Genomic DNA, 212,686 nt, shown 5'->3' with positions numbered 1-212,686 from the left:
ACCTGCGCACGTACAAGCCGCTTCACCACCAGCACATCCCGGAGATCGCCGGAGACGCTCAGGGGCGCGGGCGCCGCGGACTTGGCGCTCCACTTCGTGCCTGTGAGCGCGCCGCTGTCGCGGGGCATCTTCGTGACGTCGTTCGCGAAGGTGGACGCGTCGGTGCCGAAGGAGGCGATCGCGGAGGCGTTCGCGGCGGCGTACGCGGGGGAGCCTTTCGTGCGCGTGCCGCAGAAGCGGCTGCCCGAGGTCGTCGCGGTGAGCGGCTCCAACTACGCCGAGGTCGCGTTCGAGCACGGCGCGGACACGGCCGGGCTGCGGATCGATGGTGGCTTGCTTCTCCGCGACGGACAACCCTCATCAAGGGCGGCGCCGGGCAGGCCGTTCAGTCGATGAACATCGTGCTCGGGCTCGACGAGAAGACGTCGATCGCGGACCCGGCGGTTTCCCGTGACCGAAGACGATCTCCTCGAGCCGCCGGACGCGCCGTCGTCGCGAACCTCGCGGCGAGGCGTGGCCCCGGGGCTGTACCTGGGAGCTCGGCGAGGTGGCGCCGGGCCGACTGCCCGTGATGCGCGCTCGGCGCCTGGGCGCCCGGTGCCCGTCGTGGTGCACGGCGGCGGTCCCCAGGCGACCGAGCTCCAGAAGGCGCTCGGCCAGAACCCTGAGCATGATCGCCGGGCGGCGCGTCACCGACGAGCCCACCCTCGACGTGATGAAGATGGTCGTGGCGGGCAAGCTCAACGTGGATCTGTGCGCCGCGCTGGTCGCCGCAGGGGCGCTGCCGATCGGGCTCCACGGCGCGAGCGCGTGCGTCGTGCGCGGTCAGAAGCGCCCCGCGGTCGTCGCGGGCGGCGGGCCCGAGCCCATCGATTTCGGGCTCGTGGGCGACGCGTGGTCCGGATGCGGCGAGGAGCTCGTCGCTCCGCTCCTGTCCGGCCGGCTACCGCCCGGTCATCGCGTCTCTCGGCGCGACCGGCGGGGGCAGGTCTTCAACATCAACGCCGACATCGTGGCGAACCGCGTGGCGGTGTTCCTCGACGCGGCCGCGCTCGTGCTCGTGAGCGACGTGCCGGGAGTCCTGGGCGACGTCGAACGATCCGACGCGGATCCGCGGATCACGATGGCGGAGAAGGCCGCGCTCATCAGCGGCGGCACGGTCACGAAGGGGATGATCGTGAAGCTCGAGGAGTCGTTCTCCGCGCTCGTGGCCGGCGTGCGGCGCATCCACGTCGTAGGGCGGCTCGCGCCCACCGATCTGTTCCGCGAGATCGAGACACCAGGCTCGGTGGGCACCGTGCTCTCCGAGGCGTGAGTGACGCTCAGCGGGAGCGCTCGGCGAGCGCCGCGCGGAGCCTCGCGAGCTCGGCCTCTGCGGCGTCCGCGCGCGCACGCTCGTCGTCGGCGCGCGCCGTTGCTTCGTCGGCGCGCCCCTTCGCTTCCTCGGCGCGAGGCCTTCGCTTCGTCGGCGCGTGCCCGCTCGCGCGCGTCGGGGGTCGCTTTGAGCACTCTCGCCCCGCCGCGTCGTCGGCGCAGGGCGCAGCGCCGCTCTCGGGCGCTGGAGCGCGGGGCGCCCCTCGGCCAGGTACGGCGCGACCACGAACCAGGGCTGCCCAGCACCGCCGGCACGCTGTGTGCGCTCGTTCAGGACCACGCGCCTTCGACCAGATCGCCTTCACCGACTCCCACGCCCGGATGCGCTCGCCCTCCTTCGCGTCCACGTCGAACGTCACGACCTCCAGCACGCCCATCGCCGCGAACCGCTCGAGCTTCTGCGGAGCGTGAGCTTCTCCTCCGTGTCACTCGGGCTCAAAATCTCCACGCACAGCTCCGGCGCGCCCTTCTGCCAGGTCTTCCACGACGTGATCGACTCGCCGGGCACGCCCAGCTTCACGAACCCGTCCGGCGCGCACTTCCGACGAGGGCTCGTCAGTGCTCCCCATCATGCCCACCGCTCAGCGCCAGGCTCAAGCGAGGCCTTTGCAGCGCTCGTGCCGTAAGCGTGAAGCGGCGCGATTCGCGGGGGCGACGAAGCCGGGTGGGTGCCGTCACGGACGTCGCGAGGCGTGTCCGCGGCCGAACGATTCCGGTCGAGGCGCGCGAACGAGGTGTCCTCGCGCGATGGGCCCTTCCGGAGGTGCTTCACGCCCCCACCAAGGCTGACGAGACCGGTGCGAACTGCACGATATCTCGCGCCGCGACTCTGGAGGGCCGAGCTTCCGCCTCACTTCTTCGCGCCCGCGCTGCCGCCGCGCTCGCCGAGGCGCTCGCCTTGACGTCGACCGAGACGCCCACGTTCCGCCTCCGATGCTCGCGCGCGTCGACGCCCTGAAGGGAGCCGCGAAGCAGTTCGTGAGGCGACCCGTGACCATCGCGCCCTGGGCCGCGCCCGCGCTGGCCGCGATGTCCTTGATGCTCGCCTGAACGCCCTCGACGGCGGCCTTGCCGCTCAGCGCGACCTTGGGCGCGGGAGTGTGGCGGGCCGACGGCGAAAAGGAGACGATGGGGAGGTTCTTCTCGATGGTGGCCTTGAAGTCCGCCGCCGCCTTCGCGTCCGCCGCGCCAGTGACCGCCAGACCTGCGCGGGCTGCATCTCGGCCTTGGCGGACACCTTGGCGCGTCGGACTGGCCTTGCACTCCGCGCTCATCTCCAAGTGGCTTGACCTCGCGGTGCACTTCGGCGCCTTCATCTCGGCCCGAGCATCGAGCCGCCGCAGTGCACCTTCGCACTTCGGGCGGCCGCCTTGAGCTTGCAGCTGCCGCCGCACGTTCCCTCACCCGCCCCCCACGCTCGCGTCGCACTTGCCGTCGCGGGTGCCCGCGCACGCCGCGCCCTTCTCGAGTCCTGCCGTGCCGTACCGCTGCAGTTGCCGGAGCAGCTTCGCCTTCGTGGCCGCCTCATGCCGCCGCGCACTCGCCGTCGCTGGCGCCCGCCTCGGCCGAGATCTTGAACTCCTTGGCGAAGTCGAGGCTCGTGAGGGCCTCGACCGTGAGGTCGGGGCAGCTCCCCGCGGCGGCGATATCGCCGAGAGGCCCGGGGACCTTCGGGATGGCGCCGCAGTCCATGAGCAGCGGGCTCAAGATCATCCCGAACACGATGGGCAAAGAAAGTGTGCGCCCGAGCTTCATTGAATCCTCTTTCATCGCGCGGCCGACCCTGGCCACAGCATTTGAACGGGCGGTCTAGCATGGCGCGCGCTCGCGTTGAAAGGGCCGACTCGCGCCCCCCATGAAGAGACGCCCACGCTCCCCCTCCTGGGGCCCCGGGGACTATTGACTTTCGTTCAATAGAACCTACCCTGACGCCCATGAGCGAGCCGACGCCACTCCCCACCCATGAGCACGAGGCGCTTCACCGCCCCGCCTCCGCCGACGAACCGCCCGCCCCGCCGAAGACCGATGGCGCGGGCGCGCGCGTCGCGCGGTCGGGCCCGCGACAGCTCGCGGTGCTCATCCTCGGCTCGGGGTTCTCGGGGCTCGGCCTCGCCATGCAGCTGAAGGCGGCCGGCATCCACGACTTTCTGGTGCTCGAGCGCGCGGCGCGGCTCGGTGGGACGTGGCGCGACAACCACTACCCGGGGTGCGCGTGCGACGTGCCCTCGCACCTCTACTCGTTCGCCTCGGAGCCGAACCCGCGGTGGAGCCGCGCGTACTCTCCGCACGACGAGATCCTCCGCTACCTCGAGGGCTGCGCCGAGCGCCACGGGCTCGGGCCCCACCTCCGGTTTGGCCAGGAGGCGCGCACGGCCACATGGGACGAGGAGGGGCAGCGCTGGGAGGTGGTCACCGCCGCGGGCGACACCTTCCACGCCCGCGTGCTCGTCTCGGGGATCGGCGCGCTCAGCAACCCCACGTACGCGAAGGTGCCGGGCCTCGAGTCCTTCGAGGGCAAGCAGTTTCACTCGGCGACGTGGGACCACGACTACCCGCTGGAGGGCAAGCGCGTGGGCGTCATCGGCACGGGCGCGAGCGCCATCCAGTTCATCCCGCAGATCCAGCCCCGCGTGAGCCACCTCACCGTGTTTCAGCGCACGCCGCCGTGGATCTTGCCGAAACCCGACCGGGCCTTCTCGGAGCTCGAGAAGGTCGCGCTCGAGCGCATCCCTCCCCTGCGCCGGCTCTACCGCGAGGCCATCTACTGGCGCGCCGAGGGCCGCGCGGTGCTCTTCACGCGGGCGCCCTCGCTGATGAAGCTCGCCGCCGCGCTCGGCCGGCGCCACATCCGCAAGAGCTTGCGGAGCCCGCGCCTGCGCGAGATCGTCACGCCGCGGTACGTCCCCGGGTGCAAGCGCATCCTCGTGTCGAATGATTATTACCCCGCGCTCGAGCAAGCCAACGTGGAGGTGGTGACCGACGCGCTCGCCGAGGTCACGCGCACCGGGGTGCGGCTCGCGTCAGGCCGCCCGATCGCCCTCGACGCGCTCATCCACGGCACGGGGTTCACCGTGCAGTCGGCGCTTGGCAGCTTGACCGTGCACGGGCGTGACGGGCGCGAGCTCGGCGCCCAGTGGCGGGCGGACACCTCCGCGTACCGCGGCACCACGGTCGCGGGATATCCGAATCTGTTCACGCTCCTCGGCCCGAACACCGCGCTCGGTCACAGCTCGGTCGTGCTGATGATCGAGGCGCAACTTCGGTATGTGATGTCGTGCCTCGACCACATGGCCCGAGCGGGCGTGACGAGCGTCGACGTGCGACCGGAGGTGCAGCGCGACTACAACGACGCGCTGCAAGATGCGCTCGGCCGCACCGTGTGGGCCTCGGGCTGCGAGAGCTGGTATCTCGACGCGCGCGGCAAGAACACCACGATTTACCCGGGGTTCACGTTCACGTTTCGGCGCGAGACGGCCACGTTTCGCCCCGAAGAGTACGCGGTGAGACGCGGAGTGGCCGCGATCGCGTGAGCGTGCTGGAGGCGTGTCCCGACTCGTCGTGCACGACGGGCCGGGCGGTCCCGCTCAGACCCCGACCGGGTGCCAGACGGTCTTGGTCTCGAGGGTGCGCTCGATGTAGCCGAGCCCCTGCCCGCGGCGGGTGTCGTACCAGAACGCCTCGTCGGGCAGCTCGCGGGTCTTCACGCGCTTGACGCTGCTCGCCGCGTCGCGCTCCAGCGAGGCGCGGAGCGCGGCGTCGGAGCTCCACACGTCGAGCGCGACCACCTCGCGGTGCTTCGCGAGGATGGGGCCGAGCTCGTCGGCGTACCCGGTGAGCACGTTGACCACGCCCCCGGGCAAATCGCTGGTGGCGAGGCACTCGGTGAGCACCACCGCGGTGCGGGGGTCGACGTCGCTCGCGACGACGACGCAGCTGTTGCCGCCCGTGATGACCGGAAGGATCACCGACACGAGCCCGAGCAGCGCGGGCGTGCGGGGCGCGAGCACGCCGACGACGCCCATCGCCTCCGGGAGGCTGAAGCCGAAATGAGGACCGCTCACCGGGTTGTGCGAGGCCACCAGCGCGGAGACCTTGTCGGCGAAGCCGGCGTAGAACACCGCGCGGTCGACCGTGGCGGCGACCTCGCGGGCCGCCTCGCGGGCCGTGGCGCCGGCGCGCATCAGCGAGCCCTCGAGCTCCGGCGCGCGCGACTCGAGCACCTCGGCGAGGCGGTAGAGGATCTGCCCGCGGTTGAACGGGGTGCGGGCCTCCCATTTCTCGTAGGCGCCCTTCGCGACGAGGACCGCGTCGCGCACGTCTTTGCGGGAGCCCCGCGGGATGTTGACCCCCGCCGGATCCGCGTCGCCGACGACGCCCTCGGCCGAGGCCACGCGGAAGTACCGCCCGGACTCGGAGCGCACGAAGGCGCCCCCGACGTACATCTTGTAGGCCTTGGTGATGCGGAGGCGCTCGCCCTCGCCGGCCGTCGCGTCGGCGTCGCCGTCGGGGGCCACCTTCACGAGCGGACCTGCGCCCTTCGCTGGCTTCGCGGCGGACTTCGTCTCTTCGGTTTCGGTTCGAATTTTCATGCCTTGCTCCCTTCGGTCGGGCGGCACAGACACGCCGCTCGCCTGCGGCTCGCTCGCGGGTTCATGGCGACACCGCCTTCGGCCCGGGCCCGCCATATTCCTTCGTTCGCCCCTTCGCGGGGCTCACTTTCCAGGTTCATGCCTTGCTCCCTTCGGTCGGGCGGCACAGACACGCCGCTCGCCTGTGGCTCGCTTGCAGGTTCTTCATCCGTCGAGCTCCACGTAGGCCGAGAGACCTTGCCGGCCGCCCTCGCGGCCGAAGCCGCTCTCTTTGTAGCCGCCGAAGGGCGACGTGGGGTCGAACTTGTTGAAGGTGTTCGCCCAGACGACGCCGGCCTTGAGGCGCGTCGCCATGGCGAAGATCTTGGCGCCCTTGTCGGTCCAGATGCCCGCGGAGAGGCCGTACATGGTGTTGTTCGCCTTCTCGATCGCCTCGTCGGGCGTGCGGAAGGTCATCACGGTGAGCACCGGCCCGAAGATCTCCTCGCGGGCGATGCGGCTCGACTGGCTGGCGCCCGTGAAGAACGTGGGCGGGAAGAAGAAGCCCTTCGACGGGATCGCGCAGGTGCTCTGCACCATGTGCGCCCCCTCCTCCGAGCCGCTCGCCACGAGCGCCCGGATCTTGTCGAGCTGCATCTTCGAGTTGATGGCGCCGACGTCGGTGTTCTTGTCGAGCGGATCGCCGAGCCGCAGGGTCTTGATGCGGTCGCCGAGCTTGCGAACGACGACGTCGTGGACGCTCTCTTCGACGAGCAGGCGGGAGCCGGCGCAGCACACGTGGCCCTGGTTGAAGTAAATGCCGTTGACGATCCCCTCGATAGCCTGGTCGATCGGCGCGTCGGCGAAGACGATGTTCGCGGCCTTGCCCCCGAGCTCGAGCGTGAGGCGCTTCTTCGTGCCGGCGATGGCCGCCTGGATGCGCTTGCCGACGGCCGTGCTGCCTGTGAACGCGACCTTGTCGACGCCCGCGTGCTCGACGAGCGCGGCGCCCGTAGCGCCCGCCCCCGTCACGATGTTCACCACGCCCTCGGGGAGCTCGCACTCCTCGAGGATGCGCGCGAGCAGGAGCGCGGTGAGCGGCGTGGTCTCGGCCGGCTTCAGGACGACGGTGTTGCCGCACGCGAGCGCGGGCGCGAGCTTCCACGCGGCCATGAGCAGCGGGAAGTTCCAGGGGATGACCTGGCCCGCGACGCCGAGCGGCCGCGCCTTGCGGCCGTGGAAGGCGTAGTCGAGCTTGTCGGCCCAGCCCGCGTGATAGAAGAAGTGGGCCGCCGCGAGCGGGATGTCGACGTCGCGCGACTCCTTGATCGGCTTGCCGCCGTCCATCGTCTCGACGATCGCGAGCTCGCGCGCCTTCTCCTGAATCGCGCGCGCGATACGGAAGATGTATTTCGCGCGCTCCTCGGGGCGCATCTTCGACCACACGGTGTCGTAGGCGCGCCGCGCCGCGGCGACCGCGAGGTCGACGTCCTCGGCGTTGGCCTCCGCCACCTCCGCGAGCGTCTCTTCGGTGCTCGGGCTGATGGTGGGGAAATAGCGGCCGCTCTTGGGCGCCACCCATTTGCCGCCGATGAAGAGCTCGTAGCGGCTCTGCAGGCGCACGTGATCGGTCGACTCGAGCGAGGGCGCGTACTCCCACGCCTTGCCGAAATCGAGGGCCAGATCCCGCGCGCTCGCGCGCTCGAGCCCGCGCTCAGGCTCGGATTGGCTACGCTCCGCCTTGTCGCCGGTCACGCTCTTCATGCTCACTGGGTACGCTCCATCGCGCTACGCGTTCGAGGCCTCGCGGCCGTGGGGGCTCCCGACGTCCCGGGGCAGCCGAATCGTCTCTTGAGTCCGCGGTCTCGGGCTCAGTCTTTCGAGAAGTCCTCGGCGGCCTGGTAGTTGCCAGTCCGCTCCTTCTCCAGCTGCATGAGCACGTCGTTCAGGAGCGCGCTCGCGCCGAAGCGGAACAGGGTGGGGTCGAGCCACGCGTCGCCGAGGGTCTCTTTCACCACCACCAGATACTGGAGCGACTGCTTCGCGGTGCGGACGCCACCCGCCGGCTTCATGCCGATCTTCTGGCCGGTCGCGTAGTAGTGATCGCGAATGGTCTCGAGCATCACCAGCGTGACCCCGAGGGTGGCGGCCGGCTGGACCTTGCCGGTGGAGGTCTTGATGAAGTCGCCGCCCGCGGCGATGCCGATCTCGCTCGCCTTGCGCACCATGTCGTAGGTGCCAAGCTCGCCGGTCTCGAGGATGACCTTGAGGTGCGCGGGACCGCAGGCGTCCTTCGTGCGCGCGATCTCGTCGAACACCTTGCCGTAGTCGCCCGCGAGCATGGCGCCACGGTCGATGACCATGTCGATCTCGTCGGCGCCGAACTCGACCGCGCGGCGCACGTCGTCGAGCTTCACCTCGATGGGGGAGAGGCCGCTCGGGAAGGCGGTCGCCACGCTGGCGACGAGCACCCCCGAGTCCCCGAGGGCCGCCTTCGCGACGCGCACCATGTTCGGGTAGACGCAGATGGCGGCGCACGGACCGAGGCTCGGGTCGGAGTCGAGCGGGCGCATCGCTTTGTTGCAGAGCGCACGCACCTTGCCGGGCGTGTCTTTGCCCTCGAGGGTGGTGAGGTCCATCATTCGAATGGCCAGCTTCAGCCCGGCGACCTTCGCCCCCTTCTTGAGAGAGCGCTTCGCCAGCGACGCGACGCGCTCCTCGACCGCGACCTGATCCACCGGGGGCGGCGCGAAGAGCGGGTTGTGGCGCGCGGCGCGCGGGGCGTCCGCGGCGTAGGCAGCGAGCGCGGATCTCTCGGGAGCTTGACCGTTCGATTTCACGCCGGGAACGTACCATGGCCACGCCGCGCGCATCTACAAACGGGATCGAGCTGCGACGGGGCGGTTTCGCCTCGCCTACTCGGCGGAGCTTCCCGCCGAGCCGGCCGGGTCGACCGCCGTCCCGCAGGCATCGCTCGAAGAGGCGGGCGTCGGCGGTCGGAGCAGCGCGCCCCACCCCGCGATCGCCTCGGCGACGGCGCGGAAGCCCTTGCCCGCCGGCGTGAGCTGGTACTCCACGCGGTGCGGTGGACCGGGGAGCACCCGCCGCTCGACCAGACCCGCCGCCTCGAGCTCCTTCAACCGCAGCGAGAGCATGCGATCGCCGATCGCGCGGAGGCGCTCGCCGATCTCGCCGAAGCGCAGAGGGCCCCCCTCGAGCGTGGCGATGACGAGCCCGTTCCAGGGGCGCGCGAGGATGTCCATCGCGGCTTGAAACATGGGACAGAGGTGGTCGCAGCTCCGCTTCATCGCGCCACAAACACTATGCGACGCGCGGCCGAAAAGGGAAGGTCACGGGCCGAGGCGCGCGCCGACGACGCGCTCCCCGCGCCCGTCAGCGCTTCGTCGCTTCGTCGGTTCGTCGTCGCCGATTTTGGCCGCGGTCGGGCCGCCCGACCGAGTCTGACCGTGCGTGAGCTTGCTGCGCGTCACGCAATCCCCCCGTCTCCCCGGAGAATACGGTCGACGCGTCGAGCGATGAAGCGCGGGCCAGAAACACGACGAGGCCCGACCTCCGGGAGGAGATCGAGCCACTGTGCGTGAGCGGAGTGGAGCGCGGGGCTCAGGCCTTCGGCGGGGCGGCGTCCATCTTCGCCCGCTTGCGGCGACGACGGGCGGCCTCGGCCTGCTTCTTGCGGCGCTTCACGCTCGGCTTCATGTAGTGGCGGCGCATCTTGAGCTCACGGAGCACACCCTCGGAGGCGAGCTTGCGCTTGAGCATCTTGATGGCGCGCTCGATTCCGCGGTCGCTCACGACCACCTCGAGCGGCTTGCACTGAATCGCGTCACTCGGCATCTTGCGGGGATCCTTCAAAAGGAAAGAGAGAGGGGGAGCCACGCTCCCTGACGGAGGGCGGGAGTTATCACGGGAAGGAACCCGATGCCAACGGTGTTTCTACAAAGATTCGTTTCGACCGCGGTCGATCCGTGAGAATCATCCCCGCCGCCCGCGCATCCCCTTACGTCGCTCAGCCTGCTTTGCCTCATGAATCCCGCGCAGACGCCCCCGTACCCGCCCCCGCCGTGCCCGCCTCACGTCCAAGGTGACCCCGCGCGGGAGAGCGCCGCCGGGCGCCATGGCGCCTGATCTCGCGCCGGGTACGGCCGTCGGGCCCTACCTCGTGGAGGCGCTCCTCGGGCGCGGTGGCATGGGCGTCGTGTACAGCGCCACCGACGCGCGCCTCGAGCGGCGGATCGCGCTCAAGGTGGTCGCGAAGAGCGACGGCGACGACCGCGAAGGCTACGAGGGCCGCTTCGTCCGCGAGGCGCGCGCGGTCGCGGCGTTGAATCACCCGAACGTCGTCGCGATCTTCGACGTGGGCGAGACGCCAGAGCTCCTGTATTTCGCGATGGAATACGTCGACGGGCAGAACCTGCGGGCCAAGATCGGCGCGCGCGACGTCTCGCTCGAGGAGCGGCTCCGTTGGCTCACCGACGTGGCCCGGGCGCTCCACGCCGCGCACCAGGCCGGCGTGGTCCATCGGGACGTGAAGCCCGAGAACGTCATGATCCGGGCGGACGGGCTCGTGAAGGTGCTGGACTTCGGGATCGCGCGCCGCACCGTGGCGATCGCGCCGGGGGTCGAGCACGTCACCGGGGACGACCACGTCACGGGCACGCCGCTCTACATGGCCCCGGAGCAGCTCCGCGGGGAGGCGCTCGACGCGCGCAGCGACCAGTTCGCCTGGGGCATCGTCGCGTACGAGCTGCTCTCGGGCGTGCGCCCATTCTCTGATGCGACGGAGGGCTACGCGCTCGTCGCCTCGATCCTCACCGACATCGCCACGCCGCTGCGTGAGCGAGCGCCCGACGTGCCGGAGCAGGTCGCGATCGTCGTGCACACCGCGCTCGCCAAGGCCCCCGAGCGTCGCCTCCCGTCGATGGGCGAGGTGGCCAGCGAGCTCGCGGCGCACGGCGGGCAGCGCTCGACCCGGCCCACGTCATGGTCCGGCGCGCAGGCCGTGATCGACGGGCAACGGCACGAGCCCGCGGCGTTCGCCGAGACGACCCGCGTGCCCACCACCCAAGACGCCTCGGCGCGCGCGCCGGAGGTGCCCCCTAAGCCACGCCGCAAGATGGCGATAGGACTAGGCATTTCGCTCGTCCTCGCGTTCGTCGCCGCGCTCGTCGTCTCGCGACGGCCGCGCCCCGCGCGCCCCCTCCCCGAGCGCGCCCTCTGCGCCGTCCCGGAGGCTCACGCGGAGCTCAAGGCGGCCCGCGTGCACCTGCGCGACGGCGCCGAGTCCGAGGCCGTCCGCGAGCTTCGTCGTGCCGTGGAGCTCGACGACGAGTGCGGCGCGGCCCACCTCGAGCTCGCCCTGCGGCTCGCGCCGCACGATCCCCAAGAGGGCCTCCGGCACTACCGCAGCGCGTTCCACACGCGTGAGCGGCTCACGGGCCGGGACCTCGCCGTACTCGACGCGAGCGAGCCGTTCGTCCGCGCGCGCCCCGACCTGGCCGAGTGGGAGACGCGCCTCACCGGGGCGGTGTACCAACACCCCAAAGACGCCGAGCTCCGCGTCTGGCTCGGGACGGCCCGCGCTCGCCAGCTCGACCTCGAGGGGGCCAAGGCCGCGTTCGAAGCGGCGACCCGGCTCGACGTGGGCTACGCGCCCGCGTGGGCCGGCCTCGCGTCGGTCGAGCACCGCCTGGGCGATCGCACCGCCGCGCTGGGCGCGGTCGCCGCGTGCCTCGAGCGATCCCCGGTCGCGAGCGTGTGCCTCGGCACGCGCTACGAGCTCCGCGCGACCGCGGGCGAGTGCAGCCAAGCCCGCGACGACGCGATGGCGTGGACGGGGCTCGACCCGTCGTCCCCCGATCCCCAGCGCGCGCTGGCGGCGGCGCTCTTCGCGGTGGACGCGCCACGCCCCGCCGTCGAGGCCGCGCTGCTCCGGCGCTGGACCCTCCTGCCGCCACCCGAACGGCACCTCGAGACGCTCGACCGACTCGACCTCGCCATCGTCGACGGGAGGTTCGGGGAGGGCCTCGCGCTCGCCGACACCCTGGAGCGCGCCCTGCCCCCGGACGCGGATCTCACCGAGCACGCGGCGGTCGCCATGACGCGCGTGACCCTGCTGACCGAGACGGGCGACCCCAAAGGCGCGGGCGGCGTGGCGAAGTCGTTCCGCGATCGCATGCTCGCCTACGCCCCCAACCGCCTCGCGCCCGACCCGAGCATAGGCTTCATCGAGCCCATGTTCCGCGCCGGAATCCTGAGCAGCGCCGACCTCGAGCGGCTCCGCGCCACCTGGCAGGCGGACGAGATCGTGCGGACTCGCGCGACCGACCCGGGCGTGCTCAGCCAGCAGCGCGCGCGCCTCGCCTGGCTCCGCTGGGCGCTCGTGTACGGCTCGTTCGCCGAGACCCGCGAGGAGGCCGTCGCCGCGAAGGCGCTCATGCCCACGATCTCGGAGCCCCCCCTCGCCCAGCGCTCGCTGCGGTTCGACTTCGCCGCAGGAAAGGTGCTGGCGCTCTCCGGCGACACGAGCCACGCCGTCGATCACCTAAGGAGGGTGACCGACGCCTGCTTCGGGCTCTCCGAGCCGCAGCTCCGCGTGCGAGCGCACTACTACCTTGGGCTCGCGATGGAAGGGAGTGGCGACAAAGCCGGCGCCGCCAAAGCCTACCGCTTCGTCGTGACCCAGTGGGGTGACGCGCGCCCCCGCTCCGTGACCGCCGAGAAAGCGAAGGCCCGACTCTCCGCGATGGGAGGCCGGGCCAAAGAGTGAGCACTTGCCTCGAGTGGTCGAACCACGAGCAGGGCGGGGGCGAGCAGGGCGTGGCGCGGCTGGCTCCGCCCCAATCTCGCCGCGTCGCCTTACTTCTTCTTGCCGCCGCCCTTGGCGAAATACACCGTCGCGCGCTTCTCGCCCTCTTTGCTCAGGCGCTTGGACTTGAGGCCCTCGGCGAGGGGGCGCGGCATCTCGTTCGACGCGAGGCCGAGCTCGGCGCGGATGTCCTCCGAGCGGAGGCCGTCGGGCTTGCGCTGGAGGAGCGCCACGATCGAGTCGACGACGCCCTGAATGTCCTCGGGCGAGCGGCGCGTGAGGCGGCGACGCGGGGCCTTGCGGTTGCCCTTGGGGGCAGCGGCGGGCGCGGCGGCAGGGGCGGCGACGGGAGCGGCGGCTGCCGGGGCCTTGGCGGCCTTGGCGGCCTTGGCGGCCTTCGCGCGCCCGGCGGGGGCCTTGGCGGCCTTGGCGGCCTTGGCGGGCTTCGCGGCGGGCGCGGTCTGCCCCACGAGCTCGTCGAGAGACGCGCTCCGAATCGCTCGCAGTACCGCCGAGGCGAACTCGGTCGAGAGGCTTTCCAACGTGCTCTTGAGTGTGCTCATTCTCGTTCTTTTCCTTTTGGCTCTGCGCGGGCGCGCGCAGGTCGTGGCCGTGCCGAAGGAGGGACTCGAACCCTCACGAGGGGTTGCCTCGGCGGATTTTGAATCCGCTGCGTCTGCCATTCCGCCACTTCGGCCGTGCGCGCGATACGCGGGTACGCGGGTACGCGACTACGCGATTACGCGACTCGTCGTCGCGATAGACCTATTGACACATGGCCTATGCCGAACGCAATACCCAAATAAGGAAAATTAGTAGCGCGACCGTCACCACCAGCCCGGCGACCGCGGCGATCACGCGTCGCGGCGCCCGAGCGCTCGCCGCCTGCTCGAGGTGGGTCTCGAGGTGGGTATTGGGCGGTCGAGGTGGGTAGGACGAAGACGCGCCCGAGCGCTCCGACGCGGGCAGGGCCGGGCCGGAGAAGCCCGGGGGCGGCGCCGCGAGCCAGAGGTCGACCTTCGGCGGGGGGGGCAGACTGGGCATGTTCTGCATCAGGAGCGAGGTGTCCTCGGTCTGAAGGGGCGGCGGCGCGGAGGCCCGACTCGCCCGGTTCGTGCGGTCGAACCAGTCCACCGCGTGCTGCTGCTCGGCGGCGAACAGGACCTGCATGACCTCGGCGACGGAGTCGCGCCCGACGCCCTGGCCGCAGTCGCGCACGAACACGTCGAGGTCGGTCGCGAGCGCCTGCGCGCTGCCGTATCGATGCTCTCGTTCTCGGGCGAGGCACTTCGACACGATGGCCCACAACCTCGGCGGATACCCGTCCACGAGGGTGGTGGCGTCGGGGACCTCGCAGCGATTCACCCTCATGAGGGTGTCGATATCGTCGCGCCCTTTGAAGAGGCGGCGGTCGACGGTGACCTCCCAGAGAGCCACGCCGAGCGCGAAAATGTCGGCCCGACGGTCGAGCTTGGCCCCGGTCACCTGCTCCGGCGCGAGATACGAGAGCTTGCCCTTCAAGACGCCAGCGGCCGTCTGCGACACGCGATTGGCGGCCTTGGCGAGACCAAAGTCGATAACCTTCACGTCACCCTCGTAGGTGACGAACAGGTTCGACTGGTTCACGTCCCTGTGCACGAGGTCGAGCGACGAGCCGTCGTCCCCCCGGAGCTCGTGGGCATGGTGGAGCCCGTCGGCCGCCCGCGCCGCGATCCAGGCCGCAAGATCGTAGCGCAGGCGAAGCCCGCGCTCGCGGCAGGACTGCCACACCTTCCACAACGACTGCCCCGACAGGACCTCCATGGCGAGGAAGAGGCGCCCGTCCACCGCGCCCGACTCCTCGACCCGTACGACGTTGGGGTGGAGCATTTTGGTCGCGACCCGCGCCTCGTCGGCGAACATGTGGGCGAACTCGGGGTTGAGCGCGAACTCCTCGCGTATGACCTTGAGCGCGACGGGCAGCAGCCGGCCGTCGGGCCCCTCTCGGTGGGCGAGATACACGTTGGCCATTCCCCCTTCGCCAATCTGGGCGACGACCGCATAGGGTCCGATGTTCTTGGGAAGGTCGGGGGAGGAGGAGGACATCGCAAAGGGCCGGCGCGGACAAGCCGAGCCGCATGCTATCAAAGAATGGGTCGCGGTGGAGAGCCGGTGTAACCTCTCCCGCATGCCGTGCTCCGCGCTCCCCGCCGCGTCCCCCGCTGCCCTCGCCGCGCGTGCTCCCCACGCCGCGCGCTCCCCCGTGGCGTCGATCGTCGCGCCCGTCATCGCAGCTGCCCTCTGCTTGAGCTCATCGGGCTGCAAAGACCACGCGAAGGAGAGCGAGGCGCGGGCCCGCGAGCACGCCCAGGAGCTCGCGACCTTGGTCGAGAAGGATGTGGCGGAGGTGGAGCGGGGCCTCCCCGAGGGGGCGAAGCGGCTCGCCACGATCTTCGCCAAGGAGGAGCCGAACAAGAACCTCCCCGCCGTGCGCGCGGGGCTGCAGAAGGTGCGTCGCGACGTGCCCGACCTGCTCCTCGCCAAGTCGACCTTCTTCGCGCTCGCCGACGAAGCGGGGATCGCGATTCGGAACGATCTCGAGCAGGACGCCATGGCGGGCCAGAACCTCTTCGGGATTTTCCCCGGCCTCGCCGGGGGGAAGAGCGGCTACGTGTCGACGACTGGCGCGTTCCCGGGCCCCCCGGGGAAGGCGGGGCCCGACAAGGACTGGCTGGCGGCGACCCCCGTAAAGCGGACCGACGGCTCGACGCTGGGCGTGTTCGTGACCGGGTGGACGTTCCGGCGTTTCGCGCTGCATCTCTCGGAGACGCTCAAGCACGATCTCCAAGAGCGGCTGATGGCGAGCGACCAGAAGGGCAAGATGCCGGTGCTCTACGTGGGTGTCTTCGACAAGTCGGGCGTCTACGGCGCGCCACAGACCCCGAGCACGAACGAGAAGGCGCTGGCCGACATCGACCTCGTCGGCAAGACGGCGGCGGGGCCCTCGTCAGGGAGCTTGGTCCTCACCGATCGCCCGTTCGGCTGGGCGGCCGTCCGAACCCCCAAGCTCGGCGCGGACGTCGGCGTCTTCGTCCTTCGAAGCGAGATCTAGCGGCGCGGGTGCGGCGCGCCCGAGGCGCCCGAAGGTGTGGAGGCCGACGAGCGCGACGAGCCACCCCGCCAACGTCAGCCCACCGCCCACGACGCGATGCACAGTGCCCGCGATCAGCACCCCGGCGAAGCTACCGCAGGCGCCGGCGACGAGCCACGCGCGGGCGCGGACCTCGGCTCGGGCAGAATTCATCCACGCGACGGTAGCCGAAGACGCGACCGCTTTGCTAAGCGCGTTCGGCGATGGCACGTTTCGCAGCGGTCGATCTAGGCTCGAACGCCCTGCGCCTTCGGGTGGTGGAGGCGCAGTCGGCGTCCGCCCCGACGAAGGGCGCGACGCTTCCCCGCGCGGGGGGGGGAGGAGGGGAGCTTGCGCCCGCCTTCCGCGAGCTGACGAGCCTGCGGGTGCCCGTCCGCCTCGGCGCGGAGGTGTTCGTGACGGGCCGGCTGACCGCCCAGTCGATAAGTCAGACGTGTGCTGCCCTCCGCGATTTCCGCCAGGCGATGAGCCAGGCCGGGGTCGACGCCTACCGCGCGACCGCGACCAGCGCGGTGCGTGAGGCCGAGAACGGCGCGACCCTCGTGGAGCGGGCGCGCCGCGAGGCGGGGGTCGAGCTCGAGATCATCGAGGGCATCGAGGAGGCGCGCCTCATTCAGCTCGCGGTGGTGCGACGGCTGGCGCTCGAGGCGCGACGCGCGCTGCTCGTCGACGTGGGCGGGGGTTCGACCGAGCTCACCGTGCTCGACGATGGTCAGTCGACCTTCTCCATGTCGCTCCCGCTCGGCACCGTGCGGATGCTCGAGACCTACTTGAAGGGCGCGGTCATCGTCGACGACGTGCGCAGCCGCCTCCTCGAAGAGGGCATCGACCGCGCGCTGGCGGAGGCCCTCCCCCAGCTCAAGAAGACCTCGTTCGATCTCGTGATCGGCACTGGCGGAAACGTCGAGACGCTCGCCGAGCTCTGCCCCGTGAAGGGCGGGCACCTGGGCTTCCCCAAGGCGATCGACGTGACGCTCGCGCGGCAGCTCCGGGGCAAGCTCTTCGGCATGCCGGCGGCCGAGCGCCAGCGGCTCTACGCGCTGCGGCCGGACCGCGCCGACACCATCGTGCCCGCCGTCAGCATCTTCCTGCGTGTCGCCGAGCTGTTCTACCAAGGCGCGATCGTGGCGCCCGGCGTCGGGCTGAAGGAAGGGATCCTCATCGAGCTCGTCGACCGCCATTTCGACGCGTGGGACGAGGAGGCGGAGGCCTCGCGCCTGCTCGCCGGCTGCACGCGGCTCGGGCAGCGCTACCACTTCGACGAGGGCCACGCGCACGCCGTCGACCGCCTCGCCTCGCAGCTGTTCGACGACCTGTGGGACCTCCACGGCCTCCGCGCGCGAGACCGGGTGCTCCTGCGAGCCGCGGCGATCCTCCACGACATCGGCGACTACGTCCGCTACGACGGGCACCACAAGCACAGCTACTACCTGATCCAACAATCCGACATCATGGGACTTTCCCCCATCGAGCGCGCGATCGTGGCGAACGTGGCGCGCTACCATCGCAAGAGCCTGCCCGATCCGGCTCATCCGAATTTCCGCGACCTCGACAAGGACGCCCGCGCCAAGGTCCGAGGCCTCGCGGCCATCCTGCGGGTCGCGGACGCGCTCGACCGCGAGCACCTCGGCCGGGTCGAGGGCGTGCGCGGCGAGGTCGACGAGCCGCGGCGGCGCCTGGTGCTCCACCTGCGCGGCGAGGCGGACCGTTCGCTGGAGGAGTGGACCGTGCGCCAGAAGGGCGATCTGCTCCGAGAGGAGTTTGGCCTCGACGTGGTGCTGTCTCCCGCGCGCTCCGAGCTCCCCGAGCGCGGCGAGCCGCCGCGCGCCAAGTGACCCACGGAGGGGCAAGAGACAAAAGGGCTCCTCGCTCCACGGGTTTTGCTAGCCTCGGCCTGCCCATGATGCGCTCGCGGCCGTGCCCGTTGACCTCGCTCGCCTCGCTCGCCTCGCTCGCCACGCTTGCAGTCGCGTGCTCGATCGTCGCGGGGTGCGCCGACGCCGTGCCCGACCCGAAGGGCGCGGTGGACGAGTACCGTCGCGCGGCCGAGCGTGGCGACGGCGACGCGCTCTACGCCATGCTCACGGAGGGCGGTCAACGCGAGCGGAGCCGCGAGGACATCAAGCGCACCGTCGCCGAGCAGCGGGGCGAGCTCGCTGAGCGGGGGAAGCTGCTCGCGGCCACCGACACGCGGGTGGAGGCCGTGGCGCGGCTCCGGTTCGACGACGGGGAGGAGGCCACGCTCGACCTGCGTCAAGGCCGCTTCCAGGTCACGGCGTCGAGCGCGCTCCCCGGCGGCGCACGCACGCCAGAGCAGGCGCTGGTCGGGCTCCGCCACGTGCTCGCGCGCCGCAGCTACGCCGGGCTGATGCGGGTGCTCTCGCCGAGCACGCGCGCGGCGGTGGAGAACGACCTGCGCTCGCTGGTCGTCGGGCTCGAGCGCCCGGAGGCCCTCGACGTGCGCGCAAAGGGCGACGTCGCGACGGTGCTCGTCCCGGGCGGCCACCACGTGCGCCTCCGGCGAGAGGCGGGTATTTGGCGCGTCGATGACTTCGACTGACGGCCGCGCGCGACGCACCACGAGGCTCGTCGCGCTGTGCGTCGCGAGCGCGGGCGCGCTCGTGTGCGCGCTCCCTCGACCGGCGCAGGGCTTCGGCGATCGTGGGGCGTTCGACCCTCGCACCCTCGTCGCCGGAGGCGTCACCCGGGCCCCTCGCCCGACCGCCGCGGCGCGGTGGTCGTGGGAGCTCATCCGGCGCACGAGCGCGCCTGCGCGCTTGCAGCCAACGAGCGTCCGCGCGGACGGCAGTGAGCTGCCCAACGCGCCGTTCGCCGTGTGGAGCGGCGACGTCGCGGCCGACCCCCTGACGGCGGCCGAGCTGTCGGGCCTCCGACGCTACTTCGCGCTGGGCGGCGTGCTCCTCGTGGACGACGCGGGCGTCAACGACGCCGGAGAGCCCGGTCCCTTCGGGCGCACGGCCCGCCGCGAGCTCTCGCGCGTCCTCCCGGACTCCGCGCGGATTTCACTCGGCCCGGAGCACGTGCTCTTCCGCTCGTACTACCTGCTCCGGCGCGCCGAAGGCCGCGTCCTCGGCCCGAAGAACGTCGAGGCGATCGTGCGCGGCGGGCAAGCTCAAGTGATCTTCCTGTCGCACGACCTCGGCGGCGCGCTCGCGCGCGGCGTGACGGGAGCGTGGGAGCACCCCGTGGTGCCCAACGGCGACGGTCAGCGCGAGCACGCCGTGCGCCTCGCGGTGAACATCGCGATGTACGTCCTGTGCTCGAACTACAAGGACGATCAGGTGCATGCGCCGTTCCTGATGCGGCGGCGCGCGCTCGTCGGCGGGCCGCCTTGACCCAGACGGTCACGCGCCTCGCCGTCGCGCAGGATCTCCCGACCTGGGCGCCCTACGTGGCCATCGCGCTGGGCGTGGCGTCGGTGGCGCTGCTCGCTCTAGAGGTGGCGCGCGGAGAGCGCGGACGCCGGCTGCTGGTCGCGGCGACGGGCTCGCTAGCCGCGGCGGCGCTGGTGCTCGCGGTGGTGCGCCCCGTGCGGGTGGCCGCGAACGAGAGCGCCGTCGGGCCTCGGGTCGTGGTGCTCGCCGACACATCGCGCTCGCTCGCGCTCACCGACGACGGGGCCTCCCGCGCGGTCGCGAGGGACCGCGCCATCGACGCCGTGCGGCGAGCCGCGCCCGGCGCCCGACTCACCGTGCAGGGGTTCGGCGAGGGCCCGCCGGCGACGCTCGCGCCGGGAGTTGCTTCCGCGAACCGCTCCGACCTGCGCGCGGCGCTGTCCGCGCTCGCCGAGTCCGCGGACGAACGCCCCGCCGCGGTCGTGGTCGTCTCGGACGGGCGCCTCGACGACCCCCCGGAAGACGCCTCCATCGAGGCGCTGCGCGCGCTGCTCCCCGACGCCCGGATCCACACGGTAGCGACGACCGCCCGCGTCCCGCGCGACGCGAGCGTCCGGCGCGTGTCCGCCGCTGGCGCGGTGGCGCACGTACCGCTCCCTCTTACGGTCGAGGTCGGGTGCGCCGGCGGGCTCGCGTGCTCGGAGCTCACGGTGGTCGCGCGCGAGCTCCGGGACGACGGTCCCCCCGCGCTGCTCGCGTCGGGAGTCGCGAAGGTGCGCGACGGGAAGGCCCGGCTCGACCTCACCGTCACCTTCGATCGCGCGGGCCCCCGCGTGCTCGAGCTCTCGATCGCGGCGCCCGACGGCGACGAAATCCCCGAGAACGACAGGCGGTTTCTCACCTTCAACGTCGCGCGAGAGCGCATCCGCGTCCTCCACGTCGCGGGGCGGCCCACGAACGACGTGCGCGCGCTCCGCCAGTGGCTGAAGAGCGACGCCTCGGTCGATCTCGTCGCCTTCTTCATCCTCAGAACCCCCACCGACGACACCAACGCGCGGAACGACGAGCTCGCCCTCATCCCCTTCCCCGTCGACGAGCTCTTCAGTGAGCACCTCCCCTCGTTCGACGCCGTCGTCCTGCAAGACTTCGACGCGGAGCCGTCCGGGTCGTACAACATGGCGCGCCACCTGCCGGCGCTGGCCAAGTACGTGCGCGCGGGCGGGGGCGTGGTCATGGTCGGCGGCCCCAACTCGTTCGTCGCGGGCGGCTACGCCGACACACCGCTCGCCGAGGTCCTGCCCGTCTTGCTCGACGGCGCCTCCGGGGCGACCTCGGCCGACACGACGCGCCTCGTTCCCCGATACACGGAGACGGGCCGCGACGCGCCTCTGCTCGCTCCGCTGCGGAAGCTCCTGGGCGACGAGCTGCCCGAGATGCCCGGGGCCAACGTGCTGGGCGACGTGCGGCCCGGCTCGGTGACGCTCCTCGAGCACCCCACCCGCACCACGCGGTCGGGCGCGAAGATGCCGCTCTTGGCCGTGGGCGAGCAGGGCGACGGGCGCACCGTGGCGCTAGGGCTCGACGGGGCGTGGCTGCTCCAGTTCTCCGAGCTAGGCGCTCGCACCGCGGGGCGGGGCTACGGCGCGCTTTGGGACGGCCTGCTCGGCTGGCTCATGCGGGATCCGCGCTTCGAGCCGGCGCACTTCCAGCTCGCCGCGGCGTGCGTCGCGGGGGTGCCCGCGGTCCTCCGCGTGCACGCCCCGCCGGGGGCGAAGGGGGCGCTGGTGGTCGACGTCACGAAGCTGGGCGCGAACGAGCCTCCGGTCCGCGTGGCGCTCCCCAACGGGGCGTCCGCGCGCGAGCTCACGCTGCCACGCCTGGGGAGCGGCGGGTACACGGCGCGCGCTCGTGTGGGCAATTCTCCTACCACTCGCCTCGATTTCGCTTGCGAGGCGGGCGGAGAAGAGTGGGCGGACTCTCGCCCCGATCCGGAGCGCCTCCGGCGTCTCGCTGAGGCGACCGGCGGCACGTTCTTCGGCGCGGGGGAAGTGAAGTCCTTGCCGCTGCCACCACCCACCGTCGTCGCCACCGAGCGGCATGTGACGCCGGTCGCGCCGCCGTGGGCGTGGACGCTCCTCGCGGCCGCGACCCTGGGGATCAGCTGGATCACGCGCCGGCGCAGCGGTCTGCGCTGAGGATCGACTTGCGTGTCGAATTGCGCGGGTCGCGCGGAACGCCTGCTACCATCCCTGCGGTGAAGTCTCGCCTCGCGCTGCGCCGCCTCGCGCTCGTGTTCGCGCTCGCCGTCGCCGCGACGTCTGCGCCGCTCACCGCCCGCGCGCTCGTGTGGCCCGACGTCCCCGAGCGGGTCGAGCGGGACCTCGCCTCCACCGACATCGATACGCGGCGCCTCGCGGCGCGCGAGCTGCTCTCGCTAGGCAAGGGGCGCGCCGAGCCGCTGATTCTTAGGGCGCTCGAGGACACCGATCTCGAGGTGCGTCTGCTCGCGGCCCGCGCCGCGATCGCGAGGCGCCTCCCAGAAGCGACGGAGCTCCTCCTCGCTTGGCTGGGCGAGCGGGATCCAAGAGCGCGGCTGGCGGCCTGCGAGATCGCGAAGGTGGCGCCGAGCCCGCGAGCGGTGCCGCAGCTCGCGCGCGCCCTCGGCGACGCGGACGCGCAGGTGCGCGGCGCGGCAGCCGACGCGCTCGGCGCGCAGGGGAGCCCCGACGCCGTCGCCCCGCTGCTCGGGAAGCTCGACGATCCGAGCCCGCCTGCACGTGTGCAGATTGCACACGCGTTGGCCCGGCTCGGTGACCGGCGCGCGGTGGTGCCCCTCGTCGGGAAGGTCCAAGACTCGGTGCCCGAGGTGCGGCAGGCGGTCGCGCGCGGGCTCGGCTTGCTCGGTGATCCGCGGGCCGTGCAAGCGCTCGTCATCGCCCTTCGCGACGTGAACGACGGCGTCCGCATCGAGGCGCTCGGGGCGCTCGGAGCGCTCCGCGCAGACGCCGCGGTCAACGCGATAGCGTCGCTCCTCCCGAGCCGCACCACGGCCCTGCGAACCGCCGCCTTCGAGGCGCTCGGACGCATCGGGAGCCCCACGGCGATCGCCGCGCTCGTCGCGCAGCTTGGAGTGGGCGACGACGCCGCGATCACGCTCGAGCGCACGGCGGTCCGCGACGCGCTCGTCGTGGCGGCGGCCGGCGGTGCGTCGACGACCGAGGCTGTCCTGCTCCCGCTGCTGGAGCGGGCGTCCGGCCCGGCCGTCGCCACGAGCGCCGCGGTCGTGCTCGGGGAGCTCCGCGCCAAGACCTCGGAGCGTGCGCTGCACGCGGCCCTCCGCCGCGGGACCGTACCGCTCGCGTCGGCGCTGCGCGCCCTCGCGGGCTGCGGGACCAGCGCCTCGATCCCCGTGGTGCTCGAGTTCATCGACGACGAGAACCCGCTCGCGCGAGGGGAGGCGATCGCGACGGCGGCGCTCCTGCTCGACCCCGACCGACCGGACGGGCGCGCGGTGGAGCCGCTCGCCGCGGCGCTGCGTGGAGGCCGACTGCAGCCCGCGGAGCGCGTCGCGGTCGTCCAGTTGCTCGGACGAACCGGCGCGCCGAGGGCGGCCCCCGTGCTCCTGCCCATGGTCGACGGCAAGGACACGCCCTTACGCGTGGCCGCGCTCGACGCCCTCGCGTCGGTCGGTCCCGCGGCGGCGACGGCCAGGCTGCCCGGCGGAAAGACGGCCGAGGTCGCGCTGGTCGAGGCGCTCGACGACCGCTCGCCGGAGGTCCGCGCGCACGCCGGGCTCGCGATGGCGCGCGTGGGCGGCGACCCAGGCCGCGAGCTGCTGCTGGCGCGCCTCGAAGGTAGCGCCGAGACCGATCGTTTCGCGGTCTTCCATGCGCTCGCGGGCATCCTCGAGCGTGCCCCTTCGGAGCCCGCGGTCGCGAGGCTTGAGCGCGCGCTCGAGCTCGCGGCGGGCCCGGAGCGCGACGCCCTGCTCGACGTGCTCGCGCGCGCGCCGGTAGCCTCGGCGACCGCCGTGGTGATCGCCCAAACGCGGCCGGGCCGACCACCCGACGATCGCCGCGCCGCGGTCGCCGCGCTGGCGCTGCGGGCGCGCACGTCCCCCTCGGCGCGCGCCGCCGTCATCGCCGGGCTCGCGGATCCGTCGCAGGACGTCCGCGCCGAGGCGGCGTGGGCGGTCGGCTCGCTCGGTGACGGGGCGCACCTCGCGGCGCTGGGCGCGCTCGCAGCGTCACCCCACTCCGACGCGGCCACGAACGCGACCGCGGCGCTCGGTCGCATCGCCGCCAGCGACAAGGGCAGCGCGGCGAGGGCGGCCCCTCTCTTGTGCGCGCGCCTCGACGACGCGCGGGCGTACGTACGCGCCAACGCGCTCACGGGGCTCGCGCTCGCCGGCCTCACCTGCCGAGACGCAGCCCGTGCCCGCAAGCTCCTCGCCACCGACCCCGACGAGGACGCGCGCGAGGCCGCCGCGCGGACGCTCGCGGGCGCACGCGGCGCCGACGAGCGCGCGGCGCTCGAGCGTTGCGCCTCCGAGGAGCGCAGCGGCGCGGTCGCGGCGCGGTGCAGAGAGTCGCTCGGCGCGAGCCCCCCGGCGGACGCTGCCCGCCCCACCGCGAGCGGCGGGAAGCCCGCCGCGGTCACCGTCTACGTGGGTCAGACCGGCAGCACGACGCCGCGCCCGCTCGCCGCGTTCGTGCTGAAGTACTCCGCGGGCTGGCTCCGGGCGGGCCTCGCAGACCGACGTGGCGCGCTGCTCGACCCCGCGACCACGCCGGGCTGGCTGGAGCTGCGAAGGCCCTCCACCTCGTCCACGTGGGCGCGGTAGCGCATGCGCCGCCGCCGCCGGAGGCACCTGGCGCGCCCGAGCCCATGGAGGGCATCCTCGAGCGCGCAGGGGAAGACCGCTTCTCGCGGGTGCGCCCACCATTCCCTTCGTCCAAGTGGGTGCAGGCGGTCGGGCCGCGGATCGCCGACCGCACGAGGCCCCTCCGGCTCGAGGGCGGCGAGCTGCTGGTGCTGGTCGCCACGAGCGTTTGGTCAAGTGAATTGACCATGCTGGCCGCCGATGTCGTGGCGCGCCTGAGCGCGCTGGGCGTGGGCGTCGCGCGGCTCCGCTTCCGCGTGGGCGCGGTCGAGCTCGAGCGCCCACCCGAGCGGCGAGCGCGGCGCAAGGTGCCCGCGGCCGTCGCGCTTCCCGCGGCGCTCGAGCGCGTCGTCCGATCGCTCGAAGACGACGAGCTCATGGGCGCGATCCGCCGGGCCGCCGAGGCCAACCTGGCGTGGCAGACAGGGCGAGAGACGGGGCCTAGCCGCGAATCGAGCGCGCCCGTCGCTCCAAGCCTTCCAGCCTTTGAAGGAGGAAACGATCGGCCGGCCCGAGCGACGACGAGCGATCCTGAATCTGGGCCACGTAGTCGCGCAGGCGGCCGAGGTCGACCGCCGTGACCTTTCCCATCGCGTTGTAGAGCTCGTCGATGACCGCGGCGGGGGGCGGCCGGTTCTGCGCGGCGTAGAGCTCCACCACGTAGTCGGCCCATCCGCCCTTGCCGGTCGACGTCGCCAACCGCGCCGAGAACTTCGCGGCCTGATCCACGAGCGAGACGGGCAGCGGACGGCCCGCGCGGCACGACTCGATGACGTCGGCCAGCACCGAGGCCAGCAGGCGCTCGGCCTCCCCCGCCCTCCCGAGGGCGAGCGCCTTCTCGGCGACGCTGCCGAGCAGCTTGAACTGGTCGACCCGGCGCACCATGCTCGGCTCGGCGTCGTCGTAACGCGGCGGCATCTGAATGCCGGAGCTCGGCGTCATGCGCGACACTGTGTTCTTCGCCGCCGGCGAGCGCGCCGAGGGCCCCCCATCCCGGGTCGCGAGCAGCGTGAGCTCCTGCGAGCCGATGAGGACCCGATCGCCGACCTGCAGCTCCACCGTGCCCTCGACGCGAGCACCGTTCACGATCACGCCATTGCGGCTGCCGAGGTCTTCGACCTTCACCACCGCGTCCGCCACGTGAAAGACCGCATGCCGACGGGACACCAGCGGATCGTCGAGCGACAGCTGGCAGGTGCCGCTTCGCCCGACCGCGAACTGCCCCTCGGTCAGCTCGACGTCATGCTGGAGGTACCGCAGTCGGAACTTCACCCGGCCCTCCGTCGACTCGACGCGCGGCGTGCCCGTCCCAAGCGGGGCCCGGCACCTCGCATAGAGAGGCTCGGGTCGCGCTGCGCACGGGGGGGCCAGCGCGGATCATCAGCGGGGCGGCGCTCGAGCATTCGGGTTCCGACGCCCACGTTTACCCCCGATGCGCCAGACGCGGCAAGAGACCGTCCATCCGCGCCGCGAACGCGCCGCGGGACGCGAGGCGCGATCCCGGTGGGAGCGCGACGGGGCTCAGGGGAGCTTCGAGACGGCCGTCTGGGCGAAGGGATCCTCCTCCCGGCCCTGGGTGAGGAGCTCGAGCCGCGTGAGCACCGAGGTCTCGTCGAGCGAGAGCTCCTCGGCGCGGGCCCTATGGTGCTCGACCAGCGCCGCGATCGGCGCCTCGAGCTCGGGGAAGCGCCCGTGAAGCTGCTGGAACCAGCCGAGCACCTCGGAGGTCGGCACGAACGAGAGGCTCTCGCACACTGACGCCGCCCACACCGCCCACGCGCCGTCGCGCGACAGGAAGCTCGTCCGAAGCGCCGCCACGAGCAGCAGCGAGATCTGCCCGCGGCTCACCCGCTCTCCGCGGTTCAGGGCCTCTTCGAGCTGCTCGCGCGCCCGGCCTAGGATACGGGCGGCGTCGTCCAGGCGCCCCATCGAGAGCGCCCGCTCGAGCACCTGGAGCTGAAGCTCGAACGTCCACGCCGACTCGCTCTGGGCGACGTCGGTCTGTGTGTCGAGCTCTTCCGGCACGGCCCCACAGGTGGGGCATGCCCCGGCCTCGCGGGAATACGGCATGTGGCACGAGTGGCAATGCTGCAGGAAGCCCGTGGTCTTCGAGGGCTCGGGCGCCCGCCCGGGGTCGGCGGTGAAGAGCAGGTCCTGCGTGCCGATGCGTACGCGATCGCCGTGGTGGAGCTCATGGGAGCCCTTGATCGGCGTGCCGTTCACCTTGACGCCGTTGCGGCTCCCAAGGTCGAAGATGAACACCGAATCGTCGACCTCGATGCGCGCGTGCTGCCGAGAGACGAGCGCGTCCTCGATCGTCACGTGGCAGTCGTAGCTGCGCCCAATGAGCGTCGTCCCGCGTGGGAGGTCGAACTCCTGAAGCTGCAGTCGCAGTCGGTAGCGCACCAAACCTCCAGACACGTGAGTCAGGCGTCGATGGGCCGCGCGCCCGCCGGGGCCGAGAAGCCCGTGGTCACCTTCACGGACGCCTTCGGGGCGACCTTCGCCACGACGGGCTCGATGAGCCGCTCGCGGGTCATCTGCGCGCCAGGGCACCCGGCGCACGTCCCCGTGAGGTGGACGTGGACGAGCTCCGCGGACGCGCTGACGAGGTACACGCGGCCCCCGTCCGCGTGGACCAAGGGCACGACCAGATCGCGACAGGAGGCCACGAGTTTCTCTTCCACGTCATCCACGGTACCAGATTGGCGACACCGTTCCGGAATTTACGACTCCGCCGCGCCTACTTCTTCTTGGGCGCGGTCTTCGGCGGAGCCTTCTTCGGATCCTTCGGATCCTTGGAGGGATCTTTCTCGGGTGCGGCGTTTGGGTCCACGCGGTTGCCGCCGGTCACGGCCGCGATCGTGGGGTCGATCGCCATGGGGTTGGCCTCCTTCACGCCGCGGAGGCTGCCCAGGTTGCCGAGGGTGGTCAGCTCTTCGAGGGCGACGCCCGTGAGCCCCTCGCCCGCGCGATCGACGAGGCGCATGTGCGACACGTTGTCGCGCCAGTCGACGTGGGTCTGTGTGCGCCCCTTGTCGGGCTCCGGCGCGAGGATGCGACCGCGCACGCCGAGCTTGCCGTTCATCATGTTGACCGCGTCTGCGAAGGTCTTGCCCATCGTGCCGGTCGCGAACGGCACGGCGTCGTAGATCTTCCACAAGCGGTTATTGATGAAGAAGAAATACCGTGTCTTTCCGTCGCGCTGGAGCTGCAGCAGCGCCTCCTGGTTGCGGTACGTGTACTCGGGCCGGAGCCCGGACGCGTCGTAGCCCGTGGGCGTGATGCCGAACTCGACCCAGGTGCGCTCGAACGCGCGCATCGAGCTGTCGCGCTCCTGCTCCAGCGCCTTCATTTGCGGGCCGACCGAGGCCGTCGCGAGCCGCTTGTCGAAGTCCTTCCACAGGATGCCGCCGACCGAAGTGTGGGCCTTGACGACCTCCTCCTTCGACATGCCCCAGTGCAGCCCGCCGTCGAGCAGCGCCGCGACGCCAGGGGCCGCCGGGGCCTCGCCTGCCGCCCCCGCGATGGGACCGCTGGTGCCGCCGCCGCCGCCCGAGCGGCCGGCCATCGCCGGGCCAGGCACGTCGATGGAGCCCGGAGCCGACGGGGTGGCCGCGGCGCTACCGGAGGCGGCCGGGTCCGGCGTCGCGGCCGGATCGCCGTCGGCCGAAGCCGCGGGCTTAGGCGGCGTGCACGCCGGGAGCGCGACGGCGATCGCCAGCGCCCAGATGGAGGCGCGGGACCGGCTCATGGCGCCCTGGACCGCGCCCTCGATTCGCCGTGACGTGCCCTGATGCTTGGAAACATTCATCGCGACCACTCTCCTCGGACGGAATCGTACCATTCGCGTCCGATGGCTGGAAGCGCCTCCGTGACCGCCCGTCACCCCAATGAGCTAAAATATTTCGGCAGCGCCGGCGTCGCGTCCTGTACGCTGCTCCGCGTGATGGCCCCGAGGATCTTCTCCCGCGCCGCGGCGGCGCGCACCTTGGCGGCGCTCGCGCTCGTCAGCCTCGGCGTCGCGGGCTGCGCCGGCACGCCGCCACCGCGACCGCTGGCGAGCTACACCGCCCATTTCGCGACGCTCTTCGACGACGGGATCGACGGCGCCGCCGTGGGTTTCGCTGGCGAGAGCAAGTCGTATCGGCCGAGGGCCGATACGCTGTTTCGGGCCCGGGTCGACGCCGCCGACGGCGTCGTGCGGCTCAAGGTCGTGACGGTCGGCGCGAAGGAAGACGCGGGAGGCACCAGCTACATCCTCACTTGCCGCGTCGAGCAGAAGCTCGGCGGCGCGCACGCGCCTTCGGGCGCCATCGACCTCCGGGTGCCGGGCAGCGCCCCCTCCTCCGGGATCCTGCGGAGCCTCAGCGAGAGCCTGGTCGGCATGCACTTCGTGGCGTTCCTGCGCGAGTTCATCCGGCCCGACGGCGTGAAGGAGACGCACTTCCACTTTGCGCCCGACACCCCCGCCGTGGTGGACGCCGCGACCAACCCGACCGGGCTCGTCGACTGGGCGACACCCATCAAGAAGTAGCCTACGGCTGAGCTTCGTCCACGCGCGCAGCCCTCGCGTTCCGAAGCGCCCGTGGTAGAAGGCCGCGTGGCTATCGAACTAAAAAACGCTCGCGAGATCGAGCAGCTCCGCGTGGCGTGCCAGATGGCCGCCGAGACCCTCATGCTCGTCGGTGAGCAACTGCGCGTCGGCATGACCACGGCCGACATCGACGCCATCGTTCACGAGGACACCCTCAAGCGGGGCGCCTACCCGGCACCGCTCAAGTACCGTGGCTTCCCGAAGAGCGTGTGTACCTCGGTGAACGACGTGGTGTGTCACGGCATCCCAGGGACCGAAGTGCTGCGCGACGGCGACATCGTGAACGTCGACGTCACCACGCTCTACAAGGGCTTCTACGGCGACACGTCGGCGACGTTCTATCTCGGCACGCCCAGCGCAGAAGCTCGGCTCGTCACCGAGGTCGCCCGCAAGAGCCTCGAGCTCGCGATCGCCGAAGTGCATGAGGGCGCGCGCCTGGGCGACATCGGGGCCGCGATCCAGGAGTACGCGGAGGCGCAGGGCTGCAGCGTCGTGCGCGACTTCGTCGGCCACGGCATTGGGCGGAAGTTTCACGAGGATCCGCAGGTGAAGCACTACGGCAAGCGCGGCACCGGCGAGCGCCTCAAGGTGGGCATGACGTTCACGATCGAGCCGATGGTGAACCTCGGCCGGTGGGAGGTGAAGGTCGACCCGCGCGACAAGTGGACCGCCCGCACGGTCGACGGGAAGCTCTCCGCGCAGTTCGAGCACACGCTGGCCGTCACGAAGGACGGCGTCGACGTGCTCACGAAGCGGCCGAAGCCTCTCCGCATGTCGGAGAACGTCTCCCTCGTGTTCGCCTGACCCGCGCGGACGCGCTCGCGCGCCGGCGCTCAGCCGTCCTTCGCGGCCAGCAGCTCGCGGGCCGCCTTGCGCGCGGCGTCCCCCACCTTGACCCCGCCGATCATCCTCGCGAGCTCCGCGACGCGCTCGCTCTCGGAGAGCCGGCGTACGCGGCTGACCGTACGCTCGCCCTCCTCGCTCTTGTCGACGACGAAGTGAGTGTCGGCGAGCGCGGCGATCTGCGGGAGGTGAGTGATGCACAGCACCTGGCGGTGCCGTGAGACCTCCGCGATGCTTCGCCCGATCACCTCGGCCACCGCGCCGCTCACGCCGGCGTCGACCTCGTCGAACACGTAGAGCCCCGCGGGCCCTTTCTCCGCGAGCACCCGCTTCAGCGCGAGCAGCGCGCGAGACAGCTCGCCGCCGCTCGCGATGCGCCGCAGCGGCTTCGGGTCCTCGCCCTTGTTCGGGGCGATGAGGAACTCGACGCGATCGACCCCGTTCTCCGTGAGGCGCGCGCCGTCGACCACGAGCGCGTCGCTCTGGCCCGGGTGGATGGGCGCGACGTCGACCGACACGCGCGCGCGGCCCATCCCGAGCTGCCCGAGCTCGCGGCCCACCGCGTCGGCGAGCTTCTCGGCCGCCGCCCGGCGCTTCTTGGAGAGAGCGCGCGCGGCGGCGCCGATCGCGGCCAGCCGAGCGTCGCGATCCGCCTCGAGCGCGACGACGCGCTCCTGCCCCGAGGCCATCGCCTCGAGCTCGCGGCCGAGCTCCTGTCGGTAGGCGAGCAGCTCCTGCGTGCTGGGGCCGTGCTTGCGCAGCAGCTTCTGCAGGCGAAAATAGCGCTCGTCGAGCTCCGCGAGGCGCTCGGGGTTCTCCTCGACCGACTCGGCGTAGCGAGAGACCTGGCGGGCCGCGTCGGAGAGCTCCGCGAGCGCCGCGTCCACTGCCCGCGCCACCGGCGCCAGGCTCGGGTCGAGCGACGCCGCTTGCTCGAGATCGGACACGATGCGCCCGAGCCGATCACAAATCGCTTCGTCGCCGTCGTAGAGCCGCTCCGCGGCGCCGCGGGTCGCGACGACGAGCCGCTCGGCGTGGCGCAGCCGGGCCCGCTCGGACTCGAGCGCGTGCTCCTCGCCGACGCTCGGATCGAGCTCGTCGATCTCTCGAGCTTGGAACGCGAGGAAATCTTCGCGTTCGCCCCGGCTCCGCTCGGTCGCGCGGGTCGACTCGAGCGTCCGCACGACGTCGGCGAGCTTCGCATAGTCGACGCGGAGCTCGGAGCGTGCGTCGTCGAGCCGCCCGAACGCGTCGAGGTACTCGAGGTGGCTCGCCGGGTCGGTGAGGCTGACGCTCTCGTGCTGGGAGGCGATGTCGCAGAGATCCTTCGCGAGCTCCGCGAGCTGCGCAGCGGTGGAGAGGCGACCGTTCAGGAACGCCCGGCTCCTCCCTTCGGCCTGCACCACGCGCCGCACGACGAGCTCGCCGTCACAGGGAATGCCCGCCTGGGCGAGCCGCTCGAGCGCGCGGGAACCGGGCTGCAGCTCGAAGCGCGCCTCGACCTCCGTCTCTTTCTCTCCCGTGCGCACCACGTCCGCGCTCGCGCGACCCCCAAGCACGAGGCCGAGCGCGTCGACGAGCATCGACTTGCCGGCGCCGGTCTCGCCCGTGAGCACGTTGAAGCCCTCCGCGAACTCGACGGAGAGCCGATCGATGAGCACGAGGTTCTGGATCGACAGCTCGAGAAGCATGGGGGTCGGTACCGCGCCTCGGAGGGGTTGTCGACGGGATTGCGCGCACACTCACACACACACCCACACGCAGACGCGGGCGCCCTGAGCCCATGGTCCGGCCAGGGCTGACCACGGGTGCTCGCAAACCATGGATAAGACTTGGATTTCAGGCGTCATTCTTGACGTTTTAGGTCACAGTTCGTTAGGGTTCGCGCGCCCAGACCCACGAGAGTTGGGCGCACGCGCGGAGCACCGGGCGGGGCGTGACGATCGGAGCACCATGGCCGCCAAGACCGCCAAGACCCCGCCCAAGAAGCGTGGACACATCGCGCCTCCCGAGGCGCCGAAGCCCCTTACCATCGAGGAGCGGGCCCAGAGGCTCGACCAGCGCTTGCAGGCCGCCGATCCCGAGTTTCAGCGCCAGTACCTGGAGGCGCTCGACATGTCGTGGATTTACCACGACAGCGCGCTCGAGGGGACCGTCTACACCCAAGAAGAGCTGCGAATGGCGCTCGACCCTTCGGCGGTGCTCGTGGCGGAGTCGAGCCTTCAGCCCATCTGCGAAGAGATCCGGCGCCACCGGGAGGCGCTCGAGTATGTGCGGGACTTCGCGCTGCGCAAGCGGCTCCCGGTCACGCTCGACGTCGTGAAGAAGATCTACCTGATCTTCCACCCCGAAGAGGGCGACATCAAGACGGTCCGATACCGCAAGGACGTCCCGCAGCACCGCCTCTACTTCCACGAGTACGCGCCGCCGGAGAAGATCCCCGCGAAGGTGCGGCAGGTCGTCGACTGGCTGAACGACCCCGAGACGCGCAAAGCTCGGGGGCCGCTGCGCATCGCCGCGCGCGCGCACTACGACCTGCTGCGGGTGTTCCCCTTCGCCACCGACAGCGGGAAGGTCGCGCGGTTGCTGCTGAATCTGCTGCTGCTGCGCGCGGGGTACCCGCCGTCGATCGTTCACTCGACCGAGCGGCAGCGGTACTACGAGGCGCTGAAGGGCTCGAGCACCGCGATGAGTCAGATCGTCCTCGAAGCGGTGGAGAACAACCTCGCGTCAGTGGAGAAGCTCCTCGACAGCTACGAGGCGCGGCGACGGTAGCAAGAGCGCCGAACCGACTCATCCGCTCGGCTTTTCGCGAATTCGCGTCGCCGTGCTTCGTCGCTCTTCCTCGGCTGGGAGCGGTAGGGCTCGGGGGGTCTCGCCTCGGTGATCGTGTTCGTTGGCGGGCGCTGAGCCCTCGCGGACCGAGCCCAGCGCTCCGCCGCTGCGCGCTTGCGCCAAGAAGTGGAAGCCGGGGCCTCTCTCTTGCTAGGGTGCGCGCGACCCGGCCGGCGCTCGGCGGGCACCAGCAAGAGGCGTAAGGAACCGATGGCTAGCGCGCTCGACGCGTCCGTGACGCTCGAAGACGTCCTCACCGTGGTGGCGGCCAAGCGCGTGCCTCTGGCGCCGGAGCTCGCCGGCTACCTGGTGCTGGAAATCGCGGACGGCGCCGACCCCACGGGAGGCGCTGTCGAGCCGCGTTCGGTGTTCATCGGTGACGAGGGCAGCGTCGCCGTCGTGCGCGCGCGACGGACCGAGCCTTCGGCGCAGGACGCCGAGGTCTCCGCGAGGAGCCTCCTCGCACGCCTGCTCGAGGCCGGTGGCTCCACGACCCCCGCGCTCACGGCGACCGCGCGACGACGCTCCACGGGCGGGCTTCGCGCCCTCGCCACGGAGATCGAGTCTGCGCTCATCCCCGTCAACCGCTCCGCCGGACGGCGCGCGCTGGCGCGGCTCGCCCGCGAGGTCAAGCGCGTGACCCAGGGCGTGGGGCGCAACGCGACGGCGTCGCCGGTCGCGCGACGCGAGGAGCCTCGCGCCGACGCGCCCCAGCCCGCGGCCCGCGAGCCCGCGGCGACCCACGACCGCTGGGACGAGCCCGCGACCGCGCTTCCCCTCGGGCCGGCCGACACTCCTGCGCCAGCCCCAACGAGCCCCGCGGCGACCGCCCGGGACCCCTCTGCGGCGCAGCCCGAGGGCACCGCCGATGGCCCGGCTCGCACGCGAGCGCCAGCGGAGGCTGCGGCCGACCCGCTAGCCGACGAGCCGTTCTACGAGCTCCCACTGCCAGCCGTCGAGGTGTTCCGCTCCTCGGCGCCGCCGCCGTCGCCGAGCTACCTCGTCCCGGCCCTCGCGGCCCCGCCGGTCCCCGTGGTCGTGGCTCCGCCGGTCGCCTCTGTCGCCGCCGCACCCCCTGCGCCGGTCGAGCCCGCGCCCGATCCGCCCCCTGCCCCCGGTCTCCCCGTCGTCGCGCCATCCGCCACGGGGTCTGCGCCGGTTGTAACGCCCCCACCGCCCGCGGTCGTCGCGCCTCCCCCTCCGCTCGTCGCGCCTCCCCCTCCGGTCGTCGCGCAGCCCCCTCCGGTCGTCGCGCAGCCCCCTCCGGTCGTCGCGCAGCCCCCTCCGCTCGTCGCGCAGCCCCCTCCGCTCGTCGCGCCTCCCGTCCCGGTCGTGGCGCAGCCCCCTCCGGTCGTCGCGCCTCCCCCTCCGGTCGTCGCGCCTCCCCCTCCGGTCGTCGCGCCTCCCCCTCCGGGCGTCGCGCAGCCCCCTCCGGTCGTCGCGCCTCCCCCTCCGGTCGTCGCGCCGCCCCCTCCGGGCGTCGCGCCTCCCCCTCCGGTCGTCGTCGCGCAGCTCCCTCCGGCCGCGGCGGCCCCTGCGCCGCCCGAGACCCCGCCTCCGGCGCTTACGCCTCCCGCCGCCGTCGTCGCGCCGCCCGCCCCAGCCATCGTCGCGCCGCCCGTGACGCCGCCTGCGCCACCCGTGGCCCCGCCCGCGCCCGTCGTCGCGCCACCGGCTCGCCCCGTCCCCCCCGCGGCCCAGCCGCGCCCCCCCACGGCGACGGCCCCCGCGGTGCCGGCCCGACCCGTCGAGGCGGCGCCCGCGGTCGCGGCGCTGCCCGCCGTCACAGCCCCCGCTCGTGTCGAGCCCGCTCCTGCCCTCCCCCTCGAGCCGGAGCCGTCGCCCGAACGGCCCCCCGCGGCGCACCTCGCCACGCCGCGGAACCTCACGCCCCCTCCCGCGCGGCCGGTGGCGCTCCCGAAGCCCGCGTTCGAGGGCGACGACGTCGACGCGCTCCTGGCCGTGTTCGAGATCTCGAGCCGCAAAGATGACCGCGGCGTGTCGGCCGACCTGCGCGGCCTCGTGGACGTCGCGCTCACCCCGCCACCCCCGACCGCGGAGGAGCTCGCCGCGTTTCAGCGCCCCCGCGGCGCGGTCGCCCTCGACCCGCCGCTCGGGGCGGAGGTGGAGCCCACGCTGCGCCCCGGAGACGTCGCGCCCGTCGCTCGCGCGGCCGCCCCGGCTCCGGAGCACACGCCGCCCCCGGGCGAGCTCGAGACCCCGCCTCCCCCTCGAGGAACGCCCCACGACGAGTCGCGCACCCCCGCTCCCGTCGACGTCGGTTTGCGCACCCCTGCCCCGGTCGACATTCATTCACTTACCCCCGCCCCCCCCAGCGGTGACGGGCCGTTCCGCCGGACCCGAACGAGGCGACCCATGTCGTCGGGGCGACACGAGCCGCGGCGCCTGGCCTCCGTCGCGCTGCCCGAGCCGAGCGCCCCGCCTCCGTCGGCGCGGGAGGGCGATCGCGACCTCGACCGCGATCGCGACCTCGAGCCACGCGACGCGCGACCTCGCGCGACCTCACGCGATCGCGACTACCGCCCGCGCGACGACCGCGACGACGGCCGCGACCTCGACCGCGACGGCCGCGACCTCGACCGCGACGGCCGCGACCTCGACCGCTACCGCGCTCGGGACCGCGACGTGCGCGAGGAACGCGGGTACGACGACGACGTGCCGCGCTCGCGCCGAGACCGGCCCCGCGAGCCCCGCGCAAGGGAGGATCGCGACGACCGGGACGAGGCGCCTCGGAGTGAGCGCCTCCGGGCCCCGCGCCTCCCCGCGGAACCGAGCTACAGCCCGCCCCGCGCGCCGAGGACGAGCTTCGCGTTGGTCGCAGGCGCGCTCCTCGCGGTGCTCGGCGTCTCGGCGGCCATCTACGCGCGACACCCCGAGTTCTTCGGCGGATCGCGCGGCGGGCCGACCGCGGCGCCCTCATCCGCGCCGACGCCGCAGCCGGGCGTGCCTTCCGGAGCGCGCTGCAAGGCGTCCGTCGTCGTCACCGACGTGCCGGCGGGCGCCGAGGTCCTCTGGCGTGTTGGGCGAGCACCGACGGACGCCGAGCGCCTCCCTGTCGGGCGCCTCGAGTTCGTCGCGACCGCAGAGGGCTTCGCGCCCAAGCGCGCGGTCGTTCCCGCGGGGGTCGCGTGGGACACCGGCCCCGACGGCAAGCCGCGCTTCGAGCTGGCGGTCCAGCTCGATCCGACGAAGAAGCCTGGTGCGGACGAACCGTGGCCGCCGGGCGAGACCGGCGCCCCCGTAGGCGGCACCGGGGCTCCGGGCACGGTGCACCTCGTGACGACCCCTCGCGGCGCCGAGGTGTGGCTGCTCATGGGGCTTGGCCCAGAGGCGCGCATCGATCAGCTCGCCTGCAGCGCCGACGTGGACGTCCTGGTGGCGGGCCCTGGCACGTCGCGCAGGCGCCTCCGGGCGCCAGCCGACGCGCTGTCCGCTGCACCCGTCGACGGCGCGCAGACCCACGCCCTTCGGCTCTCCGCAAAGTAGCGACCCTGCCCCGCAGGGCCGAGGCGACCGCGGGCCGAGTGGACGGGCGTGACGGGCGCGGTGCAGCCGCGGGGGGACCCGACGACGCGGCCCCGCCACGTCCCCAGCACGTTCCGATTGACGCGAGGCGAGCTCATCGTCGATCGTTGGCCGCGAGGAACATTTCTATGCACGAACAGCAAATCGCCATCGTCAAGGGGCTCGTCCCCGTCGCCTGGGCCGACGGAGACTTCGGTGAGAAGGAGCGCGAAGCGATCGGAGGGCTCCTGGCCGCGTACGGCGCAAGCGAGGAAGAGAAGAAGGCGCTCTTCGACTACGCCGGCGAGAAGCGAACCCTCGACGACATCAACCTCCAAGACCTCTCCGCGAGCGATCGCCGCGTGCTGCTCCAGACCGCTGTGGTCATCAGCTTCGTCGACGGCGAGCAGAGCATCGAGGAGTCGACGATGCTCGTCGAGCTCGCGTCGCGCCTCCGCATCCCGGACGAGGAGGCCAAGACTGTCATCTCGGAGGCCGCCGCGCGCGCCAAGCAGCACCTCGGCCTCCTGTAGAAAAGCCACCGCCCGTACCGCGCGGTCCGCGAGCGTCACGGCGAAGCCGAAGACGCGCCGGGCGCGCGGTGCGAACGGCGAGCCCCCGCGGCGGCGGCTCGCGCACGCGAAGCTCAGGGCTTCGGCGGGCGGCTCTCGCGCGGACGCGCCGACTCAATCTCTTTGAGGAGCGCGCTTGGGCTGACGGGGAGCGTGTAGAAGCCCGTGCACCCGGCGTCCCGCGCGAGCGTGCGCAGATCGTCGTCGGCGCTCGAGGCGAGCAGGAGGATCGGGGTCGCCCGTGTGTCGTTGCGCGCGCGGAGGCGTCGGCAGAGCTCCACGCCGTCCAACGGGCCGGCGAGCTCCAGCGCGACGACGAAGACGTCCGGGGGCGCCTCTGCCGCGCGCTCGAGCGCCTTCGCGCCGCTCCGCTCGCGCACCACGGCGAACCCCCGCGCCACGAGGAGAGCCTCAAGGACACCCACGACCGAGTCCGAATCGACGGCGAGAAGCACGCGCATGCTCCGCTGACCGTAGCTCAGGCGCGCGGCGGCTACCGCGAAAAGCGCGCGCTCACGCGCAGGCCGCTGGGGGCGTCGCCAAATTCCATCGCAATTCCGATAATTTGCGCAACTTCAGCGCAGACGTGGAGCGGGAGGGCCGAGGCCCGCCCACAGGTGCCCGGTTCGACCTCCAGGCGCACGAAGGGCCCACGCATCGCAGCGGGGAGAGAGGCGCCCGCGTCGGAGACCGTGAGGCGCACGCCGCCAGGCACGGCGTCGACCGAGACCGTCACGGAAGCCCCGGCAGGGTGGCGTCGATCGCCTGGGCGATGAGCTCGCGCACGAGCAGCTGAGACGCCTTGGGGAGCGCTCGCACCGACTCCGAAGGGCTGCCCGACAGCTCGACCTTCACGCCGCAGCGCTCGGCCCGCCCCTCCAGCACGGCCAACGCATGGTTCACTTGCTCCACGAGGTCGAAGGTCGACGAGAGCTCGGAGGTAGACGCCTCCGACGCGACGGCGAGGGTCGCGGCGAGATCGTGACAGGCCGAGAGCCGGCGCCGGAGGGGCTCGGTGCGCTCCTCGCCCGCGACCTCGCGGAGCGCGGTCAGGTCGCGGGTGAGCGGACCGAGCAGCGCCCGCAGCTCCGCGGCCACGCCGCCCGCGAGCCGAGCCCATGCGCCACCGCCCTCCGCGGAGGGCGCCATGGCCGGAAGGATCGAGTCGGGCGACTCGTTGTGCTCGAGCACCTGAGCGAGCTCGCGCGCCACCACGGCGCCCTGCTTGCGCGCCTCCTCGAGCTCACGGGTAAGGCGCTCGCGCTCGGCGCGCTCGGACGCGTCGTCCGCCCGAAGCGTGAGCACCTCGTGACCGCCCTCGAGCTCGACCCTGCCGCCGTAGCGGACCGCCATTCGGCTCAGCCACTGGCGCTCGGTCTCGGCCGTGGACGACGTGTCCGGCCCGAGCGTCATGGCGATGCGCACCTCGTCACCGTCGCCGCGGACCGAGACCGAGGCGCCGGCGCCGCCGCCGTGGTCGACGAGCACGTGGAGCATGCGGCGGAGCTCCGACTCGTCACCGTACACCTCGGTGCCCGTGCCGGGCTCGATCTGCACGCGAGCGTCGGGCGACAGCTCCCACAGCAGCGCTGCGACGTCGATGCGACCTCGGCGAGACGGCGTGGGCGCCACCTTCTGGTGCATGTTCGAGAGGACCCGCACGGCCCCCTCGAGAGCCTCGAGCGAGTCGTCCACGGTCGGGTCGGCCGCGGGCGCTTCGACCTGCGTGCGCAGGACCTGGACACCCTTGCGCAGGCGCTCCGCGGCGCCCTGTGCCTCCTGAGTGAGGAGCCATCCGAGTTCCTGGCGCGTGAGCCTGCCCTTGGTCATTCCGACCATTCTATTCGGGCGCCGCGCGGTGCGGGTCTCTTTTTACGCCGGAGGCGCGACGGCGGCTCGACGGCGTCGGCCCGAGTGCCTACGATCACCAAATGTTGCATGAGATCCGAGCGGCCCGGGCGAGCTACGACCCGGGGCTGAACGTGACCGTGGTCGACGCGGCCGAGGGCGGGGGCGGCGCCCTGCGCGACGTCTCGAGCACCTTGCTGCTCGACGCCGACGGGCTCCTCGCCGGCGTCGACCTCCGGGACGGCGCGGGGCGCGGGTGGGTCGTCATGCTCCGCCCCCACGAAGACGTCGCGAGCTCGAGGCCCGCCAGAGTTCGCGCCGCGCTCGCGCTCGACGGCCGCCCGGCGACGCTCCACGTCCCCGACGTCCGCGCCCGGGGCTCGGAGATGGCGATCCTCTAGTCCCCTGGAGTCGTGGTTCGTATCAGAAGTCCGGTCTTCGGTGTCATGCCGAGGAGCGATGGGGTGCCCCGTTTTCGGCGGCGGCGGGCCCGTCCTCAACTCGGACGTCGTTCCGCGCGGTGGAGGCGGCGCTTTGCGCTCAGGGGGCAGTGGTTTCGGGGGTGACCGCGCGAGAACGCCGACCCTCGAACATGAGTATCCTCCCACCGCCGCCGAAGACGGGACACCCCTCGCTCCCTTGTGGCGAAAGGCCGAGCCGCGCGACTTCTGGAAGGGATCACGCTTCCAGGAGACTAGCCGCCTGGACGACTCAGCACGTTCATGCGATGAGGCGCCGAGACCGCAAGATCTCGCACTCCTACCGCGTTAGTTGACGCCGGGCCGGGGGCCCTCGTACCGTGAGGACCATGTTCCAAGAGGCGCTGAAGGAGCTCGTCGACAAAACGGACGGCGGCATCGCGGGGCTCGTGATGGACTCGAGCGGCATCGCGCTCGACAGCTACGCGAAGGACGGCGCCGCGTTCGACATCAACACGATCGGCATCGAGTTCAGCGTCGTCGTCGGCGGCATCCGTCGCGCGACCGAGATGCTCGAGGCCGGCGTCGCCGAAGAGATCGCGGTGGGGAGCGAGAAGCTCGTCACCGTCATCCGAACGCTGGGCGACCAGTACTTCCTCGCGCTCGCGATGCTGCCCGAGGGGAACATGGGGCGCGGCCGGTACAACCTGCGGATCGCCGCGCCCAAGATCCTCGCCGAGCTGGCGTAGGGTCCCCGTGGGCGCCGCCGGCCCGGCGCGCGAGTCCAACGAGGCCAGCCGGCGCCTCCGCATCGCGTGCTTCTCGGGCCCGAACCTGCAGCTCCTCGGCCAGCGCGAGCCCGACGTGTACGGGACCGAGACCCTGGCGGCCATCCACGCGCGCCTCCACGCGACCGCCGCGTGTCTCGACATAGACCTCGACGCACGCCAGACCAACCACGAGGGCACGCTGTGCGACTGGATCGCCGAGCTGCCGGGCACGGCCGACGGCCTGCTCCTGAACGCTGGCGCCTACACCCACACGTCTATCGCGCTGCTCGACGCGCTCCGGGGCACAGGGGTCGTGTGTGTGGAGGTGCACCTGTCGAACCCCGAGGCGCGCGAGCCCTTCCGGCGCGTGTCCCGCGTCGCGGCGGCGTGCATCGGGAAAGTATGCGGCTTCGGGGGCGACAGCTACCTGCTCGCCCTCGACGGCCTGGTCCGCGTGCTCCGCGCCAGCGCGCCCGCCCCACGCCCGTAGCGGCCACGCCGTCGCCTCGACTTCGCACCGCGAATCTCGCTTCGCGCGCGACAAATACGCGCGACGCGATCGTTGCCGAACGGCGGGCGTCGACATAGTGTCCGCTTCGCCGCGGAGCACAGATGGCGCAAGCAGCGAGGCGCGATGGCGCAAGCATGCGAGCACGAGGCGGCGGAGGAACATGTCGGTCGACATCGAAGAGCTACGCGCACTGTTGAAGGTCCTCGCAGAAGAGGACGTGGCCGAGTTCGAGCACGAGGCCGGCGGCGTCCGCATCCTCGTCAAGCGGGGCGCAGTCGTCGTCGCGCACGCGCCGCTGCCCGCGCCGAAGCCCGCCCAGGGCGCGGCCCCGGCGCCGTCTGGGCCGGCGCCTGTCGACGAGAACTCGGTCGACGTCACGAGCCCGTTCGTCGGCACGTTCTACCGCGCGGCGAGCCCCGAGGCGCCGGCGTTCGTCGAGGTGGGCTCGGTCGTGCGACCTGGACAAGCGCTCTGCATCGTAGAAGCGATGAAGCTCATGAACGAGATCGAGGCGGAGCTCGCGGGCACCATCGTCGAGGTCTACGCGCAGAACGGGAAGCCGGTGGAGTTCGGCCAGAAGCTCTTCCGCATGAAGAAGGCCTGATGTTCAAGAAGATCTTGATCGCGAACCGCGGGGAGATCGCCCTGCGTGTGCTCCGCGCCTGCAAGGAGCTCGGCGTCCGCACGGTGGCGGTGCATTCCGAGGCCGACGCCCGTGCCCTTCACGTGCGCTTCGCCGACGAGGCCGTGTGCATCGGGCCGGCGGCGGCGGCACGCAGCTATCTCCACATTCCGTCGATCGTCAGCGCGGCGGAGGTCACCGGCGCCGACGCCGTGCACCCCGGCTACGGGTTCCTCTCCGAGAACGCAGAGTTCGCGCGGTTGCTCGGCAAGTGCGGCGTCGCGTTCATCGGCCCCACGCCCGACGCGATGCGCGCGTGGGGCGACAAGGTCACGGCGCGCGCAAACGCGCAGAAACACGGGCTCCCGCTGCTCCCAGGCAGCCCCGTGCTCCGCGACGAGGCGCACGCGATCGAGGAGGCCCGGCGCATCGGCCTCCCGGTCATCCTGAAGGCGTCGGGTGGCGGCGGCGGCCGCGGCATGCGCATCGTGCGCGCCGAGGCCGAGATCGGGAACGCGTTCTCGCAGGCGGTGCGAGAGGCCGAGGCCGGCTTCAAGAACCCCGATGTCTACATGGAGAAGTTCATCGAGAACCCGAAGCACATCGAGTTCCAGGTGATCGCCGATCAGCACGGCGGCGTGTGGACGCTGGGCGAGCGCGAGTGCTCTCTCCAGCGGCGCCACCAGAAGGTCATCGAGGAGGCCCCGAGCCCCGCCATGACGCCGGAGCTGCGCCAGGAGATCGGCGAGATCATCCGGCGCGCCGTGCGCGCGACCGACTACACCTCGCTCGGCACGCTGGAGTTCATCATGGACACCGACGCGGACCGGAAGCTGTATTTCCTGGAGATGAACACCCGCGTACAGGTCGAGCATCCGGTGACCGAGATGGTGACCGGGCTCGACCTCGTGCAGCTCCAGATCCGCGTCGCCGCGGGGGAGCGGATCGACCTGCCCGACACCCGCCCGTGGAGCTTCCGCGGCCACGCGATCGAGTGCCGCGTCAACGCCGAAGACCCCGTCACCTTCGCGCCCTGGCCGGGCCTCATCTCCGAATATTTCCCGCCCGGCGGCACCGGCGTGCGGGTCGACTCGGGCGTCTACGGGGGCTTCCGGGTCCCTTCCGACTACGACTCGCTCATCGCGAAGGTCATCGTGCACGCCAGCACCCGCGGCGAGGCCGTCACCCGCATGCGGCGTGCGCTCGACGAGTTCATCGTAGGCGGCATCCGCACGAACATCCCGCTGCACCAGCGCCTCCTCCGAGACGCCGAGGTGCTCGACGGCACCATGACGACCCGCACGGTGGAGCGGATCGTGGCCACTCCGCAGGACTGATCGCGCAGGGACCGCGCGCGCGCGGCCGAGCTCGCGCGACGGCGCAGCGCGCGAGGCCCTTGAACTCTCCCCGCACTTCCCATACTGGTTCCGACGCTTGGGTTCATCGCGCTCACCGCTCAGCCCCCACCTCCCGCGCGGCGCCATGGCGCTCGCGCTGTTCGCGTGCGCGGCGTGCGAGACCGGCACCACCGCGGACGAGCTGTCGATTACGGGCGTGGTCGTGCGCGCCGAGCCCCTCACGCGCGGCACCGGCTGCGGCACGAAGGCCGGTCAGGTCTACAAGTACGCCGCGGTCGCCACGCGGGCCGGTACCGACCGGGTGGTCGACGCGGGCCTCTACGACTGCTTCGCGGACGCCGCGTTCGTCAACTTGCCCCCCGACGAGGGCGGCTCGTACCGCTTCGACATCCACGTGTTCGCGTTCGACCGAGGCCAACACGACGCCCAGGCCGGCGCCATGGGCACCGCGCTCTCGCGCGACGACAGCGGCGCGCCCGCCGGCGCGCTCACGGGGTTCCGCGCGCTCATGACGCTCGCGAAGACGCGCTGCACAGTCACGCAGACCCTGACGGTCCAGTCGATCGCCAGCTGCGAGCCCCTCGCCCGCTGACTCCGCTGTGGGCGCGTGCGGGTCCGCGCCCGGGCGAGCGCTGCGAGCGGCCCTACGTTCCCCCGCTCGCCCCGCTCGTCGCGCCGTCGCGCGTTTGCTACGCTCCGAGAACGCATGGCAGCGGAACCCTCCCAGCTCGGCATCGCGCTCCCCAGACCCGGCAAGGCGCTGCGGGCCATGTTGGTCGTGCTCGCGGCGATGTCGGTCGTCTCCGCGCTCGTCGTTCACTGGATCCCCGGTCCGCCGCGCGGGGTCGAGCTCTTCGGTCTGCTCACCTTCGACGCCGGACAACGTGCATTCTACATGGAGCCGTGGCGCATCGTCACGAGCGGCCTGCTGACGAGCCCCATCGGCATCAGCCACACCCTCTTCACGCTGCTCGGGCTCTACTTCCTTGGCGCCGACCTCGAGCGTCGCTGGGGCGGCGCGCGCCTCCTCCGACTGCTCCTCATCGCGGTGGTGACCGGCAACCTGCTCGCGTGGGGGCTCGCGCAGGTCTTCCCGTCGAGCGCCGTCCTGCGTGGCGACGCGCTCTTCGGGCCCGAGGCCGCGCTGGTGGCCACCGCCGTCGCGTGGGGCCGCGAGAACCCCACGGCGCAGATCCGGCTCTTCTTCTTCCTGCCGGTCACGGGCACGAGGCTCATCTGGGTGACCCTCGGATTCTGCGCGCTCGGCCTCGTGTACACGCAGAGCCAGCCCGAAGGCGTCGTGGCTCCGTTCGGCGGCGCCCTCGTGGGAATGTTGCTCGGCGGCACGCCGTCGCCGGTGCGGCGCCTCTTCCTTCGCGCCAGGCTCGGCGTCATGCGGAAGAGGGGCCCGGTGCTCACGGTCGAGTCGCTGCTCGACGACGACGCGACCGCCCGGCCGGTGGAAAAGGGGGGCAAGGGCAAGGGTGGCAAAGCCCCGGCGCTGCGCGTCGTGTATGGCGGGCTCGAGGACGATCCCGAAGGCAAGAAGGCCCCGAAGGACAAGCGGTGGCTCAACTAGCTCGCTCAGCAGCTCAGCCCGCAGCTCAACCCGCTCAGCGAGCGCACGCGCTCGGTCCCGCGCGCGCGAGCCGGCCGGCGTGAGCGACCGCGATCAGCGCCGCGCCGCCCCGCTTGGCGTGTTCGACTCGGGGCTCGGCGGGCTCACGGTCGTCCGCGCGCTGCGGGCCGCCCTGCCCTACGAGGACATCGTGTACCTCGGCGACACGGCGCGCGTGCCTTACGGCACGAAGGGCCCCGACACCGTGGTGCGTTACGCGCTCGGGTGCGCGCGCCACCTCGTGGGCCGTGGCGTGAAGGCCATCGTCATCGCCTGCAACACGGTGAGCGCGGTCGCGCCCGAGCGGCTCCGTATCGAGCTCGATCTGCCGGTGCTCGGGGTGATCGAGCCCGGCGCTCGCGCCGCGGTGCGGGCTACGCGGAGCCACCGCATCGGAGTGCTCGCGACGCTCGGGACGGTCGCGTCTGGGGCCTACCCGCGGGCCGTGTCGGCGCTCTCCACGCGCGCAGAGACCACGGCGCAGGCCGCGCCTCTGCTCGTGCCCCTCGCCGAGGAGGGCTGGACCACGGGAGAGGTCCCGCGCCTCGCCGTGGAGCGGTACCTCGCGCCGCTCGCGCGCGCCGGCGTCGACGTGGTCGTCCTCGGGTGCACGCACTACCCGCTCCTCCGGGGAGTCATCGAGGAGGGCACCCGCGAGGCGATCGGCCCCCACGTCGCCGTCGTCGACAGCGCGGAGGCCACCGCGGAGGACACCGCCGCGTTCCTCTCGGCCCGCGGCTTGACGCGGCCTGAGGACCGCCTCGGCACGGTGCGGCTCCTCGTCACCGACCTGCCGCGCTCCTTCGGCGCCCAGGCCGAGCGGTTCCTGGGCGAGGCCGCGGTCGACGTCGAGGCCATCGACCTGTAGCAGGCTCGGCGCGTCGTACGAGCGAATCGAGAGAAAGAGTACTTGACACTCTTTTGGGTGTTCCTATCTTCTCTCCCCATGACGACCCCCGCTGGGCCCTCCATCCTCACCTCCGACGGCTACAAGTTCAGCATGGCCGAGGCGGGGTATCCGCTCCGCACCGAGACCTTCTACCTGTCTCACCGCCGCGGCGGACCGCAGGTCGTGCCGTTCGACGCCCACGCCCTCGTCGCGCGCCTCCTCCCCTCGGTGGAGCAGGGCGACTACGCTTACCTCGCAGAGCACGGCTACGACATGGGCGCGGGCTTCAAGGCGGCCATCGTCGCGCGCGAGGCGCTCACCGTGCGCGCGCTGCCGCAGGGCGCGTGGTTTCTCCCACGCGAGCCCTGGCTCACCATCACGGGGCCGTCGGCGCTCGTGTCCTGGCTCGAGCCGCTGCTCTTGCAGGCGAGCTTCCGAGTGCAAGTCGCGACCCTCGCGCTTACCTCGCTCGCCTCGCTCGCCTCGCCCGACGCGCTGGCACGCGAGCTCGGCGTGCTCACCTGCGAGGCGGAGCGCGACCTGGTGGGCGAGACGCTCGACGCCGTCGGCGTGGCCGCGCCGAAGCTCGCCGTCGACGAGGCGGCCTACGCCGAGCGCGTGGCGGGCCGGGTCCGCGACCTCGTGCGCATCACGGACGGTCGCTTCTTCGAGGTAGGGCTGCGGGCGGCGACCTGCGTGGCGCAGCACCGCGTCGCCCTCCGGGCCGCCAAGGAGGCAGGGCTCCGACGCACGAGCCACGCCCTGCTCGCGCGAGAGCTCGGGCTCGAGCCGGTGGGCACCATGGGCCACGAGCACGTGCAGCGCTTCGGCACCGACGAGGACGCCTTCCGCGCCATGCGCGATCGACGGCCGGGCCGCTCGAGCTTCCTGCTCGACACGTTCGACACGCTCCGGTCGGGGCTGCCCGCCGCGCTGCGCGTCATGGCCGAGGCGCCCGACGCCGGCGACAGCGTGCGCTACGACTCGGGCGACAAGGAGGCCCAGTACCGCGAGGTCGTCCGCCTCGGGCGCGAGCTCGGGCTGCGGCCTGTGCACATCCTCGAGGACAGCTTCGATCTCCCGCTCACGCAGCGCTTCGAGGACCTGCGGCGCGAGCTCGGCGTCCCGGCGGACACGCAGTTCTACGGCTACGGCGGCTTCCTCGTCGCGCAGACCACGAACCGCGCGCTCACCCGGGATCGGGTCGCTGCAGTCTACAAGCTCTCGCAATCGGGCCCGACCCCGAACATGAAGTTCGGCGACGAGGCGGGCGCCGGGAAAGAGAGCGTGCCGGGACGACCGCTCGTCGCGCGGCGCGTTCGGGGCGAGGGACCGGTGGGGCTCATCGTGCAGGAGGGCGAGCCGCTCCCCGACGGTTACGTCGCCGGGGCCGCGCTCGGCCCCGCGGAGCTCACCCTCGCGCGCGACATCGAGGGGGCTTCCCTCGCGCAGAGCGAGGCGACGAAGGCCCTCGTCGCCTCGTGTCGCCGGGCCCGCGAGCGGGTGATCACGGGCGCCGGGCGGCTCGCTCCTTCCTGAGCCTGCGCGGTGTCGTCGACGCGCTACGGCGCGACCGGGAGCACGCGCGCCGGCTCGACCGCGAAGCCCTCGCCGTCGAGCTCTCGCACGGCGGAGGCGAGGCGCGCATGCGTTGCTGGGTGCGTGAGCATCACGACGTCGACCGGGGGCTCGGCCCCGTCGACGGGGCGCTGCGCCTGCTGGAACAGCTCACGAATGGAGACTCCCGCGCGCCCGAGCGACGTCGTGATGCAGCCGAGGACGCCGGGCTCGTCGCGCACGACGAAGCGGAGGTAGAACGGGGCGTGCGCGAGCCCCGGATCGCGCACCCGAGCGGGCGCGGTGCGAACCGCCGCGGTGAGGCGCCCGGCCGCGCCGATCTTGCGCGCTGCGGCCACGTCGAGCAGATCCGCCACGACGCTCACGGCGGTCGGCCCGGCACCTGCGCCCGGGCCCGACAGCAGGCAAGGCCCGAGGGCCTCGCCCTCCACCAGCACCGCGTTGAGCACGCCGCCCACTCCCGCGAGGAGGCCCTCGCGCGGGACGAGCGTGGGGCCCACGCGCATGGCGATCGCCGCGTCGTCGCAGGCCTCCGCGACCGCGAGGGGCTTGATGACGTAGCCGAAGCGCTCCGCCGCGGCGTGATCGATGGGCCCGAGCGCACGCAGGCCCGAGGTAGGCACATCACCCGGCGGCAGGTCCGCGCCGAAGGCGAGCGCCGCGAGGACCACGAGCTTGTGCGCGGCGTCGTGCCCGTCGACGTCGAGCGAGGGCTCGGCCTCGGCATACCCGAGGCGCTGCGCGGCGCCCAGCACCTCGTCGAACGAGAGCCCCTCGCGTTGCATGCGGGTGAGCACGTAGTTCGAGGTGCCGTTCAGGATGCCCGAGAGCCGCCGCACGCGGTCAGACGCGAGGGCGTCGCGGAGCGTGCGGACGACCGGGATGCCGCCCCCCACCGCGCCCTCGAACGCGAGGTCCACGCCGACCTCGCGCGCGCGCGCGAAGAGCTCCGGGCCGTGGTGCGCGAGGAGCAGCTTGTTCGCGGTGATGACGGCCTTGCCCGCGGCGAGAGCCTCGAGCACGAGCGCGCGCGCGGGCTCGGCGCCGCCCATGAGCTCGACCACGATCTGGACCTCCGGATCCCGGACGACCTCTGCCGGCGAGGCCGTGAGGCGCGCGCCGGCGAGCCCGGGCCCCCGCGCCTTGGTTAGATCGCGCACCGCCACCGCGGCGAGCCGCAGCGGCCCGCCTGCCCGCGCCGCGAGCTCCGTCGCGCGCTCCTCGAGCAAGCGCGCCACACCACCGCCCACCGTCCCGCACCCGAGCATGCCCACGCCTGTCGTCATGAGACCGTACGCTACCAGACGCGGGCGCGCCCACTGGCGGATCTCCGCCCCACGTGTACTTTACACATATTACTCGAGCGTCACGTCGACAAACGCGCGCCGGCGCCCCCCGCGTGAACGAGGAGCGCCGGGGGCGTGGGAAGGGCGGCGGTCAGTTCGTGGAGGGCGCGGCAGCCGCCGGCTCGACGCGCGGCGTGGGCTTCTCCTCGAGCGCCGCGTCGAGCACCTGCTCCATTTTCGACGCGGGGATGAACTCGAGGTCGCCCTTCACCTCGGCGGGCACGTCCTCGAGATCGGCCACGTTGCGCTCCGGCAGCACGATGCGCTTGATCCCCGCGCGGTGGGCCGCGAGCACCTTCTCCTTCAGGCCGCCGATGGGGAGCACGCGGCCGCGGAGGGAAATCTCGCCGGTCATGGCGACATCGTGGCGGACCCGGATGCCGGTGAGCAGCGACACGAGCGCCGTGAACATCGTCACGCCGGCGCTCGGGCCGTCCTTCGGCATGGCGCCCGCCGGGATGTGGATGTGGATGTCGCTCTTCTCGAGGAAGTCCTTGGCGATGCCGAACTTGTCGCTGTTGGCGCGCACGTACGAGAGCGCCGCGTGCGCGGACTCCTTCATGACGTCGCCGAGCTGGCCCGTGAGCTGGAGCTTGCCGGAGCCGTACATGCGCGTCGCCTCGATGAAGAGGATCTCGCCGCCCACGCTGGTCCACGCGAGGCCCGTGCACACGCCGGTCTCGGAGGTGCGCTCCGCGACGTCGCTGGTGTAGCGGGTGGGCCCAAGGAACTCACGCACGTGGTCCTCGGTCTCGATGCGTCGCGGCGCGAAGTCGCCCTCCGCGACCTTCACCGCGACGCCACGGATGACGCTGGCGATCTGACGCTCGAGGGTGCGCACGCCGGCCTCGCGGGTGTACCCGTCGATGACGACCTCCACGGCCGGATCGCGGATCTCGAGGAGCGCCGTTCCGTCGGTAGCGGGCTGGTTGGCGATTCCGTGCTCTTCGATCTGCTTCGGGATGAGGTGCTGGCGCGCGATGGCGAGCTTCTCGCGGCGGGTGTACCCCGGGATCTCCAGGATTTCCATGCGGTCGCGGAGCGGCGCCGGGATGGGATCGGCGATGTTCGCCGTGGCGATGAACATCACGTTGGAGAGATCGTAGGGGATCTCGAGGTAGTGGTCGGCGAACGTGTTGTTCTGCTCGGGGTCGAGCACCTCGAGCAGCGCGGACGCGGGATCGCCGCGGAAGTCGTGCCCGAGCTTGTCGACCTCATCCATCATGATGACGGGGTTGATCGTGCCCACCTTCTTCATGCCCTGGATGATCTGCCCGGGCAGCGCGCCGACGTACGTGCGGCGGTGACCGCGAATGGCGGCCTCGTCGTGCACGCCGCCGAGCGACATGCGGTGGAACTTGCGCCCCAGCGCGCGCGCGATGCTGCGCCCGAGCGAGGTCTTGCCGACGCCGGGCGGCCCGAGCAAGCAGAGGATCGGCCCCTTCTTGTCCTTCTTCAGCTTGCGCACGGCGAGGTACTCGAGGATGCGCTTCTTCACCTTCTCGAGGCCGTAGTGATCCTCGTCGAGCACGCGCCGCACGGCCGCGATGTCGAGGTTGTCCGCCGTGGTGACGTGCCAGGGGATGTCGAGGATCCAGTCGAGGTACGTGCGAACGACGGTGTACTCCGCGGAGCCCACCTGCATGTTTCGCAGCCGCTTGATCTGCTTCTTCGCGACCTGCTCGGCCTCGCCAGGCAGGTTCGCCTTGGCGATCCGGTCTTCGAGGCCGTCGAGATCTCCCTGATCGCCGTCGTCCTCGCCGAGCTCCTCCTTGATGGCCTTGAGCTGCTGGCGGAGGACGTACTCGCGCTGGTTCTTGCCCATCTCCTCCTTGATTTGGGAGTTGATGCGCTCGCGCATTTTCAGGATCTCGAGCTGGCGGGTGAGGAGCTTCAGCACCTTGCGGATGCGCTCCTTCGCCTCGACGGTCTCGAGGAGCTGCGCCTTCTCCTCGACGGGGGCGTCGAGGTTCGCGGCGACGAGGTCCGCGAGCGCGCCCGGCGCCTGGATCGAGTCGATGAGCGATCCGGCCTCCCGCGGGAGCTCGGGCATGAGCTGGATCACCTGCTTCGCGATGTCGCGCAGGCTCATGCTGAGCGCCTCGGCCTCGTCGTCGGAGACGGCCTCGTCGTCGAGCCGCACGACCTTGGCCTTCAGGTACGGGCCGGCCTGGGTGACCTCTTCGAGCCGAATGCGGACGAGCCCCTGGAGGATGAGCGAGTAGTTGCCGGAGCTGTGCTTGAGCGCCTTCAACACGCGGGCAGCGCAGCCCACCGTGTGGAGGTCGTCGGCCCCGGGGTCGTCGGTGGACGGGTCTTTTTGCGCGAAGATCGCGATGACGGGAGACGCGAAGTTGTCGACGTCCTCCACGAGGGCGACTGACTTCTCGCGACCCACGTCGAACGGCGCCACCGCGCCAGGGAAGAGGACCGCGTTGCGGATGGGGAGGACGGGGAGCTCATCGCCGAAGGTGATGGGCTCGTCGTCCTTTTCGCGGGGGGCCGTGGGAGCCTTCTTTTCCGACATGATGTGGGTGACCTTCCGGGCAGCACCGGCCGCCGTGATGAATAAAAAAGCGGGCTCGATGTTCCCTTGATCCCAACGGGAGATCAAGGGAATCCAAGGGTTGCCTGAGCGCTCGGCGCGGACCCGAGGAACGTAAGGACCCGCTCGAAAAATGCTCGCGCCGATCGCCGAAGACCGGGTGTGGCGGGAGTCGCGGTGACGCGCTCGCCGCGCTCCGAAGGCTCAGCCTCAGGGCATGGCCGCGACCGTGCGCCCGGGCTCGAGGGTGTGGATCGTGAGGCCGGTGAGGACCTTCGGGTAGAAGAAGGTGCTCTTCTGCGGCATGACCTCCCCGGCCTCGGCGATCTCGCGCACGACCCGGGTGGGCGTCGCGTTCATGAGGAAGAGGACGTCGCCGCGGCCGCCGCGCACCTCGGCGAGGGCCTGCCCGGCGTCTTGCACGTAGTAGAGGTTGGTCTTCGCCGCCTGCGCCTCCTTCGTGATCCCGCACAGGTCCTCCAGGATCGCGCCGTGGAGGAGCGCCACATCCGAGCGGCGCAAGGGCTCGACCTGCGCGCCGAGGGTCGGGTGGTCGGCGAGGTCTGCGGTGGGTCGGAGGGAGAGCAGCGCGGCGCGGCCGTCGGGCGCGCACGCCACGAAGCTCGGCGCGCGCTCGCCGGCGTGCGTCAGGCGCGCGAGCAGCGAGTCGGCGGTAGCCCCGACCCCCAACACGGTCACGTCGAACAGCCCGCGCGTCCCGGCCCCCGCGAGCAGCGCGTCGAAGGAGAAGCCCGACAGATCGTGCGCGTGGCGGTGCGTGGGGAATACGACGAGGTTCGGGTCGTCGCCGTTCGCGAGGAAGGCCATGAAGTAGCGGAACTCGGCGCGGTCCGGCGCACCTGGGTTCTGGCTCGCGATCTCGGCCGCGTAGGCGACGGCCGTCTCGTAGCGATGGTGGCCGTCTGCGATGAGGAGCGAGCTCTGCGCGACCTGCCTCGTGATCGCGCGGAGCGCCGACGGGCCTGTGATCTTGGAGAGCCGGTGCACCACGCCATCATCGGTGGTGAGCTCCGCGAGCGGGCGGGCCTGGGCGAGGTGCTCGTCGAGCGCGCGCTCGGGATCGCGGTAGAGCATGAACCCGGGGCTCAGGTTCGTGCGCGTGGCGCGGAAGAGCTTGAGCCGATCGACCTTCGGCCCGGACAGTGTGCGCTCGTGGGGCAGCACGACGCGGTCGGAGAACGGCGAGAGCCGCACCGCGGCGAGGAAGCCGGTGCGCGTCAGCGTCGGCGCGCCCGCCGGCGCCCCCGGGGGACGAAAGGTCTGATCATAGCGGAAGTACCCAGGCTCCTCGTCCCGCACCAGCGCGCCGGTCGCGCGCATTTCCGCGAGGTGCGTGGCGGCGTGGCCGTAGCGAGTGTCCCCCTCGCCCTCCGGCAGGATCAGGTGCACGACGTTGTTCGGATCCTGCGCGGCGAGCGCCTCACGCCCCTCCGGAGAGATGACGTCGTAGGGCGGCGCGACCAGGCGCTCGAGCGGCGCGCGGCGGTCGTAGCAGAGGGGTGTGAGCGGGGCGATCTCGGCCATGGGGTGACACTACCACGCGCCCGCGGCGGTCCGCCGGGCTCGCGCGAGCACGAGCCGGTCCCGCGCGCGCATGTCTCCGGGCACGTCTGGGACGCCTAGGGTGCCCAACTCTCGGCCGAGCCACCGCAGGCTCAGCGCTTCGTGGCGGGGACCTGGATGCCGAGCTGCGCGAGGCGCTCGGCAGCGCCTGCCCCGCGCAGCCGCGCGCGGAGCCTGTCGAGGGCGGCCGTGCGCTCGTCCGCGGGCCGGGTCGAGCGGACGCCAGGCGCGCGCGGGGGCGAGGTGTCCGCGGCGCGTGAGGCGGCCTCGGGGGGCGGCTCCAAGGGCGACACCGCGGGCGCGTCCGACGCGGCCTCCACGGGCGAGGCGTCGGCGGGCGAGGGCTGCGCCTCGACGCGCGAGGGCTCGTCGCCCGGAAACACGGCGGGCGCGGGCGGCGCCGCGCTCCGCGAAGGCGCGCTCTCGGGGGGCGGCGCGACGCTCTCCGCGGTCGCCGCCATGCTCCGGGACGGCGACACGCTCGGCGGGGCCACGCTCCGGGGCGGCGGCGCCCTCTCCAAGAGCTCGCTGGTCGGACGGTCGGACGGAGGCACACACTCCCGTGGGGAGGACTCGATGGTCAGACGGTCGGACCCAGGCGCGCCCTCCGCAAACGAGGGTTCGGTGGTCGGACGGTCGGACGGGAGCACGCTCTCCCGAGGGTCCGACTCGGCCGGCGTGCTCTCCAAAGGCCGGACCTCGGCGGTCGGCGCCACCGAAGCGGGCGCCTCGGCCGGGTCGCGCGTCGGAAACGGAGGCACGCTGGCAGGCCGTGAAGAGGGCGCCGCAGGTGGCGGCGGGATCGACAGGGGGCTGATGATCACGGCCTGGTCGTTCGCGGACCGCGGCGCAGCGCGGTCGACGAGCGCTTTGGAGCGAGGATCGAGGCGCGTGAAGCGGAGCAGTAGCCCTTCCCCGAGCGGTGTGGGGACGTACCCGGCGACCCGCCCCTCGCCCCGGAGCATGATCGCCCCGGACTCGAGCACGACTTCGAACCGAAGGATCACGCCGTCGGTGCGGGGTCCCGCGCCAACGAGCACGATGGACGCCGCGGTGAGGGCGAAGGCCTCCTCACGAAGGAACTCGTCCTCCGTCTGGTACGGGCGTACGACGCGGACCGCGAAGAGCGAGCGGTGAGACGCTTCCACTCGTCGAGAGTAGACGATGTCGTGCCCGTGAGAAGCCCGATCCGCGCCTCGAGCGGGGCGTCGTCCGTTGGCCCGATGGGGCGTCGAGGCGTATTTCGCCCGCGGCCGGGCGCAGTTGCGCAATAATCGCCCATCCTGGTGCGTCCCTCCCCGCGCGTCGTCAAGCCAGGCCTACGGCTCGGCAACTACGAGCTTTTATGCCCGCTCGCGCAGGGCGGCATGGCGATCGTGTGGCTCGCGCGTAGGGCGGGGTCGCACGCCGAACCGCTCGTCGTGGTGAAGCTGTTGCTCCCGCAGTACGCGCTCGACACCGAGTTTCAGGAGATGTTCGTCGACGAGGCGCGCATCGCCCTGGGGATCCAGCACGCCAACGTCGCGAGCATCCTCGAGACCGGGACGTCCACCGAAGACCCGTACATCGTCATGGAGTACATCGACGGCGAGTCGCTCGCGCGGCTCTCCGACGTCACCCGCAAGGCGAACCTGGCGATCCCGATCAGCGTCGCCCTGCGACTCGTGGCGGACGCGGCGTCCGGGCTCCACGCGGCGCACGAGCTCGCGAGCGGGGGCGAGCCGCTCCACGTCGTGCACCGTGACGTCTCTCCGCAGAACATCCTCATCCGCAGCAATGGGTCCGCCGCGGTCATCGACTTCGGGATCGCGAAGGCCCGCGATCGCCTCGCCGAAGAGACCCGCGCCGGAGACCTGAAGGGCAAGGTCCGCTACATGGCCCCGGAACAGGCCCTCGGCCGCCCCGTCGATCGGCGCGTCGACGTCTGGGCGCTCGGCGCCGTCCTCTACGAGCTCTTCGCCGGACGCGGGCCTTTCGACGGAGGCAGCGACGTGGCAGCCCTCCAGCGCCTCGTTCGCGGGGAGCGCCCGGCCGAGCTCCCGGCGCACGTGCCGGAGCCGGTCCGCGCGGTGGTCGGGCAAGCCCTCAGCCACGACCGCGACCGACGTTTTTCGACGACCGCCGCCCTCGCGCGCGCGCTGGAGCAGGCGATGGGGCTCTCGGGCCTGTCGGCCTCCGCGCGCGACGTCGCGGCGTTCATCGCCCCCTTCATCGCCGAGCGCCTGGGGTCGCGATTCGCGAGCGCGGTCGCCGCCATGGCCGCGCTCGACGGCGTGAGCCCGGACGTCGTCGCGGCGGCCTACCGCGACACCGTTCCGCCGGAGGACCTGGACGAGCGGACCCAGATGCTCGCGTTCGACGCAGGCCTCGGCGCGACCGCCGCGGCGCGCTCGAGCGGCCTCGGCGGCACGATCCGCCTGCCCCCGACCTACTCGAGCATCCCCGCGCCCTCGCAGATAGCCGCGAGCATCTCGGAGGCCCTGGGCGCGATCCCCGCGCACAACTCGACCGCGGCGCCGCTGATCCCGAGCCTGCCCCCCTCGCCTGCCCCCAGCACGCCCGCCGCGCCGCACGGACCCGAGCTGGGCGGGCTCGCCGCCCTCGAGCCCGACAACACGGCGCTCGCACCGGCAGGCTCCGCGGCAGCCAACCGCACGCTGGGCCTCGTGGTGGGGGCCGTCGTGGTCGCCTTCATCGCGACAGGCACCCTCATCGCCGCGCTGGTCCTCGACAAGCTCTGAGCGGCGCTTGACCCCGCAGCGGCTAGCGAGGAAACGCCCGGCGAAACGCCGCGGCGAAGGTGGCCGCGGCGCCGGCGTCGATGGGTCCGCCCGCGTGGCCGTCGGCCCGCAGGGCGCTGCCCACGATCACGCCGTCGGCGTGCTCCGCGAGGGTCGGGAGCGACGCGACGGTGGCGCCGCTGGCGACGAGCACCGGCACCCGAACGCCTGGCCGCGCAGAGGCCCGCGTGGCGAGGGACACCTCGCGGAGCTTGGCCGTGTCGGCCGCGAGTCCGGTGCCAGGCCCCGTCACGAGGACGGCGTCGGCGAGCGCACGGACCACGAGATCGCTGGTCTCCTGCGCGAGCGTCTGCGGTGCCAGCGCGGACGAGTGCTTCACGTCGACGTCGGCCCAGATGGCGACGCCGCCGGCCCCCAGCGAGGCCCGCGCGCGGAGCAGCTCGGCCGCGGCCCCCTCGATGACGCCTTGATCCGTGACGCGCGCCCCGGTCAGCACGTTGACCCGAACGCACGCGGCGCCGACGACATGGGCGATCGAGAGCGCCGTGAGCGCGTCGTTACGCAGCACGTTCACGCCGAGGGGCAGCCCGGGGGCCGCGTCGCGCACGGCGGCGGCGCAGAGGGTCATCGCCGCCGTCGTCACCGGAGGGACGGCGCCGCGAAAGAACGGCACGTCGCCGTAGTTCTCGACCATGCAGAGGTCGAAGCCCTCTGCCGCGAGGACGCGTGCAGACTGCACACACTCGGCGACGATGTCGCGGAGCGGGCGCGAGGCGCCCGGGCTGCCGGGCAGCGCGGCCAAATGGATGACACCGACCAGCAGGCCACCCTTCTTCGTGGTGACGACGCTCATGGAGAGCCTCCGCGTGACGTGCCGAGGCCGCCGAGGCCGGCGGCCGGCAAGAACTGGGGCTTGCCGAGCTGCCCCTTCACCTGGAACGCATAGAAACCGTCCGGGGTCTTGGCCCGCTTGACGGTCGGATCGAGCTCGAAGAGCGGGGGGATGTTCGACCCCGGGGCGCCGAAGATGCTCTTCGTCTTGTCGTTCTTCCCACGGAAGCCGTCGTTCACCTTGAAGCGCACCGCGAGATCGAGGCCCGAGTCGTTCGCGAGCTCGCGCATTTGGATGCGACCGTCGCCCGAGAGCTCGAGATCCTTTCCAGCGGCGCCGAACTTGCTGACCTTGAGGACTCCCTCTTTCGCCTCGGCCTCGAACCGCAGAGCGCCCACCGTGAGCTTCGGCAGCTCGAGGAGCCCCTTGATCTTGGCCTTGCCGTCGCCGACTGAGAGGTCGCGGATCTCGAGGTTGACGACGCCGGAGCCCTTCGAGGCCTTGCCCTCGGGGAGGCGCAGGTCGACCTTCCCGAAGAGCTTTCCCTCCATGGGGACGCCCAATTGCTGGCTCAGCATGTCGATCTTGCCGACGTCGACCGAGTCGAACTCGACCCGGATGATGCGCTCCTTGCCCTTGTCGATGAACTCACCCTCGATCTGGCCCTCGAACGCCTTGAGGGTGAAGGTGACGTCCTTGTTGCCGAAGAGGAGCGAGAGCAGCGAAACGCGCGCACGCGCCTCGTCGAGCTTGAGCTCGACCGGCGGCTTGCCCGGCTCGACCGGCGGCATCAGCAGGTGGACGCCAGTGGCCCGCACGCCCGTGACGAAGTGCGAGTCGAGAGAGTCGATCTGCAGCTCTTGCTGCGAGCTCGACGCGCGCTGCTGCGCATTGAACGTGAAGACGAGGCGCTCCTTCAGCTTGTCGTACGGGAACGTCCACGACAGGAACACGAGAAACGCGACCAGAAAGAAGGTCGGGTAGAGGATCCAGCGCCCGACGGCGCGGAGGCGCTCCTTCATCTGCTGGGTCATGGCGACACCTCGCCTTCGGCTCGGGGTCGCGATCGACCTGCGTTCGCCCCTCCGGTGCTCACGTGGCGGTTCATGCGGTCCCCCGCGGTCGGCACGCCGCGCTCACTTGGGCTCCTTCTTGGCGGCCACCTCGGCGCGATCGTAGGCCGACACGCCGACCTCCACGTCGAACGAGTCGGGCTCGCCGCTGCGCTTGCGCACGTTCAGGCGCGACACGGACACGGGGTGCCCGCTCTGCTCGAGCCCTTCGAGGAACTTGGAGACGGGACGCATGCCGGCTTTCTTGAAATGTATCAATGTATTGCGTTCGACGTAACGTTTTCCGTGCGGCACCTCGGCCCGGTCCACCGAGTCGCTGACGTCGAGCTTCTGCGTCCGCGCCGACTGCTCGAGGTAGCCGGCCAGCGCCGGCGCGCGCTTGCCGTAACGCGCGCCGATCGCATCCTCCCGGCTCCTGCGGTCGCGCACCTTCGCGCGCGCGGCCTGCACCTGGGCGAGCGCGGAGCGCAGCTCGGTGACCTCCGAGTCCTTGCCCGCCGCGAGGCCCGAGAGCACGAGCGGGAGGCCGAACAGGACGAGCACGCCGAGCACCAGCAGCCCCACGGTGAGCGCGCGCTGATCGCGGGGGCTGAGGTTTGCCTTGATCGCCATCACTTACCTCCGCTGGCGCTCGGCGCCGGCTGCGCGACCCCGGAGCCCTTCTTGGTCGTGCCGCGGACGTCCTCCGGGCACTTGAGATCGAGCTCCATCACGTACTTCTGCCGCTCTCCGCCAACGACCTGGTTCGTGCGGGTGATCTTGACGTCGTTGAAGCACCGCTCGCTCTTCAGCGAGGTCATGATCGCCTGCGCGTCGGGGATGGTGCCCACGATGCCGTGCAGGATCACGTGGCCCTTCTGCACGTCGAGCTCTTCGATGTCGTGCACCATGCTCTGCGGGATGTTCTCGGAGATCTTCACCATGACGTCGAAGGCGTCCGCGTGCGGCATGGGGTCTTCGTCCGCGACCTGGGTCTGCTTCGAGAGGAGCTCGAGTGCGCGCGAAGCGCTCTGGGTGCTCTCGCCGAGCACCTCCTTGGTGACCGTGCCCAGCGCGCCTTCGAGGGCCGTGCGCTCGCGGGTCGCGGCGTAGAGCTGCGCGCCCGCCGAGAGGAGCGAGATGAAAAATATCGCCGTCGCCAGGCCCGCGAGCAGCGGGATCTTCTCGCGCACCCACGCGAACCCGCGCTCGAACGACAGCGCGCCTTTTCGCAGGTTCATGCCCAGCGGGCGCGGTCCGACGCCGAGCGCCAGCCCGAGCGCCTTCGCGAAGCGCGGCACCTCGGCGAGGTCGACCGTGCCAGGCCGCTCGAGCTCCAGCGCGGGCGCGGGGATGCGCACGACCTCGAGCCCGAGCTCCCCCGCGAGGAAGCCCTCCGCCCCCGAGACGAAGGCGCCGCCGCCCGCGAGAAACACGCGCGTCGGGGGCTTTCCACCTGCAGCGCGGTGCCCCAGCACGGTGGTGCGGACCTCGCGAGCGAGCTTCGGCGCAGTCGGAGGCAGGCCCCGCGTGCCGAGCGACAAGGTCCGCGCGAACACGGGCTCGCCGGCCTCGAGCACCACGAGATCGCTCGAGTCGTTGCCCAGGTCGAGCAGCAGGATCGGCTCGGCCGACGCGAGCGCCGGCGCCCAGCCGACGAGGTTCGCCAGCGTGAAGCCCCCCACCCCCACGCGCTCCGGCTCGACCCCCGTGGCGCTCTTCACGAGGTCGATCCGCGCGCGCACCTCGCTGGTCGGCGCCACCGCGCACAGCACCGTGAGCGTCGGTGCCTTCTCGGCCGATGGCGCCTGCGGGAGCACTCGGTAGTCGAACACCGACTCGGCCATGTCGAACGGGATGACCGGCTCGAGCTCGAACGGCAGGACGTTGCCGAGCGCCTTCCCGCTGGAGGCCGGGAGGGACAGGTTCACGAAGGCGGCCTTGGACCCCGGGAGGGCCACGGCGGACGCGTCTCCCATGCCGCCCTTCTCACCCAAGAGCGACTTGACGGCCTCCCGTAGGATCGCCGGGAGGTCGGAGTCTGGTCCCACATCCCGGCTCACCATCCCGATGAGGGTGGTCTTCCGGTACGAGAAGCGAATGGCCGCGATCTTCACGGCCGACGCTCCCACGTCGATTCCCAAGCAGACGCTCATGAGAGACTCCCCATCTTCGGCTCACTCGACTCGGTAATAGACGACTTGCCCAGCGGTCTTGGGCATTTGCGGGAACGCGGCCGTGAGGGCCGCCGAGTTGGCGCTGGCGAGAGCCTTGCCCGCCGCGGCGGTGGCAGAGGCGGTGGCGGAGGCGCCTCCTCCCGACAGGCCGGCGAGCAGACCCCCGACCGCCGCGTCGAGGCCCGGGGTGTGTTGGAAGTCGACCACCGCGTGGATCGACACGCGCGTCTCGCGCTTGTGCCCGCCCTTCTTCACGCCCACCGCGTACACGGAGAAGACCTTGCTCTCGGTCGAGATGCTCTTGCTGAACTCGGCCTCGCTCTTGAACGCGACGGGCTTCATGCCGAAGGCGGCGAGCACCGGCCCGAGCTGCCCCTTCCCGGTCATGGTCTGCACGAAATCGTTGGGACCGCCGAAGAGCGGCGCGCCCATGGTGAGCCCCCGGGCCATGGTCACGCCCGTGAGGAACGTCTGCGCCTGCGCGACTTCGGTGCAAATCGGCGCGGTCGGCGCGCCCGCGCACACGATGCCCAGGAGGGTCTGAGGGTTGGCCGTGTTGACGTTCACGCGCCCGGTGCCCCACACGGTCATGGGCCGCTTCTTTGGGTTCTCGGGCGCCGGGTCGACGAAGGTCGCCCAGAAGTCCTCGCTCACTCCGCGCACCGCGTGGAGCTCCTCGAGCGAGTCGAACGGCGCGTTTTTCCGGCGGTAGGGCTTCGGCAGCAGCTGATAGAACGCGTCCTCTGCGCCCGCGGTGGAGGCCCCCGAGAGCTTGCTGAGATCGCAGTTGAAGAGGCGCTCGTCCTGGTCGGACCAGTCGATGATGGCGGAGCACACCGTGAGTCGATCGGCGAACTGGCCCGCGCCGTCGCGCTGCTCGAAGAGGGTGTTGTACTGGGGCGGCGCCATGAGGCCCATGAGCTCCTGGGCGAGGCGGATGTGCGCGATGTCGTTGGCCGCGCCCAGGTTCACGTTGATCTTCGCGTCTTCGTCGACGATGACGAGCTCGAAGCGCCCGTCCTTCAGGCCGAGGTTCTTGCCGGTCTTGGCGTCGACGCCCACCGTCGCGCTGAAGTCTGCGCTGCCCTCGCCGTCGTTGAACGCGCCGAGCAGCCGGTCGGAGAACTCCCACACGGGGAGCTGCGGCGGCGTCTTGCGCATCATCATGAAGAGGGGCGCGATCGCGCCGCGGATGGTCGGCTCGGTGGCGATCAGCAGGCGCGCGAGGTTGACCGCGCTGCGCGCCGTGTACTCCGCCTGGATGGCGTCGCGCTCCGAGGTGGCGCTCGCGGCCTCTGCGCTCGTCTCGTCCTGAAACTCGGCGAGCATGACCGTGAGGACCGCGATCGCGCCGAGCACCATGACGAGCGCGATCCCACGCTCGCGAGCGCGGCGTTTCGCCCGAGCGCGGCGTGTCACACGACCGACCGGGGCCAGCGGAGCGCTCGGGGCAAGCGGGGCCAACCGGGCGAGCTCTCTCACTGGGAGATCCCGAAGCTGAGGGGCTCGCGCATCGGGATCATCACCTTCGTCGTGTAGGTGTACGCGGGCTCGTTGCGGATCTCCTTCATCGTGAGCGTGATGCGCACTTCCAGCGGCAGGCGGCCGGGCTGCCCGGACAGCTGCGTCGTGTCCCACGTGTCGCTCCACAGGCCCGTCATCGGGTCGAGGTACTTGAAGTGGAGCGACTCGACGTTCTCGGCGAGCACGTTCACGACGCCGCCGCGCAGCGGCTCGAGATCGATCGGTGTCTGCTCCCGCCGCACGAGGTCCATCTTGTCGGCCACGTCGGGATCCTTCACGACGAAGTAGCCGGCTCGCACTGATCCGACTCGGGCGAGTCGCTGTTGGTGCGCCGGTGCGCGAACGCTGCGAAGTCGAGCCTGTCGAAATCGCGGCTCGACTTGCCGGAGAACGCGGTGAGCCGCACGACGAGCGCCTGGTTCTGCGGCTGGTGCATCGTGAGGAAGGCGCTCTGCACCTCCCGCGCGATGCGGTCGACCGCGAGCCGCCCCTGACGAGCGCGGTCCACGCGGAGAGTCTCGCCCTTCTTGCCGCGCGCCATCGAGTCGAAGGCGCCGTAGATGAGGATCGAGATCATCGCCAGGATGCCGAGCGACACGAGGATCTCGAGGAGGGTCATCGCGCGCGCGCGCCGGCGGCTCGGGCGCGCGCTCATGGCAACCCCGGCAGCGGCGACTTGAGTGGAGAGGTCGCGGGGCTCGTCGTCGAGGCGCCGGCTGCGCCGCTGGCCGCGGGCGGGGCGCCAGCGTCGATGCCGAACCCGAGGCCTCCGCGCTGCGGGTTGGTGATGAACTGGACGAGCTCGAGCTCCTTCGCCTTGGGGCCCTCCTTCCACCGGACGATGACCGTCACGCGGCGGATCGACGCCTCCATCAGCAGCTTGATGCTGGGGTACACCATGCCCATCACGGTGGTGAGCATCCCCTGCGCGGCCCCAGGGCCAGCACCGAGCTGACCCTGAAGATTCTGGATACCTCCGTCCAGGTTCAGCTCGCCGGTGCCCGCCGGGTTCGACAGCAGGCTGAGGGCGCCACCGTCGCCGCCTCCGGCGCTCCCCAGCAGGTCGCCGCCGTCGCCGAGGGAGTTCTGCGGCGGCTGCGGCAGCTCGACCTTCTCGAGGCGCGTATCGCACTGGAAGCCCTCGCGGTCCCCGTCGAGGCAGCACGACACCTCGGTGTCGAGCGCGTCGATCTCGGGGTAGCCGTCGCGGAGCATCTTCTCCTCGATCTCGGTCATCTTGCAGCGCGCGAGATCCGCCGCCATGCCCATGTTGGCGGCGCTGCGGTTGCTCGCCGCGAGGCCGCCCTGCGCCGAGAGGATGACGCTGAGGAGCAGCCCCAAGATCGCGACCGCGACCATGACCTCGAGGAGCGAGAAGGCCCGCTCGCCGCTGTGTCGAAGGAGATGCGCGCTCATAGGCCGCCCCCGGTGTCGACGCGATCGGAGGCCTCCTCGTCGGTCGTCGGCTGCTTCGCGAGGTCGCGCGCGCCGTCGTGCGCGGTCACTTTCCCCGTGAGGGGCGCCACGTCCAGCGTCATGGTCGTGGCGTCGTCCACGCCGCAGCGAGAGCGCTCCTCGGCCGACTTGCCGCAAACGAAGAGCTGCACGGAGGCGCGCTCCGTCTGGCCGCCGGGCCAGAAGTAGATGTACGCGCGCCCCTTCGTGCGGGGCTCGGCGTCGTGAGCCGCCTGCACGGCTCTGAACGCGATCCCGCGGGCGAGCGGCTTCGGCCCCTTCTGCTTGGCACTCACGGCCACGCCCGCGGGCTCGATGGCCTGGAAGCGGGCCTTGGGCGCCACCGGCCCCTTCACGATGCGGGCGGTCTCGGCCTCCGCCTCTTGTTCGGCGTTGGTCGCGCCCTCGGCGCCGCCGGCCGCCGAGGCCCCCTTCGACTGCACGAGCATCGGGCGATCCGCCTGCTCGAGCCAGAAGGTCTGATCGTCCATGTCGAGCACGAGCCTCACGCTGCGAGAGGTCGCGGTCGCTTGCGTGTACCCCACACGTATTGCCCCGGCGAGGGTCGTCGACGACTGCCGGAGCCTCGACGAGGCCAGCTGGCCCGTCCCGGCCAGCACCCCCCCCATCACCACGCCAATGATGGCGAGCACGATGAGGATCTCGATGAGCGTCATGCCTCGCGCGCCCCGCGCGGCCCGCCCCGCGCCCTGCCCCGCCTCCAGCCGCCGCCGCGCGAGGCGCTGCGCGCGCACGAGCCGCACGCGCGTACTGCGCGGGGGCTCGAAGCGGGGTGTGGGGCGCGGGTGGTGCATGTGGGTTGCGCGCTACTCGGGCTTGATGTCGGGCACGCGGATGTCGTCGGCGGTGTTCTCTTTGCCGTCGGGGCCGAAGCTCGTGACGATGACGTCGCCGTCATCCGTGCACACGATCTTGAACGGCTTGCCCCACGCGTCGTTGATGTTCGAGGTCACCGAGATCTCCTTCTCCTTGCGGAGGAGCTCGGGGGTCGGACACTCCTGCGTGTGGGTGGCGTGCCAGGCCTCGGAGATGGTGTGGAGCTGCTGCGCGCTCTGCTTGGTCGTGGCGAGCTGCGCGTCCTTGAACTTCGGGATCGCGAACACCGCGATGCCGCCCGCGATGAGGCCGACGATGGCGAGCACGATCAGGATCTCGATGAGGGTCACGCCCCGCCGCGCCGCCCGGCGCAGGCGCTGGGCGCGACCACCGTCCAGCCCGCGGTGCAGAGCGCGGCGCACCGCGCATAGAAGGGCATCGAATTCCTTACCGACGTTCATCTCTCGCTCCTTTTCTTCATGTGGCGCCCCGCGCGGGCGCCGTGCGTTCCCAAGGTTCACTCCACGCGGTCCAGCCCCCCGGGCACGCCATCGGGGCCGTCGCTGGAGATGTCGAAGCCGCGTGGATCGCGGCGACCTGGGCACGTGAGCCGCAGCGGCCGGCCCCACGCGTCCACCGGTACGTCGCGCGCGTACCCCTGAGCGACGAGCTCGGGCAGCGCCGCCGGGCATTTGCCGCCGTGGTCGGCGCGGTAGCTCGCGATCTGGCGGGTCGCGTTCGTGATGGCGGCGCGCGTCGCGCGGACGCTCGCCGCGTGCTCCTCGCGCCCGCGGAGCCCGAGCGCGAGCGCGAGCAGCGCGGCGACGCCCACCCCGAGCTTGAGCCGCGCGCGGCCCAGCGCCCCGAGCACGCCCCGACGCCTCTCCCAGGGGAAGAAGACACGCGCTGGATCTTGCCTTCGCCGTCGCACTCGCACCTCACTGGACGAAATCGTTCATTTGGATGAGCGGCATGAGGATGGAGAACGCGATGAACCCGACACCGCCGCCCATGAACACGATGATGAGCGGCTCGAGCAGGGACGTCATTCCCTGGATGCGCGTCTCGACGTCGGAGTCGTAGGCACGCGCCACGTTCTCGAGCATCTGCTCGAGCTGCCCGCTCTTCTCGCCCACCGCGATCATGTGGGTCACGATCGGCGGGAACTGGCCGCTCTTGCGGAGCGGCCCGGCGATCGACTCACCCTCGCGGATGCTGCCGATCGCGTCCTCGACGACCTTCGAGAGCTTCGCGTTGTCGAGGACGTTCTTCACGATGTCCATGGCCTTCAGCAGCGGCACGCCGCTCTTCAGGAGCGTGGCGAGCGTGCGCGCGAACCGCGACACCGCGAGCATGCGCAGGAGCTGCCCGAAGATCGGCGCGCGCAGGGACACGCCGTCCTTCCAGAGCTGCCCGCGCGGAGTCGCGACGTAGTTCAGGAACTGCCCGAGCGCCACGCCGAGCACGAGCCCGAGGAAGGCGCCGCCGCCAAGCAGCGCGAGCGACTCGACGTAGAAACTCGACACGACGAGGACGAGCCCAGCGAGGCTCGCGCCGACGATGAAGCCGTTCCGACCGCCGCCGGGCTCGAGCGCGCGCCGCACGAAGGTGGTCGCCGCGAGGCTCAGCACGGTGCCGAGGGTGATGTTCGACGAGATCGCCGCCGAAATGTAGATGAGGACCTGCGTGTACCAGGGCAGCGCCCGATCGAGGCTGGCGAAGATGCTGGTCACCTTGGGGACGACCACGACCATCATCACGGTGATGAGGCACGTTCCGATGATGAGCATGAGGATGGGGTACGCGAGCGCCGCGCTGACCTTGCCCTTCAGCCGCGCCTGCGACTCCATGAAGTCGGAGAGGCGATCGAGCACGACCTCGAGCGTGCCCGACGCCTCGCCGGCCGCCACCATGTTCACGTAGAGCGGCGGGAACACTTTCGGGTGCGCCTCGAGCGCCTTGGCGAGCGAGCTGCCCTCGTTCAGGCGGTCTCGCACGAGCGCGAGCACCCGCTTCATTTCGTCTTTCTCTACCTGCTCCGTCAGCGCGGAGACCGCCTCGACGAGCGGGATGCCCGCGCCCACCAGCGTCGACAGCTGGCGCGTCATCATGGCGACGTCGGTCACGGTAACTCTTCGGAAGAACGCGAACATTCCGCCGGAGCTCGCGCTCGCGCTCTTCGCGCGATTCACCTCGGTCGCCTCGGTGAGGAGGATCCCTTCGCGCTTCAGCTGGGCACGGAGCGCCTTCGGGTTGTCGGCGTCGCGCACGTCGTGGACGGTCTTCCCCGTCGCCGCGAGCAGGCCTCTGTACTCGAAGACCGCCATGGATCAGACCCTCACGTTCCGCATGGAGGTCGGGGCGGCCTCGGCGGCGATCGTGTCCTCCTGGGTCGCCAGCAGGACCTCCTCCACCGACGTCATGCCGGCGAGCACTTTGCGTGCGCCGTCGTCGCGGAGGCTGTCCATGCCCACGTCGATCGCCGCGCGCTTGATGGTCTGGGCGTCCGCGTTGCGGAGCACGAGCGGCCCGACCACGTCGTCCATGAGCAACAGCTCGTAGATGCCGCGGCGGCCGGAGAAGCCGGTCTGGGCGCACTTGTCGCAGCCGCGAGGCTTGTAGAACGTCACGTCGTCGGCCGGCGGGACGTCGAGAATGTCGACGGTGGCGACCTGCCGCGGGAAGTACCGGCTCTGCGCGTTTTCGGCGCGGCGGAGCCGCTGAGCGACGCGCTCGTGCGTGAGGCCGAGCTCATCGAGCTCCGTCTCCGAGCCGCGGTACGGCTCCTTGCAATGCGGGCAGAGCACGCGCACGAGGCGCTGCGCCAGAATGCCGATGATGCTCGACCGGAGGAGGAACGGCTCCACCCCCATGTCGACCATGCGGGTGATGGCGCCCGCCGCGTCGTTGGTGTGGATGGTGGAGAGGACGAGGTGGCCGGTGAGGGACGCGTTGACGGCGATCTCGACCGTCTCCTTGTCGCGGATCTCGCCGACCATGACCACGTCGGGATCCTGGCGGAGGAAGGCGCGGAGCGCGCTCGCGAACGTGAGGCCGATCTTGGGCTGGACGTGGAGCTGGTGGATACCCGAGAGCTCGTACTCGACCGGATCCTCGGCGGTGAGGATGTTGATGTTGGGTTGGTTGATGCGGTTCAGGCACGCGTAGAGCGTGGTCGTCTTGCCCGAGCCCGTGGGCCCGGTGACGAGGATGATCCCGTCGGGGCGGTGGATGAGCCCGTCCATGAGCGCGTAGTCGCGGGGTGAGAAGCCGAGGTCGGGCAGGTCGAGCAGGACGCTCGACTTGTTCAACAGGCGCATGACGATGCGCTCGTAGCCGCGGCTCGTGGGGATGGTGCTGACGCGGATATCGAACGACTTGCCCGCGATTTTCTTGGAGATCCTCCCGTCCTGGGGGAGGCGCTTCTCGGCGATGTTGAGCGCGGCCTCGATCTTCACGCGCGAGACGATGCTGTTCATGAACGCGCGAGGAGCCCTGCGCGCGATGTAGAGCTCACCGTCGATGCGGTAGCGGACGAGGACCTCCTTCTCCTCGGGTTCGATGTGGATGTCGCTCGCTCGCTCCTTCATCGCCTGGAGGAAGAGCGAGTTGACCCATCGGATGACCGGCGCCTCGTCGTCCGAGTCGAGGATATCGCCGCCGACCCCGTCGACCTCCACTTCGTCCTGCTCACCCTCGAGCTCGCCGCCGCCCGCGTCGCGCTCGTACACGCGGTTGATGGCGTCGATGATGCGCTCGCCCGCGGTGACCGACACCTCGACGGGCTTGCCGAACACCACGCGCACGGCGTCGATCGCGCTCGTGTCGAACGGGTCGGCGCAGATGACGTAGACCGCGTGGTCGTCCTCGTTGGTGACGAGCAGCTTGTGCATCTTCGCGAAGCCGATCGGCAGGCGCAGCGCGAGCGAGGTCGACACACGCTCGGGCTCGATGGTGGGCACGTACGGCAACTCGGCCTCGGCGGCGAGGGCGCTCGCGATCGAGCCTTCGTCGATGACGTTGCCGTTCACGAGGAGATCGACGAGGTCCGTGCCCTTCTCCCGCTGGATGGCGTAGAGCACCTCGAGGCGCTCCGGCGGCACCTGTGCCCGCCGGGCGAGGATCTCTCCGAGGAAGCGTTGCTCCGTCATGTCAGCGCTCGACCTTGTCGAAGCTTCGTATGCGGGGGAGCGTCAAGCCCGGCTGCGGCGCGGGCGCCGCGGGGGCGTCCGCGGCCGGGGCGCCACCGCCCGCCGGCTCGCCCGACGACCTCACGCCGCTCGGCATCTCGAGCGGGCGCTGCGGCTCGTGGCTCTTCAGCTCCTTCGGCCGCGTGATCTCGTCGAGCCGCTTGCGCTCTTCGACGCCGAAGTAGGCCTGGCGAATGTCCTCGACGAGGCCGTTCAGCCGGGAGTAGTCGCGCGGGGGCGCGTACTCGTTGTCGCTGAACACGAAGTACCGATCGAGGAACTCCTGGCGCTCCTGCATCTTCCGCTCGAACACCGTGCGGAGATCGTCCTGGCTCCGGATGATGTAGGGCGTGAGGATGAGCACGAGGTTGCGTTTCTCGAGCGTGTTCTGGCGCTTGCGGAACAGCGCGCCGAGCACCGGGATGTCGCCGAGCACGGGGATCTTCTCCTCCGCGCGCGAGACGACGCTGCGGAGCAAGCCGCCGATGACGACGGTCTGCTGATCGCGGACGACGAGCTTCGTGTTCGCCGTGCGCTTCGAGATGGGGATGGCGCCCAGGGTGCCGCCGAGCGGCGCGCCCTGCTCGCTGATGTCCTCGACCACGTCGAGGCGGACGTCGTTCGACTCGTTCAAGTGGGGCGTGATCGTGATCTTGGTGCCAACGTCCTGACGCGGAGAGCCGACCGTGCCGAGGCCGCCGAGACCCCCGAGCGCGCCGAGCGCGCCGGCCGCGCCGCCGGCCGCGCCGCCGAGACCCGGGAACGCGGAGACCGCGTTGGTCTGGAGTGGGATGTTGTCGCCGACGGAGATCTCGGCCTTCTCGTTGTCGAGGGCGAGGATGTGCGGGGTCGAGAGCAGATCCGAGTCGCCCGTGCGGGCGAGCGCCTGGATGAACGATCCGAACGCCGGCACCGAGATGCCGGTGCCGAGCAGGCTCGAAGTGCCCGAGATGCCCGGCCCGCGCACGCCGAGCGCGAAGCCCTGGAGCGCGTCCGGATCGGTGGGTATCGGCGTGATCGTGTTCAGGATTTTGTTGCCACCGTAGACCAACCCGTCGCCGCCGCCGGTCGCGAAATCGCTGCCACCGTGGAAGCTCACGCCAAAGGCGTCGGAGCGCTTCAGCTGGAGGTCCATGATGACCGCTTCGATGAAGACCTGCCGCCGCGGCTGGTCGAGCCTGTCGATCACCGCTCGGAGCGACGCGTAGTCGCGGAGCGACGACGTGATGACGAGCGAGTTGGTGGCCTTGTCGGCGCTCACCTTGATGCCGCCCTCGAACACCCCCGGCGTGGGGTTGGCGCCCCCTCCGGCCGCGCCGCGCCGCGCCTCGCCGCCCTTCGCGCCGGTGATGATGTCGCCAAGCGTCTTCGAGAGCTCCACCGAGTCGGCGTGCTGAAGCGGCAGGACGTGGATCTGCCCCTCGCCGGTCTGCGGCACGTCGAGCCGCTTCACCAGCTCGAGGATGCGCAGGTACGCCTTCTCGGTCGCCACGATGATGACGGCGTTCGTGCGCTCGTCGGCCACGATCTTCGCGATGCGATCGGCGCCATGCGCGGCGCCCTTGGGCGCCGCCCCCTTCGGCGCAGGAGTGTTGGCCGAGCTGCCGCCCGAGCCCTTCACGTCGAACAGCTCGTTCACGCGCTGGGCGATGTCGGAAGCCGACGCGTAGTTGATGGGCTCGATGAAGACCTGCTCGCCGGCGCCCCCCACGTCGATCTCCTCGAGCAGGTGCATCATCCGGCGGATGTTCGCGCCCGTGTCGGTGATGATGAGCAGGTTGCCCGGCGCGTGCACCGTGATGTCAGCGTCCTTCGACTTGAACTTGCCGAGCACGTTGGCCGCGTCGTCGGCGCTCACGTGGGCCAGGCGGTGGATGCGGGTGATGTAGCGGTCCTCCGCGGTGGCCGCCTGCGTGGAGCCGTAGACCGGCGTGCCTTGCGCGACCGATCCAGCCGTCTCGATGATCTTGAAGAAGCGGCCGTGGGGCACCACCGTGAGGCCGTTCGTTTCCAGGATGGAAAGGAACGCCTGGTAGGCCTCGGCGACGGTGACCTTCTGCGGCGAGTAGACCGTCGCCTTGATGGTCTTGAGCTTGCCGCCGAAGATGAAGCGCTTGCCCGTGAGCTGGGCTATCACCCGCACGAGCTCGGAGAGATCGGCGTCGTCGAGCGAGAACGACACGAGGTAGTTCGGGCTCCGCGGCTCGTACTGCACGCCCTGCTCGAACTGCGTGAGGCCGGAGGTGTCCCCCGCGACCTTGCCGTTCGGGAGGAGGGTGCCGGCGGCGCCTCCCGCGGGCGGCGTCGCCGGGGTGCCAGCGCCCGGCGAGGCCGGGGCCGGGACCGGCGCCGCACCCGGCGCCGCCGCCGCCGCGGGGGGCTTCGCGGTGTCCGAGAGAGTGCGCGCGCCGAGGACCGTCGTCATCTTCTGCGGGATGAGGCGCGGGGCCTTGTCGACAAGCTGGGCGCGCGCCGGGGCCGCGAACGTCAGCGTGGACAGGGAGAGTGTGAGCAGGAGGGATCGCTTCATGGGGAGGGACGGGACGGTCATGGGACGTTCAGATCGACGAGCGGGACTTCTTGGCGCTCTCGGCGCGGTGTGCAGGCGGCGAGGGCTGCGCGGGCGGGGCGTCCCCGAGCGGCGCCGTGGTCGCGGGGACGCCGGGGCTCGGCCGCGGGTCGAGGGTCGCGGAGGCGACGACCATCGCCCCGCAGAGGAGCCCCACGAACCCGAGCGACGCGCCCACGATGATCGCCGTCGTGCGGAGGGTGGCGACGATCAGGCTGGGGACAGAGTGCGCGGAAGTACCTTGATTCATTGTAGTTTCTGCGCTCACTTGATGTTGTAGTCGATGTTCATGTTCTGGCCGCGACGGTTCAACGTGATGTTGAGCTTGTCGGCCGTGCGCAGGCGGGCGTACGCCTCGAGGGCCTTCTCCGGGCTCGCGATGTCGAACCCGTTGATGGTCTGCAGGCGATCGCCGTTCTCCATGCCGAGAGTGCCGAGGAGCGTGTCGGCGCGGACGCCGAAGAGGCGGATGCCGACCACCTTGCCGTTCTCCTGCTCGGGCACGATGCGCGCCTGGCGCATGAGATCGGCCTGGTTCTCCAGGATCTTGTCGACCACGCCGCGGTCGACGTTGAACTCGTTCGCGCTCACCTTGACGATGCCCTTGGAGATCGAGGGGTCGATGCCCGGGGCGCCGCCACCTCGCTTGGCGGGCTGCGGGCTCACGGGCGCGGGGGCGGCCTCCGCCTGCGCAGGCTGCCAGAGGCCCACCTGGCAGAGCGCCGAGCCGTTCTCGAGCCACACGCGGTCCCACCCCACGAAGTGAACCTTCTTGCCGGCGATTTCCCCGCCCCGCCGGCGGAGCTGCGATTTCGTCTCAGCCCCGGTCGTCATGGCCGCGAAGGACCAGTCGGGGTCGGACGAGGCGGTGATCACCAGCACCTTCACTCCATCGCAGCGCGGCGCGGTCATCGGGTCGCTGGTGTCGACCGCCGCGGTCGCCTCCGGCGTGTCCGACGGCGGCGGGGCGTTCAGGGCGCCGGCGACGTGGTCGAACGGGTTCCGCGAGAGGATGACGTCCGCGGACGTCACTCGGGCCACGGATGAGGCCGTCGGGGCTGCGCGCGCGACGAGCGGCGGTGTGGTCAGGTGCTTCTCGTCGGGGGTGAGGAAGAGCGCCCCCGCGAGCGAGGTCACCGTCTTCGCGGACACGTACGCCAGGAGCCCAACAGGCACGAGGAGCACGGCCCAGAAGTTTCGTCGAATCAGCTGATCGACCGCCATGGTGGCTGCCTGTAGCAGGGCCCGTGCCAACAAAGAAACGGCGAATTCTGGGGGGCGCCCCGGCCGCACCTCGCCACGTTGGCAAAGCGGGCTCCCAGGGGGCGAACCTTTGCCAAGTTGTCAAAGCGTCTCGGCGGCGCGGCGGCGCGGACTCGGGGGCCGCGAGCGCTCGCTCACGCGTCGTCGGTGACGCCGTCGAGCTTGCGGTAGATGGTCCGGGTCGAGATCCCGAGGAGCTGGGCCGCGACCGACTTGTCGCCTTTGGCGTGGCGCAGGGTCTCGCGAATGACCCGGTGCTCGATCTCCGACAGCGGCGTGCCGATGGGGAACTCGAGGGTCCGCGCGAGAGGCGCTTTCGTCTCGGCGAGGTTGTCGGGCAGGTCGGCCTCAGAGATCGTGTCGGAGCGCGACAGCACGACGGCCCGCTCGATGACGTTCTCGAGCTCGCGGACGTTTCCGGGCCAGGGGTAGTCGAGCAGCGCTTCCATGGCGCCGCGCGCGACGCTGGGCTTCGCCTTGCCGTTCTTCGCGCAGTACATGAGCAGGAAGTGGTCGACGAGCAGCGGGATGTCCTCGCGGCGCGCGCGGAGGGGCGGCGCGGTGACGGCGATGACGTTGAGGCGGTAGAACAGATCCTCGCGGAAGCGACCGGCCTGAACCTCGGCGGTGAGATCGCGGTTCGTGGCGGCGACCACGCGGACGTCGGCCTTCGTGGGCTCGCCGCCGACGGGCTCGTACTCGCCCTCCTGGAGGACCCGGAGGAGCTTCACCTGGACCTGCGGCGTAAGCTCGCCGATCTCGTCGAGGAAGAGGGTGCCGCCAGCCGCTCGGGCGAACCGGCCCTCTTTCCTCGCGACCGCGCCGGTGAACGACCCTCGCTCGTGACCGAACAGCTCGCTCTCGAGGATGGTCTCGGGAATGGCCGCGCAGTTCACGGCGACGAAGGGGCCGCGCGCGCGCCCGGAGCGGTCGTGGACGCTGCGCGCGAGCAGCTCCTTGCCGGTGCCGCTCTCGCCGAGCACGAGCACGGTCGCCTGGCTCGGCGCGGCCTGCGAGCACACCTCGACCACGCGCCGCAGCGCGGGCGAGTTGCCCACTATCTCACGCCGAGAGAGCAGCTTGATTTCCTGCTTCAGAGAGCGGTTCTCGGCCACGAGGCGCTGCCGCTCGGCCGCCTTCTTCACGCTCTTCACGATCGCGAGCCGGCGGAGCGGCTTCTCGACGAAGTCGTAGGCCCCGTCGCGCATCGCCGAGACCGCCGCCTCGACCGATCCGAAGGCGGTCATGAGCACGACCTCCACCTCCGGGCTCACCTGCTTCACGGCCCGCAAGAGCTCGAGCCCCGTGATGCCGGGCATCATGAGGTCGGTCAGGACGACGTGCACGCGGTGCTGCCGGAGGATGTCGAGGGCGCTGCGCGCGTCGTAGGCCGCGAGCACGCGCATTCCCTCGCGCGAGAAGATCTTCTCGAGGGATTCGACGTTGGAGCGCTCGTCGTCGACGACGAGGATGGTCACGTCCAGGCTGGGTGCGCCCGGCGCGGCGCTCGCGCTCCGCGGCGGGTCGCCCTCACGCGGATCACGCGCGTCGCTCATCGAATTGCCTCCCTTGGCCCGACGCGGGCCCTCACGCGGCGCCCACCCGCAGGCGCAGCGACCGCATCACCGCGCGCAGCTCACCGCGCGCATCGAACCGCAGCACCCCGCGCCCCACCTCGTCGTCCTCGCCTGCGTAGAGGCTGAACGGCACCTCCGTCGCGGTCGCGAGCGGCGCCGCCGGGAGCACCTCTACGTACCCACGGAGGGTGCGGGGCGAGCCGTCGTCGCCCTCGAACCCGAGAGCGAGGAGCAAACGCATGTGGGCCTCGCGGCGGAACGCGAGCGAGCCCGAGAGCACGCGATCGGTGGCGATCCCCTCCGCCGAGACACGACCCGTCACGCGGCCGACGCGCCCGATCAAAGCGCCGCCCGATCCGTGGAAGTCGACGCCGAGCGCGCAGTCGATCGCGCGGTCTCCCAGTGGGGCCTCGAGGAGGTGAAAATGCCCGCGGAGCGAGAGCTCCGCGGTCGCGCCCAGCCGCGGGAGCATCAGCCGGCGCCGCCCGCTTCCGACGGCGGCCGCACCACCAGGCGCTCGAGCACTCCGCCCGAAGCCACGGCGTCGAGGAGCGCGTCCACGTCTTCGGGCTGGACGCGGCCGTACGAAACGTGCTCCGGCTCCTGCTGGACGGTGGCGCCAATCTCGCAGAGATCCAGGCAGGTCGACCCACACGCGCGCACGTCGCCTGCGACGCCGCGGGCGAGCAGCCCGGCCTTCAGACGCCGGAGAAGCTCTTCGCCGCCCGAGGCGGCGCACGAGCCCTTCGGGTGGCCCTCGTCGCGGCGGTTGGTACACACGAAGAGGTAGCGTCGGCGGTGCGGCACGACGCCACACTCTGCGCACGGGGCTCGCCGCGTCAAGAGCTGACACGCTTTCCGCGGAGGGAAAGTTGGTGTAACCGCAAGCGGATGAAACGCGCCGCGCTCCTCGCCTCGCTCGCCTCGCTCACCGCCGCCGTCGCGATCGCGTGCGGTGGCGGGAACGACAACCTCCCGCCGCCCCCGCCGCCCCCGCCGCCCCCACCGGAGGTCGTCACGGCCGCGCCGCCGCCTTCGGCCGTTGTCGACGCCGCGCCGCCCGAGCCCGCGCTGCCCCCCGTGACCCTGGCCCCCGGGCAAGCGAGCCCGGACCCGGCGGCGCCGCTCCCCACGGTGAAGCTGACCGCCCCGCGCCGCGACGAGGTCATCCCCACGGCGAAGGCGGGCGACTTCGCGGTGAAGCTGGACGTGCGAAACTGGCAGACCGCCGTGGGCAGCCAGCACGTGCACCTCATCCTCGACAACAAGCCCTACAAGGCCATTTACGACACGAAGGCGGGCGTCAAGCTGGCCGACCTCGCGGGCGGCCCGCTCGAGGAAGGCCAGCACGTGCTCGTCGCCTTCCCGAGCCGCGCGAACCACGAGTCCGTGAAGACCAAGGACGCCCTGGTGGTGGTCCCCTTCTTCGTCGGCAAGAAGGGCGAGGCCAAGACCGACCCCAAGGGCCCGATGCTCGTCTTCAGCCGCCCGAAGGGCGACTACAAGGGCGACGCCGCCAACCACGTGCTCGTCGACTTCCAGCTCGTGAACGTGACGCTCGCCGCCGGCAAGGAGCACGTCCACGTGTCGGTGACCGGGCCGGGCATCGAGAAGGAGCTCACCGGCGACGTCGAGAAGTTCGGCGCGCCGCTCTACCTGGACGGGCTCCGGAACGGCGCCTACGAGCTGACGGTCGGGCTCCTCGGCGCCGACAAGAAGCCGCTCGCCGGGCCTTGGAACCGCACCACCCGTACGATCCACATCGACCACGACGCGCCCGCCGAGCCGGCCCACGCGCACGAGCCGGCTGCGGCCGACGCAGGCGCGCCCACCGCGACGCCCGCGAAGGCCCCCGCGAAGGCCCCCGCGAAGGCCCCCGCGAAGCCCGCGACGAAGAAGTGAAGCGCGCGCGACGCGCAGCGCGGCCGCGCTCACCAGGGCGCGCCGCCCCGGCGACGCGTACGAGGAGCTGACCTGTGCAGTGGGTCGTGCTCCTCGTCACGCTCGCGATGTGCGCGGTGGCCGCGACCCTGGTGGTGCGCCACCGGCGCCTCGTCGTGAGGGTCGAGTCGCAGCAGCTCGAGCTCGTGGCGCGCAGCCGCGAGCTGGCCACGGCGAGCGACGCGCTCTTGCAGACCCAGGAGGCCCTCGCGAGGAACGTGCAGCTGGCGGCCGTGGGTGAGCTCGCCGCGATGGTCGCGCACGAGGTCAGGAACCCGCTCGCGATCATCTCGAACGCCGTGGCGGGCCTGCGCAAGACCGAGATCTCTCGTGAAGACGAGGAGATCTTGCTCGACATCCTCCAGGAAGAGACCGTGCGGCTCGAGAACCTCGTGTCTGACCTGCTGCACTATGCGCGCCCCATCCGCGTGGTGCCGGTGCCCATCCACATGCGCGAGGTCATGGATCGCGTGATCGCGCGGTTGGGCGCGTCGATCGGCTGCGACGTGGCGCTCGAGCCGGCGCCCGACGGCGACGTCGTGCACGGCGACGGCGATCTCCTCCGCATGGTGTTCGACAACCTCGTCGACAACGCTGTGCAGGCGATGCACGGCCAAGGGACGGTGAGCGTGCGCATGGCGCGCGGCGCGCGCGACGGGGTGCGCGGCACCACCATCGACGTCGTGGACACCGGCGACGGCATGGACACGGCCGTGCGGCACCGCGCGAAGGATCCCTTCTTCACGACCCGCCCGACGGGCACCGGGCTCGGCCTCGTCATCGTCGAGCGCATCGTCAAGGCGCACGGCGGCCACTTCGGCTTCACGAGCTCGGCTGGCGAGGGCACCACGGCCACCGTCTTTCTCCCCGACGAGACCCCCGAGGCCACGTCCGGCGTGCTTAAACCGCTCGTCGCGCCGCTCCCGTCCTCGGAGGAGCTCGGCGGTTGAGCGCGCGCGCCGAGATCGTGGCGCTCGACCGGGCGCACGTGTGGCACCCCTACACGGCCGCCGACCTCTGGGAGCGCGAGGACCCCCTCGTTGTCGCGAGCGCCAGCGGCGCGTGGCTCGTCGACGTCGACGGCGGGCGCTACCTCGACGGGAACGCGTCTTGGTGGACCAAGACCCTCGGGCACGGCCACCCACGCCTGCGCGAGGCCCTCGCGCGGCAGTGTGCCCTCGCCGACCACGTCGCTTTCGCCGGCATCACCCATGAGCCCGCCGCGCGGCTCGCCGAGGAGCTCGTCCAGGTCGCGCCGCCGGGTCTCGAACGTGTATTCTACACGGACAACGGCTCGGGCGCGATCGAGGTGGCCGTCAAGATCGCGCTGCAGTCGTTTCGCCAGCGCGGTCGCCCGGAGAAGACCCGGTTCGTCGCCCTCGACGGCGCGTACCACGGGGACACCGTCGGCGCGGCGAGCCTCGGCGGCGTCGAGCTCTTTCGGCGCCCGTTCGCGGGGGTCCTCTTCGAATGCCTGCACGCAAAGACCTCGGATCCGCTCGGCCTCCCTCGGGTGTTCGCGGCCTTGGAGGCGCTCCTTCGCGAGCACGCAGCGACCGTCGCGGCGGTGTTCGTCGAGCCGGTGCTTCAGGGGGCCGAGGGCATGCGCACCTATTCGCCGGAGCTCCTGACTCGGCTCCGCGCGGTCTGCACCGAGCTCGACATCCTGCTCGTGTGCGACGAGGTGTTCACCGGCTACGGGCGGACGGGCCCCATGTGGGCCTCGGCCCACGCGGGCGTCTCGCCCGACATGATGTGCCTCGGCAAGGCCTTCTCCCAGCTGCTCCCGATGGGCGCCACGCTCGCGACGCGGGAGCTCTACGACCAGTTCCGCGGCGACAAAGAGCGCGCGCTCCTCTACGGGCACACGTTCGCCGGCAACCCGCTCGGCGCGGCGGTGGCGCGCGAGGTGCTGGCGATTTACCGCGACGAGGACGTGCTCGGCCAGGTCGGCGCGAAGGCCCCGCGGCTGCGGGCGCTCGTGGACGACCTCGCCAAGCTGCCCGGGGTCTCCCGGCCACGCGCGCTGGGGATGGTGGCCGCGGTCGATCTCGACGGCGAAGCCTCACCGTTCGAGGGCGAGGCCTCCGACTACCTCGGGGCCGCGGGATGGCGTGTGTACCGAGAGGCGCGCGCGCGCGGGGCGTACCTGCGACCGCTCGGCAACACCGTGTACCTGTGCCCGCCGCTCACCATCGACGATCACGAGCTCGACACCCTGCTCTCCATCTTCGCGGAGAGCGTGCGCGCCGCGCTCGCGTGAAGCGGCGAAATCCCACGTTTCGGCCGGCACCAGGGGCGGGGCCGTCTCAGCTCACTGGATGACGATCTTGCTCTTGTACATGCCCATGCCGCACTGAAACGTGAGCGTACGCGCGTCGCCCGTGGGCACGGTGATGGCGACCGGCGTGTTCAGCGGCAGCTCCTTCGTCACGCCGAGCTCCGGAAAGACGACCTTGGTCGCGCAGGTCTCCTCGGTCGTGCGGGTGAACGTGAGCTCGAGCGGCGCCCCCTTCTCGACCTTGACCGAGCTCGGGGAGAACCCGTTCGCGTCGGCGGTGACGGCGACCTTCCCGCCCCCGGGCGCGAGCGGCGCGGTCTTGCAGCCGAGCGCGGTGGCCGAGAGGCCCACGGCGAGGAGCGGGGCGAGGTGGGCGAGGCGAGCGCGAACGAGCGGCCGCGTGTGGCTCGAGCGGGACGACGTCATGGGCCGCGACTCTAGCCGAAGCGCGGCGGATTGACACTTGGTCACGCCGGTGCGCCGCGTCGTCCCAAAAAAGCGCAACGGCCCTCGCGAGGATCGCGAAGGCCGCTGCGTCCCCCTAGGAGAGGGACCGGGAATTGGTCGGGGCGAGAGGATTTGAACCTCCGACTCCTCGGTCCCGAACCGAGTGCGCTACCAGGCTGCGCTACGCCCCGAAACTTGCGGGCAGCTTATTGCTTTTTGCGAGCCCCTCGTCAACGGGTTTCGCGCGCGCCTCGTCGATCGGGTGTAGAAAGGTACGCGTCCCGCAACGAGGAGACCCCATGCAGCCCGAGACGCCCGCGGTGAAGATCCTGATCGTCGACGATGACCGGGCCATCTGCGAGTACATGCAGATTCTCCTCGAGAAGGACGGTTTTCAGGTCACCGCCACCACCGATCCGACCACCGTCGAGGACCAGATTCGGGGCGGCGGCTACCACCTCGCGATCCTCGACTTGATGATGCCCAAGATGGCCGGCATCGAGACCGTGAAAGCGCGTCCGGAAGATCGACACCGATATCGCCGTCGTCATGTTCACGGGCTACCCGAACCTGGAGACCGCCGTGGCGTCGATGAAGCTCGACGCCGTCGACTACCTCAAGAAGCCGGTCGTGCCAGACGAGCTGCGCGAGGTGATCGGCCGCGTCATGCGCAAGAAGGGGCTCGCGCGCACGCCGGAGGAGCAGCTCCACCGGGTCATCGGAGACACGATCCGCCAGCTCCGCAAAGACAAAGATCTCACCCTCAAACAGATGGCCCGGCGCACGAACCTGAGCGTGTCGCTCCTCTCACAAATCGAGCGCGCCGAGTCGTCGGCCTCGATCTCGTCGCTCTACAAAATCGCGCTCGCGCTCGAGTCGCGCATTCAAGATCTGTTCGGCGAGTACTAGGCTAGGGCATCCGCGTGCCCGCGATGCCCTCGCGGGGGGAGACGAACACCAAGGAGAGCGTCCGCGCCACGACGACGCGGGCCCCGAGCGGCAGCGGCACCTCGCAGCCCTTGCCGACCGTGACGCCGTTCACCTCCGTGCGCGCGTCGGAGAGCGCGCGGAGCGCGAAGCCGGTCGTGCCCCGCCGAAGCTCGAAGTGCCACCGGCTGATCATCGAAGTGGCCTCGGGACTGGCGGCCTCGAGCACGACGTCGTTCGCCTTGACCCCCTCATGCTCGGCGATGCGCCCGAAGCCGAGGAGATCGCGGCGCGGGAGGGTCCAGACGCGTCCCGTCTCCTCGCACCGAACGCTCGTGGGAAACGTGGCCTCATCCTCCCACTCGAGGGCCACGAGCGTGACGGGCGGCTCGACCCCCTTGAGGTGGGCCGCAGGGAGCGCCCGGCATCGCATGCGCAGCGCAGGCGGAAGCTCGAGGTAGGCCGCCCGCGTCAGCCGTAGCTCCGCCTCGGCCAGCCCCTCTTCCTTGCCGCTGCCGGCGACGCGCGCGCACAGGTTCACCGAGTCACCCGCGACGCTGACGCCGTCGGTGAGCACGAAGCCCCAGTGGAGCCCGCCGCGAAGCGTGAGGTGGTGCTCGCGGGGGCGAGCGAGGTTCTGCGCCGAGGCGGCGCGCTGGATGGCGCTGAGGGCCTCGGCCGCCGAGGGGGCGTCGGGAAAGACGAAAAATGCGCCGTCCCCCGCGGTGTCGACCAAGCGGCCGCCGTGCGCCCCGATGGCCTCCTGGACGAGGTCGAAATGGCGCTGCTGGAGCGCCCGCCCCGCGACGTCGCCGAAGCGTCGGAAGTACTCCACCGAGCCCACGACGTCGGTGACGCACACAGCGAGCGTTTGCCCAAATCGTCGCTGGAGCGCCGCCGAGAGCTCGTCCTGGAGGCGAAGGAGCTCCTGCAGCGTGGGGGACTCGGTGTCGAACGCCATGGGTCTGGGCAAAGTGTATCGACTGCGCGCGCGCCTGTCGCGAAAGTGGCGCAGGCAACGCGTCACGGCGCTTCGCGCGACGCGAAAGCGTCGTTCGTGGGCGATTTTCCCCGCGAGGCGGCGAAGCTTTCGTACGATGACGCCGCGATGGCCACCGTCACGTCGCTCCGAACCGACTGGGAGAGAGCGGTCGAGAGCAATCGACCGCAAGACGCCCTCACCGCGTTGAGAGGACTGCAACGCCTGGAGCCGAAGGAGCCCCGCTGGCCCCACCGCCTAGGCGAGACCCTGCGACGCCTTGGCAAGCACCAGGAAGCGGCCGAGGCCTTCCTTCGCGCGATTGAACTCTACCACACCCAAGGCTTCGCGGCCCGCGCCGAGGCGCTCGCGAAGTCGGTGCTCCAGCTCTCCCCGTCCAAAGCGGACGTGGTGGCGCAGATCCGAGCGCTCCCCACACCTTCGGGGCCCTCGAGTCCTTTCCTGGCGGGCTCGGCGAAGATGCGGGCGGCGGCTCCTACCCGCCCGTCCGTCGACCCTGAGGTCGCCGCGAGCCCGAAGCGCGCAGAGCCGCCGCCGCTTCCACCGTCCGAGCTGCTGACGGCGCCCGGCGCCGAACCAGGGCGCACGGCGCCGGCGTCGTCGACTCCCCCGGGCGCCTCGGCGAGCGCCTCCCCCACGGCGAGGCCGGCCGACGAGGCACCGGCCACGGGCACGCCACCCGCCGAGGGGCTGGCCTCAGGAAAGCCGCCCGGCGAAGCACCGGTGCGGCGGGGGCCGCCCCCGATCCCCACGGCCGCGACTCCCCGCTTCGACACCGATACGAAGCCGAGCGCCGGTAGGCTCCTGATCCCCCGTGAAGATGGCGACGAACGGAGCTCGTCGCGGGTGGAGGTCGTGCCTCGGCGCGCGCCCGACCCGCCCCCGGTGCCACGCCGCGCCTCGACGACCATGCCGGTCCCCGCGCCGGCCCCAACCCGGCCGGTCCTCCCACGCGAGGAAGAGGACGACGCGCCCTCGTCCCGACGCGATCACAGCGTCGAGGTCGTGGGGCCCGTGGGGCCGCGCGCGTTCCCTACGCGACAGAGCCTGGAGCGCTCTGACCTCCGAAGCCCGAGCGAGGCCGCTCGCCCCTACACTTCCTCGACCTTCCCGACGCGCCCGGCCCTCGATCTCGGCCTCGACCTCCGCCGCCAGGCCGCCGACGCACCGCCTGCCTCCCGGCGCGACCAAGAGGGCGAGCAGCTCGGGCCCCTCCGAGCACGTCCGCCGACCGCGCCGCCGCCCTCGAGTCGCCCCGTCCCCGCCGTCGAGACCCCCCGCGTCCCCGCCGTCCGAATGCCGCCGGCGGCGCTCGGCGTCGCGCGAGAGGACGACGACGTGCCGGCGTCTTCCCGTCCGCACGCGATCGAAGTCCTCGCGCCAGCGCGGGAGCGCCGCTCGGAGCGCGCTGAGCCGCCGTCGTCGCGGCCGGCGGCGCTCCAAGAGCGGACCGCTCCGCCCCCGCTCGGCGGGCGCGCGGGGCCGCCCCCGATACCGCGCGCGGCGGTGGAGCCCCCCTCGTCGTCGCGCGTGCCTGGGTCTGTTCGCCCCCCTCGCTTCGACCCGAGGAGCGACGACGCCCCCCTACCGCTCGCAGCGACTCCACCACCCACATCCACCCACACCTCTCCGCCCGCCTCCACGCCCCCCGAGGAGCGCGAACGCGTGCTCGGCGCGGCCGCACCGCCCGTTCCCCCGGTGGCCCCCGCTCCCGACGCCACGCCAGCGCCGCCGGCGGTCGCGACATCGCCGGCACCGCCCGCTCCCGCCGCGGCGCTAGCGCCGCCGGTAATCGCCCCACCGCCGGCGCCACCGGTGGTCGCTCCATCGCCGACACCCGCGGCGCATCGCGCGGAGGCTCCGCCCGAGGCGCGCCCCCGCCCGCACGTGCTGGTCCCGGAGCCGGATCCGTTCCCCAGCGCCCCGGCCAACGCTTCCCCACCGGCGGCGCTCGACAGGCTTGTCGCCGTGGCGGCCCCCGTGCGCGAGCCCGCGGCCTCCTATCCGACGCCGCCCTTCGGCTCGGTCCGGAGCGCGCCCCCAGGCCCCCTCGGGGTCGGCGAGGTCGAGGGGAACGGCCTCGACAGCGCCCTCGCGGCGGAGCAACTCCGATCGCCGCGCCTGCCCTCGCGTGACCTCGACGCCGCGCCGGCGCTCGCCCACGCAGCGCGGCCCGAGGCCGAGGAGCCCCGCGGACGCCATGGGGCACCGACCCAGCCCCCGCCTCCGCTCGAGCTCGCACCGAGCCCCGTGTTCGAGGCGGTGCCACGCCGCGAGCCTCCACCGGTTCCCCTCGCGCAGCCCGCGCCCGAGCAGCCCGAGGCGCCCGAGCCTCCGCCGACGCTCGACCCCGCGCGCGAGCCTCCACCGGTTCCCCTCGCGCAGCCCGCGCCCGAGCAGCCCGAGGCGCCCGAGCCTCCGCCGACGCTCGACCCCGCGCGCGAGCCTCCACCGGTTCCCCTCGCGCAGCCCGCGCCCCTTCCAGTCGCTCCGCCTCCCCTCCCGGTCGCCGGTCTCGCCCTTCCGGTCGCTCCGCCTCCGCTCCCCGTCGCGGCGCCCGCGGTGGGCACCCCCGGGCTCGAGCCTCCGTCGCTCTCGGAGGACATCGTCATCGACGTCCGCGACTCCGAGCCACCTCCGTCGCGGCCTCTCCCCACGCTCCCGGGCGCGGGCGAGCCGCTGTTCCCGCTCGGCTCGCGATACACCATCCCATTTCCGTTCGAGCCCCAAGAGGACGCCCCCCCCCCCTCGAGCGTCCGACCGCCGCTCGGGGCGCCGCGGGTGGCGGAGCCGCTCGCCTCGGGCCCGCGCGCGGCGGCGCCATCCCAGCCCGCGATCCCCGAAGCCTCGGCGGCCGCGGACCTGGCCGAAGCGCCCGAAGCGCCCGTCGACTCGCTCGACGTGATCGAGGTTGAGGACGACCTCGAGATCCTCGAGGTCATCCCGGCGCCGAAGCGTGCGCCACCGCTCCCTCCGCGCCCGGCGCCGCGGCCGCTTCCCGCCAGCCCGGTCGAGCCTCCAGCCGCCGCGGCGGCGTCCAACGCGCCAGCTACGCCACCCACCTCGCCGGCGCTCCAGCCGCCGGCGCCTCCGGCGCTTCCGCCAGCAGCAGCCGTAGCGGCAGCCCCGCCTGCGAGCGCGGACCCCGCGGAGCTCGGCGCACCGCCCGGAGGCGACGAGCTGCGCCACACGCTGCCCTTTCCCTCCTCCGACGTGCAGCTCGAGTCGAGCCCCGGCTCGGTCCGGCGCCCGCCTCCCGCCGAAACCCTCGCGGCCAGCGCACGCCAGACGCTGATCGGAAACCCGCTGCTGGCGGTGGCAGAGGCGCGGGCGCGGGTGCCGACCGTCGCCCCCGTCGTGGCGGACGCCCCGCACACGGAGGACACGCCCGCGGGTCTCGCCGCCGCGCCCGACGTCGAGACAGCTGCGCCCGCTCCCACGCCCGCCGCGCCGGACATCGAGACGGCTGCGCCCGCTCCCACGCCCGCCGCGCCCGACATCGAGACGGCTGCGCCCGCTCCCACGCCCGCCGCGCCCGACATCGAGCCGGCTGCGCCCGCTCCCACGCCCGCCGCGCCCGACATCGAGACGGCTGCGCCCGCTCCCACCACGCCCGCCGCGCCCGCGCCTGTCGTCACACCCGATCTCTTGGGCGCGCTCGTCAGCGATCTTGGCTCCGAGGCGGCCAGCGCCGTCGCGGCCAGCGCCGCGATCGTCGAGTTCCCGGCGACGTCGCCGGTCTTCACGCGCGACGAGCCCGCGGATGGCCTCTACGTGGTGCTCTCCGGCCGACTCCGGGTGGACGGGGTGACGCTGGAGGCCGGGGCGCTGGTAGGCGCGGAGGCGATCCTGGCCGGAGCGCTCCGCGCGCATGACGCCCAGCCGATCGGCGACCTGGCGACGCTCGTGCGGATCCCGCGGACGGCGCTCGAGGGGCTCTCGAAGACGTACCCCGAGGTGGAGCTCGCCGTGCGGAGGCACCTCGAGCGGAATCTCATCGATCGCCTCCTCGCGTCCTCTCCCCTCTTCTCCGTGTTCGATCCCGACACCCAGAGGCAGTTCCTGGAGCTCTTCGAGCTACGCTCGGTGACCGCCGACGAGACACTCGAACAGCGGGGCCAGCGCGCAGATGCGCTCTGGATCTTGCTCGTGGGTCAGCTGACTCTCGAGGACGAGGGGGGGAGCCTGACCTCGGTTCCCGTGCGCGGCATCGTCGGGGCCGGAGCCGTGCTCGGCGCGCCCGCTCCAGCAACCCTCCGGTCGACGCGCCCCGGACTCGTGCTTCGGCTAGGCGCCCGACGTTTCGGGCGCCTGATGCTCGAGTACCCGCCGGCGCTGGCGCACCTGTCCGAGCTGACCTAGCGAGACGCCACCCACCTGGGCCGCGCGACGGCTCCACAAACCATCGAATCTCCATGAGATTCGGTCGTCTCAGCGGTCGACGAGCGCGCCCCCGCGGCGCGCTCAAGATGACGTCAGAAAGTCGGCGATGGGCTCGAAGATGCGGGCCTCGGCGTGGTTCGCAACGAACAGGTCGGCGTGCGCGATCGGCCACTCCTCGGTGCCGACGAGCAGCAGCTCGCGGCGCCCAGCGCCGACCTCGTCGTACACCGCGCGCGCCGTCTCTTCGGGGACGATGCCGTCTTGCCGCCCGACCACGACCATCACGGGGTTGCGAACCGACCGCAGCCCACGCGAGACGTTGACGCCGCGGACGACGAGCTCCCGCCGCCCGACCCACTCCGCGATCTCGCGGTTCAGCGAGGCCACCGGGTCCTCGACCGTGCGGACGAGCTCGCTCGCACGCGAGAGATCGGTCGAACGCGCGTTGATGTAGAGCGACAAGAGTCCAGGCGCGACCTTCGCGAGCGCCGGCAGGGCCAACCTGGCCGCCTGCCGGGTGCCCGCGAGCCGCACGTTCCCGACAACCCACGGCGACACGAACGCGGCGCGCAGCAGGGGGTGCACGCGGCGCCAGGTGACGAGACCCCCGAGGCTCACGACGCTGCCCACGCGCTCGACCGCTCCCTCCACGAGGACGAGGTGCGCGAAGGCGAGCGTGGCGCCGAGGCTGCAGCCGATGAGGTCCACCGTCGTCGCGCCGGTGCGTGTCTCTCGGGCGACGAAGGCCAGCGCGGCGCCGAGGTCGTCGACCGCGAGATCACCGAGGCTGAAGTCGACCACGTGGCCGCGCGTGCTCTTGCCTTGACCTCGGAGGTCGACGCTCCACACCTCGAGGCCGCGCGCCGCGAGGGACGCCTCCAGGGAGCGGCCGGTCGGATGGAAACCGAACACGAACGAGTTCATGCCGTACCCGGGGACGATGAGCACGGGCCGCCTCGCGAGTCCTGGGCCTCGAGCCGAGGCGTCGCCACCGCCCACCGTGCGCCGCAGCGAGAGGATCGGTCCGTGGCTCGTGGGGAGGGAGAAGTGGTCGACGTGACTCATGGTGGTGCCTCGTAGATGCTTCGCGGTCAGCCGAGGAACACCTGGCCGTGGCCGCGGTAGGTGCGCGCGCGGCCCTCGAGGTGCTCGCCGCGCACGAGCAAGTACTCGGCGAAGTGCTCGGCGAGCTCCCCCGCCTTGGCGTGGCGAAAGAAGACGGTGTCGCCGATGGCGACGTGCTGGGTGGACGGCACGAGGAGGGGCGTCTGCACCTCGCCCACGCCCTCGAGAGGCGCGAGGGTGAGCCCCTCCGGGAACCACGGCGAGGGCAGACGATCCGCCGCCGCAGGCCCCGAGGCCACGTAGCCGCCGCCCGCGCAGGTGTAGATGCCAGGCGCCGCCCGCCGAACCACCCGCAACGCGAAGAACGCGGCGGGCTCGGGCCGGACCCCCCGATACCGATCGAACAGGTGGCTGCAGAGGAAGCCGGAGCCCACCGTGAGCTCGGTGAGGGTCGACTCCTCGGCGCACCAGGCGAGGTTGCCAGTGCCGCCGCCGTTCACGATGCGCGGAGGGCGCCCGGCGGCCTCGAGCGCGCGCACCACGCGGGCCCGAGTCGCCTCGACGTCGGCGCGTGATCGGGCCTTCAGCGCGCGGCGCGCGAGCCCGTCGAGTCGCCCGCCCGGCGGGTCGTCGGAGAGGCCGGCGATCTGCGCCTCGTAGCCCATGAGGCCGCCGAAGCGGAGGCCCGAATACGTGCCAATGCGCTCGGCGAACGAGAGCGCGTCGTGCTCGCCGCGGAGCGGGCTGCGCCGCACCCCGAGGTGGAGCGCCGAGCCCAAGGGTCGATAGGCTACGTCGAGCTCGAGGACCACGGAGAGGGTCGTCGTCCGCTCGGTCGCGGCGGCGTCGAGCACCTCGAGCTGCGCGTGGTCGTCGACGACGACGGCGAGCTCCGCGCCGGACGCGGCGAGGTCGGCCAGTGAGCGCGCGTCACCGCGCTCGATCACCGGGTACGCGAGCAGGAACCCGCGGAGGCCCTGCCCGTGGAGGAAGGCGGTCTCGGCCGCCGTGTAGGTCATGAAGGTCACGCGCCCGGCCGGCGCGGCGCTCGCGATGCGCCGCAGCAGCTCGGGCGAGCGCACCGATTTGGTCGCCACACGAAGCGGCCTGTTGGCGCCCTGGGCCACATCGAGGAAGAGGCGGACGTTTCGGTCGAAGGCGTCCAGGTCCACGAGCGCGCAGGGGCGCGGCTCGTCGGCGAGGGCGCGGCGGAAGCGGCGCGCGAGCTCGACGCGTCGTGCCGGGGAGGAGCGCGAGGGCGTCACGCGCCCGGCCCGCGCTCGAGCTCGTAGAAGCGCAGCTCGCCCGCCTTCGAGTAGTAGAGCCCGCACCCGACGAACCGAAAGGCGCCCCTGAGGCGAGCTCGATAGAAGCTCCCCGGCCGCGCGAACACCTGCGCGTCGGTGCGCTCGAGGTCGCACACCGTGCGGAGGTCGCGGGCGGTGATGGCCTCGAGGTACAGAAACCCCCGCGAAAGCACGCCCAGCCGCTCGAGGGCGGCCTCTGCGGCGGCGTCATCGAGGTACTGGAGCACCCCCTGGCAGATCACGAGGTCGAAGGTCTCCCGCGCTCGGAACGTGGCGATGTTGGCGAGCTCGTGGCCGTACTTCGAGGCCGCGTACGGGCTCACCTCGAGGCTCCGGTAGTGGACGCTGGGATAGTGCGCGCGGAAGTGGTCGCGCATGAGCCCGGTGCCCGCCCCCACGTCGAGGACCGACTCCACCTCGCCGCCCAGCCACGCGACGTAGCTCATGATCATCGTGGCGAGGTGACCTATCTCGGTCGGCCCGTGGACCCGCGTCGCCGCCCGCTCGTAGTGGCGCTCGTAGTACTCAGGCCCGAAGTGCGAGAGATTTGAGCCCTGCGTTTTCGAGCGTTTCTGCGTCACGTCGCTCACCGTCGGTCACTCTACAGAACTTTTCGCGACGACGCGCGTACGAGCGCGGACCCGTCGCGTTCGCTGGCATGTCGCCGCGGACCCGGGCCCTCGAGAGGAGACGACGGCGATGGTGAACGGCACACGGGCGAGCGCGCAGGCAGTCATCGAACGCACAAAGTCTCGGCCGCCGCGCGCGCGGACCTCCATCGCCGCCGTCATCGCGGTCACATCGTGGATGTCGGTCGTCGCCGGGTGCGCCCCCGAGACACGGATCGTCGTGGCCGCGCCCGCCACCCCGACCAGCGCGACCGCGCCCGGGGCCGCGCTTCCCCTCGCGCAAGGCGCAGCCTCCAGCGAGCCGGCCGACAAGGCCCGCGCCGCCGTGAGCTCGGACGCTATCCAGGTCTTCGCCGCCGCGGAGAGCTCGGTGCTGCGCACCGGCACGTCGCAGGCCTTCATCGGCGTGGGGGTCGACGTGCCGCGGGGCCACGTGGCGTTCCGGCCCAAGGTCGCCGTCGGCCTCCTGGTCGACACCTCCGGCTCCATGGCGGGCGCCAAGATCGAGAGCGCGCGCCGCGCGGCCACGACCTTCGTGCAGAACCTGGTCGACGGTGACGTGGTCGGGGTCGACGTGTTCGACGACACGGCTCGGACGCTCGTCGTTCCCACGGTGCTCGACGCGGAGACCCGCCCGCGAATCCTGGCGGCCATCGCCGCGCTCGGCACCGGCGGCTCGACCAACATGTTCGACGGGCTCACCCTGAGCGAGTCGCACCTCGCCGGCAGCCCGGCCACCCACGCCGTACGTCGCGTCGTCATCCTGTCGGACGGCCGCGCCAACGTCGGTCGCTCGAGCGCGGCGGAGCTCGGCAACATCGCGGAGCGCGGGCTCGCTTCGCGCGTGCAGGTCACCTCGCTCGGGGTCGGGCTCGACTACGACGAGAGCACGTTGAACGCGCTCTCTGTGCGCTCGAGTGGGCGCCTCTACCACATTGGGGACCCTCGCGAGATGACCGCCACTCTCCAGCGCGAAGTGGCCCTGATCGGCGACACCGTGGCCAGCGACGCGAGCCTCGAGGTGGTGCCCGCGCCCGGCGTCCGCGTGATTGGCGCCGAGGGTGTCCATTCGACGTGGAACGGGCGCGCGTTCCGCATCCCGCTCGGCGCGCTCTTCGCAGGACAGCACCGCGAGGCGCTGGTGCGGGTCGCGCTCGACGGCGCCGAGGCCCAGACCGAACGCCCACTCGCGAGCGTTCGCCTGGTCTACCGCGATCCGCGCGACGGCGATCTCGAGCGGGTCAAGGAGACGGTCGCCCGGGTCTCGTTCTCGTCCGACGACGCGGCCGTCGCGCGGGGCGCGGACGAGCGCGTCAAGGCGATGGTGTCGCTCGTGGACGCCGGTCGCGTCCAAATCGCGGCCGCGCAGCGCATCAACGAGGGCGACTTCGCCGCCGCGGACCGCGAGCTCAGCGTCGCGCAGCGGAGCCTCGAGGAGCGCGCGCACGCCACCCGCGACGTCGCCGAGAAGAAGCGCCTCGACTCCCAGGCGCAGGCGCTCGGCGCGACCCGCAGCTCGGTCGCGAAGGCCGCGGCGGCGCCGAAGCCGGTCCAGCGGAGCGAGGCGCTCAAGCTGAACAAGGAGGGCATGAGCACGATGGGTTTCTGACCGTCGACCTCAAGGACCCCCGATTGCACAGCGCGGGGGCGCGAGTTTTCGTAGACTCACGGCGTGAGCGACCGAACGCCACCTCGCGCCGCTGGGCCGGGTGACACGCAGCCTCTGGGTGACCGCACCGTACGCATGGGCGAATTGCCCGCGTGTCCCGCGGCGGCCGCGTCTCCGGCGGCGGCCGGAGTCGAGCCTGCGACGGCCGGAGCGCGTCAGGTCCACCCGACGCTGACGAGCCAGGCCGCGGTCCCGGGCCTCACGCCCGCCCTTCCGGTCCCGATCTCGCCGGTGCCCGCTCACCTCGCGGGCGCCTTGGCGGGGGCTCCGCTCGGCCCCGCGGTGGTCCTCCAGGCTCCGCCCCGCGTGAACACGGGGAGCTTCGCCGCAGCGCCAGCACCCCCGGTGTCGGTCCACGGCAATGAGCGGCCGATCACCGGCAGCTTCGGGGCGGTCCCCTCCACGCGCGGCACGATCAAGCTCCCTGAACCGGGCACCACGCTGCGCTCGACGCGCGGCGAGTACGTCGTCACGTCGGTGCTCGGCGCCGGGGAGTTCGGCGCTGTCTTCGATTGCATCGGGCCGTTCGATCAACACTACGCGGTGAAGGTCATTCGGCCCGCGAACCGGCCGTACGCGGAGGTGCACGCGGAGTGGGCGCGCGAGGCCTCCCGGCTCATGTCCCTCCGCCACCCCAACGTCGTGTACATCCATGACGCCTTCGAGCAGGAGGCGCTCTTCTACCTCGCGCTCGAGAAGTGCGAGCACTCGCTGAAGGACATGCTGGGCGCGCCGATGCAGGAGGGGCTCGTGCTCGAGCTCACGCGGCAGCTCCTCGCGGCCGTGCAGTTTCTCCACGACAACGACGTGGTGCACGACGATCTCCACGCCGGCAACGTGCTGATGAGGCACCTCACAGACCGGCCCGTCGTGAAGATCAGCGACTTCGGGATAAGCCACGAGCTGCGCGGAATGACCGCCATCCGACCCAACGTGGTGCACCACGCGATCATGGCCCCGGAGATCCTCTCCACGGGCTACACGAGCAAACAGAGCGATCTCTACCAGGTGGGTTTGCTGCTGTTCTGGATGGTGACGGGCGCGTCGGCGATCCCTCCCGCGCTCGAGTACAACGAGCTCGTGCGGCTTGTCTCGGAGGGCGAACCGCGCCGCAGGGCGGAGGCCATCGGCACGCCGCTCGGTGCGCTCATCGCCAAGATGCTGCGGCGGCGCGAGGCGTTCCGCTACAGCTCCGCGCGCGAGGTCTGGGCCGATCTGAGAGAGCTCGCGACGTGGAAGGAGCGGCAGCTCTTCCCGAGGCGGTGACTATCGGCGCCGGCGGCGCGCCACGAGGGCGAGCGCGAGCGCAAGCGCGACGCCCGCCACGCCGACCGGGCTGACCCAGCCCGCGGCGCGTGGGTTGGCGGCGCAGCTGTTCGACTCGGCGTCCTCCGGCCTCAGGCCCGAGATCCGCACGCCCGCGTCCTCCTCGGGGAGGGGGATCACCGTGGGCGCCGTGCTCGGCGTAGGGCTGGGCGGCCCGGCGTCCGGCACGGGCAGGGGCGGGGGCGCGGCGTCGCGCGGCGCGGGCTGCGTGATGGTGAAGTCACCGCACGAGTAGAACGTCGCGTTCGCCCCCGTCCCGGGCTCGGAGGGAGTCGGGTTCGGGCAGCCCGCGGCGACGTTCACGAGCTGCCGCACCGCGACCGTGCACGTGGCGCCGCCCCGGCACGCCTGCGGGACCGCGAGCGGCGCCGAGATGGTACGCGCAGCGGTCGCTTGGTCGTCCGCCACCTGGAACACCCCCCCAAGCTGCGCGCCGGCGGCGTTCAGTATGACCGCTTGGAAGCAGCCGAGGCTCGTGTCGCCCGCGCCGTCAGCGAAGGACACGTTGAGGGTCGTGGTCCCCTCTGGGTACGCCTTTGCGCCCGCGGAAGCGACCCCACCGCAGGGCGGGTTCGCGTTCAGGCTGTCGCTCGCCGAGCGCGACGGCGGCTCGGTCACCCGCACCTTCGCGAGCGCGGCGCCCGGGAGCGAGGCGAACGAGGCGAGGACGACGGCCGCGAGGACGATCATGGCTCGGGTGCGCATGCGCCGACAGCTTAGCACGGCGAGGCCGGCAAACCGCCCCGCCCGCGGATGCCCGGTGGTGGTATGAACCCGGGGTCGTGCCAGGCCCCGAAGACGTCAAGCCGGTTCTCCTTGGGCGCTACGCCCTCGTCGCCAAGCTCGCGGACGGCGGAATGGCCACGCTCTACCTCGGGCGCGCGTCCGACGGTGGCCCCGACGACCTCGCGGCGCTGAAGGTCATCAAAGATGGGCTCACCGGCGACGAGGTGTACGAGGCCATGTTCCTCGACGAAGCACGGATCCTCTCCTTGCTCTCGCACCCGAACGTGATCCGCACCCACGGCTTCGGGATCACCCCCGGCGGACACGGCTACATCGCGATGGAGCTGCTGCTGGGGCGCACGCTCGCGGACGCGTGGGACGACCACGCGCGCGCCGATCAGACCATGCCCCTCGCGCTGGGCACGTGGATCTGCGCACGCGTGGCCGAGGGGCTCCACTCGGCGCACGCGCTGCGCGACGAGAACGGGGAGCTCCTCCGGATCATCCACCGCGACGTGAACCCTAGCAACGTGTTCCTCACCCACGACGGGCAGGTGAAGCTCATCGACTTCGGCCTCGCCCACGCCCGCAAGCGCGCGGCGAAGACGGGCGAGGGCATCGTGAAGGGCAAGATCCCTTACCTTGCGCCAGAGCAGGCGAAGCGCTCGGACATCGACCGTCGCGTCGACATCTTCGCCCTCGGCGCCACGCTCTGGGAGGTCTGCACGGGGCGGCGCCTCTTCAAGCGCGACACCGACGCTGGCACGCTCCAGGCGGTCCGGGACGCGGACATCCCCGACGTGAGGCGGCTCCGCCCGGAGGTCCCCGACGCGCTCGCGACCATCGTCCACCGCGCCCTCGCAGAGGATCCGGCGGATCGCTACGGCACCGCCGGTGAGCTTCAGCGCGCCCTCGACGCCTTCCTCGAAGCGCAGTACGGACGCGTCGAGCGGACGGCGCGCGAGGCCGAGCTCAGCGCCTACCTCGACGCCCATTTCCCCGGAGAGCGCGCGCGACAGCTCGCGTGGGTCGCGGCCGCGAGGGCGAGCCGGGCGCCGGCTCCCGCCGTTCCCCCCACCGTGCCACCGCCCGGTCCGCTCGCCGCTCCGCCCGTCCTGCCCCACGCCGCCGGGGGGCCCGCGGGCGATGTCTCCGACGACGCGCTTGGTCGGCCCCGCGTCCCGGTCGCCGTGATCGTGACCCTCGGCCTCGTCGTCGCGGTCGTGCTCTTCGCCCTGGCGGCGCTGCGGAGCTGAGCGCGGCAAGCGCGCAAGCGCTTCGCTAGACTTTTCGGATGGACTCGAGGATGCGGCGGTCGCCCTGCTCGACAAAGGCGACCTCGACACGGTCGCCTACCTCAAGCCCGAGCAGCTGCTCCGGCCTCGCCGGGTGAAACGCCATCGTCATCGCGGCCATGTAGCCCGGGATGTCGTCGTGGGCGATGTTTACGTAACGCCTTGATTTTCCGAATGATTTAATAATACCACGGGTCACGTAGCGGTCCGTGGCGCGGGCGGTCCGTGGCGCGGCGGCGACGAGCACGCCAAGGAGGCCGAGCGAGAACGCGCGACGTGTAGCCACGCGGGAGCCACCTGGGCGAGCGTAATTCGCGGACATGGAGCGCGTCCCTTCTGGGCCACGAGGCGGTGGGATCGGCGTCGCGCCCCCGCGGCGTGCGTCGAAGCATCGTACCGCTGAACCTGGAATTGCGCCCCGAAGGGGCGAACCAAGGTCGACGGTGCCCCCGAGCCGAAGGCGGGGTGGCGCCGAGAACCTAGCTCCGGAGGTGGCGAGGTCAAGTGACGGTCGTCAAGTGGGCGCCCTCAGGTGAACGCCAGCACCTCGGCGATGCGGAGGCCCTCGAGCAGCTCGAGCGCGTCTTCGAGCGAGAGCCCCGTGATGTCGATGATGGTCTCGACGTTCACGCGACCATCGACGAGCGACACGACGAAGCCCTCGCGGTGGTCGAGCATGGCGTCGCGCAGACGATCGTCCGGGAGTATCCGGCGGGGTACGCGGCGCATCACGAACGGATCGCCGAGGAGGCTCGCCGACCCCAGGCGCGGCCGCAGCTCGGCCGGGCCGGCGCCACGACTCTCGGGCGCGGCCATGCGGTACGAGGTGGGGCCATCGACGCCATCGCGCGGCGCGCCGCTCGCGGGCGGCGCCGTGTCGCGCTCGTGCGGGTCGTCGGCCCGCCCCCCTCCTGGAGGCCCCTTGATCACCATTCGCTCCCCCGCTGTCCCGGAACCCAGGATATAGCAGCGGACGGGCACTCCTGGGGAAGCGCCGGCGCTTTCTCGCGCTCGTCAGAGTTGCTACCCTGCGGCCAGCCATGAAGACTCCAGCACGTGCGCGCGCGCGACGCCTCGCCTCGCTCGCGGCCGCGTGCAGGGTCGCGCTGCCGCTCGGGCTGCTCCTCGGCGTCACGCCGCGAGGCCTCGGAGGCCGCGAGGCGCACGCGCAAGGGAACTACCGCTCGGCGCCTCTCGGGGGGCGCTCGGCGCTCATGGGCGGCACGGGCATCGCGACGGCCCGCGACGGCGCGGCGCCGTTCCTGAACCCGGCGACGATCGCCCACGTCGACGACTCTGGCTTCGCTTTCTCCGCGAATTTTCTCCAGTTTCGGTCCACCTCGGCGCCGAGCTTCCATCGCCCTGGCGCGGTCGACGCGACGGCGTTCGGGGACCTCCAGCTCGACGAGACGCGCCTCACGACGACCGAGGTCGACCTCGTCCCGTCCACGCTCTGCTTCTTCGCGAACCTGAGCGGCAAGACCGAAGACAACGCGCCACGGCATCGCGCGTCGCTTTGCTTTGGCACGCTCGAGCGCGACGTCCGGTCGCGCCTCGCGGTCGGCTACCGCGGCGGCTCGAACGCGACGCGGGTCGAGCAGGGACAGTCGTTCCTCCACAAGTGGGGCCGGTTCTCGGTGGGCCCCGCGTACAGCGTGAACGTCACGGAAGAGCTCGCCGTCGGGGCGTCGCTCGCCGTCCTCGCCGCGAACTTCGACGACCTCTCGTCAGGCAACACGAGCATTTATTCGACCGACGGGCGCTTCCTCGCGACGGCGCTCGCCAACGTCGCGAGCGGCACGAGCATCGACGTGAACGCCACGCTCGGCGTCACCTACCGCATCGACAACCACTACCAGGTAGGCTTCGCCGCGACCGTGCCTTCGCTCCATGTGTTCGGCGAGTTCTCGTCGCTCTACCAGACCCAGTACTCTGGCAGCGACGACTACGCCTCGTCGCGCCGCGGTGAGGGCTCGTTCCGCGCCTCGACCCCCGCGAAGCTCGGGACGGGCATCTCGGCCAACCTCCCCGGGACGCGCCTCGAGCTCGACGCCTCGGTCCATTTCCCGCGCGCGCGCTCCACCGAGGCCAGGCTCTCGGTGAGCTCGTTCGACACGCGCACCGGCGCGAGCCCGACCGCCGACCAGACCTTCTCGACCGACACCCAGGCCGTCGTGAACACGGGCTTCGGCGTGGAGCGCTTCGTGCGCCCGTGGCTCGGCATCCTCGCCGGCGTGTCCACCGACTTCACGTCGACCCCGCCGCGCTCGGCGGCGCTCGCGCCCGGCGAGCTCAACGCGTTCGCGTTTCCCCGGATGAACCGCGCCTCGGGCTCGATCGGCTTCGCCACCTATACCGAGGGCACCGACTTCGTCGTGGGCGTCGAGGGCTCGCACGGCTGGGGCAAGACCTACGCGCTGAACCCGTTCGAGCTGCCCAACCGCTACGTGCCGATCGATCAGTCTTCGTGGGGATTCATGCTCATCGTCGCGGGCTCGACCAACCTGAAGGCGCTGCGCGCGACGGTCGAGAACGTGGTGAAGGCGCGCAAGCCGTGAGGGGGGTTGCCCGAGCCACGTTCTGCGCGGCCCTCGCGTGCGCGCTGGCTTCGTGCGGCGCGCCCGTCCCGCCACCTGCTCCCCCGCCCGCACCCGGGACGGCTCCCGTCGTTCCCCCGGCGGCCCGCGCGCGCGCGCGCGCGCGCGACTGCGAGCTCGTCGAGTCGTGGCCGGTGGAGACGCGGCTCGATCACGCCGACATCCCCGACGCCGCGAGCGTGTGGATCGCCATGATCGACGGGGCCCGCGAGACCCTCGAGATCGCAGAGTTTTACTTGAGCGACGCGCCGCCGAGCGCGCGTCCGTCCGCGCTCACCAAGGTGGTCGCGGCCATTCAGCGGGCCGCCGCGCGCGGCGTGCGTGTGCGCGTGCTCGTCGAGGACGCGTTCTACGCGAAGTACCCGGAGCTGCCGGACGCGCTCGCCGCCACGCCGGGGGTCGCGCTCCGCCGCGCGGAGGGCAAGCGCCTCTACGGCGGCGGCATCCTCCACGCGAAGTACTTCGTCGTCGACGGCCGCGACGCGTACGTCGGGAGCCAGAACTTCGACTACCGGTCGCTCGAGCACATCCACGAGCTCGGCCTGCGCACGCGGGACGCGAGCGTCGTGACCCGCCTGGTGGCGACGTTTCGGCGCGATTTCCGCGCCGCGGGCGGCGACGCCCCTCTGCCACCGCCGCTCGCGCCCGAGCCCGCGAACGCCGCGGTCCACTTCGCCGCAAGCCCACGGGACGCCCTCCCCGAAGGCGTGGCGTGGGACCTCCCGCTGCTCGAGGCCCGCCTCGACGGGGCACGGCGCGAGGTCCTCGTGCAGGCGCTCGGCTACAAGGCCGCGATGCGCGACGGGGCGCCGTTCGTCGCGCTCGACGCGGCCCTGCGCCGCGCGCTGGCCCGCGGGGTGCGCGTGACGCTCCAGGTGGGGCACTGGCACGGCAAGGAGCCGTCGCTCCTCGCCCTGCGCGAGGCCGGCGCCACTGTGCGGGTCCTCGAGGTGCCACGGTGGTCCGGGGGCGACGTGCCCTTCGCCCGGGTGATTCATGCAAAGTACATGGTCGTCGACGGCGAGCGCGCGTGGCTCGGCACGAGCAACTGGGAGGGGGACTACTTCCTCAAGAGCCGCAACGTGAGCGTGTTCATCGACGACGCCTCCTTCGCCAAGAGGCTCGCCCGCGTCTTCGCCGACGTCGCCGAGGCGCTGCCCGAGGCGCGCTGACGCTCCGAGCGACGCCATGACGCGCGTCGACGGTGTACGCTGCGACGGCATGCCTCGACGCCCTCCCTGGAGCCCCCTCGTGGGCCTCGCGATCGCGCTGGCGGCTCCAGCGGCGCGGGCGGAGGACGGAGAGCGTCTCATCCGCGAGATGGCGACCTGCGACGCGGTCGCGAAGATCCCGCCGCTCCTGATGCTCGGGGTGTTCGGCGTGCGCGGGGTCGTGGGCGCGGCCTCTGGCGGAGGGCGCCCGTTCATCCGCGCAGGGAGCGAGGAGCGCTTGTTCCTCGCGGCCCTCGGGACGGCCGCCGCGGGCCACTCGCTGTGCGGGCCCGCCGTGTTCGCGGGTCACGGGGCCTACGCGCGCGCCTCGGCGAGCCTCGGTCTTCGCCTCGGGCTGCCGGCCGCCGCGCTAGGGCTCACGCTAGGGCTCTACCGGGCGCGCCAGCCGCGAGGCGACTTCGGCGACGGCGCGAGCGATGGGGTCGGCGTCGCGGTCGCGGGCGTCGCGGTCCTCGCCGGCTTCGCGTTCGACTACGCGTGGGCCGCTCGCGGCGCGCGGGTCGCGCCGGTCGTCACGCCTTCGTCATCCGGCGCCGTCTTCGGGCTCGGCGGAGTGTTCTAGCCGGGACAATTCACGAGCGCTGGGAAGCCTGCGCGTACGCTCACGGGAGCTTCGCGATGAGCTGCTCACCGAGCGCCGGCTGGTCCGTGCCGCCGAACCACTGCGCCCACACGGCGCGCATGAACTCGACCCCCACGACGGCGACGGCGGAGCCCCCCTCGATGGCGAGGACCGTGAGCTTCCGATCGGTGTCGTAGGTGATGGTCACCCGCTGGCCGGCGTGCAGATTGTGGAACGCGTTCACGAACAGCGCGATCTTGCTGGAGTCCGCGTACCCGTTGCGCGCAAAACCGCCGCGCAGCGCGCTCTGCATGGTCTCGGCCTTCACGTCGCGGCGCATCGTCCAAACCACCTTCTTCGACACGTCGGCCACCATCACGCGGTGCTTGCTCTTCTCCGCCAGAGGGCCCCGGACGAAGTGCTGAATGTCGTAGATCGCGAACTCGAAGGACTCGACCGTGCGCGTCCGCACGCCCGCCCCCGTGAGCTGCCAGTCGTCCGCCGAGGCCGGTGGCGCGAAGAGCAGCGCGACGACGAGCGAGGCCAGGACGGCGAGGGCGCGGGGAGTGCTACGCGTTTGCATGAAGGGTCCGGTGTTCGCGCCCGCCGGAGAGTTCACCCCCTTACGAACACGTACGGCCCGGGGGTTCCCCTTACGCACTCGTACGATCCGGGGCGCGCAGGCTCACCGGCTCGTGGGCGACGGGAGCGCCAGCGCCAGCGGCGGGACCCACGCGGGGCACAACGCCGGGGCTCTTTGTGGGCGCAGCAGGATTCGAACCTGCGACTTCCACCGTGTGAAGGTGGCACTCTACCGCTGAGTTATGCGCCCTAACGAGGTGGAGAAGCCTACCCGAGGCCGCGCGGGGGCGCAAGCGTTCTCGGCGTCTCCTCGAGGCGGCGCGCCAGGCCTCGCGGACGCGCGCTCCGCGGAGAGCCAACGGTTCGCCGCGACCGCATATCCATCTATCTAACCTCTATCCAAATTTCTACTTCCTCGCCAGACCAGCGATGTCGCAACCTACTGTCATAATTGAGTTTTCTGTTTCACAACGGCCTGGCACGTCCCCTGCTCTAGGGTCTCTCGGAGGCCACATCATGATTCCCCCGAAGCACCACACGCTCACCACCAAGGGTGTCCCCGTCCACGCCTGGGTCGACGGCGTCGCGTTCGACCCCGGCGCGGAGCAGCAGCTCCGCAAGCTCGCCGAGATCCCGGTCGTCGGGCCGTTCGTCGCCGTCATGCCCGACGTGCACGTCGGCAAGGGCGCGACCGTCGGGAGCGTCGTGCCCACCCGCGCGGCGATCCTGCCCGCGGCCGTCGGCGTCGACATCGGCTGCGGGATGATCGCGCAGAAGACCACGCTCCGCGCAGCGCACCTCCCCGACGATCTCGCGGGGCTCCGCTCGGTCATCGAGTCGCGCATCCCCCACGGCCGCTCGCCCGGCGCGCGTGACAAGGGCTCGTGGCACGATCTGCCTCGCGCCGTGGAGAAGGCGTGGTGCGCGTCGCTGAAGGAGGAGTTCTCCGCGATGTGCGAGAAGCACCCCACGTTCGCGAAGGCGAACAGCTTCGTGCACCTCGGGACGCTCGGTACGGGGAACCACTTCGTGGAGGTGTGCCTCGACGAGTCCGACCAGGTCTGGGTGATGCTGCACTCCGGCTCGCGTGGGGTCGGGAACCTCATCGGGCAGTATTTCATCGAGAAGGCCCGCGAAGAAGCGCTCCGGCTCGACCGGCGCCTGCCCGACCGCGACCTCGCGTGGCTCGATCGAGGCACGGAGGTCTTCGACGACTACGTCCGCGCCGTGGGCTGGGCGCAGCGCTTCGCGAAGGAGAGCCGCGCGCTGATGCTCACGGCGGCGCTCGACTCGCTTCGCTCGTGGGCCGAGGAGCGGGGCCTCCCTCCGTTCGAGGCGCTCGACGTGGCGGTGAACTGCCACCACAACTACGTCGCCGAGGAAGAGCACTTCGGCGAGAAGCTCCTCGTCACGCGCAAGGGCGCGGTGCGGGCAGGCCTCGGCGACCTCGGCATCATCCCGGGGTCGATGGGGACGCGCTCGTACATCGTGCGCGGCAAGGGGAACCCGCTGTCGCTCTCGTCCTGCAGCCACGGGGCGGGGCGCGTGCACAGCCGCACGAAGGCGCGCCAGCTCTTCTCGCTCGAAGACCACGAGCGGGCGACGGCGGGCATCGAGTGCCGGAAGGACGAGGCGGTGATCGACGAGACGCCCATGGCGTACAAGCCGATCGACGCCGTCATGAAGGCGCAGGAAGATCTCGTGGACATCGTCCACGAGCTGCGCCAGGTCGTGTGTGTGAAGGGCTGAGCGAAGGAGACGGAGCCATGATCACGATCGACGGAACGACGGGAGAGGGCGGCGGGCAGGTGCTCCGCTCGTCGCTCGCGCTCTCGATGGCGACGGGCCAGCCCTTTCGCGTCACGAACATCCGCAAGAAACGCTCGAAGCCCGGCCTCTTGCGGCAGCACCTCACCTCCGTCCTCGCGGCGCGCGACGTCGCGGGGGCGGAGGTGGTGGGCGCCGCGATGGGCTCCACGGACCTCACCTTCCGACCGAAGCGCGTCCGCGCGGGCAGCTATTCGTTCGCCGTCGGCACCGCCGGCTCCTGCCTGCTCGTGCTCGCGACGGTCCTGGTGCCTCTCGCCATGGCCGAGGGGGCGAGCACGATCGCGCTCGAGGGAGGCACGCACAACCCCGCGGCGCCGCCGTACCCGTTCGTGGCAGAGTCGCTCCTCCCCGCCCTCGCGCGGCTCGGGCTCGACGCGCACGGCACGCTGGAGCGCGCGGGCTTCTACCCCGCGGGCGGCGGCCGACTGCGCGTGGAGCTGGCGGGCGGCGCGCGGCTCCGGCACCTCTCGCTGCTCCACGCGGGGGCGCTCGTCGCGCGGCGGGCGCGCGGCGTCGTCGCGAACCTCCCGCCGGGCGTCGGCGCGCGTGAGGTGGAGACGTTCGTCGCGGCGGCGGGCTGGCCGAAGGACGCGGACGCGCGCCCCGAGGTGCTGCGCGATCCCCTCGGCCCCGGGAACGCGCTCGTGGCCACCCTCGCCTACGAGCACGTGACGTGCGTGCTCACCGAGTTCGGCGAGAAGGGCGTGCCGGCCGAGCGCGTCGGGGGCAAGCTCGCCGCGGAGGTGACGCGCTTCACCGCCGCGGACGTCCCGGTGTGCGAGCACTTGGCCGACCAGCTGCTGCTCCCGCTCGCGCTCGGGGCCGGCGGGGAGTTTCGCACGCTCCGCCCCACGCCCCATTTCGATGCACAATGCACGCTATTGCGCGCGTTCCTGGGCGCGGAGGTCCGCGTGACCGACGAGGGCGGCGGGGCGTTCCGGGTGGAGGTGCCTGGCCGCACGTGACCTCGGTCATCGGTCAAGAGCCACCGATCGGGGGAGCGCGAGCGCGCCGTTCGTGGGATGCTGGGGCCATGCGCGCGCACCGTCTGCTGGCCCTGCTCCTCCTCGGCGCGCTCGTCCCGCTCGCGGCCTGCGGCACGGACGACGGCGCGGCGCCGTTCGACCCCGCCGATCCGAACCCGAGCGCGACCGCCCCGCCCACGACGACGCCGACGGTCCCGACGCTGCCCGACGCCGCGCCCGCGGACGCCTCATCTGCGCCAGACGCCTCACCTCCTTCGCCGGACGCCTCGCGAGACGCGGCGATCGACGCCACCCAGCCCGACGGCTCGAAGCCAGACGCCGCGCCCCCCACGCCGGACGCCGGCCCGAGCCCGCTCTGCCTCGCGGCGACCCCCGGCGCCTACTGCGGCAACGACATGATGCGCGACGCCGATCCGAAGGTGCTCTACCAGTGCCCCGGCGCGAACCGCGCGCCCACCTCGTCGACCCCGTGCGCGAACGGCTGCGTGGTCGCCCCCGCGGGCACCGCCGACACCTGCGCCGCGCCGGCGACGACGGGCACCTACCGGCTGCCATGGCGCGCGGGCACGAGCATGCGCCTCACACAAGACTGCAACGACTCCTGCTGCGCCGACCACGTGGGCGACGCGAGGTACGCGTGGGACTTCGCCAACGGCGGCGGCTTCCCGATCGTCGCGGTGCGTGGCGGCACCGTCACCCACCTGAAGATGAACAGCACCCGCGGCTGCGGCACGAGCTCCTGCGTCAACGACACGAACCTCGTCGTGGTCGACCACGGCGACGGAACACATGCAACCTACCTGCATCTCCAGGGCGGCACGCTCGGGCCCGGGGTCACCTGCGGAGGCACCGTCACGCGCGGGCAGGTGCTCGGCACCGCGGGCACGACGGGCTGGTCCACGGGCGTCCACCTGCACCTGCAGGTGAGCCGCGTGCACACGGGCGCGCCGCGGTGCGAGTGCGGCCCGACCGGCCAGGGGTGCGCCGCGAACACCGTCCCGTGGGCGAATTTCTGGTCGAGCGCGGCCTACCCCACCGTAGCCGTGTCCTTCGACGAGTGGGCCGCGGCGTCGACCTGCGGGAACCGCCGGATGGCGATGCCGCCGTCGCAGAACTAGGGCGCGGGCGAGGTCTCCGCCATCAACGCTACTGCTTCGTGAGGGGCGCGACCGCGAGCGCGCACGAACGGAAAACCATGTACATTGCAACCACCCCGGGCAGCCGGGCGGTCGAGGTGGCCGCCCATGGCGCGCCCGCCTCTCCCCAGACCTATCACCTCAGCCGTTTCGGCCGGGAGAAACCTCGAGCGAGCGCGCTACGGCGCCGCTCGCTCCGCTCGCTTGGCCTCTTCCCAGTAGGCGTCGAGCACCTCGAGCGGCAGCGTCGCGTTGCCCGCCTGGCCAAACCCGCCGTGCTCCTCTCTCACGCGGCCCTCCACGTGACCAAACCGGCGCGTGAACTTGTCGATCGTGCGGCGGAGCGCGCCCTCGGCGTCGACCTTCGCGTGCCTCGAGAGGTTCACGAGGGCGAAGAGCGCGTCACCGAGCTCCTCCTCGACGGCCTGGGTGTCCCCGCCCTCGAGCGCCGCCGTGAGCTCGCCTAGCTCCTCGTGCACCTTCGCGAGCGAGCCGCGCTCGTCGGCCCAGTCGAAGCCCACGCGCGCGACCTTCTCGCCGATGCGCTGCGCGCGCGTCAGCGCCGGGAGGCTCTTCGGCACGCCCGCGAGGATGCCGCGCCCGGCCTTCTCCTTGGCCTTCAGGAGCTCCCAGTTGCGGAGCACCTCGTCGGCGTCTTTCACGTCGAGATCGCCGAACACGTGGGGGTGGCGGGTCACGAGCTTCTCGACGATGCCGGCGATCACGTCGTCGATCGCGAAGCGGCCCTCGCGCCGGAGCAGCTCCGCCTGAAAGACGACCTGGAGCAGCAGATCGCCGAGCTCCTCCTTCAGCGCCGCGCGGTCGCCGCCCTCGATGGCGTCGATCACCTCGCAGGCCTCCTCGAGGACGTATTTACGAAGGGTTTCCAGGCTTTGCTCGCGATCCCACGGGCAGCCATCTTCGGCGAGCAGGCGCTGCATCACGCGGACGAGGCGCTCGAGCGTTCGACCGTCCTGCGCGGCGAGCGGAGGCACCGGCCGCGCGAGGTGCTCGTCGAAGCGCTCAAGGCCGACAGCCCCACCTTCGCGCGAGCCGGGCTCGAGGCCGCTCACTGGCCGAGCTCCCGCGCGAGGTCCTTAGCGAGCGCGACCGCGCGGGCGGTGCTCTGCGGGTCGGGCGGGAGCGCGATGGCCCCGACCACCGGGTGGCCGCCGCCCCCGTGCCGCTCGCAGATCTTCGCGATGTCGTGCGTGCGGGTCTGCCCACACCAGGGGTTGAAGCCGATCGAGATTTTGCACTTCTTGCGCGACCGCGTGAGCACGACCGAATACGCGCTCTCCGGGAAGAGCGCGTAGGTGACGAACTTCGGCCCCGCGTCGAGCTCGTGCGCGCTGAGGTCCACGAGCACCGCGGCGCCGTCCTTCACCGCGTTCCCTTCGACGAGCCGCACGAACCCGGCCTGCTGCTCCTCGTACGGCACGTACGCCTCGCGCACCTCCGGCAGGTTCGCCACGCCCTCGATGCCGTGCTCGAGGAGCAGCGGCACGAAACGCGACAAGAAGGCGGCGTCCGCCCCGTGCTCGACCACGGTCATGAGCTTCAGCACGGGCTCCTTCTTCTCGACCGCCATGCGCGCGCTCGGGAAGGCCGCGCGATCGATCATGTCGGCCCAGCGCACGAGCTCGGCGACCGGCGCGGAGTCGAGCCCAAACTGCGCCGCGCCGATGTCGGCGATGAGCTTCGTGCACGACCCGTAGGCGCCGTCGTGGAAGTGGCGCTCGGCTCGCGCGGCCCGCCCCCCCGCGGCGCGCTCCTCGAACACGCGCCGCTCGCCGGGCGTGGCGAACGCGCTCACGTGGTGGTCGAAGTACCAGGTGAGGTTCTCGGCCGCCGAGAAGCGGAAGTCGAGGATGGCGTTCACGTCGCCGTCGAGGAGGCGCGGAGGCACGCCGCTGTCGCCGGGCCCGTAGCCCATCGAGAGATAGCGGAACACGAGGTCGCCCGACCGCCCGTGGTCGCCGTGCTCGACGTGGCGGAGCAGGCGTGTGAAGAGCGCGGCGGAGCAGAGGCCATCGAGGCAGTGCCCGTGCGTGGCGACGACGACTGTGCGGTGCGGCATGCGACGGGGAGTACCACGGACGCACCGCCCGTGGACCAGGCTGTGGACCACGTGACGCGCGATCGACCGCGTGCGATGGTCGCGCCATGCGCGTGCACCACCTCGCCTTTCGAACGCGAGACCTCGAGCGGCTCGAGGCCTTCTACGCGACCCTGCTGGGGCTGCCCGTCGCTCGCCGCTCCGAGCGGAGCGTGTGGCTCGACGCCGAGGGCACCCTCGTGATGCTGGAGCTCGCAGGCGACGACGAGCCCGACGTGCCCCGAGGCTCGATGGAGATCGCCGTCTTCGAGGTGGCCCCCGAGGAGCGCGCGGAGCGCGTGGAGCGGCTGCGCGACGCGGGCTTCCCCGTGGAGGCTGAGACCGAGTTCACGACCGCCCTCCGCGATCCCGACGGGCGCCGCGTGGGGCTCTCCCATTACCCTCACCCGCGGCCTCACCCGCGCCCCTCGGGGGGTCCGCGCGCCTAGATCACGCGCGATCCACTGCACCGCGGGCCGGGCGCCGGGAGACCCCATTTTCGCGCGAAATGCCCACAAGGGGCGCATGTGCGATAAGGTGCGCCCCTGCGCACGCCCCTCGTCGTGACCGTGCGCCCGCCGGTGTACTGACCCCGCGCCTACTTCTCGGCGAGGTGCGGGATGTGCACGCCTCGCTCGCGCGCGGCGCGCTCGGCCTCCTCGTAGCCCGCGTCGGCGTGGCGGATGACGCCCATGCCGGGGTCGCTCGTGAGGACGCGCTCGAGGCGCGCCGCCGCCTCGGGCGTGCCGTCGGCGACGATGACCATGCCCGCGTGGAGGCTCATGCCGATGCCGACGCCGCCGCCGTGGTGGAAGCTCACCCACGACGCGCCGCCCGCCGTGTTCACGAGGGCGTTCAGGATCGCCCAGTCGGCGATCGCGTCGGAGCCGTCCTTCATGGCCTCGGTCTCGCGGTTGGGCGACGCGACGAGCCGCAGTCGAGGTGATCGCGCCCGATCACGATCGGCGCCTTCACCTTGCCGGTGCGCACCAGCTCGTTGAACGCGAGGCCGACCTTCGCGCGGTCGCCGTAGCCGAGCCAGCAGATGCGCGCGGGCAGGCCCTGGAACGCGACGCGCTCCTCGGCGAGCGTGAGCCACCGCTGCAAGTCTTCGTCATCTTTCATGATTTCGCGAACACACGCGTCGGTCACGCGGATGTCTTCGGGGTCGCCCGAGAGCGCGACCCAGCGGAACGGGCCCTTGCCCTCGCAGAACAGCGGCCGGATGTAGGCGGGCACGAAGCCCTTCACGTCGAACGCGCGCGCGCACCCGCCCTCGACCGCGCACGCGCGGATGTTGTTGCCGTAGTCGAACACCTCGGCGCCGCGCGCCTGGAACCAGAGCATCGCGTCGAGCTCCTCGGCCATGCTGCCCTTCGCGCGCTCGACGTAGCCCTCCGGGTCCTCCGCCCGCAGCTCGGCCGCCTCGGCGAGCGAGAAGCCCGCGGGCACGTAGCCGTTCAGCGGATCGTGGGCGCTGGTCTGCTCGGTCACGAGATCGGGGATCACCCCGCGGCGCACGAGCTCGGGGTAGATCTCCGCCGCGTTCCCGAGGACCGCCACGCTGATGGGCTGGTCGCTCTCGACGGCCCGCTCGATGCGCCCGAGCGCCTCGTCGAGATCGTCGATGCGGACGTCGACGTAGCGGGTGTCGATGCGTTTCTGGATACGCGAGGCGTCGACCTCGACCGCGAGGCACGAGAGCCCCGCCATGGTGGCGGCGAGCGGCTGCGCGCCGCCCATGCCGCCGAGGCCCGCCGTGAGCACCCAGGCGCCCGCCCTTCGCGCCGCCGCGCGTGCGCTTCGCCGCCGCCGACGAAGGTCTCGTACGTGCCCTGCAGGATGCCCTGCGTGCCGATGTAGATCCACGAGCCCGCGGTCATCTGCCCGTACATCGTGAGGCCGAGCGCCTCGAGGCGGCGGAACTCGTCCCACGTGGCCCACTTGCCGACGAGGTTCGAGTTCGCGATGAGCACGCGCGGCGCGTCTTTCGTGGTGCGGAAGCGGCCCACGGCCTTGCCCGACTGCACGAGCAGGGTCTCGTCGTCGGCGAGGTCGCGCAGCTCGCGCACGATCACGTCGAAGGCCTCCCAGCTCCGCGCGGCCTTGCCGGTGCCGCCGTACACGACGAGGTCGTCGGGGCGCTCGGCCACCTCGGGGTCGAGGTTGTTGTGGAGCATGCGGAGCGCGGCCTCCTGCACCCACCCCTTGCACGACAGCTCCGACCCACGAGGCGAACGAATGACGCGAGCAGACACGGGGACCTCCTTCGGGGAGCGCGCGCCCCGCGTCAGCGCGAGAGACACACGCGCCGCGAGATTTAGCCCCGTTCGGCCCCGCTGGAGCGAACTTTCGTGACCTGGTCTGGTGACGGGTCAGCGCAGGCGCATGCAGCGCGCCCCGCCCTTACCGTACTTGTCGAGCACGTGGATGCCTCCGCCCCACGAGCGCGGATACACGTGGCCCTCGAACGAGGCGCCCGTCCAGCCGTGGTAGGTGCCGGCGCCCGCGGTGTTGGCCGACCACTCGATCATGTTGCCGCCCAGGTCCATCCACGACTCGTTGCTCCCTGCGAAGGGCTTGATGACGCTGAGATCGGTGGTGAAGCGCCCGGGGGAGGCGATGATGGGGGAGAGATCGTTGGCGAAGGTGTTGTACCCCACGACGGGCCAGAGGTACCGCGGGGCCTTCTCTGCGTTGAACCCGCTGGTCCCGGCGTTGTAGTTCGTCCAACCCGCGGGGTCTTGGGGGATCGGGTCGTCGCCCCAGGGCCAGGTGAACGGACCGTACGCCTCGGCCAGGGCCTGCTGCGTGATCATGTAGCCGCCGTCCCACGCGCAGAACGCGGCGAAGAGCGGCGGCGGGGCGCAGTTCATCGACTTCTGATCGAGGAGATCTTTCATGGCCGGCCGCGGCACCTCGCCGAAGGCCACGCTGAGCGCGTCGTCGAACCAGTAGGTGCGATGCCCGTACCCGCCGGCTCCCATGTAACACCCGCTCGTGCCCCCCGTGGAGAACCCGCGGTAGTACGACAGGGGTCCGAGCTGGCTGTCGAGCCCGATGTCTTGCGTGCAGTTCGGGTAGTTCGGGTGGTTCGCGCAGCTCGGGAAATCGTAGGGCTGGCCGTTGTGGCGCGACGGGAGATACTCGCGCGAGGCCGCGTTCAGCTGCGCGGCGACGAGCGGATCGGTCAGGATGCGGGCCTCGACCCACGCCTTCACGTTGGGCTGACCGGCGAACTGCGCCTTCAGATCGGTCACCCACGCGCGGATTCGGCCCGCGGTGATCTCGTATTTGTCGACGTACACCTGCTTGGTCACGCCCTGGTGCACCATCGTGAGGCCGGGCACCGGGAGGCTCTTGCAGCAGCTCTCGTGCACCACGCCAGGCTGCCCCACCTCGCCCGCGCCGCACGTCACGCCGCCGTGCAGCGGGCGGCAGCTCGGCCCCTCGACGCAGACCCCGCGCGCGCACACCGAGCTGGTGCAGTCGCCGTCGAGCGCGCAGGCCTGCGCCGCCTCGCACCGCGGCGCGGGCGGGACGACCACGCCGCCATAGGTCTGACCTGTTCCGCCGCAGTCGATGTCGGACTCGCCGCCGTTCTTGACCCCGTCGGTCGAGCTGGCGACGCCGCACACGCCCGCGGTGCACACGTCGAAGCCGCAGTCGCCCTTCACGGCGCACACCTTGCCCACGCCGCACTTGGGGGCGTTGGGGCCGCCGCAGTCGACGTCGGTCTCGCCGTTGTTCTTCTTGCCGTCGGTGGCGTCGGCGGGAGTGCAGTAGCCCGCCTGGCACTTGGAGATGCAGTCGTCGTTGTTCACGCACCGCTCGCCGGCGCGGCACGGCTTGTCGGGGAGCGCCGTGCCGCCGCAGTCGACGCCGGTCTCGCCGCCGTCGCGGCGTCCGTCTTGGTGCACTGTGGTGGGCGGATCGCCGCACGCGAGGGCCCGGCAATAGTCGGTCACGCAGTCGCGATCGGCGACGCAGGGCTCGCCGTTCTTGCACTTGGCGGGCAGGCCGACGCCGCAGGTCTTGGTGCCCGGCGGCGCGCAGGGTCTTGTCGGGCCCGCAGGTGGTGCTGAGGCAGTCGGAGTTGGCGACACACGGCTCGCCGTCGCACTTCTTGCACGCGCCGCCGCAGTCAGTGCCGGTCTCGGCGCCGTCCTGAACGCCGTTCGTGCACGAGGCCGGCTGGCAGGTGCCGCCGGCGCAGTTGCCGCTCGAGCAGTCGGCCGGGGCAGCGCAGGCCGCTCCATCGGCGCACTTGGGGCCGGTCGCGCCGCACTTCGGGGCCGCGTCGACGCTCGCGTCGGGCGGGGGCGGAGGCGGGGGCGTCGTGCCCGTGGTCGTGCCGGTCGGGGTCGGGGGCGTCTCGCCCGGGTCGGGCACGCTGCTGCACGCCGGGAAGACCCACGCGAGCGCCACAAGACACAGAGGGACCGCGCGCCGCCCGATGGAGATCTCCCGCATCGGTCCACGATAGCAGAAGTCCCGCCACGAGCGACAAAGGCAAGGCCGCGCGCCGGGGCGGCCCTGCGAAAATCCCGGCGCGCCCAGAGCTACCTGCGGCGCCGCGCCCCGAGGAGCTCTTCGAGCGTGGTGAGCTCGCCCGGGTCGGGGGCGGCGCGCTCGTCGTCGAGGTCCGGGACCGAAGGCGCGTCCTCGGGCACGAGCGCGGGGCCCTTCGCGGCCTCCTCCCACCTGGCCGCGAGCAGCTCCGCCACGCGGGAGAGCAGCCCGCGGGTCGACTCGCGCTCGAGGGCGGAGAGACACACGGCGTCGGGGTGCTCGCGCTCGAGCAGGCGCCGCGCGCGAGGCTCGAGGAGGTCGACCTTGTTCCAGACGATTACCCTAGGAATTTCCGACAATTCCAGCTCTTCGAGCAGCGCCTCGGTGGCGCGCAAGCGCTCGTCCCGCGCCTCGTCGGCGGCGTCCACCACGTGGAGCAGCAGGTCCGCGTCGGCGGCTTCTTCGAACGTCGCGCGGAACGCCGCGAAGAGGTCCCGCGGCAGGTTGCGGATGAAGCCCACGGTGTCCGTGAGGACCACCTCGCGCTCGCCCCAGCCCGCCCAGCCGACGCGGAGCACGCGCGACCGCGTGTCGAGCGTGGCGAAGAGCTTGTCTTCGACGAGCACCGAAGCGCCCGTCAGCGTGTTGAGGAGCGTGCTCTTGCCGGCGTTGGTGTAGCCGACCACCGCCACTGTGGGGATCGGCACGCGCGTCCGGCGGCGACGGCGAACGCCGCGGCGGCGCTCGAGCTTGCGGAGCTCGTCTTCCAGGTGGGTCACGCGGTCGCGCGCGCGGCGCTTGCCGATCTCGAGGGTGGTCTCGCCGGGCCCTCGACCGCCGATGCCGCCTGTGAGCCGGGAGAGGGCGTCGTCTTTCTGGGCGAGCCGAGGGAGGCTGTATTTCAGCTGCGCGAGCTCGACCTGGAGCTTGCCGTCGCTGCTCTCGGCGCGCTGCGCGAAGATGTCCAGAATGAGCTGGGTGCGGTCGATGACCTTGAGGTCGCTCACCCCCGCGATGGCGGCGGCCTGCGCGGGGCTCAGGTTCTGGTCGAACACGAGCACCTCCGCGTCGCGATCGATCGCGCGGAGCACGACGTCCTCGAGCTTGCCCTTGCCCATCACGAACTTGGGATCGAACGCCTCGCGGATCTGCACCACCGAGTCGGTGACCTCGACCCCCGCCGTGCGCGCCAGCTCCTCCAGCTCGCGCATGCTGGCTTGGGCCTCGCGGAGTAGGTCTGACTTTTTGTACTCGCCGCCGCGCGTGCTCGCGACGTGCACGAGCAGGGCGCGGCCGTCCTTGGCGCGCACCTCGCGCCCCCGCGAGCGGCGCGCGAACTCGGCCTCGAGGTCGGCCATGAGCTCGCCCACGTTCAGGGAGAGCTCGGCCAGCGGCACCATGGCGACCTCGCGGTAGGGGCTCTCCCCGTCGCTCTGGGTCGGCACGTTGTGCGCGTACGACAGGGCGCGCGGCGCGCCCCCCGGAGCCATGTGGAGGACCGCGACGAGGTCGAGGCGCAGCCGCACGAGGTCGACGAGGTCGTCCTTCGACAGCGCCTCGCCGCGCACGTGCGTGTGCACGAGCCGGAGCCCCCGGAACCTGCCCTCGGCCGCGCGGAGGCGGCCGATGTCGGGGAGCATGAGCCGGCCCGCGTCGCCCACGATGACCGTGTCGATCGAGCCCGAGCGGTGCACGAGCACACCCACCTGCCGGCCGGTGTCGCTCGACACGTCGACGAGCGCGCGCGCGAGCTCGGGCGTGGCGATGGTGTCCAGGGGCACGCGCCTGCGGTAGATGCGCAGGAGCGCGCGCACCGCCGCGGGCGAGAGACCTACCTTGTTGCCGAAGAGCTCGATCGGACGCTCGTCTCGCTTGTCTCCGCTCGTGTCAGTGAGCGCTCACTGCTGCTTGTTGACGCGCTCGAGGTACTGGCCCGTCGAGGTCTCGATCTTGATCCACTCGCCCTCTTTGATGAAGAGCGGGACGTTGACCGTGGCGCCGGTGGACAGCGTGGCGGGCTTCGTGGCGCCGCTCGCGGTGTCGCCCTTGATGCCGGGCTCGCTGTTGACGACCTGCATGACGACGTTGGGCGGGAGCTCCACGCCGATGGGGTTGCCGTTGTAGAGGGTGACCTCGCACTCGAGGCCCTCGCCGAGGAAGCGCTGCTCGTCGCCGAGCTTGTCCTTCTCGAGGTAGATCTGGTCGCCGGTGTTCGTGTCCATGAAGACGAAGCTGTCGCCCTCGGACCACGAGTAGGTCATGGTGCGGTCCTCGACGTCGGCGAGCTCCACCGCCTCGCCGCTCTTCCACGTGCGCTCGACCACGTTGCCGTTGGTGAGGTTTCGCACGCGGCAGCGCGTGAACGACTGCCCCTTGCCGGGCTTGACGAACTGGTGCTCCACGATGTGGAACGGCACGCCGTCGATCTGAATCTTCAAGCCCTTGCGGATGTCGGTGGTGGTGGCCATGCGGGGCCGGGAGGTAGCACGCCGCCCACCGAGCGGCAAACGCCATCGGCGAAATCGGCGCAGCGGTGGCTGCGCGCGCAACGGCGAAGGCTGTGGACACCGCGAAGCGGTGTATTAGGACCACCGCGATGCTGCACGAGACCGACGAGGAGCTGCGCGAGATCAAGCGCGAGATCATCGAGTCGCGCGGCCTCGTCATCAAGACCAACAACCTGACGAACGCCCTCAGCGCCGACGTCAAGTCGATCGCCAAGCGGCAGCAGAGCTACGAGCGCAAGCTCTCCTGGAACAGCGCCACGGCCTACGTGGTCTTCGTGTTCGTGGTGTTCGCGGCCCTGAAGGTGGCGTGGGACGCGCGCGTCGACCAGATCCGCGCCGAGACCGACACCCGGCAGCAAGAGAACGACCGGCTGCGCAAGGAGGTGCGCGAGGCCCAGAAGCGCGAGGAGGACCGCCTGCGCGCCGAGGCGAAGGCCGCGCAGTATTACGAGCTCGTGAAGAACAACAAACGGCAGGAGCTCGTCGAGGGCTACGAGGCCATCAAGAAGGAGCCGATCAGCCGCGCCGAGCAGGCCATCTTCGCCGACGCCGCGGACCGCGCGAAGAACGAGCTCGCCGCGCAGGTGTACACGCACGGGCTCGAGAAGCTGAAGGCCAAGCGCTGGCAGGAGGCGGCGAGCGCCTTCGAGGAGTCGCTGCGCCTGAAAGACGACTCCTCCATCGGCCCGAGCGTGCGCCTCGGCCTCGCGCAGGCGTACCGCGGCCTCGGGCGCCACAAGGACGCGATCCCGATCCTCACGGCCCTCGCCGACAACACCGTCAACCGCGAGGTGTGCGACGACGCCCTGTATTTCCTGGCGGGCTCGCAGACCGACATCGAGGCGTGGAACGACGCGAAGAACACCTGGCGCACGATGCTGCGCCGCTTCCCCGACTCGCGCTACGCCGCGGAGGGTCATATCTACCTGAAATCGCTAGAGCTTTTGCACTAGGATGGGCCGCCGCGGGGCCGCCGAACTTGGCCCGGCGCGCTGCCTACCGCTAACTGCTGCGGCATGCAGCTCCCTGGGCGACTGGCGGCGACGACCCTCGGGGATCTCCTGGGCGCCCTCCACCGCGCGGCGGCGCGGGGCTCCCTCGAGATCGTGGAGCGAGGTGGGCGAACGCACCGCGTGTTCCTCGCCGATGGCCTCGTGACGGCGGTGGAGCTCGACCGCTCCTCCCCCACCCTCGCGGAGGTCTTGCGGCGCGAGGCCGAGCTCGACGACGAGGTGCTCCGCCGCTCGCTCCTGCGCGCGCTCGCCCAGCGGCGCCTGCACGGCCAGGTGCTGGTCGACGACTTCCGCATCGCGCCCTCTGTCGTGGGGCGAGCGCTCCGCGCGCAGCTCGGGCAGCGGCTCGAGGCGCTGGAGCGCCTGTCGGACTGCGCCGTCCGGTTTCGCGTCGCGGTCCGCGCGCCACGCGAGGCGCTCGCGGAGCCGCTCGAGCCGGAGCACTTTCTGCACGGGCGAAGGCGACGACGGGACGGCGCGCCCGCCGCTGCGGACCGTGGCGCGTCGCCCTCGACGCTGGCCGAGCAGGCCGCGCGGCGCACGCTCGGGGTCACGGCGTTCGCGGACGCCGCCGAGATCAAGCGGGCGTACAGGGACCTCGTGCGACGGACCCATCCCGATCTGCACCCGTCCAGCTCGAGCGACGAGCGGCGCGAGCTCGCGCGGCGTTTCGCGGCCGCCGCCGAGGCCTACAGGCTCCTCACGACGGACACGACGCAGGTCGCATAGCGCGGCGAGCGACCTCGCGCGTGCCCGGGCCGCGCACGCAGCGCTTCACTCGAGCAGCGCGAGGAGATCTGCGCGCGTGAGCGCCATCCCGGCGCCGCCGTCGCCGATGGCGGCCTCGGCGAGCGCGCGCTTCTTCTCCTGGAGGACGAGGATGCGCTCCTCCACGGTGTCCTTGGCGACGAGGCGATGGACGAACACGGGCTTGTCTTGGCCGATGCGGTGGGCGCGATCGGCCGCCTGATCTTCCACCGCCGGGTTCCACCAGGGGTCGAGCAGGAACACGTGATCGGCCGCCGTGAGGTTCAGGCCGGTGCCGCCGGCCTTCAGCGAGAGGAGCAGCACGTTCGGGCCGTCGTCGCGCTGGAAGCCTCGCACGACGCCCTCGCGATCGCGCGTGGACCCGTCGAGGCGGAGGGCGGTGAGCCCCGCGCGCGCGAGCACGGGCTCGACGCGATCGAGGAGCGAGGTCCACTGGGAGAACACGAGGGCCCGGTGGCCCTCGGCGGCGAGCGTCGTGAGCTCCTCCACGAGCCGCTCGAGCTTCGAAGACGTGGGGGCCGAGTGCCCGGGGAGGAGGCCCGAGTGGCACGAGGCCTGGCGTAGCCGCAAGAGCGCCTCCAGGGCCTCCATGACCGAGAGCCCCTCGCCGAGGCGCGCGACCAGGTCGCGTTTCGTCGCGGCGCGCACGGCGTCGTAGAGGGTGCGCTCGCGCTCGTCGAGCTCGACGTAGAGCAGGTGATCGGTGCGCGGGGGGAGGTCGCGGGCGACCTCGGACTTCTTCCGCCGCAGCAGAAAAGGTCGGATCTTTGCGCGGAGCTTCGCGACCACCGACTCGTCGCCCTCGTTGATGGGCTGGACGTAGCGGACGCGGAAGTCGGAGAGCCCGCCGAGGAGGCCCGGGTTCGTGAAGTGCGCGAGGCTGTAGAGCTCCTCGAGGCGGTTCTCGACCGGGGTGCCGGAGAGGGCCACACGGAAGCGCGCGGGCAACGTGTAGACCGCGCGGGCGGTCTGGCTGTCGGGGTTCTTGATGGCCTGGGCCTCGTCGAGGACGAGCGCGTCCCAAGGGCTCGCCGAGAGTGGGCCGGTGTCCGTGCGGGCCGTGCCGTAGGTGGTGAGCGTGATGTCGGCGGCGGGATCGAGGACGCGGCGCGGCCCGTGGTAGGTGCTCACCCGTAGGCCCGGGCGGAAGCGGGCGATCTCCGCCGCCCAGTTGAAGAGCACGCTGGTGGGGCACACCACGAGGGTGCGCCCCTTCACCGCGGCGAGGGTCTGGAGGGTCTTGCCGAGGCCCATGTCGTCGGCGAGGATCGCCCCGAGCTCGGCGGTCTGCAGGAAGGCGAGCCACGCGACGCCCTCGAGCTGGTAGGGCCGCAGCGTGCCGGTGAGGTCGGCGGGGAGCTCCGGGGCCGAGAGGCCCGTGAAGCCCTCGACCAGCGGCGCTAGCGCCGAGAACCCGGGCGGCGCGGGGTGGTCGAGGCTCTCGCACAGCCGCGCGAGCGTGGGGATGGCCACCTTGGAGAGCGTGCCGTCGTCGCGGCGCGCTTCCATCAGCTCCGCGAGCAGCGCGCCGTGCTTCGAGAGCCAGGTCGCCGGCAACGGAGCGAACCCGCCTCCGTCGAGCGGCACGACGTCGAAGCCGTCCTCCCACGCGCGGAGCACGGCGAGCACGCTCGCCCGCCGCACCGTGGGGCCACCTCCCTCGGACTCGAACCGCACGTCGAGGTCGTCGCCCGTGATCTCGACCTGCGGGACGAGCGCCGCGTGACCGAGGAGCGCCTCGGGATCGTCGACCTCGTCGCCGAACCCACGCAGGCGCTCGGCGAAGCGGAGGGCTTCTTTGCCCTCGTAGTCGACCCGACGCCCCACGGAGAGAGAGAGGCGCTCGCGGAGCTCGACCGCGAGGGTACGCTCGCGCGGGATGTCTCGCGCCGGCACCGGTCCGCCGAGGTGCACGAGCCGGTCGCCGTCGACCCGCGCAGCGGGCGGATCGCCGTAGACGATGAGCGGCAGCACGGAGATCGCGTGGAAGCCCTGCGAGAGCTCGAAGAGCAGGCGCGGGCGCACGCGCGCCGACGTGCGCCCTGGCACGCGCGTCGTGCGGACCCGCACGTCGAGCCTCGCCTCGAGGGCTGGCAGCACCTCTCCCGCGAGCGTCGCGAGATCGGCGGCCGCGAAGTGCTTGCGCTGCGGGAGCAGCTCCAGGCGCTCGCCGGTGAGGGCCATCTCGCGCAGCGGGCGCAGCGTGTCGCCTAGGCGCACGAGGCCGCACGCCACGACCTCGGAGACGCCGCGCGCCGCCTCGACGAGCACGTCGACGCCGCCGTCTTTTCCGTCAACTAGCTTGACTACTGGAGAGACGGGGCGCGGCTCGTGCGCACCGGGTGGCCGTCGAGGCGCACGTCCTTGGCCGACTCGAGCAGCTCGAGCAGCTGCGGCACCTTGACCACGGGCACCACGCCGCGGAAGAAGCCCTGGGCCACGCGATCGAGCGCGAGGTCGTCGTGGGAGGGCAGGAGATCGCCGCGACGCGTGACGCGGGTGGCCACGGAGCCTTCGAGCTCGGTCTCCTGGCCGTCGGGTGCGACGACGAGGCGCTCGAACAGCAGCGTGCCCCCGCGGCGACCGAGCTGGTACGCGAGGCGCGACGGGCCCGCGGGCGCGGGGGCTGTGGCGGAGCTCGCCCCCGGGTCGGCCGGCGAGGTCAGGCCCTGCGCGTCCGCGATCGCGCACGCGGCGACGTGCTGGCAGGGGTCGACCTTTCCGCCGCAGTCGCAGGTCCACTCGCCCTCGAGCACGTACAGGGTCACCGTCGGCGCCACCGGGGCGTCGGTGACACGGACGCGGTAGGTCGTGTCGGCGCCGTCGCGAGCGTCGATCGACACCGCGCCGGCGCGCGCGAGCTTGACGCCCTGCGACCAGACGCCGGGCAGGCTCGCCTTGCGGACCGCCTCGAGGAACGTGCTCATGTGCGCGTGACCTTCGACGACGGCCTCACTTGTGCCGCGGGGCCGTCGTGCAGAGCACGTCGGTCGTATCGCGTGTACTCTGCAAACATTGAGTTCGGCTGTCGTTGCAGCGAATCACGAGCACCCCGTGCGACAAGAGCGCGGCGTACGAGACCCCCGCCCGCTGCACCGCCGCCCGCGTGGGGGTCTCGGCAGCGCAGCCGGCCGACATGAGCAGGTCGATTTGGCGCCCCGCCGCGACGAGCTCGACACGGTTCAGCTTCGCCCTCTCGTGGCCCGTGTCCATCGAGAGCACGATGGGGCCGAGCTTCCGCTGGAGGTCCTTCGCGAAGGCCTCGTCGATGGGCGCGTCGTCCGGGTGAGGCGCGCGCATGGCGGCCATGTACGAGATGGCCTTGAGCTGCACTTCGTCGGGCATGCCCGCGCCGACCGTCGGGCTCGTCTTAGGGACCGGACGCTCGGGCATGGGGTAAGACGGAGCGGCCGACGCCGAGGCGGACGCGGGCGCGCTCGCCGTGGTGGACGGGGCAGGCGCCGCGTCGGGGGTGGCCTTGGGCGTGTCGCACGCGGCGAGCGTCGCCCCTGCGCAGCCGAGGGCGACAGCCGAAAGGACAGAGAGTAGCTTCAGACCCGGCACCATGGGCTCCCGCTTAGCACATCGGGTCGCGCTTACGCTGGCGGCGTCGGCGGCGATCCCGCTTTGCGCTCCGAGCGCGGGCGGCGCGGCCGCCCCGGAGGCGCTGGAGGCTGCCGCGTCCTGCGAGCGGAGCGCCGAGCCCGGGCGCATCCGGTGCACGCTGACGGTCACGCCGCTCACGGCACGACGCGAGACCCTCGAGTGGGCGGACGCGGTCGTGAGCGCCGCCCCCGCGTTCGCGACGCCCCTCCGCGGCCGGCTCACGCCGGTCGAGCTCGGGCCCACCGGCGCCCGCTTCGCCTTCGCCCTCGCCGCACGAACGCGCGGGCGTGGGCCGCTGGCGCTGCGCGTTCGGGCGGTGGTGTGCGAGGGGCGGGCGTGCCGCACGGTGACCGTGGAGCGGGTCGTCGACTTGGTCGTGGGAACGCCCGAGAGCTGAGCGCGGAGCGGCGTCAAGGCGCAGGGTCGAGCTCTGCCACGACCACCCTCGCGCCGTCGAGGCACGCGACCCTCGTGCCGCCGTCGTTGACCGCGCAGGCGACGAGACGCGAGAGGCTCGGCTCGCTCGCGCTCTGCAGCCGACGGGCACCGCCGGGGCCGGCGACCACGACGCCGAGGGCCGTCCCCAGGACCACCCAGCGACCGTCGGGCGATCGGGCCGAGCCGCGCGGGGCGGGCTGATCGAGCGGCGCGTCCAGGACGAGCGCGCGCGCGAGGCCCGCCTCGAAGAGCACCGGCTGACCCGCCACGAAGGCCTCGAGGCCTCGAGGCCCCCACGCCACCGGAGCGACCGGGACGGGCTCGCCGCGCGTCGCTCCGCACGGCGGCGCCAGCGCGACGGGCAAGGGCACCACGACCTCGCGCGGGTCGCTGTCGCCCTCCGGGGGAGCGAACGTGGCGATCGGGGGACCGCCCCTGCACGCGTCATACACCTCGACGAGGACGCCGTTGCCCGGAGAGCGCACGGCGGGTGGCCACGCGGGCGCCGGGCTCTCCGCCTCTGTGCCCGCCGCAAGATCGGCGCGAACGACCCCGTCTTCGGTGACGACGTCGAGCTGGGTGGGCGACGCGAACGAGAGAGGCCCGAACGACGGCACGTGGCGCTTCGGCACGCGGGGTGCCGCGCGGAGGACTCGCACCGACCGCGGCGCGACCGGCGGAGCGGCGAGGTCGACCGCGCGCTCGGCCTCACGGAGCTTCTCCTTCGATCGCCCAACCAGCGGACCCCGCCATCGCGTCATCGCCGCCACCGTCGCGAACGGTCCGCCCGCCACCACGCGCGCGCGCACCTCGGCCAGCGCGAGGTCCTCTAAGAAGGGCGCTCCGGCGCACCGCGGCGCAGCGACCCCCATGAACCCCGACAGCCGGGCGCCCGCGAGCTCGGGGCAGACCGCCCTCGCGACCGCGCTCGCCCGGGTGACGCGCCGCTCTGCCTCAGGCGCGTCCCTCGCGCGCGCCCCCCGCGCGGCCTTCAGCGCGGCCGCCGCGTGCGCCGCGAGCGAGGAGCGAGGCTCGTCGGGATCGGCGGCGAGCCCCGCGGGCCGGTCGAAGAACGCCAGCGTCGCGTCGAGCGGTCCCCCTTCGTCGGCCACCGAGACTTTGAGCGTCAGATCGGCCACGCGATCGCCGTCGCGATCGGCGCTGTCGGGCGTGATGGTGAGCCGCGGTGCGCGCGGCGGATCGGTCACGACGAACGAGAGGCGGGCACGCGCCATGGACGGGCGGCCCGGCGCGGGGTCCACTTCCACGAGCACGAAGGCGCGCGTCTCAGCGAACGCCGCGGCAGGAGCGGTGCCGACCTCGACCAGCGCCGAGCGCGCGCCGACCCGTGTGACCACGTGCGCCCCGGGGCTGTCGGGGAGGGTCGCGAGCTCGGTCGCGTGCACGCGGGTGGAGTCGGCCTCGCCGCCGCGGTACCAGCGCACCTCGAACGCGCGCGGCGAGGCGTCGACGCGCAGGACGCACAGAGCGTCGAGGCGTCCATCGCCGTCGAGGTCCGCGAAGAGCCCGCGCTCGAACGACTGGCCCGGCGGCGCCTCGAGGCGGAGCCCCGCGTGCTGCCACACGGAGGTGTGGGGCGGGGCGACCGGCGTGGCGTCGCCAGTGTCGCCAGTCGGCGGCGGGGGCGGGACGACAGGCGTCGCGTCGACGCTCGGGAGCGCCCCCGACGGCGCGGAGTCGATCGCGTAAGGCACGTAGGGGTGGTCGTTGCGGCAGCCCTTGCAGCCAGCCCCCGCGAGCGCGAGCGCGAGGGTGGCGAGCTCGCGCGCCGTCACGCGCCGGGCAGATCGACGCGCGCGCGTGTGGCGCTCCGGGCGCGAGCGTGCGGGGTCATCCGTCATTTCGCGCGGTTATACCCCAGCCTCGTCCGGGGCCTCACTTGTCGTCGTCGGCTTCCTTCGGGTCTTTCGCGACCCCCTTGCCGTAGGTCTTGAGCAGGTAGGCACGGATCACCTTGATGTCGGCGTCGGGAGCCTCGAGGCCGTTGTCGACCATGCGACCGATGAGCGAGTCGACCTGCTTCGCGTTCGTCGGGGGCTTCTCATCGAGCTCGGTGACCTCGTGGCACTGCGTGCAGTGCTTCTCGAGCAGCGGCTTCACCTCCGTCGCCGCCTTCGCCTCGACGTCGCCCGCCGCAGCGAGCGCTGCCACGGCGGCCGCCTTCGCCTTCTTCTTCTCCTGCTCCTGCTGGCGCTTCTTCTGGGCCGACGCCTGCAGATCGGGCGAAATGGCGATGAGGTACGCGGTCACCGCCCACTGGTCCTGCTCGGTGATAGGCGCCGACAGCGCGGGCTTCTCGCCCATGCGCTCGACCGTGTGGGTCCAGTCCTGCGGCGAGCGAGGCTTCGCGAGGATGGTCTTCATGTCGTGGCACTCCACGCACTGAGTCACCATCACCTCGCGACCGCGCTTGAGCTCGGTCGCCGTGGCGAGCTTGTCGAGCGGCGCCTCCTTCGGGAGCTCGGCCAGCGGGAGCACCTTCTTCACGTGGTCGAGGCTCGCCGCGCTGAACACGTCGCCACCACGCGCCTTCTTCGCCAGCACACGGTCTTTGAAGCTGAAGGGTAGCGACAGACCGAGCAGAACGACGGTGCACGCGAGCAGCCCGGTGCCGAGGAACGGCATCCACTCCTCGAGGTGCCGGAAGAAGCGAATGATGGAAATCTTGAGCAGGAGGATGAGGCCAATGATGAGCCCCATGATGATGTGCACCACCGTGCGAGCGGGGAACTCCACCTGGTAGGTGAAGAGCCGCGGCACCATGCGAGTCATCATCACCACGTAGACGATGACGTAGGCGAAGCCGATCCCCCGGTGCAGGTACATGGCCCACTTCGGTGCAGCGCTCGTGCGGGTCGCCTTGTCGAAGGGATAGCCCCACAGGTGAAACATGAGGAAGACCGAGGCGAACCCCAGCACCAAGAAGGCAATCCCGAGAATGGCATTGAACGAAGTACCGCTCATTCGTCTCTCCCCTCGAAGCGCTCCCGCGCCGTCGACCAAACGTGTCGTCGATGTTCGCGCGCGACCCGCCACTCGGCGGCCGCGCGCTGCTTGGGTGCGAGCCTTCGGTCAGTGCACCGCGCGCGCGCGGTAGGTAGCCCGGTACGGCGCCTTGTAGGCGTCGTGGCACGCCTTGCACTGGGCCTTCGCGCCGTCCAAATCCCCCGACTTCGCGAGCTGGGCGCCCTTCAGCGCGATGGCACGCCAGTTCCAGCCACCGTTCGGCGAGAGGTTCGCGGTGTGGGTGAAGGCCGCGGCCATCGCCGGGCCCGTCTTCGCGGCCCCCACCTCGGCGCGCATCATCTTCTGCAGAGGGCAGAGGTTCTCCTTCGTGCCGCAGCTCGAGGGCGAGGGCGAGGGCGCGGCAGCGGCCGGCGCGGCGACGTGGGCTGGGGGCTTCACCCCGGGCTTCGCCGCGCCCGCGTCACCCTCCGCCGCAGCCGCGACCGGCGCGTCCGGCGACGCGTCGGCCGCCGCGGTCGTCGGATCGGCGCCCGCGTCCTTCGGGCGCAGCGGATCGTCGATCGTCGTCGGCGCGGCCGAGGCGAGCGGGGCGAGGTCGCAGTTGCACGGGGCGGGCGGCGGGGGCGGAGGACACACGGGCGCCGCCTGCGCGCACGCGCCCGCCACGAGGACCACACCCAGCAACGCAGCGATCGATCTCACGGGTCCTCCTTCTCTCCTGGTCATACGCGCCGGAGCGCGCTCACTTCACCGGCCGAAGCCGGTACTTCTGCCGCCAGAGCGGCTTCATCGTGGTGTGGCAGCCTCGGCACGCCTTCCGGGCCTCGTCCATGTCGCCTCGGCGCGCCGCGGCAGCCGAGGCCTTGGCCATGCTCGCCCACTCCCACGACGAGTCGGGCGAGAACGTAGCGAGCTTGTCCATGGCGCGCGCGAGCGCCTCGGTGTCGCCGGCGGTCACGGCTGGCGCGATGTTCCGACGCATCCAGATTTGGAGTGGACAGAGGTTGTCCTTCTCGCCGCACACGCGCACCGGCTGCGGCGGGCGCTTGGGCTTCGGGAAGGTGCGCGCCGCGTTCACGGCGACCGGCTGACCCGCTGGAGGCGCGGCGACGGGGGTCGCCAGCGCCATCGCTTCGGCGCGCGCCTTCTCGAGGGCCTGCTGCTTTTCCGACGCGAGCACCAAGTTCGGCGCCGGCGACTCCTTCCACTGGGCGACGAAGGCGAACTCGGGAGGATCGCCGTGGCACGTCGAGCAGTCGTGCTCCTGGCCGTCGATCCGGCGGAGCTTGCCGACGAAGGAGTCGTCCATGAACGCGGAGACCTTCGCCTTGTCGCGCCGATCGAGCACCGCCTCCTTCCCCTGGTGGCAGCCGTCGCAGTAGACCGCTTCGCCGTCCTCGAGGACGAGGAGGCGGGCCATCTCGTTGTACATGCGCTTGGCGACGCGCTTGCGGCGCGTGTCGGCGCGGAAGTTGTCCTCGCTGTGGCACCCCGTGCAGGGAATCCCGAGCGAGTCGCTGAAAGTGCCCATCACCTTGCGGCGCTGTTCGGGCGTGAGGCGCTCGAGGGGCGGGAGGTGCCGGATGTCGAGGCCTACCTCCGCGAGGCGGTCGCCCATCCGTGAGGCGCGGACCGGCGCCATCGCGCCCACCGCTCGCGACGGCCCCGCCACGGCCGCGTGGGGATGCGCCGGGCCCACCGCCGCAGGCGGTCGCGCGTCGCTCGCGAGCCGGCCCGTGGGGACGGCGGGCGCGGGCGACGGCGCGCGCGGACCACACGCGAAGAGCCCCGCCGCGAGGAGGACCGCGGTGAGCGAAGTGGCGCGCAGCAGTCCGGACAGGCCTCCCATGAGTCCGCGAGGCTAACAGGCCTCGCGCGGGTCGCGCAAAGATTGCGCGCCTGCCGTCTGCGGTCTACCGCCCCCGCCTTACCAGGAGACGCCGAGGAGCACGGGCTCGGGCGCGAGGGTGACCCCGAAGGTCGAGGAGACCCCATCGCGCACCTCGCGTGCCAGCGCGAGCAGCTGCGTCGTCGTCGCGCCGCCGCGGTTGACGAGCGCGAGCGTGTGCTTGGCGCTGAGCCCGACCCGCCCTGCGCCGAAGCCCCGAGGAAAGCCGGCCCGTTCGATGAGCCAGGCCGCCGAGACCTTCGTGAGCCCTCCGGTGCCAGGGAACTCGGGCAGCCTCGCGCCGTCGCCGCACCTCGCCCGCACACGCGCGCGCGCAGCTTCCAGATCGGCGGCGGTGAGCTCGGGGTTCGTGAAGAACGAGCCGGCGCTGACCGAGTCGGGATCGTCGGCGGACACCACCATGCCCTTCGCGCGACGGAGCCGGAGCACGGTGTCGCGGAGCGTCCGAAGTCCGGCGCGGGGCGCGCTCCCGCCGTCGGGGGCGCCGAGCCCGAGCGCTGCGCGGAGCTCGGCGTACGGCGGGACCGGGGCATCCTCCGCAACGGCGAGCGCGAACGAGACCTCCAACACGGCGTAGCGCGCGGCGCCGCGGAACACGCTCGTGCGGTACCCGAAGCCACACTCCACGGGCGGCATGTGCATGATGCACTTATTTACTCGATCGAACACCCGCACCTGCGCGATGGTCGCGGACACGTCTTGACCATAGGCGCCCACGTTCTGGATGGGCACGGCCCCCACGAGGCCCGGGATCCCCGACAGGCACTCGAGCCCCGCCAGCCCGCGCTCCACGGTGAGCGCGACGAGGTCGTCCCACACCTCGCCGGCCGCCGCGGTGAGGCGCGCCGAGGCGCCGTCGAGGTCGACCCGTACGCCCCGGGTCTTCACGTGCACGACGGTGCCGGCCACGCCCGCGTCGGCGACGACGAGGTTGCTGCCGCCGCCGAGGAGCGTCACGGGTCCCGGCAGGGCGAGGCAGTCCACGAGAGAGACCTCGTCCGCCGCCTCCACGAACGCGTCGGGGGGGCCGCCGAGGCGGAGGGTGGTGTAGTGGGAGAGCGGAGGGGCTGGGACGACTCGCATCGCGGCGGATGCCGCGTGGTATAGCAGGCGAAGCCCCGTGCGCGCGCTCCCCATCGACCCCGAGCTGCCCGCGATCGTGCGCCTGCTCGAGCGCGACCGGCGCCTCGTGCTCGGCGCGCCGCCGGGCGCCGGCAAGACCACGCGCGTGCCGAGGGCGCTGCTCGACGCGGGCGTGACCGGCGAGATCGTGATCCTCGAGCCACGCCGGATCGCCGCGCGCCTCGCGGCCTCGCGGGTCGCGGTGGAGCTCGGCGAGCGCGTGGGCGACACGGTGGGCTACGCCGTGCGCTTCGAGGACGTTTCGAGCCCGCGCACGCGGATTCGCTTCGTCACGGAGGGCATCCTCACGCGGCGGTTGCTCGACGATCCGCAGCTGCACGGCGTGGGCGCTGTCCTCCTCGACGAGTTCCACGAGCGCCACCTGCAGGGAGACCTCGCGCTCGCCCTGCTCCGGCGCCTCTCCCTCGGCGCGCGACCCGACCTCCAGCTCTGCGTGATGTCCGCCACGCTCGACGGCGATCCGGTCGCCCGCTACCTGGACTGCCAGGTGATCGAGACCCAGGGTCGGACATACCCTGTCACGACCGAATACGAGCGGGCTGGCGACGAGCGCCCGCTGGAGCTCCGCGTGGCGTCTGCCGTGCGGCGCGCGCTCACCGACCTCCCGGAGGGCGACGTCCTCGTCTTCCTCCCGGGGGCCCGCGAGATTCGTCTCTGCCGCGAGGTGTGCGCGCGCCTCGCGGAGGCGCACGGAGCCGACGTCGTCGCCCTCCACGGCGACCTCTCGCTCGAGGAGCAGGGGCGCGCCGTCGCGCGTGGAGCGCGCCGCAAGGTGATCCTCTCCACGAACGTGGCGGAGTCGAGCGTCACGATCGAGGGCGTCGCCGCCGTGGTCGACTCCGGCCTCGCGCGCGCGGCGTCGCACTCGCCGTGGACGGGGCTCCCTACGCTGCGCCTCGTGAAGATCAGCCGCGCTTCGGCGAAACAACGCGAGGGGCGCGCCGGGCGCCTGCGCGAGGGGCTCTGCTTGCGCCTCTACACGCGCGCCGACCACGACGCGCGCCCCGCGAGCGACGTGCCGGAGATCGAGCGCGCCGATCTGGCCGACACGCTCCTAGGGCTCCACGCCGCGGGCCACCACGACCTCGCCTGGCTCGATCCTCCGCCAGCCGCCGCGGAGGAGAGCGCGACGCGACTGCTCACCCGCCTCGGCGCGCTCCACGAGGGCAACGTCACCGCGCTCGGGCGGCGCATGGCGGCGCTGCCGCTCCACCCGCGCCTCGCGCGCCTCGTGGTCGCGGGGGAGGACCTCGGGATCGTGGACGACGCGTGCGGCGCCGCGGCGCTGCTCTCGGAGCGAGACATTCGCGCCGATCGGGCCAACTTCGGCCCCGGTCAACGAGGGGCCGACGAGCCCACACAGAGCTCCGACGTGGGCATGCTCCTCGACAAGCTCCACGAGGTCGACGACGCGCGGTCCGAGCGTGGGCAGCGAGCGTGTCGCGCGGCCGGGCTCGACCCTCGCGCCGTCTCCGCCGTCGTCGCTGCGCGCCGGCAGCTCGCCCGGCGCGCGAGGGCGCGGGTCTCGAAGGAGGGCGCCTCCGCATCGATCGAAGCGCGTGAGGCGGCCCTCGGGCAGGCCCTCCTGGCCGCGTTCCCCGACCGCTTCGCGAAGCGCCACGGCGCGGGCTCTCGGCGCCTCGCGCTCGCAGGCGGCGTGAACGCGACCCTCGACGAGCGGAGCGTCGTGCGCGACGCCCCCTTCCTCGTCGCCCTCGACGCCGACGAGAGCCGCGGGGTGGTCGTCCGGCTCGCGTCCGCGGTCGATCCGATCTGGCTCCTCGACGGCGCCGCAGGCGCGGTGACCGAGTCGCGGGTCGTCACGTTCAACGCCGAGCTGGAGCGAGTCGAGGCCTGCGGGCGCCTCGCGTTCGACGGCGTGCCCTTCGACGAGACCTTGGATCGGCGCCCCACCGGGCACGACGTCTCCGCTTGCCTCGCGGAGGCCGCGTGGTCGGCGGGGCTCGCACGCTTTTCGCGAGACGGCGAGCTCGCGCGCTTCCTCGCCCGCGCGCGGTACGCCCACGCGCGCGGGAGACCCGTGCGCGCCCTCGACGACGCGGCGCTGCGCGATCTGCTCACACGCGCCTGCGAGGGCCTCCGCAGCTTCGCCGAGCTCGACGCGCTGAACCTCACGGCGTGGATCACCTCGGAGACCGACGGCGCCCAGACCCTCGAGTCGCACGCGCCCTCCCACCTCGCCCTGCCGAACGGGCGGCGCGTACCCGTGAACTACGAGGAGGGGAAGCCGCCGTGGATCGAGTCGTACCTTCAGGACTTCTTCGGGCTCGCGAGCTCACCCACGGCGTGCGGTGAGGAGCTCGTGCTCCACCTCCTCGCGCCGAACCGGCGCGCCGTCCAAATCACTCGTGATCTCAAAGGTTTTTGGACCAGACACTACCCCGACCTGCGGCGCGAGCTCGGCCGACGCTACCCCAAGCACGCGTGGCCAGAGGACACGGCCACGCCGGTGCCCATGCGACGACGGTGAGCGCCGGGCGCGAGGCGTGGGATGACCCGCGCCTCGACGTCGAGAGGGCGTCCATCGCTGCGGCGCCTGCCGGCGCTCTCGAGCCCGGAGAATTCATGAGGGTTCCGCGCGAGCCATCCGATCCTCGTGCTGCAGAGCGGCGCCGAGGCGGCCAAGGAGCCGGTTCGGGATGGGCTCGTACGGATCCGGACCAGTCCCCTGGAGTCGTGGTTCGTATCAGAAGTCCGGTCTTCGGTGTCATCCCGAGGAGCGATGGGGTGCCCCGTTTTCGGCGGCGGCGGGCCCGTCCTCAACTCAGCCGTTCCGCGCGGTGGAGGCGGCGCTTTGCGCTCAGGGGACAGTGGTTTCGGGTGTGACCGCGTGAGGACGCCGACCCTCGAACATGAGTATCCTCCCACCGCCGCCGAAAACGGGACACCCCCTCGCTCCCTTGTGGCGAAAGGCCGAGCCGCGCGACTTCTGGAAGGGATCACGCTTCCGGGAGACTAGCAGCCGCCCGGGTAATACGCGCGCCCCTTCGAAGCGGCCGCGCAGACGGAGGTGCAGGTGGGCGCGGTGTTGCACGCACGCACCGAGGCTGGCGCGTTCGGGCACGTCGAAGGCCATCGCCAGCAGGTGCCCTCCGCGCTGCCACAGCTCAGGATGTCCTTCACGGGGGCGTTGCACGCGGCGCCGCCGCCGCACTCCACGCGCGCGCTGCACGCGGTGGCCTCGCCCTTCTCGCACTCGCGAACGTGGCGCACCGCGCCCTTGACGCTGACCCCCGCCGCGTAGGTCACGCCGTCGCAGGCGCAGCGAGGTTGGTCGCCGTAGCTGGACTCGTCCACGCAGGTGCCCTCGCCCCGACAGCTCGCGACCTCGCAGACGAAGCCGGGTTGGCAGTCCTTCGAGGCGGTACAGGGCGAGCCGGGCTCCGGAGGGGTGGGGTCGTCCGGGGGCGTGTCCGGCGGCGGCGGCGTCAGCGTGTCCGTCGGCGAGGCGTTCGGGGAGAAGCCTCCGTCGCCCGTCGACGACGAGGGCTTGTCGAAGAACTCGACCTTCTTGGCGCCGCCGCAGGCCCCGAGCGCAAGCGCGAGCGCGACCGGTGCGCCCCAGGAGACCAGGGCTCGGGACCCGTGGGGGGAAGCGGGATTCATGGGCGATTCTTCTTCACGGGGCACCACGCTTGCAGTGTACGGCATGCGCTCGCCGACCACCACCCGCCAGCCAATAGCGTGGCGCGCGCAGCTCGCGATCAGTGCTTAGGCTTCTTCTTCGTCCCCGCGTCCGGGACGGTGGGAGTGCCCACCACGGCGACCGGAGGCGGCGCCACGGTCACGGCGGGAGCCACGGGCATGGGGAGCGCGGCGGCGGTCGGTGCCAGGGGCTCGGCCACCGCGGGGACCTCGGGCGCCGCCGCCGGGCGCGCCCGAGAGATCAGCAGGACGAAGATGATCCCGAGGAGCGCTACGACCGTGAGGACCACGACGAAGGCGATCGCCTTCTCTTTGGAAGACGGCCCGCGCCGCGGCGCGCGAATCACCACGGTCTCCGAGCGGATCTTGCGCCGCGGCGGCGGCAGCGGCGCGACGAAGCTCGCGGCCGCGTAGGCCGGGGGCGCGACGTGCGGCGGTCGAACCGAAGGCGGTGGCGGGGTCGCGCCCGGCGGGCGGAGGGGCGGAGCCCCGGGTGGTCGAATGTAGAGGCCCCCGCTCGAGGGCGGTCGAGGGATGGGCTCGACGACCGCCTCGGCGCCGTCGACGATGACCGCGGGCGCCGGATCGCTCCCGCGGCCGTTGCGGCTGGCCGGGATGGGCTTCGGGCCGGCGGCGTACGCGGCCTGCGATTGCCCGGCCGACTGGCCCTGGGCGAGTTGGATGGGCTCGGAGCGCTCGGGGGCCGCCGGCGGCGCGGCCGCGGGCGCGGCGGGCCGGCTCGGAGGCGGAGGGGCGGCGGCAAGCGATGCAGCAAGGGCGGGACTCTCCTCCGTCGCCGCGAGCTCCTCCGAGTCCGCGTTCTCCAGGCCGATGTCGTCGCTCTCGCTCATGCGCGATCCCGAGCCTACCCGATTTCGTGCCGCGAGGAAGCGTCGCCTCGCCGTCACCGCGACCCGCCGCGGCGTCAGCGCTCGCTGGGCAGCGACCGCAGCCAGACCTGCAGCGTGAGGAGCTGCCAGAGCATGTGGCCATGATCGGAGCCGCCGGCAAGGTGGGCCGCAAGCAGGCCCTCGACGAAGTCGCGCCGAACGTACTTGTAGAGCGCAGCCGAGCCCGTCAGCTGGTCTTCGAGGTACGCGCGCAGAGGACCACGGAACCACGCGCCGAGCGGGAGGCCGAAGCCCATCTTCTTTCGGGTGAACACCTCGTCGGGGACGAGGTCGGCGAAGGCGCGCCGGAGGATCCACTTCCGCTCGACGCCGCGCCGCTTGTAAGTGTCCGGGAGCTTCGCGACGTACTCCACGAGCTCGGTGTCGAGGAAGGGCGAGCGCAGCTCGAGAGAGTGCATCATTGACGAGCGATCCGCCTTCAAGAGCAGATCGTCGCACAGGTAGGTGTGCCAGTTCAGGTCGAGGACGCGAGAGAGCGGCGTCGCCCCCTCGGAGCGCCGCCCGACAGCCCGCATCTCCTGGATGGCGGTGCCTACGTCAACCTGCGCGAGCAGCTCCGGCGTGAGCACCTGGGTGAGGTCCATGGGGAAGAACGAGGTCCACGCCAGCAGGCGCTCGGGGAGGTCGAGCTCTGCGCGCGCGAGCGAGCGCCCGACGCGAGCACCGAGCGAAGTGCCCTCGCGGTTCAACCGACGCGCGAGGAGCCCCGCGACGCGACGGGCGGGGCGGGGCACGCGCTCGAGGGCCTCCACGGCGAGAAACCGGTTGTAGCCACAGAAGAGCTCGTCGCCTCCGTCACCCGTGAGCGCGACGGTGGCGTGCTCGCGCGTGAGCCCGCTGACGATGCTCGTGGGGATGGCCGACGAGTCGCCGAAAGGCCCGTCATGGGCACGAACCAACGCCTCCACGAGGTCGAAGGCGGCGGGCTTCACCTTGAACTCGGTGTGCGTCGTGCCGACGTGCTCGGCGACCTTGCGCGCGTACGCGGTCTCGTCGAACCCGTGATCCCCCTCGAAGCCGATGGAGAACGTTCGCACTTTGGCCGGATCGCCGAGGTGGCGGGCCATGACGGCTACGACGATGCTCGAGTCCACGCCGCCCGAGAGGAACGCGCCGACGGGCACGTCGGCTTCGAGGCGGCGGGCCACGGCGCGCTCGACGAGCTCGCGCACGCGGCCGCGCGCCTCCGCCTCCCCGACGCGCGCCTTCTTCTCGAAGGGCGGCGTCCAGTAGCGGCGGAGCTTCGGCCGGCCCCCCTCCTTCAGAAAGAGCGTCGTCGCCGGAGGCAGCTCCCGCACGTGGCGGTTCATCGAGTGGGGCGCGCGCGCCTGGCCGAACGCGAAGAACGGGACGAGGGCGTCGAGATCGATGTCGAACGGGACGCCGGCCGCGGTGAGCGCCTTCGGCTCCGAGCCGAAGGCGAAGCCGTTCGGCCCCTCCGAGTAGAACAGTGGCTTCTTCCCGGCTCGGTCGCGCGCCAGCAGCAGCGTGCGCTCCTGGTCGTCCCACACGGCGATCGCGAACATGCCGTCGAGGCGATCGACGACCCGAGGCCCCCACGCCGAGTAGCCGTGGACGATGGCCTCGGTGTCGCTCCGCGAGCGGAACGAATAACCGAGGCCGCTGAGCTCGCGGCGCAGCTCGTGGTGGTTGTAGATCTCGCCGTTGAAGACGAGGGTGTAGCGGCCATCCGGCGAGCTCATCGGCTGACGACCGGCCTCGGTGAGGTCGAGGATCTTGAGCCGCGTGAAGCCGAGCACGGTGCTCCACCGGCGGACGACGGAGGTGTCGTCCGGGCCGCGGTGCCGAATGGCGGCGAGGCCGGCGTCTACGTCGAACGACGCCCCCGGCGGCAGGAAGGCCGCGCCTACGAAGCCGCACATAGGGCGCGCCTGGGCGTGTGGAGTTGAGGCGAGCGGGGCACGGGGAGCCGGGGAATCCGGCTAGTGTAGCGAGAGGGCATCACCGGTCGCGAGGTCTCGCACACCTCGCATTCGAAGGGAAGCCCGCTCCACGCCCCGCCCGCCCGGTCTGATCGCCCCTTGGATCTCTTCACCCACGTCCTCGCCGCAGGCCTCGTCGCCGAGGGCGTCGCGCGCGTCCCCCGCGAGCGACATCTCCCGGTCCCCGCGACGGTGGCGCTCGGTCCCCTCACCTTCTTCCTCGCGAGCCTCTCGCACCTCGCGCTCGACCGCATCCCGCACTTCGGCTTCGTGCCCCACCTCCTCAGCGTGTGGGGGGCGCTGCCCCACGCGTGGCTCGTGCGGCCCGTCGTGGGCGGACTGCTCGCCCTCGCCTTCCTGCTCGCGCTGGGCGGGGGCAACCGCGGGATCGTGCTCGTGGCGGCGGCGGGGGCGACCTACCCGGACGTCGAGAAGATGGCCCACGCGATGTGGGGGCTCCCCTACCGGCTCTTCGAGGGGCACGCCGGGGCGACCTCGAGCTACTCCGGCGGCTACGACCACCGGCTGCTCGCCGCCGCCGAGATCGCCTTCAGCCTCGCGCTGGCGCTCGCCTACCGCGCGCTCGCCGCACGCCGCGGCGCGCACCACACCACGCCACCTCCAGCCTGACGCAATTTCCGCGTGCGCCCAAGCTGACCTTGGTCGTAGTCTCCGCCGTGTGGAGCACGTCCGGAAGCTGCCCGCGCCTCCCGCGATCGAGCTCGTCGACGTGGGCCCTCGGCCGCCCGGTGGGCGCGAGTTTCTAGGGCTGGAGCGCGTACACGCCCGATGCGCCTACCCGGACGGGTCAACGAGCGAGCGCTTCCTCTACGACATCGTCACGCGCGCGGCGGTCGACGCCGTCGTCGTGATCCCCACCTTCGAGCGAGACGGCGAGCGCTTCGTCGTGCTGCGCTCGGCCCACCGCGTGCCGCTCACGCGGCGCGATCCGGGGCTCGCGAACCTCTGGGAGCTCCCCGCGGGCCTCATCGAAGTGGGCGAGACCGCGGAAGAGGCGGGCGCGCGCGAGCTCCTCGAAGAGATCGGCGCGTCGCTGGCCCCAGGCGATCTCTCGCCGCTGGGCCCCCCCGTCGTCCCCGCGCCCGGCGCGCTCGCCGAGGTGCAGCACTTCTTGCGCGCGGACATCGATCCGCTCGCGCAACACACGCCGGAGGAGGACGGCTCACCCCTCGAGCGACACGCAGGCGTCGTCGCCGTGCCGCTCCGCGAAGCGCTCGGCGAGCTCGCGCGGCTCGGGCTCGTCGACAGCAAGACCGAGCTTGGGCTCCGACGGCTCGCGGAGGCCACGTGAGCTTCACGCGCGCGCTGGTGCTCACGAAGAAGACCACCTACCGGCGCTTCGTCGTGGAGTCGAGCGACCCACGGATCGCCGAGCTGCTCGCGCAGGGCGATCCTTCGGTCAGCAAGCTCCGCCGCTCGCACGACGATCACGAGGCGACGATCGACGAGGTGGTCGCCGCCCTCTCGGGGCTCCGAGTGCCCATTCGGCGCGTGGATGTGCGGGGCCTGCGCGAGGCGAAGCGCTCCGACCTCGTCATCACCGTGGGCGGCGACGGGACGCTCCTCCGCGCGTCGCACGAGCTCGGTGAGGGAATCGAGGTGCTCGGCATCAACAGCGCCCCCAAGACCTCGGTCGGGTTCTTCTGCGTCGGGAAGAAGGGCGCCGCGGCGCGGGCCATCCGGCGCGCGCTCGAAGGGAAGCTGCCGCGCGCGCGACTGACCCGGATGCACGTAGCGCTGAACGGCCAGACCATCTCCGCGCGCGTGCTGAACGAGGCGCTCTTCTGCCACGCGTCACCGGCGGCCACATCGCGCTATATCCTGCAAGTGTCCACCCGGTCGGAGGACCTCGAGGAGGAGCAGCGGTCCAGCGGGCTATGGATCGGCCCGGCCGCCGGCTCGACCGCCGCCCAGCGGAGCGCCGGCGGGCGCGTGCTGCCGCTCCAGTCGCGCAAACTCCAGGTCGTCGTGCGTGAGCCCTACACGCCCGTCGGCAAGACCCTGCGCTACCGGCGCGGCCTGGTGGGGCCCGACGGGGGCGTCCGACTCGTCAGCAAGATGCGACAGGCGAGGCTCTTCCTCGACGGCCACGAGCGGTCGTTCGACGTCACCATTGGCGACGTCATCGAGCTGCGGCGCGCCGAGGAGCGCCTTACGGTGCTCGGGCTCTCGCGGTAGCCCGCGACGATTCAGGTTCCACTTCCGCGGACGATTCACTACACGCGGAGCATGGGGTACGAGATCATCGGGACGGGGCACTTCGTCCCGGGCGCTCCGGTCACGAACGACGACCTGTCGCGCGTCATGGACACGTCCGACGCCTGGATCGCCCAGCGCTCCGGGATCCGCCAGCGCCACTTCGCCGGCGAAGGTGTGGGCGCCAGCGATCTCGCGTACGAGGCGTCAAAGCGCGCGATCGAGGCGGCCGGCATCGAGGCGAAGGAGATCGACTACATCCTCTTCGCGACCATGACCCCGGAGTACATCTTCCCCGGGTCCGGCGGCCTGTTGGGCGCGAAGCTCGGCATCGAGGGCGTCCCGGCGCTCGACATCCGCCAGCAGTGCGCGGCGATGATCTACGGCATCCAGCTCATCGACGGGCTCATGAAGAGCGGCGCCGCGCGCACGATCCTCTTCGTCGGCGCCGAGGCCCACGCGGGGTTCATGCCCTGGGAGGACTGGGACATCCTCACGGGCGAGCGCGAGGGCGAGGTGAGCCCCGAGGCGCGGGAGCGCGCAAACGCCCACCGTGCGCTCGCGGTGCTGTTCGGCGACGGCGCGGGCGCGCTGATCTTCCGGCGCACGGAGCGCGACGCGGGCCTCGTCGCGATGAAGGTCCACACCGACGGCCGCTTCGCCGAGACTATTTTCGTGCCCGGCGGAGGGTTTCGTACCCGCCCGTACTGGAAGGCGACGATGTTCGCCGAGCAGGCCTACATCCCCCGGATGGACGGGCGCGAGCTGTTCAAGTTCGCGGTCACCAAGCTGCCGCGCACCGCCCGGCAGCTCTGCGAGGAGACCGGCACCGCCATCGGCGACATCGACTGGTTCCTCGCGCACCAGGCGAATTTGCGCATCAACGAATATATCCGCGAACACCTCGGCGTGCCCGCGGAGAAGATGCCGATGAACATCGCCCGGTACGGGAACACGAGCGCCGGGACCCTCCCCATCCTCATCGACGAGAACACGCGCTCCGGGAACCTGAAGAAGGGCGAGCTCAACATGCTGCTCGCGCTCGGCGCCGGGATCCACTGGGGTTGCGCCCTCGTGCGCTGGTAGGTTCCCTGCTATCGTGCTGGGCATGAGGTCTCTTCGGGCACCCCTCCTCGCGCTAAGACTCTCGCTCGCGCTGGCCCTCGGTGTCGCCGCCCTGAGCGCGCCACGCCCCGCGCGGGCGTCGATTTCGTTCGCGGTCGCTTACGACGACATGGTCACCGACTCCGACGCGGTGGCTGTCGTCACCGCGCTCGAGCACCAGAGCGTGTGGGAAGAGAACCGCATCGTCACCTACACGCACCTCCGGGTGGAGGAGGGCATCGCGGGCAACCTCGCCACGGGCGCCGAGACCTGGGTCCGCACCCTCGGCGGGTCGGTCGGCAACATCGGGCAGCAGGTCGGCGGCGAGCCGGTGTTCGTGCAGGGGAAGGTCTCGCTCATCTTCGCGCGCGCCACGAAGCCGGGCACGGTCTCGGTGGTCGCGCGCGCGCAGGGCCAGTTCCCCGTGCTGGTCGATCCGGCGACGAAGCGCCGCTCGGTCATGAAGAACGCCAACTGCGGCCTGCTCGTCCCACGCGTCGAGGCCGTGGCTTCCACCGCGCCGGCCCCAGCGGGGGTCGCGCCGCGCGCCGTCCCAACCCCCGTCCCCACCCCGACCGCCGCGCGCGTCGTGGCCGTCGACGCGCTCCACGGCCGCTCCCTCGAGGACGTCGCCCGCGACATTTCGGCCCAGTGGAAGCGCCTGCACAAGTGAGCCGCCGCGTGGCGCCGCGGGTGCGTGGGTGGGGCCGGGCGGGGGTCGCCGCCGTCGTCGGGCTGACGCTGCTTGGCGCGCCGTCGAGCGCGATCGCGTTCTGCCGGTCGCGCACCGTGTCGATCGATCCCTCGTTCAACCCGAGCGAGACCGGGCGGTGCTTCGAGGAGGGCGTGCCCCTCTTTTGGCGAAACGCGTGCGTGGGGTACAGCATCGACAACCGCGTCTCGCGCAAGCTCGCGTTCGAGGTCGTCGCCAACGTCGTGGCGCGCTCGTTCACCCGCTGGACCGGGGCGAGCTGCGCGGGCGAGTCCACCGCGTCGTCCCGCGTGAGCATCGACGTGCGCGACGTGGGGCCGGCGCTCTGTCAGAAGGTCGAGACCGCGCTCGATCGCCCCAACGTGAACGTCATCCTGTTCCGCGACAACGAGTGGAAGACGGCAGACGGCGCGGCGCGATCGCCCGACACGATCGGCCTCACCACGGTGAAGTTCAACACCGAGACAGGCGAGATCTTCGGCGCCGACATGGAGCTCAACACCTACCACCACACCATGTCGGGAGGAGAGCCCACCGCGAACGAGTACGACCTCACGAGCGTCGTGACGCATGAAGCCGGGCACTTCCTCGGCATCGCCCACTCCGAGCAGCAGCAGGCGGTCATGTACGCGACCTACGACAAGGGTCGCTCGAGCGCGCGGGAGCTCTTCGGCGACGACGTGCGGGGGATCTGTTCGGTCTACCGACCCGACGGCACCCGACCGGTCCTCGGCAGCAAGGTCACGAGCGGCGGCGCGTGCGATCCGACCCCCTACGGAGGGCTCCAGCGCGACTGCGAGACCGAGCCGGAGAGCGCGGGGTGCGCGACCGCGCCCGACCCGCGCGCCGGAGCGGCGGCGTCCCTCCTCATGGCGGTCGCGGGCCTCGCGCTGGCGCGGCGCAGGCGCGCCTAAGGTCCGCGGTGCCGAGCTCCGAGCCGCCAAACGCTCCCGTCACGCCCCGCGTGCACCTCGCCGAAGACACGGCGTCGCTCCGCGCGTGGTGCGCCCGGCTGCGCGACGAGCCGATCCTTGCGCTCGACGTCGAGTCCAACGGTCTCTTCGCGTTCGAGCCCGAGCTCTGCGTCGTGCAGCTCTCGACGCGAGGGGACGTCGTGGTGGTCGACACCCTCGTCGCCGATCCCTCCTGCCTCGCGGACCTCATCGGCCCCGGCGGGCCCCTGGTGGTGCTGCACGATCTCGGCTTCGATGCCCGCATGTTGAGCCGCGCCGGCGCGCCGCTCCACCGCGTAGCGGACACGGCGTTGGCGGCCGCGTTCCTCGGGCGCTCGAGCACCGGCCTCGGCGCGGTGCTGGCGTCGGAGCTCGGGGTGGATCACGACAAGACCCTGCAGCACCACGACTGGCGCGCGCGCCCCCTCGACGCTCGCGCGCTCCGCTACCTGTCGGGTGACGTCGCGCACCTACTTCCACTGTGGGACAAGCTCTCCGCCGAGGTGGCCGCGAAGGGCATCGCGTCCGAGCTGGCGGAGGAGACCCGCCACAGACTCGCGGAGGCGCAGGCGCCGGCGGAAGACGCGCGCCCCCCGCTGCTCCGGGTGAAGGGCGTCGATCGCCTGCCCGTGGCCGATCTTCCCCTGCTCCGCGCGCTGCTCGAGGCGCGCGACGATCTCGCTCGGCAGCTCGACGTGCCGCCTTTCAAGGTGCTCGCCAACGACGCGCTGGTCGCGGCGGCCCAGCGGCGCCCTCGCTCCGTCGGCGAGCTGGCTCGCATCGACGGCGCCCACCGCGGGAGGGCTCGCGCGCTCTCGCGCCGCATGCTGGAGCTCGTCGGAGAGGAGCACCCACCGCTGACCCCCGAGGAGCGCGCTGGCCTCAGCCCCCCGCGCCCGTCGCCCGCGCACGTCAAGGCGCGCAAGCGCCGCGAGGGGGCGCTCCTCGCGTGGCGCAAGGCCGAGGCGGCGCGGCGTGACGTGAACGCGCAGGTCGTGCTGCCGGGCCACGTGCTCCGAGCCCTCGCCGACGGCGGGGCGGTGTCGACGCGCGACCTCGCCGCGGTCTCCGGCCTCGGCGACTTCCGCGTCGAGCGCTACGGCGACGCCCTGCTGGCGCTGCTCGCGGAGCCGGAGCCGGGCCCCTCGTGAGCCGCGCTCCGCTGCTCGTGGTCGCCGGGGAGGCGTCAGGCGACCGCGCCGCGGCCGCCGTCCTCCGCCACACCCAAGGGGCTACGTTCGGCTTCGGTGGCCAGGCGCTCCGTGCGGCGGGCGCGGAGCTCGTCGGCGATCTTCGCCACACCACTGGAATGGGGCTTACGCTGCCGCTCGCCCGCGCGGCGCGCCTCGTGCGAGTGTTCCAGCGCCTCGTGGCGCTCGCGCGCGAGCGGCGCCCGGCCGTCGCTTTGCTTGTAAATTACACCGAATTCAACCTGCGCCTCGCGCGGTCGCTGCGGCCCCTCGGCGTGCGCGTCGTTTGGTACGGCGCGCCGCAGATCTGGGCGTGGCGTGCGAACCGCGCGCGCGTGCTCCGCGGCCTGGTCGACCGGCTCTGCACGATGCTCCCCTTCGAGGAGGCGCTGTGGCAAGCGCGCGGGGTCGACGCGAGCTACGTCGGCCACCCGGCGTGCGAGGTCGCGGCGCTCTCCCGCCGAGAGGCCCGGGCCGTGCTCGCGCTCACCGAGCGCGCGAGCGCGATCGCCGTGCTCCCCGGCAGCCGCCCGCAAGAGGTGCGTGCGCTGCTGCCCGCGATGCTGGACGCCTACGAGCGCCTGCGCACTGACCGGGCGAGCGTCGACGGCCGTGTGTTCCTCGCGCCGAGCCTCGACGACGCGACCCTCGCGTGGGCGCGCGGGCTCGCGGGAGCGGCCTCCCTCGAGGTCGTAGACGTGGACGCCACGGCCGGCATCGGCCGCGTGCTGCCAGCGTTCAACGCCGCGATGGTGGCCTCGGGGACGGCCTCCCTCGAGTGCGCGATCGCCGACGTGGTGCCCGTGGTGGCCTACCGGGTGGGCCTCGTCACCGAGCTCGGGGCTCGCCTGCTCGTGGAGGCCCCGTACGTCGCCCTGCCCAACGTGCTGCTCGGTCGCGCGGCCTTCGCCGAGCTGCTCCAGCGAGACGTGACCCCGCAGGCCCTCGCCCTCGCCGTGGGCCGCGCCCTCGACGACGAGGCGGGCCGCGCCGCCTGCGCAGACGTGCGGCGCGCGCTCGGCCCCGAGCGGACCCCGTCCCGAACCGTGGCGCGGATCCTCGACTCATGGCTCTGAAGAAGGGCCGCCCCGCGCCCGCCGCCTCCCATGGGCGAAGCGGCCAGCCAGCTCGCGGCCCCGCTCTGGCGCGCGCCACACCGCCGACCGGGCAGCCGGCCTTGCCGCGCGAGTGGCTCCTCCTCGCCGCCCTGTCGGCCGGTCTCTTCGTCACTCGGACCCACGCCGCCAAGCTCGTCGGCTTCGGCGACAGCGAGGCCCTCTACGCGTGCTACGCGCTGCACCCGGCGCCGGCCTACCTCGACCACCCCGGGCTCGTCGGCCACGTCGCGCGCGCGCTGGGCGCTGGGCAGGCCCCGACCCCCTCCGCCACGCACGCGTTCACGGCCGTCCTCGCGACGCTCGTCCCCGGCGTCGCTGCAGCCTGCGCCCGCGCGTGCGGCGCGTCGCTCCGTGCGGCGGCAGGGGTCGGCCTCGTCGCGCTCGCCACGCCGATGCTCTCCATCGGGCTCTTCGCCCTCACGCCCGACCTGCTGCTCGCGCCGCTGTGGCTCCTCGCGCTCGGCCTGGGCGTCTTCGCCGCGCGGGAGGGCGACAGCTGGCGCGGCGATCTGGGGTGGCTCGCGCTCGGGCTCGTCGCGGGGGTGGCGACCTGGGCGAAGGCGTCCGGCGCGCTGTTGTTCGGCGTCATCGGGGCGTTTCAGCTCCTCGGCCCGCGCGCGGCGCGCCGCCCGTTTGCCGCGTGGGGCGTGCTCGTGGGGCTCCTGGTCGCGAGCCCCCTCGCCCTCCACCAGGCGACGAACGGCTTCCCGATGCTCCGCCATCGGCTCCTCGACACCCAGACCGGCCTCCCGCTGGTTCGCGGCCTGGGCGCGCTCACGATCGGGCAGCTCGCGTACCTCTCTCCGGTGATCGCGTGGCTGGGCGTCGCGGCGATGCGTGCATCCTACAAGTCCCGCCACGCGACCGAGCCGGGCGAGCGGTTCCTCGCCCTCGCGTGCCTCGTGCCCGGCGCGGCGCTCGCGTCGTTCATGCTCGCGAGCCGCCAGGCGGAGCCCCACTGGCTCGGCCCGGCGTGGCTCGGTGCCCCGGTGCTGCTCGCCGTCCAATCGGCGGCGGGCGCCGACAGGGTGCGATCACGGAGTGTGTCGACCGCGATCGCCGTGGCGGCGCTCTTCACGGTCGCGGGCCACGCGTGGGTGCTCTCGCCGCGCTTTCTCGCGTCGATGCCGGCGTCGTACGAGCCGCGCTTCGACATCGCCAACGAGCTCTACGGGTGGCCTCGCGCCCTAGAGGCCGTCGCCGAAGCCGCCGAGCCGGGCGACGTCATCGTGGGCCCGCACTGGACCATCTGCGCGCAGCTGCACGCCGGGCAGCGCAACCCGGTGGGGTGCGCCACGCCGATCCGTGACGACTTCGACGCCTGGCTTCCGCGCGCGGAGTGGGCGAGGGCGCCCCGCGTGCTTTTCGTCACCGACAACCGCTTCTCGGTGAACGCGAGCGACGTGCTCCCGGGCTACATGCGCGTGCAAGAGCGACACATCTCCATCTTCCGAGGGGGCCGCCGCGTGCGCGTCTTCGCGATCACCACCCTCGAGCGCTCGGCCCACGCCGTTCGATAGGGAGATCCGCCTCACTCGCCGCTACCCGCGCGGACCGACCACGAGGATCGCGCCGGCGACCGTGCTCGCGAGCACGAGCGCCCAGCCCACCTTCTTCAGCTGGCGGGCGTGCGGTGGCGACACGAACAGCGCGACCGAGGCCGCCGCGAAGGGCGCGAGCGCCACGGGCACGACGGCCGGGAGCCCCGAGGAGACCGCGAGCGCCGCGGCCACGATGATGACTATCACCGCAGAAGCGCAAGAGATTCTCCCCGCCGTAGGCCCCCCACCGGCCTTGGTCGAGGTCGCGGCGAGGACGCCACGCACGGCGAGGACCGCGAGAGAGAAGCCGAGCGCCCACACGAGCGTCGCCATGGCGGCCACGCCGACGGGAGCGCCGCCCGCGAGGGCGACGGGGAACGACACGCCCGTCAGCGCGACGGCCGCGACGAGCTCGCCCGCGAGGCTCTTCTCGCGCTTCGCGAGGATGAACCCGAAGAGCACCGCGGCGAGGACCGCGAGCACCGCGAGCGAGGCACGGCCCGCGGCCCCCAGGGCGAGCATCCCGACGCCCCCACCGGCGATCGCGAGCGCGCCGAGGGCGAGCCCCCAGAAGCGGGCTCGCCGAGCCTCCGTATCCTTCGCGCGGCGCCCTCGCTGCCCGAGGAGCAGGAGGACGCTCTCGTGCGCGAAGAAGGCAGCGAGCACCCCCACCGTGAGCGCGACGGAGCCCACCCGGAGGCCGCCGAGGAGAAACGCTGTGACGAGCGGCATGAGCAGCTGCCCGTAGGCCCCGTGCTCGCGGGGCATCGGCGGCGACAGGCTCGCGCTTCCGACGCGGCCAGGGCGGGGCGAGGAGGGGGCCATCGCGCGCAGCCATGCACGTCCCGTGCGAAGTGTGCACGCCCGGAGATACGCGCGGACGCCGCGGAAGGTGCGCGGGATGTGCGCGGCGCGCAAGGTTTGCGCGCGATCCCCCTCCCTCGCACCGAGGCCTCCAGCTAGTCTGCCGCGCCATGTCTCAGCCCGTCCTTCATCCGGTCCCAGGGTCTGTCTTGCCGAAGCGCGCGCGTGTGGTCGTCATTGGCGGTGGCGTGATCGGCTGCTCGGTCGCGTACCACCTCGCGCACATGGGCTGGCGCGACGTCCTGCTCCTCGAGCGCGACCGCGTCACGAGCGGCACCACGTGGCACGCCGCGGGCCTGATGGTCACGTTCGGCTCCACCTCCGAGACCTCGACGGAGATGCGCAAGTACACACGCGATCTCTACGCCCGCCTCGAGGCCGAGACCGGCCAGTCGACCGGCTTCGCGCCCGTGGGGTTCATCGAGGTCGCGGCGGACGCCGATCGCCTCGAGGAGTACCGCCGCGTGTCCGCGTTCAACCGCTTCTGCGGGGTCGACGTGCATGAGATCTCCCCACGCGAGGTGCACGACATGTTTCCGCTCGCGAAGACCGACGACCTGCTCGCCGGCTTCTACGTGAAGGAGGACGGCCGCGTGAACCCCGTGGACGTCACCATGGCGCTCGCGAAGGGCGCGCGCCTCCAGGGCGCCACGGTCGTCGAGGGGGTCGCGGTCACGGGCCTCCTCACGAAGCGCGGCGCGGTGACCGGCGTGCGCACGGCCCATGGCGACGTCGAGGCCGAGTTCGTCGTCAACTGCGCGGGCATGTGGGCGCGCCAGCTCGGTGCAGGCCTCCGGCGTGAACATCCCGCTGCAGTCGGCGGAGCACTACTACCTCATCACCGAGAAGATCCCGGGTCTCTCCGCGAGCTTCCCCGTGCTCGAAGACCCGGGCTCGCACGGCTACTTCCGCGAAGAGGTGGGCGGCCTGATGGTCGGCCTGTTCGAGCCCGTGTGCGCGCCGTGGAAGGTCGGCGGCGTGCCCGAGGACTTCTCGTTCGGCGAGATCCCGCCCGACTGGGACCGCATGGCGCCGTACCTCGAGAAGGCGATGTCGCGCGTGCCCATCTCGCTCGAGACCGGCGTGAAGAAGTTCTTCTGCGGCCCCGAGAGCTTCACGCCCGACCTCCAGCCGGTGGTCGGCGAGGCCCCCGAGCTCCGCAACTACTTCGTCGCCGCGGGCCTCAACTCGATCGGCATTCTTACGGGCGGCGGGCTCGGCCGCGTGATGGCGCACTGGATCACGACCGGTCGCCCCGACGTCGACATCACGGGCTTCAACATCGACCGCCTGCACACCTACCAGGCGAACCCCGAGTACCGCCGCACGCGCACCGTCGAGTCGCTCGGCATGGTCTACCAGTGCCACTACCCCACCCGGTCGATGCTGACGGCCCGCGGGGCGAAGAAGTCGGCGCTGCACGATCGCCTGGCCGCGGCCCGCGCGCACTTCCGCGACGTGAGCGGGTGGGAGGGGGCCGACTGGTACGCGCCCGCCGGCGTCGAGGTCCCCCCCGAGCAGCTCTCTTGGGGACGCCAGCACTGGTTCCCCTACTGGGAGGCCGAGCACCGCGCGGCGCGCGAGGGCGTCATCCTCATGGACATGTCGTTCATGGCGAAGTTCCACGTGCAGGGGCGCGACGCTGGCGCCTTCCTCGAGCACCTCTCGGGCAACCGCGTGAACGGCCCCGCCGGGACCATCACCTACACCCAGTGGCTGAACGAGGGCGGCACGATCGAGGCGGATCTCACCGTGACGAAGCTCGGAGACGAGCGCTTCTTCGTGGTCGCCTCCGACACGGCGCACCGCCACGTCGAGACCTGGATGCGCCGCCACCTCGAGGCCCTCGCCGATCGGTTCCCGCACGCCTTCGTGACCGACGTCACCTCGGCCTACACACAGCTCAACGTGCAGGGTCCGCGGTCGCGGGCGCTGCTCGCGGAGCTCACGTCCTGCGATCTCTCGAACGAGGCCTTCCCCTTCCGCACCGCGCGCGAGATCGATCTCGGGTTCGCTCGCGCCCTGTGCGTCCGCATCACGTACCTCGGCGAGCTCGGCTACGAGCTCTACATCCCCACCGAGCAAGCGACCCACGTCTACGACCGGCTCGTCGTAGCCGGGGCGGCGCACGGCCTCCGGCACGCTGGCCTGAAGGCCCTCGCGAGCCTCCGCATGGAGAAGGCCTACCGAGACTACGGCCACGACATCGACAACACCGACTCGGTGCTGCAGGCCGGACTCGGGTTCGCCGTCGACCTCACCAAGCCCGACTTCCTCGGCCGCGAGGCGGTGCTCGCGGAGAAAGCCATGGGGGAGGGGCGGGGCCCAAGCCGTCGTATCGTCCAAATATTGCTACAGAATCCCGAGCCTCTCCTCTTCCACGCGGAGGTCGTCCGTCGGAACGGCGTGGCCGTGGGCTACATCCGCGCCGCGTCGTACGGGCACACGCTCGGCGGCGCCGTCGGGCTCATGATGGTCGACGCCGGCGTGCCGATCGACCAGGCCTACCTCGACGCGGGGGAATGGGAGGTCGAGGTGGGCGCGCTCCGCGTTCCGGCGCGCGCGTCGCTCCGCCCTCTCTACGATCCGAACATGAGCCGCGTGCGCGCTTAGGCTTCGGCCGACGCGCCGACGCCACGAAGCACGAAGCCCCGTGACCCGCGAGCGCTCGCGGGGCCGGGGCCGATGTGCTCGTGGGCGGCGCTCAGGTCTGGGGCGTAACGGCGGGCGCGAGCGTGCCGAGGCCCACGTCGCGCAGCAGCGCGAGATCGTCCGACTCGGTCGAGTTCGGGGTCGTCAGGAGCTTCTCGCCAAAGAAGATCGAGTTCGCGCCCGCGAGCAGGCAGAGCAGCTGCGCTTCCCGGGTGAGGCCCTCGCGCCCGGCGGAGAGGCGCACCCGGGCCTTGGGCATCAGGATGCGCGCGATGGCGATCATGCGCACGAGCTCGAACGGATCGATCGGCGGGCGGCCCGCGAGGGGCGTCCCCTCGACGGGCACGAGGGCGTTGATCGGGACGCTCTCGGGCGGAGGCGTGAGGTTCGCGAGCGTGCGGAGCATCTCGCAGCGATCCTCGTCCGACTCACCCATGCCGATGATGCCGCCCGAGCAGACGGTGATGCCCGCCTCGCGCACGTTCGCGAGGGTGCGCAGGCGGTCGTCGAAGGTGCGCGTCCGCACGATCGAGCGGTAATTCTCGGCGCTCGTGTCGATGTTGTGGTTGTACGCGTCGAGCCCCGCCTCGCGGAGGCGCGCGGCCTGGTTGGCGTCGACCATGCCCAGCGTGACGCAGGCCTCGAGACCGAGCCCCTTCACGCCACGCACCATGTCGAGCACGCGTTCGAACGCGGGGCCGTCCTTCACCTCACGCCAGGCAGCGCCCATACAGAAGCGGGTGGAGCCGAGCTCCTTGGCGCGACGCGCGCTCGCCAACACCTTCTCGACGTCGAGCATCTTCTCGGGCTCGACGTTCGTGTCGTACTTGGACGACTGGGGGCAGTACGAGCAGTCCTCGGAGCAGCCACCGGTCTTCACGCTGAGCAGCGTGCACAGCTGCACCTCGTTGTCCGGGTGGTTCGCGACGTGGACTCGGCGCGCCTCGTCGAGGAGCGGGAGCAGCGGACGGGCGTAGAGCGCGCGGACCTGCTCACGGGTGAACGGCGCGCCACCCGCCACGGAGGGCTCGGACGACGCGAGTGCGTGAGGGGCCTGGGCGGCGGGAGCCAGAGGGGCGGCGTGGGGAGCGGGAGCGGACGCGAGCATGGCCCGCAACCTAGGACAGCCCGCGGCCTTCGACCAGCGCCTCCGCGGGTCCCGCCCCGAAGACTTGACGAGACGCAGGCACGGCGCCGCGGGCGAGCCCGACAGATGGACGACTACCCGAACAATTTCAACAAGTTCTACACCTAGGGTGCCAGGGACGGGAGCGGCACGACGGCGAACGGCCACGCCTCGAGCAGGGGCACCTTCGCGCGCGGCCCCGCCTCGGCGCGAACGCGGGCGCACTCGTCGTCGGTCAGGCGGCGGGGCCCATAAACCGAGGCGTCGGAGGCGTCGGAGTCCATGAGCAGGCTCGGCGTGTCGCGACCGAAGTCGTCGGGGTGACCGGGCACGTCCAGCAGCACGTGCCCGAGCTCGTGGGCCACGACGTGGCTGCTCCGCCGTGTCCGCACGCCGGATCTGTCGACGAGGATCACGTTCTTGACGCTCGAGCCGTCCCCGTAGATGAACGACTCGCCCACGCGTCCGCCGCCGAGAAAGTACGGCACATAGACGAGCTGCACGACGCGTGGATCGGCGTCGTCGAGCGCCTTGGCCAGGCTCCGCTCCTCGAGCGACCCCGCGGGCGAGTCCATGTCGCCAAAGTGCGTCAGACCGTCCGAGAGGTCGACGGCGCCGATGGCCACCGAGAGCGTGCTGTCGGTGCAGAGCATGCCGTCGGCCTCGACCCGCGCGAGCGCCGCGGCCCCGCGTCCCTCGGCCCGCGAAATCAGCACGTCGGCGCTCCCGGCCGCGCCCGGCGTGATGCGCGCGTTGCGGCTCACCACCGCGCGAAAGCCGGCGCGCTGCACCTCGAGCGCGAAGAGCCGCGCGACCTCGTCGGGGGTCTTCCCTGGTGGCACGACCAGCACGGCCGGGCGCCCCTCCACGCGCACGCGCAGCACCCCTCCGGTGCTCGGGAGGCCGAGGTCCGTGCCGAAGGAGACGAGGTAGGGCGGCGGCGGGGCCGCGATCCTCACGTCGGGCGGAGCCTCTCCATGGAGGCTGATCCCACACTGGGCCCAGAGCGTCGCCGCGTCTTCGAGATCGGCGCGAGCCTCACTGATCGCCTCGGCCTCGTTGCGAAAAATGCCCGGCTTGCCGGTTTTTTCTGCGCGAAACACCGTCGCGCGGACGTGGAGCCGGTACCGGCCGGCCACCGCCGGCGCTCCGGGACGTCCGCTCGCGCGTGGTCCGCCCACGTGAATCGAGCTCCGCTTCTGCCCGCCGCGCGCCACGACGACGAGGCCACCGACCTCGCCGAGGAGGCTGCGCCCCGCCGAGCTCGGGTGCTGCCTGTCGACCCGATCGATCACGACGCGCAGCGGGCGCGAGCGCGCGCAGCCGGCGACGCCCCCCGCGCACGGCGCGTCGACAGGGACGCCCCGCACGGCGTCGAGGACCGCACCTCTGGCGCTCAACGAGAGGACGTCGACCGTCCCACCTCCAGGTCCCTCGCCGCGCGTCACGACGCGAAAGCCGTCCGGATCGTCAGCGGGCGAGGCCTCGGGGAGCGCTCGCGAGAACGAGAGGTGCGTGACGCTCGGATCGAGCTCGCGCCCTTCCGCGTCCTCGAACCCGTGCGCGACCACTCGCAGCCGGATCTCGCGCGTCGCCGGGCCAGCGCCGAGGGTGAGCGTCACACCCCCCGGACGCACGCCCTGCAGCTCCGCGCCCGTCGGCACCACCGCAGGCAGCGCGAGCGGCGCGCCGCGCCACACGATGCGCGCGCCGTCGCTCGACAAGGCAGCCCGCTTGCCAAAGACGAGCCCGCCGAGCCCGCCGAGCGGGAGCGCGACGAGATCGCGTCGGGCGGCGCCCCGAACGGCGGTGTCCAGGCCGTCGCGGACACCGTTGGCGTCGTCGTCGTCGAGGTCGGCGGTGAGCTGGAGCTCGAGCGGGCCCTCCCCCGCGACGCTGGGCCTCGGGAGCGCTAGCGCGAGGGAGACGGCCAGCCCGAGCGCCGACGCGAAGGCAGCCCGGCCCCGCCGGCCCACGGCGCTCGATGGGCGCAGGTCGACCGAGGCGCGACGTCGCCGTGCGCTCAATCGCAGGATCCCCGCTGGAGCCGCCTCACGGTGAGCTCGTCGACGACGCGCCCCGCGAGCCCCCCCGCCGCCGCGACCTTCACGCGCGCCGCCCAGGCCATCGTGCCGAGGTGCTTCGACGCGACGAGCTCGCTGGCCAGCTCGAGCGCGGGAGCTTCGTCCCCCGCGTCCCAGAGGGCGCCCAGGGCGAGCCCGCGGAGGCCGTCCGCCCCGGCGACAGCGCAGGCGCGGAGCTCGGGCAGCAAGTCGGCCCGCCCGTGGTCGCGCGCGAGGAACGCCGCGGCGCGGACCTGCGCCTCGTCGACGAGAGGGCCGCGGCCGAGGGCGTCGAGCATGAAGCGCGCGCCGGGCGCTCGTCGCGCGGCGAGCCGGAACAGAAAGGTGAGATCTCTCTCTGCGCTCGGGCGGTCGGACAGTCTCGCGGCGACCTCGGCGGTGAGGCGCGCGTCGGGCGGTGGGGGCCGCTCGTGCCCGCCGGCGAGCGCCGCGGCGTCGGCGAGCGCCCACGCGAGGAGGCCCCACGCGCAGCGGGCGGACTCTGGACCGGACTCGGCCCTCGCGCGGGCGTCGCGCAGCGGCCCCGGATCGCCGGCCCAGACGACGGCCTCAGCGAACGACAGCCAGCGCCCGAGGTGGCGCTCGGCGCTCCTCAGGATCTCGAAGCCGGGGGCCAGCGCCTCGCCGCCCGACGGGCCCGCGCCCCGCGCGGCGAGCGCGTGGACGAGGGGGAGCACGACGCCCGTGGCGAGCGCGACGCGGTGCGCCTCTTTGATGATAGGTGCAAGATGCAGCAAATGCGCCCCGCTCGATTCGCCACGGAGCGAGCGCCCGACCTCGGCGGCGAAGGCCACCAGCGATCGTCCTCCCGAGGCCAGCTTCGCGAGCGGCGCGCCGAGGCCCGGGGCCGTCGAGAGCGCCGCGGCGGTCAGGGTCGCCACGCCGCCGCCCTCTTCGCGCCCGAGGGCCCGCTCGAGGATCGGCGCGGCGGCCGCGGGCTCGTGCTCGCCGAGCGACCGCACCGCGCAGCACCACAGCTCGCGCTGCAGGGCGTCGCGCTCGAGGAGGACCGTGGCGACGCGGTGCAGCTCCGAGCGGAGCGCGGGGCTCGCAGGTGCGAGCGCTCGGAGCGCACCGGCGACGCGGGCTTCGGTGGGCGAGCGGCGGAGCAGCTGCGCCTCGACCTCTTCGTGGAGCCGCACGCGCACGGCCGCGTCGACGTGGTCGCCGGGGACGAGCGACGCGGGCCCGGCCACTCGCTTGGCGCGCGACGGTCTCGCCGGACGCGCGGGCGCGGCGCGGGCGAGGCGCGCGCCCTGCGTCGGCGCCCCCGCGAACAGGGAGAGCCGCGGTTCTTTTCTCGGTAGCTTGGTCATCGCCCCCCCTCGCCCCTCCAGCGCCAAGTGGAAGGGACGAGCCTACCAGACGCGTGCAAGCGCCGTCCGAAAACCCCCGCGCGCGAGCCGCCCACGCGCAAGGCGCCGCCGCCCCCGTCGCGACGCGACGCGCGCGCGCCAGCCGACCCGGGGCCAACTACTTCACGATCGGGTTCTTCGCGTCGAACGGCGCGCGAATCCGCAGCTCGCGGAGCCCGAGCTCGGCCGGGATGGGCGGGAATGGCGCGGCGCGCCGGATCGCGTCGGCGCAGTTTCTGTCGAACTCGTCGATGCCGCTCGGGCGCACCGGCGGCCAGGAGACGCGCGCGCTCCCGTTGGCCCGCACCGTAAACTCCAGGATCACGGTCCCTTGCTTGAGCTCGTACATCGCGCTCTTCGGGAACGCGTGTGTCCAGAGGGGATCGATCTTCGCGTGGACAGCGCGGAAATAGGGCAGGAGGCGCGGATCGCGGCTGCCGAAATCGACGACCGCGCCGTCGCCCATCCCGAGGGGCCCCGCGTGTGAGCCGCGCCCGGAGAGCGCGCCGGCGCCCGCCGCTCCGCCGCCCATCGTTCCTCCCGCACCGGGCCGCCCGTTTCCACCGGCGACGCTCGCGTGCACCAGCGAGTGCACCAGCGTGGACACTTGCTGCTCGCTGTCGATCGTGTCTTGCGTGCGACCGCGCTCGACGGCCGGGACGCTGGGGTTCTGCTCGGCGACTTGGGGGCGTGCCCGCGCCACCGCCGCAGAGTCGCGGTGGTCAGTGCCCGGGAGGCCGTCGAGGACCCCCTGCCCCGGCGACGCCCGGGTCGCGCCCACGCTCGCCGCGCCAAGCTGCCCTGGGAGCTCGGTGCCCTCCTGCTCGCCGCCGAGCCTGCCGCCCTCCACGCTGGCGGTCGCGCCGGGCGCCCGCGCGCCGCGGCTTGGATCGGCGGCGGTCGCGGCGCGTCGCTCCATGCGCGCGAGATCCCCCTGCGCGAGGAACGTGAGCTCCATCGGCTCACGCGACGAGCGGCGATCCTCCTGGGTGCGGCGCTTCTTCCCGCTCGCCACGCGCGGCGATTGATCGACGTCGAGGTGACTCGGCAGGTCCGTCGTGCGCCTCAGATGGTCGTCCTGGTTCGCCAAGTGCTCGGCGCGCTCGCCGGCGCGCTCCCCGCCTGCACCGACATGCCCATCGTCGATGTGCGCCACCGCGGCGCCGCCCCGCGGCGTCGGGGTCACCCCGCGCGGATCGACCCGCTCGTCGGACAGCGTCGTGCCCTCCGGCGCGGGCGTCAGCTCGAGCACGCCGACGTCGATCTGCCGACCGCGCGCCTCGCGCCGATCGACCTCACGCCGCGAGAGGCTGAAGATGGCCACCCACGAGAGCACGGCGACCGCCCCGGCGTGGGCCGCCAACGACAAGAGGACGCTCACGCTCTGAACCCCGGGTGCGCGGCGCGTCGTGGTCACTCTCTCAACGCTAACCCACTTTCGGAGGAGCGCCACCTGCGGTCGGAAACGCGCGCCGCAGCCGCCGCTCCGCGTTCTCCGTCGTGAGCCGCGCGAGCGCCTCCAGGCTCACCCCGCGGAGCTCCGCGACGCGCCTCGCGGTATGCACCAAGTGCTCAGGTTCACACGGTTTTCCACGAAACGGCACCGGCGCAAGGTAGGGGCTGTCGGTCTCGATGAGCACGCGGTCCGCCGGGGCCCACGCCGCCACGTCGTGCACGCTCGCCGCGGTCTTGAACGTGACGATCCCCGAGAACGAGAGGTCGAAGCCCAGGTCGAGCGCCCGCGCGGCGAACGCGCGATCCTCACTGAAGCAGTGGATGATGCCTCCGACGTCGCGCGCGCCCTCCGCCTCGAGCACGTCGAGCGTGTCGGCCGGGGCCGAGCGCGTGTGTACGACGATGGGCTTGCCCAGGACGCGCGCGAGCCCGATGAGCCGCGCGAACGCCGTGCGCTGAACGTCCCGAGGTGATCGGTCGTAGTGGTAGTCGAGGCCCACCTCGCCGACCGCGACGACCGACGGCCGCCTCGCGAGACGCTCGAGCTCGACGTAGAGATCGTCGTCGAGCGTGCTCGCGTCGTGGGGGTGCACGCCGACCGTGGCCGCGACGTCGGGCCGCGATTCGGCGAGCGCGACGGCCTCCCTCGCGGCCGACGCGTCACTCCCGACGCCGATCGTCACGAAGCCGGTCACTCCCGCCGCCTGGGCACGCGCGATGACGTCGTCGGCGCCCCCCGGCAGGTACTGCAGGTCGAGGTGGCAATGTGTGTCGACGAGACCGCGTGTGACGAGACCCGGGGTGTCGACGAGACCAAGCTCCATGCGGCCTCTCTAGGACAGGGCGGCGCGCACCGCCCGACTTTCGGCCGCGGACCGGACCGCGTAGGCTCCCCGCGTGGCGCTCCCCGACCCGTCGCTCCTCGACCCCACGGGGTGCCTCATCGCCGGCGCGGCGCTCCCGACACCGGCTGCCGGCTATCTCGTCTTCGGCCAAGAGACGCCCGCGCCGTTCTCGCTCGCGGTGCTGCGCCCCTACGCGGCGCGCTTCCTCGACGCGAAGGTGGGGCTCTCTGCGGAGAAGCGCCGCCAGCCACCCGAGCACGACCTCGCGTTCATCCTCGTCCACCACGCCGACGTCAAGGGTACGGTCGCCGTCGAGGCGCGCCGCCTCACGGACAGCGATCATGCGCTCGTCGCCCGCGCAGAGGCCGCGCACCCTTCAGGGGGCCTCGCCGAGCTCGCGCAGCGCTGCACCCGGGTGTTCGTGGTGCACGCCGGCGCGCCCGACGACGCGACCGCGCTGCTCGTCGCGTGCCTCCTCTCAGGCACCTCGCTGGGCCCCTCGACCGACCTCACCGCGCCGCGGCTCTTCGGGGTCAAGTCGGGGCGCGAGCGGCTCGCGCGCGCGGTCGCTCGGCGCGCGCAACCAGGCTAGAGCGCCGAGCCCTCGCGACCGCAGCGCCCGCCTCGCCTACGCGAAGCGCCCCGCCGCGAGCCCCGCGCAGGCCGACGTGGCGCAGGCGTCGCAATAGCCAAAGTGCTTCGCGAGGCGATCGAGCACCGCGCGTGCCTCGGCCTTGCGCGCGTCGTCGAGGCCGCTGCCTTCCTCGCGCACGAGGGCGACGACGTCGCGCACGAGGCGCACGATCAGCGATTTTTTGCCAGCAAAGACGGCCTCACGCATCTTCGCGATGCTGCCGGGGAACACGGTCTCCGGCTCGATGGGCAGCCCCGGGTGGTCGATCGCCCAGGCCGCGATCGCGCCGATCACGTCGCGGCGCGCGGTGCCGGGCTCGCCCTTCAGCGCGAGAAGCCGCTCGACCTCGCGCATCATCTTTTCGTCGGGCTCTTCGTACTCGCCGGTGAGCCGGTTGCGCAGGCGCTCCTTCTTCACCCACACGCTCACGTGCTGCACGTAGCGCTCGAACAGCTCCTCGTAGCGGCCCTCTTCGACGACGCCGGCCGCGAGATACATCTCTCGCTCCCACGAGGAGAGCAGGCGCTCGCGCAGCTCCGCGACGAACAGCTTCACGTCGTGGTAGCCGCCCTCGACTGGCTCGAGCTCGAGCCAGTCGAACTCACCCTTGCGCGCGCACAGCGCCTCGATCTCGGTGAGCACCGCGAGCGGCGACAGGCACGGGTGCACGGGCGACTGCGCCGCGTCGAGCAACACCACACGCATCTCGCGCGGGCTCGCGCCGGTGCGCCCCTCGTAGTCGACCGCGTCGGCGGACTCCTTGTAGATGGCACGGATCGACGAGCGCACGAGCTTCGCGGTGTCCACGTCGAGCCGCGGCGGCGCCGCCCCGGTCGCGTAGAGGTCCATCTTCTCGATCGCCGACAGGCCAGCGGCCGCGGCGCCTAGCGCCCCCGCATGACGCGTGGGGTCCGCCTTGCGCATGCGCGTGAGCACCGCGAAGAGCGCCGCCACCTCGGTCGCGTGCGGGGCCACGTGCCGCCGCACCTGGGGCGCGACGTGCGCGTCGTAGATCTGCTGCTCGAGAACGTAGCTCCGGAGGTACGGGGTGCGCACGAGCTCGAGGCGGCCTCGGAAGCTCGCGAACTCCGGGTGCTCGCGGAACGCGTCGAGGTGCAGCTCGTTCGCGCTGCCGATCATCACGCAGTTGAGCGTGACGTTCTGCTGCGTGAGCGCGACCTCCGACGTCTCGACGCTGAGCTGCAGGTACTTGAACGTGTCGAGCGGCCGCTTCAGCAGATCGCTGAACTCCAGCACGCCGCCGGCGGCGTCGATGAGCTCCCCCTTCACCTCGTACAGCGACAGCGCCTGGAGCGACGCCGGGAGCGACGCGAGCGATCGGTCGGCGGTCACCTGCCGCTCGACCGCGTCGACGCTCATCTGCGGGCCGATCGTGACGGCCCCCACGCGGTACCTGTGGGAGATGAAGTAGCGCTCCACGCGCACGTGCTTCAGCACGTCGCGGTAGGAGCCCCTGTAGCTCGCGAGGAGGGCGTCGAAGATCTGCTGGCTCTTGTGCGAGAGCCGCCCGCGCGAGAACCACTCCGAGTACGGCTCGGGCAGGCCGTCAGGGTAGGCGCGCGCGCCGAGCTCCCCCACCAGGCCGCGGCGTTCTTCGATCGGCACGAGGAAGAGCGGATGATCGCGGACCTCCACGAGCAGCTTGGCGTCGAGCTCCTCGTCCGCGAGGTGGGCGTAGCTGAGGACCGACGCGGAGACGTCCTTGCCGCCCCCGAAGCCGAGCGCGCCACGGGTGGAGCGCGACGACGGGAACACCCAGCTGTAGGTGTAGATCGCGCCTTCGGGGAGCGTCGAGTAGTCCTCGAGCGCGCGGAGCACGCAGCCGGCGACGGTGCTCTTCGCCGACCCGTTCGGGCCGTGGAGCAGCACGAGCCGGTTGGCCCTCCCCTCCCTCGCGAAGTTGCAGAGCGATCGGTACAACTCCTCTTGCACGTGCTCTTGGCCGATGAGCCCGGCGCGGCGAGCCCCTACGCTCGCGTCCTCGAAGGGGAGGTCGAAGAGGTTCCACCGCGTCTGCTCGCCCCAAGGGCGCTGCACCTGCGTGGTGCCGTAATGGTCGAAGGCGTCCCGCACGTAGCGGCTCGCGTCCCGGGCGTACCGCACCGGGTTCGTCGCAAACAGGTCCACGTACTCGTCGAAGGAGAGCACCCAGCGGCCCTCGACGTAGCGCTCGTGGACGCTCGCCGCCACCTTCGCCAGCTCGGCCGCGGCCACGCCGTTCGTCATGCCGAGAAGGTACGGCACCGCCCCACGCCCACAAAGGAAAAGCGCGACCCGGTTGGGGTCGCGCCCTTCAAGACCGCGCGCGAGTGATGCGCGATCGGGCCTAGAAGTTGACCGCAGCCTTGAACGGCTCGCAGCTGTCCTTCGAGCACATCGCGCCCTTGAGCTCGCAGGCGCCGCTCCCGCCCGACGCCTTCGCCGCCGCGTCGCTCAGCTCGAAGCTCGTGATGACATGGCTGCCGCAGGTGAGCTTCCAGGGGAAGGCCTTGTTGACGTGCCACTCACCGACCGGCGTGACCGTCAGCGAGCCGCCCGCGGTCGCCACTTTGTAGTGCTCACCACCCGCGCTCGCCCCCGCGGCGACGAGGAGGCCGGCCACTGCACACGCGGTCCCAAGGATCTTCGACAGGCGCATCTCTCTTGTCTCCTTCGCCTCCAGGGGAGGCCTTTCGTTTTGTGAGCGTCCCCTTGTGGGGCCGCGCGGTCAAGTTGAAGCTGGGGGCCTCGACAGGCGGCGGGGCAGCAGCGCTCGAGGATAGAGCAAAGACGGGGCCACGCGTGTGGCGGCGACCTGCGGGCACCCGAGATCGAGGTCCCAGGCGGTGTGACGCGACCGGTGGGCCCGCTATTCACGTGGCCACGCGCCTGAGCAAGGAATCCCGCCAAGAAGGTAAGACACCCTCGCACCTTGGGTGAGCTCGCGGGCTCCAGCGGCGCCAAGCGCATGGATCAAGCCTGCCCCGGATGGGCCGCGAGCAGCCCAGCTCAGCGGGCGTAAAGCTCGAGCGCTGGCGCCGGCGACTCCACCGAGGGGGCGAGCGCGACATACAGGGGAGACTCGGGGTCCTCGGTGACCGCGATCGCGATCCCCTGCGCCCGCCCGCGGACCGCCCACGCGGCGACGAGGGCGCGGACGTCGACGCGGATCACCTCGCCCGCCCCAGGCAGCACCCGGGTCTCGGGCGTGGGCACGTCGGCGAGGCGCGGCGCCCGCGCGAACGAGAGGGTCGTGGGATCCCAGTCGTCGTGGACGGCGCGCGCGCGGAGCCGCACCGGCCCCACGGGCGGGTCGACCCGCGGCGCGCGGCGGAGCACCACGTACGCCTCCACGAGGTCGGTGGGGACGACGACGTCGGTAAAGCGCAAGAGCAGCACGCCTCGCGACGCGCCCCCGAGGCCCACCGTCACGGGCGTACCCCCACCCTCGCGGGTCTCGGGGGTGAGCCACGCGAGGTCGGTGGGGGCGATGACCCGGCGCTTCACGAGGGGCGAGCCGGCGTCGTCCACCTCGAGCAGCCGCACGGTCTCCTTGGCCGACACGCAGCGCCCCGTGACGCACGCCTTGCCCGACCCGCACGGGTCGTCGCTGGCGCACAGACGATCGGGCGGCACGCACGCCGGGGCCGCGGCTAGCCCCGCGAGCCCTGCCAGCGTGATCACGACGGCGGTGAGGACCCTCGGGCGCACTTGGCCACGATAGTCGCTTCGGACCGGCCGTGGCGAGCGCATCCCGCGCGACTTCGGTTTCCTAACGGCACCGCTTGGCGGTTTCGAGCGTTCATGACGCCCTCCCTTCGGTCGGTTGCCATAGACACGCCGCTCGCCTGCGGCTCGCTTGCATGTTCGCGCTTTCCGCGGGCGGCGCGCTCCCGCATGATACCCCCGCGGCCATGCTAGACGTTCGCGGGCTCACGACCACATTCGACACGGACGACGGTCCGCTGCGCGCGATTGACGACGTCTCCTTCCGGGTCGAGCCCGGCAAGACCCTCGGGATCGTCGGCGAGAGCGGCTGCGGCAAGAGCGTCACGGCGCTCTCTATCCTGCGGCTCCTGCCCGACGTGGGCCGCATCGCCAGCGGCGAGGTGCGGTTCCTGGGGCGCGACCTCGTCACCCGGTCGGAGCGCGAGATGCGCGACGTCCGCGGCAACGACATCTCCATGATCTTCCAAGAGCCCATGACCAGCCTGAACCCCATCTATACGGCGGGCGCCCAGGTGGTGGAGGCCGTGGTGCTGCACCAGCGCGTCACGCGAGCGCAGGCGAAGGCGCGCGCGATCGACATGCTGCGCCTCGTAGGCATCCACTCGCCCGAAGAGAACTTCCACGCGTACCCGCACCAGCTCTCGGGGGGCATGCGCCAGCGCGTGATGATCGCCATGGCGCTCGCGTGCGAGCCGAAGCTCCTCATCGCCGACGAGCCGACGACGGCGCTCGACGTCACGATCCAGGCCCAGATCCTGGAGCTCCTGAGCGAGCTGCAGGAGCGGCTCGGCATGGGGATCATCCTCATCACGCACGACCTCGGCGTCGTCGCCGAATACACGCACCACGTGGCGGTCATGTACGCCGGTCGCGTCGTGGAGAGCGCGCCGGTCGTCGACCTCTTCCGCGCGCCTCGACACCCTTACACGCGCGGCCTGCTCGACAGCTTGCCGAGGCGAGGCAGCACCCCGCGTCGCTCGCGCCTCCGGGCCATCGAGGGGCTCGTACCCGACCTGCGGAGCCTCCCGCCGGGCTGCCGCTTCGCCGACCGTTGCGCCTTCGTCACCCCGGCGTGTCGCGAGGCCGAGCCCGCGCTCGAGGCGCCCGAGGGCGAGCCCCACAGGTTGGCGCGCTGCTTCCGGGCGGCCGACGTGACGCCGGCCGCGGAGGCGTCGCGATGACCACGGCGGCCGAAGAGGGCGCCGAGAGGGTCGCCGACAGGCCGGGCGCGCAAGCCTCCCGGACGCTCGTGGCGACCGAGTCGCTGTCCAAATATTTCCCGGTCGGCGGCGGCCTGTTCTCGCGGGGCGATCGGGTCCTTCGTGCCGTCGACGGCGTGTCTCTGCGCGTCCGACGCGGTGAGACCCTGGGGCTCGTCGGCGAGAGCGGCTGCGGCAAGAGCACGCTCGGGCGCCTGTTGCTCCGGCTCCTCGAGCCCACGTACGGCCGCATCCTCTACGACGGAAAGGACATCGCGCACCTCAACGCAGCTTCGCTCCGGCCGCTGCGGCGAAAGATGCAGATCATCTTCCAGGACCCGTACTCGAGCCTGAACCCTCGCATGACCGTGCGCGAGATCGTCGCCGAGGCGATCCGCATCCACAACCTCGCGGCCACCCGCGCCGACGAGGAGGCGCTCGTCGCCGAGCTGCTCCGCAAGGTGGGGCTCCGACCCGAGGCCATGGACCGCTACCCGCACGAGTTCTCGGGAGGGCAGCGGCAGCGCGTAGGGATCGCGCGCGCCCTCGCGGTGCAGCCCGAGTTCATCGTGTGCGACGAGCCCATCAGCGCCCTCGACGTCTCCATTCAGGCGCAGATCGTGAATCTCTTGCTCGACCTCCAGGACGAGCTCGGCGTCGCGTTCCTCTTCATCTCGCACGACCTGAAGATCGTCGAGCACATCAGCCACCGCGTGTGCGTGATGTACCTTGGCCACATCGTCGAGCAGGCGCCCGTCGAGCGCCTCTACGGCGGCGCGCTGCACCCGTACACGCGCGCGCTCCTCGGGGCGTCGCCGGTGGCCGACCCGGAGCGCAAGCGCCTCCACGTGCTGCTCGAGGGGGACGTGCCCTCCCCCATCGATCCGCCGAGCGGGTGCAGCTTCCACCCGCGATGCCCGCGCGCGGTCTCGCAATGCAAGACCGAGGCGCCTCCGTTCGCCGAGCTGGTGTTCGGCAGCGGGCACAAGGTCGCGTGCTGGAACCCCCACGACGGGTGACCCGGTGACCCCTCCCGATCCCACGCCCTCCCCCTCCCCGGGAGTCGGCGCACGCGTCGGTCGCTACGAGCTCGTCGAGCGGCTCGGCGAGGGAGGGATGGGCCGCGTCTTCGTGGGCCTCGACACGGTCCTTGGCCGTCGCGTGGCGGTGAAGGTGCTGCGCGACGACCTCGGGCTGCCCCCCGACCTGCGTGCGCACCTCGCGGAGCGGATGAAGGTCGAGGCGCGGGCGGTGGCGGCGCTGAGCCACCCGAACGTCGTCGTCCTCCACGACATGGGGGAGGATCCGACCGCGGGTGTCTTCCTGGTGTTCGAGCTGATCGCCGGCGAGACCCTGCGCGCGCGGCTCGCGCGTGGACCGCTCGCGCCCGACGACGTGGCGCGTCTGGCCCAGGAGCTCGGCGACGCCCTCGACGCCGCCCACGCCGCGGGCGTGCTCCACCGGGACGTGAAGCCGGAGAACGTGCTGCTCAGTCAAACCGGCAGCAAGATTGGCGATTTCGGCCTGGCTCGGGTGCCCGAGGGCGGCCTCACGCGCGAAGGCGCCGTGCTCGGGACGCCCGCGTACTCGGCGCCCGAGACGCTGGCCGGCGGCCCGCCGCACGCCCAGGGCGACGTGTTCGCGATGGCCGCGACTCTCTACGAGGCGCTGACCGGCACGCGCGCGTTCCCCGGCAAAGACCTGCTGACCGTCGCCGCGGCGATCGCGGTCGGGGGGCACACGCCGCGCGCGATCGTGCGCGACGATCTCGAGCCGGACACGGCGCGCGAGCTCACACGCGTCCTCGTCGAGCGCGGCCTCGCCAAGGACCCGGCCGACCGCTTCGCCTCCCCGGCAGAGCTCGGTCGCGCCGTGGCCCGGGCCCTGCGCGCGCGCCTGCGCTCCGACGGGGCCACCGCGCCCGAGGAGGAGCGCCCCGCGCGCAGGCTCGGGGGGGCGAGCGGTCGACCGCCGCGCTGGCTCAACTACCTCGTCGGCCTCGGGCTGCTCGCCGGGCTCGCGGGGATCGTGATCGAACGGCGCAGCCACCTCCAGCGGAGCGAAGACGCAGGCGCGCCCCACCCGCGCCGCACGCTGCCGGGCGCACACGCGCCCGCAACGCACGCTCCGTCCGCGCCACACGCCTCCGCGAAGAGCCGCGACGCCGGTCCGGCGGGCGCGCACGACGCGACCCCGGCGACGCGCGAAGGCGAGTGACTCAGCGCGCCGCCTGCCACCGGGTCAGCGTGTCCACGATTTGCCGCTGCGCGCCTTGGGTCGTGTCGACGACGGAGAGCGCCTCGTGGACGCGCCCGTTCTCGCCAGGAATGGCGAAATACGGAATATTTTTGTACATATAGCCTAGCGCCTCGAGGCGCGCCCGGTCGTTGTCGGCGTCGAGCTCGACGAGCGTCGTCGCGCCGAGATCGGCGTCGAGCTCCCCCCCGTGGGCCGCCGCGTGGAAGCGCTTGCAGGGAGGGCACCAGGAGGCGCCCGCGTAGACGACGAGGAGGCGCCCGCCGGCCTTCGCGCGGAGGCGCTCGGTGCGAAGGAACGCGCCGAGGTCGGCGTCGGCTGGAGGCGCAAGAAACGCCAGCCTCGCGGCCCCCCGCGCGGGCGCGGCGGCGCTCGCCGGGGCGACCGCCGAGGCGGCGGGCGCGCTCACGGGCGACACGGCGGGCGACGCGGCCGTGCTCCCCGTGGGCTCACGCACCACCGGCTCACGCGGGACCTCGCGGGAGCAGGCCCCCAGCGCGACCGCGACGAGCGCGACGAGCGCGGCCCGCACGACGAGCGAGCGCTGCGGACGGCCGCTCAACGCGGGCGCCCCTGGGCGATCCAGCTGTCGACGAGCTGGATTTCGTCGAGCGCGAGCGGCGGGTAGGCGAGCGGCATGCCGCGGACGGGGCCGGTCTCGGCGCCCGCCTCCTCTGCGTGGCGCGCGAGCAGCGAGGCGACGAGCCGCGGGACGCCGTCAGGGCCAGGCGCGAACACGCTGGCGCGCTCGCCCTTGTCATCCAGGAACCCCGCGGCGATGCCGTTGAAGTCGGAGAGGTTCAGCCCACGCGGCTTGAAGCCGAAGCCGCCCGAATTGCCCGGACCTCCATCGCCGATCGCGTAGTCGGGCTCCGAGTGACAGTGCCAGCAGGTGCGGTGGAACACGCGCTTGTCGACCTCGGCGAACGTGACCTTCCGCGTGAGCAGCGGCGGTCGCGCGACGCGCGGCTTCGGTGCCACCGACTCGAGCGGACGCGTGTGCAAGAACGCCGTGAGACTCTGCACCTCGGCCTCGGTGAGCGGGATCCGCGGCATCGCGCTGTCCGCCTTCGCGGCGATCGGATCGCGGAGCCACGCGGCCGTCTGACTTGGCAGCTGCCGCTCGCGGACGAAGCGCAGATCGGGCGCGAGGCGCCGGCCGAGCACGAGCTGCTCCGGCTTCAGACCCGCGGGCACGGGCGAGATGGCCAGGCCGGGCACCCCCGACATGGCGTGGCACGTGGTGCACTTCGACTCGAGCAGCCGACGCCCCGCGTCGAGATCCCCCCGGGGCGCCGCCTCCGGCTTCGTCTCGGCGAGCACCAAGTACGCGGCTAGATCAGCGATTTGGCTGGGCTCGAGGGCGAGGCGCGGCATGCTCGGCGAGAGGCCGGGGCGTAGATCGTGCGGCTTCGCCAGGTAGCTCGCCACCCACTCGCGACGAAGCCGCTTGTCGGTGCCGGTGAGCGACGGCGCGTCGGTGAGGTCCTCCACCACGGGCCGCCACTTGGCGAGCAGCGCGGGGGCCGCCTTGAATTTCCCCGCGACGATGTCGGCGTGACACTGGACGCACTGCTTGTTGGCGGGTGGAGGCGGCGCGCCCGTGCCCTCGTGGCACCGGTTGCACTGGAGGTCGCCGATGAGCTGCTTGCCGTGCATCGGATCGCCGACGACGCGCGCCCCCTGAGCGGGCTGCGCCGAGGGTGCCCCAGCGGACGGCGCGGGCGTCGGCTCGCGGCGCGGTGGCTCCTTGCACGCGCCGAACACCAGCGCAGCGAGCACCCCGACCGCGGGCCACGCCGCGGGAGACCTAGGGTAGAGCCCCATCAGTCGCGCGACGCCAGCATCCCCTGCGTCCTGGTCGGCGTGGAGGCCGCGGCCGCGACCTTCGCCGCGGGCGCAGCGCACACGCTCGGGGTGGCCGCCATGCCCTGGCAGCGGCTCATCGCCACGGCGGCGCCCGTCACGTCGCCGCGCTCGGCCCGGAGGCGAGAGAGCGCCGCGTAGGCCTGCGGGCTCCCCATGAGGTCCTTCTGAGCGAGCTTGTCGAGCGTCGCGAGCGCCTGGCCGTGGAGGTGCGCGATGTGCGACATCGCCTCTCCTAGGTCGGCCTGGAGCGACGGCTCGTTCGGGCGCGACGCGTCGATCTCCTTCAACGACTGGACCGCCCACTCGAGGTTCGCGGCCCGGGTCCACCCCTGCCCCGCGGCGCCGGGGACGTTGCCGTCGGCGCGCACGACGGCGAGCGCGAACACGCGGAGCGCGCGGGTCTCGAGCGGGCGGCGGCCGCCCTCGAGCGCCCGGACGCTAGGGAACATGCTGAACACCTTGTTGGCGGCTGCTAGCGGCTGGTTCTGCTCCAGCGCGTGCTCCGCGGCGGCCACCTCGAGGACGGGGTTCGGGGCCGGCTTGACCTCCTTGTGGGGGCGCGGCATGGCGAGGTTCACGGACATCCCGCAGGCCGTGGCCGAGGTCGGCGCGGCGAAGGAGGCGACGGTGAGCGCGGCGGCGGCGAGGGCGAGGGCGCGAGGCGACTTCATGGTGGGCTCCGGGGCGAGGTGCTGTCTGGTACGTGCGAGCGAGCGAGAAGTTGGGTGGGTGGCGCGATTTTTTCAGAACGCCGGGGCCCGGCGGAGAAGTTCGCGGCGCCATCCCGGCGACTACGACTCCGACCACCGTCCGTCGCTGAGGTTCCCGCCTTCGTGACCCGCCCGGACGATTATTTCGGATGGCGCACAGCGTCATACCTTCGCCCTGAAGTCGCGCCGGGAGTGTGAGCACTTGACCCCCGCCTCACCCTCCGGCGAGCGTAGGACCGACCATGAGCGATTCCTCACCGCCAAGCCCGCCGGTGCCGGCCCCCACGCCGGCGCACCTGACAGCCCTCTATCGCCAGATGCGCCTCATCCGACGCCTGGAGGAGGAGGCCGCCCGCGCCTACGCGCAGGGAAAGATCGGGGGGTTCTTGCACCTCTACATCGGCCAGGAGGCCGTCGCGGTCGGCGCCTGCGCGGCCCTCCAGCCGGGCGACTACGTCGTCACGACGTACCGCGACCACGGCATCGCCATCGCCAAGGGAATGAGCGCGCGGGCCATGATGGCGGAGCTCTTCGGGAAGAGCACCGGCTGCTCGCAGGGGCTCGGCGGCTCGATGCACATGTTCGACGCCAAGAACGGCATGCTGGGCGGCCACGGCATCGTGGGAGCCCACATCCCGCTGGGGGCCGGCGCGGCGTTCGCGTCGAAGTACCGCGGCGACGGTCGCGTGACCCTCTGCCTCTACGGCGAGGGCGCCGTGTCGATCGGGGGCTTCCACGAGGGCGTCTCGCTGGCCGCGCTGTGGAAGCTCCCCATCGTGTTCATTTGCGAGAACAACGAGTACTCGATGGGCACGCCGCTCTCGCGCAGCATGTCCGTCGAGGACACCTCGCAGAAGGCCCTCGGCTACGGGGTCGTGCGCGACCGCTTCTTCGCCGACGACGTGAACCTCGTCGAGCATCGGATCCGCGCCGCGGTCGACCGCGCGCGCGAGCTGTCACAGCCGACGATCGTCGAGGTCCGGACCTACCGGTTCCGGGGCCACAGCATGAGCGATCCGGCGCGCTACCGCACGGCCACGGAGGTGGAGGGGCACAAGGAGCGTGATCCGCTCTTCCGCGCGCGACACGAGCTCACGGTCGCGTTGGGCGCCCAGGGCGAGGCCCAGGTCGACGCGCTCGACGCCGAGGTCGAGGCCGAGGTGCTCGACGCGGTGAAGTTCGCCGAGGACAGCCCAGAGCCAGACCCGAGCGTGCTCGCGCCCACCACGTACACGGGCCCCTTCGCCGCCTGAGAGGACCAAGCCATGCGAACCTTGCGTTACCGAGAGGCGCTCCGCGAAGCCATGATCGAGGAGATGGAGCGCGACGAGCGCGTGTTTCTGATGGGCGAAGAGGTCGGCCACTACCAGGGCGCCTACAAGGTGTCCGAGGGCATGCTCGAGCGCTTCGGAGCCAAGCGCGTCATCGACACCCCGATCGCCGAGTGCGGCTTCGCGGGCATCGGCGTCGGCGCAGCGATGGTGGGCCTCCGCCCGATCATCGAGTTCATGACGTGGAACTTCTCGGCGGTCGCCTTCGACCAAATCCTGAACGGTGCCGCGAAGATTCGACAGATGTCGGGAGGGCAGTTCAGCTGCCCCATCGTCTTCCGCGGCCCCAACGGGAGCGCCCGCCAGGTGGGGAGCCAGCACTCGCACTCGATGGAGCACTTCTACGCGACCGTGCCCGGGTTGAAGGTCGTGGCCCCCGCCACACCGGCCGACGCGAAGGGCCTCATGAAGGCGGCGATCCGAGACGACGATCCCGTGCTCTTCATGGAGTCCGAGACCCTCTACTCGGTGAAGGGCGAGGTGCCCGACGACCTCGACGCCCTCGAGCTCGGCAAGGCGCTCGTCGTCCGTCCCGGGACGCACTGCACCGTGGTCAGCTACTCGCGCATGACCCACGTCGCGCTCGAGGCCGCTGCGGCGCTGGCTGCCGACGGGATCGACGTCGAGGTCGTCGACCTTCGCTCCCTCCGCCCGCTCGACGAAGAGACCGTCGTGCGCTCGGTCAAGAAGACCCACCGGTGCGTCGTCGTGCACGAGGGCTGGCCGTACGGCGGCGTCGGCGCGGAGGTCGCCGACCGCGTGCAGCGCCTCGCGTTCGACTCCCTCGACGCGCCGATCCTGAGGGTCGCGCAGCTCGACGTGCCGATGCCGTACAACGCGAAGCTCGAGCAAGAGGTGCTGCCGCAGCCCGAGCGGGTCGTGGCCACCGTGAAGCGCGTCGTCACGCGCGGGAGAGGCTGAGATGGCGAAGATCCTGGAGATGCCGAAGCTTTCGCCCACGATGGAAGAGGGCGTGCTCTCGGCCTGGCACAAGAAGACGGGCGACGCGGTCGCGATCGACGACCTCCTCGCCGAGGTCGAGACCGACAAGGCGACGATGGAGTTCCGCGCCTTCGACGCCGGGACGCTGCTCGCCCTGCTGGTCGACGCGGGCGCCCAGGTGCGGCTCGGTCAGCCCGTGGCGATCGTCGGCATCGCTGGCGAGGACATCGCGGGCCTCCTCGCGACCCTCGGCGCGGCGCCCCGCGGAGCTGCGCCGGCCGCCGCGCCGCTGCCCGCGCCCGCGGCTCCCGCGCCCGCGCCTGCGCCGGCCCCCGTGCCGGTCGCGTCGGCGCCAGCCGCTCCGGCGACGAGCGGAGGCTTCAGGCCGGGCGGCTCGGCGCTCGATCGCACGTCCCAGGAGCCCGAACACGGGGACGACGGCGAGACCGGCCGCGTGCTGGCTTCGCCGTATGTGAGGAAGCTCGCGCGTGACCGCGGCCTGGCACTCGACCAGGTGCGCGCGAGCGGCAAGCACGGCCGCGTGCTCCCGGAGGACCTGGAGGCCGCCGCGACGACGGCGCTCGCGGCAGCGCCCCTCGCGCTCGCTGGGCCCGCCTCGCCTGCAAGCTCGGCCCTCGCCCCACCCGAGGTGCGACCGCTCTCACCGATGCGACGGACGATCGCGCGCAGGCTCGTCGAATCGAAGAGCACCGTCCCGCACTTCTACCTCACCATCGACGTGGACGCGGCGCCCCTGTCGGCGCTCCGCGAGTCGGTCAACGCCCGCCTGGCCGAGGCCGCGGCCGGCAAGGAGGGCGCGGCCACGAAACTCAGCGTCAACGACCTCCTGATCAAGGCGGTCGCGCTCGCGCTCGCGCGTGTGCCGGAGTGCAACGCCCAGTTCTCCGACGAGGGCCTGCTCGTGCACTCGCGCGTCGACATTTCGGTGGCGGTCGCCGTGCCCGACGGCCTCGTCACGCCGGTGGTGCGCGACGCGGACAAGAAGAGCGTCGCGGCCATCGCGGCCGAGGTGCGCGAGCTCGCGCGACGCGCGCGCGCGAGGAAGCTCCGCCCCGAGGAGATGTCGAACGGCACCTTCTCGATCTCGAACCTTGGGATGTTCGGGATCGACACGTTCTCCGCCGTCATCAACCCACCGGAAGGCGCGATCCTCGCGGTGGGTCGCGTGCGCGACGAGCCCGTCGTCGTCGACGGGGCGGTGGTCCCGGGCAAGCGCCTCGGCATGACGCTCTCCTGCGATCATCGCGTGATCGACGGCGCGGTGGGGGCGGCGTTCCTCGCGGAGCTGCGCGCGCTCCTCGAGGCGCCGATGCTCGTGCTCGCGGGATGAGCCTCACGCCCGGGCCTGCTACGCTGCGGAGGATGAGGTCTCGCGGAGCAGTCTCGGTCGTGGCGCTCGCGTGCGCCGCGGTGCTCGGCGGACCCGAGCCGTGGGCGCACGCCGGGCTCGCCTCGTGGACCACGGCGCTGCCCGAGGCGCCGGCCGCTCGCGCGGAGCGACGCGGTGTCGTGATCCTCGCGGTCCCCGTTTCGCCCCGGGTGCGCATCCCGGGCGGGCGCTTCTTGATGGGCTCGTCGCCGGTCGAAATGAAGCTCGCGCAGATCTCCTGCCAGACCGAGATCCTCCGCGACCGCTGCAGCGAGATCGCCTTCCTGTTCCGTGCCGAGGGTCAGCTGCACGAGGTGCACCTCACGCCGTACGACCTCGACCGGAGCGAGGTCACCGTCGCCGACTTCGGCCGGTGTGTCGCGGCGGGCCGGTGCGCGCGCCCGGGCTTCGAGGCCTCGGATGCGCGCTTCGCGAGACCGCGGCTCCCGGTGACCCACGTGTCCTGGGAGGCGGCGAGCACGTACTGCGCCTTCGCCGGCGGCAGGCTCCCCACCGAGGCCGAGTGGGAGTTTGCCGCGCGCGGCCCCGAGGGTCGCCGCTACCCGTGGGGGCGTGTGTGGAATCCGCACCTCGCCAACCACGGGGCGTTCGCGCCCGATCCCACCGACGCCACGGACGGCTTCGTGGGCCTCGCCGAGGTGGGCTCGTTCCCGGACGGGGCGACGCCGCAAGGGGTGCTCGACCTCGCGGGGAACGCGGGCGAGTGGGTCTCCGATTTTTACGACATCGACGGCAACGGCCACGGCTACAGCGGCGCCGAAGAGACGAACCCCAAGGGCCCCGCTACGGGCGGTCGCCACGTGGTCCGCGGCGGTTCCTTCCGAGAGGGGCCTGCGTTCCTGCGCGGCGCCGCGCGGGGGACGACGCTCCTGCACCAGAGCCCCGAGGTTGGCTTCCGCTGCGCGTACGACGTCGGCGCGCCTCCCGCGCCCGCCCCGCGTCTCACTCGCGCGAAGTGACCACGGCGGCCGCGCGTGCAGTAGTGTGCACCGGGTGAAAGTCGCTCACCTCTCCGACCTCCACGTGCTCGATCTCGCGGGCGTCTCCCCGCTCGCGTACGCGAACAAGCGCCTGCTCGGCTACGCGAACCTCCGCTTCAAGCGCAACCACCAGCACCGGTCGCAGACGGCCGCCGCGCTCATGCGCGAGGTGCGCCGCGCCGCAGTCGATCACGTCGTCATCACGGGCGATCTCACGAACCTGGCGCTGGAGCCGGAGTTTCGGGCGGTGCTCCGCATGCTGCGCGACGAGCTCGGGCTGCCTCCGTCGCAGGTGAGCCTCGTGCCGGGCAACCACGACACCTACGTGCGCGACGTGCGCATGCTCCCGTTCGAGCGCATGTATGCAGAATACACGAGCAGCGATCTCCCGGAGCACTCGCTGGCGCTCGCCGGAGGGCGCTTCCCGTTCGTCCGCGTGCGCGGACCGCTCGCGATCGTCGGGCTCTCGAGCGCGGTGCCTCGGCCGCCGTTCATCGCGGCGGGGCGGCTGGGAGGCGCGCAGCGCCGCGCGCTCGACGCGATCCTCGCGCATCCGAGCGTACGCGACAAGACGCCGGTCGTGCTGGTGCATCACCCGACGTATCCGCCGCGCTCGTCGCTGAAGGCCGTGCTGGAGAGTCTGCACGACGGCGCGGAGCTCGAGCACGCGCTGAAGAGCGCGCGGCCCTCCGTCGTCCTGCACGGCCACCTGCATCGGCGGCTCGTGCGCCGAGCGAGCGCGCGCACCCGCCCCACGGTGATTGGGGCCACGAGCGCGTCGCTTCACCACGAAGACGCCGATCGCATGGCGGGCTTCAACGTGTACACGTTCGCGGAAGACGGCGCGCTGACCGAGCTCAGCGCCCAGGTCTTCGACCCGCAGGACGGCTCTTTCACGAGGCGCGAGATCCCCGAGTACGTCTGGTGAGACGGCTCGCTCGGGGGCTCGCGACGCGCGCCCCGGCGAACACCGCGGCGTTCGACCGGGCTACTTCTTCGGCGCCGGCTTCGCGGCGGGCTTGGCTGGCGCAGGCTTGGCCGCGGGGATCGGCGCGGCTCTCGGCGCAGCCTTCGGAGGCGACAGCTGCGCGTTCATCTCCATGTCGTTGCCGTAGGTGATGGCGCGCACGATCTTGTCCGAGCTGTCGAGCTGGACGAGGTTCAGCTCGTGGATGACCACGGGGCGACGGGTGGGCCGGGCGCCCATGTAGAGGCCCTTGTTCGTGCCCGCGTAGGTCCCCTCTTCGATGACCCAGTCGCCCATGCCCCACGACGCCTCGGTGGTGGTCTTCGCGTCGGGGAAGGCCACCGAGAGCATCTTGAAGTACTTTTGCACCGCGACCTTGCCCTTGGCGGGCTCGAGCATCGTGAGGTCGTCCCAGCTCGCCTCGTCGGTGAGCATCGTGAGCCACTTCTTCTCGTCCTTCGCCTCCCAGGTCTGGTTGATGAGGGCGAGCGTCGCGATATTGTGCTCCTCCTCCTTCGTCCCCTGCGCGGTGATCACCTGCGGCGCGCCCGTCGGGAGGGCCGGCACCGCGCGGTTCTTCTCTTTCGTCGCGCCGACCTGAGAGGCCACGACCGCGGCGTTCCAGTAGGTGTGCTCTTCCTGGATGGTGCCATCCTCGTTGAAGCGCACCACGCTCGCGCCGGCCCAACCCACCGGCTTGCCGCTGGCCTTGATGCCCATGAACTCGCCAGAGTGCGTGGCGTTCAGCACCCACTCGGTGATGACGACCTCGCCCTTCGAGAAGACCCGCAGCTCCCCCATCTTGATGTGGGAGAACGAGGCGAAGTGCTGAGCGAGCGCCTTCTCGATACCGGCTCGCCCAGTGGCGTCGGGCATGCCCGGCACCTTGATGACCGCCGCCTCGGCGTAGAAGCTCGCGGCCTTCTTCGCGTCGCCCGCCGCGAAAGCCTCCGCGAGGCCTTTCCCGGCGGCCTGCTGGAGCTCGGCCAGAGACTTCTTCGGCGGCGGCAGCGGGGGATCGGCGGGCGGCGGCGGCGGGGCTACGGTCACCGGGGGCGGCGGCGGCGGCGGCGGCGGCAGCGGGGGCAGGGGCTCCGCCCCGCAGCCGATGGAGAGCGCAACGCCCTGCAAGAAGAGCCCGACCAGAACCTTGTTTCGCATGAGCATCCCCTCCTCGTGTCTCGTGTCGTCTCGTGTCTCTGTATTCGTGTCTCGTGTCTCGTGTCTCTGTATTCGTGTCTCGCGGCGACCCCGCCTCTGGCGTGGCCCGCGACCGCGCAGGGTGGCGCCGCGGTGGACCCGCGTCAAGACGTCAGTCGAGCACCGCGACCGGGAATTCGCTGCTCCGGCTCGTGCCCCGCGCGCGGAGGGGCGGCTGCCCGGTGGTCTCGGTCACGGCGAGCCAGAGGTCGCCGTCGGGATCGATGCACTTGCGCTGGCTCGTGACCACCGAGAGCGGCACGTGGGTGAAGATGCGGTGCGTGCGCCCGACGATGATGCCCGTCTTGCCGGCCATGCCCGCGTGCACGGCGTGCCGGGCGAGCGCATCACAGAAGATCGAGTCCTGAGCGTTCGCGGGCACGCTGCGGATCATGTAGCTCGGATCGATGTATTTTACAGTGACATCGCGCCCGACGCGAGAGAAGTGCTGCGTGATCGCGTCTCGCAAGCGCGGACCGACGTCGATGTCCCCCGCGCTGCCGTAGCGCACGTTGCCGGAGGCATCGCGGGCGGCGTGCTCGGGGGGGAGGAGGCCCATGTTGGGGCCACACCCCTCGGCCACGACGATGAGGGCGTGGGCGCGCGATTGGAGGCGCTGCTCGAGCTCGGCGAACAGCCCTTCGGGGCCCTCCAGGTCGTAGTGGACCTCCGGCAGCAGGCAATAGTTCACGTCGCGGCTGGCCAGCGCGGCGGCGGCGGCGATGAACCCCGAGTCGCGCCCCATGAGCTTCACGATGCCCACGCCGTTGCGGGCGCCGATGGCCTCCGTGTGCGCGGCGTCGACGGCCAACCGAGCGAGCTCGACCGCGGTGTCGAAGCCGAAGGTCTTGTCGACGAACGCCACGTCGTTGTCGACCGTCTTCGGGACGCCGATGACCGCGATCGACAGTCCGCGCCGTTCGACCTCGAGCTCGATCGCCCGCGCGCCGCGCTGCGTGCCGTCGCCGCCTATCGCGAAGAGGATGTCGACCCCGTCGCGGACCAGAGTGTCGACCATCACGCCCACGTCGCGCCTGCCGCGTGAGAGCCCGAGGAAGCTGCCGCCCTGGCGGTGGATGTGCGCGACCTGGTCGGGCCCGAGCTCCATCGGGCGGAGCCCCGACGCGGGGTCGAGCCCTTGGTAGCCGTAGCGGTAGCCGATGACGCGGCGCACGCGGTACTTGTGGTGGAGCTGGAGCACCATCGAGCGGATGACGTTGTTGATGCCCGGGCAGAGCCCGCCGCAGGTCACGATCGCTGCGGTCGTGTACGAGGGCTCGAAGAAGATTTCCTCACGGGGCCCCGCCTTCTCGAGGAGGAGAGACTGGGGGGGCTCGCCGCCCTCGACCATCTCCACGTTGAGCAGCACGCGGGCGCCATCCTTCACGTAGTCGGCGACCTCGTCGCCAGGGATCGTCGACAACCCGAGGCCAGAGGGGACGGTGCGGGCGCCGAGGGTCCTCACGACGAGGTCTTGCTGGGTGATCATGGGCACGGAGCGTGTGTTGACCGCGAACCGATGGGCCTGTCAACCTCTCGCTGACACACGAAGAGCCCGAGCCCTCCGGGGTCGCCTCGGCCCAGCCCTCGCCCCATCGGGCGGCCGCGACCCGCTTCAAACCATGAATCTTGTTTGCTATTCTTCGAAGCGCGCGCGAGGCCCCGCCGCGCGCCGGGGCTCCGCGGGCGGCTCGAGCCGCGCCACCGTCTCGACGAAATCGGCGGGCGGTGTGCTCTTGAAGAGGCACGGCTCGGCGGTCTTGGGGTGCTCGAACCCGAGCTCGGCCGCGTGGAGCATGAGGCGCGCGCCCGGCACCTGGGGGCCGGTGTAGCCACGGATGTAGACCCGCTCGCCGACCAGGGGGTGGCCGTCCTCGGAGAGGTGCACTCGGATCTGGTGGGTGCGCCCGGTCTCGAGGCGGCACGACACCCAGGTGGCGTCCGCGAGGTGCCGGAGCACCTCCACATGGGTCACGCTCCGCTGACCGCCCGTGGCCCGCGCCATGCCCCGCTGTCGCTCGGCGCTGCCTCGCAGACCGTCGCCGCGGTCTTGCAGGATGTGGCTCACCACGGTCTTGGAGGAGGCGCGCCCCTGCACGAGCGCGTCGTAGCGCCGGTGCACCGTGTGGGCGCGAAACTGGGCCGTGAGGCTCTCTTTGGCGAGCCACGTGCGCGTGAACACCACGAGACCGCTCGTCTCCTTGTCGATGCGATGCACGACGCCGAGGTTCGGGCGCCCCGGCCGCTGCGACGTGCGCGACAGGTAGGCGCGGACGCGCTCGTCGAGCGTTCCGGTCTCGCTGTCGTCGTACGGCACGGTGCTGATGCCCGCCGGCTTCTCGACGACCACGACGTGCGCGTCGACGTACACGATGGCGTCGCCGGGCAGATCGGTCGTGCGCGGGCGCCGAGCGGCCTCGTCGAACGCGACGACGCTGCCGCGGCGCACCCGACGGAGGCCGTCGGTCACCAGGGCTCCGTCCAGGGTGATCTTGCCCCCCTCGACGCTCTTCCGGGCCTTGCCCCAGGTCAGGTTGAACAGCGCGCGCACGACGCCGTCGAGGGCGTGGCCCTCGAGCTCGGCAGGGACCTCATGGTGGACGGGGGGCACGCCCCATCATGCGCCGTCCCGGCGGCGCGCGCCCAGGAAACCGGAGGTGAGCCCCGGGTCCGAACCAAGGTCGATGGGCCCCGAACCGAAGGCGAGGTGTCGCCACGCGCCGCCGCGCCGCCCGCGCCTGGCCCGCCCGCGCCAGCTGAAAATGACACCCTTCGGGCAGCAAGCTTGACACCATCCCGAGAACGTCGAGACAATCGCCCGTCCGATTGGCGTGCGAAGGGTCCACCGAGGCCCCGCGCCACCTTCTCTCGTATCCCGAGGAGCCCCCCGTGCCCAAGACTCTGCTTGCCGTCGACGACAGCGCCACCATGCGCAAGGTGCTCGAAATCACCTTCAGCGGTGAGGATTTCAAGGTCGTCGCGGCCGACGGGGCCGCCTCGGCCTCGCGGCTCGCGGAGAGCCCCGCGGCCATCGTGCTCGACACCGTGCTCGGCGCCGACGACGGGTACGCGCTGGCCCGCGAGCTCCGCCAGGCCCACCCTAACGCGGCCATCGTGCTGCTCGCGAGCCGGTATCACCCCTACGACCAGGGCCGCGGCCGCGACGCGGGCGCCGACGACTTCGCCGACAAGCCCTTCGACACGCAGCAGCTCATCGACAAGGTCAAGAAGGCCATCGCCACCCGCGAGGCCTCGCCCGCGGCCGCCGCGCCGGCCGCCGCGATCTCGCGACCGGCCGCCGCCGGGCTCGGCAAGTCCACGCAGCCCTCGCTCGGCGGGGAGGTGCGCAAGAACGCGACGCTCATCTTCGGCGATCAAGTGCCCCTCTCGCCGGGCGCTGCGCCCGCTCCCGCGCCGCCCGCCGCCGCGGCACCGCCCGCGCCGCCCACGCCCGCTCCCGCGCCGCGCGCAGCGGCCCCGGTCGCCGCGGCTCCTGCGCCTGCGCCTGCGCCTGCTCCTGCTCCTGCGCCTGCTCCACAGCGCTCCCCCGCTCCGGCGCGCGCCGAGCCCATGGGCACGGCCACCTTCGTGACGGGGGCGCCCGAGTTCACGGCCGCCCCCGCGGCGGCCACGAGCCCCCTCGCTGCCCAGGTGAACGGGCAGCTCGCACCGAAGCTCGAAGGCCTCGGCCTCAGCGCGGCCCAAGCCGACGCGGTGCTCGCGCTCTCGCGCGAGATCGTCGAGCGCGTCGTCTGGGAGGTCGTCCCTCAGCTCGCTGAGACCCTCATCAAGGAAGAGATCGCGCGCCTCACGCGCTGAGCTCGCTGGCTCACGGGCTCCACGCCGTCCGCTCGCGCGAAACACGCGCAGCTGGGCGGCGCGCCTCATTTTGGGCGTTGGTAGGGAAATCGGCCCGGAGTAGTAAGGGGGGCATGATCGACGACACGCAGCCCCTCCCCTCCGCCGACCCCAGCGCGCCAGGCGACGCGCGTGGAGGCGCCGTCCCCGACCTCACCCGCGGATACGAGCCCCGCGAGGTCGAGGCGCGGTGGTTCGCCTTTTGGGAGGCCGAGGGGGTCTTCCACGCCGAGGAGGGCGCGGGCGACACGCGCCCCGTCTACTGCGTGCCCATGCCGCCACCGAACGTGACCGGCTCGCTCCACATGGGCCACGCGCTCATGACCACGCTGGAAGACGTGCTCGTCCGCAAGAAGCGCATGGACGGCTTCAACGTGCTCTACCAGCCAGGGATCGACCACGCGGGCATCGCCACCCAGACCGTGGTGGAGCGGCAGCTCGCGCGCGATGGCAAGACGCGCTTCGACCTCGGGCGCGAGGAGTTCGAGAAGCGCATCTGGGCGTGGAAGGCCACGAGCGGCGGGCGCATCGCCGAGCAGCAGCGCGTGCTCGGTGCCTCGGCCGACTGGAAGCGCTCCAAGTTCACGATGGACGCCGACCAGAACGTGGCCGTGCGCGAGGCCTTCGTGCGCCTCTTCGAGGAGGGCCTCATTTACCGGGCGACCCGGCTCATCAACTGGGATCCCGTGCTGCGCACCTCGCTCTCCGACCTCGAGGTGGACCACGAAGAGAACAACGGCGAGCTGTTCGAGTTCGCCTACAAGGTGATCGGCAGCGACGACGAGCTCGTGGTGGCGACCACCCGCCCCGAGACCATGCTCGGCGACACCGCGGTAGCCGTGCACCCCGACGATCCTCGGTACACGCACCTGCACGGCAAGCGCCTCGCCCACCCGTTCGCGGAGCGCACGATCCCCGTCATTTGCGACGCCATCCTCGTCGACCCGAAGTTCGGGACCGGCGCGGTGAAGGTGACGCCTGCGCACGACTTCAACGACTTCGCGACCGGCAAGCGGCACGGGCTCGAGGAGATAAACCTCCTCCACCTCGACGGCACCATGAACGAGAACGCCGGCGCCTTCAGCGGCCTGCCGCGCGAGCGGGCGCGCACCGCCGTGAAGAAGGCGCTCGACGAGAAGGGCCTCGTGCGCGGCACGAAGCAGCACCGCCTCACCGTGCCGAAGAGCCAGCGCTCCGGCACGGTCGTCGAGCCCATGCTCTCCACGCAGTGGTTCGTGAAGATGGACGGCATGGCCGAGCGGGCGCTCGCCGCGGTGGCCTCCAGCGAGACCACCATCGTGCCCGATGAGTGGCGCAAGACCTACGACCACTTCCTTGAAAACATTCAAGATTGGTGTATCTCGCGGCAGCTCTGGTGGGGCCACCAGATCCCCGCGTGGCACGGCCCCGACGGCGCGATCCGCGTCGCGCGGGAGCGCCCCGCGGAGTGTGGCGAGGGGTGGACCCAGGACCCTGACGTGCTCGACACCTGGTTCTCGAGCGCGCTCTGGCCGTTCGCCACGCTCGGCTGGCCGGAGAAGACCCCGCTGCTCGACAAGTTCTACCCCGCGAGCGATCTAGAGACGGGCTACGACATTCTCTTCTTCTGGGTCGCGCGCATGATGATGTTCGGGATCCATTTCATGGGCCGCGCGCCCTTCTCACGCGTGCTGCTCCATGGACTCATCGTCGACGAGACCGGCGACAAGATGAGCAAGGTGAAGGGCAACGTCATCGACCCGCTCGACCTCGTGTACGGCGCCACCTTCGCCGAGGTGATGGAGAAGACGCTGCCCGGCGCGCCGAAGGACGAGGCCTTCGCCAAGTTCAAGAAGGCCTATCCGTCCGCGGCGACGATGGAGTCGGGATTCCCTGCGTACGGCGCCGACGCGCTCCGCTTCACGCTCACCACCTTCCCGCCCAGCAACAAGCGCATCGCCCTCGCGCCGAAGCGCATCGAGGGATATCGCCACTTCGTGAACAAGGTGTGGAACGCGACGCGGCTCTCGCTCGAGCTGCTCGGCGACTACGTGCCCGACGCGCCCGACGCGCCGGCGACGGCGCTCGGCCCCTACGACGCGTGGATCCTCTCGCGGCTGGCCCACGCGTCGGAGATCGCGCACGCCGGCATCGAGGCGTTCCGCGTCGACGAGGCGTCGAACGAGCTCTACCGATTCTTCTGGTACGACTTCTGCGACTGGTACCTCGAGATCGTGAAGCCCACGCTGCGCGCCGCCACCGGCGAGGCGTCGGCGAGCGAGGCGGTCCGTGGCGCCCGCGCGACGCTCTACCGCGTGCTCGAGGCCTCGCTCCGGCTCCTTCACCCGATGATGCCCTACGTCACCGAAGAGCTGTGGCAGCGCCTCCCCGGCGCGAAGCCCACCCGCTCGATCGCGCTGGCGCCGACGCCGCGCGCGGGCGTGGTGGCGAACGTCGACGCGAAGGCCGACACCGACATGGCGGTCCTGCAGGCCGTGGTGGTCGCCGCCCGCACCATCCGCAGCGAGCACGAGGTGCACCCGGCCGCCGAGGTGAAGCTCTCGCTCCGCTGCGCGTCGGTGGAGGTCCGCGCGCTGCTCGCGGCGCGCTGGCCGGCCATCCGCGTGCTCGTGAAGACCGACAAGGAGGCCGCGCCGTCGGTGGAGGCCCCCGGCGGCCCGCGCCCGAAGGGCACGATGGCGAGCGTGGTGCCGCACGAGGGTGGCGCCATCGAGGTGCTCGTCGATCTCTCCGGGCACGTCACGCGGGCGAAGGAGCTCGAGCGCATCGCCCGCGAGCAGAAGCGCATCGACAAGGACCTCTCGGCCATCGAAAAGAAGCTCGGCTCCAAAGCGTTCGCCGAGAAGGCGCCCAAGGAGGTGGTCGACGAGGCGCACGGGCAGAAGAAAGCCCTGCTCGACGCGAAGGCCCGGCTGGAGGAGGCGCGGGCGCTCGCGGAAGAGCTGGACTGACCCACTGCGAGCCCGCGCGAAGGCAGGGGGCCTGCTTCGCCGCGCGGGCCCGCCGCCCGCTTCGTGGCGACGCGCGAGTCAGACCGAACGCTGGAGCCGAGTGAGGGCCTCTCGGACCAGCACCGGCACCATCTCGCGTCGCCAGAGCGCGTCGCCCTCGATGTTGGGGAGCGGCGTGCACTCGGCGCGTGCAGCCTGCGCGATCGCCTCCGTCGGGAGCTCCGCGAGGCGCGCCCCGAGGGCCAGCGGGCGCGCCTTGCCGACCGACCTGGGCCGCGCCGCGAGCGCGGACACCACAATCTCGAGCTGCGAGACGAGGTCGCCGTCGAGATCCACTCGCGCCGCGAGCGAGAGGAGCGGGAAGTCGATGGCCCCTCTCGTGCGCAGCTTCTGGTACCCGCTGATCCTTCCGGCCACCACGGGCACCACGAGCGCGGTGACGACCTCGCCTGCGGAGAGCGCCGTGTTGGCGAGGCCGTTCGCGGTGTAGAAGTCGCTCGCGCGGACAGCGCGAGACCCGCCGGGGCCCACGATCGAGACCGTCGCGTCGAGGGCGATCGCCGCCGCAGCCGTGTCGTTCGAGGCCGCCGCCACACATCGCTTGCCGCCCGCCACGACGTGACAGATCGCGCCGTCCTTCTTCAGGCAGTACCCGAGCGCCTCGCGCCAGAAGTGGCTCTGGTTGTAGTACCGACAGCGCGTGTCCAGGCAGAGGTTCCCTCCCAGGGTCCCCATCCGGCGGTGGTGTGGCCCCCCCACCGAGCGCGCCGCCTCCCCGAGCGCGCGCGCGTGCGCTTGGATCGCGGGGTGTTCCCCAATGGCCTCCAGCGTGGTCATGGCACCGACTCGGACGGAGCTCTCCGTGTAAGAGATGCCGCGGAGCGAGGCGACCCCGGCCAGCGACACGAGCCAGCGCGGCGTGAGCAGTCCATGCTTCATGTTCGGGAGCAGATCGGTTCCACCCGCCACCAGCGTGGCGCTCTCGCCGTGCTCCCGGAGCAACGCGAGGACCTCCTCGATCGAGCCCGGCGTGGCGAGAGAAAACGGAGGGAGTGGCAGCATTCCTAGGGCTCCGCGCTCAAGGCTGGTGGTGACGACACGAGATCGCGGGGTGGGGCCTCCGCGAGCGTTCGTCGCTCGCGGGCCGATCCGCGGGGCCGCGCCCGACCCTAGACACGCGCGGCTCGCTGCGCGCGGAGCGCGTTCAGAACTCGTGCTGGAGAGAACGGGAGGCTGTCGAGTCGGACACCGACGGCGTCATAGATCGCGTTGGCGACCGCCGGGATGCTGGAGTGGAGAGGCCCTTCGCCCGCCTCCTTCGCGCCGAGCGGCCCCTCCGGGTCGTACGGCTCGACCAGAATCGACTCGATCTCCGGGACGTCGAGGCTCGTGGGTATTCTGTAGTCCAGCAGGTTTGGACCGTGATGGAGCCCGTTATCGTCAATCAGGTGTCCCTCGAAGAGCGCCTCGGCGACCCCCATATAGACGCTCCCCTCGATCTGATTGTGCACGAGCGTGGGACAGATCGCCCTGCCGCAGTCGTGCGCGCACCAGACCTTGACCACCGTGACGACGCCCGTGTCTTCATCGACCGACACCTCGGCGACGTGGGCCGTGAACGAGTAGGCGGGCGACGCCCCGATCTTCCCGCCGCGATAGGCCCCTCCAAGGTCCGGTGGGGTCTTGTAGAAGCCCGTCGCGCCGAGAGTCCCAAACCGGGCCTCGGCGCGCCGGATGACCTCGTCGACGGCGAGCGCATGCCCCGCGGCGTCCAGCGAGCACACGTAGCCCCCCGAGAAGACCAGGCGCGACGGCTCGCACCCGAACGCCTCCGAGGCGACCACGGCGAGCTTGTCTCGAATCGCGCGGGCCGCCATCAAGCACGCGTTGCCGTTCATGAACGTGCCCCGTGACGAGTACGCGCCGAGATCCACGGGGCAGAGATCGGTGTCCGCCGAGACCACGCGGATCGACCCGAGTCCAATGCCGAGGACGTCGGCCACGAGGGTCGCCATCAACGTGTCGGTGCCTTGACCTATCTCGCTCGCGCCGTTGAACACCGTGACGACCCCCGAGCGGTCGACCTTCAACTGAACCGCGCTCTGCGGCATGTCGTTCGGATAGATTGGGTAGTTCGTCCCGGAGATGTAGGCCGATGAGGCCACGCCGAGGCCGCGCCCTCGCCCGAGCGCGCCGCGGCGCCGTCGCCAACCGGACGCCTCCTCGACCTTGGCGAGGCACTCGAGGTAGCCGTTCGAGGTGATCCGCATCCCGTTGAGCGTGGTTGACTGAGGAGCCGCGGCGTTCCTCCTGCGGAGCTCGATGGGGTCCATCTCGAGCTTCGAGGCGAGCTTGTCGAGCGCCACCTCGAGGGCGAAGCGTGGCTGCACGCTCCCGTGACCTCGCTTCGGTCCACAGGGAGGCTTGTTGGTGAAGTATCGAGCCGAGCAGAAGCGATACGTCGCCGTGGTCGTCGGTGCGGTGAGGAGCTGTCCTGAGTAATAGGTCGTGACCAGACCGAATGACGAATACGCTCCGCCGTCGATCGCGGTGTGAGCGTCGATCGCCGTGATCTCCCCCGCGTCCGTCGCCGCCACGGCGAGGTCGATCCGCATGGGGTGTCGACCGCGATGCACGTAGAACTCTTCCTCACGGGTCAGCAGAATTTTCACCGGACGCCCCGTCAGCATGGCGAGCTTCGCCACTACGATTTCGTGCCCGAACGGCTCGCTCTTCCCCCCGAACGCTCCGCCCACCGGCGGCTGGATGACGCGGACACGTGTGGGGGATACGCCGAGCACTCGAGAGAGCTCGCGGTGCAGGTAGTGCGGGACCTGCGTGGAGGACCACACGGTCAGCAGACCTGCGCCGTCGAATTGCGCGATCGCCACGTGGGTCTCGATGGGCGCGTGGGCGCTCCCCTCGAAGAAGTACGTATCCCGGACGACCACGTCTGCTCGCTCGCACGCCCCGTCGACGTCGCCGAAGGCGAGCTCGACGGTCTTGCTGACGTTGTCGCGTCGCGAGTCGCCGAGACCGAGCTCGGGCATGGTGATCGCCGCGTCCAGCGTCGTCGCCGCGGGGAGTCGCTCGTACTCCACGCGGACCAGCCGGCTCGCGATGTTGGCCGTGCGCTCGTCGATGGCCGCGACCGCCGCCACGCCGTCGCCAACGTACCGCGCCGTCCCGACCGCGAGCGCGTGCTCGTCGGGCGTCCACGGGATGATGCCGAAGCGGCCTGGCAGGTCCTCGCCGGTGATGCACGCGACGACCCCGGGCACCGCCAGGGCCTGTGACGCGTCGATTCCGACGATGCGGGCGTGAGGGTGCGGGCAGCGAACGATCTTCGCGAAGAGCATGCGCGGGAGCTTGATGTCGTCGGTGAAGCGCGTCTCGCCGCGGACGCGACGCACGAGGTCGTGGCGCCTCCCCGCGCGCCCGACCGGCCCCTCGGCGCTCACGAGGAGCGCTCCCGGTACGGAGGCAGCGGTGGGGGAGCGTGCTCTTCCCCGCTGGGCATGGGCGATGCGCGCTCGCCTCGCGCACGAGCCGCCTCGTCCATGACCGCATCGACGATCGCCCCATATCCCGTGCACCGGCACAGATTGCCGGAGATCGCGGCCCGCACGGCCGCTCGCGTGGGCCGCTTGTCGCGGGCGAGGAGCGCTTTCGCGCTCATCAGCATCCCGGGTGTACAGAACCCACACTGGCCAGCACCGCGACGGTCGAACGCGTCGAGCAGCCCGTCCAGCGAAGGGGCACCGCTCAGCGACTCGACCGTCGTCACCTGTCGTCCGTGACACATCAACGCGAGGGTGAGACAGGCGAGCACGGGCTCACCGTCGACGAGGACGGTGCACGCGCCGCAGTCTCCCTTGTCGCACCCTTGCTTCGTGCCCGTGAGGTCCAGATCGTAACGAAGCAGCTCGAGCAAGGTCCGACTCGGCGCGACCGAAGTGCGGACGTTGTCGCCGTTGATCACGAGCTGCAGCGGCTCCTGAGGCTCCGCGACCATCGAGAGATCGCCGGAGAGCGCCGATTCCGCGAGCGCTCTGTACGCGCCCAACGCGGCGGCGGGCGGCGCCCGACGAACCCCGGCAGCCGCGAGCTGCTCGACGAGGTGCTCCATCGCCGTGTTCCCACATCGCTCGCCGACGCCGCCGGCGGTCGCGTGGACCGCCGACGCGCCGGCGCGGGCGGCCGCGAGCGCGTTGCCCAGGGCGAGGCCTCGATCGTTGTGCCCATGCCAGTCGAGCTCGACCTCGGGCGCCCCGAGCTCACGAAGCAGCCCCGTCGCGAAGTCCACCAACGCCGCCGCGCCGCTCGGGTCGACGTGGCCGACCGTGTCGCAGAGGCAAATGCGCGCAGCCCCGGCCTCGACGGCGGCCGCGAACATCTGCCGAAGCACGGCGGGCGGCGTCCGAGTGGTGTCTTCGAGGACGAGACAGAAGGGCAGCCCCGCCGCGCGCGCGACCCGCGACGCCTCCGCCACGCGCTCGAGCAGGAACGAGAGCGCCCATCCCTCGACGTATTGCCGAATCGGCGAGCTGCCGATGAACGAATAGACGTCGATGGCCTGCCCCGCGCGGGCGGACACGTCCGCGATGGCCCGAACGTCTGCGGCCGTGGTCCGCGCGGCGGCGGTCATGCGGACCGGCAGTCTCGCGTCGGAGACCTCTCGCGCCAGCGCGACGGCGTCTCGCACCGCGCGGGGGCCTGCCGCGGGCAGCCCGATGGAGACCGCGTCGACGCCAATGTCGATCATGGCGTGAAGGAGGGCGATCTTCCGGTGAATGGGCGGATCGCACGCGGACGCGCTCTGCAGCCCATCGCGGAGTGTCTCGTCGACCACCTGTGGCCCGCGTCGCCAGGGGACGACCCGGGTCTCGCCTTCTTCTCCGCAGCAGCGATTCCAGTCGTGAGCGCCGTTCGAATCGACTAGTCCACACATATGGCACCTGGCCTCGACGCGATCGTTCTGGCCGCGGGCACCGGCCGTCGCATGGGAGGGGCGAAAGGGCGAATCCTGATCGGCGGCGTCTCGCTCGCGAGAAGGCACCTTCGGGAGGCGCGCGTCGTCGGTTGTCGGCGCGTCGTGATCGTGGCGAGTCCGGAGGAGTGCGCGTGGCTCACCCGCGAGTGCGCGCTGGACGCGACCGAGGGAGCGGCGCCGGTGATCGTGGTCTCCTCGTCCGCGCCAGACCAAGCCGGCTCTCTCGCGCTCGCCGTGCAGGCGCTCGGCGGCCCGCCTTCCACGGCGCTTGGCGAATTCGTGTTGATCACCCCGATCGACACCCTCCCGGTGTCCACGGCCACCCTGGCCTCGCTGCTCGACGCGCTCGCCGCCGGTGCGCTTGCAGCCACCCCCACATGCGAAGGTCGCGGCGGGCACCCTGCGATCTTGCGGCGCGCCGCGCTCGCGAGGTATCGGCGCGGGTCGGCGCCGCCCGCGCCGCCCCTCCGCGAGCTGCTCACGTCCCTAGGGCCGCTCCGGGTGCGCGTCCCGGTCGACGATCCCGACGTCCTGACCGATCTCGACACCCCCGAGGACGTCACTCGTCTCACGGGCGCCCCTCCTCGGTTCTGCTCGGAGGTCTGAGCGCCCACCGGTGGAGCATGGCTCCCCTTCCGCGGCGGCGACTTGAGCGATGTCAGCGGGCGACGGCGCGGGCGACGGCGCGCGGCGCGGACGGGAGTCCGTCGCGGAGGTGCGCGGGCGCGAAGCGCGCGGCGCTACTTCAGCTCCAGCGCGGGCAGCGCTTGGCCGGCCGCTCCGTCGTTCGTGCCCGGCGCGCCGCCTGCGCCGGCCGCGCCCGCGTTGGTCGCGTCGGCCGTGAGCTTGGTGGCCGGGTCGGTCGTGGGCTTCTTGCCTGCGAACGCGAGCGCCACGCTCACGCCTCCCGCGCCGCCACCACCTGCTCCGCCGCCTCCGCCGTCGCCCCCAACGCCGCCCGAGCAGCCGTCGGGCACTGGCACCCCCGCCGCGCCGCCGCGTTGCCCCGGTTGGCCCGCGGCGCCTTTGCCTCCGGCGCCGGCCTTCCCCGACACCAGCTCCGTCGACACCAGGTTCACGGTCGCGCCCAGCGAGAGCAGCGCGAAGCTCGCGCCACCTCCCGCTCCGCCTCCTCCACCGGCGCCGCCGCAGCCTCCGGCTCCGCCTCCGCCGCCACCTCCCGCGCCGCGTCCTGCGCCGCCTCCTCCTCCCCGTCCGGGCTCGCCCGGCAGGCCGCTCGCCCCCTTGCCGGGCGCCCAGGCGTTGCTCGTGAGGGCCCCCACGCTCTTGGCGCCCTCGCCCGGTCCGCGATCTCCGGCAGAGGCACCAGGCCGCCCGCCCTGCCCGCCAGCGCACTCGGCGATCGTGCCACCCGCGCCGCCCGTCCCGCTTGGGCCTCCGGCGATTCCGGGCTCTTCGGAGCCCGCCGTGCCGAGACCACCTCGACCGCCCGTGCCGCCGCTCGTCCCACTTGGGCACGAGTGCATCGCGAGCCCGCCGCCGTTCGCTCCCATCGCCGCGTTTCCCGGGGTCGCTCGCGGCTCCAGGGTGAACGCCGCCAGCGTCCCGTCCGGTCCGGCGCCCGCCGCCCCGCCGCGCACCACGCTCCGCACCGCCTCCACCACCGTGGTGGCACCGCTCACTCGCAGGCCGATCGAGCTCGCGCCCGGCCCGCTCGTCGGGCCCGTGAGGTCCACGTCGGTCAGCCGCACCCGGCCTGCCTCCACGCTCACCGCCGCCTCGTTCCCCGCCAGCCCCACCAGCCGCGCCCTGGGGCCTGCCTTGTCGAACGTGCACGCCACCCCGCCGTACACCTCCACGTCCCGCGTCAGCGTGGCCCCCACGTCGTACTGGCCATCGCACACCACAATCCGCTGCCGGCCCGTCTCCAGCGCCTTGGCCAACGTCCTGAAAGGTTTGGCCTTTGTGCCAGGATCGGCGTCGCTCCCCGTGGGCGACACGTACACGCCGAATCCGTCCACCAGGCACTTCTCGGGGTTCTTCGTCGGGTCGGTCACGGTGTCGCACCCGGGCGGCGGCGGCGCGTCCACACCGCCATCCACACCGCCCTCGCCAGGGAGCGTCGCGCCGTCGGCGAGGCCGCCGTCGCCACACCCGCCGTAGTCGCACGCCGAGGGAAACTGCGGACAGCCGGCCAACACGAGCCCGACGAGCAGGACCGGAACCACGACGGCGACACGTCTCATTGCTCGACCTCCAAGGGACCTGCGGGCCCCCTCCGCGCTGCGCGCGCGAAGTCTGCATCAGGGCCACCGCGAGCGCACGATTTTCAGCGCGGCGACGCCTCGTCGCGGCGGGCGCGACCGGCGCACGACGCCCGCGCGGCCCGCCCGCGCCCCGAGGGAACGCCCCGCTCCACCGCCTCGACGCGCGGCGCGGGCAAATGGCGGCCCCGAGGCAAACCGATAGCCCGGCGCTCCCAAAGTTGCTAATCCCGTGCGGATCTTGCGCTTGAGCCGGCCATGAGCGAACCCCCGAACAAAGACGACGCGCCCTCCCCCGCCGATCCGGCGAACGATCCGCCCGCGCCCGAGGCCCAGCCCCCGGTGACCGCCGAGCCGTCCGAGGCGGGGCCGAGGTCCACGCCGCCGACCGTCGACGCGCAGGCGTACGCCGCCCCGGTCGAGGCGCCGAAGGCCGACGCGCAGGCCGCGCCAGAAGCGGCAGGGGCCGACGCCGCTTCGGTCGAGGCGCCCAAGGCCGACGCGCCCGACGCTGACGCTCCCCAGCCCGAGAAGCGCCGCGGAAATCCTCTGCGCGTTCAGGCCCTTGGCCTCGTGCTGGCCGGCGGCTTCGGGCTCTTCTTTCTCATGGCGAAGAACGCCCAGTGGCGCCTCGGCGTGCCGCTCGGGGTGGTCTTCGCGTGCGTCGCCGCGTTCGGCGTCATGGACCTGCTGGGCTCGTTCGACGACCCCGAAGAGCGCGTGGTCCACCGCAGCGCGTTCGGCGCCCTCGCGGTCCCGCTCGCCGCGACCGTCGGGTCGTTCTGCGCGTTCGCGGGCTCGCTCAGCCTCGCCCAGGCCAACACCTTCGGCCCGCAGTGGGGCTGGGGCATCGTGGTCACCGCCACGTTCATCGCGTTCGTCGCCAGCGTCTTCAAGGCCGGCGTAGTGCTCGGCCCGTACGCGAAGGACGAGCTCGACCAAGACCGCCCGCTGCTGAAGCGCCACGGCTTCTGGGTCGTGCTCGCCGGGGCCCTGCTCTATTTCCCCGCGATGGGCGTCTTCTCGCTTTGGGATCCCTGGGAGACCCACTACGGCGAGGTGGCCCGCGAGATCCTCGCGCGCGACGACTGGATTTCGCTCTGGTGGGCGCAAGACGGCTGGTTCTGGTCGAAGCCCATCCTTAACTTCTGGATCCAGTCGCTGGCGATGTCCGCGCTCGGCACGCACTACCAGGCCGACCAGATGATGCAGGGCGGCTTCGCCCACCCCGAGTGGGTCGTGCGCGCGCCGAACGTGCTCATGACCATCCTCGCGCAGTACGTGGTCTACAAGGGCGTCGCGAAGGTGTTCGGCCGGCGCGCGGGGCTGCTCGGGGGCGTGGTGCTGGTGACCATGCCGGACTGGTTCTTCCTCGCGCACCAGACCATGACCGACATGCCCTTCGTGTCGGCCATGACCGCCGCGATGGGCCTCTTGCTGCTCGGCCTGAACACTTCGGAGGGAGAGCGCGCGCGCCTCTACGAGGTCGACGCGTTCGGCCGCAAGCTGCGCCTCTCGGGGTTTCACCTGCTCTTTGGGGTGATCCTGATCTGCGCGCTGCCTCAGATCGTGTACCTGCTCACGCGCAACGTGGAGCTCGTGCTCTACGGGAGCGGCGCCAAGGGCTTCCGGCTCCACCTCGACGAGTTCCGGGCGGGCTCGGCGCTGAACTGCGGGCTCCCGGGGAACGAGGCCTGCCACGCGGCCGTGCCGGCCAGCATCCCGCGCGGCCTGCCGTCGAACCCCACGGGCTTCGGCCCCTCCATGCTCCGGTTCTTCGGCAGCGTGGAGCCGTCGGTGCAGGGCACGGTGTGGCTCGCGCTGCTCTCGGGCCTCCTCTACCTGAACTGGGGGGAGCGCCGCACGCGCCGGCTCTTCTACATTGGCGCTTGGTTCTTCGCCGCGATCGCCACGATGGGCAAGGGACCCGCGGGCTTCATCCTGCCCGGCGTGTGCGCGTTCGCGTACGTCGCCACGAAGAAGCGCTGGTCGGAGATCACGAAGCTCGAGCTGTGGAGCGGCCTGCTCGTGCTCGCCACCGTCGCGGCGCCGTGGTTCGTCGCCATGTACATCCGGCACGGCTCGCCGTTCACCGATCGCCTGTTCTTCCACGACATGTTCAACCGCGCCTTCTCGCACGTGCACGACACGAACGAGGGCGACGACACGTCGATCCGCTTCTACCTTTGGCAGCTCGGCTACGCGCTCTTCCCGTGGACGGGCCTCGCGCCTCTAGGTCTGATGTATTGGCTGCGGCGCAGTGACTCGGCCGACGAGGGGCGCGGCGACGCCTCGATCTTCCTCGTCATGTGGTTCGTGTTCGCCTTCGCGCTGTTCACGTTCATGGGCACGAAGTTCCACCACTACATCTTCCCGGCGGTGCCGCCGGCGGCGATGCTCATCGGCGTGGCCCTCGACGACGCGATGCGCCGCACCGCGTGGGCGCGCCGAGACCGTGTGCTCCCGTACGGCGCTGGCATGCTCGTGGGCGCGGCGGCGCTGGTCTACGGCGTGTCGCGCTTCTTCCCGGGCTCGGTGCTCGGCACGAAGCTCGGGGCCACACAGAGCGAGCTCGCCGAGCCCTCGATGTTCGTGGGCGCCGCGATGGTGGTCTTCGGGCTCGTGGTCGTGGGGGCGACCATCGCCGTCTGGAGCCGCCCCGCGAGCGACGAGGACGAGGCGCCGCGCGCGGTGGTCCGCGACGACAAGACCCCGTACCGCGGCGGGCTCTCCGTGGAGCCCGAAGACGCGGCCTCTATCCGGGCGCCCCACGAGGCGCTCATGATCGCGACCGCGGCGGTGGCTGGCGCGCTGCTCCTCGTGCTCGTCGGGCGCGACCTCGGCACGAAGCCGTTCGGCGCCGACCAGCCGGGCGCGATCCGCCTGCTCCAGCTCTTCACGTACAACTATCGCCGCACCTGGCCCGATCACCTCGACTTCTCGGCGGCGCTCCGCGCGTTCGCGGCGATCGCGATCCTCGCGTCGATGCTCTTCGCGGTGAAGCGCATGCGGGCGCACGCGGTGAGCCTGTTCGTGGCGCTCGGGCTGGTCTTCGGCGCCTGGGGCGTGGACGTCTACATGGTGAAGACCGCGCCCCACTGGGGCCAGCGCGAGGTCATCGAGGCGTACTACAAGGCCCGCTCCTCGCCGAACGAGCCGCTCGTGGCCTACCAGATGAACTGGAAGGGCGAGAACTTCTACACGTCGAACCGCGTCCCCGCGTTCGTCTCCTCCGGCGCGCCGTTCACCAAGTGGGTGAAGGAGCAGCGCGACAAGGGCGTGAACGTCATGTTCTTCGTCACCGAGCCGGGTCGCCTCGGCGGCCTGCGAACCGAGGCAGGCGCGAAGACGTACAAGGAGCTCACGGACAAGACCGTGAACAACAAGTTCGTGACCGTCCGCGCCGAGTTCTGAGCGCAGACCGCGAGCTGCGTGCGTGCTCGACCCGCGCGGGCCAGGGCTCCCTGGGCTTGCCGCGCGCGCGCGCGGGCTACGAAGACGAAACCCCTCTCTCCGCGGGCGCGGGAGAGGGGCTCTTAGCCCAAGGAAGCAGCGCCTCGGCGCGCCGGGAGTAGCGCACCTCAGCGAAAGCGAAGCGCCGGAACCGGCAACAAGACAAGCCAAAGCGGGCCGAGGCCCTGAGGCCTCTCAAGCAGCGCGCGTGCCAAGCGTGAAAACGCAGCGCGCGGGCCGAGTCACCGCGTCCGCGTAGGGGGCGGGTCGGGCGTTCGTGTCGCGGCCCGCGCCGCCCTGCCGCTCCGAGGCCTCACCGGCGCCGGTCCCTCGCGTTTCGGACACTGAATGCTCATTCATTCTTGACGCACCCGCCCATTGCCTCCAGGATCCCCCACGCCGCGGCGCGCAAAGCGCACGACTCTCCGGCGCTCGCGCCGCAGCTCTGGCGTAACCCCCTCAGCAAAGCGCCCCCGTCCCCCGCACCGCCACCCATCGAAGGAGCCGACCGTGTCGAACGTCCAAGCCATCAACCGCTACAAGGCCGACCTCCGCGAGATCTACTTTCTGCTGTTCGAGCAGTTCAAGCTGGGCGAGCTGCTCGGCAAGGGCCCGTTCGAGGCCTGGGGCGAGGAAGAGGTGCGCACCTCCATCAGCGAGGGCTACCGCTGGGTGCGCGAGGTCACGGGCCCGCTGAACGTCGTCGGCGACATCGAGGGCTGCAAGCTCGTGGACGGCCGCGTCGTGACCCCGACGGGGTTCAAGGACGCGTGGACCAAGCTCTACGAGGCCGGCTGGAAGTCGATGAGCGTCTCGCCCGAGTTCGGCGGCGCCGGCTCGCCCTTCAGCGTGCAGATCGTCCTCGAGGAGTTCATGTCGGGCGCGAACACCGCCTTCAACATGTACCCGGGGCTCGCGTTCGGCGCAGGCGAGGTCATCGCGCACTTCGGCACGCCCGAGCAGAAGAAGCTCTTCGCGCCGCGCATGTTCAACGGCACGTGGGGCGGCACCATGTGCCTCACGGAGCCTCAGGCGGGCAGCGACGTGGGCTCCGCCACGACGAGCGCCACGAAGAACGCCGACGGCAGCTACAGCATCAAGGGCACCAAAATCTACATCTCCGGCGGCGACCACGATCTCGCCGCGAACGTCGTGCACCTCGTGCTCGCCCGCGTCGAGGGGGCGCCGGCGGGCACGAAGGGGCTCACGCTGTTCATCGTGCCGCGCGTCCGCACCGACGAGGACGGCGTCCTCGGCCAGGAGAACGACGTCCGCGTCACGGCCCTCGAGCACAAGATGGGCATCAACGGCTCGGCCACCTGCGTGCTCACGTTCGGCGACTCCGACGGCTGCATCGGCCGGCCCGTGGGTGGCGACGCGAAGCTCAACCAGGGCATGCCGCAGATGTTCGTGATGATGAACGCCGCGCGCATCTCGGTGGGCGTGCAGGGCCTCTCGCTCGCGTCGTCGGCGTACCTGAACGCCCTCGAGTACGCGAAGGAGCGCAAGCAAGGCGCGAGCATGGCCCACTGGAAGGATCCGACGGCGCCGCGCGTGCCGATCATCGAGCACGCCGACGTGCGGCGCATGCTGCTCGACATGAAGGCGCGGGTCGAGGGCATCCGCGCGCTCGGCATCAAGCTCACCCACCACCAAGACCAGGTCACCTTCCACAAGGGCACGGACGACGCGAAGGCGAGCTACCACCAAGGTCAGGTCGACCTGCTCGTGCCGCTGATGAAGGCCTACGGGTCCGACCAGGGCTTCCGAGTGTGCGAGACCGCCATCCAGACGTACGGCGGCGCCGGCTACACGCGCGACTACCCGGTCGAGCAGTACTGCCGCGACGCCAAGATCCTCAGCATCTACGAGGGCACGAACCACATCCAGGCGATGGACCTCGTGGGCCGAAAGCTCGGCCAGGCGGGCGGCGCGAACTTCCAGGCCTTCATGGCCGACGTGCAGAAGTTCGTCGCGGCCAACGCGGGCCACGCCACCGTCGGCGCCGAAGTGAAGCGCCTCGGCTCCGCCGCTGAGGCGGTCGCGGGCTCGGCGATGCGGCTGCTCATGTGGTTCCAGTCGGGCAACGTCTCGATGGTCCCGCTGGCCGCGAACCGCTTCCTCGAGATGATGAGCGAGCTCGTCCTCGGGTGGCTGCTCCTCGACGGCGCGGTCATCGCGGAGGCCGCGGCGAAGTCGGTCGAGGCGGGCCACCCCGACGTGGCCTTCTACCAAGGCAAGGTGCAGGCCGCGCTCTTTTTCGCGCGCAATATCCTGCCCGGCGTGGCATTCAAGGCCGAGCTGCTCGGCCTCGAGGACAAGTCCGCGGTCGACATCTCCGACGCGTCCTTCGCGGTGGTCTGACCACGCGACCACGCCGCCGCGTGGCGGCCGGCGACGCGCAGCCCCGAAGCTCGGGCGCTGCGCGTCGCTCATTTCGGGCATTTCGAGGTACGTCGGGCTACGGTTTGGCGCGTGGGCTCCTGGCACTTCCTCGTCGCGTGTGGCCTGCTCGCGCTGAGCCTAGGCGCCTGCGACGGCAAAATGGGCCGCATCACGGCCGTGCGCGACGGCGCCCTCGAGGGCGAGGCCGGCGTGGCCCGGGCGTCCAAGGACCTGCCCACGTGCGCGCCCGTGGGCGCCGCGAAGACCCTCGACCCCGCGTGCCTCGATCGGCTCGCGACCGCGCTCGGCTCGAAGAATGGGTACCACGCCGTCCCCGTCGACCAAGCGAGCGCGGCCACCGTGGCGGTCCTCGTGGGACGCGACGGGCTCGGCTACGCCATCGGCCGCGCCGACGCTTGGCTCGACCTGCTGAAGAACGGCCGCGGGACGGGCGTCGACGCGCTCCGCCTCGTCGTGGCGAGCGGCATGGCGCGCGAGGCGGCGGTCGTCGGGCAGCGGACCGAAGACGAGGCGGTGGCCCGCCGCATGATGCTCGCGGTCGCGACGCGCATTCCCGGCGCGTGCTCGACGTATTTTCTCGTGGGCGCTGGGCTCGACCTGAAGGAGCCGGCCCTCCCGCCCGAGCTCCGTGCCGACCACTCGCCCTGCGTCCAGCGCCAACTCTCCTTCCGCGAGGGGCCCGGGGGGCGCTACGGCAGCGGCGTCTTCCGCGCCGCCGAGGGCGCCATGGCGCTATGGCGCGAGACCGAGCGCGCGCTCCGCCTGGGGCTCGACCACGTGGGCGAGCCGGCGCGCGCGCGGCTGCTCGCGGCTCTCGCGCAGATCGAGCCCGCCACGCAGCGCATCGGGCTCCGCCGGGAGCGCGCGACGATCGCCATCGACGTGGGCGCCCGGCTCGCGGAGGCCCACGCCGAGGCCGGCGTGCCGCTCACGCGCGACGCTGGCGTGCGCGAGGCCGGCGCCGACGCTGGCGCCGCGCGCTGAGCGATCTCTCTTTGCGCGCCACGACGGCGGCGCTATGCCTGGACTGTGAAGCTCCCCGCCCTGCTGTCCGCCGATCGCCCCGCCGTGCCGCTCGACGCGGGCTCACCGCCGTCGGGCCGCCGAGGCCGCGCGCGGCCGGCCTTCCGCGCGGCGAGCGCGCTCGTCGCTGGCCTGGGCGCGCTCGCGATGAGCCTCGCCCTCTCGGGGTGCAGCGCCGCGGCCCCCGAGGCCGAGGAGCCCGCCGAGGTCGCGGAGGAGGAGCTCATCTCGTTTCACGGAGTGGCCGCGCGCGACGTCGATCGATCGCTGCCGGACGTCGACACCATCGGCTACGACGTGACGCTCGCCTACCGCGGCGAAGAGACCCGCAGCGTCGGTGGCCGCTCGCTCCGCACGCCCGTGTTCAGCGCGACCGTCACGGCGGCCTACGTCGCGACCGCGCCGATCACCTCGCTCGTGGTCGACTTCACGCAGCCGCACCTCGGGAGGGTGAGCTCGGGCTCCCGCACGCTCGCGTTCCAGGCCGTGGACAGCGACCACGTGAAGGTGTCGCTGGGCAAGACGGTGCGCGCCGGCACGGGCTTCCGGCTCACGTTCGCGTACGAGGTCCTGAGCCGCGAGATCGACGACCGCGAGCGCGAAGACGGCGGCATCGTCGTCACGCCCACATCCATGTATTCTGCAAGCTGGCCGCGCAAGGGCCGCTGGTGGCTGCCGCTCCGCGACTCGCCTCGCGACGGCGCGATGTTCACGGCCAAGCTCACCTTTCCCGAGCAATTCACGGTGGTGTCGAACGGCACCGAGCGGGGCGTCTCCACCGAGGCTGGCATGAAGACGTGGCGGTTCGAGCTGCTGGCGCCCACGCCGAGCTACGGGTTCTTCGTGGGGGCGTCGACCGAGTGGGTGCGCGCCGACGCGACGTCGGCCGGCGGCATCCCCATGCCGTCGTGGGTCACGCGAGCGCACGCGAGCCGGCGCGACGACGTGCTCGGCGGCACGCCGAAGGCCCTCGACTTCCTCGTCTCCACGTACGGCCCCTTCCCCTTCGGCCAGGCCGGCTTCGTGGAGGTCCCGACGACCTGGGGCGGCGGCGGCATGGAGCACCCTACCGTCGTGGCGATCGATCCTTCCGACTTCGTGGGGAGCCCGACCGACGCGCGGCACACGGCCTTCCACGAGCTCTGCCACCACTACAGCGGCGACGGCGTGCGCATCGCGAATTGGGCGGATTTTTGGCTCAGCGAGGGCTTCACCGAGTACCTCACGCACCGGAGCCTCGAGGCCGTCTACGGCAAGACCGTGTCCGACGCGCGCTGGCGCAAGACCCTCTCCGAGGCGCGCGCGACCGCCGCCGAGCACGCGCTCCGGCCGCGCAACGACGCCCTGGACGTGCGCGAGATCTTCGACGGCATCGTCTACGTGAAGGGCGCGTGGGTCCTCCGCACCCTCGAGGAGGCCGTGGGGCGCGAGAAGTTCGACGCGTTCCTGAAGGGCTGGTTCACGCGCCACAAGCACAAGGCCGTGACGACCGAGATGCTCCAGAAGGAGCTCGAGTCGGAGCTCGGCCAGAGCTTCGAGACCCTCTTCACGAGCGCGGTCTACGGCACGGGCCTCCCGGAGTAGGGCGCCAAGGCGAGCGCGGCTCCGTCGTCGCGGGGTGGCGCGGGCGCGCCAGCCTCTGCGCCGCCCGGCCGCCACGCGAGGTCGACGCTGGCGCGCTCGGGCAGACAAAGATCACGCCGTCCGTGATCTATTTTGCCCGCGCGTGCCACGTCCAACCCATGCCGCCCCACCCAACCCGCGTGCCCCTCTTCCCCGGGGTTCCGCTCGCCGCGCCGGCCGTGTTCGGCGCGCTCGCCGGCTGCACGCACGTGCGACCCCACGAGCGCGGCGCGCTCGCGCGGCCGACGATGACCGCGGCCGTGCTCACGGGCGCGGGCGAGGAGCACCTGCACAGCGCGCATGAGGGCGCCACCGGCGGTGGCGGCGGCGGCGGCGGGTGCAACTGAGCCGCGGCAGGCGCGCGCGCTTGCGCTCCGGGTGCCTGACCGCGCTCGTCGCGACGCTCGCCCCGAGCGCGGGCGCCGAGGGCAACACCACCACGAAGGTGCGCACCGAGGTCTCCGGGTACGTCGACTCGGTGGCGGTCTCGGTGCTCGCCCCCGCCGCCTCGGGGGCGCCCTCGTCGACGTCGTGTCGGCGGCGTCGCCCGACATCGTCTCGACGGCCTCGCCGCGGTGGTCGGAGGTGCGGCAGGCGGGGGCGCCAGGGTGTCGCTCGACCTCGCAGAGAAGAACGTCACGCTGAGCGGCGGACACTTCTACGCGCGCGACGTCATCGGCCGCTCGGGCACGTCGTTCTCGGTGTTCTCCCGCACCCTCGACAGGTGAACCCGAGCGCAGGCCCACAAGGGCGACGCGCGCATCACGCCCGGCGACGACGCCGACAAGTGCCTCGTCGCGTGGCTCGCGCGCGCGTGACGACGCGGCGTGCGACCGCGCGGCGAAGGCGCCCTGATCCTCGGCTCGCGGTCACGCCACAAGACGCCGCCACGCCACCGAAAGAAGGGGATCTATTCCGCGCTTCGCCGCGCACGGAGCTCGACCGTGACGCTGTCCACGCTGCTGCGGGTGGGCGGGCGCGACTTGGTGACGGCGACCGTCACGCGCGTGGCCGGGGTGTCCCTCAACACCCGCGCGATGACGCGCTGGGCGAGCGTCTCGAGGAGCAGGCACCGGTGCTCGGTGCCTTCCTGCACCACCAGGGTCGCGAGCCGGTCGTAGTTGTACACGTCGGCGATGTGATCGCCCGTGGGGAGCACGTCGAGCGGCAGGACCACCTCGAGGGAGACGAGGAAATCCTGCGGCAGCGCGCGCTCCGAGTCCGAGACGCCGTGGTGCCCGCGGAAGCGCACGCCGTCGAGCCGCAGCACGTACTCGGCGACGGCGTGGCCCACGCCGGGCGACGAGGCGTCGGCCGGGCGCACGACCGCGCGGGGGCCCGGGGCGGGCCGGGGGTTCTTCGGGGCGGGCTTCACGGGGGTTCGCGCGCGCATAGGCCCCGCGACTCTACGTGACTCCCGGCGAGACCGCATGGCTCTCGACGCCGCCCGCGCCGGGTCTCGGCCGGGGCGCGGGCCGGCGAGGCCGCGCTCGACAACCGCCCGGCGTGTGCGTACGAGGGAGGGATGTGCCTCATCTGCATCGACATGGCGCGAGGAGCGCTTCGCCCCGCGGAGGCGCGGCGGGCCCTCGGAGAGATGCGCGTGGGGTTGGGCTCTGCCCACGCCCGCGAGGTCGAGGAGGCCGTCGCCCGCGCCGAGGCCGAGGACCGGCCCTCGACCGAGCCCCCACCCGCGCCGTGAGCGAGCGCCCATGAGCGAGGACGCCGAGGTCGCGCCGCTCGCCGCACCCCTCGTGAACGTCGACGCGGGGGAGCTCGACGACGAACCGACCGAGCTCTGGTCGCTCGCGCACGTGCTCCACGTCGCGTGCGGCGGGCACGCCGGCGACGACGCGTCGATGCGGAGGGCGCTCGGCCGCGCCGCGGAGGCGGGGTGCCGCGTGGGCGCCCACCCGTCGTACCCCGACCGCGAGGGCTTCGGGCGCCGCGCGATCGCGCTCCCTTCAGGCGCGCTGGTCGAGTCGCTGCGCGCGCAGTGCGCGAGCCTCCGCGCGGTCGCCGAACAGGCCGGCGTCGCGCTCAGTTCGCTGAAGCCGCACGGCGCGCTCTACCACGACGCCGCGGTCTCCCCCGCCCTCGCGCGAGACCTCGCCGAGCTCACGCGCGAGCTGCTCGGGCCGGGCGCGGCGCTCGTTGGGCCGCCCCAGTGCGCGCTCCGCGATGCGGCGCGCGACGCGGGGGTCCCCTACCTGCGCGAGGGCTTCGCGGATCGCGGGTACGCGGCGGACGGCGCCCTCCTGCCCCGCTCGGCCGAGGGCGCGCTCCTCTCGGCTCCCGCGACCGCCGTCGCCCAGGCGCGCGCGCTCTGGGCCACCGGCGCGATCGACACGCTCTGCGTGCACGGCGACAACCCGGCCGCGGTGCCGCTGCTGCGCGCGCTCCGAGCGGCCTTCCCGTGACCGTCCCCGTGGCCACGCTGCGCTTCTCTCCCTACGGCGATCGCGCGCTGCTCGCGCCGATCGACCACGTCGCGCCCGCGGCGCGCGCCGCCCTGCTCCACCACCTGCGCGCCCTGCCGCACGCGCTCGACGCGTACCTCACCGCGAAGCACGCGCTCGTGCTCGCCCGCGATCCGGCGGGCGCCCGCGAGCTCCCGCGCGAGTGCGCGGTTCCGGGCGAAGACGCGGCGAACGAGGTGGCCACGCGCCGCGCGCACCCGACGCACCACACCCTCGCGCTCGTATGGGACGGGCCCGATCTCGACGAGGCCGCGGCGCGCACGGGCCTCGCGCGCGAGGCGCTCGCGCGCGCGCTGATGGCGCCGGCGTACACCGCTTGCTTTCTCGGATTTCGACCTGGTTTCGCGTATTTGGAGGGGGTTCCGCCGGCGCTCAGGTTGCCTCGGCGGGACCAGGTTCGGCCGCGCGTGCCGGCCAACACGTTCGCGCTCGGCGGCCCGTACGCGGGCGTGTACCCCTGCGCCTCGCCGGGGGGCTTCTGGCTCCTCGCCACCGCCGTCGGGGCCACGCTGTTCGAGCGCGAGGGGCCGCGCGCGGGACCCCTCCTCCGGGTGGGGGACGAGGTGCGCTTCGTGGAGGCGCCGAGGTGAGCGCGCTCGTGCTCGTGCGCGTGGCCGGCCCCGCGTCGCTCCAGGACCTCGGCCGGCCCGGGCAGCTCCACCTCGGCCTGCCCGGCGGCGGCACCCTCGCGCCCACCGCGCTCGCCGCGCTGAACGACGCGCTTGGGAACCCTCGAGAGGCGCTCGGGCTCGAGGTCTTCGGGCTCCTCGTCGCGCGGGCAGAGGGCGAGGTCGTCGCGCGGCTGGACGGGGGCGAGACCGTGGCGCTGGGCGATGGCGACACGCTCACAGTGCGGCCGTCGGGGCAGCGGCTGCGGCTGTTGGCCGTGGCCGGCGGGTTCGAGGCGCCGCTCGTGCTCGGCGGGCGAGGGCTCCTGCCGAGCGCCGGCGTGGGCGGGCTCGCCGGCCGCTTCCTGAAGACGGGTGACCGCCTCACCATCGGGCCCGCAGGCCCGCTGCGCGAAGGCTCGGCGACGCCCCGCGCGCGGCTCGGAGCGCAGGCTCGACGCGAAGACGATCGCGTGCGTCTGCTCCCGGGGCCGCACACGTCGCTCCTTCGCGAGCCCGAGGTCCTCGCGCGGGCGTCGTGGACGCTGGGCGCACGCAGCGACCGCACGGGGCTCGTCCTCGAGGGCCCGCCGCTCGCGACGTGGCCGCGCGACGCCGAGGCGGACTCGCTCCCCATGGTCCCTGGCGCCGTCCAGCTCCCGCCCGATGGCCGCCCCATCGTGCTCGGCGTCGACCACCCTGTGAGCGGCGGCTACCCCGTCGTGGCGGTCGTCGCGCACGCCGATCTGGAGGCGCTGTTCACGCGCCCGCTCGGCGCCTCCGTGCGCTTCTCGCTCGACGCGCCCTGCAGCGAGCGGCCGCCTACGCCCTGAGCGACTCCAGATCGCGCAAGAGCTCGCTCCACGCGATCGGCGCGAGCTCGCCGAGCTTGACCTTTCCGGCGCCGCCCCAGCCGGCGGCGCTCGACGCGCGCACCCTCGCCAGGCGCTCGTCGCGCACCTCGAGGCGCTCGTTCAGCCAGTGGCTGCCCTCGCCCTTCGCCTCGGCCTCACCGGGCTTCCACGCGAGGCTCTGCTTGCGGGCAGCGGCTCCAGCGCCACGACCGCGGCGGCGCGGCGGCGCGGCCAGGCGCCGCGACCCCTGCTACCTTCGGCCAGGTGAAGAAGCTCGCGCTGCTCCAGGCGTCCTCCCTGCCGCCCCTCTACGCGCGCTGGATCGCGGAGGCGTCGATCGACCTCCCCGCGGAGCCGCTCGCCACCTGTGACTCGTGCGTGATGCTCGCAGAGCCCGAGGCCCTGCCGGGCGCTGTGTTCTTCGACGAGGGGACCAAGTGCTGCACCTATCAGCCCGCGCTGCCAAGCTTCCTCGTTGGCGAGGTGCTCTCCGACCCCGCGGAGGCTCGGTCACGCGACCTGCTGGTCGAGCGCATCGCCGCGCGCGAGGGCGTGACGCCGCTCGGCGTCGACGCGCCCGAGCAACTCCGCGACGCGTACCTCGCCGTGACCCGAGATGGCCGCTTCGGCCGCGCCCCCGAGCTCGCGTGTCCCCACCTCCTGCCCGGCGCCGCCTGCGGCATCTGGCGACACCGCAACGCGACGTGCGCGACCTGGTTCTGCAAGCACGAGCGGGGCGCGACCGGCGCGCGGTTCTGGCGGCGGCTGCGCGACCTCCTCGCCCTCGCCGAGGCGCGCCTCGCGCGGTGGTGTGCCCTCGAGGTCGGCATCGGCGACGCCGCGCTCGCGAGCCTCATGGAGATCACCGACGCGGCGGGCGATCGCGTGAAGGAGCCGCGCGCGGATCCCGATCGCGCGTACCGCGCCCGCTGGGGACCATGGGCCGGGCGAGAGGCGAGCTTCTACGTGGAGTGCGCGGCCCGGGTGGACGCGCTCTCGTGGCCCGACGTCATGCGTATCACGGGCTCCGACGCCGACCTCGGCCTGCGCCTCGTGCGCCATACGCGCGACGCGCTCGGCAAGGCAGGCCTGAGCCAGGCGGACCAGCCCGGGGACCCCGCCGCGGCCCTGTGGATGGGTGACACGGAACTCGACCCCAGCCGGCGCGTGGTGCGTGGCTACTCGGAGTACGATCCCCTGGTGTTGCCCGAGGCGCTCGTGGAGGCGCTCCCGCGCTTCGACGGGCGGCCAACGGTCGAGGTGCTCGCGGAGCTGTCTGCGCGCGGCCTGGAGCTCGACGAGGCCCTGCTGAGCGCGCTCGTCGACTTCGAGGTGCTCGTGCCGCGGTGACCTCAGCTCTTGAGGTAGTCCATCAGCTGCTTGTGCTGCTTGTCGGCCGTCTTCGCCGTGCCGGAGCGCACCCCGGACTGGACCGCCACGCCGCCGCGCGCGCGGGAGAGGTCGGCGAGGGTGAGGCGCTGGGGGGCCGAGGCGTCGGGGGTCTTCATAGGCGCGAAGTGTAGCGCGACGCCGCGCCCGCGCAAGCGACCGCCGCCACGACGAGCGCGCCCCTCCCCTGCTGCGCGCCCACGCACGCCGGCGCGCACCACCACGGCGGGTCCGTGAGAGCATGGCTGCCATGCCCGCGCGCCTCGCCTTGCTCGCGTGCCTCGCGGTGGCCGCCGCGGCTTGCTCCCCGCGGGAGCGCGCGCGCGCCTCCCGCGGCGAAGACGCGGCCGCGGGCCCACTCGCGCGCGCCCAAGCGGGCCCGAGCCCCTCCGGGAGTCGGACGTGCGTCGCGCGTCGCGCGCGGCTCGAGGAGGCCCTCGCGTCGCACGCGGCGCGAGGGAGAGGCGCGCTCTTGGGTGTGGACGCGCCCGGCTGTCCTCCCGCGCTCCTCGCCGTAGACGCGCAGGTGTCGCAGCCCTTTCGCATGGCGAGCGTCGCGAAGACCTTCGTCGCCACGCTGGCGCTCCGTGCGGTGTCCCGCGGCGCACTCGCGCTCGACGCGCCGCTCGACCCACGCGTGCACGTCGCGCTCCGAGGCGCGACGCTGCGCGCGCTCCTCCAGCACACGAGCGGCCTCTTCCCCTACGAGCGCGACCCTACGTTCCTCGCCTGGGCGTCCAAGCCGGCGCCGCGAGGTCCCGACGAGCTGCTCGCGCGGGCGCTCTTCCACGCGCCCCGCGCTCGCGTGGGGGCGCCGTTTCGCTACGCGAACACGAACTATCTCGTGCTCGCGCGAGTACTCGAGCGCGCGCTGGGCGCACCGCTCGGCGAGCTAGTTTCGCGCGAGCTGACGGGCCCGCTCGGGCTCGCGAGCACCGCGCCGGAGGCGGGACGCGAGCCACTCCTCCCGTCCTACGACGAGCGGGGCCGCGAGCTCACGCGGACCCACCACCCCTCCTGGCTGTACGGGGCCGGCGACCTCGTCACGACGCTCTCCGACCTCGTACGATGGACGCGGCTCTACGGGACGGGCGAGGTGATCCCGGCGCAGCTCCGCGGCGAGTGGCTGAGGACGGTGCCCACCGACGATCCCGACGTGCGCTACGGCCTCGGCGTCTTCGTGACCGACGGCGAGGCCGCGGGGGGGCTTGGGCGCGTGCGCAGCCACGCAGGCGACGTGGCCGGGCTCCACCTCGAGGCCGTGTACTTCGTCGACCTCGACGCCGCGGTCGTGGCGGTGGTCACCCACGACGGCGGGGCCCCCGAGGGGCTCGCGGTCGCCGCCGGCCAAGCGCTGAAGGCGCGGTAGCTCGCGCGCGATTGCGGCTTCCGGCTCAGCGCGAGGTCCGCGGTCCTGCGCGCGTGCGAGGCTCCACTCGAATCGGCAGCGCCGTGCGCCGAGTTGCGCGAGGTCAACTCTCGGCACCCTGATTCTTAGCGAATCGGCGCCGATCCAGCCCATCGACGACGTCGGCGGTCGACGGGCGCACGACTCCGGCTCATCCTCGTCGTATGCCTCGCCTCGCCGCGCCCTCGACGTCTCGCGCGCTCTCGCTGGTCGCGGCGGCGCTGCTCGTAGGGTGCGCCGCCGCCGCGTGCTCGTCGAACGCGGAGCGCGCGTGCGTGGGGGACACGTCCCAGGCCATCCGCGTCTGCGCGGGGGCCACCACGGTTCGCGGGCTCGACGTCTCCGCGTACCAGAGCACCGTGGACTTCGCGAAGGTGAAGGGCGCGGGGCGCGAGTTCGTCGTCATGCGCGTGTCGGCGGGGACGAACGTCGACGGTCGCTTCGCGGCGAACTGGCCGAACGCGAAGCGGGCCGGGCTCGTCCGGGGCGCCTACCAATACTTCTATCCTTCCCAGGACGTCGATCGGCAGGCCGACCTCGTCATCTCCCAGCTTCGCGCGGCGGGCTACACCTCCGACGATCTGCCCCCGGTGCTCGACCTCGAGACTCGAGACGGCCTCTCCGCGGCCACGGTCGTCGCGCGCGCGAAGCGCTGGCTCGCGCGGGTCGAGGCGGCGCTCGACGTGCGCCCGATGGTGTACACGGCGGCCTTCATGTCGGGCGTGACCGGCACGAACTTCTCAAGTTACCCCCTCTGGGTCGCGAACTACGGGGTGACCTGTCCGGAGCTCCCGTCGGGGTGGTCCAAGTGGCTCTTCTGGCAGGACTCCAGCACGGGTCGGATCGCCGGAGTGACCGGGGACGTCGACACGGACTTCTTCAACGGCAGCCTGACCGAGCTCAGGGCGTTCGCTCGAGCGAGCCACCTCGCCCCCCGAGACGCGGGGGCGGGCGATGGAGGAGGGCGAGACGCGGGCGACGGCGGAGCTCCGCCTGCGAGCGACGCGGCGGCGGGCGGGGCAGCGAGCCCGATCGACGCGGGATCGCGCGCTCCTGCGCCCGGCGCGGAGGCGGGGTTCCCGCCGCCGGATCCGTGCGATCCCCCTTGATCCGGTATGCCCGCTTCACGGTCGAGCGCTCTCAGCGTGTCTACGGTCCCTGAGCCGCATCGTCCACGCGCGCTCGGTGCACTCGCACGACGCCTGCGACGACGGAGGGCGCGGTAGCCTTCGCCCTGCGCCTTGCGGCTCGGCGCGAGGTCCGCGAGTGGCTCCGCCTACGGCGCGGGAGCCCCACCCGCCCCCCCCCCCCCCCCCCCCCCCCGCCCCCCCCCGCCCCCCCCCCCGGACCGCCCCCCCCCCCCCGCCCGGGGCGGCGCCCCCCCCCCCCCCCCAAGCGCCCCGCCCCTCGGCGCCCGCCTCGGGCGACGCGCGCGCGCCGCAGCCATTCGCGGCGCTGTCCCCGGGCATCCTCCCGGCCGACCTCGTCCGCATGCGGGGCGAGTGGAAGGCGGCCATCGAGGCAAGGATCGCGGAGCTCGAGGCGCCCACCTAGAACGCCGAACCGCTTGATGACCGAGGATTTTCGCCAAGCTGCGAGCCGTGCGAGGCGCGACGACGAGCTGCTAGGCGAGGAGGAGCAACGAAGTACGGCGACGTAAATCGACGAAGAGCCGACCGAATCAAGCGGTTCGGCGCTCTAGCCCTGGTGGAGCGTGCGCCGCGCGCCCGTCGTCATCGCCGCAGCGACACGTCGGCCACGTCCACTCCGAGCGCGCCGAGGCGCTGCACCTTCACGCGGTCGGTCGCCATCGAGTACACGAGGTCGTCGAGGAACACGCTGCGCTTCACCTCCGACGTGGCGTGGCTCCACCGCCGCCCCCCTTCGGGGGCCACGCCCCGAGCCGCCGAAGCCTGGGACCGCTGACGCGGAGATCGCAGACCGGGAACGCGACCCCCTGCCGCCCCCCCCCCCGCGCGTGACAACGAGCACCGGCAGCCCGCGGGCCGGCCCGCCGGGGGTGCGCAAGTTCCGCGCGCCGTGGAGATGCCGCTGGCGGGGAAAAATTGTGCTGCCGTGGGATCGCGCGACGCGTCCGATCGCCGCCGCTGGATACGCTAGCCTCGCCGCCATGGTGCCCACGCTCCGCCTCGCCACGCCGGCCGACATCCCGGCGATTCAACGCGTCGGCTTAGACGCCGACACGAGGTACCTGACCGTCGGGAGGCCCGAGCTGGCCGACGACTCGACGATCCCAACCGACGCGGCGGCGAGCGCCATCGCCCGCGGAGCGCTCGTCGTCGCGGACCTCGACGGCGAGGGAGTCGTGGGGTGGATCGTGGTGGGGCGCGTGGGCGACGAGCTGTGCGTCGGGCAGCTCAGCGTCGCCACGGCGTTCGGCAGGCGCGGCATCGGGTCGGCGCTGCTCGCGAGGGTCGTGGCCGACGCGCGCGCGAACGCCGAGCCGTCGCTCCTGCTGAACACCGAGGCTAACGTCTCTTGGTGCCGGCCGTGGTACGCGCGGCGGGGCTTCGAGGTCGTCCCCCGCGACGAGTGGGGCCCCGCGCTGGCCGCACTCGCCGCGGCGCAGGCAGAGGCCGGCCTCGACTGGTCGACGCGCGTCCACATGCGCATCAAGCTCCGCGCGGACTGACGAGAGCCAGTTGGACGATTCAGCAGAAAGGCGCCAGTCAGCGCGTGTCGGACTCACGCTCGGTGATCTAGAACGCCCACTCCACCCCAACGAGCCCGTGCCCCGCCAGCTCCACGACGGAGCGGCGCGCCTCGTCTTCCCCAACGCCGAGCGCTCCGGCGAGGTCCGCGAGCGTCGGGCGCTCGAGCGTCGCCAAGACCTCGAGCACCCCCACTGCGCCCCGAGAGAGGCGAAAGGTGCGTGCTCCCGCGTCGAGGACGCGCTCGTCGCCGTGGTCGCCATCGGCGTGGATCGCGAGTCGCCGTCGGACCGCGGAGACCACGAAGCTCGTCGCGGGAGCGCGCGCCGCGACCTCGGCGCCGCCGAGGCCCGCCAGGCATCGGAGAGGGCGCGCGCGGTCGTCCTCGGTGAGGAAGGCCTCCACGTCGAGCTCGTCGACGAGGGCGTGGAGTCGGGCCTTCAGTTGGAGCGTGCGCTCGCGCAGCGCCTCGTCTCCCGCGAGGCGCGTGAGATCCTCGCGAAACAAGCACTCCTGGACGGCGCGCTCGCGCAGCGGGGCGAGCAGCTCGACTCCGCGTCGCGCGTCCACACCGAACGTGAGATGGACCGAGAGCGAGCCGACGTTCGCCGTGTGGTGGACCTCCCCGCGAGGCAGGTAGAGCACGTCGCCGGGAGCCATCGAGAGGTCCCACGTGGTCGGCCCGCAGTCGCGCCCCGCGGGGCTGCGCACCACAGGCGAGAGCTCCGGCGTCCCGTGGCCGAACCACCGCTTCGCGCCACGGACCTGAACGACCAGCACGTCGTGGTCGTCGTAGTGAGGGGCGAGCGCGCCGCCCGGCCCGTGCGTGATGTAGGCGTTGGCCCACACGGTGTGACCGAGGCGCCGCTCGATCGCGTCGGACACGCGCGCGATGGCCGGGACCTCGTCGTCGATACGGTGCAGAAGAAGGCTCACGCCCTCAGCGATGAGGGCGTCGAGCGCGTCCTTGCGGAGCCGGCCGTCGCTCGCCCGAAACTGTCCCGGGGGCACGACCTCGCCCGCGCGGAGCACCTCGAGGGCGCCCTCGCCGAGCGCGTCGGACGCGACGAGACGGTCCGCGAGCCACGCCGGCAGGAGCGCCTCCGCGCGACGCGCATCCGGGCTCACCACGTGGAGGCGCCGCTTCGCGACGAAGGCTTCGACGAGCGCGGTCTCCGAGGCCGGGGCGAGGAGGGAGGAGAGGAAGGCCACGCGCACGCTCCTGGGAAGGAGGCGCGACCCTAGCAGAGCAACGGGGGCGGCGGGGCGCGAGGGAACGCGCGCTCGCTCCCCTCCGCGCGAGCTAGCGGCCCGTTGCTTGACTCCCGTGCGGTCGGGATGCGGCGGCGGCGGGCCGACGGGAGCAAATCAACGGGCTACGGCGCGCCGATCAGGAAGGTACCCGACGCGGTCAGGTTCGTCGGGCCGAGCACCTGCCGGCCGTCGCTGATCTCGTCCTTCTCGCGGGTGAGCTGCGCGCTGAACGATCCCTCGACCGCACGCACGAAGCCCTTCGCGTCCGGCGCAGACATGCGGGTGACGGTGATGACGCACGTGGTGGCGAGCCACCGCATCTCGAAGTACGTGGTGTTGGTGTGCTCGAGCGGGCTGCTCGTCGTGAGGACGACCGCCTGCGGCAACTCGGCGCACGTCACGGTCTTGGCCTGGGTCGGCAATCGGATCGTGGCCTCGGTCGCCGTCTCGGCGATCCGGGCCGTGACGATCGGGCCGACGGCGTCCCGCCCGAGGCTCGGGGCACCGAAACCACGGCGGGTTCCGTCGACCGTGACGACGAGATCCCCGGGCTGTGGGGGGACCCTTCCTGGGGTCATGAACTCCACCGGATCGGAGCATCCCGCTGCAACGAGCGCCAGGGTCGCGAGGCGCGAGGCAGACTTCATGGATCCAGCATTCTGCCACGCGAAGGTGGTCATAGGCAAAACCCGCGTTCAAACGGAGCTTGCGGACCTCCTGCACGCCTTCGCGGCGACAGGATCGACTCGGCTCCCGGATCGAGCAAGCGGACGGCGCGTGGAACGCGATCCCGCCCTACGGCTCCTGCGGCCGCGTCACCGCACCGGACGCCTGCGCCGCCTTCAAGCGGGCGAGCCGCGAGGACGTGGACGAGGACATCGTCGGCGGCGACTTGGAATTTCACGTGCCGCTCCCGCCCTGGTTCGCGCCCGACGAGTAGCGCGTAGCGCGCGCCGCGCGGCGACTGCGCGCGCGGTCGTCAGCAGAGCGTGAGCTGAGTCCCCGGCGACGCGCCCGGGACGAGGCACTCTGGGCCGTCCTCGCCCGCGCGCCCGACCTTCGCGTTCGCCTCCCGAAGCTCGACGGACGGGCCCGGCTCACCGAGCAGCTCGAGCGCCGCGGACGCGTCGCGGAGCTCAGGCGCGATCCACCCGATGGCCTGCTCGCGGGTGGCGAACATCACAGGCTCCCGGTCGTGCAGCGCGCGGAGCGCGGGGCCCGCGGCCCGCGTGAGGATCGCCGCCGACTCGAGCGCCTCGCCCGACGGGCCCTGCCAGCGCTCCCACACCCCCGCGAGCATCATCACGCCCGACGTGACCACACGGTATGGCACCCTGCGACGCCCCTCGCGCTTCCACTCGTAGAACGCGTCCGCGAGGGCGACGCAGCGCCGCAGCCGGAGCGCCTCCCGGAACGCCGGCTTCTCCGCCGCCGTCTCGGAGCGCGCGTTGAACAGGGGCCGCCCGCCGAGCGGCTCCTTCGCCCAGGCGGGGACGAGGCCCCACCGGACCGCGGCGATTTCGCGTCCGCGCGGGCCCGCGCGGAGCACGAGGACCCTCTGCGACGGGGACACGTTGTAGCTCGCGAGGGCGGCCAGGTCTGCGGGGCTGGGGACCAGGCGGGTCTGTGACCACCCCTCGACCAACGCTGCTGGATCACTCGCGACGAGCCGACCGCACATTCCCCGAGTGTATCAGCGGAACCCGCCCGAAACGCCGCCGCCGCGGCGGGGTTCTTGCGTCGTGAAGCGCCGTGGCGCGCACCTCGCGCTCGTCTCCGGACGAGAAGTCTCCTTCTCGCCCCGGCCAATGTGCCTTACATTCGAGGCCATCATCTTGAGCGTGTTCGTGCTGCTCAGCCAGAACCGCCAGGTCGAGCGCGAGAAGGTCCGCGCGGACATCGAGTACGACGTGAACCTGAAGGCCGAGCTTCAAATTCAGCAGCTGCACGAGAAGCTCGACGCGATGAACTCGCAGCTCCAGCGGCGGCTCCAGAACCTGGAGCGCGCGGGCCAGAGGTCGGAAGCTCCGAAGGGCTGAGCGCTCGGGCGCCGTGGCCGCGGGCGTCGACGAACGTTCACACCCTCGCGACTCGCGTGTCGGCAGCGGCGCGCTCGCTCGCCGACGACCGCCGACGAAATGGCCACGAGGGTTCGATGGCACGTCGAATGCTGAGGAGCGGAGACCCCCTTCACTACCCCTACGGAGGTCCCCATGAGATTCACCGCGCTCGCGTCGCTCCTCGGACTCACTGCCCTCACCGCTTGCACGCTCCCAGGGAGCGAGCCTCAGGGAGGCGCGAACGTCAACGAGCGCACGAACGGCGGCGCGCAGGGTGAGGCCCTCCTCACGGGCGCGATGATCGTGTCGCCCGACGGTCGATTCGTGCTCGCTCAACGCAACCAGAGCACGGTGCTCCTCGACGTGGAGGCCGGCAAGGCGCGCGAGCTCCCCGAGAAGATCGAGCGCTTCGTCTTCTCTCGAACAGGCAATTTCGGCCTGGCCGTCCTGCCCGCGCGCGCCGGAGTGGTGCGCTACGATCTGGCCACCCTCGCCCCGACGTGGCGGGTCGTCCCTGCGCTCAAGTCCGGGAGCGGCGCGCGCCTGGCGCGTCTGTCGACCGACGAGAGGAGCCTCGTCCTCGGCGACGACGACCGCGTGCTCGTCCTCGACGCCGAGCGCGGCGACGTGCGCGGGGCCGTACCCCTCGGCACGCCGGCCACCGAGCTCACGTTCGTGCCCAACACGAACCGCGCCCTGGTCGTCGGCACGACCACCTGGCGCGACCACGTCCCCAGCACGGCCGTGGTGGACTTCGACCTCACGACCCTCGCCGACAAGGCCATCACGGTGCCGAACTGCGCGGCTCCGGTGTTGGTGCTCCCCGACGGCAGCCGCGGGTTCCTCTCTCCCACGTTCTGCGAGGAGGGTCGCGCGAGCAACACGGCCCAGACCTGGACCAACCCCGATCCCGTGAGCGTCATCGATCTCGCGCCCTCGGGCCCCACCTTCCTCAAGAACCTCCCGGGGTTCGGGCCCGTCGTCTCCGACGAGGCCGGCTCGAGGATCGTAGCCTATCTCGACATGAAGCGAATCGATGAGTCGATGTTCGACGACAAGGCCCAAATACCCGCGAAGAGCGGCGCTCAATTTCATATCATGACCATTGAGCCTCGGTCGTTGGCGTTCACGCTCACCCCCGTGGGCAACGTGCTCCCGCGGTTCGCGATGGCGAAGAGCGGCGACCAGCTCCTCGTCGACGCCACAGTGCAGAACCTCCGCGGCGAGGCGAGCGTGAAGGCGACGATCGACTCGAGCGGCAAGGTGACGGTGGCCTTTAGCTTGTTTGGCCAACAAGACTCCCTCTTTGGTGCGTTCGATCTCCGAGAGAAGAAATACGCGGCGTTCTCCGGCGACGCGGCGCGCCTCGACCGCTTCGTGCAAATGGGAGACCAGAAGCGGGTGTTCTCGCTCGAGACGAGCTGGGACGGCATGGGCGGCGATCTTCACCGCGTCGACCTGGACGCCCACCGCTCGGTCGATCTCCGCAAGAGCCTGCGCGACCTCGGCGTGCTGGCCGACGGCAAGACGCTCGTGCTCCGCGAACGCCTCCCCGCCCTCCGCGTCGAGGCGTCCGGGAGCATCGAATGGTACCGCCGCGAGCAGTTCTGCTTCTCGCTCGACGGTGTCAGCTGTCTGCGCACGGTCCTGCATCAGGACTCCGTGCCCTTCCAGCGCGGCCCCACCTGCGTCGATAACCACGACTGCTGACGGCGAGGCGCGGCGGATTTCACCTCGAAAGCGCGGAGGCCGAGCGAGGCGGCGGCGCGCGGGCTACGCTCACTCGATGGCAGGCGCGACGCCGGACCGGCCGGCCTACGAGGTGACCCAAGAGGTGCGACTCACGCGAGGCTGGGTCCCCGTGGGGCTCATCGGGGGCGGCGCGCTGCTCCTCCTCGCGCGGCTCGTCCCGATCGTCGCCCCGCCGGGCTCCCGCTCCCTCGTCGCGGTCGCGCTCGTGGTGATGGGCCTCGGCGGGCTCGTGGCGACGCTGCGCCTCGGCACGCTCAGGCGCACGGGCGGCGGGCGGATCGACGAGGAGGGGCTCTGGCTCGACGGGGCGCGCGTGCTCGATGGCCTGCGCGAGGGCGACCACGTGGCCCGAGGGACCGGCGCCTACGTGAAGCTCGCAGGGCGCCAAGGGACGGCGCTCGTGCGTGTCGCCGATCGTCCTGATGGTGATCGGGCCATCGCCGCGGCCGGGCTCGCGGGCAGGTCCCACGCGTACACTGTGCGGAAAGCAAGCATGGCCGGCGGGGGCGCGGTCGGCGTGTTCGTCTTGGCGCTCGGCCCGGCGTTCGTGCTGCTCTTCACGCTCGGGATGCGGGGAGCCCCGATCGCCGCCCCGCTCGTCGGGTTGGCGATCGCGTTCGCGGTCTGGCAAACACGCCGAGACGCGGTCACCCTGCGCGTGGGCGCCGACGGCCTGGTGCTGGTCGAGGGGCAGCGCGCTCCGCGATTCTTCCGCTACGACGAGGTCGTCAGCGTCGAGCTCACGTTGCAAGGGCGCCACGCGGACGGGCTCGTCCTTCGCCTGGCGGACGGGAAAATGTTCGCGCTCGACGTGCCCTATGTCGAGGTCGAGCGGCGCACGGGCGAGCTCGAGGAGCCCGCGCGCCCGCTCCGCGAGCGCATCCTGGAGGCGAAGCGCGCGGCCGACGCGGCCGACGAGGGGCGCGCGGGCGCGAAGGGGCACGCGTCCGTCGCGACGACCCTCGACCGGCGCGGGCGCTCGACCGCCGAGTGGGTGCGCGATCTCCGCAACGCGCTCACGGCGCCCGCTTCGTACCGCACGTCGCCCGTGAGCCGCGAAGCGCTCGCCGCGGCGCTCCGCGACGCCGCGGCCGGTCCGAAGACCCGCGTCGCGGCCGCGATCGCGCTCGCGACCGTCGAGGGCGACGCGGTCCTCCGGGTCTCCGCGAGCTGCGCGGACGAGGCCCTGGCCAGGCGGCTCCGCGTCGCGGTGGAGGAGACCTCTACGGCCGAGCTCGAAGCCGCGCTCGAGGAGGCGGAGTCCGACGAGTCCAGCGCGCCCAACGAGCACATCGCGCGCGCCGAGCCCGAGTCGCCCGCGTGACGCCGGAGGACGCCGACATCGCGCTCGGGCTCGAGGGACTCCCTGGCGTGACTGTTGACCGAGGCCGCGGCCGCTGCTGACCGGACCGCTCATGCACGGGGCGCCTAGAGCGCGCCCTCGAGGCGCGACGCTCGGCCGGACGAACCCGACCACGTGACCTTCGGGAAGGTCCGCGCCTCGATTCACGTAGGACGCGCCATGCGATCTCTCTTGGGCGCCTCCCTCGTCCTCGCGCTCGCCGCCTGCTCGCTCACCGAGACGGTCGTCGAGCCGCTTGGAGGACCCGGCAGCGACGGCGGGTCCAACGCCGACGCCGGACAGAAGCCCACCGTCCCCGGCACCCACTTCCACGCGGCCGAGGGCGCGTGGGCGGTGCCGCTCGGCGGCTTCGCCGGCGCCGGCTTCAACAGCGTCACCTCGGGCAACTGGGCCACGATGGACATCGACGGCGACCACAAGCCGGACCTCGTCCTCCCTAGCGATCCGTTGGACTCCGGCTCCAAGGTCTGGGGCTTCGGGCAGACGCCGTATTGGAAGATATATCGAAGCGGCAGCAGCGGCTTCGCGGTGGAGACCGCGTGGACCGTTCCCTCCGGGGGCTTCGTGAGCACGGGGTTCAACAGCGTCGCGTCCGGCAAGTGGACCACGATGGACATCGACGGGGACGGCAAGCCCGACCTCGTCCTCCCCTCCGATCCCCTCGACCCCGCCGCCAAGGTCTGGGGTCAAGGCACGAGCCCCTCTTGGAAGGTCTACAAGAACACGGGCTCGGGGTTCGCCGCCGAGTCGCGGTGGAGCGTCCCGCTCGGCGGCTTCGCGACCACGGGCTTCAACAACGTGAGCTCGAGCAGGTGGTCCACCGTCGACCTCGACGGCGACGGCAGGCCCGACCTCGTCGTCCCCTCCGAGCCCACGGACTCCACGGCGAAGGTGTGGAGCCACGGCGAGCGCCCGTACTGGAAGTTCTACAAGAACACGGGAGAGGGCTTCGCCGAGGAGGCGCGGTGGAACATCCCGATGGGGGGCTTCGCGTCCACCGGCTACAACAGCGTCGCCTCGAGCAGGTGGGCCACGCTCGACCTCGACGGTGACGGCAAACCCGAGCTCGTCGTCCCCACCGAGCCCGGCGACGCGGGCGCGGAGGTGTGGGGGCTAGGCGGCGCTCCGTTCTGGAAGGTCTACAAGAACACGGGTGAGGGCTTCGGTGACGAGGTCAAGTGGCCCGTGCCCGCGGGTGGCGTTCCGGGCAGCGGGTTCAACCACGTGGTGTCGGGCAAGTGGACCACGCTCGACCTGGACAGCGACGGCAGGCCAGATCTCGTCGTCCCGTCCGACCCCGCCGATACCTCGTCGAGGGTCTGGGGCTTTGGCGACGCGCCCTTCTGGAAGATATACCGGAACACGGGCGCCGGGTTCGGGCCCGAGTCACGGTGGAGCGTGCCCGACGGGGGCTTCGTCGGGACGGGCTTCCACGACGTCGCCTCCGGGAGGTGGTCGACCCTCGACCTCGACGGCGACGGCCGCCTCGACCTCGTCGTCCCGACCGATCCGGGCGACTCCGGCGGGAAAGTGTGGGGACATGGGCGCGCGCCGTTCTGGAAGCTCTACCGCGGGGCGCCTTGAACGCCGCTTTCGGACGCCCCCCGAGAGCTGCTACTGCGATTCGATGAACCGCTCCCTCTCGCGGCCCTGCGCCTCCTGGCCCGCCTCTCCTGGCTCGTTCGTCCTCGTGGTCGTCGCCGCGCTCGCAGGCTGCGGGGGCGAGGCGCCCGCGCCCACCACGCCCGTGGCGACGACGCCCACGACGGCTGCCGCGACCGCGGCGCCGGCCCCCGCGCCGTCGCCTCGCGCAGCCCCCTCGGCCTCGACGGTCGCGCCGCCAGCGCCGCCGGTCGCCGCGCCGTCCGCCGCGGCCGCGTGCACCGCGGGCGCCGTGCGCTGCGAGGGGATCTACGTCGGCAAGGTCAAGCCCAGCAACAACAAGCCCGCGGGGGCCCGCGTGACCGAGTGCAGGGCGGGCGCCTGGGTGCCCATCGAGGCCTGCGACGCCTCGAAGAACATGGGCTGCTACGTGCTCGACGATCCGGCGCTCGGTCACGACGTCGCGCGTTGCCTGTCCACCTTCTCGCGCGGTGAGTGATCCGCCGCGCGGCGCGACGCTCGCGCCAGCCCGCGTCTGACCTAGCACGGCTGCGAGAGCTTGCTCTCGCGGTGGTGCTAGAGCGCCGCGGGAGCGGGCAAGACCGAGGGGTGAATCGGCCAGCTTCGTGGCCGAGAGGGGGCGCCGCGCCCCCTACGAGTCAGGGGACTAGCCAGCACTACTGCCGCTCGCATCTCGCAGGAGTGCTAGTCTCGTGTCACAGAGATTCGATGAATATGGGGGCGCCCCGCGAAACCAAGTAAAGGGATCACGCTTCCAGGAGACTAGTTCGTCACCTCGCCGCCGAGGACCGCGGTCACCGCGCCCGCCGCGATGGGAGCGCGGCCTGTCAGGAAGAGGGGGGGGCGGGGCCGCGCGCGTTTCATTGCGGGGGGGTGAGGGACCCGTGTGCCAGTTGGCCCCCGCGGGGGGGGCTGATCGGCGCCGTTCGGCCCCACCTTGCACCCAGGCTTCGTCTGCGTGATCGTCACGAACTCCGGAGCGAGCAGCGTGGCCGTCGTCACCAAGGAAATCCAGCTATCGCCCGTCCCGGCGCCGGCGGGCCCGGGCCCCCCCCCCGGTCCCTAACACCCCCGCCCGCCCCCCCCCCCCCCGGGGCGGCGGGCCGGCGCGGGCCGGGGGCGGTACTTGAGGACCGGGGCGGGCGGGGGGGGCGCCGGGCGGGGGGGGGGGGGGGGGGGGGGCGGGGGCCCCGCCCGCGGCGGGGCGGGGCGGGGGGGCGGGGCGGGGGGCGGGCGGGCGGGGGGGGGGGCGGGCCTCCGGGTGACCCGGTACGGTGTAGGTCACGCCGTCTTTCGTACTGCATGCGCCCGTGCCGGGGCTCGCGTTCACCACCACCCGCAGGAGCGCGTGGGTCGCCGCCGTCCACCCGGATCGATCGACGCCGCGTGCGTCAGCGGGAGCAGCCACGCCCCGAACGGGAGCTTCGGGAAGGCCGCGGATCTCACGTTGTTCTCCTGGGAGAGGGCGGGCAGATTCCCGGCCTGCGTGGCGACGAAGTGGAACGGGATGTTCCTGGGGATCCTCAGCGTGCGCGTCTCGTTGTGAGGGAACGTGAGCACGGCGGTGTCGCACACGTTCGCGAAGACGCTCACGTCGGACGTGGAGTTGTTCAGCGGCACGAACGCCCGGATGGGGTCGAAGAGTTGATCGCCCGCCGCGCCACACGCCACCGCCGCGTCGGGGGCCGCGTCAGGCGCCGCGTCGGGAACCGCCGCGTCTGCGGCGTCGGGAACCGCCGTGTCCGGCACGCTCACGTCGGGAATCGCCGCGTCAGGGGCGGCGGCGTCGACGACCGCCGCGTCGGCCACGGCCGCGTCGGCCGGGGGATCGACCGGTGTCGATGAGCAGGCGACCAACGCGGACGCGACAACGGACACCAGAGCGGCCGCAGCCCCGAACACGAAACTCTTGCAGCGCATGGGAACCCTTCGAACGAGTGAGCGCACACCGTAGCACCCTGATCTCGACGTGGTGAAAATTGCCGGGCAAGAAGCCGGGCCGCGCGAGCGGGGCAGATGCCCTTGGTCGCCATAGCCGGGCCAATTCATGAGGTTCGTGCGACGAGGCGCCGAGGCCGCGGCGAGGAGCAGGATCGTCCTCGAACGACCGAGCGTATCATTCCAGTCGTGCGCTACTTCACCTGACCGCCGGACGCGACCTGTGCGTTGTACTCCTTGAGCCGCTCGGGGTACTCGGGCTCGGTCACGTCCGTCGCGAGGGATCCTTGGCGCGGCGCGGCTGCTACGGTGGGCGAGATGACACGAGACATCCTGTCCACCCGCGCTTGGCTCGCGGCCTCCGCGCTCGTCGCGCTCGCGGGCTGCGCGTCGTCCGCCTCGCCGCCCGCCGTGGGCACCGACGCGGCCGCCGACGCGGCCGACGCGGCCCTCGCCCCAGCGCGTCGGGCCGTCGCCGGAGACTCGCCCTACGAGCGGCTCGGGCCGCACCCCGTGGGCCACACCACGTTCGTCGTGACCGACGCGGCGCGCTCGCGCACGCTTCGGCTGCAGCTCTGGTACCCCGCCGACGCGGCGGCCAGCGCGGCCGCGACCGCGGGCACGCCGCTCGCCGAGCTCGAGCCTCCCGGGGAGGCGCGCGACGCGGTCGCGCGGCTCGTGGCCGCGGCCGGCCCGTGCAGTCGCACCCGCGTCGCGTCGGCGGCGGACGCCAAGCCGCTCGCTGGCGCGCCGTGGCCGGTGGTCGCCTTCTCCCACTGCTACGGCTGCATGCGCTACTCGGCAGCCCAGTCGATGGAGCGCCTCGCCAGCCACGGCGTCGCGGTCGTCGCCCCCGATCACGCGGGGGGCACGCTCTTTGACGTCTTGAAGGGTGTCCGCTCGAACATCGACGCGGCCTCGCTCGCGCTGCGGGTGGGCGACGTCCGCTTCGCGCTCGACGCCGTCCTCGACGCGAACAACCCCGCCGTCCCCGAGGCGCTCCGCGGGCGCCTCGACCCCGCCCGCGTGGGCGTAATGGGGCACAGCTTCGGCGCGGTCACGACCGGCGCCGTGCTCGCCCAAGACCCGCGTCCCCTCGCCGCCTTCGCCATCGCCGCCCCCATCGACGCGCTCGGCGGGCTCAAGGTGGCCGAGCTGAAGAAGCCTGTCTTCTATCTCCTCGCGCAGGAGGACAACTCGATAGGCGAGATAGGCAACAACCTCCTCCGCAACAACTTCGGCGCGATGACGGCCCCGAGCTGGCTCGTCGAGGTGGCCGACGCGGGGCACTGGTCGTTCTCCGATGTGTGCGGACTGCACCCTTCCTTCCGCGCCGGCTGCGGTCGAGCAGGGCGGCAGACCGACACGGACCTCGAGCTCAACTACCTGGAGAACGACGGCGCGCGCGCGCTGGCCGCCTCCTACGCCGCGGCCTTCTTCCGCGCACACCTCGCGGCAGACGCGGCGGGCCTCGCCTTCCTGAACGGCGCCCACCCCAAAGACCTCGTGACGGTGCGCGCGCGCTGAAGGACTCGTCGGGGCCGAGCGCGCGACCACCACGCCGCTTGAAGGCTCGTCCGGTGTCACTTAGTGTTCCTTTGGAGGTCGACGCGATGCGGTGGCTGTCGGAGCCCGGAGCGGCTCGCCGCGAGGGGGTTCGCCGTGGGCGCTGAGCGGCGCACCGTGGACGCGCTCGTCGCCGCGGCCGACGAGGAGGTGGCCGCCGAGTCGGCCATGGAGCTCCTCACCGCGTCGTTCGCAGCGGTCGGTGCGGGCATCACCTTCTGGCGGGGTGGGCAGTTCGCCGGCCAGCGCTGGGCGGCGCTCCCGGCCAAGTTCGAGGCCGACTACGTAGCGACCTTTCACGCCGGCGATCCGTGGAAGGAGGAGAGCCAGCGCGTTCCCACGGGGAAGCTCGTTGCGAGCGATCACCTCCTGCCTCGGGCAGAGCTCGAGCGCACCTCGTTCTACAACGAGCTGTGCCGGCCGCACGCGATCGGAGACCTCTGCGGCGGCGTACTCCTCCGGCGCGGCGACGACCTCGTGACCTTTGGCATGCTCCGCGCCGCGGACGCGAAGGGGAGCGGCGCGCGCGAGGTCAAGGACCTCTTGGCCTTGCGCCCCGCCCTCACTCGCCTCGCTACGCGCGAGCTCGGGCGCCGCGACGTGCGCGTCGCCGGCCTCGCGGTCGACTCGCTGTCGTTCGGGGTGCTCGTGCTCGATGCGACGACGGGCGCGCTGCTCACGGCGAACGGCCCCGGGCTCCGCCTGCTCGAGCGCGGCGTGATTTGCCGCACCGGCGGGCGCACGCACGTGGGCGGCCGAGACTTGACGGCGCTGCTCGTCGAAGGGCGGCCGCGCGCCCTCGCGATCGCGCCCGGCCTCCGCGTCGTGGTCCACGCGGCGGCCCCCTACGGCCACGGTCGCGCGTGCGTCGTCCACGCCCACCACCTGCGCTCGATGGCGCGCGAACGCGCCGCGCGCGCCACCGCGCTCTTCGCGCTGAGCCCGCGCGAGGCCGACGTCGCCGAGGCACTCATGCTCGGCTGGTCGACCAAAGAGATCGCCGCGCGCGATCGCGTCGCGATCTCCACGCTGCGCACTCACCTGCGGTCCCTCCTGCGGAAGACCGGCTCGGACCGCCTCGCGACGCTCCACGCGCTCCTCTCCGGTCTCTGACGTGCGCGGACGGGACGTACCTTCACGCTCAGGCACAACGCGGGTGCGCCGAGCTCAGGGCGCGCAGCTCGGGTATTTCTTGAGCGCGATCCCGCAGAGCTCTACGTCGGTGCCGAAGTTGGAGACGTGGAATTCGCAGAGGCTCTTGTCCTCGTCGCTCAAGGTCGGACAGCACGCCTGGAGCTTCGTGCACGCTGCGGGGTCCAGGCTGCAATAGTTGTCCTTCACGTTGCCGCAGTAGAGGTCGTCGCCGCACGCGACGAGGTCTGCGCACTTGCCCTTCGCAGGGTCCGGTAGCTTTGCGCAGCACACGCTGAGCGCGTCGCAGGACGGCTTTCCACCGCCGCCACCGCCACCGCCTGTGTGGAGATCCGCGAGCGGCCTAGCGGCGGCGCTGCGAGAGCGCCTTCGCGGTCGTGCGATGCTCGCGCGGGCCCGCACGCGCCCTCGCCCACCCGAGCGAGGCGCGGCATGCATGAAAACATGCATGCTACACACTTTTCGCTCGCCCAAGCGCGGCCGTAGGGCCAATTCGCCCGGACGACCCGAGCGGTGTGGCCGCGGCCCCGCCTTCCCGCTACGCTCCGCGAATGCGTCATGCGCGCGCGCTCCGCGTAGCTCTCCTCATCTCGCTCGCGTCGGCCGGCGCGCTCGGCGCGTGTTTGCCCGGCGGCAGCGGCGGCTTCCTCGAGCCCGACCGAGTCGACGCCGGCGGCCTCTCACTCGGCGACGGCAGCGCGACGGGCCCCCGCAAGGACGTCGACCTCGGAGATCCCTTCGCCCTCGACGGCCTGCTGCCCGCGCACGGCCCGTTCAGCGGGCGCACCCGCGCGCAAGCGAGCGGGCGCGGCTTCTCACCGGACATGCAGGTCTTCGTGGGCGGCGTCGAGGTCACGAGGGAGGCGCTGTTCGCCACGAGCCCGACCCGGCTCGCGCTCGAAGTCCCGCCCGGCAAGCCGGGCCCCGCGGAGGTGCGGGTGCGCAACCGCGCGACGGCCCAGGAGCGCTCGCTCACCGAGGGGTACTTCTACGACGCCTTCGTCGTGCGCCCCGACACGGGCGCCACGAGCGGCGGCACTCGCGTCGTGATTGAAGGCAGCGGCACCGCCTTCGCGGCCGGGACCACGGTCACGGTCGGCGGCAAGACCTGCGCCGAGGTCACCGTCACCGACGCGACCCACGTCGGGTGCCTCACACCGGAGCACACCGCCGGCGCCAAAGACGTGGTCGTCACCACGGGCGGCACCAGCATCCAGGTCCGCGAGGCCTTCACGTACAACGACGCGGTCGACGGCTACCGCGGCGGGCTCTCGGGCGGCGCGCTCTCGGGGCGCCTGCGGGTGCTCGCCTTCGACGCGTACACCGGCGCGGCGCTGGCCGGCGGCACCGTAGTGGCGGGCGGCGATCTCGCCACCGCGAAGCTCGGGCGCGTGACGGCCACCGGCGTCGTCGAGCTGAACGATCCGTCTCTCACGGGGAAGGTCACGGTCACCGTCGCGGCCAAGTGCCACCAGCCGCTCACGTTCGTGGACGTGCCTGTGGACACGGTCACCGTGTACCTCGACCCCGTGCTCGACATTTCCTGCGCCGAGGGCGATCCGCCGTCGCTCGGCGGCGGCGGAGGTCGCTTCGGCGGCGTCATCGAGGGCGAGCTCGTGTTCCCGGGCGGCGTCGAGTTCCGTCGCGCGGGGTGGTCGGGCGTGCCCGCGCCGAAGCGCCCCACCGAGCGCATGGCCGCGTATGTCTTCTTCACGACGGCCTCGCCTACCGCTCGCTTCGAGCTGCCGGACCCGGTCTTCGCCATCACGCCGGACTCGCCCGGCGACGCGGGGTATCTGTTCTCGGTCGTGGGCGCCCCGGGCAACCACTCGCTCTATGCCGTCGCGGGCCTCGAGGACCGCTCGGAGACCCCTCCGCGCTTCGTCCCGTACGTGTACGGCGTGGTGAGGGGCGTCGGCCTCGGCGCGAAGCAGCGCGTCGTGGGCGCGGACATCTTCATGAACGTGGTGGCCGATCACGCGCTCTCGATCGCCGCATCCCCACCCGCGCCCACCACCCGCGGGCCCGATCGGCTCGTCACGCAGGTGGCGATGAGCCTCGGTACGGGCTTCGCGACGCTGCCGCTCGGCGAGCGCATCACGCCCCTGCCCACCTCCGCTCCGGTCTCGCTGGTCGGCCTCCCGTCGCTGGACGGCGCGGTCGCGACGGAGAGCTACGTCGTCTCGGCGCGCGCCGTGTCCGGCCCGCGCGAGCAGCTCCCCGCGAGCATCGTGTCGCGCGTGCGCACGAACGGCGCCGTCTCCCCGCTCGGTATCGGCGGCTTTCTCCCCGTGCCCGTGATGGTGAACCCCGGCGCCGGCGTGTGGGACGGCAAACGCCTCCGGTTCTCCACCTCCGCCGTGGCGACCACCGCCGATCTCGTGAGGGCCACGATCGCCTCCGGGAACGGGCTCGTCACGTGGACCGTGATCGCCCCCGGCGCCACCCGCGACGCCCCCCTCCCCGATCTATCCGCGCTGCCCGGCCCCGATCCGCTCGGCCTCGTGCGTGGGGCCATCACCTCGACCGTGTATGTTGCTCGCATCGACGGCTTCGACTACGCGCGGCTCCGCAACGGCCAGCTCGCGACGGGCGCGTGGTCTGCGTTCGGGGTCGACAGCCTCCCGGGGGCGTACTGACGCCGGTGGTCCGCGTTCGCAGCGCTCGCAGCGCGCTTGGTCTCGGGCTCTCGACGCTGCTCGCGGCCACCGCGCTGGTCGCGACGGCGCGTGGTCTCGCGGCCTGCTCGTTCGACCCTGCCTACCGCGACACACCCGACGCTCGCGCGGGCTGCGTCGAGGGCGCGGTGGCGTGCGAAGGCGGCCGCTTGCTCGTCTGTGCGGGCGGCACGTTCGCCACGCGGGACGACTGTGGCGCCCGTGGCCTCGTGTGCTCCGGGCGCCTCGGGGCGTGCGCCGCGTGCGATCCGGGCACCGCGCGCTGCCAGGGCGCCGACGTGCTCACCTGCGACGCCAACGGCGCGACCGAGACCCGCGCCGAGACCTGCGACGCTTCGAAGAAGCTCGCGTGCCGCCGCGGAGGGTGTGTCGACCTCTGCCGCGAGGCCGAACAGATCCGCTCCAACGTGGGGTGCGAGTACTGGGCGGTCGATCTCGACAACGCCGTCGTCAGCTCGGGGAGCGCCGCCGCGCAGCAGTTCGCCGTGGTCGTGTCGAACCCGCAGCCCGATCTGCCCGCGAAGATCGTGATCGAGGAAGACACCGCGAAGCCGGGCGAGCCACCCCGCGTGCGCGTGATCGCCACGGGCACCGTAACCCCTCGGAATCTCGAAACATTCAAGCTAGGCCCGAAGGAGGTCGACGGCTCGCCCGAGGGCACGTTCGATACCGGCCCGGGCACCGCGCTCACCCGGGGTGGGTTCAAGATCACGAGCGACGTGCCCATCGTCGCCTACCAGTTCAACCCCCTCGAGAACGTGAACGTGTTCTCGAACGACGCCTCGCAGCTCCTGCCCGTAGCGGCGCTGACCGGGAGCGCGCAGGGCGGATACGTCATCGCGGGGTGGCCCCAGACCATCGCGAAGAGCGAGAACCCGGCCACGAATTTCGGCACCGACCTGCGCGCCTTCCTGGCCGTCGTGGCGACGCGCCCGGACACCCGCGTCACCGTGAAGACCACGGCGCGCATCGTCTCGGGAGGGCCGTCGCTGTTGCCCGCGGGGGTGCCTGCGGGCGGCTCGGTGGAGCTCACGCTCCAGCCCTTCGAGGTGCTGAACCTGGAGACCGGCGACTTCAACGCCGACTTCACGGGCACGGTGGTCACGTCGGACAAGCCGGTCGTCGCCTTCCCGGGGAGTGAGGCCTCGGACTCACCTTCCTTCACGTCGCTGGCCGAGCGTCAGTGCTGCGCCGACCACCTCGAGGAGCAGGCTGTGCCGACCCGCGCAGTGGGCAAGCGCTACGTCCTCGGGCGCGTGCCGAACCGCTCGCGCGCTGTGGCCGCGGCCGGCGGCGCCGTGGGCCCGTTCAACGAGCCCGAGTACTACCGCGTGGTCGCCGTGAACCCGGGCAAGACCAAGGTCAAGACCACCCTCGGGGCGCCCTACGCCGAGCTCGAGCTCGACGGCGTCGGCGCGAACGTCACGCTCATTGCCACGCGCGACGGCGTGCTCGAGGCCGATGGGCCGGTGATCGTCGCCGACGTGCAGGTGAGCCAAGACGGCGCCGGCGTGCCACGCGGACTGCCGGGCGGCGATCCGAGCCTCACGTTCCTCCCGCCGATCGAGCAGTGGCGCTCCGACTACGTGCTCCTCACGCCCGACAAGTACGCCTTCGACTTCCTCGTCATCACCGCACCCCGCGCCGCGCAGGTGTTCCTCGACGGCGCGCCGGTGA

Annotated in this window: 178 protein-coding genes, 3 tRNA genes and 6 pseudogenes; 90 read left to right on the top strand and 97 right to left on the bottom strand. The window is 72.2% G+C overall.

The annotated features are described in order from the left end of the window. The first annotated feature begins 102 nt into the window (after positions 1 to 102). Positions 103 to 396: a hypothetical protein gene (locus IPQ09_21520; GenBank protein ID MBL0196753.1), complete on the top strand. Its 294-nt coding sequence runs from the start codon at positions 103 to 105 to the stop codon at positions 394 to 396. 274 nt (positions 397 to 670) lie between these two features. Beyond that, a complete protein-coding gene (locus IPQ09_21515; protein ID MBL0196752.1) occupies positions 671 to 1,315 on the top strand; it encodes an acetylglutamate kinase in 645 nt (214 codons plus the stop codon). Positions 1,316 to 1,729: 414 nt separating this feature from the next. On the opposite strand, the gene IPQ09_21510 is transcribed toward IPQ09_21515, so the two are convergent. Then, the gene (locus tag IPQ09_21510; GenBank protein ID MBL0196751.1) at positions 1,730 to 1,894 is read right to left on the bottom strand and encodes a hypothetical protein; all 165 of its coding nucleotides are present in this window, start codon (positions 1,892 to 1,894) and stop codon (positions 1,730 to 1,732) included. A gap of 1,004 nt (positions 1,895 to 2,898) precedes the next feature. Next, positions 2,899 to 3,129 carry a hypothetical protein gene (locus IPQ09_21505; GenBank protein MBL0196750.1) on the bottom strand — a complete coding sequence of 77 codons (231 nt, stop codon included), beginning with the start codon at positions 3,127 to 3,129 and terminating at the stop codon, positions 2,899 to 2,901. Between the two features lie 179 nt (positions 3,130 to 3,308). On the opposite strand from IPQ09_21505, the gene IPQ09_21500 reads away from it, so the two are divergent. Then, entirely contained in the window at positions 3,309 to 4,904 is a 1,596-nt protein-coding gene (locus IPQ09_21500) for an NAD(P)/FAD-dependent oxidoreductase (protein MBL0196749.1), read from the top strand. 54 nt (positions 4,905 to 4,958) lie between these two features. On the opposite strand, the gene IPQ09_21495 is transcribed toward IPQ09_21500, so the two are convergent. The 5 genes from IPQ09_21495 to IPQ09_21475 all read right to left on the bottom strand — a co-directional run bounded on the left by IPQ09_21495 (position 4,959) and on the right by IPQ09_21475 (position 9,797). Then, a complete protein-coding gene (locus tag IPQ09_21495) occupies positions 4,959 to 5,816 on the bottom strand; it encodes an aldehyde dehydrogenase family protein (protein ID MBL0196748.1) in 858 nt (285 codons plus the stop codon). Between the two features lie 351 nt (positions 5,817 to 6,167). After that, on the bottom strand, positions 6,168 to 7,706 hold the full coding sequence (locus tag IPQ09_21490) for an aldehyde dehydrogenase family protein (protein MBL0196747.1): 1,539 nt from the start codon (positions 7,704 to 7,706) through the stop codon (positions 6,168 to 6,170). A 107-nt stretch (positions 7,707 to 7,813) separates the two neighbouring features. Then, positions 7,814 to 8,815, bottom strand: a complete 1,002-nt coding sequence (gene deoC, locus IPQ09_21485; GenBank protein ID MBL0196746.1) for a deoxyribose-phosphate aldolase — start codon at positions 8,813 to 8,815, stop codon at positions 7,814 to 7,816. Between the two features lie 42 nt (positions 8,816 to 8,857). Next, on the bottom strand, positions 8,858 to 9,250 hold the full coding sequence (locus IPQ09_21480; protein MBL0196745.1) for a helix-turn-helix transcriptional regulator: 393 nt from the start codon (positions 9,248 to 9,250) through the stop codon (positions 8,858 to 8,860). Positions 9,251 to 9,563: 313 nt separating this feature from the next. Continuing rightward, positions 9,564 to 9,797: a 30S ribosomal protein S21 gene (locus tag IPQ09_21475; GenBank protein ID MBL0196744.1), complete on the bottom strand. Its 234-nt coding sequence runs from the start codon at positions 9,795 to 9,797 to the stop codon at positions 9,564 to 9,566. Between the two features lie 280 nt (positions 9,798 to 10,077). On the opposite strand from IPQ09_21475, the gene IPQ09_21470 reads away from it, so the two are divergent. Further along, positions 10,078 to 12,729 (top strand): protein kinase, encoded by a 2,652-nt coding sequence (locus tag IPQ09_21470; GenBank protein MBL0196743.1) that lies wholly within the window; start codon positions 10,078 to 10,080, stop codon positions 12,727 to 12,729. A gap of 89 nt (positions 12,730 to 12,818) precedes the next feature. Here IPQ09_21470 and IPQ09_21465 read toward each other — a convergent pair whose 3' ends face one another. The 3 genes from IPQ09_21465 to IPQ09_21455 all read right to left on the bottom strand — a co-directional run bounded on the left by IPQ09_21465 (position 12,819) and on the right by IPQ09_21455 (position 14,853). Beyond that, on the bottom strand, positions 12,819 to 13,331 hold the full coding sequence (locus tag IPQ09_21465; protein MBL0196742.1) for a hypothetical protein: 513 nt from the start codon (positions 13,329 to 13,331) through the stop codon (positions 12,819 to 12,821). A gap of 50 nt (positions 13,332 to 13,381) precedes the next feature. After that, positions 13,382 to 13,465, bottom strand: a tRNA-Leu gene (locus IPQ09_21460). An 83-nt stretch (positions 13,466 to 13,548) separates the two neighbouring features. Continuing rightward, positions 13,549 to 14,853, bottom strand: coding sequence for a protein kinase (locus IPQ09_21455; GenBank protein ID MBL0196741.1), 1,305 nt, complete (start codon positions 14,851 to 14,853; stop codon positions 13,549 to 13,551). An 82-nt stretch (positions 14,854 to 14,935) separates the two neighbouring features. On the opposite strand from IPQ09_21455, the gene IPQ09_21450 reads away from it, so the two are divergent. The 6 genes from IPQ09_21450 (at position 14,936) to IPQ09_21425 (ending at position 24,097) form a co-directional block, all read left to right on the top strand. Beyond that, positions 14,936 to 15,859, top strand: a complete 924-nt coding sequence (locus IPQ09_21450) for a hypothetical protein (protein ID MBL0196740.1) — start codon at positions 14,936 to 14,938, stop codon at positions 15,857 to 15,859. Positions 15,860 to 16,101: 242 nt separating this feature from the next. Further along, positions 16,102 to 17,733: a Ppx/GppA family phosphatase gene (locus IPQ09_21445; GenBank protein MBL0196739.1), complete on the top strand. Its 1,632-nt coding sequence runs from the start codon at positions 16,102 to 16,104 to the stop codon at positions 17,731 to 17,733. A gap of 68 nt (positions 17,734 to 17,801) precedes the next feature. Then, on the top strand, positions 17,802 to 18,458 hold the full coding sequence (locus IPQ09_21440; GenBank protein ID MBL0196738.1) for a hypothetical protein: 657 nt from the start codon (positions 17,802 to 17,804) through the stop codon (positions 18,456 to 18,458). After that, positions 18,445 to 19,254 (top strand): DUF4159 domain-containing protein, encoded by an 810-nt coding sequence (locus tag IPQ09_21435; protein ID MBL0196737.1) that lies wholly within the window; start codon positions 18,445 to 18,447, stop codon positions 19,252 to 19,254. Before IPQ09_21440 ends, IPQ09_21435 begins: the two co-directional genes overlap by 14 nt. Further along, positions 19,251 to 21,449 carry a hypothetical protein gene (locus tag IPQ09_21430; protein ID MBL0196736.1) on the top strand — a complete coding sequence of 733 codons (2,199 nt, stop codon included), beginning with the start codon at positions 19,251 to 19,253 and terminating at the stop codon, positions 21,447 to 21,449. Before IPQ09_21435 ends, IPQ09_21430 begins: the two co-directional genes overlap by 4 nt. A gap of 59 nt (positions 21,450 to 21,508) precedes the next feature. After that, the gene (locus tag IPQ09_21425; GenBank protein MBL0196735.1) at positions 21,509 to 24,097 is read left to right on the top strand and encodes a HEAT repeat domain-containing protein; all 2,589 of its coding nucleotides are present in this window, start codon (positions 21,509 to 21,511) and stop codon (positions 24,095 to 24,097) included. 480 nt (positions 24,098 to 24,577) lie between these two features. Here IPQ09_21425 and IPQ09_21420 read toward each other — a convergent pair whose 3' ends face one another. The 4 genes from IPQ09_21420 to IPQ09_21405 all read right to left on the bottom strand — a co-directional run bounded on the left by IPQ09_21420 (position 24,578) and on the right by IPQ09_21405 (position 27,950). After that, on the bottom strand, positions 24,578 to 25,408 hold the full coding sequence (locus IPQ09_21420; GenBank protein ID MBL0196734.1) for an FHA domain-containing protein: 831 nt from the start codon (positions 25,406 to 25,408) through the stop codon (positions 24,578 to 24,580). A gap of 249 nt (positions 25,409 to 25,657) precedes the next feature. Next, a complete protein-coding gene (locus IPQ09_21415; protein MBL0196733.1) occupies positions 25,658 to 26,542 on the bottom strand; it encodes an FHA domain-containing protein in 885 nt (294 codons plus the stop codon). A gap of 20 nt (positions 26,543 to 26,562) precedes the next feature. After that, entirely contained in the window at positions 26,563 to 26,823 is a 261-nt protein-coding gene (locus tag IPQ09_21410) for a NifU family protein (protein ID MBL0196732.1), read from the bottom strand. A gap of 56 nt (positions 26,824 to 26,879) precedes the next feature. Further along, positions 26,880 to 27,950 carry a hypothetical protein gene (locus IPQ09_21405; protein MBL0196731.1) on the bottom strand — a complete coding sequence of 357 codons (1,071 nt, stop codon included), beginning with the start codon at positions 27,948 to 27,950 and terminating at the stop codon, positions 26,880 to 26,882. Between the two features lie 42 nt (positions 27,951 to 27,992). Between IPQ09_21405 and IPQ09_21400 the strand changes: the two genes are divergently transcribed. Continuing rightward, positions 27,993 to 28,673, top strand: coding sequence for a hypothetical protein (locus tag IPQ09_21400; GenBank protein MBL0196730.1), 681 nt, complete (start codon positions 27,993 to 27,995; stop codon positions 28,671 to 28,673). A 66-nt stretch (positions 28,674 to 28,739) separates the two neighbouring features. Continuing rightward, complete coding sequence (gene map, locus IPQ09_21395; GenBank protein ID MBL0196729.1) at positions 28,740 to 29,537, top strand: type I methionyl aminopeptidase; 798 nt, start codon at positions 28,740 to 28,742, stop codon at positions 29,535 to 29,537. A 29-nt stretch (positions 29,538 to 29,566) separates the two neighbouring features. Here the strand turns inward: map and recN are convergent, their stop codons facing one another. Then, entirely contained in the window at positions 29,567 to 31,267 is a 1,701-nt protein-coding gene (gene recN, locus IPQ09_21390; GenBank protein MBL0196728.1) for a DNA repair protein RecN, read from the bottom strand. Between the two features lie 130 nt (positions 31,268 to 31,397). Between recN and IPQ09_21385 the strand changes: the two genes are divergently transcribed. From IPQ09_21385 to IPQ09_21375, 3 genes are all read left to right on the top strand, one after another. Then, a complete protein-coding gene (locus IPQ09_21385) occupies positions 31,398 to 32,351 on the top strand; it encodes a Fic family protein (GenBank protein ID MBL0196727.1) in 954 nt (317 codons plus the stop codon). A 270-nt stretch (positions 32,352 to 32,621) separates the two neighbouring features. Next, complete coding sequence (locus tag IPQ09_21380; GenBank protein MBL0196726.1) at positions 32,622 to 35,918, top strand: hypothetical protein; 3,297 nt, start codon at positions 32,622 to 32,624, stop codon at positions 35,916 to 35,918. Positions 35,919 to 36,085: 167 nt separating this feature from the next. Then, the gene (locus tag IPQ09_21375; GenBank protein MBL0196725.1) at positions 36,086 to 36,469 is read left to right on the top strand and encodes a TerB family tellurite resistance protein; all 384 of its coding nucleotides are present in this window, start codon (positions 36,086 to 36,088) and stop codon (positions 36,467 to 36,469) included. Between the two features lie 113 nt (positions 36,470 to 36,582). Here IPQ09_21375 and IPQ09_21370 read toward each other — a convergent pair whose 3' ends face one another. Genes IPQ09_21370 through IPQ09_21360 form a run of 3 tightly spaced genes read right to left on the bottom strand, consistent with a single transcriptional unit; the run spans position 36,583 to position 38,338 of the window. After that, positions 36,583 to 36,969 (bottom strand): response regulator, encoded by a 387-nt coding sequence (locus IPQ09_21370; GenBank protein MBL0196724.1) that lies wholly within the window; start codon positions 36,967 to 36,969, stop codon positions 36,583 to 36,585. A 32-nt stretch (positions 36,970 to 37,001) separates the two neighbouring features. Beyond that, positions 37,002 to 37,244 carry a hypothetical protein gene (locus IPQ09_21365; protein ID MBL0196723.1) on the bottom strand — a complete coding sequence of 81 codons (243 nt, stop codon included), beginning with the start codon at positions 37,242 to 37,244 and terminating at the stop codon, positions 37,002 to 37,004. Continuing rightward, on the bottom strand, positions 37,241 to 38,338 hold the full coding sequence (locus tag IPQ09_21360) for a hypothetical protein (protein ID MBL0196722.1): 1,098 nt from the start codon (positions 38,336 to 38,338) through the stop codon (positions 37,241 to 37,243). Before IPQ09_21360 ends, IPQ09_21365 begins: the two co-directional genes overlap by 4 nt. Before the next feature lie 101 nt (positions 38,339 to 38,439). Here IPQ09_21360 and IPQ09_21355 point away from each other — a divergent pair, with 101 nt between their 5' ends. The 9 genes from IPQ09_21355 to IPQ09_21315 all read left to right on the top strand — a co-directional run bounded on the left by IPQ09_21355 (position 38,440) and on the right by IPQ09_21315 (position 46,082). Further along, entirely contained in the window at positions 38,440 to 38,757 is a 318-nt protein-coding gene (locus IPQ09_21355) for a hypothetical protein (GenBank protein ID MBL0196721.1), read from the top strand. 407 nt (positions 38,758 to 39,164) lie between these two features. After that, entirely contained in the window at positions 39,165 to 39,524 is a 360-nt protein-coding gene (locus IPQ09_21350) for a hypothetical protein (protein MBL0196720.1), read from the top strand. A gap of 7 nt (positions 39,525 to 39,531) precedes the next feature. Next, entirely contained in the window at positions 39,532 to 40,035 is a 504-nt protein-coding gene (locus IPQ09_21345; GenBank protein MBL0196719.1) for a 3-dehydroquinate dehydratase, read from the top strand. Between the two features lie 181 nt (positions 40,036 to 40,216). Further along, positions 40,217 to 40,660 carry an acetyl-CoA carboxylase biotin carboxyl carrier protein gene (gene accB, locus IPQ09_21340; protein MBL0196718.1) on the top strand — a complete coding sequence of 148 codons (444 nt, stop codon included), beginning with the start codon at positions 40,217 to 40,219 and terminating at the stop codon, positions 40,658 to 40,660. After that, complete coding sequence (accC, locus tag IPQ09_21335) at positions 40,660 to 42,015, top strand: acetyl-CoA carboxylase biotin carboxylase subunit (GenBank protein ID MBL0196717.1); 1,356 nt, start codon at positions 40,660 to 40,662, stop codon at positions 42,013 to 42,015. Before accB ends, accC begins: the two co-directional genes overlap by 1 nt. 145 nt (positions 42,016 to 42,160) lie before the next feature. After that, entirely contained in the window at positions 42,161 to 42,628 is a 468-nt protein-coding gene (locus tag IPQ09_21330) for a hypothetical protein (GenBank protein MBL0196716.1), read from the top strand. Positions 42,629 to 42,742: 114 nt separating this feature from the next. After that, complete coding sequence (locus IPQ09_21325; protein MBL0196715.1) at positions 42,743 to 43,615, top strand: rhomboid family intramembrane serine protease; 873 nt, start codon at positions 42,743 to 42,745, stop codon at positions 43,613 to 43,615. After that, positions 43,551 to 44,522, top strand: coding sequence for a glutamate racemase (locus IPQ09_21320; protein MBL0196714.1), 972 nt, complete (start codon positions 43,551 to 43,553; stop codon positions 44,520 to 44,522). The genes IPQ09_21325 and IPQ09_21320 overlap by 65 nt, the downstream gene beginning before the upstream one ends. A gap of 78 nt (positions 44,523 to 44,600) precedes the next feature. Continuing rightward, positions 44,601 to 46,082, top strand: coding sequence for a nicotinate phosphoribosyltransferase (locus IPQ09_21315; GenBank protein MBL0196713.1), 1,482 nt, complete (start codon positions 44,601 to 44,603; stop codon positions 46,080 to 46,082). A 23-nt stretch (positions 46,083 to 46,105) separates the two neighbouring features. Here the strand turns inward: IPQ09_21315 and IPQ09_21310 are convergent, their stop codons facing one another. The 4 genes from IPQ09_21310 to IPQ09_21295 form a co-directional block, all read right to left on the bottom strand. Then, positions 46,106 to 47,407, bottom strand: a complete 1,302-nt coding sequence (locus IPQ09_21310) for a homoserine dehydrogenase (protein MBL0196712.1) — start codon at positions 47,405 to 47,407, stop codon at positions 46,106 to 46,108. Positions 47,408 to 47,558: 151 nt separating this feature from the next. Continuing rightward, entirely contained in the window at positions 47,559 to 49,994 is a 2,436-nt protein-coding gene (gene lon / locus IPQ09_21305; protein MBL0196711.1) for an endopeptidase La, read from the bottom strand. Positions 49,995 to 50,222: 228 nt separating this feature from the next. Continuing rightward, complete coding sequence (locus IPQ09_21300) at positions 50,223 to 51,557, bottom strand: DUF1015 domain-containing protein (protein ID MBL0196710.1); 1,335 nt, start codon at positions 51,555 to 51,557, stop codon at positions 50,223 to 50,225. Between the two features lie 131 nt (positions 51,558 to 51,688). Continuing rightward, on the bottom strand, positions 51,689 to 52,744 hold the full coding sequence (locus IPQ09_21295; GenBank protein ID MBL0196709.1) for a hypothetical protein: 1,056 nt from the start codon (positions 52,742 to 52,744) through the stop codon (positions 51,689 to 51,691). A gap of 138 nt (positions 52,745 to 52,882) precedes the next feature. Between IPQ09_21295 and IPQ09_21290 the strand changes: the two genes are divergently transcribed. Continuing rightward, the gene (locus IPQ09_21290) at positions 52,883 to 54,337 is read left to right on the top strand and encodes a serine/threonine protein kinase (protein MBL0196708.1); all 1,455 of its coding nucleotides are present in this window, start codon (positions 52,883 to 52,885) and stop codon (positions 54,335 to 54,337) included. Between the two features lie 22 nt (positions 54,338 to 54,359). Here IPQ09_21290 and IPQ09_21285 read toward each other — a convergent pair whose 3' ends face one another. The 18 genes and pseudogenes from IPQ09_21285 to IPQ09_21200 all read right to left on the bottom strand — a co-directional run bounded on the left by IPQ09_21285 (position 54,360) and on the right by IPQ09_21200 (position 72,620). Next, positions 54,360 to 55,190 (bottom strand): BtpA/SgcQ family protein, encoded by an 831-nt coding sequence (locus IPQ09_21285; GenBank protein MBL0196707.1) that lies wholly within the window; start codon positions 55,188 to 55,190, stop codon positions 54,360 to 54,362. Beyond that, a complete protein-coding gene (gene gspN / locus IPQ09_21280) occupies positions 55,187 to 56,203 on the bottom strand; it encodes a type II secretion system protein GspN (GenBank protein MBL0196706.1) in 1,017 nt (338 codons plus the stop codon). The genes IPQ09_21285 and gspN overlap by 4 nt, the downstream gene beginning before the upstream one ends. Positions 56,204 to 56,305: 102 nt before the next feature. Next, positions 56,306 to 56,854, bottom strand: coding sequence for a type II secretion system protein M (locus tag IPQ09_21275; GenBank protein ID MBL0196705.1), 549 nt, complete (start codon positions 56,852 to 56,854; stop codon positions 56,306 to 56,308). Then, positions 56,854 to 58,377 carry a pilus assembly protein PilM gene (gene pilM, locus IPQ09_21270; protein MBL0196704.1) on the bottom strand — a complete coding sequence of 508 codons (1,524 nt, stop codon included), beginning with the start codon at positions 58,375 to 58,377 and terminating at the stop codon, positions 56,854 to 56,856. The genes IPQ09_21275 and pilM overlap by 1 nt, the downstream gene beginning before the upstream one ends. Before the next feature lie 21 nt (positions 58,378 to 58,398). Further along, complete coding sequence (locus tag IPQ09_21265) at positions 58,399 to 59,760, bottom strand: general secretion pathway protein GspK (GenBank protein MBL0196703.1); 1,362 nt, start codon at positions 59,758 to 59,760, stop codon at positions 58,399 to 58,401. Between the two features lie 116 nt (positions 59,761 to 59,876). Next, positions 59,877 to 60,541, bottom strand: a pseudogene (locus IPQ09_21260) (general secretion pathway protein GspJ). Positions 60,542 to 60,573: 32 nt separating this feature from the next. Continuing rightward, positions 60,574 to 61,338, bottom strand: a complete 765-nt coding sequence (locus tag IPQ09_21255) for a type II secretion system protein (GenBank protein ID MBL0196702.1) — start codon at positions 61,336 to 61,338, stop codon at positions 60,574 to 60,576. Beyond that, positions 61,335 to 62,192, bottom strand: coding sequence for a prepilin-type N-terminal cleavage/methylation domain-containing protein (locus IPQ09_21250; GenBank protein ID MBL0196701.1), 858 nt, complete (start codon positions 62,190 to 62,192; stop codon positions 61,335 to 61,337). Before IPQ09_21250 ends, IPQ09_21255 begins: the two co-directional genes overlap by 4 nt. A gap of 12 nt (positions 62,193 to 62,204) precedes the next feature. Then, positions 62,205 to 62,675, bottom strand: a complete 471-nt coding sequence (locus IPQ09_21245; protein MBL0196700.1) for a prepilin-type N-terminal cleavage/methylation domain-containing protein — start codon at positions 62,673 to 62,675, stop codon at positions 62,205 to 62,207. A 56-nt stretch (positions 62,676 to 62,731) separates the two neighbouring features. Further along, positions 62,732 to 63,145 carry a type II secretion system protein GspG gene (locus tag IPQ09_21240; protein MBL0196699.1) on the bottom strand — a complete coding sequence of 138 codons (414 nt, stop codon included), beginning with the start codon at positions 63,143 to 63,145 and terminating at the stop codon, positions 62,732 to 62,734. A gap of 7 nt (positions 63,146 to 63,152) precedes the next feature. Continuing rightward, a complete protein-coding gene (locus IPQ09_21235; protein MBL0196698.1) occupies positions 63,153 to 63,971 on the bottom strand; it encodes a type II secretion system F family protein in 819 nt (272 codons plus the stop codon). Positions 63,972 to 64,544: 573 nt separating this feature from the next. Further along, complete coding sequence (gene gspE, locus IPQ09_21230) at positions 64,545 to 66,365, bottom strand: type II secretion system ATPase GspE (protein ID MBL0196697.1); 1,821 nt, start codon at positions 66,363 to 66,365, stop codon at positions 64,545 to 64,547. Position 66,366: 1 nt separating this feature from the next. Next, entirely contained in the window at positions 66,367 to 68,934 is a 2,568-nt protein-coding gene (gene gspD, locus IPQ09_21225) for a type II secretion system secretin GspD (protein ID MBL0196696.1), read from the bottom strand. A 28-nt stretch (positions 68,935 to 68,962) separates the two neighbouring features. Next, positions 68,963 to 69,223: a hypothetical protein gene (locus IPQ09_21220; GenBank protein ID MBL0196695.1), complete on the bottom strand. Its 261-nt coding sequence runs from the start codon at positions 69,221 to 69,223 to the stop codon at positions 68,963 to 68,965. A gap of 14 nt (positions 69,224 to 69,237) precedes the next feature. Continuing rightward, complete coding sequence (locus IPQ09_21215) at positions 69,238 to 70,197, bottom strand: general secretion pathway protein GspC (GenBank protein ID MBL0196694.1); 960 nt, start codon at positions 70,195 to 70,197, stop codon at positions 69,238 to 69,240. 173 nt (positions 70,198 to 70,370) lie between these two features. Further along, positions 70,371 to 71,792 carry a sigma-54-dependent Fis family transcriptional regulator gene (locus tag IPQ09_21210; protein MBL0196693.1) on the bottom strand — a complete coding sequence of 474 codons (1,422 nt, stop codon included), beginning with the start codon at positions 71,790 to 71,792 and terminating at the stop codon, positions 70,371 to 70,373. Between the two features lie 31 nt (positions 71,793 to 71,823). Next, positions 71,824 to 72,285 (bottom strand): hypothetical protein, encoded by a 462-nt coding sequence (locus IPQ09_21205; protein ID MBL0196692.1) that lies wholly within the window; start codon positions 72,283 to 72,285, stop codon positions 71,824 to 71,826. After that, a complete protein-coding gene (locus IPQ09_21200) occupies positions 72,285 to 72,620 on the bottom strand; it encodes a (2Fe-2S) ferredoxin domain-containing protein (protein ID MBL0196691.1) in 336 nt (111 codons plus the stop codon). The genes IPQ09_21205 and IPQ09_21200 overlap by 1 nt, the downstream gene beginning before the upstream one ends. Before the next feature lie 84 nt (positions 72,621 to 72,704). Between IPQ09_21200 and IPQ09_21195 the strand changes: the two genes are divergently transcribed. The 3 genes from IPQ09_21195 (at position 72,705) to bioA (ending at position 76,017) form a co-directional block, all read left to right on the top strand. Next, positions 72,705 to 73,715 carry a hypothetical protein gene (locus IPQ09_21195; protein MBL0196690.1) on the top strand — a complete coding sequence of 337 codons (1,011 nt, stop codon included), beginning with the start codon at positions 72,705 to 72,707 and terminating at the stop codon, positions 73,713 to 73,715. Positions 73,716 to 73,789: 74 nt separating this feature from the next. Then, positions 73,790 to 74,704 (top strand): hypothetical protein, encoded by a 915-nt coding sequence (locus IPQ09_21190; GenBank protein MBL0196689.1) that lies wholly within the window; start codon positions 73,790 to 73,792, stop codon positions 74,702 to 74,704. Then, on the top strand, positions 74,701 to 76,017 hold the full coding sequence (gene bioA / locus IPQ09_21185; GenBank protein ID MBL0196688.1) for an adenosylmethionine--8-amino-7-oxononanoate transaminase: 1,317 nt from the start codon (positions 74,701 to 74,703) through the stop codon (positions 76,015 to 76,017). The genes IPQ09_21190 and bioA overlap by 4 nt, the downstream gene beginning before the upstream one ends. A gap of 51 nt (positions 76,018 to 76,068) precedes the next feature. On the opposite strand, the gene IPQ09_21180 is transcribed toward bioA, so the two are convergent. Both IPQ09_21180 and IPQ09_21175 read right to left on the bottom strand, forming a co-directional pair. Then, positions 76,069 to 76,461, bottom strand: coding sequence for a cupredoxin domain-containing protein (locus IPQ09_21180; protein ID MBL0196687.1), 393 nt, complete (start codon positions 76,459 to 76,461; stop codon positions 76,069 to 76,071). A 135-nt stretch (positions 76,462 to 76,596) separates the two neighbouring features. Further along, a tRNA-Pro gene (locus IPQ09_21175) sits at positions 76,597 to 76,673 on the bottom strand. Positions 76,674 to 76,781: 108 nt separating this feature from the next. On the opposite strand from IPQ09_21175, the pseudogene IPQ09_21170 reads away from it, so the two are divergent. After that, a pseudogene (locus tag IPQ09_21170) lies at positions 76,782 to 77,391 on the top strand (response regulator). Position 77,392: 1 nt separating this feature from the next. On the opposite strand, the gene IPQ09_21165 reads toward IPQ09_21170, so the two are convergent. Beyond that, positions 77,393 to 78,370 carry an adenylate/guanylate cyclase domain-containing protein gene (locus IPQ09_21165; protein MBL0196686.1) on the bottom strand — a complete coding sequence of 326 codons (978 nt, stop codon included), beginning with the start codon at positions 78,368 to 78,370 and terminating at the stop codon, positions 77,393 to 77,395. A 147-nt stretch (positions 78,371 to 78,517) separates the two neighbouring features. On the opposite strand from IPQ09_21165, the gene IPQ09_21160 reads away from it, so the two are divergent. Next, complete coding sequence (locus IPQ09_21160) at positions 78,518 to 82,771, top strand: cyclic nucleotide-binding domain-containing protein (GenBank protein MBL0196685.1); 4,254 nt, start codon at positions 78,518 to 78,520, stop codon at positions 82,769 to 82,771. A gap of 102 nt (positions 82,772 to 82,873) precedes the next feature. Here the strand turns inward: IPQ09_21160 and IPQ09_21155 are convergent, their stop codons facing one another. The 3 genes from IPQ09_21155 to IPQ09_21145 are packed head-to-tail and all read right to left on the bottom strand — an operon-like array spanning position 82,874 to position 85,754. Continuing rightward, complete coding sequence (locus tag IPQ09_21155; GenBank protein MBL0196684.1) at positions 82,874 to 83,857, bottom strand: alpha/beta fold hydrolase; 984 nt, start codon at positions 83,855 to 83,857, stop codon at positions 82,874 to 82,876. A 26-nt stretch (positions 83,858 to 83,883) separates the two neighbouring features. Continuing rightward, positions 83,884 to 85,122: an alanine racemase gene (locus IPQ09_21150; GenBank protein ID MBL0196683.1), complete on the bottom strand. Its 1,239-nt coding sequence runs from the start codon at positions 85,120 to 85,122 to the stop codon at positions 83,884 to 83,886. Further along, positions 85,119 to 85,754 (bottom strand): class I SAM-dependent methyltransferase, encoded by a 636-nt coding sequence (locus IPQ09_21145; GenBank protein MBL0196682.1) that lies wholly within the window; start codon positions 85,752 to 85,754, stop codon positions 85,119 to 85,121. The genes IPQ09_21150 and IPQ09_21145 overlap by 4 nt, the downstream gene beginning before the upstream one ends. Before the next feature lie 109 nt (positions 85,755 to 85,863). On the opposite strand from IPQ09_21145, the gene IPQ09_21140 reads away from it, so the two are divergent. Together IPQ09_21140 and IPQ09_21135 are read left to right on the top strand one after the other, a co-directional pair. Next, the gene (locus IPQ09_21140; GenBank protein MBL0196681.1) at positions 85,864 to 87,402 is read left to right on the top strand and encodes a VWA domain-containing protein; all 1,539 of its coding nucleotides are present in this window, start codon (positions 85,864 to 85,866) and stop codon (positions 87,400 to 87,402) included. Positions 87,403 to 87,537: 135 nt separating this feature from the next. Then, complete coding sequence (locus tag IPQ09_21135) at positions 87,538 to 88,728, top strand: serine/threonine protein kinase (protein MBL0196680.1); 1,191 nt, start codon at positions 87,538 to 87,540, stop codon at positions 88,726 to 88,728. On the opposite strand, the gene IPQ09_21130 is transcribed toward IPQ09_21135, so the two are convergent. Further along, positions 88,729 to 89,493, bottom strand: coding sequence for a hypothetical protein (locus IPQ09_21130; GenBank protein MBL0196679.1), 765 nt, complete (start codon positions 89,491 to 89,493; stop codon positions 88,729 to 88,731). A 77-nt stretch (positions 89,494 to 89,570) separates the two neighbouring features. Between IPQ09_21130 and IPQ09_21125 the strand changes: the two genes are divergently transcribed. Continuing rightward, positions 89,571 to 90,770: a serine/threonine protein kinase gene (locus IPQ09_21125; GenBank protein MBL0196678.1), complete on the top strand. Its 1,200-nt coding sequence runs from the start codon at positions 89,571 to 89,573 to the stop codon at positions 90,768 to 90,770. Positions 90,771 to 90,795: 25 nt separating this feature from the next. Here IPQ09_21125 and IPQ09_21120 read toward each other — a convergent pair whose 3' ends face one another. Then, entirely contained in the window at positions 90,796 to 91,131 is a 336-nt protein-coding gene (locus tag IPQ09_21120; GenBank protein MBL0196677.1) for a copper-binding protein, read from the bottom strand. A gap of 206 nt (positions 91,132 to 91,337) precedes the next feature. Further along, a complete protein-coding gene (locus tag IPQ09_21115) occupies positions 91,338 to 91,742 on the bottom strand; it encodes a hypothetical protein (protein MBL0196676.1) in 405 nt (134 codons plus the stop codon). A 107-nt stretch (positions 91,743 to 91,849) separates the two neighbouring features. Between IPQ09_21115 and IPQ09_21110 the strand changes: the two genes are divergently transcribed. Genes IPQ09_21110 through IPQ09_21100 form a run of 3 tightly spaced genes read left to right on the top strand, consistent with a single transcriptional unit; the run spans position 91,850 to position 95,200 of the window. Continuing rightward, complete coding sequence (locus IPQ09_21110; GenBank protein MBL0196675.1) at positions 91,850 to 93,367, top strand: hypothetical protein; 1,518 nt, start codon at positions 91,850 to 91,852, stop codon at positions 93,365 to 93,367. Then, on the top strand, positions 93,364 to 94,578 hold the full coding sequence (locus IPQ09_21105) for a phospholipase (protein MBL0196674.1): 1,215 nt from the start codon (positions 93,364 to 93,366) through the stop codon (positions 94,576 to 94,578). The genes IPQ09_21110 and IPQ09_21105 overlap by 4 nt, the downstream gene beginning before the upstream one ends. 49 nt (positions 94,579 to 94,627) lie before the next feature. Continuing rightward, on the top strand, positions 94,628 to 95,200 hold the full coding sequence (locus tag IPQ09_21100; protein MBL0196673.1) for a hypothetical protein: 573 nt from the start codon (positions 94,628 to 94,630) through the stop codon (positions 95,198 to 95,200). Positions 95,201 to 95,240: 40 nt separating this feature from the next. Here IPQ09_21100 and IPQ09_21095 read toward each other — a convergent pair whose 3' ends face one another. Both IPQ09_21095 and IPQ09_21090 read right to left on the bottom strand, forming a co-directional pair. Continuing rightward, positions 95,241 to 95,783 carry a chalcone isomerase family protein gene (locus tag IPQ09_21095; protein ID MBL0196672.1) on the bottom strand — a complete coding sequence of 181 codons (543 nt, stop codon included), beginning with the start codon at positions 95,781 to 95,783 and terminating at the stop codon, positions 95,241 to 95,243. A gap of 177 nt (positions 95,784 to 95,960) precedes the next feature. Further along, positions 95,961 to 96,032: transfer RNA gene (locus tag IPQ09_21090), tRNA-Val, on the bottom strand. Between the two features lie 266 nt (positions 96,033 to 96,298). On the opposite strand from IPQ09_21090, the gene IPQ09_21085 reads away from it, so the two are divergent. From IPQ09_21085 to IPQ09_21075, 3 genes are all read left to right on the top strand, one after another. Continuing rightward, positions 96,299 to 97,531 carry an RtcB family protein gene (locus IPQ09_21085; protein MBL0196671.1) on the top strand — a complete coding sequence of 411 codons (1,233 nt, stop codon included), beginning with the start codon at positions 96,299 to 96,301 and terminating at the stop codon, positions 97,529 to 97,531. A 17-nt stretch (positions 97,532 to 97,548) separates the two neighbouring features. Then, positions 97,549 to 98,577, top strand: a complete 1,029-nt coding sequence (locus tag IPQ09_21080) for an RNA 3'-terminal phosphate cyclase (protein MBL0196670.1) — start codon at positions 97,549 to 97,551, stop codon at positions 98,575 to 98,577. Positions 98,578 to 98,645: 68 nt separating this feature from the next. Then, on the top strand, positions 98,646 to 99,716 hold the full coding sequence (locus IPQ09_21075) for a M23 family metallopeptidase (protein MBL0196669.1): 1,071 nt from the start codon (positions 98,646 to 98,648) through the stop codon (positions 99,714 to 99,716). 197 nt (positions 99,717 to 99,913) lie between these two features. On the opposite strand, the gene mazG is transcribed toward IPQ09_21075, so the two are convergent. Then, entirely contained in the window at positions 99,914 to 100,675 is a 762-nt protein-coding gene (gene mazG, locus IPQ09_21070; protein ID MBL0196668.1) for a nucleoside triphosphate pyrophosphohydrolase, read from the bottom strand. A gap of 128 nt (positions 100,676 to 100,803) precedes the next feature. Beyond that, positions 100,804 to 101,814 (bottom strand): hypothetical protein, encoded by a 1,011-nt coding sequence (locus IPQ09_21065; protein MBL0196667.1) that lies wholly within the window; start codon positions 101,812 to 101,814, stop codon positions 100,804 to 100,806. An 86-nt stretch (positions 101,815 to 101,900) separates the two neighbouring features. On the opposite strand from IPQ09_21065, the gene IPQ09_21060 reads away from it, so the two are divergent. Further along, a complete protein-coding gene (locus IPQ09_21060; protein ID MBL0196666.1) occupies positions 101,901 to 102,281 on the top strand; it encodes a VOC family protein in 381 nt (126 codons plus the stop codon). A gap of 149 nt (positions 102,282 to 102,430) precedes the next feature. Here the strand turns inward: IPQ09_21060 and hutU are convergent. Both hutU and IPQ09_21050 read right to left on the bottom strand, forming a co-directional pair. Then, positions 102,431 to 104,012: pseudogene (hutU, locus tag IPQ09_21055) on the bottom strand (urocanate hydratase). A 195-nt stretch (positions 104,013 to 104,207) separates the two neighbouring features. Further along, positions 104,208 to 105,938 (bottom strand): hypothetical protein, encoded by a 1,731-nt coding sequence (locus tag IPQ09_21050; GenBank protein MBL0196665.1) that lies wholly within the window; start codon positions 105,936 to 105,938, stop codon positions 104,208 to 104,210. Positions 105,939 to 106,012: 74 nt separating this feature from the next. Here IPQ09_21050 and IPQ09_21045 point away from each other — a divergent pair, with 74 nt between their 5' ends. Further along, the gene (locus tag IPQ09_21045) at positions 106,013 to 106,318 is read left to right on the top strand and encodes a hypothetical protein (protein MBL0196664.1); all 306 of its coding nucleotides are present in this window, start codon (positions 106,013 to 106,015) and stop codon (positions 106,316 to 106,318) included. A 76-nt stretch (positions 106,319 to 106,394) separates the two neighbouring features. On the opposite strand, the gene hflX is transcribed toward IPQ09_21045, so the two are convergent. Continuing rightward, complete coding sequence (gene hflX, locus IPQ09_21040) at positions 106,395 to 108,200, bottom strand: GTPase HflX (protein ID MBL0196663.1); 1,806 nt, start codon at positions 108,198 to 108,200, stop codon at positions 106,395 to 106,397. Positions 108,201 to 108,242: 42 nt separating this feature from the next. Beyond that, positions 108,243 to 108,812, bottom strand: a complete 570-nt coding sequence (gene efp, locus IPQ09_21035) for an elongation factor P (protein MBL0196662.1) — start codon at positions 108,810 to 108,812, stop codon at positions 108,243 to 108,245. 131 nt (positions 108,813 to 108,943) lie between these two features. Between efp and IPQ09_21030 the strand changes: the two genes are divergently transcribed. Together IPQ09_21030 and IPQ09_21025 are read left to right on the top strand one after the other, a co-directional pair. Then, on the top strand, positions 108,944 to 109,804 hold the full coding sequence (locus IPQ09_21030; protein ID MBL0196661.1) for a tetratricopeptide repeat protein: 861 nt from the start codon (positions 108,944 to 108,946) through the stop codon (positions 109,802 to 109,804). Positions 109,805 to 109,867: 63 nt separating this feature from the next. After that, positions 109,868 to 110,593 carry a DnaJ domain-containing protein gene (locus IPQ09_21025; GenBank protein MBL0196660.1) on the top strand — a complete coding sequence of 242 codons (726 nt, stop codon included), beginning with the start codon at positions 109,868 to 109,870 and terminating at the stop codon, positions 110,591 to 110,593. Between the two features lie 45 nt (positions 110,594 to 110,638). Here IPQ09_21025 and IPQ09_21020 read toward each other — a convergent pair. Then, a pseudogene (locus IPQ09_21020) lies at positions 110,639 to 113,559 on the bottom strand (DEAD/DEAH box helicase). A gap of 25 nt (positions 113,560 to 113,584) precedes the next feature. Further along, positions 113,585 to 114,199, bottom strand: coding sequence for a hypothetical protein (locus IPQ09_21015; GenBank protein MBL0196659.1), 615 nt, complete (start codon positions 114,197 to 114,199; stop codon positions 113,585 to 113,587). Here IPQ09_21015 and IPQ09_21010 point away from each other — a divergent pair. Beyond that, positions 114,198 to 114,635 (top strand): hypothetical protein, encoded by a 438-nt coding sequence (locus IPQ09_21010; protein ID MBL0196658.1) that lies wholly within the window; start codon positions 114,198 to 114,200, stop codon positions 114,633 to 114,635. The genes IPQ09_21015 and IPQ09_21010 overlap by 2 nt on opposite strands. A gap of 13 nt (positions 114,636 to 114,648) precedes the next feature. Here IPQ09_21010 and IPQ09_21005 read toward each other — a convergent pair whose 3' ends face one another. From IPQ09_21005 to IPQ09_20985, 5 genes are all read right to left on the bottom strand, one after another. Further along, positions 114,649 to 116,538: a hypothetical protein gene (locus tag IPQ09_21005; protein ID MBL0196657.1), complete on the bottom strand. Its 1,890-nt coding sequence runs from the start codon at positions 116,536 to 116,538 to the stop codon at positions 114,649 to 114,651. Between the two features lie 34 nt (positions 116,539 to 116,572). Beyond that, positions 116,573 to 117,661 carry a cytochrome c gene (locus IPQ09_21000; GenBank protein MBL0196656.1) on the bottom strand — a complete coding sequence of 363 codons (1,089 nt, stop codon included), beginning with the start codon at positions 117,659 to 117,661 and terminating at the stop codon, positions 116,573 to 116,575. Positions 117,662 to 117,769: 108 nt separating this feature from the next. Continuing rightward, positions 117,770 to 118,003 (bottom strand): hypothetical protein, encoded by a 234-nt coding sequence (locus IPQ09_20995; protein MBL0196655.1) that lies wholly within the window; start codon positions 118,001 to 118,003, stop codon positions 117,770 to 117,772. Positions 118,004 to 118,406: 403 nt separating this feature from the next. Then, positions 118,407 to 119,513 carry a hypothetical protein gene (locus tag IPQ09_20990; protein ID MBL0196654.1) on the bottom strand — a complete coding sequence of 369 codons (1,107 nt, stop codon included), beginning with the start codon at positions 119,511 to 119,513 and terminating at the stop codon, positions 118,407 to 118,409. A 78-nt stretch (positions 119,514 to 119,591) separates the two neighbouring features. Next, entirely contained in the window at positions 119,592 to 120,656 is a 1,065-nt protein-coding gene (locus IPQ09_20985; protein MBL0196653.1) for a UDP-N-acetylmuramate dehydrogenase, read from the bottom strand. Between the two features lie 37 nt (positions 120,657 to 120,693). Here IPQ09_20985 and hrpB point away from each other — a divergent pair, with 37 nt between their 5' ends. After that, positions 120,694 to 123,207, top strand: coding sequence for an ATP-dependent helicase HrpB (gene hrpB, locus IPQ09_20980; GenBank protein MBL0196652.1), 2,514 nt, complete (start codon positions 120,694 to 120,696; stop codon positions 123,205 to 123,207). 485 nt (positions 123,208 to 123,692) lie between these two features. Here the strand turns inward: hrpB and IPQ09_20975 are convergent, their stop codons facing one another. The 3 genes from IPQ09_20975 to asnB form a co-directional block, all read right to left on the bottom strand. Continuing rightward, on the bottom strand, positions 123,693 to 124,343 hold the full coding sequence (locus IPQ09_20975) for a hypothetical protein (protein ID MBL0196651.1): 651 nt from the start codon (positions 124,341 to 124,343) through the stop codon (positions 123,693 to 123,695). A gap of 98 nt (positions 124,344 to 124,441) precedes the next feature. Next, positions 124,442 to 125,233, bottom strand: a complete 792-nt coding sequence (locus IPQ09_20970) for a hypothetical protein (GenBank protein MBL0196650.1) — start codon at positions 125,231 to 125,233, stop codon at positions 124,442 to 124,444. Between the two features lie 74 nt (positions 125,234 to 125,307). Continuing rightward, positions 125,308 to 127,176 carry an asparagine synthase (glutamine-hydrolyzing) gene (gene asnB / locus IPQ09_20965; GenBank protein ID MBL0196649.1) on the bottom strand — a complete coding sequence of 623 codons (1,869 nt, stop codon included), beginning with the start codon at positions 127,174 to 127,176 and terminating at the stop codon, positions 125,308 to 125,310. A 159-nt stretch (positions 127,177 to 127,335) separates the two neighbouring features. Between asnB and IPQ09_20960 the strand changes: the two genes are divergently transcribed. Genes IPQ09_20960 through IPQ09_20920 form a run of 9 tightly spaced genes read left to right on the top strand, consistent with a single transcriptional unit; the run spans position 127,336 to position 136,050 of the window. Then, positions 127,336 to 127,866 carry a hypothetical protein gene (locus IPQ09_20960; GenBank protein ID MBL0196648.1) on the top strand — a complete coding sequence of 177 codons (531 nt, stop codon included), beginning with the start codon at positions 127,336 to 127,338 and terminating at the stop codon, positions 127,864 to 127,866. 49 nt (positions 127,867 to 127,915) lie between these two features. Further along, positions 127,916 to 128,548: an NUDIX hydrolase gene (locus tag IPQ09_20955; GenBank protein MBL0196647.1), complete on the top strand. Its 633-nt coding sequence runs from the start codon at positions 127,916 to 127,918 to the stop codon at positions 128,546 to 128,548. Further along, on the top strand, positions 128,545 to 129,435 hold the full coding sequence (locus IPQ09_20950) for an NAD(+)/NADH kinase (GenBank protein ID MBL0196646.1): 891 nt from the start codon (positions 128,545 to 128,547) through the stop codon (positions 129,433 to 129,435). Before IPQ09_20955 ends, IPQ09_20950 begins: the two co-directional genes overlap by 4 nt. Positions 129,436 to 129,486: 51 nt before the next feature. Continuing rightward, positions 129,487 to 130,539, top strand: coding sequence for a ketoacyl-ACP synthase III (locus IPQ09_20945; protein MBL0196645.1), 1,053 nt, complete (start codon positions 129,487 to 129,489; stop codon positions 130,537 to 130,539). Positions 130,540 to 130,561: 22 nt separating this feature from the next. After that, on the top strand, positions 130,562 to 131,230 hold the full coding sequence (locus tag IPQ09_20940; GenBank protein ID MBL0196644.1) for a hypothetical protein: 669 nt from the start codon (positions 130,562 to 130,564) through the stop codon (positions 131,228 to 131,230). Continuing rightward, a complete protein-coding gene (locus IPQ09_20935; protein ID MBL0196643.1) occupies positions 131,227 to 132,183 on the top strand; it encodes a matrixin family metalloprotease in 957 nt (318 codons plus the stop codon). Before IPQ09_20940 ends, IPQ09_20935 begins: the two co-directional genes overlap by 4 nt. Positions 132,184 to 132,191: 8 nt before the next feature. Continuing rightward, positions 132,192 to 133,373, top strand: coding sequence for an HRDC domain-containing protein (locus tag IPQ09_20930; protein MBL0196642.1), 1,182 nt, complete (start codon positions 132,192 to 132,194; stop codon positions 133,371 to 133,373). Further along, positions 133,370 to 134,488 (top strand): lipid-A-disaccharide synthase, encoded by a 1,119-nt coding sequence (gene lpxB, locus IPQ09_20925; GenBank protein ID MBL0196641.1) that lies wholly within the window; start codon positions 133,370 to 133,372, stop codon positions 134,486 to 134,488. The genes IPQ09_20930 and lpxB overlap by 4 nt, the downstream gene beginning before the upstream one ends. Next, positions 134,479 to 136,050 carry a hypothetical protein gene (locus IPQ09_20920; protein ID MBL0196640.1) on the top strand — a complete coding sequence of 524 codons (1,572 nt, stop codon included), beginning with the start codon at positions 134,479 to 134,481 and terminating at the stop codon, positions 136,048 to 136,050. The genes lpxB and IPQ09_20920 overlap by 10 nt, the downstream gene beginning before the upstream one ends. A 21-nt stretch (positions 136,051 to 136,071) precedes the next feature. Here IPQ09_20920 and IPQ09_20915 read toward each other — a convergent pair whose 3' ends face one another. Further along, positions 136,072 to 136,839, bottom strand: coding sequence for a YwiC-like family protein (locus IPQ09_20915; GenBank protein ID MBL0196639.1), 768 nt, complete (start codon positions 136,837 to 136,839; stop codon positions 136,072 to 136,074). A gap of 206 nt (positions 136,840 to 137,045) precedes the next feature. On the opposite strand from IPQ09_20915, the pseudogene IPQ09_20910 reads away from it, so the two are divergent. Further along, positions 137,046 to 139,548, top strand: a pseudogene (locus IPQ09_20910) (GcvT family protein). A gap of 91 nt (positions 139,549 to 139,639) precedes the next feature. On the opposite strand, the gene bioB reads toward IPQ09_20910, so the two are convergent. The 5 genes from bioB to IPQ09_20885 form a co-directional block, all read right to left on the bottom strand. Further along, positions 139,640 to 140,695: a biotin synthase BioB gene (gene bioB / locus IPQ09_20905; protein ID MBL0196638.1), complete on the bottom strand. Its 1,056-nt coding sequence runs from the start codon at positions 140,693 to 140,695 to the stop codon at positions 139,640 to 139,642. 143 nt (positions 140,696 to 140,838) lie between these two features. Beyond that, the gene (locus IPQ09_20900; GenBank protein MBL0196637.1) at positions 140,839 to 142,740 is read right to left on the bottom strand and encodes a hypothetical protein; all 1,902 of its coding nucleotides are present in this window, start codon (positions 142,738 to 142,740) and stop codon (positions 140,839 to 140,841) included. After that, positions 142,737 to 144,113, bottom strand: coding sequence for a hypothetical protein (locus IPQ09_20895; protein ID MBL0196636.1), 1,377 nt, complete (start codon positions 144,111 to 144,113; stop codon positions 142,737 to 142,739). Before IPQ09_20895 ends, IPQ09_20900 begins: the two co-directional genes overlap by 4 nt. Positions 144,114 to 144,270: 157 nt before the next feature. Continuing rightward, positions 144,271 to 145,569 carry a TonB family protein gene (locus tag IPQ09_20890; protein MBL0196635.1) on the bottom strand — a complete coding sequence of 433 codons (1,299 nt, stop codon included), beginning with the start codon at positions 145,567 to 145,569 and terminating at the stop codon, positions 144,271 to 144,273. A 10-nt stretch (positions 145,570 to 145,579) separates the two neighbouring features. Then, positions 145,580 to 146,431 carry a TatD family hydrolase gene (locus IPQ09_20885; GenBank protein ID MBL0196634.1) on the bottom strand — a complete coding sequence of 284 codons (852 nt, stop codon included), beginning with the start codon at positions 146,429 to 146,431 and terminating at the stop codon, positions 145,580 to 145,582. Positions 146,432 to 146,504: 73 nt separating this feature from the next. Here IPQ09_20885 and IPQ09_20880 point away from each other — a divergent pair, with 73 nt between their 5' ends. Next, positions 146,505 to 147,044, top strand: coding sequence for a hypothetical protein (locus tag IPQ09_20880; protein MBL0196633.1), 540 nt, complete (start codon positions 146,505 to 146,507; stop codon positions 147,042 to 147,044). A 36-nt stretch (positions 147,045 to 147,080) separates the two neighbouring features. On the opposite strand, the gene IPQ09_20875 is transcribed toward IPQ09_20880, so the two are convergent. The 3 genes from IPQ09_20875 to IPQ09_20865 all read right to left on the bottom strand — a co-directional run bounded on the left by IPQ09_20875 (position 147,081) and on the right by IPQ09_20865 (position 150,797). Beyond that, entirely contained in the window at positions 147,081 to 149,333 is a 2,253-nt protein-coding gene (locus tag IPQ09_20875) for a serine protein kinase PrkA (GenBank protein MBL0196632.1), read from the bottom strand. A gap of 100 nt (positions 149,334 to 149,433) precedes the next feature. Then, positions 149,434 to 149,745, bottom strand: coding sequence for a hypothetical protein (locus IPQ09_20870; protein ID MBL0196631.1), 312 nt, complete (start codon positions 149,743 to 149,745; stop codon positions 149,434 to 149,436). A gap of 350 nt (positions 149,746 to 150,095) precedes the next feature. Then, positions 150,096 to 150,797, bottom strand: a complete 702-nt coding sequence (locus tag IPQ09_20865; protein ID MBL0196630.1) for a hypothetical protein — start codon at positions 150,795 to 150,797, stop codon at positions 150,096 to 150,098. 203 nt (positions 150,798 to 151,000) lie between these two features. On the opposite strand from IPQ09_20865, the gene IPQ09_20860 reads away from it, so the two are divergent. The 3 genes from IPQ09_20860 to IPQ09_20850 are packed head-to-tail and all read left to right on the top strand — an operon-like array spanning position 151,001 to position 154,231. Beyond that, positions 151,001 to 151,996 (top strand): ABC transporter ATP-binding protein, encoded by a 996-nt coding sequence (locus IPQ09_20860; GenBank protein ID MBL0196629.1) that lies wholly within the window; start codon positions 151,001 to 151,003, stop codon positions 151,994 to 151,996. Next, positions 151,993 to 153,033 carry a dipeptide ABC transporter ATP-binding protein gene (locus IPQ09_20855; protein MBL0196628.1) on the top strand — a complete coding sequence of 347 codons (1,041 nt, stop codon included), beginning with the start codon at positions 151,993 to 151,995 and terminating at the stop codon, positions 153,031 to 153,033. The genes IPQ09_20860 and IPQ09_20855 overlap by 4 nt, the downstream gene beginning before the upstream one ends. A 4-nt stretch (positions 153,034 to 153,037) precedes the next feature. Then, the gene (locus IPQ09_20850; protein ID MBL0196627.1) at positions 153,038 to 154,231 is read left to right on the top strand and encodes a serine/threonine protein kinase; all 1,194 of its coding nucleotides are present in this window, start codon (positions 153,038 to 153,040) and stop codon (positions 154,229 to 154,231) included. A gap of 1 nt (position 154,232) precedes the next feature. On the opposite strand, the gene IPQ09_20845 is transcribed toward IPQ09_20850, so the two are convergent. The 3 genes from IPQ09_20845 to IPQ09_20835 form a co-directional block, all read right to left on the bottom strand. Next, positions 154,233 to 154,832: a hypothetical protein gene (locus tag IPQ09_20845; protein MBL0196626.1), complete on the bottom strand. Its 600-nt coding sequence runs from the start codon at positions 154,830 to 154,832 to the stop codon at positions 154,233 to 154,235. Continuing rightward, positions 154,829 to 155,929 (bottom strand): c-type cytochrome, encoded by a 1,101-nt coding sequence (locus tag IPQ09_20840; protein ID MBL0196625.1) that lies wholly within the window; start codon positions 155,927 to 155,929, stop codon positions 154,829 to 154,831. Before IPQ09_20840 ends, IPQ09_20845 begins: the two co-directional genes overlap by 4 nt. A gap of 167 nt (positions 155,930 to 156,096) precedes the next feature. Next, positions 156,097 to 156,810 carry a hypothetical protein gene (locus tag IPQ09_20835; GenBank protein ID MBL0196624.1) on the bottom strand — a complete coding sequence of 238 codons (714 nt, stop codon included), beginning with the start codon at positions 156,808 to 156,810 and terminating at the stop codon, positions 156,097 to 156,099. A 281-nt stretch (positions 156,811 to 157,091) separates the two neighbouring features. Between IPQ09_20835 and pdhA the strand changes: the two genes are divergently transcribed. Genes pdhA through IPQ09_20810 form a run of 5 tightly spaced genes read left to right on the top strand, consistent with a single transcriptional unit; the run spans position 157,092 to position 162,441 of the window. Next, complete coding sequence (gene pdhA / locus IPQ09_20830; GenBank protein MBL0196623.1) at positions 157,092 to 158,102, top strand: pyruvate dehydrogenase (acetyl-transferring) E1 component subunit alpha; 1,011 nt, start codon at positions 157,092 to 157,094, stop codon at positions 158,100 to 158,102. A gap of 12 nt (positions 158,103 to 158,114) precedes the next feature. Then, positions 158,115 to 159,101: a pyruvate dehydrogenase complex E1 component subunit beta gene (locus IPQ09_20825; GenBank protein MBL0196622.1), complete on the top strand. Its 987-nt coding sequence runs from the start codon at positions 158,115 to 158,117 to the stop codon at positions 159,099 to 159,101. Position 159,102: 1 nt separating this feature from the next. Then, complete coding sequence (locus tag IPQ09_20820) at positions 159,103 to 160,473, top strand: 2-oxo acid dehydrogenase subunit E2 (GenBank protein ID MBL0196621.1); 1,371 nt, start codon at positions 159,103 to 159,105, stop codon at positions 160,471 to 160,473. A 32-nt stretch (positions 160,474 to 160,505) separates the two neighbouring features. Then, a complete protein-coding gene (locus IPQ09_20815; GenBank protein ID MBL0196620.1) occupies positions 160,506 to 161,492 on the top strand; it encodes an SUMF1/EgtB/PvdO family nonheme iron enzyme in 987 nt (328 codons plus the stop codon). A 34-nt stretch (positions 161,493 to 161,526) separates the two neighbouring features. Then, on the top strand, positions 161,527 to 162,441 hold the full coding sequence (locus IPQ09_20810) for a metallophosphoesterase (protein MBL0196619.1): 915 nt from the start codon (positions 161,527 to 161,529) through the stop codon (positions 162,439 to 162,441). Positions 162,442 to 162,501: 60 nt separating this feature from the next. Here IPQ09_20810 and IPQ09_20805 read toward each other — a convergent pair whose 3' ends face one another. The 3 genes from IPQ09_20805 to IPQ09_20795 form a co-directional block, all read right to left on the bottom strand. Beyond that, positions 162,502 to 163,641, bottom strand: coding sequence for an ester cyclase (locus IPQ09_20805; protein ID MBL0196618.1), 1,140 nt, complete (start codon positions 163,639 to 163,641; stop codon positions 162,502 to 162,504). A gap of 151 nt (positions 163,642 to 163,792) precedes the next feature. Beyond that, complete coding sequence (locus IPQ09_20800) at positions 163,793 to 165,169, bottom strand: ATP-dependent 6-phosphofructokinase (GenBank protein MBL0196617.1); 1,377 nt, start codon at positions 165,167 to 165,169, stop codon at positions 163,793 to 163,795. A 147-nt stretch (positions 165,170 to 165,316) separates the two neighbouring features. Continuing rightward, positions 165,317 to 166,291 (bottom strand): RluA family pseudouridine synthase, encoded by a 975-nt coding sequence (locus IPQ09_20795; protein ID MBL0196616.1) that lies wholly within the window; start codon positions 166,289 to 166,291, stop codon positions 165,317 to 165,319. A 278-nt stretch (positions 166,292 to 166,569) separates the two neighbouring features. On the opposite strand from IPQ09_20795, the gene IPQ09_20790 reads away from it, so the two are divergent. Together IPQ09_20790 and IPQ09_20785 are read left to right on the top strand one after the other, a co-directional pair. Further along, positions 166,570 to 167,499, top strand: coding sequence for a response regulator (locus IPQ09_20790; GenBank protein ID MBL0196615.1), 930 nt, complete (start codon positions 166,570 to 166,572; stop codon positions 167,497 to 167,499). Positions 167,500 to 167,612: 113 nt separating this feature from the next. Beyond that, positions 167,613 to 170,489 carry a valine--tRNA ligase gene (locus tag IPQ09_20785; GenBank protein MBL0196614.1) on the top strand — a complete coding sequence of 959 codons (2,877 nt, stop codon included), beginning with the start codon at positions 167,613 to 167,615 and terminating at the stop codon, positions 170,487 to 170,489. A 78-nt stretch (positions 170,490 to 170,567) separates the two neighbouring features. Here the strand turns inward: IPQ09_20785 and IPQ09_20780 are convergent, their stop codons facing one another. From IPQ09_20780 to IPQ09_20765, 4 genes and pseudogenes are all read right to left on the bottom strand, one after another. Then, complete coding sequence (locus IPQ09_20780; GenBank protein MBL0196613.1) at positions 170,568 to 171,551, bottom strand: FAD binding domain-containing protein; 984 nt, start codon at positions 171,549 to 171,551, stop codon at positions 170,568 to 170,570. A 107-nt stretch (positions 171,552 to 171,658) separates the two neighbouring features. Continuing rightward, complete coding sequence (locus IPQ09_20775) at positions 171,659 to 173,902, bottom strand: molybdopterin-dependent oxidoreductase (protein ID MBL0196612.1); 2,244 nt, start codon at positions 173,900 to 173,902, stop codon at positions 171,659 to 171,661. A 44-nt stretch (positions 173,903 to 173,946) separates the two neighbouring features. Next, positions 173,947 to 174,504, bottom strand: a complete 558-nt coding sequence (locus tag IPQ09_20770) for a (2Fe-2S)-binding protein (GenBank protein MBL0196611.1) — start codon at positions 174,502 to 174,504, stop codon at positions 173,947 to 173,949. Positions 174,505 to 174,594: 90 nt separating this feature from the next. After that, positions 174,595 to 175,440 (bottom strand): annotated as a pseudogene (locus tag IPQ09_20765) (2-isopropylmalate synthase). On the opposite strand from IPQ09_20765, the gene IPQ09_20760 reads away from it, so the two are divergent. Next, on the top strand, positions 175,441 to 176,088 hold the full coding sequence (locus IPQ09_20760; GenBank protein MBL0196610.1) for an NTP transferase domain-containing protein: 648 nt from the start codon (positions 175,441 to 175,443) through the stop codon (positions 176,086 to 176,088). A 134-nt stretch (positions 176,089 to 176,222) separates the two neighbouring features. On the opposite strand, the gene IPQ09_20755 is transcribed toward IPQ09_20760, so the two are convergent. After that, positions 176,223 to 177,689, bottom strand: coding sequence for a DUF1565 domain-containing protein (locus IPQ09_20755; protein ID MBL0196609.1), 1,467 nt, complete (start codon positions 177,687 to 177,689; stop codon positions 176,223 to 176,225). Positions 177,690 to 177,965: 276 nt separating this feature from the next. On the opposite strand from IPQ09_20755, the gene IPQ09_20750 reads away from it, so the two are divergent. From IPQ09_20750 to IPQ09_20730, 5 genes are all read left to right on the top strand, one after another. Beyond that, positions 177,966 to 181,121, top strand: coding sequence for a glycosyltransferase family 39 protein (locus IPQ09_20750; GenBank protein ID MBL0196608.1), 3,156 nt, complete (start codon positions 177,966 to 177,968; stop codon positions 181,119 to 181,121). Positions 181,122 to 181,670: 549 nt separating this feature from the next. Continuing rightward, positions 181,671 to 183,524: an acyl-CoA dehydrogenase gene (locus tag IPQ09_20745; protein MBL0196607.1), complete on the top strand. Its 1,854-nt coding sequence runs from the start codon at positions 181,671 to 181,673 to the stop codon at positions 183,522 to 183,524. Between the two features lie 111 nt (positions 183,525 to 183,635). Continuing rightward, positions 183,636 to 184,550: a hypothetical protein gene (locus IPQ09_20740; GenBank protein MBL0196606.1), complete on the top strand. Its 915-nt coding sequence runs from the start codon at positions 183,636 to 183,638 to the stop codon at positions 184,548 to 184,550. Between the two features lie 45 nt (positions 184,551 to 184,595). Further along, positions 184,596 to 186,173: a hypothetical protein gene (locus IPQ09_20735; protein ID MBL0196605.1), complete on the top strand. Its 1,578-nt coding sequence runs from the start codon at positions 184,596 to 184,598 to the stop codon at positions 186,171 to 186,173. 122 nt (positions 186,174 to 186,295) lie between these two features. Continuing rightward, complete coding sequence (locus tag IPQ09_20730; GenBank protein MBL0196604.1) at positions 186,296 to 186,559, top strand: DUF4266 domain-containing protein; 264 nt, start codon at positions 186,296 to 186,298, stop codon at positions 186,557 to 186,559. A gap of 563 nt (positions 186,560 to 187,122) precedes the next feature. Here the strand turns inward: IPQ09_20730 and folB are convergent. Next, a complete protein-coding gene (gene folB, locus IPQ09_20725) occupies positions 187,123 to 187,506 on the bottom strand; it encodes a dihydroneopterin aldolase (protein MBL0196603.1) in 384 nt (127 codons plus the stop codon). Positions 187,507 to 187,737: 231 nt separating this feature from the next. Here folB and IPQ09_20720 point away from each other — a divergent pair, with 231 nt between their 5' ends. Genes IPQ09_20720 through IPQ09_20705 form a run of 4 tightly spaced genes read left to right on the top strand, consistent with a single transcriptional unit; the run spans position 187,738 to position 190,133 of the window. Continuing rightward, positions 187,738 to 187,914, top strand: a complete 177-nt coding sequence (locus IPQ09_20720; protein MBL0196602.1) for a hypothetical protein — start codon at positions 187,738 to 187,740, stop codon at positions 187,912 to 187,914. A gap of 10 nt (positions 187,915 to 187,924) precedes the next feature. After that, positions 187,925 to 188,632 carry a LamB/YcsF family protein gene (locus IPQ09_20715; protein ID MBL0196601.1) on the top strand — a complete coding sequence of 236 codons (708 nt, stop codon included), beginning with the start codon at positions 187,925 to 187,927 and terminating at the stop codon, positions 188,630 to 188,632. Next, the gene (locus tag IPQ09_20710) at positions 188,629 to 189,282 is read left to right on the top strand and encodes a carboxyltransferase domain-containing protein (GenBank protein ID MBL0196600.1); all 654 of its coding nucleotides are present in this window, start codon (positions 188,629 to 188,631) and stop codon (positions 189,280 to 189,282) included. The genes IPQ09_20715 and IPQ09_20710 overlap by 4 nt, the downstream gene beginning before the upstream one ends. Further along, positions 189,279 to 190,133 (top strand): allophanate hydrolase subunit 2 family protein, encoded by an 855-nt coding sequence (locus IPQ09_20705; GenBank protein MBL0196599.1) that lies wholly within the window; start codon positions 189,279 to 189,281, stop codon positions 190,131 to 190,133. The genes IPQ09_20710 and IPQ09_20705 overlap by 4 nt, the downstream gene beginning before the upstream one ends. On the opposite strand, the gene IPQ09_20700 is transcribed toward IPQ09_20705, so the two are convergent. Continuing rightward, positions 190,123 to 190,260: a hypothetical protein gene (locus tag IPQ09_20700; GenBank protein ID MBL0196598.1), complete on the bottom strand. Its 138-nt coding sequence runs from the start codon at positions 190,258 to 190,260 to the stop codon at positions 190,123 to 190,125. The genes IPQ09_20705 and IPQ09_20700 overlap by 11 nt on opposite strands. Before the next feature lie 158 nt (positions 190,261 to 190,418). Here IPQ09_20700 and IPQ09_20695 point away from each other — a divergent pair, with 158 nt between their 5' ends. Further along, complete coding sequence (locus IPQ09_20695) at positions 190,419 to 191,504, top strand: hypothetical protein (protein ID MBL0196597.1); 1,086 nt, start codon at positions 190,419 to 190,421, stop codon at positions 191,502 to 191,504. Between the two features lie 2 nt (positions 191,505 to 191,506). Here the strand turns inward: IPQ09_20695 and IPQ09_20690 are convergent, their stop codons facing one another. Next, positions 191,507 to 191,662 carry a hypothetical protein gene (locus tag IPQ09_20690; GenBank protein ID MBL0196596.1) on the bottom strand — a complete coding sequence of 52 codons (156 nt, stop codon included), beginning with the start codon at positions 191,660 to 191,662 and terminating at the stop codon, positions 191,507 to 191,509. Between the two features lie 131 nt (positions 191,663 to 191,793). On the opposite strand from IPQ09_20690, the gene IPQ09_20685 reads away from it, so the two are divergent. After that, the gene (locus IPQ09_20685) at positions 191,794 to 192,912 is read left to right on the top strand and encodes a beta-lactamase family protein (protein MBL0196595.1); all 1,119 of its coding nucleotides are present in this window, start codon (positions 191,794 to 191,796) and stop codon (positions 192,910 to 192,912) included. Between the two features lie 203 nt (positions 192,913 to 193,115). After that, positions 193,116 to 194,060 carry a hypothetical protein gene (locus IPQ09_20680; protein MBL0196594.1) on the top strand — a complete coding sequence of 315 codons (945 nt, stop codon included), beginning with the start codon at positions 193,116 to 193,118 and terminating at the stop codon, positions 194,058 to 194,060. A gap of 624 nt (positions 194,061 to 194,684) precedes the next feature. Here the strand turns inward: IPQ09_20680 and IPQ09_20675 are convergent. Further along, positions 194,685 to 194,846, bottom strand: coding sequence for a hypothetical protein (locus IPQ09_20675; GenBank protein ID MBL0196593.1), 162 nt, complete (start codon positions 194,844 to 194,846; stop codon positions 194,685 to 194,687). 236 nt (positions 194,847 to 195,082) lie between these two features. Between IPQ09_20675 and IPQ09_20670 the strand changes: the two genes are divergently transcribed. Beyond that, positions 195,083 to 195,604 (top strand): GNAT family N-acetyltransferase, encoded by a 522-nt coding sequence (locus IPQ09_20670; GenBank protein ID MBL0196592.1) that lies wholly within the window; start codon positions 195,083 to 195,085, stop codon positions 195,602 to 195,604. Between the two features lie 67 nt (positions 195,605 to 195,671). Here the strand turns inward: IPQ09_20670 and IPQ09_20665 are convergent, their stop codons facing one another. Both IPQ09_20665 and IPQ09_20660 read right to left on the bottom strand, forming a co-directional pair. Then, positions 195,672 to 196,835 (bottom strand): hypothetical protein, encoded by a 1,164-nt coding sequence (locus IPQ09_20665; GenBank protein ID MBL0196591.1) that lies wholly within the window; start codon positions 196,833 to 196,835, stop codon positions 195,672 to 195,674. A 164-nt stretch (positions 196,836 to 196,999) separates the two neighbouring features. Next, the gene (locus IPQ09_20660; GenBank protein ID MBL0196590.1) at positions 197,000 to 197,524 is read right to left on the bottom strand and encodes a hypothetical protein; all 525 of its coding nucleotides are present in this window, start codon (positions 197,522 to 197,524) and stop codon (positions 197,000 to 197,002) included. A 59-nt stretch (positions 197,525 to 197,583) separates the two neighbouring features. Here IPQ09_20660 and IPQ09_20655 point away from each other — a divergent pair, with 59 nt between their 5' ends. After that, positions 197,584 to 197,817, top strand: a complete 234-nt coding sequence (locus IPQ09_20655; GenBank protein ID MBL0196589.1) for a hypothetical protein — start codon at positions 197,584 to 197,586, stop codon at positions 197,815 to 197,817. Between the two features lie 39 nt (positions 197,818 to 197,856). Here the strand turns inward: IPQ09_20655 and IPQ09_20650 are convergent, their stop codons facing one another. Beyond that, a complete protein-coding gene (locus IPQ09_20650; GenBank protein MBL0196588.1) occupies positions 197,857 to 198,558 on the bottom strand; it encodes an SOS response-associated peptidase in 702 nt (233 codons plus the stop codon). A 127-nt stretch (positions 198,559 to 198,685) separates the two neighbouring features. On the opposite strand from IPQ09_20650, the gene IPQ09_20645 reads away from it, so the two are divergent. The 5 genes from IPQ09_20645 to IPQ09_20625 all read left to right on the top strand — a co-directional run bounded on the left by IPQ09_20645 (position 198,686) and on the right by IPQ09_20625 (position 204,153). After that, the gene (locus IPQ09_20645; protein ID MBL0196587.1) at positions 198,686 to 198,916 is read left to right on the top strand and encodes a DUF1003 domain-containing protein; all 231 of its coding nucleotides are present in this window, start codon (positions 198,686 to 198,688) and stop codon (positions 198,914 to 198,916) included. 174 nt (positions 198,917 to 199,090) lie between these two features. After that, positions 199,091 to 200,647, top strand: coding sequence for a hypothetical protein (locus IPQ09_20640; protein MBL0196586.1), 1,557 nt, complete (start codon positions 199,091 to 199,093; stop codon positions 200,645 to 200,647). 76 nt (positions 200,648 to 200,723) lie between these two features. After that, positions 200,724 to 202,013: a hypothetical protein gene (locus IPQ09_20635; GenBank protein MBL0196585.1), complete on the top strand. Its 1,290-nt coding sequence runs from the start codon at positions 200,724 to 200,726 to the stop codon at positions 202,011 to 202,013. Positions 202,014 to 202,211: 198 nt separating this feature from the next. Then, a complete protein-coding gene (locus IPQ09_20630) occupies positions 202,212 to 203,636 on the top strand; it encodes a VCBS repeat-containing protein (protein ID MBL0196584.1) in 1,425 nt (474 codons plus the stop codon). 43 nt (positions 203,637 to 203,679) lie between these two features. Then, on the top strand, positions 203,680 to 204,153 hold the full coding sequence (locus tag IPQ09_20625) for a hypothetical protein (protein ID MBL0196583.1): 474 nt from the start codon (positions 203,680 to 203,682) through the stop codon (positions 204,151 to 204,153). Positions 204,154 to 205,001: 848 nt separating this feature from the next. Here IPQ09_20625 and IPQ09_20620 read toward each other — a convergent pair. Continuing rightward, positions 205,002 to 205,595 (bottom strand): hypothetical protein, encoded by a 594-nt coding sequence (locus IPQ09_20620; protein MBL0196582.1) that lies wholly within the window; start codon positions 205,593 to 205,595, stop codon positions 205,002 to 205,004. A gap of 212 nt (positions 205,596 to 205,807) precedes the next feature. After that, positions 205,808 to 205,945, bottom strand: coding sequence for a hypothetical protein (locus tag IPQ09_20615; protein MBL0196581.1), 138 nt, complete (start codon positions 205,943 to 205,945; stop codon positions 205,808 to 205,810). Between IPQ09_20615 and IPQ09_20610 the strand changes: the two genes are divergently transcribed. Beyond that, positions 205,932 to 207,140, top strand: a complete 1,209-nt coding sequence (locus IPQ09_20610; GenBank protein MBL0196580.1) for a dienelactone hydrolase family protein — start codon at positions 205,932 to 205,934, stop codon at positions 207,138 to 207,140. The two genes, IPQ09_20615 and IPQ09_20610, sit on opposite strands and share 14 nt — an antisense overlap. Positions 207,141 to 207,275: 135 nt before the next feature. Continuing rightward, positions 207,276 to 208,292 carry a helix-turn-helix domain-containing protein gene (locus tag IPQ09_20605; GenBank protein ID MBL0196579.1) on the top strand — a complete coding sequence of 339 codons (1,017 nt, stop codon included), beginning with the start codon at positions 207,276 to 207,278 and terminating at the stop codon, positions 208,290 to 208,292. Positions 208,293 to 208,346: 54 nt separating this feature from the next. Here IPQ09_20605 and IPQ09_20600 read toward each other — a convergent pair whose 3' ends face one another. Further along, complete coding sequence (locus tag IPQ09_20600; GenBank protein MBL0196578.1) at positions 208,347 to 208,604, bottom strand: hypothetical protein; 258 nt, start codon at positions 208,602 to 208,604, stop codon at positions 208,347 to 208,349. Positions 208,605 to 208,882: 278 nt separating this feature from the next. Between IPQ09_20600 and IPQ09_20595 the strand changes: the two genes are divergently transcribed. Both IPQ09_20595 and IPQ09_20590 read left to right on the top strand, forming a co-directional pair. Next, positions 208,883 to 210,970 carry an IPT/TIG domain-containing protein gene (locus tag IPQ09_20595; GenBank protein MBL0196577.1) on the top strand — a complete coding sequence of 696 codons (2,088 nt, stop codon included), beginning with the start codon at positions 208,883 to 208,885 and terminating at the stop codon, positions 210,968 to 210,970. A gap of 5 nt (positions 210,971 to 210,975) precedes the next feature. Then, positions 210,976 to 212,686: IgGFc-binding protein (locus IPQ09_20590; protein MBL0196576.1), on the top strand; the 1,711-nt coding region annotated here is incomplete at its 3' end.

Source organism: Myxococcales bacterium (assembly GCA_016720545.1).
Taxonomy (GTDB): domain Bacteria; phylum Myxococcota_A; class Polyangia; order Polyangiales; family Polyangiaceae; genus JAAFHV01.
Note: the sequence above shows the minus strand (reverse complement) of the source record. Positions and strands in the feature narration are given on the sequence as shown.

Excerpts from the sequence above, each read along its gene's own strand:
- mazG (MBL0196668.1), bottom strand. The coding sequence starts at position 100,675 with ATGCAGCGCCTGCTCGCCGAAGATGGCTGCCCGTGGGATCGCGAGCAA.
- IPQ09_20855 (MBL0196628.1), top strand. The coding sequence starts at position 151,993 with ATGACCACGGCGGCCGAAGAGGGCGCCGAGAGGGTCGCCGACAGGCCG.
- IPQ09_21060 (MBL0196666.1), top strand. The coding sequence starts at position 101,901 with ATGCGCGTGCACCACCTCGCCTTTCGAACGCGAGACCTCGAGCGGCTC.
- IPQ09_21385 (MBL0196727.1), top strand. The coding sequence starts at position 31,398 with ATGGATAAGACTTGGATTTCAGGCGTCATTCTTGACGTTTTAGGTCAC.
- IPQ09_21275 (MBL0196705.1), bottom strand. The coding sequence starts at position 56,854 with ATGGCGATCAAGGCAAACCTCAGCCCCCGCGATCAGCGCGCGCTCACC.
- IPQ09_21330 (MBL0196716.1), top strand. The coding sequence starts at position 42,161 with ATGGCGCTCGCGCTGTTCGCGTGCGCGGCGTGCGAGACCGGCACCACC.
- IPQ09_21065 (MBL0196667.1), bottom strand. The coding sequence starts at position 101,814 with ATGCCGCACCGCACAGTCGTCGTCGCCACGCACGGGCACTGCCTCGAT.
- IPQ09_21470 (MBL0196743.1), top strand. The coding sequence starts at position 10,078 with ATGGCGCCTGATCTCGCGCCGGGTACGGCCGTCGGGCCCTACCTCGTG.
- IPQ09_20760 (MBL0196610.1), top strand. The coding sequence starts at position 175,441 with ATGGCACCTGGCCTCGACGCGATCGTTCTGGCCGCGGGCACCGGCCGT.
- IPQ09_21500 (MBL0196749.1), top strand. The coding sequence starts at position 3,309 with ATGAGCGAGCCGACGCCACTCCCCACCCATGAGCACGAGGCGCTTCAC.
- IPQ09_20975 (MBL0196651.1), bottom strand. The coding sequence starts at position 124,343 with ATGAATCCCGCTTCCCCCCACGGGTCCCGAGCCCTGGTCTCCTGGGGC.
- IPQ09_21095 (MBL0196672.1), bottom strand. The coding sequence starts at position 95,783 with ATGCAAACGCGTAGCACTCCCCGCGCCCTCGCCGTCCTGGCCTCGCTC.
- IPQ09_20835 (MBL0196624.1), bottom strand. The coding sequence starts at position 156,810 with ATGAAGTCGCCTCGCGCCCTCGCCCTCGCCGCCGCCGCGCTCACCGTC.
- IPQ09_21465 (MBL0196742.1), bottom strand. The coding sequence starts at position 13,331 with ATGAGCACACTCAAGAGCACGTTGGAAAGCCTCTCGACCGAGTTCGCC.
- IPQ09_21080 (MBL0196670.1), top strand. The coding sequence starts at position 97,549 with ATGATCACGATCGACGGAACGACGGGAGAGGGCGGCGGGCAGGTGCTC.
- IPQ09_20885 (MBL0196634.1), bottom strand. The coding sequence starts at position 146,431 with ATGGAGCTTGGTCTCGTCGACACCCCGGGTCTCGTCACACGCGGTCTC.
- IPQ09_20635 (MBL0196585.1), top strand. The coding sequence starts at position 200,724 with ATGGCAGGCGCGACGCCGGACCGGCCGGCCTACGAGGTGACCCAAGAG.
- IPQ09_21235 (MBL0196698.1), bottom strand. The coding sequence starts at position 63,971 with ATGATGGTCGTGGTCGTCCCCAAGGTGACCAGCATCTTCGCCAGCCTC.
- IPQ09_20825 (MBL0196622.1), top strand. The coding sequence starts at position 158,115 with ATGCGAACCTTGCGTTACCGAGAGGCGCTCCGCGAAGCCATGATCGAG.
- IPQ09_21370 (MBL0196724.1), bottom strand. The coding sequence starts at position 36,969 with ATGCGCGTGCTTCTCGCCGTCGATTCGGACTCGGTCGTGGGTGTCCTT.
- IPQ09_21110 (MBL0196675.1), top strand. The coding sequence starts at position 91,850 with ATGAAGACTCCAGCACGTGCGCGCGCGCGACGCCTCGCCTCGCTCGCG.
- IPQ09_21255 (MBL0196702.1), bottom strand. The coding sequence starts at position 61,338 with ATGAGCGCGCATCTCCTTCGACACAGCGGCGAGCGGGCCTTCTCGCTC.
- IPQ09_20615 (MBL0196581.1), bottom strand. The coding sequence starts at position 205,945 with ATGTCTCGTGTCATCTCGCCCACCGTAGCAGCCGCGCCGCGCCAAGGA.
- IPQ09_20985 (MBL0196653.1), bottom strand. The coding sequence starts at position 120,656 with ATGCGAGTCGTCCCAGCCCCTCCGCTCTCCCACTACACCACCCTCCGC.
- IPQ09_21135 (MBL0196680.1), top strand. The coding sequence starts at position 87,538 with ATGGGCGAATTGCCCGCGTGTCCCGCGGCGGCCGCGTCTCCGGCGGCG.
- IPQ09_21360 (MBL0196722.1), bottom strand. The coding sequence starts at position 38,338 with ATGACCAAGGGCAGGCTCACGCGCCAGGAACTCGGATGGCTCCTCACT.
- IPQ09_20805 (MBL0196618.1), bottom strand. The coding sequence starts at position 163,641 with ATGCGAAACAAGGTTCTGGTCGGGCTCTTCTTGCAGGGCGTTGCGCTC.
- IPQ09_20770 (MBL0196611.1), bottom strand. The coding sequence starts at position 174,504 with ATGGTCGCGGAGCCTCAGGAGCCGCTGCAGCTCGTGATCAACGGCGAC.
- IPQ09_20920 (MBL0196640.1), top strand. The coding sequence starts at position 134,479 with ATGGCTCTGAAGAAGGGCCGCCCCGCGCCCGCCGCCTCCCATGGGCGA.
- IPQ09_21120 (MBL0196677.1), bottom strand. The coding sequence starts at position 91,131 with ATGTCCGCGAATTACGCTCGCCCAGGTGGCTCCCGCGTGGCTACACGT.
- IPQ09_21495 (MBL0196748.1), bottom strand. The coding sequence starts at position 5,816 with ATGTACGTCGGGGGCGCCTTCGTGCGCTCCGAGTCCGGGCGGTACTTC.
- IPQ09_21310 (MBL0196712.1), bottom strand. The coding sequence starts at position 47,407 with ATGACGACAGGCGTGGGCATGCTCGGGTGCGGGACGGTGGGCGGTGGT.
- IPQ09_21000 (MBL0196656.1), bottom strand. The coding sequence starts at position 117,661 with ATGAGCGGTACTTCGTTCAATGCCATTCTCGGGATTGCCTTCTTGGTG.
- IPQ09_20895 (MBL0196636.1), bottom strand. The coding sequence starts at position 144,113 with ATGACCAAGCTACCGAGAAAAGAACCGCGGCTCTCCCTGTTCGCGGGG.
- IPQ09_20625 (MBL0196583.1), top strand. The coding sequence starts at position 203,680 with ATGAACCGCTCCCTCTCGCGGCCCTGCGCCTCCTGGCCCGCCTCTCCT.
- IPQ09_21215 (MBL0196694.1), bottom strand. The coding sequence starts at position 70,197 with ATGGCGGTCGATCAGCTGATTCGACGAAACTTCTGGGCCGTGCTCCTC.
- IPQ09_21350 (MBL0196720.1), top strand. The coding sequence starts at position 39,165 with ATGTTCCAAGAGGCGCTGAAGGAGCTCGTCGACAAAACGGACGGCGGC.
- IPQ09_21210 (MBL0196693.1), bottom strand. The coding sequence starts at position 71,792 with ATGAGCGACGCGCGTGATCCGCGTGAGGGCGACCCGCCGCGGAGCGCG.
- bioB (MBL0196638.1), bottom strand. The coding sequence starts at position 140,695 with ATGCTCGCGTCCGCTCCCGCTCCCCACGCCGCCCCTCTGGCTCCCGCC.
- IPQ09_21025 (MBL0196660.1), top strand. The coding sequence starts at position 109,868 with ATGCAGCTCCCTGGGCGACTGGCGGCGACGACCCTCGGGGATCTCCTG.
- IPQ09_21005 (MBL0196657.1), bottom strand. The coding sequence starts at position 116,538 with ATGACGGATGACCCCGCACGCTCGCGCCCGGAGCGCCACACGCGCGCG.
- IPQ09_20995 (MBL0196655.1), bottom strand. The coding sequence starts at position 118,003 with ATGATGCGCGCCGAGGTGGGGGCCGCGAAGACGGGCCCGGCGATGGCC.
- IPQ09_21160 (MBL0196685.1), top strand. The coding sequence starts at position 78,518 with ATGGCCACCGTCACGTCGCTCCGAACCGACTGGGAGAGAGCGGTCGAG.
- accB (MBL0196718.1), top strand. The coding sequence starts at position 40,217 with ATGTCGGTCGACATCGAAGAGCTACGCGCACTGTTGAAGGTCCTCGCA.
- IPQ09_20990 (MBL0196654.1), bottom strand. The coding sequence starts at position 119,513 with ATGGGAGGCCTGTCCGGACTGCTGCGCGCCACTTCGCTCACCGCGGTC.
- IPQ09_21180 (MBL0196687.1), bottom strand. The coding sequence starts at position 76,461 with ATGACGTCGTCCCGCTCGAGCCACACGCGGCCGCTCGTTCGCGCTCGC.
- IPQ09_21325 (MBL0196715.1), top strand. The coding sequence starts at position 42,743 with ATGGCAGCGGAACCCTCCCAGCTCGGCATCGCGCTCCCCAGACCCGGC.
- IPQ09_21505 (MBL0196750.1), bottom strand. The coding sequence starts at position 3,129 with ATGAAGCTCGGGCGCACACTTTCTTTGCCCATCGTGTTCGGGATGATC.
- lon (MBL0196711.1), bottom strand. The coding sequence starts at position 49,994 with ATGTCGGAAAAGAAGGCTCCCACGGCCCCCCGCGAAAAGGACGACGAG.
- IPQ09_20690 (MBL0196596.1), bottom strand. The coding sequence starts at position 191,662 with ATGAAGACCCCCGACGCCTCGGCCCCCCAGCGCCTCACCCTCGCCGAC.
- IPQ09_21100 (MBL0196673.1), top strand. The coding sequence starts at position 94,628 with ATGCCTCGACGCCCTCCCTGGAGCCCCCTCGTGGGCCTCGCGATCGCG.
- IPQ09_20815 (MBL0196620.1), top strand. The coding sequence starts at position 160,506 with ATGAGGTCTCGCGGAGCAGTCTCGGTCGTGGCGCTCGCGTGCGCCGCG.
- IPQ09_21490 (MBL0196747.1), bottom strand. The coding sequence starts at position 7,706 with ATGAAGAGCGTGACCGGCGACAAGGCGGAGCGTAGCCAATCCGAGCCT.
- IPQ09_20800 (MBL0196617.1), bottom strand. The coding sequence starts at position 165,169 with ATGATCACCCAGCAAGACCTCGTCGTGAGGACCCTCGGCGCCCGCACC.
- IPQ09_20875 (MBL0196632.1), bottom strand. The coding sequence starts at position 149,333 with ATGACGAACGGCGTGGCCGCGGCCGAGCTGGCGAAGGTGGCGGCGAGC.
- IPQ09_21380 (MBL0196726.1), top strand. The coding sequence starts at position 32,622 with ATGGCTAGCGCGCTCGACGCGTCCGTGACGCTCGAAGACGTCCTCACC.
- accC (MBL0196717.1), top strand. The coding sequence starts at position 40,660 with ATGTTCAAGAAGATCTTGATCGCGAACCGCGGGGAGATCGCCCTGCGT.
- IPQ09_21300 (MBL0196710.1), bottom strand. The coding sequence starts at position 51,557 with ATGGCCGAGATCGCCCCGCTCACACCCCTCTGCTACGACCGCCGCGCG.
- IPQ09_20660 (MBL0196590.1), bottom strand. The coding sequence starts at position 197,524 with ATGAAGTCTGCCTCGCGCCTCGCGACCCTGGCGCTCGTTGCAGCGGGA.
- IPQ09_20860 (MBL0196629.1), top strand. The coding sequence starts at position 151,001 with ATGCTAGACGTTCGCGGGCTCACGACCACATTCGACACGGACGACGGT.
- IPQ09_21480 (MBL0196745.1), bottom strand. The coding sequence starts at position 9,250 with ATGAAGCGGAGCTGCGACCACCTCTGTCCCATGTTTCAAGCCGCGATG.
- IPQ09_21265 (MBL0196703.1), bottom strand. The coding sequence starts at position 59,760 with ATGGTGCTCGGCGCGATCGCGGTCCTCACGGTCATGCTCGCCGAGTTT.
- IPQ09_21130 (MBL0196679.1), bottom strand. The coding sequence starts at position 89,493 with ATGCGCACCCGAGCCATGATCGTCCTCGCGGCCGTCGTCCTCGCCTCG.
- IPQ09_21450 (MBL0196740.1), top strand. The coding sequence starts at position 14,936 with ATGCCGTGCTCCGCGCTCCCCGCCGCGTCCCCCGCTGCCCTCGCCGCG.
- IPQ09_20915 (MBL0196639.1), bottom strand. The coding sequence starts at position 136,839 with ATGCCCCGCGAGCACGGGGCCTACGGGCAGCTGCTCATGCCGCTCGTC.
- asnB (MBL0196649.1), bottom strand. The coding sequence starts at position 127,176 with ATGTGCGGCTTCGTAGGCGCGGCCTTCCTGCCGCCGGGGGCGTCGTTC.
- gspN (MBL0196706.1), bottom strand. The coding sequence starts at position 56,203 with ATGACCCAGCAGATGAAGGAGCGCCTCCGCGCCGTCGGGCGCTGGATC.
- IPQ09_21445 (MBL0196739.1), top strand. The coding sequence starts at position 16,102 with ATGGCACGTTTCGCAGCGGTCGATCTAGGCTCGAACGCCCTGCGCCTT.
- IPQ09_21435 (MBL0196737.1), top strand. The coding sequence starts at position 18,445 with ATGACTTCGACTGACGGCCGCGCGCGACGCACCACGAGGCTCGTCGCG.
- IPQ09_21245 (MBL0196700.1), bottom strand. The coding sequence starts at position 62,675 with ATGAACGTCGGTAAGGAATTCGATGCCCTTCTATGCGCGGTGCGCCGC.
- IPQ09_21205 (MBL0196692.1), bottom strand. The coding sequence starts at position 72,285 with ATGCTCCCGCGGCTGGGCGCGACCGCGGAGCTCTCGCTCCGCGGGCAT.
- IPQ09_21195 (MBL0196690.1), top strand. The coding sequence starts at position 72,705 with ATGAAACGCGCCGCGCTCCTCGCCTCGCTCGCCTCGCTCACCGCCGCC.
- IPQ09_21440 (MBL0196738.1), top strand. The coding sequence starts at position 17,802 with ATGCGCTCGCGGCCGTGCCCGTTGACCTCGCTCGCCTCGCTCGCCTCG.
- pilM (MBL0196704.1), bottom strand. The coding sequence starts at position 58,377 with ATGAGCGTCTGCTTGGGAATCGACGTGGGAGCGTCGGCCGTGAAGATC.
- IPQ09_21405 (MBL0196731.1), bottom strand. The coding sequence starts at position 27,950 with ATGAATGTTTCCAAGCATCAGGGCACGTCACGGCGAATCGAGGGCGCG.
- gspD (MBL0196696.1), bottom strand. The coding sequence starts at position 68,934 with ATGAAGCGATCCCTCCTGCTCACACTCTCCCTGTCCACGCTGACGTTC.
- deoC (MBL0196746.1), bottom strand. The coding sequence starts at position 8,815 with ATGCGCGCGGCGTGGCCATGGTACGTTCCCGGCGTGAAATCGAACGGT.
- IPQ09_20610 (MBL0196580.1), top strand. The coding sequence starts at position 205,932 with ATGACACGAGACATCCTGTCCACCCGCGCTTGGCTCGCGGCCTCCGCG.
- IPQ09_21475 (MBL0196744.1), bottom strand. The coding sequence starts at position 9,797 with ATGCCGAGTGACGCGATTCAGTGCAAGCCGCTCGAGGTGGTCGTGAGC.
- IPQ09_20720 (MBL0196602.1), top strand. The coding sequence starts at position 187,738 with ATGTGCCTCATCTGCATCGACATGGCGCGAGGAGCGCTTCGCCCCGCG.
- IPQ09_21355 (MBL0196721.1), top strand. The coding sequence starts at position 38,440 with ATGTTGCATGAGATCCGAGCGGCCCGGGCGAGCTACGACCCGGGGCTG.
- IPQ09_21285 (MBL0196707.1), bottom strand. The coding sequence starts at position 55,190 with ATGAGCGTCGTCACCACGAAGAAGGGTGGCCTGCTGGTCGGTGTCATC.
- IPQ09_20670 (MBL0196592.1), top strand. The coding sequence starts at position 195,083 with ATGGTGCCCACGCTCCGCCTCGCCACGCCGGCCGACATCCCGGCGATT.
- IPQ09_21375 (MBL0196725.1), top strand. The coding sequence starts at position 36,086 with ATGCACGAACAGCAAATCGCCATCGTCAAGGGGCTCGTCCCCGTCGCC.
- IPQ09_20785 (MBL0196614.1), top strand. The coding sequence starts at position 167,613 with ATGATCGACGACACGCAGCCCCTCCCCTCCGCCGACCCCAGCGCGCCA.
- IPQ09_21115 (MBL0196676.1), bottom strand. The coding sequence starts at position 91,742 with ATGGTGATCAAGGGGCCTCCAGGAGGGGGGCGGGCCGACGACCCGCAC.
- IPQ09_20680 (MBL0196594.1), top strand. The coding sequence starts at position 193,116 with ATGCCTCGCCTCGCCGCGCCCTCGACGTCTCGCGCGCTCTCGCTGGTC.
- IPQ09_20685 (MBL0196595.1), top strand. The coding sequence starts at position 191,794 with ATGCCCGCGCGCCTCGCCTTGCTCGCGTGCCTCGCGGTGGCCGCCGCG.
- gspE (MBL0196697.1), bottom strand. The coding sequence starts at position 66,365 with ATGACGGAGCAACGCTTCCTCGGAGAGATCCTCGCCCGGCGGGCACAG.
- IPQ09_20620 (MBL0196582.1), bottom strand. The coding sequence starts at position 205,595 with ATGCGCTGCAAGAGTTTCGTGTTCGGGGCTGCGGCCGCTCTGGTGTCC.
- IPQ09_20780 (MBL0196613.1), bottom strand. The coding sequence starts at position 171,551 with ATGCTGCCACTCCCTCCGTTTTCTCTCGCCACGCCGGGCTCGATCGAG.
- IPQ09_21155 (MBL0196684.1), bottom strand. The coding sequence starts at position 83,857 with ATGAGTCACGTCGACCACTTCTCCCTCCCCACGAGCCACGGACCGATC.
- IPQ09_20645 (MBL0196587.1), top strand. The coding sequence starts at position 198,686 with ATGTGCCTTACATTCGAGGCCATCATCTTGAGCGTGTTCGTGCTGCTC.
- IPQ09_20940 (MBL0196644.1), top strand. The coding sequence starts at position 130,562 with ATGAGGTCTCTTCGGGCACCCCTCCTCGCGCTAAGACTCTCGCTCGCG.
- IPQ09_21315 (MBL0196713.1), top strand. The coding sequence starts at position 44,601 with ATGACGACCCCCGCTGGGCCCTCCATCCTCACCTCCGACGGCTACAAG.
- IPQ09_21165 (MBL0196686.1), bottom strand. The coding sequence starts at position 78,370 with ATGGCGTTCGACACCGAGTCCCCCACGCTGCAGGAGCTCCTTCGCCTC.
- IPQ09_20970 (MBL0196650.1), bottom strand. The coding sequence starts at position 125,233 with ATGAGCGAGAGCGACGACATCGGCCTGGAGAACGCGGACTCGGAGGAG.
- IPQ09_20820 (MBL0196621.1), top strand. The coding sequence starts at position 159,103 with ATGGCGAAGATCCTGGAGATGCCGAAGCTTTCGCCCACGATGGAAGAG.
- efp (MBL0196662.1), bottom strand. The coding sequence starts at position 108,812 with ATGGCCACCACCACCGACATCCGCAAGGGCTTGAAGATTCAGATCGAC.
- IPQ09_21515 (MBL0196752.1), top strand. The coding sequence starts at position 671 with ATGATCGCCGGGCGGCGCGTCACCGACGAGCCCACCCTCGACGTGATG.
- IPQ09_20640 (MBL0196586.1), top strand. The coding sequence starts at position 199,091 with ATGAGATTCACCGCGCTCGCGTCGCTCCTCGGACTCACTGCCCTCACC.
- IPQ09_21015 (MBL0196659.1), bottom strand. The coding sequence starts at position 114,199 with ATGGTGCCGGGTCTGAAGCTACTCTCTGTCCTTTCGGCTGTCGCCCTC.
- IPQ09_20840 (MBL0196625.1), bottom strand. The coding sequence starts at position 155,929 with ATGCACGGCAAGCAGCTCATCGGCGACCTCCAGTGCAACCGGTGCCAC.
- IPQ09_21400 (MBL0196730.1), top strand. The coding sequence starts at position 27,993 with ATGGCTGGAAGCGCCTCCGTGACCGCCCGTCACCCCAATGAGCTAAAA.
- IPQ09_21455 (MBL0196741.1), bottom strand. The coding sequence starts at position 14,853 with ATGTCCTCCTCCTCCCCCGACCTTCCCAAGAACATCGGACCCTATGCG.
- IPQ09_20870 (MBL0196631.1), bottom strand. The coding sequence starts at position 149,745 with ATGCGCCTGTCGAAGATCCTTGGGACCGCGTGTGCAGTGGCCGGCCTC.
- IPQ09_21250 (MBL0196701.1), bottom strand. The coding sequence starts at position 62,192 with ATGCACCACCCGCGCCCCACACCCCGCTTCGAGCCCCCGCGCAGTACG.
- pdhA (MBL0196623.1), top strand. The coding sequence starts at position 157,092 with ATGAGCGATTCCTCACCGCCAAGCCCGCCGGTGCCGGCCCCCACGCCG.
- IPQ09_21140 (MBL0196681.1), top strand. The coding sequence starts at position 85,864 with ATGGTGAACGGCACACGGGCGAGCGCGCAGGCAGTCATCGAACGCACA.
- IPQ09_20630 (MBL0196584.1), top strand. The coding sequence starts at position 202,212 with ATGCGATCTCTCTTGGGCGCCTCCCTCGTCCTCGCGCTCGCCGCCTGC.
- IPQ09_20595 (MBL0196577.1), top strand. The coding sequence starts at position 208,883 with ATGCGTCATGCGCGCGCGCTCCGCGTAGCTCTCCTCATCTCGCTCGCG.
- IPQ09_21320 (MBL0196714.1), top strand. The coding sequence starts at position 43,551 with ATGGCGGGCTCGAGGACGATCCCGAAGGCAAGAAGGCCCCGAAGGACA.
- IPQ09_21075 (MBL0196669.1), top strand. The coding sequence starts at position 98,646 with ATGCGCGCGCACCGTCTGCTGGCCCTGCTCCTCCTCGGCGCGCTCGTC.
- IPQ09_21085 (MBL0196671.1), top strand. The coding sequence starts at position 96,299 with ATGATTCCCCCGAAGCACCACACGCTCACCACCAAGGGTGTCCCCGTC.
- recN (MBL0196728.1), bottom strand. The coding sequence starts at position 31,267 with ATGCTTCTCGAGCTGTCGATCCAGAACCTCGTGCTCATCGATCGGCTC.
- IPQ09_20750 (MBL0196608.1), top strand. The coding sequence starts at position 177,966 with ATGAGCGAACCCCCGAACAAAGACGACGCGCCCTCCCCCGCCGATCCG.
- IPQ09_21010 (MBL0196658.1), top strand. The coding sequence starts at position 114,198 with ATGGGCTCCCGCTTAGCACATCGGGTCGCGCTTACGCTGGCGGCGTCG.
- IPQ09_21220 (MBL0196695.1), bottom strand. The coding sequence starts at position 69,223 with ATGAATCAAGGTACTTCCGCGCACTCTGTCCCCAGCCTGATCGTCGCC.
- IPQ09_20945 (MBL0196645.1), top strand. The coding sequence starts at position 129,487 with ATGGGGTACGAGATCATCGGGACGGGGCACTTCGTCCCGGGCGCTCCG.
- IPQ09_20650 (MBL0196588.1), bottom strand. The coding sequence starts at position 198,558 with ATGTGCGGTCGGCTCGTCGCGAGTGATCCAGCAGCGTTGGTCGAGGGG.
- IPQ09_20755 (MBL0196609.1), bottom strand. The coding sequence starts at position 177,689 with ATGAGACGTGTCGCCGTCGTGGTTCCGGTCCTGCTCGTCGGGCTCGTG.
- IPQ09_20715 (MBL0196601.1), top strand. The coding sequence starts at position 187,925 with ATGAGCGAGGACGCCGAGGTCGCGCCGCTCGCCGCACCCCTCGTGAAC.